The sequence below is a fragment of the Adhaeribacter soli genome (genome assembly GCF_008727925.1).
GTDB lineage: Bacteria > Bacteroidota > Bacteroidia > Cytophagales > Hymenobacteraceae > Adhaeribacter_A > Adhaeribacter_A soli.
This window is the reverse complement of sequence record NZ_VTWT01000007.1, coordinates 57672-288357: the sequence shown is the minus strand read 5'-3', so window position 1 is coordinate 288357 and position 230686 is coordinate 57672. Positions and strand designations below refer to the sequence as shown.

Sequence of the window (230686 nt, the reverse complement as noted above, 5' to 3'; positions counted from 1 at the left end):
GGGTACCAAAAAGTATTTGCGGCAGTGGCAGGACCGTTTAATTGCGCAGGCCTGCGAAGAAAATGGGTTGGATTATAGCCTGATTAACTTTTCTTTATATTAATTCCACCATTTTCTTAGCACAATTCAAAGCGTTTTCGCTAAACTTACGTTTAAGTTCCTGAAAGACTTTCTGCTACAGCAGGGTTGATTATTGATATGATCCAATTCTCCGAGTTTCTTAAATGTTTGTTTACCGGCCTGCTTTGCTGCCTGGCTTCGCTATCTTTTGCCCAGACCGTTAAAAAAGGGCTGCCCGCCGATCTGGATAAAACCGAACTGGTAATTGTGCGCTTCGAACCCAAAGACCTGATTCCGAGCGAAGCCAAAAGCCACTCAGATATTTACATCCAGGATAACGACCTGAATAAAGCCACTGCCGAAGCCAATATTGCGCTTACCGAAGCGTTGAAATTCACCTTCACGTACCGCATTGTTTCCCGCGAACAGCTCAAAAAGCTTTCCGGTCAGGACTTTTATATTTTCGAACCTTCGGAGATCTACGGCACCGGTGGCCCTTGGGGGACCGTTCCGCTTTATATTCGTCATTCCACCACCAAAGACATTTACGAGATCGGCTTTATGCCCAAAAATGGTATTTTTTCCGCCGGAAAAGTAATGTCCAGCTTCCTGGAATGCCTGCCGAAGACCATTCCGGTGCAGGCGCTGGAAAGTGTGGAGGAGAAGTAAGATTGACTGGTTGTGCTAAGAACCCCTATCCTACTTTATAAAAAATCACAATCTGCACATCAATGTACCGCCAGCTTTCCTTGCGCAACTACTTTACTTGGAGAAAAAACCCGGTACAAATAAATCCCTTTGCTTAAGTTTCCTTTTTCCAGATGCCATTGCCCCGGTTTTTCCTGCCGGTGTGGTACCGTTACTTTCCTTCCCAGCAGATCGGTAAATTCCAGTTGCAGCTTGTCTTTTCCCCGGTAATTCTTCAGCTCCAGCGTAGCCCTTTGGAGCATGGGTTGCGGGTAAAGTTTTACTTCTACCTGTTGTAAGGTAGCTTCTGAAATACCCGTTGGTCCGCCGCCGAATGGATAAAGCGTAAGCGTATCGGTGCAGAAAAGATTATTTGTTACAATGAGCTTTACCGGCCTGCCGTACAAAAGCTGTGGCGGCATTACGTAATGGTGCGCCACTCTTTTGGTTTCTGCTGCCCGGTAAGTTATAAAGCGGCTCCCATCCCCAAACTGGTACTCCCACTTGCTGATAACCCCGTAGCGCAAACCAGATTTGGAGGCGCTGCCGCCTAACAGGATAAGCGAATCTGGTCTAAGTTGCGTAGTGAAATTTGCCTGGGGCGGAGTTGCGCAAAAGTCTGGGCGGTAAGGCTGACCTAAATTATCAATTTTCACAGCCAATATCTGAGCATTTGGTCCGGATGTACCACTTAGCAAAGCTGTACCATTCTGTTCATATAACATTTCCCTGAAACCTCCTCGTACAAAAGATTGTGACCAATTGATACTAGCGTTACCTCCACCTGTGGCAGGAGGAGAAATACGGGCTACATAGCTCTGTGCAAATGTGGTAAGGAAATGCTGACCTGCCACTACATAATCTCCTGAAACGGTAGGCTGAATGGCGAAAAACTCGCAACCCCACTCATAGTTTCCACCATTAGGCATTACTTTCAACTCCCACTGCAGGTTCAGCAAACTGTCTAGCTTAAGTACCTGTCCCTGCCGCTTGGTATTCGGTACATTGGCTACATAAGCACCTGCTACGGCTATACCTCCATCCTGGGTTGGCGCTGCTGCATAACCTATTTCAAAATTCCCAGTATTACCTATGATTTTGGTAAAGATGGTATCGCCATTTGGCCGTAGCTTCAAAAGCCAGTAGTTTAACTTATGAAAGGCAGAAACAAACGGCGAGCCTCCCCTTGTTGACCAGCCCGAAGCCAGATAGCTGCCGTCAGGCAAAGGCGTGACACTCTGGCCTCCGCTTTGCTGGCCATAAATCCTGACCCAAAGCTGCCTTCAATTCAAATCGGTTTTAATAAGCCTTACCTGATTGGAAGAAATGAGCAAATAGCCGTCCGGCAGGCGGGATATTTTCTGGTAATTTCCCAATGCCCCCGTAAAGCTGCGCCGCCAGATGATATTGCCCGCTTGATCGGCTTTAAAGAAAAACAAAGCGCCGCTTCCGACAGAGTCGGTATATAGGCCGCAGGCTACAAAAGTACCATCCTCATTTACTGCCAGTCCTGTAATTATGCCATTATCCAGATTCTGATAAACTTTATCTCCCAGAAAGTTGCCGTTTAAATCGGTAAAAACCAGGTAAGGATTCGTATGAGGCGAAGTGTTTACCCGGAAGGAGCCGCCGTGCAAATAAGTAGTAGCATTTAGCCTGACGGAAGCATGGCCGAACTCCTCTTCTTTTGGGTTCCCATAGACATGACTCCAGCTTAATGCCGGCGTTTGGGCCAGCAGAGGCAAACTGCTTTTCGACAAAGCAAAAACAGTGCAAGCAAAAATTATCAGAAACTTCCACTTCATATTTGCAAGGTAAACAATTTCAGCAAAAACTTGTTATATCTTAAAATAGAAAGATCTACTCTGATCCTCCGTAAAAATTAAAAACAAAAAAGCCAGCCCCGTTTCCGGAGCAGGCTCTCTGCAAAATATTAATCTTAATACTATCTTCCGGCTGCAAGCGCTTCCGCACCACCTACGATCTCGAGGATCTCGGTAGTAATGGCGGCCTGACGGGAACGGTTGTAAGTCAGCTTCAGGGATTTCAGCAATTCACCGGCGTTATCGGTTGCTTTGTCCATGGCGGTCATACGAGCACCGTGCTCCGAAGCGTTCGATTCCAATACGGCTTTGTAAACCTGGATCTTCAGCGATTTCGGAATCAGGGTCTGAATGATCTCTTCTTTCGAAGGTTCGAAGATATAATCCGGAATGTTGGTGTTCTTCGCGGTTTCATCTTTCGGTTTCTCTTCGATCGGCAGGAACTGCTCTTTCCGGATGATCTGGGTAGCTACGTTCTTGAACTCGTTGTAAACGATTTCCACCTGGTCGTAAGTACCGGTGCGGAAACCTTCCATCGCGAATTCAGCTGCTACACGAACCGTATCGAAAGACAGGTTAGCGAAAACGTGGGTATAGTCGCCGTTCAGCTTGTAGCCTTTTTTAGCTAATGCTTCGTGGCCTTTTTTACCGATCGCCAGGAACTCCACATTACCGGCTGCCATTTGCGCTGCGTACTTCTCCGTAATCAGGCTGTTTACGCCTTTCATCACGTTGCTGTTGAACGCACCGGCCAGACCACGATCCGAAGTTACGGCAATGATCAGAACGCGGTTTACGTCGCGCTTGGTGGTATAAGGGTTAGAAACCGTGTCGCCGGTAAGCTCCGACAGGTTTGTCAGGATGTTGTTCAGGCGCTGGGCATACGGGCGCATCCGGATAATGCTATCCTGGGCGCGACGGAGCTTGGCAGCCGCCACCATTTTCATGGCTTTGGTGATCTGCTGGGTGCTCTGAACGGAAACGATCCGGTTACGAACTTCTTTTAAACTTGCCATCTGAAATTAATGTGCTAATTATGTAATGTGCTAATGTGCTATTTTAAATAACCTACCGGCAGCACTACTAACAGAAGCAACTATTTTATCTTTTTCCGGTCCCGGTTAAAGTTTCCGGCTTTTCAACCAGAAACTCTACCCTTTTACAGACCTTAATTTAAATTTATCCTTGTCCATATTCTAATTGTCGAAAAATCGAACAATCGAACAATCGAATATCGAACAATCGAACCTAGTAACGGGAAGAAAGTTCTTTCGCTACCTTCTTGATGTCAGCAATTACGCTGTCTTCCAGTTTACCGGCTTTCAGCAGGTTCAGAGAATCTTTATGCTGCGCATTCATGGTACGGAGGAAGTCTTTCTCGAAATTCTTCACTTCGTTAACCGGAACTTTGTCCAGCAGACCGTTGGTGCAGCAATAGATCATCGCTACCTGATCTTCTACTTTTACCGGAGAGAATTGCGGCTGCTTCAGTACTTCCAGGTTACGACGGCCACGCTCGATTGTAAGCTTGGTAGAAGCATCCAGGTCGGAACCGAATTTTGCAAACGCTTCCAGTTCGCGGAACTGCGCCTGATCCAGTTTCAAAGTACCGGCAACTTTCTTCATCGACTTGATCTGAGCGTTACCACCTACGCGGGATACCGAGATACCTACGTTAATGGCCGGACGGATACCAGAGTTGAAGAGGTTGGTTTCCAGGAAGATCTGACCGTCGGTAATCGAAATCACGTTCGTCGGGATATAAGCAGAAACGTCACCAGCCTGGGTTTCGATAATCGGAAGGGCCGTTAATGAACCACCACCTTTTACCAGATGCTTGATAGAATCCGGAAGGTCGTTCATGTTGCGGGCGATCTCATCGGAAGCGTTGATCTTCGCGGCACGCTCTAATAAACGGCTGTGCAGGTAGAATACGTCACCTGGGTAAGCCTCACGTCCTGGTGGACGACGAAGTAACAGGGACACTTCGCGGTAAGCAACCGCCTGCTTGGAAAGGTCATCGTAAACTACCAGGGCCGGACGGCCGGTATCGCGGAAGAACTCACCGATAGCAGCACCGGTAAACGGCGCGAAGAACTGCATTGGCGCCGGATCGGCAGCTGCAGCAGCTACTACTACGGTATAGGCCATCGCACCACCATCTTCCAGGGATTTAACTACCTGAGCAATAGTAGAAGCTTTCTGACCAACCGCTACATAAATACAGAATACAGGTTTGCCTGCTTCGTAGAATTCACGCTGGTTAATGATGGTATCGATCGCCACGGCAGATTTACCAGTCTGACGGTCGCCGATGATAAGCTCACGCTGGCCACGGCCAACCGGGATCATCGAGTCGATCGCCTTGATACCGGTCTGCATTGGCTCGGTTACCGGCTGACGGTAGATTACGCCTGGGGCTTTACGCTCCAGTGGCATATCGTACATATCGCCGGCAATAGGGCCTTTACCATCGATCGGCTGACCAAGGGTGTTTACTACGCGGCCTACAATGCCTTCGCCTACTTTAATGGAGGCAATTTTATTTGTACGTTTTACGGTATCGCCTTCTTTTACGGTGCTGTAGTCACCGAGCATTACCGCACCTACGTTATCTTCTTCAAGGTTCAGTACCAGCGCCTGTAAGCCGTTGTTGAACTCCAGGAGCTCGCCTGACTGGGCTTTGGAAAGGCCGTAGATACGGGCCACGCCATCGCCAACCTGCAGTACAGTACCTACTTCTTCCAGTTCGGCTTCTGTCTTAAAATTGGAGAGTTGCTCTCTTAAGATTGCGGATACTTCATCCGGTCTAACTTCTGCCATGATTATAATTTAGAAATGTATGAGTTATCGTTAAATTTATTGCGCAACCGCTGCAGGCTGCTCTTAATGGAATCGTCTACCTGCTTATCGCCGATCGTGAGTACAAAACCGCCGATCAGGCTCGGATCGATCTTCTCTTCCAGCTGAATGGTTTTGCCGGTTCTGGCAGCTACCAGGCGGTTGAATTCTTCGCGCTGAGCGGCATCCAAAGGAACAGCCGTGGTAATGGTGGCGCGCTGAATGTTCATTTTCAGGTTATACTGGTTCTCGAATTCTTTCGGCATCGATTCCAGCACGGCTTCACGGTGCTTTTTGGTAACGATCTCCAGAAACAAAGAAGTCATCGGGGAAACCTTACCGTCGAAGATCGCTTTTAAAATAGCCAGCTTCTTATCGTGCTTGATGATCGGGTTCTTCAGCATTAACTGGTAATCGCGGTTCTGCTGAACTGTTTTATCCAAAAGCAGCATGTCCTGGCGTACCTGCTCAAGCGTACCTTTCTCTATAGCGAGATCGAGCAGCGACTTGGCATATCGGGAAGCAACGCGGATATCTGACATTTATTTAAATTGTTAATTGTTGATTGTTAATTGCTGATTGTTTTTGCAATCAACTTTTAAACTTCTTTTTATCTGAAGGGAAAAATCTGAAAATCATTTTCAAATTTTCACATCTTCAAATTTTCAAATTAATTAAGCGTTACTTCTTTCATGTAGTCGTTTACCAGTTGCTTCTGGGCAGTGGCATCAGACAGTTCGCGTTTCAGTAACTGTTCGGCAATTTCTACGGAAAGGCTGCCGGCTAAATTTTTGATCTCGGTTAAAGCAGCACGTTTTTCGTTGGCTACGGCTTCGCGGGCAGCGGCTACCATGCGGGCACTTTCATCGGCAGCTTTCGCTTTTGCTTCTTCTATCATCTGGTTGCTTGCAGCAGAAGCGTCTTTCAGAATCCGGTCGCGCTCGGCACGGGCTTCGGCCAGTAATTTTTCGTTACCGGCTTTCAGTTCCTGCATCTCCAGCTTGGCTTTCTCGGCCATGCTCAGGGCATTTTCGATAGAAGATTCGCGTTCGCGCAACGAAGACATGATCGGCTTCCAGGCAAATTTGGAAAGCAGGAATAATACGATCAGGAAAGTGATTGTCTGCCAGAAAATTAAACCAATACCAGGGGTTACTAAATCCATCTTAATTTACAGTTTATCGGGTTTTTTGCTTTAAAACGCTATCGTTTTGCGGCTTAGCCAATTTTTATGCGAAACTTTAATTCTTTTTTCAACTTGGTTCAGGAGGTCTGTTTCCCGGCCAATCGCCGGGAAACAGTTCCTGTAATTTTTCTTTTAAAAGCGAATTAGCCTTTGAAAGAGATCAGCAGACACACTACTACACCGAACAGGGCAACACCCTCGATAAGAGCAGCAGCAATGATCATTGCAGTCTGGATTTTGCCAGAAGCCTCAGGCTGACGAGCGATAGCTTCCATAGCGGAACCACCGATACGACCGATACCAAGACCAGCAGCTAAAGCTACTAAACCAGCACCGATACCGGCACCCATGATAGCAAGACCCATACCTGAATCTGAAATTGCTTGCAACAATAATGTTAACAACATAATGGTTTAAAATATATAGTTAAAAAAAGAAAAAACGAATTAGTGTGCCGCTACCGGCGTGGTTAAAGCATGTGCACCGTCGCCGAAGCCCATATCTTCTACATGGTCGTGCTCTTCTACCGCGCCGCCAAAGTACATGGCCGAAAGCAGGGTGAACACATAAGCCTGCAATAAAGCTACGAACAGCTCCAGGAAGTTCATGAAGATCGCGAAGGCTACCGAGATCGGGCCAACAGCAATGCTTTCAAAAATAAAGATCAGGGAGAACAAGCTCAGGATAATGATGTGACCGGCCGTGATGTTTGCAAAAAGACGAACCATCAGGGAGAAAGGCTTGGTTAAAATACCTACCAGCTCAATCGGGATCATGATTATTAAAAGCGGGATCGGAACGCCGGGAGTTTTGAATATGTGCGCCCAGTAGTTTTTATTGGAGCTCGCCAGCGTTACGATGAGCGTAAACAAAGCCAGCATCATGGTAACGGCAATGTTTCCGGTTAAGTTAGCGCCGCCTGGGATCAGACCTAAAAGGTTGTTGAACCAGATAAAGAAGAAGATCGTGAGCAGATAAGGTACAAAGCGCTCGTATTTCGGACCGATGTTCGGTTTGGCGATCTCGTCGCGCACAAAAATAATGATCGGCTCAAAGAAAGACTGAATACCGTAAGGTGCGCGACCATGAGTCTTTTTGTAGCGGCCGGCAATGGTAAAGAATATGCCCAGCAGCAACACGGCGCTTATAAGCAGGGAAGCCACGTTCTTGGTGATGGAAAAATCCAGCGGGCCAACGTGCTTTTCTTTCCCGTCTACCGTTTCGGTGCGCGGGTGTCCTTGTCCGTTATCGTAATAAATGTGGCCGTGCTCCATTACGTAACCGTTGTAAGGAACCACGTCATGGTTTTCGTTATAAAAGTTTCCGGCCGAAAATACATCTAATCCTTTCTCTCCGTAAAGGATCACCGGCAGGTTCAGGACCAGGCCGTCGGCAAAATGCCAGGTGTAATCATCGCCGATGTGGTGGGTGATCATTTCACCGGGATTGAACGGTTCGCCCTCTTCGGCAGCAGCAGAAGCGAAAGAGGTAAAAGAGAACACTACTAGCAATAAAGCAAATAACTTCTTCATTAAGAGATATTTATAAGCCAAACTCAGCACCAGGGCAAAACACCCTATAACTGCTTTTTTGAAATCGGGCGCAAGTTAGTCAAAATGCAATAGATTTCAAACCCGGTAAAAATAAAATACAAAGCAAAGAAGTTGAAGGCAAACTGCAAGTGCCTTTCATCCACGAAGATAACATACAAAAATACCACCGCCAGGCACATGATTACCCGGAAAGCCATGGAACCGAAATAATACAACTGGAAATTCCCCTCGTCTTCTTCATACCCTTTTTTAGTAATAAAGAACGTAAAGGCGGTTACGAACACAAAAAAGAGCAACATGTACCAGATAAACGGATGCACTACTTTAAAGCCGGTGGTGTAAATTAAAAGGCCGATCAAAAGGGAGATCACGGCGGTGATAATAAGCAGTTTGCGGGTAAAGCTCACGTAATGGTTTTTAAGACTGTTTGGTTACCGTTTTTATTATTAAGTACATAGACGCTACCACCCCGATCAGGAGCAACACCAGGGTAAACCAGGGCTGCTCGTTCCCAACCTTATCGTCGAGCCACCGGCCGCCGTAAGCCGCCGCCAGCAAAACCGCGATCATCTGAAAAGCCATGCCCGAATAACGCACAAAAGCATTGGTTGCTTTCTGCTCATTTTCCTGCCGGTTATCTTCTCCTGTTGCCATAAGGTAGTAATGTAAGTGCAAAAATAGTTTTTCCGGCCGTAACTATACCATTTATTTATACAGTGCGGCTCAGGCGTGTACGTAAAAAACTGAACTTCCGGGAAAACGATAGGTGTTTGCGAATAAAAACCTATATTTTTGTGTGGGGCTTTCCCGGCTAACGTACCAAAACCGGCGGTATTCTCGTTGTATCCCGTAGCCCCGGCTGTTCCATCTTACGTACCAAACCCGATTGACCTTGAGCCAATTTCGTCCTTATATATTATATAGTGTATTAGCCTTTGTGCTGGTATTGGCCGGCTGTGCCAGCGAGAAGAACCCGATTGGTAAGGCGTACCACAATTTGGCGGCGCGGGATAACGGTTTTTTCCTGGCGCGTGAGAAAATGAAAGAGGCCGAGGCCCAGATCGCCACCGCCATGGTGTATGATTATAACCGGCCCCTGGTCATTATTCCTGCTCCGAACGAAACTTCCGCCGCGGCCATTGGCCCTATGCTGGAAGATGTCATTAAAAAAGCTTCCTTCCCGATCCAGCGCCACGGCAGCAGCAAGTGGGTAGACGACAGTTATATTCTCTTAGGCAAAGCGCGCTATTATAAAGAAGATTACGAAGACGCGATCAAGACTTTCAAGTATGTAAATACCACGAGCAAAGATGTGCACGAACGGCAGCTGGCGCTTGTCTGGCTCATGCGGAGCTACCTGAAACTGGGAGAAAACGACAATGCCATAGCGGTATCGGATTTCATTAAAAAAGAACGGCTGAATAAGGAAAATGCGGCGCTTTACTACCTTACCCGCGCTCAGTATTATACCCTGTCGAACGAGCTGCCAAAGATCATCGAGAACCTGGAACATGCCGTACCGCTTATCGGGAAAAAAGACGACAAAAGCCGCGTAAGGTTTATTCTGGCGCAATACTACCAGCTTACCGGTCAGGATAAAAAGGCTTATGCGCAATACAACAAGATCCTTCGCCGTAATCCGCCTTACGAACTGGGCTTTTATTCCAAGCTGAACCTTGGGCAGGTAACCGAACTTTCCAACACCAGCGACCGCAAACGGATCGAGAAGTATTACGCCAAATTGCTGAAAGATCAGAAAAACCTGGAATACCGGGATAAGATCTATTACGAAATGGCCAAATTCGAGCTGAAGCAGAAAAACTACGACAAAGCCTTAACCAACTTAGCGCTTTCCACTAAAAGCTCTACCACCAACACCTCGCAAAAAGGCTACTCCTATTTACTGGCCGGCCAGATCTATTACGAGAACAAGCAGAACTACCGCTTAGCCCAAGCTTACTACGACAGCACTTCCCACACCCTGCCTCCTACCGCTCCGGAATACCAGGCCGTAGTAGAGCGCCGCGACGTATTAACCGAATTCACCAATTACCTGACCACCGTAGAAACCCAGGACAGCTTAATTACCCTGGCTAAACTGGACACGGCAGCCCTGAACGCCCGGGTTAACCGCTACATTGCCGTTCAGAAGAAAAAAGCTGAAGAAGAAGCTGCCCGTCAGGAAGCTGCTTTAATAGCCGGCCAGCAAAGCGGCGGTCAGAACAATACCTTTAACCAGCCCATGCCGGGTTCGGGCCAGACCAACCCGCAGGGCGCCGGCTGGTATTTCGATAACCCGACGCTGGTAGCCAATGCCCGCAACGAATTTATCCGGAAATGGGGCAACCGTAAACTGCAGGATAACTGGCGCCGTTCGGCCGCTGCTGCTGCCGGGCCAAACCTGCAGAACCAGACGCCTGATGAAGTTGCCGCCGCCGAAGCTAAAGCTGAGGCCACTAAACCTGATCCGGCGATTGCCTGGCGCGAAGCCTTCCTGAAAGACATTCCTTTTAAACCGGAACAGCTTCAGAAAGCCGAAGACAGCCTTCAAACTGCTTTGTACAAACTGGGCAATATTTATAACCAGCAACTCCGGGAGCCTATGCGGGCAGCCGAAACCTTCGAGAAATTACTGGCACGCAACCCGAATACCAAATACGCGGCCGAAGTTTACTACAACCTGTACCTGCTGTATTCCCAGGCCAACGATCCGCGCGCTTCGGAATATGCGGCCCGCATAAAAGCCGAATTTCCGAAATCTTCTTTTGCCCGCCTGCTGGACGAACCGGACTTTATTGCCCGCAGCGCCGCTGAAAACCTGAAAGTCCGTTTCCTCTACGATTCGGCTTATACCTTCTTTGAGCAGGAGAAATACAAAGAAGCAATTGCTCTGAGCGCCTCCATTCAGAAACAGTACCCGCAAAACGAGATAAGCGATAAAATTGCCCTGCTCGACGTTTTACTCGTTGGCCGCACTCAGAAACCGTTAGCATACAAAGAAGCTGCTAGCCAGTTCATTCAGAACTACCCGAGCAGCCCATTGGTGCCAAAGGCTCAGGAAATCCTGGCCGCCATTCAGGCCTACGAATCGGGCGAACTGGCCTATAAACCTCCTAAACCGGAAGAGCAAGCACCGGTAGCCCCGCCAACGGCAAAGGAAACCCCGCCGGCTCCGGCCGTGAATTACACGCTGAATACGGCGGCCCCGCACTTTTTTGTAATTGCTTACCCCATAGGCAACAAGGCTTTCGACAAGATACAGACGCTTTACTCGGATTATAATGCAAAGTATAACCAGTCCGATAAATTAACGCAAACGCCTTATCTGCTCGGCGATTCCCTGGAACTTTTAGTTATCAGAGGTTTTCCGGATGCCAGAAGGGTGCAGAGCTATGCCATAAAACAAAAAGCCCCGCAAGCCCCGCTCGGCAAGCTTCGCGGCTCAGATTTTAGTACCTTTGTAATATCGGCCGAAAACTTCCCGCTTTTCTACAAGGCAAACAACCTGGAAGAATACCTGGCCTTTTACCGCAAAAATTACCAGAAATAAATGTCATCAGTACCTTCAAAAAAATACCAGCCGATAATTATCTCCCTCTGGACGATCTTTGCGGGTGGTATTCTTGCTTTAGTGCTTTACGTTTTTGCCGTAAGCATCAATTTCCTGAACCTCTTTGGCGATCTGCCGGATCTTAAAACCTTAGAGAACCCGAAAAGCGAACTGGCTTCGGAAGTTTACTCGGTAGACAATGTGCTCATGGGTAAATATTTCCGCGAGAACCGTTCCCCGGTTACGTATGAGGAGTTGCCGCAAAACCTGGTCGACGCCCTGATCGCGACCGAAGACGTTCGTTTTGAAGAGCATTCGGGTATCGATTTTAAAGGCACGTTCGCCATTCTCCTTTACCAGTTGCAGGGCAAAGACCGGGGTTCCAGTACCATTACCCAGCAGCTGGCCAAAAACCTTTTCCGTACCCGCTCCGATTTGAACAACGGTTTGCTGAGCGATGTGCCGGGTTTCCGGAAACTGATCGTTAAAACGAAGGAATGGATCATGTCTATAAAACTGGAGCGCAACTATTCCAAGAAAGAGATCATGACCATGTACCTGAACACGGTGGATTTCGGAAGCAACGCTTTCGGTATAAAAACGGCCGCTAAAACCTACTTCAACAAAACGCCGCAGAACCTGGAGCTTCAGGAATCGGCTTTGCTGGTGGGTATGCTCAAGGCGCAATCGTATTACAGCCCGGTTATTAACCCGCACCACGCCCTGCGCCGCCGCAATACCGTGCTTGCCCAGATGGTGAAATACCATTTCCTGGATCAGAATGGGTATGAAACGCTAGCTAAAACGCCCATAAAACTCACCTACAGCGTAGAAAACCAGAACAAAGGCATTGCCCCTTACTTCCGGGCCGAAGCCAGCAAATTCCTGCTGAAATGGTGCAAAGAAACCGGCCACGACCTTTACGCCGACGGCCTGCGGATTTATACTACCATCGATTCCCGCATGCAGGAAAAAGCCGAAGCCGCAGTAAAAGAGCACATGAAAGCCCAGCAAAAGCTTTTTGACCAGTACTGGAAAGGCCGCAACCCCTGGACCGATGAGAACGGAAAAGAGATCAAAGACTTTCTGCAAATTGCCATGAAGCGCACCGACCGGTACCGGAGCCTGCATAACCGTTTTGAGGGTAACGAAGACTCGATCAATTTTTACCTGAACAAGAAAATAAAAATGAAGGTCTTTACCTGGGACAATGCTCAGGAAGAGAAAGAAGTGACCATGAGCCCGATGGACTCGCTCAGGTATTACAAGAACTTCCTGCGGACCGGCTTTATGGCCATGAACCCGCTCAACGGCCACATTAAAGTCTGGGTAGGCGGCAACAACTACAAATACTTTAAATATGACCAGGTAAAGCAGGGCCGCCGGCAACCGGGCTCTATCTTTAAGCCTTTTGTATACGGCGCGGCCATCGAGAACGGGTATTCGCCCTGCTACGAAATTATAGATGCCCCCGTAACCTTTACCAACGCCAATGGCCAAAGCTGGACGCCTAAAAACTCCGACGGCAACTTCAGCGGCAATAAATACACTTTACGCCGGGCTCTGGCGCTTTCCATTAACTCCATTACGGCCTTCCTGATGAAGAAGCTTTCGCCGGAAGCGGTGGTAGCGTATGCCCATCGCCTGGGCATTACTTCTCCCCTGGAAGCGGTACCGGCCCTGGCGCTGGGTTCCAGCGATGTGAACGTATATGAAATGGTGGGCGCTTACGGCACGTTTGCCAACAAAGGCGTATGGACCGAACCGGTTTTCATTACTCGTATTGAAGATAAGAACGGAAACGTACTGCTGGAATATTACCCGAAAACGGTAGAAGCCATCAGCGAAGAGAATGCTTACCTCATGCTGCACCTGCTGCAAGGCTCCGCTGATGAAAGAGGCGGTACCTCCTACTATGGCCTTCGGGTTCGGAACGGGCTGAAAAACGAGATTGCCGCCAAAACGGGAACGACTTCCAACTATTCCGATGCCTGGTTTATGGGCATTACCCCGGACCTGGTTGCCGGTACCTGGGTTGGCGGTGAAGACCGCAGCATTCACTTCCGGAGCGCTGCCTACGGACAGGGAAATAAACTTGCCATGCCGATCTACGGTAAATTCATGCAGAAAGTGTATGCCGATAAAACCCTGAGCGTATCCAAAGCACCATTTACGAAACCTGCCCAGCCCTTATCAGTAGAAATAGACTGCAGCCGCTACAATAACGGCGGCCTTGGCGATTCCCTGAATCAGGACCAGATCCTGCAACTGCCCGATCACGGAAAAATAAGCGAAGAAATATAAGCCTGTATGCCTGCTTCCGATAGTATTAAAGAAAAACTGAAGCACTTGCCGAACCGGCCGGGCATCTATAAATTCTTCGATGAAAACGGTATCATTTACGTGGGAAAAGCCGTGGACATCCGGAAGCGGGTCAGCAGCTATTTCAATAAATCGACGCAGCACAACAACAAAACCCGGCAGCTGATCTCCCGCATCCGCAACATCGAGTTTACCATTGTCGATACGGAAGCGGATGCTTTCCTGCTGGAGAATAACCTGATAAAGCAGTATCAGCCCAAATACAACATCCTGCTGAAGGACGGCAAGACGTACCCCTATATCTGCATCGTAAACGAGCGTTTCCCCCGCGTGATCAGTACCCGCAACAAGATCAACGACGGTTCCCGGTACTTCGGGCCTTATGCCAGCGTTACGGCCATGAACGTGGTACTGGACCTCATCCGGGCTTTGTATCCGCTTCGTACCTGCACCTACAACCTTTCTCCGGAAAATATTCTGGCCGGTAAGTTCCGGGTTTGTCTGGAGTACCATATCGGCAACTGCAAAGGTCCTTGCGAAAACCTCTACGACGAAGAAAGCTATAACCAGCACATTCTCCAGATCCGCAACATTCTTTCTGGGAACCTGGCCATTGCTAAAAATTTCTTCAAAGAGAAAATGACGCTGGCCGCCCAGGAATTCCAGTTCGAGCAGGCGCATGCCTTCAAGCAAAAGCTCGACCTGCTCGATTCTTTCCAGGCAAAATCGACGGTGGTAAGCAATATGCTCACCAACATCGATGTTTTCTCAATTACCTCGAACGAAAAATGCGCCTTCCTGAACTATTTAAAAGTCGTGAACGGCGCCATTATTCAAACCCAATCGCTGGAAGTTCACAAGAAGCTGGAAGAAACCGATGAGGAGATCCTGGCTACGATAATCGTGCAGCTGCGGCATGAATTTGAAAGCGATTCCAGGGAAATCCTGACCAACATCGAGGTAAAACTTCCCCTTAACAACGTTACCGTTACGGTTCCGCAGATCGGCGACAAACGGAAACTCTTGGATTTGTCCCTGAAGAACGTTTTATACCTCCGCAAGGAAAAGGAAAGCACTCAGGAAAAGAATAAGGACAGTAACGAGCTCCGCATCATGGAAACCATGAAAAAGGACCTAAAGCTTACCGAGTTGCCCCGTCACATCGAATGCTTTGACAACTCGAACTTCCAAGGCGATAATCCGGTTGCCTCCATGGTTTGCTTTAAGAATGCCAAGCCTTCCAAAAAAGATTACCGGCACTTCCACATCAAAACCGTGGTTGGACCCGACGACTTTGCCTCCATGTACGAGATCGTAACGCGGCGTTACAAAAGGCTTTTAGACGAAGCGGCTCCCCTCCCCCAGCTTATTATTATAGATGGCGGCAAAGGGCAGTTAGGTATGGCTGTAAAGGCGTTGAAAGACCTTGATTTGTGGGGAAGAATTCCGGTGGTGGGTATTGCCAAAAGACTGGAAGAGATCTTTTACCCTGGCGATAACCTTCCTTTGTACATCGATAAAAAATCTGAATCGCTCCGGCTTATACAGCGCATCCGGAACGAAGCCCACCGATTTGCCATTACGTTTCACCGGAGCCGCCGTGATGCCGGCACCCTCAAAACCGAAATTACCGATATCAAAGGTTTAGGGGCAGCTACGGCCGAAAAGCTGCTTTTAAAGTATAAATCGGTGAAGAAAATAAAAGAACTGACTTTCGATGAACTGGCGGCAGAAGTCGGCAAGCACAAAGCCACTATAATTCAGAATTACTTTTCTGGTCAGAATTCCTAGCGTTTTCAGGCTCCCATTCTAAAAAATCACTGGCAATTTTTCCGCTTAAATAATACCATTTACAAGTTAGAGGCAAATAAAAAAGGAACCGTTGAGTTCCTTTTTTATTTTTCACATTAAAAGCTCCACAAATTGTATTCAAACTCCAGCATTTTATCAGCCTTTTGTTGGGAAGCTAATAACCCTTGTCCCGGTCCTTTATAGAGGTCTTCTAAACTGGCGTTATCCGGATTAGAAACCTTGGTAATAAACGAGCTGAACAAGCGCAATTCAAACGCTTCCGCCAGATTCTTATTCTCAGCATCATTCCGCGGATTTATCCAAAACGCATCAGCTTTGTATAAATGAAAAACTTTTACCAGATCGACATACTTAAAACTACCCACGATAATATCGCGGTTCCGTAAATTGGTTTTCAAGGAAGCCGGCACGATAAGGGTTAAACTCTGGATCTCATGATACATCCGGGAACGCTTCTTATCAAAAATTGCATCCTCCTTAATTTCAAGCAGGTAAAGCTCTCTGGGTAGAAATTCGTTAGCTTTTGTTTCATTGGAATTCACATTGGCAGAAGCAAACCTTTTCCAATCATCATCTTCCTGCCGGGTGAATCCAAGTCGAATCTCCTCCGGGGAGGGCTCATTCCCTTCTTCTACCATGGTCATATTGGCAAAGAACTCTTTTGAAGAAAGCCTGGAAATAAGCGAATCATTTTTGTAAACCGGCAGATCCCCTCTCCTTACCGCTTCAACAAGAATTTTGGTTATCTCATTATTGAAGGCAAAAAGGGGTTTGTTCTGCTTTTCCCGTAGATCAATGGTTCGCCAAACGGTTTTCTTATACATCATATCCTTTGAGGGAATACGATCCGGTTGAACGCTTTCGGAAGTGGAGAATGTTGGCGTTTGCGCTACGAGATTAAAACCAACGCAAAAGCAGGCGACTAAACTCGCTAGAATTGTTTTTTTCATAATTTAAGAAGATTGGTAGTAAAGGAGTATACACTCCTGAAACATAGCAGCAGCATTAACCTTCCACAATTAAAGTGGAATTGCAGCGGAGAGGATCTCTGAAGTAGCAGCATTCTCTAAATGCCTAAGCTGCCTGGCAGCTTAAATTCAGGATCCGGAATGAAAAGGAAAGGCAGAAAGAATTCTGCCTGCTAATTAGAAAAAATGAAGCATTGGCGCCGGCTTCTTTTATAAAACGCTGCCCCTTGTTTTGATAGTATAGATAGCTTTTATTTTATTTAAGCTATTTACTATTTAGAGAATTCCGGTTCGTTAACCTTTACTTCCCTAAGCCTTCTAAAACCTAGTGCTATGTTCATGTATAGGCATAAAAAAAGGAAACCCGGTCAGGTTTCCTTTTTTATTATCCATACGAAGCTTTTAGAAGCTCCAAAGGTTGTATTCGTACTCGATCATTTGTTCAGCGGCAGTTTGCGCTGCTAAAATACCCTGCATTGGGCCACCATAAATATCTTCCAGGCTAGAATTATCCGGGTTAGAGATCTTGGTAATGAACGAGCTGAAAAGTCTCAGATCGAATGCATCTGCCAGGTTTTTATGCTGTGCATCGTTGCGCGGGTTATACCATAACGCCTCATTCGGGTGATCACGGAAAACTTTAACCAGGTCGCTGTACTTAAAAGTACCAACCGGAATATCGCGGCCTTTAACGTTAGACTTCAAAGAAGCTGGTACAACCAAAGTCAGAGACTTTATGTCGTGGTACATCCGGGAACGCTTCTTATCAAAAATAGCATCCTCCTTCATTTCCAGCTGGTATAGATCCTTGGCAAAGTAAAGTTCAGGACCGGTTGGTGCAGCCGCGGCTCCTGCATCGCCACCCCAATCATCAGATCCGGCTGCTGGTGCATCGAAGCCCATTGCTTTTTCCTCAGCAGAAAGCTCAGCTCCTTCATTAACCATGGTCATGTTGGATGTAAACTCCTGCTGGGTTAAGGTTGTAGTAAGAGAGTCGTTCTTGTAGATCGGTAACTCACCTCTCTGAACAGCATCAATAATAACCTTTGTAATCTGACGGCCATCCGCAAAAAAAGGCTTATTCTGCTTTTCCCGCAAATCGATCGTACGCCATACCGTTTTGCGGTACATCATGTCAGATTCCGGAATTGGTCTGGCTGACGGATTGCTGGCAGCTGTGGTAGATTGTTCCTGGGCAAAAGCACCCAGAGACAGAGTCATTGCTACACCTAAGCCTAAAATTTTTAAAGTGTTCATAATAATATTACGGCTAACCTTCAGGTAATTAGTTCAAAGGGATATTGATAATTCTCGTTCCGATATTTACATCTTCTACAGTATTACGGAAGTTCATCCGTTTTACTTCTTTCACCTCAATCGAGATACGGTCACCTTCTTTAGCTATTGCAGCAAAAGAGGTCAGGTTAGCAACTTCGCCGCTAAAGGTTTCCTGAGCAACTGCTTTTCTACCTCTAACCAGAAACGCTTCCCATTTGAATACCCGGTAACGGGCATCTTTCGGCAGGAAGTTTTTAAAGCTTTCATCCGGAATAGCCTTCATTGTGATGCTACGTGGGCCCGGAGCAGCCATACCCTGCTTTTCGTTTACTGGTTTACCGTTAGCTAACGCTACAATTTCCGGCTTTGGTATTAAACGAACCTGGAATTTTTCAGATCCGATTTTATTTCCGCCGCTGCTAACGTTCAGCGTAACTTCTTTTGCACTTGGAACCAGGGTAACTAAACCTTTAGTAGCGCCTTTTACCACAGCAGCACCGGTAGCGCTGAAAGATGGATCATAAGTTGCGCCTAAAGCAGGTACCTGGATATTAAGTTCGTTACCGCAGTTCAGGTAAAGCGCCTGAACGGAGGCAGACTGCACCTGGATTACCGGCTTAGCAACGAAGTATTCTTCTTTTACAGTAAAGGTAGTGTCACGGCCATTATTGTTGATCCGGATCTGACCTGTCCACTGCTGTTTTGAAACACCCTCTTTGTCGTAGTTACCAGCCTGGGCAGTAAATTCGATTTTACCCATACCGTTCTCCACTTTAATCGGGCGGCCCTGGTAAGTCATTGTTGGTGTGATCGCGTTGGAAGAAGCAGCAATGAACATGTCCGCTTTATATTTGGTACCAGCTGCTACAGTTTTAGATTCTGCACGCGCCATTGCAAATATTTTATCGAACTTGATGATGTCTGCACCAACTTTACCTGCTAAAGAAGAAAGCACATCGGCTTCATACTTCAGGATCTCGCTTTCTTTCTGGGCAATTACCGCTAAAGCAGCCGTTAACGGCGTGGCTTCGAAATTTAACTGCGCGAAATCCTTGCTACGCTGGTTTTCATCTTTGCTTGCAATCGGATCTTCTTTTGCGTCGATGGCCAGCTTAGGCATGTTCGGGTTGTACTTCTTCATGAACTCGGTGTAAGCGTTCAGCTTATCTTTCATTTTATAAGCTTCGCCTTTGCCTTTATCAGCACCGATCATTTTAATGGCAACTTTATCTTCCGCACTCGGATCTTTATAGTTACCGTTTTCCATACCACCGGCTTCTTTGATCAGCATATCGCGGGTATCGTTCAGATACTTAATGATCTTAGAAGTTTCTTCGCGAACTTGGGTAGCTTCATCAACTACTTTTTTATCGGCAGCACGGTTACCTGCTTTGGCTACTGCAGCCTCAATGCCTTTCTTAATATCAGCATTGTTGCTGTTCGTTTTCTGATTCACAGTCATTAAACTGTCGTCCAGAAACTTGAATTTAAGTATAATTGCTGAACTCACCTGTAGCGCAAGCAGAGCGGTGAGTACCAGGTACATCATACCGATCAGCTTCTGCCGAGGTGTTTCTTTTCCTCCAGCCATAGTAATTCCTTATTTTAAATTAAAACTGAGTCTATGAATTTATAATGAGATTAACCTCTCATTGCAGCCAGCATATTGCCGTACACGTTGTTCAAAGAGCTTAAGTTCTGGGTTAACTTAGCAACTTCGTCTTTGAACTGCGCAGTATCTTTGCTGGCATCGGTTAAGTTCTCCATAGCGGCGCTCAGGCTGCCGTAGAACTTGTTCATAGATTTCAGGTGGTTGTTGGCATCCTGGAGTTCCATTTCATAAACTGCGTTCAGTGCACCTAAGTTCTTAGTCACGTTCTGAACCTGCTCATGATATTCACGGGCATCGGTAGTAGCACCAGCCATTTGGGTGATAGCTTCTACTGTATGAGAATATGCCTCGTTGATTCTTTCTAAAGAGTTAGCAGCAGATTTCACTTTGCTGGTGTACTCGTCAGTAGCTAAAGTTGCATCGCTCAGGTCTGCCATCTGGGCAGTAGTAGCGCTTAAGCGGCTTAAGCCCTGGCCTAAAGAACCGATAGCATCCGGAGTAACATTTGCTTCTTTCAGCATGTCATCCAGTTTTTTAGTTAAAGAACCGCCGGAAGCTGGTGAAGCAATACCGTCGCCTTGGTAATCATCTGCTAACTGCGGATATACACGTGCCCAATCCGGTTCGTGTGGTTGTGGCTGGAATGCACTTAAGAAGAAGATAACGGCCTCCGTTAAAAGACCTACTGTAAGCATTACACCTGCACCTTCCCAGTGCTGGATTTTGAAGAGTGCTCCTACGATTACGATTGCTGCACCAATACCGTAAATTTTTGGCATTAATACGTCAAACAGGAAACTGCCGCCTTTTTTGCTCATTGTTTAAGAGTGTTTAATTGTTAAAGTGATGAAAGTTAAGTTTTAAAATATAGATTGTTTAATTCTATTAAAATTCATTACCGGAAGAACGGCCCAGGTAAATCATTGCGCTGCGGAAGCCAATGTAAGAACGGGCAGAATCCTGGTATTCAAAATTACGGGTACCGGTTTCCAGGAAGTAAGCAATATCTTTCCAGGAACCGCCACGTACGATCTTCCGTGGCTCCTTGTCATTGTAATAGGTCGGGTTCAAGTCCCAAACTACCGGTACGGCTGCATCATAGTAAGCGTCTTCACACCACTCAGCCACGTTGCCTGACATATCGTATAAACCAAAATCGTTCGGGAAATAAGCGCCTACCGGACCAGTGTAAGTATAGCCGTCGCTATAATAGTCGCCGCGGCCTGGTTTGAAGTTTGCCAGCATACAGCCTTTGGAGTTACGCAGGTAAGGACCTCCCCAAGGGAAGGCTGCCATATCGCGACCGCCGCGAGCTGCATATTCCCATTCCGCTTCGGAAGGAAGACGGAAATTAGGCATTGGCGCCATGCCGTTATCCTTATTGTAAGTATTCTTTAATTTAGTTCTCCAGTCGCAGAAATATTTAGCGGCAAACCAGTCTACACCCACTACCGGATAGTCATCAAAAGCCGGGTGCGTGTAATAATATTCCATTAACGGGTCGCCCATGTGGTAAGTAAAGTCTCTTACCCAAACCGTAGTATCCGGATAAAGTTCCGTCATTACGTATTCTTCTCCCAGTACATCGATTGAATCCTGGCGGATAGCATCCATGAACTGACGGTATTCGTTATTAGTGATCTCCGTCTCATCCATATAGAAGCCACCAATTGTAACCTGCTTGTTCAGGTTAGCCATGGATGCCGCTATATCTTCGTCGGTCTGGCCCATATGAAAGGTACCGCCCGGGCATGGAACCATGCCAAAAGGAACCTCCTGTGGGTTAAACTGTGGTCTGTCTGCAGCACCAACTACATCGCCCTGAGGCCCTTTCTTCATACCGCAGCTGCCTAAAAGGGCCAATAGTGCCACAGATGACAATTTCACGAATTTGTTCATGATGACTAAAAAAGAATAAAATTTGTCGTAATGGGAAATAGTTACAGTTGTACTAATTAGCAAATATATAAAGGGCAATTATCAAATACAACAGTAATTGCCCTTTACCCGAAATTATTTTTAAAACGTGAAAACAGCTTCGCTTATTATACTTTTCAGAAAAGCTAATTTTCGTAACTGAAACGCCCCTACGTTATATAATTAGAAGCTGTAACGAGGAGTTCTGATTGCTGGCTTGGTAGCCAGTGGAGATTGTGGAATGCGGTAAGAAAGCATAATTTCGTAAGAGCTGGTTTCTTTTGCTTCTCTTCCGATTGTTGTAAAATCGTAAGCTAAGCCAACGCGCATGGCATTATCTTTCAGGAAACTGATTCCGGCCATACCGGTAATAGCTTCCTGGTGACGGTAGTTCAGGCCGCCCCAGTACTTACCATCGAATGTTGCGCGAGCGCCAACCTCGAAAGACGGGGAGCTTTCCAGATCATGTTTTAAGAGCACCGTAGGAGTTACCACAACCGAAGAGGAAGCTTCGATATTGTAACCGGCAGTGGCATATAAATGTTTATTGGCAGTTACAGATGTGGTAGTATCCTTACTGGCTGTCTCGAACTCATACTTAGAGCCTAAAATGTTATTCAGACCGGCACCAACGTAAAATTTATCAGCCTGGTACCATAAACCTGCACCGGCATCGAATTTAGCGTCGCTGCTGTTCACCGGAATTTTAGTATCGAAAGGGTCTATGTAGCGATAGCTTCCGCCTTTAGAGATATTGGTGTAAGAACCCTGAACCCCAATTCCGAGCGTACCACTACCTAAAGTCAGGTGGTAAGCATAAGCAAGCTGGCCGTAAGTAATTTTGGTAGAGGCAATTTCTTCCGTTACAAAGTTCACTCCAATACCGCCTTTCAGGGCGCGTACCGGCATAGACACGTTAAACAGAGCCGTTTTAGGAGATCCGCCTTCGTCGTTAAAGTCTGCCTTGTAGTTAAACCACTGGTAACGGCCTATCAGATTGATTTCAGTTGCTTTATTAATACCTGCATACCCCGGGCTAATATACATGCCATTGAAGCCATAATGGCTGAATTGTGGCTGCTGCTGAGCAATTGCTTTGCTACCAGCGAAAAGGGAGAAAAAAATGACCGCGTATAAGATTCTTTTCATAGAACTGGGTAAAAATGTTATTAAATTTAATTAAGCTGACTACCAGTGGTATAGTTGGTTTCAAATTTAAATAAATTTAGTTCAAAACCCAAAGCAAAAAAAAAAAGATATTCGAATTTAGAATATCTTTTCTTAACCGCCTAAAATAATTGGTAAACCTATTTCTTTTGCGGGTGATGTTTCTGAATATACATCTCAATAGCCCCGGTCATGGAAGGTGCATTTGGCATAGGCGCTTCAATATCGAGCTCCAGGCCGGCATCCCTTACCGCTTGCGCCGTGGTTGGCCCGAAGGCTGCTATCCGGGTATTATTCTGCTTAAAATCAGGGAAGTTAATAAATAGCGAGCTGATTCCGGACGGGCTGAAAAAGGCGATGCAATCGTATTTCACTTCGGCCAGGTCAGACAGATCAGAAGCCACCGTTTTGTAGATTACCGCTTCGGCAAAATTCAGATTATTATTGTGCATGAAATCCGGGATATCGTTCTTGCGGATGTTCGAGCACGGATAAAGAAACTTTTCGTTTTTATGCTTTTTGATAATATCGAAAAGATCGGCTGCCGTTTTCTCGCCGGTAAACAACTTCCGCTTGCGCAGCACAATGTATTTCTGAAGGTAGTAAGCCGTTTGTTCCGAAATGCAGAAATATTTCATTTCTGCCGGCATTTCTATTTTAGCCTCGGCGCAGATGCGAAAGAAATGATCTACGGCATTGCGACTGGTAAAAATAATGGCTGTATGCTCCAGAATATTGATCTTATCTTTCCGGAATTCTTTATAGGGCACCGGTTCTACCTGAATAAACTCGCGGAAATCGACTTTAATACCGTATTTCTTTGCAATTGTCAGGTAAGGAGAATTATCGTTTACTGGTTGAGGTTGTGTAACAAGGATGCTTTGTATCTTCTTTGCGTGCTTATTCGTTCCCAGCTTTTCTTTACTTTCAGCCATATTCATTAGGATAGTACTTATAGGAAAAGGACGGTTCTGTGCCGAAAACCGGTGATCAGTAATTAAAAACGATCAGTTTCAGCATTACAGAAAGCGGAATTATTTCCGTGGCGCAAATGTACGAAAATAAATGCAGATTTAGAAGTGGGACTTTTTTATTTAAAGTATTAATAATCCGAACAGTAGTAATTACCAACAAAGTAGAAACGGCCAGGGTAGAAATCCACAACACAACTCCCGGGTGGGTGTGGTTAAAGGCCAGGTACAGCATCATTACAAAGGGCAGGAACATTCCCATAAATAAAATGCTTCTTAAAAACTCCCGGTACTGCAATAATACTACCCCTCCCACATCGAAAATATAAGCCATAATCCGCAGGAACACATACTTCAGAAAAATAAACCCTAAGATGAGAACGGCATCCGAGAAAATACGCGCGGTAATATCCGATTCCGAGAGCCAGAAAACCCGGTTAAAAATAAAGCTGTTCTGAATATTGGCATGTATGGCCACAATGAGCAGGGAAAAGGAAAGCGAAAAGGCCGTAATAAACAGGAAGCTCGACCAGCTGCCGATCGGCTTAGCCAGAAAACCTTCCTCAGGCGGTGTTTTCCGGAAAAGGCTCCCTACCCTGAAAACGCTATTAAAATCGACCGGAAAACTGGTACGTAAACTGCCGTAAATAACTCCAATAAGCAACAGAAATATAATAAAAGCATTCTGGTTGGGCAGCAGCCGGGGCTTATTCTTAAGGTTTACGGTCTGGCTGGCATAGAGCGGGTCGTACTTTTCTTCCGGCAGATAATTTTGAAAACCGGCCAGATTGGGCAGCGCATTCGGGCTCCAGACAGCAAACAGGTATTTCCCTTCCGGCTTCGGCAAAGGTATAATACTGGTTAAATCGATGGTATAATTAGCACTGGAGTCTGCCCTAAAGATCAGCCGGTTATCCAGGAAAAGGCACAGACCATTGGTGGCAGGAAAAGAAATCTCGAAGGGCTGATCGCGCTTAATAGCGAGCCACTGGTAAAAAGCCCGGCGCTCCTCGTGTCCCCCCTTTACATAAGGCACCAACCGGTTTGCCCGGCCCTCATTTACCAGCCAGCCGGAGGAAAGCGTATTGAACGAAGTTACCCTTACCGGCTCCCGGTCAGGGTACTGCGCAAAAGCGCCCGTGGAAAGCAGCAGCAGGATACCTGCCAGCCAGTTTTTAAAAGAAGTTTCAGGAAGAAAGGCTCTGAGCACCCCGGGTCTTGTAAACACCTAAAAACAAACTCAGCACTAAAGAAAAACCAAGCAGCGCGCCCAGCAGGTATAAATTACCCCACGACGAAAAACTCAGCACGAACAGGATCACGATCCCGTTTATAAAGCCCAGCAGCAGCACCGTGCTTATCTGCTGAAAGCCCATGGCCAGAATGCGGTGGTGGATGTGGTTCTTATCCGGCGCAAACGGCGACATTCCTTTCATAACCCGGATAAACGATACTCTTAAGGTATCGAAAAGCGGCACGAACAGAATACCCAATGCTACGCTAGGCGACGATTCTACGGCCCGCATTTCAATGAACTGAATGGTGAGAATGGAAACAATAAAACCGCACACCAGCGAGCCGGTATCGCCCATAAAAATAGTGGCTTTGTGAAAATTATACCGTAAAAACCCGAGCATCCCTCCGATCAGGCAAAGGGCCACCATGGCATAATTCCCGAACCGATCGCCGCCGTATTGATAAAAATACCAGCCTAAAGTGGCCGCAATTATAGTAACGATCGTTCCGGCCAGGCCGTCCAGGCCGTCGATCAGGTTTATAGCATTCGTTACCCCTACAATTACCAAGAAAGTAAAAGCATAACTAATGCCGACCGGCAACTCCTCAATTCCGAAAATTCCCTGAAAGCTGGTAATCCGGATATCGGCCATAAACATGACAATGCCGGTGGCCAGCAGTTGCACCACGAATTTTTTAAAGGCTGAAATAGTAACCAGGTCGTCTTTTAAGCCAATGAAAAAAAGAATAATACAACCGGCTAAAAGTTGCTGCACGCCATTTCCCAGGTTACCGAAAATGGTAAGGGCCGACATAAAACCGGCAAAAACCGCCACGCCGCCTAACCGGGGCGTTAACGATTCATGAACGGTCCTTAAATTGGGTTGGTCCAGAATATTTTTAAGGTGGGCCACATAAATAATGGAAGGCACCGCAAAAATTGCGATGAGAAAGGCCCAGCTGAAGGATAAAATATAGTTGATGGGGATAATCATGGTGCTAATTCGCAAAAGTAAAGAAATTGGATTTCTTTCTGTACTTGCGCCTGTAATTTATTATCTATTTAGGGATAATCCTGCTCTTTTTTAAAATTTATTCTGAAATCAAACGCTGCCTTTCTGTTTTAAATTGCCGGTAATCGTACCAAAACCCCGAATTAAGTACATTAAACTGCTAAAAGCCAACCCGATTCCGGTTTAATCCCCTTTCGTGAGCAGCTAGTAGTGCAGAATTCCTTTGGCCTGAAGGATGGCAATATCTACGAGGTTTTCCGGGATTATGGATTCAGGTACAAATACGTATTTTTTATCATAGATCTTGGTACCGATATAATAGCTTACCCAGTATTCGTTTGTAATATGAAAGATTTCCGGATCTATGGGCTCAATTTTCACCGCACTTTTCGGCTCCACCAACTCGAACATGTGCCGTAGCACAGAGGTTTTAATATCCTCCCCGCCAACCTGGCCATAGCCTTTCGAAACTACGATCACGTTTTCCAGCTGAAACGGATTATTGTTTATCAGGAACACATTCCAGATATCCTGGTTCAGCTCATTGGTTTCCTGGGCAATGGCAATAGCCACCCCCTCCACCGGTTCGAAATCAATATGCTCTTTCATCGGCCTTTACATTAATGGTTGCTTCAAAAAGATCGGCAAGGTGCTTTAAAAGCTTTTCTTCCACTTCTGCCATGGCTACTTCCCGGCCAAGTTCCTTTTGCATAGAGGTTACAGCCTTATCGGTTATACCACAGGGCACAATATAATTAAAATACTCCAGATCGGTATTCACGTTCAGGGCAAACCCGTGCATGGTTACCCAGCGGCTGCATTTTACGCCCATGGCACAAATTTTCCGGGGCCGGAGCTGTTGCTCATGGTCGAGCCAGACACCGGTAAGGCCCGGAATACGGCCGGCCGTAATGCCGTACTCCGCCAGCATCAGGATCACGGCCTCTTCTAAAAGCCGCAGGTATTTATGAATATCGGTAAAGAAATTATCGAGGTCGAAGATCGGATAACCTACTAACTGGCCCGGACCGTGATAGGTAATATCGCCGCCCCGGTTGATCTTATAAAAAGTAGCGCCTTTTTGTTTGAGGAAGGCTTCGTTTATAAGGAGGTTGTTTTCGGAGCCGCTTTTGCCCAGCGTGTACACGTGCGGGTGCTGGCAAAAGATCAGGTAATTGGACGTTACTTTTTCTTCTTCCGGAGCTACCGCTTTCCGGTTAAGCGTTTTAAGCTCCAGTAAACCGGCAAATAATTTTTCCTGAAAATCCCAGGCTTCCTGGTAATCGATGCTGCCAAGGTGCAGAAATTCAACTTCTTTATTCTGATGATAATTCACTTCTTTTTTCTTTTATCCGGATACCGTTTTCAGGCATAAACCGGAAATCATACATTAAGCGCCCGCTTACACAAAGCACTCCAGCACTTTAAAATCGCCGTCGGGAACTAAGGTAATTTCTTTAAGAACCGCCGGCACCAGAACCGAATCGCCGGCTTTGAGCGGCATCTCCCCGGTTCCATATTTTAAAGTTGCCTGCCCTTTAAGGCACACCAAAATTACGAAAGAATTCAATTCCTTGTAGTTACGCGCCAGCGGAAGGTCTAAATGAAGTACATTGGTAGTAAAATACGGGTTCTCTACCAGGCGTACCGCTTCGTTTTTCTTTGGTTCGTAAGCCGTTTTATAGGAATTGTAGTGCTTGTAATCGATCGCATCCAAAGCCTGTTCGGTATGGAGTTCCCGCTTCTTGCCAGTGTCGTCGGTCCGGTCGAAATCGTAAATGCGATAGGTAATGTCGCTGCTTTGCTGGATTTCGGCCAGTAACAAGCCTTTGCCAATGGTATGTACCCGGCCGGCCGGAATGAAAAAAACGTCATCCGCCGACACTTCCTCCTGGTTCAGGATCTGCCCTAGGGCGTTGTCGTTTAGATGCTTCAGGTAAATATCCTGGTTTATTTCGCGGTTAAAGCCGCTTATCAGTTTAGCACCTTTATCGGCTTGCAGAATGTACCAGACCTCGGTCTTGCCTAAACTCTGGTGCCGTTCCTGGGCCAGGGCATCGTTGGGGTGCACCTGGATGGACAGGTCTTCGGTGGCATCGATGAATTTTACCAGCAACGGGAATTCTTCGCCGGATCTTTCATACACCTTTTCTCCTACCAGCCGGCTTTTATATTCTTTTATTAAATCTGTTAACGCCCTGCCGGCCAGCGGCCCTTCGGCCACCACCGAAACATTATCCTTAATGCCGGATATTTCCCAGGTTTCGCCACAGTTCTTTAAAGGGCTGTAGTCTTTTTGTAAAATGGTCTTAATTTTATCGCCACCCCAGATCTTGTCTTTAAAGATGGTTTTAAACTTAAGCGGGTACAGTTCAATCATTTCTTCAACTCAACAACAACAAAACGCCTACGCGTTCATACTATATTCCATTCGGATGTTCTCCGGTTTTCCCCGCATGGCCTTGTAAGCGTTTATCAGGCCATTGGTAGAAGAATCGTGCGCAGAAACCTCCAGGTCATTTTTTAATTCAGGCAATACTTTTCCGGCCAGCTGCTTTCCTAACTCCACGCCCCACTGGTCGAAACTGAAGATATTCCAGATAACGCCCTGGGTGAAGATTTTATGCTCGTACATGGCAATTAAACTTCCCAAGGTACGCGGATCGAGTTTCTGGTACAAAATGGAGTTCGTTGGCCGGTTGCCCGTAAAAACTTTAAACGGCGCCAGCTCTTTTATAGCTTCTTCCGGTAATCCTTCTTTTTTTAATTCTGCTTTTACTTCTTCCAGCGTTTTGCCGTTCATCAGGGCTTCGGTCTGAGCAAAGAAGTTCGACAGCAGCTTTTCGTGGTGGTCGCCTTCCGGGTTGTGCGTAGTGGCCGCGGCCAGAAAATCGCAGGGAATCAGTTGGGTTCCCTGGTGAATTAACTGGTAAAAAGCATGTTGCCCGTTCGTACCCGGTTCGCCCCAGATCACCGGACCGGTCTGGTAGGTTACCTGATTGCCGTTCCGGTCTACCGACTTGCCGTTGCTTTCCATATTCCCCTGCTGAAAATAGGCCGGGAAACGGTGAAGGTACTGGTCGTAAGGTAAAATAGCTTCGGAACGAGCGCCCAAAAAATTTACGTTCCAGATCCCGATCAGGCCCAGCAGCACCGGAACGTTCTTCCGGAAAGGCGTTTTCCGGAAATGCTCATCCATGGCGTAGGCACCTTCCAGCAAAGCTACGAAATTTTCGAACCCGATGGTACAGGCAATGGAAAGACCTATAGAAGACCAGAGCGAATAACGGCCGCCTACCCAATCCCAGAAAACAAACATGTTCTCCCCTGCTATTCCAAATTCCTTTACGGCTTCACGATTCGTAGAAATAGCCACAAAATGCTTTGCAACGTCTTCCTCGGTTCCACCATGCTGTAAAAACCACTTCCTGGCCGTTGCGGCGTTGGTCATGGTTTCCTGGGTGGTAAAGGTTTTGGAGGCAATAAAGAAAAGCGTGGTTTCCGGATCTACTTTTTTCAGGGTTTCTATAAGGTGCGTGCTATCTATATTCGACACATAAAAAACCTGCAGATGCTCTTTCTGATAAGGCTTCAGGGCTTCGGTTACCATATAAGGCCCCAGGTCGGAGCCGCCGATCCCAATATTCACCAGGTACTTTATGGGCTTTCCGGTATACCCTTTCCAAGCACCGCTGATTACTTTTCCGGAAAATTCCTGCATCTGACCTAATATCCGGTTTACTTCCGGCATTACATCCGTTCCGTTTGCGTAAACCGGTTCGTTGGAGCGGTTCCGTAAGGCGGTATGGAGCACAGCCCGGTTTTCCAGCTGGTTAATTGTATCGCCGGTAAACATTTTTTCGATGGCATCTTCCAGTTCGCAGGCCTCAGCCAGTTCCACAAGGGCATTTAAAACCGCTTCATCGAGAATATTCTTGGAGTAATCGATCAGGATACTTTCAAACTGAAGGGAAAACTTTTTGAAGCGCTCGGGATCTTCGGCAAACAACGTTTTCAGGTGTTTGCTTTCCATAGCATTGTAAAGGCGCTCCAGCTTTTTCCAGGCACCTGTTTCTACAGGGTTTATGTTCTTCAGCATGCTAATTCCTTTAACAGGGTAAAAATAGAAACATTAAGGCAGATTTGGGCTACGAATTTTTCTTATCTTGCGTTAAGCTGCTTTCCGGAAATAAAAGTCTGCGGCAGCTTCTTTATGGCCAAACACCTGAATCTGGGAGAATCCGGCGAAACATTGGCGGCAAATTACCTGCAGGCCAAAGGCTATACCATTGTGGCCTGCAACTACCGGTATAAAAGGGCTGAAGTGGATATTATTGCCCAATACGGGAAAATCCTGGTCTTTGCCGAAATTAAAACCCGCACCTCCGATAAGCATGGCTATCCGGAGGAATTTGTAAGCGCCCGTAAGATTCAATTATTTCTGGAAGCCGCCGAAGAATACATTCACCAGCACAACTGGCAGCACGACATCCGTTTCGATATTATCGCCATTTCCGGCAACCTGAACCACAACTACCAGATCCATCATATTGAAGATGCTTTTCATTGAAGAATTGTTGATTGTTAATTGTTGATTATTAGATCAGAAGCAAAGGTTTAAGCCAAAACGGTACTATTCAGCTTGAAAAAACTGCTTTATTCAGGATTCTTCAGAATTAATAAACATAAACGGTATGCCTTTTTAGAAAAAAAGCATACCGTTTCCAGATCAATTAACAATCAGCAATTAACAATCAATCAATTATTTTTCCTGTCCGCGTTTGTCGAGTTTGCCTTTTTCGTAGATCAGAGAGTTGTTGCGGTTGTATTCGCGGAGCAGGTAAGGCTCGACCGGTTCGTCGTACGCGGTTTCCGGGTATTGAAAAACGTAGCGACGGCGGTTCCGGAACGGCCAGTATTCGATCCATTCGCCTACTTTTTTTCCTTCCTCGTACTGCCCTTCCCATTCCAATAAGCCATCCGGCCGGAACTTCACGTAATCGCCTTCCACTTTGCCGTTCAGGTAAGGAATAACTTCTTTCACTTTCTGCTGGGCCGCATCGTAATAAGTAATTTTGGCATCGCGCGGGAAGCCTTTTTCGAAATGCGATTTTCCGGTCAGGATGCCGTTCTTGTTGTATTTCTCCCAGCGCAGGTGCTTGGTGCCGATATAGAAAAACCCTTCCTCCAGCGTTTTACCGCCCTGCATCTTCTTATAAGGCCCGTGCAGGATCTTCGAAACTTTCGGATCGATGGTGCGGCCTTTAAAGATCTTTTTCCGGCGCACGTGGTAGTAATACTTAGCCGGGGCATACGCACTTGGTTCTTTGAATTCACGCAGGTAGCTGAAGGTCTCTATTACTGCGCTTTTTCCGGAGCCACTCCGGGCGACGCCTTTGCGGGTTTTATACCCTAAAAATACGTTTTTCTTTTTCTTCTTCTTTTTCTTCTCCTCTTTTACCGGTGCCTTGGCACCGCCTACCGCAGCCGGCGGCGCGGTTTCCAGCGATGGCCGTTTCACCGAATCTTCCTGCGAAGACCGCATCAGGCTATCGGGTTTCATAACCGGAACAGCTACCGAATCTTTTTTGGTATTGGTTACTTTCGCCACCGGTTTCGGCTTCATTTCCACGTTATAATTCCGCGAACTACAAGCCTGGACCACCAGGAAAATTAAAAACGGTATTAATTTAAATAAAAAAGGTAAACGCATGCGCGGCAGATAATTCAAAACAAAAGCTTACAGCATAAAACGTAAAGATGGCAATATTTCGTATTCCGGCAAAAACGGAGATTTCTTTGCTTTGTTTTTATCTTTAATATTTTCCTGCTTTCGTTCAGATCTGGCCATAAAGCCAGGCATTTCAACTTTAAGCGGACAAAGCCAATAAAAAGCGCCTAACAAAAATTACGACACTCCGTTCTTCAACTATAAATCAAAATAATATATTTGCACCTCAGCTTCTGAGCACTATGATTGTTTTAGCAGCCCTGTTCCTCTAATAAAGGGCGCCTCTCCTTTCTTTTTTTATTTTCCGGCAGGCGAAAACCCGTTTGCCCGGTTTTATCTGCAATCATATATTTTTTAAAGCAATGTCATTTTCTGAAGTTTCTGAAAGGAAGCAGTTTGCTTCTGTATTCGCCACCATAAAGCTTGCCCTACGCGGCGAAGAAATGGATTACACCACGGGCAGCATCCGGAAAGCCGTCGTATTACTGGCTATTCCCATGGTGCTCGAAATGATCATGGAATCGGTGTTTGCCCTGGTAGACCTGTATTTTGTGGGCCACTTGCACAATAGCAGTTACGCCATTCAGGCGGTTGGGCTTACGGAGTCGGTTCTGACGGTAATTTACTCCATTGCCATCGGCATCAGCATGGCGGCCACGGCCATGGTAGCCCGCCGGATAGGCGAAAAAGATCCAGCCGCGGCGGCCAAAGCCGGTATGCAGGCTATTCTGATCGCATTTGTGATCAACACCCTCATCAGTATTTTCGGGGTAATTTACGGCACGGAGATCCTGATGCTGATGGGCGCTTCGCCGGAAGCCGCGCAGTACGGAACCCCGTTTATCAAGATCATGATGGGCAGCAGCATTTTTATTATGCTTTTGTTCTTAATTAACGGAATTTTCCGGGGTGCCGGCAATGCGGCAATTGCCATGAAAAGTTTGTGGGTGGCCAATATTGCCAACATCATTCTGTGCCCGATCCTGATCAACGGCTTTGGGCCAATTCCGGCTTTCGGCCTGACGGGCGCGGCAATTGCCACTACCCTGGGGCGCGGCTTAGGCGTGTCGTATCAGCTCTACCACCTGCTCAATGGCCGGCACACGCTTAAAGTAGCTGCCCGGTATTTCCTCCCGGACTGGCAGCAGATTAAAACCCTTTCCCAGGTTGCGGCTCCGGCCGTGCTGCAGTTCGTAATTGCTTCCTGCAGCTGGATCTTCCTGGCGCAACTGGTAGCCACCACCGGCGGCGATCACGGTTCGGCCGGCTACCAGACGGCCTTGCGCCTGCTTATGTTCTTTATTTTGCCGGCCTGGGGCTTAAGCAATGCCGCTTCCACGCTGGTTGGTCAGAATTTAGGGGCGCAACAAGTAGAGAGGGCCGTAGAATCGGTCATAAAAACGGCGAAATACAACGTAATCTTTATGCTCGTAATAACGGTGCTGAGTTTAGCCGGAGCCGAAATCTTCGTTTCCTTTTTCACCAACGATGCCCAGATAAAAACAGTAGCCGTGGAAGCGATCCGGATCATGAGCCTGGGGTACGTTTTCTACGGCGTAGGTATGGTACTCATAAACGCCTTCAACGGCGCCGGCGACACCTGGACGCCAACGTGGGTAAACATTTTCGGCTTCTGGCTTTTACAGATCCCGCTGGCGTATTTCCTGGCTAAAACCTTAGGCCTCGGCCCAACTGGCGTCTTTATTGCCATTCCGGTAGCTGAAACCAGTATCACCCTTGCCAGCATTGTTCTTTTCCGGAAAGGGAAGTGGAAGAAAGTGAAGATCTAAACGAATGTTTAAACCTCACAGGTTTTTGAAACCTGTGAGGTTTTGAATTTCTGAGCATGGAAGTTCGTCCCGGCAAAAGTTTCAAAATTTGTTTTAATTCCCCCAGAAAGGCAATAGAAGAAACGCTATCAATTCACCTAAAAAAAATACTTCCTACTTAAACTAACGATTTCGCACTTAGAAGCAACGTATCCATACATTGTGCAATGCGCCGCACTTTTTCATCTTCGCTTTTCGCCGCTGAAATCCAATAGAGCATTTCCTGCTGATTTCCTTCCGGCAGCTCCTGAAATTGTTTCAGGGCTTTGGGCTCATCTTCCAGACAAAGAAGCAATTCCTCCCGCACATTATTAACCCCATGTTGCGCATACAGCACAATTCGAACCCGATCCCCGGCTTCTTTGCCGATCTTTTTCCGGATAGCAGTTTTTACCGGCAGAAAAAGTTTTCCGCCGCCCATGGGCATTAAATTAGCATTTTCAACAGGGAAACCATCTATGGAACCGCGCACCTTAACCAAGCCAAACCAGGCTTTTTTATCCTGCGGAATTTCCGGGATCAACGCATACGTCCAGCCGCCTTTTCCTGGGAACTTTTCCAGCAGGTAATCTTTATCTACTAAGGGGGTTTCCATTTTCTGATGCTTCCGCTTTCTAATTGTACTGAGCTACTCCCGGAACAATGGTAAGTTAACAATACTGAAACCCGCCTGCAAACCTGTTACAAAAATTTCTTTTCTCCGGAAATTGAAACCAGTCGCCTGATAGTTGCCAGGTGAGCCAGTAAAACCACCGGAACAATAAAACCAGGCAACCAGATAAACGGGAAATACAGGATAGCAATGTTGGGCTGATCGAAAGCGAATTGCTGGAAAGGCGTTGGCGCCGAAAGAATGGCATTAATTACAATATTAAACAGCAACGCCAGGCAAACCAGATTCCAGAGCAGCAGTATATTCGGACTCAGCTTTTTCTTAACGAAACCTAAATAATAAACGAGCGGCGCGGTTAAACCGGAAAACAAATCGAAATTCCTGCCTTCGAAAGTCATGAGTTCGGGAACAGCTTTATGCAGAAATAACCAGTACAAAACTAATTCTACCGGCAGCCTTACTACGTGCAGCAAGGTTAAAAATTTCAAATCGAGGCTATCTAAAAATCGTTTTCCTTTCGCTGACAAGAATAAGGCAATAATAATCAACCCTACCGGCGGGGCCAGCAATATTAAGCGTGGCGGAGAGGTAGTGGTAACCATGAAAAAACCTGTTAACGCAACGACCATTTGCACCGACAGCAGCAACAATGCAAAAATTAAGACAGCCTTGGAACGATTTGTAGCGCGGTAAAAAAAACAAATGGTTAAGCCGGTGGTCAGGATGAAGGAGGCCGGGATATAAAAAGGCAGATTTTTCATAGTTCTGTTTAACGTAAAAAATCCCTCCCAGTAAAAACAACTACCTCATTATCTCCGGCCAAATACTTATAAATATATCCTCAAAACCCTACCCTTATAAAGCAAAAAAGTCCGCTTCTTCAGCAGACTTTTTTTTTCATAGTATCAAAAAGTCCTCCCCTGTTTTTAGGGGAGGATTTAGGTGGGGGCTACTCCTTCTCGATCAACTCCACGCTCCGCTTCACGAACGCCGTAAGCGCTGCACCGGAAAGCATGTTCTGAGAAAGCAAGGCTAAGTCGAACGCCTGACGGGCAATTTTACCTTCTAATCCACAATAATCTTCCTAGTTAGTACCTGGTTATCTGATACCACTTTCAATAAGTAAATACCTTTTTGCTCTGGCAGCTGCAATTTTTCTGTTACTGTTCCATTTACTGCAGTTACCACTTTGCCTAGCACTTGCTTTCCTGTTACGTCGAATACCGTTAGCATTGCTTTATCTCTGCGGAAGCCTTTCAGTTCCAGACTAAAAAGGCCATTGTTCGGATTCGGATAAATTACTGCTGCTGCCGGAGAGCCGCGATCAGCTGCAATAGCATTGGGATTGCCGGACTGAAGCTTGACAATAAACATATTGGAAGTCCCGCCGCCGTTGGTAAGCGTAGTAGCGCCAAAGGTGGCACTACCCACAAAAAAGCCAGTAACGTAGCTGTTGCCGCTGCCGTCTATGCCAATACCCATACCCTGATCGTAATCTGGTCCTCCTCCTTTCACAGCCCATACTACTGCGCCGGAAGCATTGTATTTTGCCGTGAACGCATCAGAAAGACTGCTGCTGGTAAGCGTAGTGCTGCCAAAGGAAGCTGTACCCCGAAAAGTGCCGGTAACGTAGCTGTTACCGCTGGCATCTATAGCTATGCTTAGACCTTTATCATTGCCAGGGCCACCGCCTTTTACAGCCCATAATACTGTGCCCGAAGCATCGTATTTAACTATAAAAACGTCATCACTCCCGCTGCTGCTTGTAAGCGAAATACCGCCGAAGTTTGCCGTCCCGACAAACGTACCGGTTATATAGCTATTGCCACTGCCATCTAAGGCAATGTCAGCACCAGAATCAGCGCCGTTTCCGCCAGCTTTCATAGCCCATATCACCGCGCCGGAAGCATTGTATTTTACTGCAAACACATCAGAAGGTCCATTACTGGTTAGCGTAATGCCACCAAAGGTGGCCGTGCCTGAAAAAAACCCAGTAACGTAACTGTTGCCGCTGCCATCTATAGCAATGTCAGCACCAGAATCATTACTTGTTCCACTGCCTTTTACAGCCCACATTACTGCACCCGAAGCATTGTATTTAACTGTAAACATATCAAGGCCACCATCACCGGTAAGCGTGATGGTTCCAAAGATGATATTACTCTGAAAAAAGCCAGTTACGTAGCTGTTGCCACTCCCATCTATGGCAATACCCATACCCCCATCATAACCTGGCCCATCTCCTTTCACAGCCCATACTACTGCGCCGAAAGCATCGTATTTTACCGTGAACACATCATCATTTCCACTGCTGGTAAGCGTGGTACTGCCAAAGGAGGCTGTGCCACTAAAAGCGCCGGTAACGTAGCTGTTACCGCTGGCATCTATGGCTATGCTTATACCTTTATCATTGCCTGGACCACCGCCTTTTACAGCCCATAATACTGTGCCCGAAGCATCGTATTTAACTATAAAAACGTCCTCACTCCCGCTACTTGTAAGCGAAATACTGTCGAAGTATGCCGTCCCGACAAATGCACCGGTTACATAACTATTGCCAAACGCATCGGTAACAATGGCACGGCCAGTACTATAACTTATTCCTCCAGCCTGCTTTACCCACGCAAATGCCGGAGTTTGCGCAACTGCCTGCTCAAGTCCTGTTAGCAAGAAACCCACTAGGGCGCAGCAGAATAAGAAAAAGTTCTTCATAAAATAAACTTGTTTGAAAATTCTAAAACCCTTATTTAAAGGACTTCAAAAGTGAGCCCTTGCAAAATAACAAAATTTGTGTGCAATAATAAAGAAAAGTCCAATTTAATAAAAAAGCCCGACAGGTTTTTACACCAGTCGGGCTTTTAAACAGGATCAGAAACCAGTAAAACCTACTCCTTCTCAATCAATTCCACGCTCCGCTTCACAAACGCCGTAAGCGCCGCCCCGGAAAGCATGTTCTGCGACAGCAAGGCTAAGTCAAACGCCTGACGGGCAATTTTTTCTTTGCTCTCGTCTCGGGCCTTTAAAATGCGCTGGATGATCGGGTGGTTTCCGTTTACGCTCACGTTGTAAGAGTCCGGCATGTTGCCCATGAACATCATGCCGCCGCCACCGGTTTTAGCCATGTCTTTCATGCGGCGCATGAACTCCGGCATGGTAATAATTACCGGCTGGTCTTCCGGCGAAAGCGGCTCTACTGAAACCATCATGTTTGTATTGTTGATCGCTTTTTCGAAGATCTCTTTCAGCTTGGTTTTCTCGTCTTCCGAAAGCACCATGTCCTTGGTTTCTTCCTTCTCGATCAGCTTGTCGATGGTATCGGCATCAACGCGCTTCAGGGTGGTTTTTTCCAGCTTCTGCTCCAGCATGCCAATAAAGTGGCTGTCGATTACCGAATCCAGTTTCAGCACATCGTAACCGCGGTTCTGGGCCGCTTCGATGAAGGCGTGCTGTTTTTCCTGATCGGTGGTGTAGAGCCAAACCTGATTTTCGTTTTTAGCCGTCTGGTTGGCCTGCACGAAAGCCTTGTATTCTTCCATGGTGAAATACTTGCCTTCCAGATTCTGCAGCAGGCCGAAATCTTTGGCTTTGTCGTAGAATTTTTCGTCCGAAAGCATACCGTATTTCACGAACACGTTGATGTCGTTCCACTTGGCTTCGTAGCCGGCGCGGTCTTTTTTGAAGATCTCGTTCAGCTTGTCGGCCACTTTCTTCGTGATATAGGTATTGATCTTCTTCACGTTGCTGTCAGCCTGCAGGAAGCTACGGCTTACGTTCAGCGGAATATCCGGCGAATCGATCACGCCGTGCAGCAGCATCAGGAACTCCGGCACTACGTCTTTTACCTCGTCGGTAATGAAAACCTGCTTCGAGTAAAGCTGAATTTTGTTTTTGGTGAATTCGAACTCGTTCTTGATTTTGGGGAAGTACAGAATACCGGTCAGGTTGAACGGATAATCTACGTTCAAATGGATCCAGAAAAGCGGCGGTTCGGAGAACGGATAAAGTTCGTTGTAGAACTTGGTGTAATCTTCGTCCGTCAGTTCGCTTGGCGATTTGGTCCAGATCGGGTTCGGATTGTTGATCACTTCGCCTTCGAACTCTACTTCTACCGGCAGGAATTTGCAGTATTTGGTCAGGATAGTTCTTAAACGGGCCGGCTCTAGGAACTCATCCGAATCGGCGGCTACGTTCAAAATAATGTCCGTGCCGCGTTCGGCTTTATCTGATGGCGTAATTTCGAACTCCGTAGAACCGTCGCAAACCCAACGGGCCGCTTCGGCGCCTTCCTGGAAAGATTTCGTGTTGATCTCTACCGTATCGGCTACCATAAACGCGGAGTAGAAACCCAGACCGAACTGACCAATGATCTGATTGGCATCGGGCTTGTCTTTGTATTTCTCCACAAATTCGGTGGCGCCGGAAAATGCGATCTGGTTAATATATTTCTTGATCTCTTCAGCGGTCATACCAATACCGCGGTCCGAAATAATGATCTTGCGGGCCTCTTTGTCCACGCTTACCTTCACTTTCAGGTCTTCGCCCAGTTCGCCTTTGTACTCGCCGATCGCGGACAAACGCTTCAGTTTCTGGGTTGCATCTACCGCGTTCGAAACCAATTCCCGAAGGAAGATTTCGTGGTCGGAATACAGGAACTTCTTAATGATCGGGAAAATATTCTCGGTGTGGATCGAGATGGTGCCTTTTTCTGCCATAATTTTAATGTGCTTACTATTTTATGTGCTATTATGCTTTTAAAACGCTAAGATTTTAGCCTGAAAAAGTCTTTTACAAGCCGCGCGGGTAGTTTCAAAAGTTGTTCCAGCCCCAAAATTCTGACAGGTTGACAGGGTTGGAAGGCTTGACTTTTCGATTGTTCGGTATTCGACAAGCTGATAATATGGTTGGCAATGAATTTAAAAACTGAAATTGCAATAAGCCAATTTTTTCATTTCACTTTAGAAAGATTACCTTAAACAACACTTGAAAATCCGGGAAAAATTAATAACCTTTAAACAGGAAAATGGTTCAAGCTTTTATAGATGCCCTTCTATATCTATTTATTAAAATATTCGGGCTCATTAAGCAGTTCATTAAACAGGTAAAACCAGATGCATAGCTCAAAATTCATTCTGATCCGAAAAGAAAGAAGTCTGGAACAGCGTCTGGCCAGCATCTGGCTCGATGCCTGTGCCGAGCTGGAAATCCCCTGCATCCTGATCTATGAGGAATACCGGAACGCTTATATTTCGGTAAACTTGAAATTCCTTTCCGAAAGCCTTACGGGCAAGCTGGATGCAAAAAAAGTGGAGCAGCAATTAAGCGCCATTCAGCAAAAATTCACCGGCGAAGTTTCCGGTTATTGCCGGCACAGCAATTCCTACCATACCTTCGATGCCATTCCCAAAGAACTCGCCAAACAGGTTGCCGTGGAAATTTATGACGCAATTATGGCAGCTGAACGACAAACAATGCCCTTTGAAACAGCTGAACAAATGGTAAATGCTTAATTCATAAAAATTTAACTTTCAGAAATCGGGCCTTTGGCGTAACTTTACTTTCTCATTTTTGCCCTGTAACGGTGTTCCGTAAAATAATTGCATATTTCCTGCTGCTGCTTTTCTGTCGCGTACTGGCGCCGGAAGATGCGGTATTGGCTTTGCACGCTCACGAACACACCACGCACGCCCACGACGAAAACATAACGCATTTCGACGTAAAGCACACCCACTGCCACATCGACAACCTGTTCGATGCGCCTTTTCAGCCGGTAACGCAACATTTCGTTTTTAATACCCCGCTCTCTTTCACGGAGCACGCGTTCGTTTACCATTCCGTCTGGAAATTTACCTTCCCCAATAATGTTTGCCTTCGCGGGCCGCCCACTTTAAGCTAAACCTGTTTTCTGCCTGCTCTTTTGTGGCGAAATCTGGTGAACGTTAATTCCAATCTGTCATTCCGGAAGCCGCGGATCCCGATCATTTCCGGGGCTCCTGGCATTTTCAATCCTCCTGAACCCGGGGGTTTCTGTTGCATGACAATGCTGGCAGCGTTGCAATTTTTCCCGCAATTTTTCCTCAAAAACGCTATGCTTTTCGGCCAAAAACCGGCTTAAACGGCATTGCAGGCTTTCTGTATTTTAGTTTAATATTTCCTGAAACGCATTGCCAGCGGTTTCCCGTACCCTGGCCATTCCGTTCTGCAAACATCCTGTTTATGAAGCTCTCACTTTCCATACTCCTGCTTTTTATTTCCATTCAAGCCTTCCCGCAAAACAGCCTTAGCGGCAAAATAACCGACCAAAACACCGGCGAGCCGCTTACCGGCGCTACGGTTTACCTGCCCGATCTCCGCCAGGGCGCTTCTACCAATACGGAGGGCATTTACCAGCTCAGCAACCTGCCCAAAGGAAAATTCCTGGCCCAGATCCGTTTCATTGGCTACACTTCCATTACCCGGATGGTTGAACTGAACGGCGCCGTTACGGCAGATTTTACGCTAAGTCCTTCGGTAACGGAACTGGGCGCAGTGGTCATTACGGGCGTTTCGGCCTCAACCCAAAGGCACCAGAACCCGGTACCTACTACCGTGGTCAGTCACGAAGAACTGCAGCAGCGCACTTCTACCAACGTGATCGATGCCATTGCCAAAACGCCGGGAATTTCCCAGATCAGCACGGGGGCAGCCATTTCCAAACCGGTTATCAGAGGCCTGAGCGGTAACCGCGTGGTTACCCTGGAAAACGGCATGCGCCAGGAAGGCCAGCAATGGGGCGACGAACACGGCATTGAAATAGACGAATTTTCGGTAGACCGCGCCGAAATTGTGAAAGGCCCCGGCAGCATCATGTACGGCTCCGATGCCATGGCCGGCGTAATCAATTTTCTTTCGCCCGATCCGGTAGAAAACGGGCGAATACTTGGCTCTTATTCCGGCAATTATCAGACGAATAATAATTTAATCGGCAACTCTATTTTCAACGCAGGCAACCTGAACGGCCTGAACTGGCAGGCGCGCCTGAGCCAGAAAGCGGCCGGCAACTACCAGAACCGCTACGACGGCAAAGTTTACAATTCCGGTTTCCGGGAATATAACGCCAGCGGCTACGTGGGCGTGAATAAAAGCTGGGGATTCTCGCACCTGAATTTCAGTTCCTTTAACCAGAAGGTTGGCTTAATTGAGGGGGAACGCGATTCTTTGGGCAATTTCCTGAAGCTTGCCGAAATAGACGGGGAAGAAAAGGAAGTGGCCGTTACCAGAGATGATCTGAAAGGCTACCACATCAACGAACCTTACCAGACCATAAACCATTTACGTTTTTCTTCCCAGAACAATTTCATTCTAGGCCGGTCGCGAGCCACGGTAAACCTGGACTGGCAACGCAACCTCCGGCAGGAATTCGGCCATGGCCATGGCGCGGAAGAAGATCACGACCATGAACACCACGACGAAGCCGAAGACGCTTCCCTGATCTTCGACCTGCAGACCTGGAGTTACGATGCCAAGTATTTTCTGCCTGAGTTTTCCGGCTGGAACGCTACTCTTGGCCTGAGCGGCATGCACCAGACCAATCAGAACAAAGGCGAAGAATTCCTGATCCCGGATTACCGGCTCACTGACCTGGGCGTATTCGGCTTTATTACCAACAACCACCCCAGGCTACACCTGAGCGGCGGCCTCCGCTTCGATCTCCGGAACCTGCATGCCGAGGAACTGCTTTTAACTGAAGAAGGAACCCCTACTACGAACCCCGCCGAAGCTGCCGAAACGAAATTCATCGGCTTCGACCGCACGTTCTCCAATATTTCTGCCAGCGCCGGCGCCACTTACGACCTTACCGAAAAATTATCGGCCAAGCTGAACATTGCCCGCGGTTTCCGGGCGCCGAATATTGCTGAACTGGCCTCGAATGGTCGCCACGAAGGCACCTTGCGCTTTGAGATCGGCAACCCCGAACTGAAACCGGAAACCAGTTTGCAGCTGGATGCCGGCTTAATTCTGGAAACCGAGCACGTAAATCTGGAACTGACCGCCTTCAGCAACCACATTCAGCGCTATATTTTCCCGGAGAAGCTCCGAAGCGTTTTCGGCGGCGATTCGCTAAGCAACGAAGAAGACCCGGCGCCGGTTTTTAAATTCGGACAAGGCAATGCGCACCTGTATGGCGGCGAGATCATGGTCGATTTCCACCCGCACCCGCTCGACTGGCTGCATTTTGAGAACTCGCTTTCTTTTGTGCGCGGCATTCAGCTAAACCAGCCCGATTCTACCCGCAACCTACCGTTTATTCCGGCCCCGCGCCTGCAATCGGAGCTCCGGATCGATTTCAGCCCGAAAAAAGCCCTGGTTAAAAACTGGTTTGCCCGCCTGGAAATGGAGCATTATTTTGCCCAGAATCACTTCTACGCCGCCAACAATACCGAAACCGCCACCGCGGCCTATACCCTGATCAACGCCGGCCTGGGCGTAGATGTACCAAACGGAAAAACGGCCACCCTCTTTTCCCTTTACGTTACTGCCAATAACCTCTTCGACGTAGCCTACCAAAACCATTTGAGCCGCCTGAAGTATGCGGCCATAAATGAGGCTACGGGCCGCACCGGCGTTTTCAATATGGGCCGGAATGTGAGCTTTAAGTTAATTGTGCCGCTTTCGTTTAAGTGACCCCACCCAACAGCTAAAAACAGGGGAGGGCTTTCTCTGTTCTATACTCTGAATTTTAGCCCGGTTGTTCTTGTAGCCGGGCTTTTGCTTTTTATAGCACAACCACCCCCAGCCCCTCCTTGAAAAGGAGGGGAGCTTTTACTTCCTTAAAGAATCCTTCAGATTCTATTTCGGCCTTTAGAATGAAAACAGTACGCTTTAACCTCAAAAAGCCGGAGAAACGGTAGAAAACAGCTCCCCTCCTTTTCAAGGAGGGGTTCGGGGGTGGTTGTTTTTTTTTTAATCCTATCCATTTTGAAATACCACAATTTCCCCGTTACTTTTTAGCCGCAAAATCCTACTGTTCTCCCTTTATGGCTGAAGATTTTAATACGAACCGTTCCGTAATTTTAAATACGGCTGTAATTGTGGCGGCCCTTGGCTACTTCGTAGATATTTACGACCTCATTCTATTCAGCGTGGTGCGGGTTCAAAGCCTCAGCGACTTGGGTATTTCGGCGGCTGAGAACCTGGATAAAGGCGTGCTGTTGATAAATATGCAAATGGCAGGCATGCTGATTGGCGGTATTCTGTGGGGCATTCTGGGCGATAAACGCGGCCGGTTAACCGTACTCTTCGGTTCTATTTTGCTTTATTCGCTGGCCAATATTGCCAACGGTTTTGTGCAGAACATTGAGCAGTACGCGTTGCTCCGGTTTATTGCGGGCGTTGGTTTAGCAGGGGAATTAGGTGCGGGTGTAACGTTGGTTTCGGAAGTATTGCCGAAGGAAAAGCGCGGCCTGGGAACGATGATCGTGGCTACGGTTGGGGTTTCGGGGGCTTTGCTGGCTTTCTGGGTAGGCGATTTTTTTGGCTGGCGGAACGCGTATTTTATTGGGGGAGGCCTGGGTTTGCTTTTGCTTTTTCTTCGGGTGAGCGTTTACGAATCGGGTATGTTCAAAAACCTGAAAGAGGCCAGCGTAACGCGCGGCGATTTCTTCAGCTTGTTCACCAACGGGCCGCGCCTGAAAAAATATTTGATGTGTATTCTGGTGGGTATTCCCCTCTGGTACGTGATCGGGATCTTAATTACGTTTTCACCGGAGTTTGGTAAAAGCCTTGGAGTACAGGGCGAAGTTTCGGCGGGGAAAGCAGTTTTCTATTCTTACTTTGGCCTGATCTTCGGCGATTTTCTGAGCGGTTACTTAAGCCAGGTGCTGAAAAGCCGCAACAAGGTGATGGTGATTTTTCTGCTATCCAGCGCCGCTATGATAACCGTTTATTTCCTGAGCAAAGGTGTGGAGCTGAATATCTTTTACTTTGTCTGTTTCGGATTGGGAATAACCTCGGGATTCTGGGCGGTTTTCGTTACCATTGCCGCCGAGCAGTTCGGCACCAATTTACGCGCTACGGTGGCAACTACGGTCCCGAATTTTGTGCGCGGTTCGGTAGTACCCATGACGCTGGCTTTTAATGCCATGCGTCCAAGTGTTGGCCTGCAAACCAGCGCGATCATTCTGGCAGCCATCAGCATTGTGCTGGCGCTGTTTTCCATCAGCCAGTTAAAAGAAAGTTTCGGGAAAGATCTGGATTACTACGAATAAAAAAGGCCCTATTTCAGGGCCAGCAGATCGGTTTGTTGGATTTCCAGGCTTTTGGCCTGCAGCGTTTCCAGCAATTGCTTTATTTCCGGATTTTTATCTACCCGGCTGGTAATCCGCTCGTCGAAGATCAGGGCAATTAATTCGGCGTTGTGCGATCTTTCTACCAGGCGTTTGTATAGTGCGGCCGTCTCCTCTTTAGAAAGTTGTTTTACCGAGGAAGCAAGTTCCTGTTTCAGGCCGTCGGTCTGTTGGTGGAACTGCTGGGAGAACTGGCTTAAAATGGCTACCGTTTTAGTGTCGTCGGTTTCGGAAAAGGCCAGTTTCAGGCGGCTTATGAAAATGCGCATCATGCGGTCGTATTTCGCTTCCGTAATGGCTGCATTGCTTGCTGCCGAAGCGGTTACGCCTTCGTTTCCGTTCTCAATTCCTGCAGTAGCTTGTACGTTTCCTGTATTCAGGAAGCAAAAAGCGGTTAGAATAATTAAAAACTTCACTTTAAGGAGTTTCATTTTCATATTTTCGTTTCGGGGCGTAAAAATAGTAACAATATTTAGGATACAAAATATTTATAACAATATTTTTTATTGCAAACACAACATTTTATCAAACCCACTAACCGATGCTTTGTTTAAAAAATTTTGCAGCAACCCAATAAAAAATTACAACTAACTCATATTCAGGCAAACTCAACCACTACTATTCACCTACAGGAAAAGGCAGTGCATCTGTTTCCCGGCAGTTTCGTACCTTTGTAATATGATCTTGTATAACGTAACAATCAGCATAGATAAAACCGTAGCCCCAGAATGGCTGCAGTGGATGAAAGAGGTACATATTCCGGAAGTTATGGCTACTACTTACTTCGTGAAGAACCAGATTGCCCGGGTAATGGAAGACGAAGACCACGGGGGTGCAACTTACGCCATTCAGTACACGGCCCGCAACATGGAAGATCTGATGGAATATCAGCGCAACCATGCTCCGGCTTTACAGGCCAAGCACTCTGAACGCTACAAAGACCGTTTTGTGGCTTTCCGGACCGTATTAGAAATTATTGATTAAGCAGAAACGCTATTCTTTAAAGCAAAAAAGTCTTCCGGGAGCTCCCGGAAGACTTTTTATTTTTTGAACGATCCGCATGCCTTTAAGCCACGGCCTGCCGTTCGTTGTAGGCTTTCAGTTCGGTATCCGTCATGCGGCAGTTTATCCACTCGGCATCGAGGTTGGCCTGGGCTTTCCGGTAGAATTTAATGGCCGGTTCGTTCCATTCCAGCACTTGCCAGGCAAAGCGTTTGGTGCCCAGTTCTTCGGCTTTTCTGGCTACCGCATCGAAGAGTTTTTTACCGATACCGAAGCGACGGTAATTTTCGGTTACCACCAGATCTTCCAGGTAAATGGTTTTGCCTTTCCAGGTAGAATAAGCCGTAAAATAAACCGCAATGCCAATAATGCCTTCCGGCGCTTCGGCCACAAAATATTTAAAGATCGGGTTCGTACCGAAGCCGTCTTCCCGCATCATCTCCAGGGTATTGGTTACTTCGTGCGGCGCTTTCTCGTATTCGGCCAGCTCCTGAATTAAGGCAAAAGCCGCCGCCAGATCGTTCTTTGTCCCTTCGCGGATGATAACTTCCATTCTTTTCTAGTGATTAGTGAATAATGATTAGTGATTAGTATGATCTGCACACAACCAAAATTACGTTACTATTAAATAACTACCGCAACTTATTTAAGTTGTAGTAGTGATGATTTATAAACCAACTTTTCAGCGAACCGGCTGAAACATTCCAATTTCCAATTAAAATGGTCTTTAGCCTGAGTCAAATATGAAAGCAAAAGAAATAGATCTTCATTCCAGATCTACTAATCACTAATCATTATTCACTAATCACTAGCACCCCATTTTGTTTGGGCCTGCACCAGTTCTTTGCCGGTTTGCTGGCTGGTGAGTTTGTGCAGAAAGGTGTTTTCGGCTGAAGCTTTTCCACCGGATGAAAGTACCGTATCGCCGAGCAGGCTTTCGGCGCGGTAAATAATATCGAGTTCCTGCAACTGCTTTTCTTCGTGAAACGCTACCGGTAAGGCCTCTAAAACCCAGGCGATGTAGCGGGTATTGGTAACGTGGCGGTTCAGGTCGATGTCGTGCCAGCGGACGGGCATTTGTTCTTCGTAAGCAGGGGTTTCAAGCGCCGGTAGCTTCCCTTTGGCGAAGGGCAGCGGCGGGTGGTCCGGGGCTATTTCGTGGGCCATGATAAAATCCGGAACGGCTACCATTTTGCGGGCTTCCACATCCATTACGAGCCACACGCTGGTTGCCTGCCCGAGCAGCTCCTGGGCTTCGGAATAAAGCCGAAAATCGCGGTGCAGGAACACTTTCTCCCGACCCGAAGCCCAGGTTTCCACCGTTACCTTTTCGTCGTGCTTGGGGTATCGGAACATCTCGATGCGCATGCGCTGCAACACCCAGGTAAGGCCGCGTTCCAGCAGATCGTACATGGAAATGCCAAGGGTTTTGGTATTGTCCCAGGCGGCTTCCTGAAAATAACTGACCACCGCCGGCATAGTGGCTTCGCCCCGGTAATTGATCTCGTTCGAACGGACGGTGAATTGAGAAGTTCCTCCTTTGGCTTGGGGCATGGGTTTGGATTTGGAGATTTGGAGATGAAGAAATTAGCTCTTCACTTCATTTGCAGATTTACAGATTACTACCCAATTTAATAACCAAAAATAACTTTTACTAAAAATATTAGGGTGACTAAAAGAGAAACCAAAGCAAATGTCGAAGCATTAAACCAGATAAGAAAAATCCATGGATAAAAATCGGAGTATAAAAATATTTATTAAATTTCATGCAGAAGTATATAGCAAATAAGGGAACCACGAGGTCTGCCGAATAAACAAGTGCTTCCACAAAAACAGTATAGTCGTCATTTTCTTTATAATCCAAATCACTAAAATATATAAACCTTATAGGGTAATAAATTAAACCTAACCAGTTAATACATAGTCTGAATATTAATTTAAAAACATCACTCATTCCTATAAGCCATGCATCTTTTTATTCTTCGAATTGAAGGATTCTTGATAGCCGCCTTTGCTCTTATTAGCAGCAAGCCTTCCACAAAATGGGTTTAACAATTCCAGACCATACTATTTAAAAACATATTTCATCTGCACTTTTGGATTTGTAATCCGAAGGTAATGAGCTGAGGATTTACAATCCACATTATTCAACTTTAAATAACCAATTTTCCCAGGCGGATTACAGATCCGCCCTCCTGATTTTCGGATTACAAATCCGAAAAAGCGACTATGCAAGTACAATAAAAAGCAGCAAATAAACTTAAACAGCATACCTATACGGCAAACCCCAGTACCTTTCTTAAAAGTTTTACTAAAAGCAGCCAGATCGGTAAAGTTTAGCCGGAAGGCAATTTCATTCCAGCTGAGGTTTTGCTTTTTCAGCTTTAGACTTTTCCGTTCAAAACGCTATCCTTTTCGTCTAAAAACTAAAAATCAGCAATAACGAAACGCTACTGCTGATCTTGTCAAAACTGTGGCTCGGCTTAAGAAGCCTGTATTTACAAATTGCTGCTCAACCGTTTCGAGATGTTGGCAGGATAACGCGCCAGGAATTTTTCCACGCTTTCCGGATCGAGCAGATTGTTCTTCACCATTTTATCCAGCACCATTTCAAAGGCAAACCGCCGCCCGAAATCATTGTCCATGTCCATTTCCGCTTTCTGGGAGAAGCCCTTAAAAGTAATTTCGTAGTAATCGTACACGTGGCCGTTCGGCATTTCCTTGGTAACCGCTCTGGCAAAAGCCAGTTCTTCGTTGCGCGTGCTCTGGAAGCTATAATCCCTGGCCCAGGCCGAACCACTTTTGATCAGGTAACCGTAGAGCTGGTTATTTACCAAAATTTTCTCGCCCTTCAGGCGGATCTGCGGGGCCTGCGCCTGCACCGAAAGCACTAAACAAAAGACTAAAAACAGGCTAAAAAGGAGTTTATTGATTTTCATGTTTAAAGAGGGTGAGGTTACTTAAAATGATTGTACTAAAATAACCCTTTTCGCTCTTTCCAGCTTCTTACCGGCATTACATAAAGATGTAGGTACGGTCTGAAAACCGGCACTTTTTTGTTCGGAAACGCTATTGTTTCCCCAAAAAAAATCAGCAGCAACAAAGCGTTACTGCTGATTCCCTAAAAGTCTATCTTCAAAAGTCCTCCCCTGTTTTTAGGGGAGGATTTAGGTGGGGTCAACTACTTCGCCTTGCCATACGGATCTACGCCCATGTTGTAGTAGGCAAACGACCAGATATCGGCCCATTCCTGAATTTGCAGCGAGGTTGGTTTGCCGGCACCGTGGCCTGCTTTCACATCTACGCGGATCAGGTACGGGTTCGTTCCTCCCCCCTTTTCCTGCAATTCTGAAATGAATTTAAAGCTGTGCGACGGTACAACGCGGTCGTCGTGATCGGCGGTGGTAACCATGGTGGCCGGGTAAGCTGTGCCTTCCTTGATGTTGTGCAGCGGCGAGAACTTGTACAGGTTTTCGAACTGGGCTTTATCGTCGGAAGAACCGTATTCAGGAACCCAGGCCCAGCCAATGGTGAATTTGTGGAACCGCAGCATGTCTAAAACACCCACACCCGGGAAAGCTACTTTCGCCAGGTCAGGGCGTTGGGTCATGGTTGCGCCTACCAGTAAACCGCCGTTTGAGCGGCCGGAAATAGCCAGCTTTTCGGTGGAAGTATAGCCTTCTTTTTTCAGGTATTCGCCGGCGGCAATAAAGTCGTCGAACACGTTTTGCTTGTTCGGGGTCATGCCGCCTTTATGCCATTTTTCGCCGTATTCGCCGCCACCGCGCAGGTTTGGCATGGCGTATACACCGCCGTTCTCCAACCACAGCAAATTAACCGCACTGAAACTTGGGGTAAGCGAAATGTTGAAACCGCCATAAGCGTACAAATACGTTGGGTTCTGCCCATCCATTTTCAGGCCTTTCTTGTGCACAATAAACATCGGCACCTTGGTTCCGTCTTTGCTGGTGTAGAAAACCTGTTTGGTTTCGTATTCTTCCGATTTTACGTCTACTTCCGGTTTCCAGAACAGCTCCGATTTGTTGTTGGCAATATCGTAGCGGTAAACGGCCGTTGGGTAGGTGAAAGAAGTAAAGGTGTAGAAGGTTTCTTTGGTATCTTTATCGCCGGCAAAGCCTGCAACGGTTCCGATGGTCGGGAATTCCAGTTCGTTCTGTTTTTTACCGTTCACATCGAACACAAGTACCTGGCTGGCGGCATCTTTCAGATAAGTAGCTATAATTTTACCACCTACCATGGTTACGCTGCTCAGCACGTTCTGGCTTTCCGGCACAATGGTTTTCCAGTTGGCTTCCTGCGGTTTTTTCGGGTCCAGCAATACGAGCTTGTAGTTCGGCGCATTTTTATTCGTGTGCACCAGCAACTTATCGCCTACGTTATCGATCACGTTATATTCCGACTCATAAGTGGTAACGAGCCAGTTGATCTTGCCTTTCGGATCCTTCAGATCTTTGTAAGCCAGCGTGCCGCCGGATGTTCCTTCCGAGCCGTAGATCAGCAGAAAACGCTCGTCTTCGGTGGTCTGGGCGCTGAAGTTCAGCAAAGGTTTGTTCTTGTCTTCGTAGATCAGCTTATCGGCGCTTTGCGGCGTTCCGATCTTGTGGAAGTAGATTTTGTGGTATTCGTTTTTGTTTGAAAGGGCTTTGTCTTTCGGGGCATCGTAGCGGCTGTAGTAGAAACCGTCGCCCTGCCAGGCCGCACCCGAGAACTTGATCCACTCCAGTTTATCAGATAACTGCTTTTTAGTAGCCACGTCCATTACGTACCAGGTATTCCAGTCGGAACCACCGCCAGAAGTGCCGTAAGCCATGTACTTGTTATTCTTCGAGAAGGCAAAACCGGATAGCGAAGTCGTACCGTCGGCGGAAAGCTTGTTCGGGTCCAGGAAAACTTCCGGTTCGCCTTTTACAGGGCTATTTTTATAAAGCACTGCCTGGTTTTGCAAACCATCATTTTTGAAGTAAAACAAATTGCCCCCTTTAATAAAAGGCGCGCTCAGTTTCTGGTAATTCCAAAGCTTGGTTAAGCGTTCTTTAATATTATTGCGGAATGGGATTTTCTCCAGGTAGCCAAACGTAACTTTATTCTGCGCATTTACCCATTGGGCGGTTTCTTCGGAATACTGGTCTTCGAGCCAGCGGTACGGGTCCGAAACCTTGGTACCGAAATAATCATCGGCCTGGTCTACCTTTTTCGTTTCCGGGTAATCGAGGCGCTGGGTTAAAGGTGCGGCAATTTCTTTGGTCGGGGCTTCGGAAAGCAAAGGGCCGTTACTTTTCACTTTCACTTCGCCGTTCTTGGTTTCTATTTTCGATTTTGTTTCGGTGGATTTGCAGGCGTTCAGCATGGTGGCGCCGGCCAGCAAAAACAAAGTTGTTTTTTTCATGAGGCAACTTTTGTGGTTATTCTGCTAAGTTACGCATTTTTTTAACCCACCCCAACCCTCCCCTTAAAACAGGGGAGGGAGTTCCTTTCCTTTTTTCGCTTCGCTTGAGGTTATGAGAATAAGCTTGTAATTTTTAGAGCTAAACGATTTCGTTTACAGGGAAATTCAAAGTAGCGTAGGGTTTAAACCCTACGCTACTTTGAATTTCCCTGATCAAGTCCCCTCCCCTGTTTTTAGCTATTAGCGTGGGGTAAATTCCCTACCTTTGCATTTTCCAAACTCCCAAACAAAATGAAAGTCTCCGGCTTTACCTTCGTAAAAAACGCAGTGCAGTACAGTTACCCCATTGTAGAAGCCATTACTTCTATTCTGCCCATTTGCGACGAGTTTATTGTAAGCGTAGGCGATTGCGAAGACGGAACGCTGGAGCTTATTCAAAACATTAATTCCCCGAAAATAAAGATCATTCGTAGCGTTTGGGACAACTCTTTGCGCGAAGGCGGGAAAGTGCTGGCGGTAGAAACAGACAAGGCTTTCGATGCTATTTCACCGGATTCGGATTGGGCCTTTTATATGCAGGGCGATGAGGTGGTGCACGAAAAGTACCTGGATACCATAAAGCAGGAAATGCAGCGCTGGAAAGATAAACCGGAAGTAGAAGGTCTGCTTTTCAAATACCTGCACTTTTACGGCACCTACGATTATGTAGGCGATTCACGCAGCTGGTACCGCCGCGAGATCCGCATTATCCGTAACGATAAAGCGATCAGAAGCTACCGCGATGCCCAGGGTTTCCGCAAAAACGACCGCAAGCTGAACGTGAAACTAATAGACGCTTACGTGTACCATTACGGTTGGGTAAAACACCCCGCCGATATGAAAAAGAAGGAAAAAACCTTCAACAAACTCTGGCACGACGACGAATGGATGAAGCAGAAAGTGCAGGATACTGAATTGTTCGATTATTCTAAAATTGACAGCCTCGCGCCTTTTACCGGCACCCATCCAGCCGTGATGCAAAAGCGCCTGCAGGAAGTAAACTGGCAATTAAACTTCGATCCAAGCCGCAAAAACCTGGATCTGAAAAAACGGCTGCTGCAATGGTTCGAGCACAAGACCGGCATCCGGTTGTTTGAGTACAAAAATTATACAATCATTTAAAACGGTAGCTTTTTAAAAAAAACCTCACAGGTCTCGGAGACCTGTGAGGTTTGATAAAACGTATTCCGGAAGCCATTAGGCCATTAAACCATTTAACTCAGCAGGTTCTCGATATCCTCCTTCGTTAGGCTCTTGATCACGGTTTCATCTGTCGAGATCAGGTCGGTAACGAGCTGGATTTTCTTATCCTGCAGGGCCAGGATCTTTTCTTCCACCGTGTTCTTGGCAATGAATTTATAGGTAAAAACGGTATTCTGCTGCCCGATGCGGTGTGCGCGGTCTATGGCCTGGGCTTCTACGGCCGGGTTCCACCACGGGTCGAGAATGAACACGTAGTCGGCGGCCGTTAAATTAAGACCTACCCCGCCAGCTTTCAGGGAAATAAGAAACACCCGGATCGATTCATCTTTCTGAAAACGGTCTACCTGGGCCTGCCGGTCTTTGGTATTGCCGTCGAGGTAGGTATAAGCCACTTTCTTTTCGTTCAGCGACTGCCGGACAATTTCCAGGTGTTTCACGAACTGACTGAATATTAAAACCTTATGCCCTTTGGCTACCACGTTGCGCGTCATCCGGATCACTTCTTTCAGCTTGCCGCTTTCGCCTTCGTAGTTCGGGTCGGCCATGGCCGGATGATTGGCGATCTGGCGAAGTTTCATCAGGCCCTGTAAAAGCATGAACTGGCTTTTATTGGCACCCTGTTCCTCGATGCTTTTCAGGATCTTGTTGCGGTAATAACTCTTGGTTTCCTCGTAGGCTTGCTCCTGCTCTTCGGTCATGGAGCAATACGTGGTATGCTCTACCTTGGCCGGAAGCTCGGTGGCTACCTGGCTCTTATGCCGACGTAAAATAAACGGTTTGATCAGGGCGTGCAGCTTTTTGGTTTTTACTTCGTCCTTGTCTTTCTCGATCGGCTTCAGGAATTCGTTGCGGAAGAAATTCTGCGTACCCAACAGCCCCGGATTAATGAACGACATCTGGCTCCACAAGTCCATGGTGCTGTTCTCTACCGGCGTACCCGTTAAAATTAAACGGTGCCGCGATTTCAGTTCCCGCACCGATTGCGAGGTATTCGAGTTCGGGTTCTTAATGGCTTGCGATTCGTCGAGAATAATATAGTCGAAGTAGTATTTTTTCAGCAATTCCGAATCCAGACGCACAATGCCGTACGAGGTTAAAATAAGGTCGTAATGCTTAAAAATGGAAGCGCTTTTTTCGCGGTAGGTACCGGTGTAGTTCAGAATACGGAGCTGAGGGGTAAACTTCTGGGCTTCGTTCAGCCAGTTGTAAATAAGCGAAGTAGGCATTACCAGCAAGGATGCCGAATCGGCGCCGTTTTCTTTGCGGTGCTGCAGCATGGCCAGCGTTTGCACGGTTTTCCCCAGACCCATATCATCGGCTAAGCAACCACCGAACTTGTAATCTTTTACGAAATGCAGCCAGTTGTAACCCGCTTTCTGGTACGGGCGCAAGGTGCCTTTAAAACCTTCCGGCAAGGGCTTGTCTTCAATTTCCTCGAACTCGCGGAGTTTTTCCAGCTTCCGGGTCATGGTTACGGTAGCCAGGTTGCCGTTCTGCAGGTCGTTGATCAGCGCTAAATGGTGCTTGCGCAAAGTCAGGCCTTCTTCGCCTTCCGAAAAAGCAAAAAGCTCGATGTATTGCGTAAACCACTCTTCCGGAATAATAGCGATCTGGCCGTTCGGCAGACGGTATTCGTTTTTGCGGTTCAGGATGTAAGGCCGAAGCTTTATGAACGGGATTTCAAATTCGCCGAACCGCACGGTACCGTAAATATCGAACCAGTCGTTGTTTTCGGTAATGCCTACGTTGAGCGAAATTTCGCCGATAAAGTAATTTTTCGCGCCCCCGCTGCCTTGTCCGTTGGCCTGCTCGATTACGAAGCCTTGTTTTTCGAGCTCTTGGGCATGTTGGTTCAGCCAGCTAAAGGCTAGCGATTTATCCAACACGGCCTTTCCGCCTTTTACTTCCAGTTCACGGTCCGAGAGTTTTTTCAGGAATTCTTTTTCATGGTTCACGTCGCGGATCAGGCGGTGGAAGATATAGGAATCCGGCGTTTTTTCGATGTTCACGCTGATGCGCTTGGTTTCGGCGTTGGAAACGGTATATTTTCCGTACTGAAAAGCCAGGTTGAACAGGATCTTCTCCGAAACCAGGTTTCTGTCGGTAGCCGAGCTCCGGGTCTGGAACATGTCTTTGGCCTGCACCCCTGAGCTCACTTCCGAAAACGTTAAAAAAGGTTGCGGCTGGTAGCGTTCCGACTTAATTTCAAAGCCTTTCGCATATACATCAAACGATTCCACGAGTGGCGCCACGAACTTGGTAAAGTACGTTTCCTCTACCTTGCGCGGGATCACGATAAATTTCTTGTTCAGGAAAGGCTGCAGTTTTTTGCCGTCCACTTCCTTTTCGAAGCTATACAATTTATCTTCCAGAAGCAGCCAGGCCGGTTCGTTGCAAACCAGAACGGCATCTTTATACTGAAATTCGAGCTTCTCCCCCTTGTGTTTTATGGTCGGGAAATAGTGGGTGTTTTCTTCGTTGCGGCGGAAATGGAACAGCACGGTAGCTTTTTCCGGCGGCAGCGTAACGGCTTTCCAGGTAGGTTCGCCGTCTTTGCCCATAATAAAGACCTTCTTGTTGGCCAGCAAATCCAGTATTTTGGCCATGCGCGTCTGCATGTAGCGCTGAATGGTTTCCTGCAACACTTTATCGCCTTTTTCCGGATCGTAGGTTTTCAGGAAGAACTCCGACAAGGTCATTTTTTTGGTGCAGAAACGCTTGAAAACCGCATCCTGCTGGATCTGATCCATGAGCGCAACCAATTTAAAATCAGTCGCGTCGAGGCGGGAGGCAAATTCAGCCGCGTTTTTGGCCGAAATATTCTGGTGCTGCAGGGTAAGGTGATTGCGGGAGTTTATCTGCACCACAAACGACTCAAAAAGGTAACCTAAGTACTCGTGTTCAAAGAGAGAATAAACAACCTGAAAAGGCTGTGTTGTAAAAACCTTCATCACCAAACGCATTATCGGACTTTAAAGATACTACTTTCCGGATTACGGGCAGCGTTTCAGTCTATTTTTTTGTTCTCCTTCCAGATTTGCCTGTTTTCAGAATTATTCCGGACTACCGTTTTCATTGGTATCCGGAATCTAACTGCATATCCGGAATCCTGCTTTCACTTTGCGCAATTCTGAAGTTGTTAATGCGTGAAAGCTGAATCGGAAAACATCTGATGCAATTCCTATCCGGTTGTAAAAACTACTTTGCTGCTGCGGCCGGCAGGCGTGTTTACAAGAAGATCAGGCAACAATGTTTATTGTTATAATTTGATGTAAAATTCATATTAAAAATTGTTTCATTTACGAAACTCTTCGTATAATTGCATCTACGAAGCAATTCGTAATTAAAATATCGAATAAAAATGGTTGAAAGAACAGGTCAAGACGCCAGCCCCGAGCCTGAATAAAGGCACCGGGGAAATTAAAAACTACGCACTACTACGTAATTTTTAACCTCTGATTTTCATTTGTTTTGCTTCTTAATTTAATGCTGCCATCAAGCTAATTCCTGCAGCAAGGGCACTCCCGGTACCCGAAAACGAATCCGCTGGCCTGGGGGTTTGTCATCCGGAGAACAGGCAAATTTTGCGCTTATTACAGCTACAAACAGGCATTATATGAAAAAGATATATTTATTATTTTTAACGCTTTGCGCTTTCTGTTCCGTTACGCATGGTCAAACAGACAGCGCAAAGGGAATTATCAGGGGCATCGTCACCGACTCGGCCAGCAATACAGCTTTAGATTATGTAAGCATCAGCCTGAAAGAAAGCGGCAAAACCGAGATCCTTAGAAGCACCTACACGAACGAAAAAGGAGAATTCAGCTTTTCCGGTTTAATATTAAAACCCTACGAAGTGCTGATCTCTTACGTAGGTTACCAGCCGAAAACCATTAAAGTAGAGAGCCTGAGCGCTACCAGGCCTACGGTAAACCTGCCCAAAATAAAGCTTCAGCCCAGCACCAAACAACTGCAGGAAGTGGAGGTTACCTCCCAGAAAATTCTGGTTACCCAGGACATTGATAAGATAAGTTACGACGTGGAAGCCGACCCCGAAAGCAAAAGCAATACGGTACTAGATATGCTCCGGAAAGTGCCTATGGTTACCGTAGATGCCGACGATAACATTAAACTGAAAGGAAACAGCAATTACAAAGTACTGATTAACGGCAAAGCATCGGCCCTTTTTGCCCGCAACCCGAAAGATGTACTGAAAAGCATGCCGGCTTCTTCCATTAAAAAGATCGAGGTTATTACCAGTCCGCCGGCCAAATACGAAGCCGAAGGCATTGGCGGCATCATTAACATTATCACGAATAAAGATACTCCGGGCGGCTACAACGGTTCGGTAAACGTTGGGGCGCGGACGCCAACCGGTTTCAATGCGGGCGCTTACCTTACCGTGAAAACCGGCAAGTTCGGCGCTTCGGCTAATTATGGCACCAACAGCTGGACATCGCCCCGGAATACGAACAACTTTATCCGTCAGGATCTGCTGCGCAACACCCAATTCACGCAAACCGGCGAAGGCAAAAACACCGGCGGCAATCATTACGGCGGCCTGCAGCTAAGCTACGAACTCGATTCCCTGAATTTGTTTACCGGCAACGCTACCCTTTACGACGGCGACAACGATATTCAAATGAATCAGCAGGCGCTGCTGGAATCGGGAACTACGACATTGCAGCAATACCTTAGAACCAACGACCGGAACGAATACTGGAACGGGCACGAAGTGGGCCTGGATTACCAGCGCGGCTTCCGCCGGAATAAAGAACAACTGCTCACGCTTTCCTACAAATTCAGCCGGAACGGCTACGGCAACCAGGTTGACTTCACCTACGAACCGCTATTGAATTATCAGAAATTGAAGGGCCGGACCGACAATGCCAGCAACGAGCGCGAACACACCGTTCAGGCCGATTATGTGCAGCCTTTCGGGGAAAACAACCTGGAAGTGGGCCTCAAATCCATCACCCGCCTGAACGACAGCAAATACTTTTACGATACCCTGAACCATGCCTCCGGCCAGTTCATAAACGACCCGAAGCAAACCAATAATTTCGATTATCACCAGGATATTTATGCAGCTTACGCTTCGGTTACGCTGAAAAAGAACGACTGGGGCCTGAAGCTTGGTTCGCGCCTGGAAGAAACCCGGATAAACGCCAATTTCAGTTCTTCCGAAACCAGTGCCCAACAGGATTATTTAAACCTGATACCATCCATAGCCCTCTCGCGGAAACTGAAAGAAATGCAGGACCTGAAGCTCTCCTATAACCAGCGCATCGAACGGCCGGGACTCTGGTTTTTAAATCCGTACGTAAACCGCATAGACGTTAAAAACATTTCTTACGGCAATCCGGATCTGGACGCCACCACCAGCCACAACTTTGAGCTGGCGCACAGCACGTTTGTCAAAAATTCATCCTTCAACACCAGCGCTTCTTATACCTTCACGAATAACTCCATTCAGCAATTCACCACCATTTACCCCGATTCGGCTGTTACCACTTACGGCAATTTAGGCCGCGAGCAAAACCTGGGCTTTTCGGTAAACACCAACCTGAATCTGACCGACAAACTTAACCTGAACCTGAACACTTCGCTGAATTACGTTATCCTGAACGGCTTTTTGCAGGATAAACCCGTACAGAATGAAGGATTTACAGCCGGCATTTTCGGGTATGGCAGTTACAAATTCGAAAAGAAGTGGCGCCTGAGCGCGAACATGGGTTATTACTCCCGCTCCATCACCCTGCAGGGCCGTAACGGCGGCTATTACTTCAACAGCCTGACCTTAACTAAAACCTTCCTGAAAGACGATAAAGCCACCGCCAGTTTGTGGGTGCAAAGCCCCTTCCAGAAATTCCGCCGCTGGGAAAGCGAATTAAACGATCCGGCATTTACCCAAACCCAGAAGGGCGCCTTTCAGCTCCGCCGCATCGGAATTTCCTTCAGCTATAAATTCGGAAAGCTGAAAGGCGGCATCGCCAGCAAAAAACGCGGCATCCAGAACGACGATGTAAAAGGCGGCAAAAGCGGCGGCGGGAGTTGAGTTAGAAACGACTTGCTAAATTGTCCTTTAAAATTGCTCTTTCGGATTTGTAATCAGAAAGTACCGGGTATAAGGATTTGTAATCCGACTTTTCCTACCGAGAATAATAGCATTTTATAGTAGGCGGTGGTGCAAGGCGGATTACAAATCCGCGGCTAAATGCTTCCGGATTACAAATCCGGAAGAGCAAAAGAGCAAATTTCGATAACTAGTGCTCGGAAGATATAAACCCACCCCTAACCCCTCCGAGGAGGGGAATTTTGTTTCATTCTCAAAAATGCTAATCTAAGTTTGTTAGAATGAAACAGTACTCGAAATAAAGGGAATTTGATCAAAATACACCTAACTTAATTAAGTCTTTAGCTGACACCCCCAATAAGCATAACCATGTAAAAGTGAATAACTTAATCAAATCTCAAGGAAAATATTCCCCTCCTCGGAGGGGTTAGGGGTGGGTTTATATCTTCCGAACACCTGTAACCGCAAATCCGAAAAGCCACCAAATTAACGATTATAAATTATCCTTGATCTGCAAGGCAGCCGCGCGGCGGGCGGGGCGAATGGAAACCAGCAGGGTAATGACGATGATAGCCAGGCCGGTGAAAATGAAATCGAGGGCCTGCATTTTTACGGGGTAAGAATCTACTACGGCAGTGGTCATGCCCATGGAAATTAAGCCGAAAGTTTGCTGTGCCCAACAGATAACCATACCGATAAACAAGCCTGCCCCGGCACCGGAAAACGCTACGATGGCCCCTTCAAAAAGGAAAATATTGCGGATGGTTGTGGCGCTCGCGCCCATGGAAGCCAGAATGGCAATGTCTTTTTTCTTATCGATCACCAGCATGGAAAGCGAGAAGAAAATATTGAGCGAGGCGATAAGCAAAATAAAAGCAAACGTAATGAACACGAATAGCTTCTCCACTTTTACGGCGCGTAACAAACTGGTATGCTGTTCATCCGAATTCTGCACGTTGAATTTTTCGCCCAACAGTCTTTTTAACTGCCGTTTCACTTTATCCGGATTGGTGCCTTCGGTTACTTTTACTTCCAAGGCACTCCGCTTGGTACCGTAGTTGAAAAGATCGCGGGCAAATTCCAGGGGCACGAACACGTAATTGTCGTCGTACTGCCGCTCGATGGCGAACACGCCGCCGGGCATGATGCCTTTTTCGTTGAAAGCGTTTTCGGGGTTCAGAGAGATCTTTTTACTGGCCTTCGGGTAAAGCACCTGCAAACCCACGAAAGGATTATCGGTGCGAATGGAAAGCTGCATCTGCACGCCGCGGCCCAGCAGAGCGTATTGCAGGCCTTTGCGTTTCAGTTCAGCGCTGCCTTCGGTTAAAGCCGAATCGATGCTGTTCTGCAGGAAATAATTATCGCTTACGCCCTTCAGTTTCACGATCATCTGCCGGTCCTGGTAGCGCAAAAGGGCGTTATCTTCTACCGTTTCGGAAATCAGGTCTACGCCTCTTATGCCCTTTATGGAATCGAGAAATTGCGGATTAACTTCGAAGCTTTTGCCTTCTACGGCGGTGATCTTCAGGTCCGGGTCGAAACTGCCGTAAAGCGAGCGGATCAGGTCTTCGATGCCGTTAAAAACTGACAGCACAATAATAAGCGCCATGGTTCCCACGGCCACCCCGATCATGGAAATATTGGAAATAATGCTGATGATGTTCCGCTTTTTCTTCGACCGGAAGTACCGTTTTGCGATGAGAAAGGAAACGTTCATTTTTTAATGTGCTAATTTTTTAATGTGCTAATGGGCTATGCTATCCAAAGCCGCCTTTTGCCGTTGTTGGTGTTTTCACCAACAACCTTGTAGTGCAGGAGTTATGTTGTTGGTGAAAATACCAACAACGGCACAAACAACAGCAAACTTACTTCAAATTAATTTCTATTAGGCTAAATATGACTGACGTAGCGCAAGTTTTTTGAGGTCCCCCTTTGGAGGGGGTAGGGGGAGGATTTTTACTTTATTTGATCTCCTTTAAAAATCAAATAATTCTCCTGTCCTCCCCCTACCCCCTCCAAAGGGGGACTTTTCTCCTCCTTGCATAACGTCAGTTACTGATTCTTATTCTTCCGGGAGCTTTGCGGTTGTCCATTTTTCTTCCCGGGAGTTGCGCCAGGCGTACCAGCCGAACGGTAAAAAATAAATATCGTTTACCGAAGGGTCGAGGCGGGTAATGTCTTCGAGGCAAACAATGCGGGCGTCTTTTGCATTCGGTTTGGAATCGGACATGAATTGCCAGTCGCCCTCGTTGTTGTGATACACGTACGAAATAGCCTGGCCTTCCAGCACTTGCCGGGTGGTAAATGCCCGTACGTCGCGCTCTTCCAGGAACTTAAAGTCGGTATTCCGGTCTAAAAGCGGCTGCCGGAATTTCCAGTCCGGGTTGAAGCTTTTTTCCCAGGGAAAATGGTTTTGCTTGTCGGGCCACACCAGTTGCAGCGCCGGGAAATTCCGGAAACCATAATACTGTTGCGCCAGGCCGAAATAACTGGCATAATACTCCGGGTTTACTTTTAGGAACTGGGTATTAAAGCCTTTTAAGAACTCCGGAAACAGATAGCCGGGAATTAATTTCTTGCCTTGCTTTACCAGCTGAAGCGCATCTTTGAGCAAGCCTCTCAGCACTTCCGGAGCAAGACCAAAACAGATTATTTCCGGATGGTGATACGCCGGGAATAAACCAATGGTATAGGCATAAGCAGGCAAATAATCATCGGCTTCGACCAGCACCATGTGGCAACCGTCATTTTCGATGTCGGCGTTTATAATGCTTTCGATTGCTTCGTTGTATGGCTGCTTTTTACGCATGATTGGTTAAAAAATGGTATTCTGAAATGGTTGAAAAACTCTGGTTCTTAAATGTCAGCACCAGAGAGTATCTCGATAAAAGCTGTCATCCTGAACGTTAGTGAAGGATCTTGTCGGCTCTCAGCAGCAAAGCAGGAGGTAGCAGTAGTTCCTCCCGCCAACGAGTTGTTTCGCTATCGCTCAACATGACAGCCTAATTTAGAATTGCTGCCGTTATTGGTGTTTTCACCAATAATTTTTAGCTCCTGCACTCTTAAGTTATTGGTAAAAACACCAACAACGGCAAAACAGATTATGATTTAGCAGGTTTGGAACTGCTTAAGACAATCAAAATTATAAGAAAGGAAAGTGTTCCGAATAAAATCAAACCACCCTTTCCTAAAAATGGGAATAAGGCCCCAAATAAAACCAGAATGATGACTGAAAATATAATAGCCGATTTTCTTCTCATTATTCTTCTCTTAAAACGCTATCCCAAACCACCAAAAACCCAAGTCTTACTTCCAGGCTTTCACGATCAAACCGGTTCCGGTAGGGTGCTTTTTATTGGCGTCGAACCAGTTCAGGATGTAGCTGATCGGGAAGGTAACGACGTAGTAGAACGGCAGCAGCGCAAAGAACGCTTTGGTAGTGCCCAGCATCTGGATCGGGTATTTCATGGATAAGCGCCACGATACCTGACCCGGTTTGCCGTAGGAATAACGCGCTTCCATTTTGGTGAAACCGGCAGTGCGGAGCTTGTCCTGAATTTCCTGGATGTTGTAGCCGTCGCGCACGTGTTCTTCAATAAACGAACTGTCGTCGCCTTCGTGTACGTCGGAGCCGCCCTGATCCGATGGCGTGGAGATCAACAGCATGCCGCCTGGTTTAAGCGAAGCATGAATGTTTTTGAACACTTCTACGTCTTCCAGAATGTGCTCCATCACGTCTACCGATAAAGCCAGGTCGAAGCTGTTCGGCTTCTGGAATTTTACGAGGTCGGCAATTTCAAAGCGAACGCGATCGCCACGGCCGATTTCCTTGAAAAAGCGGTTGCTGTCGGCAATCTGTTCTTCCTTTACATCTACGGCCAGAATTTCGGCTTTCGGGAACATGCTGCTCATAAAGTAGGTGTATTGTCCGTAGCCGGAACCCGCGTCCAGAATTTTCACCGGTTGATTTTCTTTGCCTTTCGCCCAGGCTTTCAGCTCTTTGTGCACGTGCCAGGTACGTAGCAAAAGCAGGTCGAGCATGTTGTAAAAAAGGCGGCGCAAGGCCGGCGTCTGGTTGAAAACGTTACCTAAAACCCGCTTTATCGGATCGTATTGCATCTTTCTTTTAATTAGAAATCAGGAATTAAAAATCAGAACTGAATCCAAGACGTAATTCCATTGAGTATTTATTTTGATGTCCCCCTTTGGAGGGGATTGGGGTAGGGTTTTACTTTAATTGAATTCTTTCCGGGAATGCGTGAAGTCCTCCCCCTACCCCCTCCAAAGGGGGACTTTGCTTCGCAGCCTTTAGAATTCCATTCGGTAATTATAGCCAGCGACAGGTATGTTTCCTGCTGAAAAAAGTCCTGATACTTGATACCTGATACTTGCTACCAAATACTATCTCAATTCTTCTTCATCCTCATCCGACTCCCCACGGGTGTAGTCGTTGTCCGGAATGCCGTCGCGGTTTACGTCGTTCTCATTGGCCGGCGGAATATCGAGGTCGGAAATGATCTTATCCATTTTGGCGGCGTATTCGGCGCTGTCGTCGAGGAAGAAAATGAGCTCCGGAATTACGCGCACCTGGTTTTTAATGCGTTGTGCCAGCGCATGGCGGACCGCTTTGGTGTTTTCGCGCACCGTACGCAACACTTCCGAAGGGTTTTTAACGAGCAGCATGCTCAGGTATATTTTCGCCACGCCAAGGTCCGGAGAAACGCGCACCGTGGTAATGCTCAGGTAAGCGCCGTTAAAAAGGTGCACCACATCGCGCTGAAACACTTCGGAGAGCTCTTTTTGAAGCAGGCGGGAGAATTTTTGTTGTCTTTTACTTTCCATAGGAACTGCAAATATATCGGATTAATTTGGCAATTTTACGGGAATAAACGGGCCCCGGCCCACGCCTTTTTTCCGTGATCCGATTTTTTAACAGTACGTTCGTTACCCGGCCCGTTTTTCTGGTGCTGCTTTTTATAGCCATTAACCTGCCGCTGGTGCTTATGGGGGTGCCCATTACCATGCCCGAGCTGAAGTTTATGGTGCTGGGCGAACGCTTGCAGGCCGGCGCCGCCATGTACCGCGACGTATTCGATACCACGGGTCCGCTTTCGGCGCTGGTGTTCTGGCTCATCGATCTGCTGGATGGCCGTTCGCTGTTCCTTTACCGGCTGGTGGCGGCATTTTTGCTCTTGTTCCAGTCGCTGAACATGAATTTTATTTTTAACCGGCAGCAGGTATTTCCGCAAAAAACGTATTTACCGGCGCTATTTTACATGCTGGGCGGCAGTTTTTTCTTCGAATTCGATACCCTTTCACCGATCCTGCTGGGGCAGTTGTTCCTGGTTTTCTCTATCCGTTACCTCGTAATTGTTTCCAAGGAAGGCTCCAATAACCCTACCTTATTCAAAGCCGGATTCTTTATCGGGCTGGCTGCCCTGAGTTACCTGCCGCTTTCGTTTTTCCTGGTGGTAGCTTATTTTGCGGTGGTTTTCTTTGCTTCCAATACCTTCCGGAGTTTCCTGCTCTTGCTTACCGGTTTCTTTTTCCCGTTTGCCGTGGCCTGCACGTATTATCTTTACAACGGCGCTCTCGATAATTTTCAGGAATTTTATTTATCAGCCGAAGGCTTGTTCAGTTTCAACCTGCTTTTACCGTTAACCGATCTACTGAAACTGCTGGCCCTGCCGGTGCTCCTGATCCTGGCCGGAATTTTTATGGCGGCCAACGCCAACCAGGGTTTGGTTTTTCAGCAGAAAATGCAGCAGCTCATATTCATCTGGTTCTGGGTAGCGGTGGTGATGGTCCTGGCGTCGCCGGAAATTTCGGTACTGAGCTTTATTTATTTCCTGCCGGTACTGGCTTATTACAGTTACTACCTGTTCCGGCCGCCGGCCCGCTGGTGGATCCCGGAAGTAATCTTTCTGGTGCTGCTTGCTTTGCTGATTGCCGTGCGCTATGCTGTGCCCTTAAAAATGGAACGCTATCTGAACATCGATACCAGCGAACTGCAACTGAAAACCGACGAAAAATACAAGAAGATCGTGAACGGACAGTTGTTGGTTTTAGGCCCTGATTTTCAGTATTACGCCTACAACTACGCTGCTTCGCCATACCTGAACTGGAAACTGGCGCAACAGGATTTCAACAACCTAGATTCTTACGATTCGGTATTTTCCATTCACGAAAACATAAGCAAAGATCCGCCGGAATTTATCATCGATGAGGAAGGCCTTATGCCAAAGCTGGTTTACCGCCTGCCAACAGTTTTCGGCCGGTATGAGCCGGCTGGCGCGGAAGGTTTATACCGGTTGAAGAAGTAAGCAGGTTATTTGTAGCGACAGGCCGGGTGTTCTATTGGCAATGATCTTTTATTCTAAGGCTGCCTTATTCCTTTTTGTCATTCTGAACGCCAGTGAAAAACCTCGTCGGCGGCTGGTAGAAAGGTTAGCCCGAAGGGTATGTTCTCCAGCCTTTAACTTCATTGCCAACGTTCCGGTTTTCTGCTACGAACGCACAAGATCCTTTCAGGATGACAGGGAAGGGAGCTTATTTATTAACTACTTGCTCACCACAACCGCTATTAAGGCTAACCATAGATATTGAGAAATTCCATCTTTGGATTGTTTCAGTTCTGATAAGGGCTTCTTTATCCTGACGGCTCATTAACTTCAGCACTTTTTCTCTGCTGATTGTGTAGTTGATGTATTTGAACCGTTCGTAATAAAGCAGCTTATAGCAGTAGTACCTGCCGGCAAATGTTTCAGGTTTTCCTTTATTGCGCCGGTGTTCTTCTAACCGGACCTCCAGATTGTTGGTAACGCCTACATACAACACCGTTCTGCCCGGATTACAGGTTATATAAATGAAGTATTGATGTTCTTTCACCAGCCTTTAACTGGATTGGCAGCATTTCAGTTTTCTGCTACGAACGCACAAGATCCTTTCAGGATGACAGGAAGATTGTTCCAGCTCACTGCCCCTGCAGCGTTACCACCACAGTGCGTTTGCCGCCGTGGTTGCGGTGCTCGCACAGATAAATGCCCTGCCAGGTACCCAAGTTGAAACGGCCTTTGGTAATGGGAATGGTTACGGAGGTGCCTAAAAGCGCGGCTTTGATGTGGGCGGGCATGTCGTCGGGGCCTTCGGCGGTGTGGCGGTAATAGGGAGCATTTTCCGGGGCCAGCACGTTAAAATGGCTTTCAAAATCGCGGCGCACGTCGGGGTCGGCGTTTTCGGAAATGGTGAGGCTGGCGGAAGTGTGCTGAATAAAGATATGCGCCAGGCCAATTTCGATTTTTTCAAGTTCGGGCAATTGGGCTTCCAGCAGGTCGGTGATTAAATGGAAGCCGCGCGGCACGGCCGGGAGACGGATACTTTTCTGGTGCCAGATCATAGCGTTGTCTGCTTGCTTAGTCTTTGTTTTCGTATGCGCCCATATCCGGGTTCGGATTGCTGCCTTGCAGACGCGGTTCGCCAGTAAGATCGATGCTTACGCCGTTCGCCTGAGCAGCGCCGATGGCCGGCGAATCCTTTTTGAGGCTGTAATTTATCTTCCGTTCCGGAACGGAATTATCGCCGGGTTGGGTAAATTTCGGGTCCTGGTTCAGGATATTGCCATGGCCTAAGATCTTCGGATCGTTCTGGTACCGGTTGGTCTGCAGCAAGCTGTTTTCGATGGAAATATTCTGCAATCCGGCGCGGGCCAGGAAGAGAAGCTCATTTTCCAGTTTACCATTGCGATTTCCGCTCCAAAGAATGCTGTTTCGCATAGTTACATAGGTATCCCGAATAAATAAGGTATTATCCAGCACCACACTATCGGTAAAAGCCATGCTTTCGGTATCGCGCTTAAAATCCGGGGTGTAATTGGCAATGGTGCAGTAGTTAAAATCGTAGCGGCCGCCGCCCACGCCAGCCACTGCATACTGGCCGCAATTCGTGATCAGGGTGTTGGTTACTTTTACGTCGGCGCTTACGCCCAGCAAGCCGGCGGTAAACATATTTTTAATAACGGTATTTTCAACTTCAACCCGGTTCCCATCCTTGTTCTGAATGCTTAAACCAAAGGTGGCATTTTTGATTTCGGCATACTGAATGCTGTTGTTGCGGCTTTTTTCGAGGAAAAAGATACCAACCCACTGCCCCGGCACGTGCGCGAAAACCGAATCGCGGCGGTCGTTCTGGAAGAATACTTTTTTAGAGGCGTTCCCTTCCACTTTCAGGGTACCGAAAACATAAAGTCCGGCGCCGGCATGTGCATAAATACGCGTACCCGGCCGGATGGTGAGCACACAATTTTCCGGCACAATTACATCACCGTAGAGCACGTAAGCTTTCGGACCTTCCCAGATGGTATTGCAGCTTACTTCTTTGTCGCGGAAAACATTGGCGTTCTGGCCGAAGGCGCGTAAGGGAATGGTTTGCAGGTTGCCGTTCGTCTGGAAAACGATATTGTCTTCCACAATAAAAGGCGTGGCGGAATTATTCGGATCGATGAGAACCTTTACCAGGATAAGCAAGCTGTCTTCGCCGCGCAGAGTAATACCGGAAGCCATGTCTTTTGCTTCGCCGTCGATGATGAGGTCGTAATTGGAAGCGCCGAGCTTTTCGAGTTTGATCTGGTCGATCTTTACGGCGTTTTTGTGGCGGTTATAGATCTTCAGGCGTTTGCTTACGCTGCCCGTGGAGACAAAAACAGTATCGAAGAAAATGGTATCGGCAGAGAATTCGAGTTTAGCGCCGGCATCGCGGGTTAGGGTTTCGTCGTCGGGTTTGCAGGAGAAAACCGACAAGAGCATGAGCAAAGGAATTATGACCGCGAAGCAGTATTTCATTTTTAAGAGTTATGAGTTTAAAGTTAAGAGTTATGAGTTGAAGTTTTCCGAATTGTGCTTTTACTTTTATGGCACAAATCCATAGCATTTTCAAAGTAGGTTATAAGAGCTTTTAGCTGAAATTGCCGTAACTCTTAACTTTGAACTCATAACTTTCTCAGTTTTACCTTAACGGACAAAGATAAGTTTTTATGATAGAAAAAGCCGGTAACATTTCTGCTGCCGGCTTTTTGTTTTTGTTGAAATGGATAGCGTTTTAAAGCTGGAATTCCTCTTATTCCTGAAGGCTTATTTCCCTTTAAACCATTTCTCAACTTTTATGTATTAGTTATTAGAAGTTGCTACTAGGTTAAAGGCATGATCAGTTTTATACCTGCTGCTAATGTCATTGCAGCCTTCAATCCTGTTTCTTACGCTATTTTATGATCATTATAACCCGAAACCAATTTTATGAATTAGTATATAGCCCCGCTAAAAACCGGATATACTTTACCATCCGGGGGTATTGGCGGAACCCTGAGCAGGTACCGGATTTCTTTGCGGACTGGCAGAAAGCGTTGCAGCAAACCCAGCCGGGGTTTACGGTATTGGCCGACCTGCAGGAAATGATCACGCACCCGGTTGCGGTTAAAGAAATGCATTTTAAGGTAGCCAGTTCTTTATTGGCCGCCGGCATTTCTTACATAGCAGAAGTTTCCCCGATCGATAAAATTGCCGTTCTGCAAACCAGCAGCATTATAAAAGAAAACCAGCTAAACCACATCAAAGTACATGATAAAACACTAGGCGAAACAATTCTGGATCAGCTTACCCTTTAGAAGTCTGAAGGGATTACATTGTGGCAAGTTCTTTTACAAAAAAAACCGGTAACATTGCTGCTACCGGCCTCTCTTTTAAATAGACCCACCCCTAACCCCTCCGGGGAGGGGAATTCGTTAGTGTCTTCCGTGGAAACCATTTTCAAATTTCCACATTTCCAAATCTTTAACAGCACATTAGCACATTAAAAAATCAGCACATTAAACCGCGCCTTCTTTCAGACGTTCGGCGTTTTCGGCTAAGCGAAGTTCGGAGATGAAGTCTTCGATGTTGCCGTCCATTACGTTTGGCAGGTTGTAAACGGTGTAGCCAATGCGGTGATCGGTTACGCGGCCCTGCGGGTAGTTGTAGGTACGGATCTTATCGGAACGGTCGCCGCCGCCTACCATGCTTTTACGCTGGGCTCCTTCGGCTTCGAGTTTCTTGGCAAGCTCTATTTCGTACACCCGCGAACGCAGTACTTTCAGGGCTTTTTCGAAGTTTTTCATCTGCGATTTCTGGTCCTGGCATTGCGCCACAATGCCGGAAGGCAAGTGGGTTAAGCGCACTGCCGAATACGTGGTGTTTACCGACTGACCGCCTGGCCCGGAAGAACAGAAAAGGTCTTTCCGGATGTCGTTCATGTTCAGTTCGATGTCGAATTCTTCCACCTCCGGCAAAACTACCACCGAAGCTACGGAAGTATGGATACGGCCCTGGGTTTCGGTGGCCGGTACGCGCTGTACCCGGTGCACGCCCGATTCGTATTTCATTTTGCCATAAACGTCTTCACCGGAAACCCCGAAAATGATCTCTTTGTAACCTCCGGAAGTACCTTCAGTGGCATCGATAAGTTCGGTTTTCCAGCCCTGCTTTTCCGCAAAACGGTAATACATCCGCTGCAAATCGCCGGCAAAGATCGAAGCCTCGTCGCCCCCGGCGCCGGCCCGGATCTCCACGATAATGTCTTTGCTGTCGTTCGGGTCTTTGGGGATGAGCATTTCTTTGATGGCTTCTTCCATCACCTCGCGCTGCGGCAGCAGTTCGTCGAGCTCTTCCTTGGCCATTTCCCGGAATTCTTCGTCTTTCTCAGTGGCAATTACCTGCTTGGCGTTTTCGATGTTGCCCAGCAGGTTCTGGTATTTTTTGTATTCAATTACGATCTTTTCCAGATCTTTATATTCCTTGTTCAGCGTTTTAAAGCGTTTCAGGTCTGCCATGGCATCGGGCTGGATGAGGAGCTGACTTACTTCTTCAAAACGGTCTTTTATGGCTTCTAATTTATCTAACATTACTCCGGCAATTGTGTTTAAGCTGCAAAGATAGTAAATAGCAGCGGAGAAATTTTATTCCTGTGCCTTTACCCGCGTTAACAACATGAAACCGATCCTTTTTTGTTCGATTTTAATAGCAATTTTCAGTTTTTCCTGTAAACCCAAACCTTTAGACAACCTGAAGGAAGTAGCTTTAACCGTGGAAGAAAACAAAGTGAAGCGCATGAGCCGCCACCAAATAGCCGCCGAAACCCAACGCGTAGCCGATAGCGTTCTAACGGTAATTAAAGCGGAACAGCAGCAGAAACTAACGCAAAACCCGAATGATGTAGCCCTTTGTCTTTTTACCACTGCCGATGCTTATTTTATGTTTCAGAAGAAATACAACGGGCGGCTGCAACAGCTTCAGAGTGCCTCGGAAATAAAGGCGCTGCAGGCGGAAATGGAAAACCTGCGGCAGTACCGCAACGAGCTTTCGGAACCGGCGGGTAACTTTCCTGCTACTTTTCAGACCTTAACCGATAGCCTTTTGTACGTGCGGCCGGTGAAAGCCGAAGAACTGATCTGCGCCCCGGAAAAAAATGATGTTGGGGCTGAACAGCATCTGGGTTATTGGGTTTTCCGGATGCCGAAGCAGAAGCTTATCGAGATTAAGACGGTGAAGGTGAAGCCGAAGCCGGCGAAGGGGCCGAATTGGTAGTTTGTTTTATTGCCATTTCGAACGATAGTGAGAAACCGAAGGTTCGGCGTAGCCAAATCTCATCAGGTTGGTAGTTCTGTTTGCTATTTGTTTGGTTTTGCTTGGTTTTGTTTTTCAAACAAGCTTTAACTCTAAACTCATAACTTTTAACTCTTAACTGACTTTCCCCCTCAAGCCGGGTGGCTTCGTTTCTACGTTCGCGTCTTCTATTCCAACTGGCCTTGCGGCCTGCCTCCGGCACCGTATGAATAGGAGGCCGCGCACGTAGAAACTGGAATCAGTTTCCCTCCGATTAAGCTTTTCTTTTAAATTAGTTTTTGATCGGCTAACGTGGTTTTCAGGGGCGCTGCGCTGGCGATATGCGTGAAATTGATAATGTGATAGGGCACCCACAAGAGGTGCCCCTACCGATAAACCATTGCTTCTTAATTCTGTAAATTCTGATTCTGATTCAGACAATTGTCCTGAAAATCCTTTAATCCTGAAAATCCTGATTCTGATACAGGCAATTTTGATTAGCTAAAACTAGTAGGCTTGCTTACATTTGCATAAAAGCCCCGCTGCAACTTTTATGCAGGGCGGCAGTATGTTTTAGTCCTGAGTTTTAACTTTTAATTGATAGCATTTATGGCTGTACAGCAAGTATCTGATTCCGAATTTGCCGCGCAATTGCAGCAGCACGAAAACGTAGTGGTAAAATATTATGCCGACTGGTGCGGTAACTGCCGTTTGTTTTCGCCGAAGTTCAAGCGCCTTTCCGACAGCGAAGATTTTAAAGGCATTGCTTTTCTGGATGTAAATGCTGAAACCAGCCCGGAGGCGCGCAAAGCGGCCGGCGTGACAAACCTTCCTTTCTTTGCCGTGTTTAAAAATGGGCAACTGGTAGATACCGTGGCGGCCAGCAAGGAAGAAGCCGTTACGGCGCTCATCAACAAATTAAAAAGCTAAGCACATGAAAATTCCGGCAATAAAACACATTGTAGAAAACCACACGCTTCACCAGCTGGTACAGGCAGAAGAAGCGTTGCTTGACGAACGTCCGATCGATTTTGAAATTCCGGGCGACGATGAGGGTGAAAAGCTGACGCATATTTTTGCCGCCATTTTCATCCTGAACCACATGGAAGACCATAAAACTGACTTCACTACCGCTTTGCGCGAGTACACTAAAAAAGTACGTGCTTCGATAAGTTAGTAGCTGGTATCAAGTATCAAGTATTTTGATTAAAGCCGCTTCGGTAATTGCCGGGGCGGCTTTACTTTTTCTTTTGGTTCAGGTACCATTTTTAACTTCGATAAAATAATGGTTGTAACTGTCTGTTGACCTGATTCGCTTTAACTTGAAGTAATTTTGTGGAAAATATTTGATTGTTTGCTAAACAATTTTATCCCTGATCGGTTAAAGCCTTACCTGCAAAACGCTATCTATGAGGCAGGAAAAACCATCTGACACCATGAAAACAGCAGCGGTAATCGGTTCGGGCGTAGCAGGGTTGGCGATGGCCATCCGGCTGGCAAAGCAGCAATTCCGGGTTACCGTTTTTGAGGCGAACGATACGTTTGGCGGCAAAATGACAGAGTTTACGCTCGACGGCTTCCGCTTCGACAAAGGACCTTCGCTTTTTACCATGCCGCATCTGGTAGACGAACTTTTTCATTTAGCCGGTCGGCGGGCTCAGGATTATTTCCGCTACCAGAACCTCGATATTATTACGCATTATTTTTTTGCCGACGGCACCAACCTGAAAGCTTACCGCGATCACGCCAAATTTGAGAAAGAGGTTGAAAAAACCCTAGGCGTTCCGAAGCAAAAAGTAAAGCAATTCTTCAAGCGGAGCGCCAGACTTTACCAAGCTACTTCGGCTACTTTTCTGCATAAATCGCTGCACAAGTTTTCTACGTATTGCAGTACCGATATTCTGAAGGCCATGGGCTCGCTTACTTCCTTGGGGCTAACCCAAACCATGCATCAGGCCAACCAGCAATGTTTTCAGGACCCGCGCTTTGTGCAGCTACTCGACCGTTTTGCTACGTACAACGGTTCCGACCCGTACCAAGCCCCGGCCACGCTTAATATTATCCCGCATTTGGAGCACAACATTGGCGCATTTTACCCGGAAGGCGGTATTTACAGCATTGCCAAAAGCCTGCACAAACTGGCCGGAGAACTTGGCGTAAAATTCCGGTTCCGGGAAAAAGTGGAAGAAATAACGCTAGCCGAAGATCAGAAAAAAGTAAGCGGCCTTCGTACGGCAAAAGCAACCTACAACTTCGATCTGGTGGTAAGCAATATGGATGTGGTGCCTACTTACCGCAAACTGCTGCCCACGCTGCAAGCACCCGAAAAAACGCTGCAGCAACCCCGCTCCAGTTCGGCCCTGATTTATTACTGGGGCATCAACCGCACCTTCCCGGAACTGCACCTGCACAACATCTTTTTCAGTCAGGATTATAAAACCGAATTCGAGCATATTTTCCGGCATAAAACCATTTCCGCCGACCCTACCGTTTACGTGAACATTACTTCCAAACTCACCAAAACCGATGCGCCCGCAAATGCCGAAAACTGGTTTGTAATGGTAAACGTGCCGCACAACGAAGGCCAGGATTGGAACGAACTGGCGCAACAAACCCGGCAACATGTAATTCAGAAACTCAGCCATCGACTGAAAACCGACCTCAGCCAGCACATTGTTTGTGAAAAGGTCTGGGACCCGCGCGGCATCGAAGCCGATACATCTTCGTTTGGCGGCGCTTTGTACGGCAGCAGTTCCAACAATGCGCTGGCGGCTTTTTTGCGGCACCCCAACTTTAAACGCCGCGTAAAAGGCCTGTACTTTTGCGGCGGCAGCGTTCATCCCGGCGGCGGCATTCCTTTGTGTTTGCTTTCGGCCAAAATTGTAAGCGACCTTGTTCAGAATGATTACCGCTAAACCAAATTTCACCCAACTAAGCGCCTTCCTTTTTTCAGATAAAAAGCTACTGTTTTCGGCGGCGGTACTGGTTATTTTTTATGCCGTAGGTTTGTGGGGTTTGCTTTTCAGCGGCGATCCGGAATATTACCAGAACCTGACGCCCATGAACCTGCTGCTGACGGCTTTCCTGCTGTTCCTGAACCATAAAAATTTCGATCTTTCTTTCTGGCTTTTTGGGGTCCTTACGTTTACCGTAGGTTTTCTGGCCGAAGTTTTGGGTGTGCATACAGGTTTGCTTTTCGGGAATTATGCGTACGGCAAGGCGTTAGGTTTTAAGCTTTGGGACGTACCCTTACTGATTGGGCTGAATTGGGTAATTCTGGTTTACTGCATCGGCAGTTTTACGCATAAAATATTCCGGAATAAACTACTGGCTGCTTTGGCGGCAACGGTGCTGATGGTAGCGCTGGACTTTTTAATTGAGCCCGTAGCCATGCAGTACGATTTCTGGAACTGGCAAAATAATACCGTTCCGTTGAAGAATTACCTGGGTTGGTTTGGACTGGCTTTTCTGCTGCAGGTGTTCTTTCAGCACTCCGGAACAAACAAGAATAATCCGCTGGCAGGTTGGGTATTTGCGGTAATGGCGGGCTTCTTTCTTGCATTAAATATGTATTAGTACTTAATTATTCGGGCTTTACTCAATTTATCAGGCATGTACATTCCAAATCTGCAATTTTTAATGTAGTTTTAGGAATAAATTGGCTCGACGCGCATGGACGTTAGAACGGAAATTTTGGAGAAGGCGATTAGCTGGTTTCACCAGAACGGGGTGAAAGATCTGACGGAAAGTAAAATTATCGATCAGCTGAATCTTGACGGCCGTATTTTTACCGAACATTTCCGCGACAAAGAAGATCTAGTACGCCAGGCCGTTGAGTACAACCTGACCGCAACCGACGTTTTTCCGGCCGAAGTGCTGGCCCAGGCGCGGAACCCGGTAGAAGAAATTATCCTGATGTTCAAGTGCTGCGCCGACCACGTAAAAGACGTGCATCCGGGCTTTTTCATTCAGATCCAGTACCTTTATCCTTCGGCCTGGAACACGTACCAGCGCCACCTTCAGATCAATTATTACTACCAGTTCTACGATCTTTTAAACGAAGGCATCCGGCAGAAACTGTTCCGCCACGACATTAACCTGGAAATTGTAACCAAGGTGCTGATCGAGCAATTGAACGTAATGCACAACACGCACCTTTTTCCGAAGCACCGCTACAACATGGGCGAAGTGTTCCGAAGCATCTTCCAGTATTACCTGCAGGGCATTTGCACCGAAAGAGGCAGCCAGATCGCGGAAGCTTTCTTTTCGAACAACACGCTTTAGGCCGCCGGTTATTTCTGCTAAAAATAATTACAGCTTAACCCTGCTTTTTATATTAATCAGGGATTTTACGTAATATTACTGTTCCGTTAGCGGTTCTTCCTGATTATCTTGCGGCAGTTTCACTGCATCTGGTCTTTTTTACAACCCCTGAATAAAAGGCAGGAACACAAACGCAGCTAACCGGTTTGCCTGTAATGGCAGTTCCCGGCGCTCATACAACTTCGGATCTAATACCAAAGGGGAGATTTTATTGAGGCATGACATTTAAAGAAACGATATTAGAAGAGATCCTGGCATTATTTCAACGGGAAGGAATAGAGGCAAATTCGGAAGAAGAACTTCGCAATAAACTCGATATCTCGCAGGCTACTTACAACGAGCTTTTCGCCGGCAAAGAAGACTTGGTGCGGCAAACCGTACTTTTCGATCTGGAACAGCAAAAGGAAAAGCACCAGAAACTCCTCCAGGACGTAAAAAACCCGATAGAAGAAATCCTGATCCTGCTGCAGGACGGTATCCAGAACATGCAGAAAACCAATCCGCAATACGTAGTGGATCTGCAACAGAATTATCCGGCGGCCTGGGGAATTGCCTTAAACCACCTGAACACCTATTCTTACCACGAGGTTTACGATATTCTGAACCGGGGCGTACAGGAAGGCGTTTTCCGGAAGGATCTGAACCTGCAGCTGGTAACCAAAATTATTCTGGAAATGATAACGCTCTTGCTAAACCCCCAGGTTTTCCCGCCCGAACGCTATAACCTGGCCGAAGTTTTCCGGAGCATTTACCTTTACTACATCCGCGGACTCTGCACCGAAAATGGCGCTAAAAACGCGGATGCTTATTTTGCCAAATACAACCTGTAAATAGAAAAGCCCTGCACAAACAGGGCTTTTTTGGTTTAAAACAGTACCGTTTCCGGCCTAAAAACTACACGTTGGTTTCGTGGTTCAGGCTGAATTTTTCGGTCATTTTCCGCTCCAGCATTTGCTGTACTTCCGGTTTCTCGAAGTCGGCCTCGGTTTCTATCAGCTGCATCAGCTTCTTCATGATCTTTTCCTGCTTCCGGCCGTTCTTCAGCGCTTTGGCATAAGGCATATCCGGGGTGAACGTAACCATGGTGTAAAGCGGGATCCATTGCTCCGGGTAACGGGCGTTTATTTTGGCTTCGATCTTTTTCTGCAGCAGGAACCGCGGATCGGCCACTTTGTCGCGCATTTCAATGAAGTTCTCTACCGCCAGGTCGGCAATGGCGTCGGCGTTTGGTTTGCGCACTTTTTCAAACGTTTTGAATATCGTTTCCCAGTCGTTTTCGTGCGCCTCCATCAGTTCGTTCAGCACCGAGCAATCTTCAAAACCGGCGTTCATGCCCTGGCCGTAGAAAGGCACAACGGCGTGGGCGGCATCCCCGATCAGCAATACTTTATCTTCGAAGCTCCACGGAAAGCATTTTACCGTAACCAGCGTGCCGGTCGGGTTGCCGAAATAATCTTCGAGCAAGGTTGGCATTAAGGGTACTGCATCCGGGAAAACTTCCTGGAAGAATTTCATCACGTCGGCTTCCGTTTTCAGGGCGCTGAAAGAATGTTGGCCTTCGTAAGGGAAAAACAGGGTGCAGGTAAAGCTACCGTCCAGGTTTGGCAGCGCGATCATCATGTATTGGCCGCGGGGCCAGATGTGCAGGGCGTTTTTTTCGAGCTGCCAGGTACCGTTTTCGCCGGGCGCAATGGTCAGTTCTTTGTAGCCGTACTCCAGATAGCTTTGCGAATATTGGAAACGCTCGGTTTTCTGCAGCGCCAGCCGGACAGCAGAAAAGGCCCCGTCGGCCCCGAAGATCCGCTCTGACTGCAGGCGGGTATCCTGGCTGGTTTCCGGGTTGTGGAATTCGAGGGTATTGGTTTTCAGGTCGAGGTTGGTAACCTGCTGATTAAAGTGCAGCGAAATATCCGGGTTGGTTTCGGCCAGGTCCATAAGGGCCATGTTCAGGCCGCCGCGCGATACCGAATAAATGGCCTGCCCTTCTTTGCCGTACGGCTGACTGGTTAAATTGCCTTTGGTATCGTGCATTACGCGCTTGTACATCGGGATAGCCACCTTCCGGATGTCTTCGCCAATACCGATGCCTTCAAGCGCGCGCCAGCCGCGGTCGCTGAGGGCCAGATTAATGGAACGGCCGGCGGCAATACTGGCTTTGCGCATGTCGGGACGGCGTTCGTAGATAGCTACTTTATTTCCTTTTTTGGCCAGGTAAAGCCCCAGCAGAGAGCCAACCAGGCCGGCTCCGATAATTGTGGCATTTTGGGGAGATGTATGCATAACTTTCCTCCGGAATAAAAATGACCGGTTCAGAAAGTAAAGGTAAAAAGTTTCGGGTTTTAAGGGCAGTAAAAAGCGAACTAAATTGAATTGGCGCTTCTTTATTTGAAGGCCAGAGCATCAGGGCCTGTCCGGCCAATAGATTTAGCAACGGAAAGCGGATGATCTTTCAGCGGTTTATGCGACACGCCGGCTACGTGAATATCTTCTTTAAGGGCCGGAACCGCGGCATCGGGTAATTGGATCTGGAGGAATAAAATCAGGCTCAGGCTCACCTTAAGCAGGAAGTTTCTTTTCTTTTTTGGGGTCGTTACAATGCGTATCATGGCACTAAATCTTAAACAGGCGGATGGTGAGTATTTTGATTTTACTGATTTGGGCTGCCTTGCTTACTTTCAGTGAAATAAAATTAGAGGATTAAATAGCCAAAAGCACTAAAAATCTTTCATTAATGGTCAAGTGACCATACGGGCAGGTAAAAGCGTAATTTTTGAAGGCAAGTAACATGAAGAACACATGAAGGTCTTTTTTCTGCAGGCAATCCCACCCGTTCCCTGACCACTGGAATACAAACCCTTAGCCTTAGAAATGCTGCATACCGACCTTCTCCTCATTTTCAGCCTCCCTTGTTATTTTTCAGCAGAAACAAGCTCTCGTTTGCGCAATTATTCGCCCCACCCTGAATTTACAACTTCAGCTTTTCAGATCGAAATTCTAACCCTGAAGCTGTTCTTAGGGCTTCCGCTAATGTACTCCGACTTTTCCGGGCTATTGCCTTAGCGTTTAAGGTCTAAGGCCGGTATTTCCTGATTCCAGCACATATTTCCAGATCCCGTTGGCATCCTTCTTCCAGATCGAAACATACGTACCTTCGGTCGTAATGACCTTACCATCGATGTCGAAGGTTTCGAGCAGGTAGGTACCGTAAGTGTAAGCCAGTTCGCCGGAAGCGGCAATCTCGGCATAGGCCGGCGACCAGGTAAGCCGGAGGCCTTCGTCGGAGGTACGGGCCACGTACATGCGGATATTATCGCGCCCGACAATGGGCATACTTTGCGGCCGGAGCAATACGCCGTTTTCAGCTGCATAGGCAATATAGGCGGTATTCAGACCTTTCTCTTCCGACATTCTGGAAAAGTTGCGATCCGCCTGTAAAACGGCTTCGCGTGTGTCGCCGGTGTTGCGGGGACCGGCCAGGCGGGAGCCTGAGGTGCAGGCGCCCGTAAAAAACAGGAGGCAATAAAGCAGAAACAGGGTCGGGTAACGTTTTTTCATAGGGCAGCATTTTTCTGATTTGCAAGCAGTTTGCTATCCAGAAAGTATACTGTTTTTTTGAAAAAAGGTGAACCTTGGCTGGTACCTATAATAACCAGAAGCACTCACGTTCGGCAAAGAATATCATGGAATTTCGAGTAGGCCACAAAGTGAACGAAATGCCAGCAATTCAAGCCATAGCCGGGCTGGTTGGCATAAAGTCTTTTCTCTCGCTCTTTTAACCCTCCCTTAAAGTCTGCTCTTTAATGGAGCCGGAAATCTGTTAACCAGTCGCAAGGCTATTTTACGCCGGCTTCTTTCTCCAGGTGGGCCATAGCAACACCGGCCTGCACTTCTTCGTGCCGGTTACCATAACGCTTCATATCCTGCAGGCAAGCAGCCAGGTTAAAATGTCTGTACAGTTTAAAGAAACCGAACACAATTACAAACCCGAATAAACCGGCAACAAATTCCGGCTTAAACAGAAGGATCTTGTAATTTTTAAAATTCAGAAACCGTAGTACTGCCTCCATGTTCAGCAGGTAAGCTACTGAACCAACCAGGTAAGGCAAATATTCTTTCGTCAGAAAACCGTATGCCGCTAAAAACAGGAGGCCTGCGTGCCAGTACCGCTCATGCATTTGGGTGTTAAAGAAACAAAACAGGATCGGTATCAGCCCGAAGCTCAAGAGAATAACCGGATACTCGGAAAAGTTGAAGTTATTCCCTGTAAAGAAGCTTCGGATAGCCAGTAACAAAACCGGCAGCAAAGCTATAAAAGAAGTTAAACAGAAAAGCAGCAAGCCCCAGTGTTTATAGGTCAGCCCCCAGAAAACCAGGTTATCCGGCATGGCAGAAAGCCAGTCCTCTTTCAGGGTCAGAAACCAGAAGTTATAGGCGCTCATAGAAACCACCGGCGCAAAGTCTACGGAGTTGAAATTAATAGCTATGATCCGGCCCAGATCATTGTGTTCTCCGCCCCAGATAAACGGCGCAAGAAAAACCAATTCAAAAGCAATTCCTGCCAGCAGCGCTATTGCCAGGCGTTTCTTATCGGAGCGAAGCGCCGGCAGCAGCAACAGCAGTAAAGGTGGCAGGAAAATAATAGCCTGCACTTTGGCATTCAGCGCAAGCAGGTAAAAAATAACGCTCAAAACCAGTTTCTTACGCAGGGCCATGGCTACCGCAATCATCACAAAACAGGTAAAAACGCTATCTACCTGCCCCCAGATCAGGGTATTATACAAGTACCCGGCATTAAAAAGCAGTAGCAACGACAAAGCGAACCGCTGGCTGCGCTCTTTTACAAAAGAAACCGCGGCAATGGCACCGACAAAGTCGAAAAAGAGAGGGAATGCCTTAAAAAAGGGCATGTATTGGCTGATATTATCGGAATTCCCGGCCAGGAAAGCGTAAGCAGCCAGAAAGTAATGAAGTAAAGGGTTATAATTATTGTTTTCGAGCTGGTAGATATTGCTCAATCCGAATTCATAGGCATACCGGCACCAGTTGATCCAGAAATTTATATCGTCGGTAAAGCCACCCCGCGGTGCGATGAACACCAGCATGATGAAAAAATAGGCATACAGCCTGGCTTCCCGAAGAACCTCTTTATTGACGGATACTAGTCTTTTAATTTGCTCCACGCCTTTTCCAGCAAAACAAAATACGATTAAACAACCTGTAAATTACACATTCTCCCGCAGAATTTCCGCAAACCGGAACACGTCTTCGAAGGAATTGTAAAGCGGCACCGGGGCTACGCGGATCACGTTCGGTTCGCGCCAGTCAGCAATTACGCCGGCTTTGGTCAGTTTTTCGAATAATCCCCTCCCGTTGTGGGTGGCCACCAAGGAAATCTGGGCGCCGCGGTCTTTCGGGTTGGTTGGGGTGATCATTTCGAAGCTTTGGGTTTTTCCTTCGGAATTGATATTGTTTATGAGGAATTCCAAATACCCGGTCAGTTTTTCGCTTTTCTGGCGCAAGGCTTTCATGCCTACTTCGTCGAAGATCTTTAAGGAAGCATTGTGCACGGCCATGGGCAGGATCTGGGCATTGCTGATCTGCCAGCCGGCCGCGCCCCGCATGGGTTTAAAGCCTTTCTGCATTTTAAAGCGCACCTCTTTGTCGTGGCCCCACCAGCCGGCAAAGCGCGGCAGATCTGCGTTGTCGGCGTGGCGCTCGTGCACGAATACGCCCGAAGTGCCGCCTGGTCCGGAATTCAGGTATTTATAGGTACACCACACGGCAAAATCTACGTTCCAGTCGTGCAGGTGCAGCTCCAAGTTACCGGCAGCGTGCGCCAGGTCAAAACCAACCGTTGCTCCGATTACGTGCCCGGCTTTGGTGATCGTTTCCATATCGAAAGCCTGACCGGTATAGTAATTCACGCCGCCCATCATGATCAGGGCTACCGAACCGGCATTTGCGTTTATTACATTAATAATGTCTTCGGTGCGGAGGGTGTGTTCGCCTTCGCGCGGCGCAATTTCGATTATGGCTTCGTCGGGGATAAAACCGTGAAATTTTACCTGGGTTTCCAGCGCGTACTGGTCGGAAGGGAAAGCGCCGGCTTCGGTAATGATCTTGAAACGCTCTTTGGTTGGCCGGTAGAAGCTCACCATCATCAGGTGCAGGTTTACCGTTAAGGTATTCATAACTACTACTTCCAATGGATTGGCTCCTACTACGCGCGCGGCTTTTTCGGTCAGGAATTCGTGGTAGTGCATCCAGGGGTTACGGCCTTCAAAATGACCTTCCACGCCCAAATTGGCCCAGTCTTCCAGTTCCAGTTCAATGGCGGCTTTGGCAGCTTTCGGCTGCAGGCCGAGCGAGTTGCCGGTGAAATAAACAGCATCGCGGCCGTTTACCTGGGGAAAATAGAATTGTTCGCGGTATTTTCTAAGCGGGTCCTGCTGGTCTTGCGCCTGGGCGTATGAAAGGGTGTTTTCGTAGGTCATTTTAAACATCAAAAAAAATATAAACAAAAGACGACAGCCTGCAAAAATTTAGTTAAATTGCGCACCCTTTTTTCTTTTGTTCTTAAAAACAGGTTTACAGCTGCTAATTTGGGAATTTTTAGGGAGAGGTGCACAGCAAAACTTATAATTCATTTATCAATTATCGTTATGAAGAAAATTTTACTCCTGGTTTTTAATTGCTTTGTTGTTTTTAGCCTCTTTGCCGAAAACGACCCGACGGCGCAAGCCAAAATCGATTCTATTGAATCTACCTTTAAATATCAGCATGGCAAGATAACGCTCCGCAATGGCCTGGCGGCCCTTACCGTTCCTGCCGGCTTTAAATACCTGGATGCAGCCCAGGCAGAATATGTATTAACTGAACTTTGGGGTAACCCAAAAGGGCCGGATATGTCGCTGGGCATGTTGGTGCCGGAAAACCAAGGGATTCTGAGCGAAAATTCATGGGTTTTTAATATTCAGTACGATGAGATCGGATATGTAAAAGATGATGATGCCGATGATATAAACTACGACGATCTGTTGAAAGAACTGCAGGAAGAAACCGAAGCCGGCAACAAAGATAGAACTGAAGCAGGCTACGATCCCATTAGCCTGGTGGGCTGGGCGGCCAAACCTTATTATGATGCCGACCGCAAAATTCTTCACTGGGCCAAAGAGATTAAGTTTGGTACTGCCGAAGAAAATACCCTGAACTATAATATCCGGATCCTGGGCCGCAAAGGAGTTATGGTGCTGAATGCCATTGGTACCATGAACCAGCTGCCGGATGTAAATAAGAACATTGCCAGCGTACTGAATGTGGTAGAATTTGAACAAGGCTCTAAATATTCCGATTTCAACCCGGACCTGGATGAAGTTGCCACCTGGACCATAGGCAGCCTGGTAGCCGGTAAGGTATTAGCCAAAGTTGGGGTCTTTGCGGGCTTGCTTAAGTTCTGGAAAGTAATTGCATTAGCTTTGGTGAGCGGATTTGGTTTTCTGCGCCGGCTCTTTGGCCGTAAGCAGGAAGAAAACCACGAAGTTTCTGCAGAAGAAATGGAAGCAGAAGCGCCGACAGAAATAATTTCTCCAACCCTGAATAATACCGCAAGTGAGCAGCAGGAAACGGCAGCGCTTATGCCGGAAGCCGAATTGCCCGCTGAAGCACCGGAAAAAGTTAACCTATAGCACCTGAATAATATAAGAGCTGGTATTGCTGTTTAAGTGATACCAGCTTTTTCTTTTGAGGTCTTGTCGTTTCTTCCGGCTCTATTCACAGCAAGGTTGCAAAGCAAAGTAACCGAATAAAATAATACCGGCCGGTAAACTTTTACTTTTACAAGTAATCCCGCCTCTATCAGCTTCCTTTCCGAGCCATAATTTTAAGCAGCCCGTAATTCCTGTACCCTAGCCCGGATTACAGTACTGCGACCCTTTCAACTTTAATTAACCCTAAATAAAACCTAAAACATATTATTCCGTATAGCTCCCGATTACCAGCGCCGTTTTTTACCGGCTTGTGCAGATGGAATATTACCGCAATAATTTTAAAACCAGGTTAAAAGATTACCTTTTTCAACGTTACCGCTCACCGCATATCCACGATCTGAGCAGCGACCAATGCTTCGAAGTGCTTACCGTGCTGAGCTTTTTCCTCCAACGAACCCAAAACGAACTGAAACGCCGGGAAATAGAAGCCTACATTTCTGAAGTTAGCCTACAGGTCAGCGACCGAACTTAATTTTCTGGTTTTAGTAGCTTTCCTTCCAGTTTCAATATTGCGCCGTATTTTCCCGACAACAGACCATACACATTCAAAATCGATGGGCTATGGCTATTATGGAGCGTATTACCATTGCCGGAAACTCCGCTTCGGGAAAGTCCACGTTTGCGGAGGCGCTTGGTCCGGCCATGGGCTTACCGCTTATTCACCTCGACCTTTTTCAATTTCAGCCGGGCTGGGAATTAACGCCGGAGCCGGAATTCAATAAACAACACGACCAATGGCTGCAGCAAAACCGCTGGCTTATTGAGGGCGTGGGGCCGTGGCCGGCTTTAAAAAAGCGCTTCGCTGCGGCCGACACCATTATTTACTTCGATTTTCCGGTGGATTATTGTTTAGAAAAAGCGCGGGAACGCCTGGAACTGGATAAGATCTCACCGAATCCGTTTGTGCCGGAAAACTCTCCCTACGTTGCCAAAGCCGAAAAACAGGAAGCAGTAATCAAATTCTTTCACTGGGAATGGCGGCCGAAAATCCTGGCTTTAATGGAAAGTTTGCGCGAAAGCCGCAACCTGCTTGTATTTACCGAACCGGAAATGCTTTCAGAATTCCTGGCGGAAATAAAACTGCCGCCTCCGGATTAAGGAGGCGGCAGTTTTTAGGGCAATTCGGGTACTGTTTTTTACAATTTGGCAGCCGCTTTCGGCAGGTTTTTCAGGAATTTTTCTTTGCCCATATTCAGCCAGTTTAAAGCCGCGCCGCTCAGCATCATTTCTTTTACCGAATCTGAGTAAGGCATCGAATCGATCAGTTTGCCGGGCTCCAGTTCGCCCAACGGGAAAGGATAATCGGTACCCAGCGCGATCTTTTCCGGGCCAACCAGTTTTACCAGCAATTCAAAGGCATCCGGACAATGCACCAGCGAATCGACCCAGAATTTACCCAGGTACTCGCGCGGGTTCACGTTATTGTCTACCGCGCAAAGGTCCGGGCGCACGTTAAAACCATGCTCAATTCTTCCCAGCGAAGCCGCAAATGATCCGCCGCCGTGCGCAAAAGCTACCCGCAGTTTCGGCAGCCGTTCCAGTACGCCGCCAAAGATCATAGAGCAGATCGCTAAGGTAGATTCGGCCGGCATGCCCACGAGCCACGGCAGCCAGTATTTCGGCATTTTTTCTTTGGCCATCATGTCCCAGGGGTGCACAAAAATGGCCGCACCTAATTCTTCTGCCGCCTGAAAGATGGGGAATATTTCCGGGGCGTCGAGGTTCCAGTCGTTTATGTGCGAACCGATCTGCACGCCGGCCATGCCTAATTCTTTTACGCAGCGTTCCAGCTCTTTAATGGCCAGATCGGGCGCCTGCATCGGGATGGTGCCTAAACCCACAAAGCGGTCCGGGTAATCGGCTACGATGCCGGCAATGTGGTCGTTCAGCATCATGGAAAGATCCAGCGCATCGTGGGGTTTGGCCCAGTAGCTAAACATAACCGGCACTGTGGAAAGCACCTGCACGTGTACGCCGTGGTGATTGCACTCTTTCATGCGCACCTGCGGGTCCCAGCAATTATCCTGAATTTCGCGGAAGAATTTATTATCCTGCATCATGCGGGCACAGCACGGCTTGTGGTGTTCCAGCCGGATAAAACCGCCATAGCCATAACGCTCCCTCAGGTTCGGCCAGTTTTCCGGCAGAATGTGCGTATGAATGTCGATGCGAAGCGGTGAATGACCGGGTTCTGAATGATGATGCATTTTGTATTCGATTTTTCGAGGTTCGACTTTTCGATCGTTCGACTTTAATTTAGAATTTTCGATTGTTCGATTGTTCGAATTTCAGACTATTATGGTAACTATTAGAAGTGCTTTTAACGAAGGAGTAATTAGCCTATTAGCAAATTACCCCATTAATCCATTAACAACCCATTAGCACATTAACCCATTAGCAAATTAGCACATTAATCAGCTTTTGGGGGTTGCGGGGGCTCCATTACGGTGCCGCATTTTTTGCAGGTCCGTTTTTCGATGTCGCCGTAAAAGGTTTTCATTACTTCGGGCAGCTGCTTTACAATGTCGGTCATTTCGAAGTACTCTTCGTAGAGCTTGTTGTCGCAGTTTTCGCAGAGCCAGATAAAACCGTCTTTTTCTCCTTCCCTGCGGTAGCGTTCAATAACCAGCCCAACGGTATTGGCTTTGCGTTGCGGCGAGTGAGGCACGCCGCCCGGCAGCAGGAAAATATCGCCTTCTTTAATATCGATGGTGCGCGGTTTTCCGTCTTCAATGATCTTTACCTGAATATCGCCTTCTAACTGGTAGAAGAATTCTTCGCCTTCGTTGTAGTGGTAATCTTTGCGGGAGTTCGGACCGCCAACCACCATTACAATAAAATCTTTATTGTGGTGGTAAACCTGCTGGTTACCCACGGGCGGCTTCAGAAGATGACGGTTCTCGTCGATCCATTTCTTAAAATTAAAAGGTGCTGCTACGGCCATGTCTTTTTAATTTGAAATTAGAAATTCAAAATTAGAAATTGAATTCAAAATATGTCCGGATACCTGCTACCAGTTACCTCAAACCAATCTCCGAAAATACGGAATTTTTGCTGCACTTTCCAAGACAGGCGCCTGATTCAGGTTTTTCTGCAATGCATAAGCATAATTTTACCTAATTTTGGTTCATGAACTTAAGCCTGAAAGATAAATACGCCATTGTGTGCGGCAGCACGCAGGGAATTGGCAAAGCCATAGCTGCCGAGTTAGCCTTACTGGGTGCTACTGTTACCTTAGTGGCCCGCAACGAAGAAAAGCTGCAGCAAACCCTGAAAGAGCTTTCGGTTTCCGAAGGCCAGCAGCACGACTACCTGGTAGCCGATTTCTCGGACCCGAAAAACCTGCAGCAGAAACTCGCTAGCTTTCTAGCCCAGAAAAGTGCCGTTCATATTCTTATAAACAATACGGGCGGTCCGGCCGGCGGCCCGATCATCGATGCTACCTTAGATCAGTTCACCCAAACGTTTGCCAACCATTTGCTTTGCAACCACATTCTGGCGCAGGCTACGGTACCGTTCATGAAAAAAGCCGGTTACGGCCGCATTATCAATATTATTTCTACTTCGGTAAAACAGCCCATTAAAGGCTTGGGCGTGAGTAATACCATTCGCGGCGCGGTTGGAAACTGGGCTAAAACTTTGTCGCTGGAGCTGGCGCAATTTGGCATTACGGTAAATAATGTGCTTCCGGGAGCAACCTTAACCGGCCGTCTGGAATCCATTATCGAAACCAAGGCCGGCAAAACGGGCCACAGCCAGGAAGAAGTTTCCGGCGAAATGATGGCCGAAATTCCGGCCGGGCGCTTCGGCAAACCCGAGGAGGTTGCCGCCGCAGCCGCCTTTTTAGCTACGCCGGCAGCTGCTTATATCAACGGCATAAACGTACCGGTAGATGGCGGCCGGACCGGAAACTTGTAAGATAAAAACCAAAAACTGCTTAATACTGGTTCTGTGAAGTTCGAAACTTTATCTGTAATTATTCCGGTTTACAACGAAGCCCGCACCATTCATCAGATCCTGGATGAACTGCAAAAGGTGAACCTGGTAAATAATATTCAAAAGGAAGTTATTCTGGTAGATGATTTTTCGAACGACGCCTCCAGTGTTGCCATTGAACAGTATATAGCCAACCACCCGGAATTCCCCCTCATTTTATTAAAACACGACAGGAATAAAGGCAAAGGCGCGGCGCTCCGGACCGGGATCCAACATGCTTCCGGCGATTATGTAATTATCCAGGATGCGGATCTGGAATACGACCCGGAAGAATATAATGTATTGCTAAAACCCATTGTAAAAGGTTTTGCCGATGTGGTTTACGGCTCCCGTTTTATGGGCGGCAAACCCCACCGGATCCTGTTCTTCTGGCATTCCATCGGCAACAAATTCCTGACCTTTCTCAGCAACATGTTCACCGACCTGAATTTAACGGATATGGAAACCTGCTACAAGCTTTTCCGCCGGGATATTATTCAAAACCTGAACCTGGTAGAAAACCGTTTCGGCTTCGAGCCCGAGGTAACGGCTAAGATCTCCCGCATTCCTAAGATCAGGATCTATGAAGTAGGCATTTCCTATTACGGCCGGACCTATGAAGAAGGCAAAAAAATTGGCTGGCGCGACGGCTTCCGGGCCATTTACTGCATTCTGAAATATGGTTTGTTTAAAGCGAAATAAGCTCGTAAAACCCTATGTATTCCATTAAAAAAGTCCGGCCTCAACGCCTGACTTTTTTGGTTTAAATTTCTATATCTTTACTTCTTATCTTTCAATTGAAGCCTGGAACGCCGGCTCCTCGTTTCATTCATTTTTCAGCGCTCAGCCACAATTAAGGATTGGAGCGTCCCTGCGGGAAAGTGCCGGCGTTACAGTTGCTACTGGCAATGCCCCGCGAAAGCCGGTTCGACCGAATGGGAAATTCTCCGTTTTTCAAAATGTGAAATAACTAAAAAGCGGTACCGACCATAAAATTGTATTCCCGAAAAGGCACAGCCGCCAAGCCGATAAAAAGCAGAAAATAAAGACGCCCGATCAGGAAATAAATGTGCGGCATGCCAGAAAACTTCGTTGCAGCATGTTCGCTATAATTCCCAGCGGCAAAGTGCGTATTCGTCGGTTTCGGCCCACCTTTTGCATCCTGTATTGGGCTATTACTTTTGGCCCGTAATTAAAACCGATTTTGCGGGCTCTAAGGTCAGATTATTGCCGTAGGTACTGCGGCCATCGTAAAAGGTTTTGTTCAGCAGCACCAGCACCGGCTTTTTACCGAGCTTATGCTTTAACTCCGCTGAAATTCCCGCTTCGGTAAAAATAGAGAAAAGTAATTCGGCGTGCACAGGCGGCGAACGAGACATTTTATTGCTCATTAAAGGAAGGCCGCTTACGAGGGAAAAACGCATGGTTTCGTTGCCAAAATTATCTTCCGGATCAATCGTCAGATTATAACTTTCAGACCCCACGTGGTAATACGGAACCGGCAAAACAGCCTGGTACTGCGCAACATCTATCCCCTGAAGCAAAGCCTTTGATTGCTTTACAACCGGTTCCGCAGTCAGATTATTCTCTTTAATTACGTTTTTACGAATATGGTTAATGGTATCTTTGGTATCCAGGGCTGCCAGCACCAGCAGCAGGCCAGCCAGGTAAACTACCCAGTTACGCTGGTACTTTCGCAGCAAATAGCTTAGCCGCAAACCGTGGCTAAATTTATAAACCAGAAAAAGATCCAGCTGAAGCGCCCCAGGCACCGGAATTGGGTAACCATATCGGTTATCTTGTGCAGGTAAAAAAAGCCCCTTAAGTAGTTATTGAATACATATTCCCGGTTACTGAAATAATATTCTTCGCCTATTGCAATCAGCACCGAAGCTACGGTTGCCAGCCCGAAAAAGGCAAAGAAGTAATTGGCAGCAATAATTCCACGGGGCTTCAGTAACGGCCGGTTGTTTTTATTGAACAAATAAAGTAGCAACCAAAGCACCATACCAAATAAAGGGAAAGGGCCTAAAAAGGCATAAGATTCATAAGGAATGTTTTTTGTTGACTGAAACAGGAAGTCGATTTTATTATGATTATAAGGCGTAAAAAGTGCCGGCAAGGTCAGCTTCCATTCGTCCCAGCCGTAGCCCTCCGCACCGGCACGCCGCAACGCGTAAAACCTGTCTACCAGCCGGGTAATGCCAAAATGTTAGCACCAGGGGCAACACAAGGGTTAAAACCGGCAAAACCCAGCGCCGCAGCTTAAATTTATGCTGCCATAATTCCTGAACCAGCCCAAAAAAAAGAAAAACCCGATAAAAGCGGCCCCAAGCAGTAAGTAATACATATGCAGAAAGGCGGCCAGCACCAGCACCCCGATTATCAACAGGCTCCACCGGAGCGCCGTTTTTCCAGAATAGCTGGCCTCCTGCATGCGCAGCAAACCGTAAAGCACCGCCAGCAATACCACGATAAACTCAGGTTGAAATGCCCTACCTGCAGCCGCAACACCTGCGGATTGAGCCACGGCAGCGCCACGGCAAAAAAGCCAGACAGCCAAAGTTGCGGCACAAACCGCTGCAGAATTTTAAAAACCAGCAAGGTAGACAAGAGCATTCCCCCGCTCAGAAACAAATGGAACAACTGAATACTGTGCCCGCTCAGATCGATTACATAATGGGAGAATAATTTTAGCACTCCCTGCTCAAAAGGCTGTTGCAAATAAGCCTGCAGGGCGAAATTGCACTTAAAGCTGTCGAATTGATTAGCAGAGAGATGCGCATCCGGGCTGAAATACTGGCCTTAAAGGTATAAAGCAAAAGCAGCGCCTGAACCAGGAGTGCCAACCCTAATGAAGGTGAATGGCGGCTACGGGGATTACCTGCCTTAAAAAGCACCGAAACTGATTGAACATTGTAAAAGATTTTCGGACTACAGTATACTCCGGGAAAAACCCCGATCAGCTTAATCCTTCTGCAGTAATAAGGACAAAACTCTAGTTATCCCACCATCCGGCAGTATTTGGCCTTTCTTAAGTTCTGCCTTCCTGCGTAAGGTACAGCTTAAATCTTCCCGCCTTGTTCCTGTAGAAGTTATCCGTGCATTTCCTGCAGAGTTTAGTTTTTGTGCTATCTTTGCAGTAATTTAATTTTTTGCTTTTTCTTGCCGGAATGCCTGCTACCGCTTTAGACATTGTTCTTCCTTGTTTTAATCCAATACCCAACTGGGCGCAGAACTTGGTTCAGAACATGGCCCGTTTAAACCAGCTTTTACCTGGCATAAGCCTGCATCTTTATCTGGTAAACGATGGCTCCAGCAGAGGAGTAAGTGAGCAGGACCTGCTTCTGCTCCAGCAACACATACCGCATTTCAATTACATTCACTACCCGGAGAATGCCGGCAAGGGACATGCGCTGCGCGAAGGCGTGCAGCAAACCAAACACGAATTCGTTATTTATACCGATATCGATTTCCCCTACACCGAAGAAAGCTTTCTGAAAGTTTACGAAGCTTTACGCGCCAACGAGGCCGACATTGTAGTGGGTATCCGCGATGAGGAGTATTATGCCAGCGTGCCGCCAACCCGGGTAAAAATTTCCAAAACGCTACGGTTCTTTGCTAAAAAAATGCTTGCGCTCCCGGTAAACGATACCCAGGCCGGCCTGAAAGGCTTTAACAGCAAAGGGCGCAAAGTATTCCTGGAAACCACCATAGACCGGTATCTTTTCGATCTGGAATTTTTGTTCGAGGCTAACAAAAAAAGACACCTGCGCATAAAGGGATTGAAGGTTACCTTAAAGCCCGGAATTGTTTTCTCTAAGATGAATTCCAAAATCTTAATGACTGAGGGCTATAGTTTTGCCAAGATATTTATGAAGCGGTTTATTTAAGCTGGCTCTCAGATTTTACTTATTCCAGCCTACCGTTTTTCCATGAAATTTACTAACCTTGAAGCATTTGCCGAAAAAAACCAGCGCCTGCTCTTAACCACCGTGCTGGCAGTTTTTGGGCTCTGTTTCTCGCTGCTTTCGCTGGGCAATCATTACTTTTTCCGCACGTACGCCTACGATCTGGGGCTGTTTAACAATGCGCTTTACGATTACGCCCATTTTCGCTGGAACGACAATACGGTAAAGCTTTACCAGAATATTCTCAGCGATCATTTTACCCTGCTCCACATCCCGTTTGCGATCTTCTATCGGCTCTTTGGCTCTTACACCCTCCTGATTTTTCAGATTGCCGCTATTTTAATCGGAGCCTTGGGTGCATACCGGTTCCACCTGCTAAAATTTGGCCGGCCATTATTGAGCCTTATCCTGCTGCTGCATTTCCTGCTGATGTGGGGCATTTACTCGGCCCTGGCTTACGATTACCACGACAATATTATTGCCGCCATGATGGTACCCTGGTTTTTCCTTTACTTTCACCGGCAAAAATGGTTTAAAGCAACCTTGCTCTTCAGCATTATCCTGCTCAGCAAAGAGAACATGGCATTGTGGGCAGTTTTTCTTAGCCTGGGCCTGGCCGTAATTTATTTCCGCAGCCGCCCGCAACTGAAATCTGCCCTGGTATATGCCCTGTCTGCAGCCCTTTATTTTATTGTAGTGGTTAAGTTTATCGTACCCGCCCTGGCCGTTGGAGACCGCAGCTACGACTACGTGAACAAGTATGCCGTGCTGGGCAACAGCTTCTCCGGAATCATTACCAATTCGCTTACCAATCCGTGGCAGGTCCTGAAGCTGCTGTTCGTAAACCATACGCCGGAACCGGCAAACGATTGGGTAAAAACCGAGCTGCACGCCATGATACTGGCTTCCGGCGGTTGGTCGCTGCTGTTGCAGCCGGCCTACCTGCTCATGCTTATACCGATCTACGCCCAGAAATTGTTCAGCAATCACGCCCTTGCCTGGGGTATTAATTACCAATATTCCATTGAATACGTTCCGGTTATAAACTTTGCCCTGGCTGCCACCCTAAGCTGGGTTTCAGCTTCACGCCGGCTTCTGCTGGCTTTGCTGGTACTCTTTACAACCGGCTGGGCCACGTTCCGCAGTTTCGAAACGCGCATTGCCCCCGGGCTCGATAAAGCAGCCATCCAGTTTTACAAGAAAAAGCATTACCGCCGGTTCTTTAACGTAGAAAAAGCCTACCAGGCATTAAAATTAATTCCGGCCGGGGCACCGGTAAGCGCCTCGCCGGTTTTTGTGCCACACCTGGCCAACCGCGATTACGTTTTCGAACTGCCGGTGGTAGGCAATGCTGCCTATGTTGTTTACCTGCAGAACGAATACCCGGAAAAAATTACCGACAAGGCCGAATTAAGTTTGCTGCACCGGGTAAACCAGCTCCTGCGCTCACCTGACTGGGAACCGATCTATAAGGAGGGTTTCATCCTTATTCTTCGGCGCAAACCCAATACGCCTGCCGAAGAGTCGGTAATTTTCAAATAACATTTAAAAAAACGGTAGCTTTCGCTCCGAAAAAACCACAGTAACAGGTAATTTAGCACTTGCAACGGCGGGCGAAGCATTCCCCCGTGCCTTACTATTTTTAATGAAAAACCGGAAAGCTCTCCTTCTTCTTATTCCAGCAACGCTCCTGCTCCTTTACTTTTTATTCGGGAATATATTGCTGCATCCTGGCCAGTACCTGTTCGGCGATATTGAAGATGGAACGAAGAATTACTACACGGCAGCCTATTTTATTAAATACGACCAGGGAGTTTGGTTTACCGGCATGAACTACCCCTTTGGCGAACATATAACCTACACCGATAACCAGCCCCTGTTCTCGGTGCTCCTCAACTTCATTGAACGGCACATTACTCCGGTTTCAGGACATACCATAGCCATTTTCAATAACCTGATGCTCTGGGGCATGGTAGCCTGCGCGTTCTTTCTTTATCTTATTCTTACGGAACTAAAGCTGCCACCTTGGTATGCCCTGGCCATTGCCATCATCATTGCTTTTTTGTCGCCCCAGCTTTTCCGGATCCGGGCGCATTATGCTTTAGGCTATACATTTATTATTCCCATGGCCTGGTACCTGATCCTGAAGATCTTCCGCCAGCCGCGGAAAATAAAATGGTACCTGATCTATGCCCTGGCCGGCCTGCTCGTTACCCTGATCCACCCGTATTACGCCCTGATAAACCTGTTGCTTTTGCTTTCCTACGTGCTGGTATATTACCTGCAGGAAAAGAAAAAACAAAAACTGAATTACAGGCTTCTTATCGGGATCGTTACTGCGGTACTGGTTCCGCTGCTCTTTTTTCAGGTTTACATGCACCTGACCGACCCGGTAACCGACCGACCCGATACCCCTTACGGCTTTACAGCTTACCGCACCAGTTTTAAAGCGCTTTTCTTTCCGTTAGAAGCTCCCTTATTAAAGTACTGGCAGGCTGTTTTCGGCTCGAAGGAAGTTATCTGGGAAGGGTATGCTTATGTGGGCCAGACGGCGTTTATTGTGTTGTTGCTTACTCTGGCAAAGTTCTTTAAGTATGCCCGGCGCAAACGCTGGAAGCTCATTTTCCGGCCGGTTCTGCCGGCCCCCTTGCGCGTTGGCCTGTGGGCTTCGGTGCTGGTACTGCTTTTTGCCCTGGCAATTCCCATTAAATGGGGGCTGCAGGGAGCGCTCGATCTCATTCCTCCCCTGAAGCAGTTCCGTTCCATCGGCCGTTTTGCCTGGATCTTTTACTACATCTTTTCGGTTTACACCGCTTATTACCTCTATCAGGTTTTCCGTAATCTGCGATTCCGTCAGAAGCCGGGCCTGGCTTTTACTTTTACCGGCATACTGGTAGCGTTCTGGGCTTTCGAAGGGCTGAACAACACTTATCAGAAAGCCCTTTCTATAAAAAAACTGAAGGTAGCCGAAGCGTTTATGGGTGAACAAGGGAATTATACGGCTTTATTGAACAGCCTGAACCTGCCTGCTGCCAACTTCCAGGCAATTTTGCCTTTGCCCTATTTTAACGTAGGCTCCGAAAAAGTTTCCATTTTCCGCAATGCCGAAGTAGCAAACGAGGCAATGAAAGCTTCCCTGAATACCGGTTTGCCCATTACCACAGTTTTACTTTCCCGCACTTCCGTAAGCCAGTCGCTCATGCAGTTGCAGCTTCTGAGCAGTCCTTTTATTCCTAAAACCATTCTGCCGAAGTATGCTTCCCGAAAACCGTTACTACTCATGGTAACGCCGGATTCGCTTCTGCCGGCCGAAGCCGCTTTGGTGAAAAAAGCCCGCTTTATTACGCAAAAGGAAAGAATAGCCCTTTACCAGCTCCCGCTTGACAGCCTGCAGGCGGCAGCTAACACCATCCCTCCGTTGCTGGATGGGCTTCAGAAGAAAGGTAACTATTATGTTTCCAACCAGAACGGGGCAATAATCCGCAGGGCTTTTACAGATGGGGAGCAGCAGGAAGGCCTGTACCAGACAGGTACACTGGCGCTTGATCAAAAGAAAACCATAATAATCGACACCCTTATAAACCTACCAGCAAGCCAGGCTTATGAACTAACGGCGTGGGCCTATGCCATGGCGAAGAACCTGCCGACACTTACCGTAACCCTTACCAATCCTGACGGCACGCTTATTCAGGAAAGTGAAATGCGGTTTACCAGTACCGAAACCATGAACAACTGGCTTATGGGCGAGCATACGTTCAAAGTTCCGGCCGGGCGCACACAATTACGCATTACGTCTAAAAGCCGGCAGGCTCTGGTAGACGACATACTCGTGCGCCCCTTAAACACCGACGTTTATTTTTACGGTTTTCCGAAATCAATTCTGATAAAGAACAACCGGCCTGCCTCTTATTAGCTGAGGTTACACAACTTAGTGGAGCTTCAATCTATTGCCGTAGTTAGACCCAGCCTGCAGCACTTAACCCTGGCAGCGGCTTCATGCGCAGATTGTTAGTTTCAGCCTTATTTTAGAAAAGCCTTGTACAAGCGATACTCCCCCTGTTGCCCGATCAATTGCCAGCCCTTTCGTTCCGGGAGGTTCTCGCCATTTTTGTAGGCTGTTAACGCAGGCTCTCTTGTCAGATCCTGGTAGAAGCCTTTTTTCTCGTGGTAATAAGCGGAATTGTACAGCACCAGTACCGGCTTTTCAGTAAGGGCATTCGTCAGGGCTGTATCTGTTTGCGGTTTTAAGAAAAGGCTTAAAAAATGCTGCAGTTGCACCGGCGGCGTACGCGACAATTTACTGCCCATCAGGGGTAGCCTGGTTATTTCAGACAGCTGAATGGCACCGCGGTAAAAATCATCGTCGGGATAAATGGTGAGATCGTAATCTTCTGAGCCCTCGTGAAAAAAAGGCACTGGCAGAATGGCCTGATACTCCTGGGGATTTAATTTTCCGGCTAAAGCTGCCATGAACTTCAGGTGCTCCGGGTGCGACATTACATTGGGGGCAGCAGTCTGAGTTAGGTATTTGCGGGCGTCGCGGGCATCGATTGCCATTAGAAATAAAAGCCCCGACAGCACCACCTTTACCCAAAACGGCCCTGCATATTGCTTCCAGACACAGCCCAGCCAGTAAACGGCCGCGATGTTGCAAAACCAGAAAATAACCCAGGCAAACCGGGACAACACCCTGAACTGGGTAACCACGTCGGAGAACTTATGAATGTAAAAGAACAGATTAAAATAGTTCGTGAATTTTACCGATCCGTTAAAGAAATAGTAAACCTCGCCCATGGCTATAAACCCGCAAGCCAGGGCTGCCAATCCGAACAGCCACAAAAAAGGCCTGCCCACCTTAATTTCATCTTCCGGTATAGCCCGGGCTATTGTTCCCCTTCTTTTCAGCCAAAACCACAATCCGGCAACTACCAGCACCGATACCAGAACGAAACTACCCAGGTACAAATAAGATTCGTAAGGTACTTCGCCAAAACTCAGCAGCTTCAGTTTTACTTTATTAAAAGAATACGGCGTGGTAAAAGCTTCCAGATTAAGTTTCCAATCAAGCCGGTCATAACCCTCTGCCACGCGCCGGCGCAGATGGTAGCGGTCATCGAGCAGCCGGATAATGCCCATAACCAGCGCGGGAGGAAGCAGTACATTTAGCCCGCCCAAGGTAATAAGCCAGCCATTTATCATTCGTTTTTTGTACCAATCCCGGACAAACCAGAAAAGAAAGAAAAACCCGATCAATGATAGATTAAGCAGCAAATAGTACATGTGCAGGAAAGCGCTCAGCACCAGCGTGGCAACCAGCCCGGCCGAAAATTGCAGCGTTTTACGGCGATCCGGATAGTGCCGGAACAACTGCAGCAACAGGTAAACCACCAGTAGCAGCACCCACGAAAAAGACAAATTAAAATGCCCGATCTTCAGGCGCAGCACCTGCGGGCTGATCCAGGGAAGCAACAGCGAAGCCACGAATGCAATTCCTGCCGGCGTAGAAAGCAACCGGAAGATGCGGAACAGGATCAGCGAAGCCAGAACGATACCGCCTACCATAAAAATATTATGCAGCAGCAGACCGTATGGCCGGATATCATAAATCCAAAGCGAAAATGCTTTTATCAGTACGGCCAGCAACGGCGTATTGTCGGTATAAAGAATGCTTTCACCATAAGGGTAATTATGCTGGGCGAAATGAAAGAAGGGGTAGCCTTCGGGTTGCATCAGATAAGCGTAATACGTAAAGTAATTCTTAAGCCCATCCCAGGAATTTACCAATAAGAACTCGTTACCCGGGCTCAACACACTCCGGAAAGTAACAAACACCACTACCGCCTGCACCAGCAGCAGCACGAATAACCAGATCTTATCGCGTTTAAGAAACATGTATGTTTTACTAGAGAATTGGCGGCAAAGGTACGACTTATTAAAATGCCCTGAATACAGAGCTTGAAGCCCAAATTTACCATTTGCAGAATTCTTACCTACAGAACTCCCCCTATACACAATTATTATCGAAGAAGCAGTGCCCGGTTAAGATTTGCAGCATGGAAAGAGCTGAAAGCAAGTAAGCTAAAATTCGTAACTTTACTTTATTATTCCGGAGCTTTGAATAGGATGGGAATTAAGGTTTTCATTCTGAAATTTTCAAATCTCCCAATCTTCAAATGTTCAAATTGACCGCATGTTCCGCATTCAGAATTATATAAACGGCGAATTTCGCGCGCCCCTTTCCGAAACTTACATCGATAATTACAACCCCGCCACGGGCCAGGTTTATTCGCTGATTCCCGATTCCGATGCGGCGGATGTGGAACTGGCCGTGCTGGCAGCCAAAGCCGCGTTCCCGGCCTGGAGCAATACTTCGGCGGAAAAACGCGGCAAAATGCTCGTTAAAATTGCCAATCTCATCGATCAGAATTTAGAAAAACTGGCGAAAGCAGAAAGCATTGATAACGGCAAACCGATCAGCCTGGCCCGCACCGTAGACATTCCGCGCGCTAGCTCTAACCTGGAGTTTTTCGGTACGGCCATTCAGCATTTTTCTTCGGAATCGCATTACATGGAAGGCACAGCCATTAATTATACGCTGCGCCGCCCATATGGCATTGCCGGTTGCATTTCACCCTGGAATTTGCCGCTTTATTTATTTACCTGGAAAATTGCCCCTGCCCTGGCCGCCGGAAACTGCGTAATTGCCAAACCTTCGGAAATCACCCCCATGACGGCTTATCTGCTTTCCGAACTTTGCCAGGAAGCAGGCCTGCCGGCTGGCGTACTGAACATTGTGCATGGCTACGGCCATAAAGTAGGCGCCGCCATTACCGAAAACCCGAACATCCCGATTATTTCCTTTACCGGCGGCACCAAAACCGGCGAAACCATTGCCCGCGTAGCGGCTCCCATGTTCAAAAAGCTTTCCCTGGAACTAGGTGGCAAAAACCCGAATATCATTTTCGCCGACTGCGATCTGGAAAAAGCCATTGCCACCAGCATCAATTCTTCCTTTGCCAATCAGGGACAGATCTGCCTTTGCGGCTCCCGAATTTTTATCGAGCGCAGCATTTACGAACAATTCAAAGAAGGTTTCTTAGCGAAGGTTCAGGATCTGAAAAACGGTAATCCGCTGGACGAAAAAACCAAACAGGGCGCCGTGGTTTCACAGGCCCACATGGAAAAAGTGCTTTCTTACATCCAGCTGGCCAAAGAAGAAGGCGGCAGAATTCTCGCCGGCGGGCAGCAGGTAAAACTAGATGGCGAAAACGCCACCGGCTGGTTTATTCAACCGACCGTGATCGAAGGCCTGGCTTACAATTGCCGCACCAATACCGAAGAAATTTTCGGCCCGGTGGTTACCCTTACGCCTTTCGATACCGAAGAAGAAGTACTGGAATACGCCAATTGCACTGACTATGGCCTGGCTGCCACCATCTGGACCGAAAACCTAACCCGCGCGCACCGCGTGGCGCACCAGATCAAATCCGGAATTATCTGGGTGAACTGCTGGCTGCTGCGCGATCTCAGAACGCCGTTTGGCGGCATGAAGCAATCGGGTGTGGGCCGCGAAGGCGGTTTGGAGGCCCTTCGCTTTTTCACCGAACCGCAAAACGTGTGCGTGAAACTTTAAAGGCCGAAATTCCCTTGTACCATCAGAAATCAATCTTTTCCTGCTAAAACAAACCTTATAAACATGAATACTCCTTTAAAGCGCCTGCACGTGATCGGAATTATAGAAGGTATTTCGGCTTTGCTGCTGTTCTTTGTGGCCATGCCTCTGAAATACCTGCTGGATATGCCGCTGGCCGTAAAATATACTGGTTGGGCCCACGGTCTTTTATTTATGCTTTACATTGGCGCTTTGCTGCACGCGGCTTTTGCCTACCGCTGGTCTATTCTTAAAATAGCGATGGGTTTTGTGGCTTCGGTTTTGCCGTTTGGCACCTTTGTATTCGATGCCAAAGTAGTAAAGCAGCAGCAAACCAAAGCTGAGCGCGAAAAGGTTCTGGCTTAGTTTTTCAGGAAAAAACATAGCATTTTTTAAGGCGGCCGCCGGCACAAGGTTATTAAATCCTGCCGGTGGCCGCCTTCCTTGTTTCACCCTATTTTTTTCCTGCTTTACCAATTGCCGGGCTGTAGATTTGGAATTAAGATAACAGGATTTTACTTTAGCTAAACAATTCTGATTTTAAGTCCCTATCCGATGCGCCTGTTAACTTTTACCCTTTGCAGCCTGCTTTGCTGCGGCAGCCTTTCGGCTCAAACCGTTAAACGCTGGTCGGGTGGCCGCCACGAAATGAGCAACAAGCAAATGGAGAGCAACCTGCGCGAAAACATCTTTCAGGATTACAGCTGGGCCAAACCCGATATAAAAGGCCAGAAAATTGTCCTGCAAAACAGCCAGTATGCTTTTAACTGGAACAGTAAAGCTTATACCCTGCAGGAAAACGACGGCCTGCTTACCATAAAGGATGCTGCCGGAAACCTGATCTCCGGACAAAAACGCCGCTCGAACGGCGATATGTACTTCGATAAAAGCGCCCTTAAATTAAAGCCGGTATTACGCAGCCGTTGGGTTCCGCACTTTACGTATCAATCGCAGATGGTTATGGTTACCAGAACCCGCCCGGTTACGCGCTACCAGTACGATTATGCCAGTAAAACCTCCCGGCCCGTGTATTCCACCGAAACATATATGGCTACTGAGCACCGGATGGTACCCAAAACGGATTGGCGCTGGGAAAGCTACACGGATTATGTGATCGATATTCCTTCTTACGATTATCATGCCTTTGCCATGCCCGATGGCTCGCACCTGGTAATTTATGAAGCAAACCCTGGCCTGGTCATGCAGAATGTATCTTACCTAACCGCAGCCGATGAGCAGGGCATAAACCATATCCTGATCGACAGCAATAATAACGGCACTTATCTGGATGGCACCGACCGGATCATGTTCAATTCCTGGAACCCTTATTCAAAAGAATCGAACTTCCGCCCTATCCGCTATTTCAAAGAAAACAACTGGTATGAGCTAGACTTTCTGAAAAACGAAAACTTTCTTACCGTTTCCCAAAGCAACAACCAGCTTCACCTGACCTATGAAAACGACCGCTACACCCAAAGTAAGGAAAAGGGGAAGGTTACCTTTGCCGGCATTCCGGAAAAAGCAACTTTACTAATTAATGGTCAGGAATTTAACGCCCGAAAAGGTGACAAAGTGCTCAAAAGTGAATTTGGTATTTTTAAAGCCCGCGTTCAGCAAAAAGGAAAGCTGGACTACGAAGTAACGTACACGGTTAATAAAGAGAACCCCAACCCGGTTATTAATTACCAGCCAACCGAAGCAGCCGCATCTCTGAAAATTGACAACATCTTTTCTCAGAATTACTTTGTAACCGTTACATCAGCCAAAGGCTACAGCCGGACCTATTACAATACCAACACCTTAAACGTACCTGCCGGCGAAAACCAGGTCCTGATCTATTCCGAAGGTTTTACCTTCCCCTATACTTTTAACGCCAGTGCTTCTGAGGAAACAATGCTGGATTTTGAAGCGGAGATCAAAAAACTGAAGGCTGCGGAAGAAGGGAAAAACGAGCAACCGGCAAATTCAGAAAAGAACTGATTTCTGCTTTCAATAAAAAAGAAAGACTGGCAGCATTTTTTTAGAAGTAAATATCTGCCACAATTAATATAAACTAAACCTTTCCAATACCGCAGGTATGTACCGCTATTTACTTCCTGTTGCCGCCTTGTTGCTTACTTCCTGCGTAAGCCCGTATTCCATTTCCCAGTTAAAACCCCAAGCCGAAGAAACTACCTGGCTTTGGGGCCGCGAATACGTGCAGCAAACCGCCGAAGGTATTACCGTAAAAGTGGCATACGAGAACAACGATAAGAATTACGCCCTCTTTAACGTAAGCATCGAAAACAACTCCGAAAAAACGATACTGGCCGATCCAGCCTTGTTTTCCTGTAAACTGAAAGGCAGGCTCTTAACGGCAAAACAAACCCAGAAGCAACCGGCCCGCGATCCGGAAACGGTATTCCTGAACCTGGAAAAACAGCGATCGCGGCAGTACGCTGAGGAAGCCAATGCCACCATTCGGCAGACCACCGAAGTACTAACGGAAACGGCCAGCTCGATAGCCAGCCGGAAACAGGGAGAAACGCCCGAAGCGCGCGAGCAGCGCCTTTACGAACGCGAGGAAGCAAATTACCGCCGCGAGCAGGAAGAAATAAAATTAGAAGTAGACCGGCTTTCCCTGAACCAGCAGAAATTCTATTTCGAACAGGAACTGCTGCGTAAAACCACGCTGCCTTCCCAGTCTTTTATTTACGGCAAAGTATTTTTCCCGCGCCACGAAAATGCCGAAACCTACGAACTGATCCTTCCGATAGGAGGCCAAAGTTTTACGTTCCGGTTTTCCCAGGTATTGCACCGCCCTTAAAGCTTACCTAAAAACGGTACCCAAATACATTAAAAAAGCCTGCAAGGCTTAACTGCAGGCTTTTCTTTAAAGGATTGTAATTTACCTTATACTGTAGGTGAAAAGATTTGGGCATGCTGCGGCCCGGAATTCTGCTGCACAGCTAAGTTTGTTTCGTTTACAATGTATAAAGGACGGCTGCGCACATTATTACTGATCCGGCTTATATATTCCCCAATAATACCGATAGAAATTAACTGGATCCCACCCAGGAACAGAATGCTCAGGATCAGGGAGGTCCAGCCCGGCACTGTTGCTTCCGTTACAAAATGGACATACATGGCATAAAGCATTACCATAAAAGCCACGCCGGAAACAGCAAAACCCATCATAGTAGCTACCTTCAGCGGAAAATCAGAGAAAGAAGTAATGCCATCCAGGGCAAAACGGATCATTTTCCGGTACGTATAACCGGTTTCCCCTTCTACTCTTTGCGCACGATCGTATTCTACATAGGTCTGGCGGAACCCGGCCCAGGAGATCTGCCCCCGCAAAAATTTGTTCCGTTCCGGCATGTGGCGTAATACCTGTACAATCTTATCGCTCATGATCCGGAAGTCGCCGGTGTCTACCGGAATCTCCACCGAAGTAATTTTTGCCAGGATCCGGTAAAAGTACTTAGCGGTTAATAACTTCAGGAAGCTTTCGCCCTCCCGCTTGCGGCGGCGGGCATATACCACTTCAAAGCCTTCCTGCATTTTCCGGTACAGATCTATAATAAGTTCCGGCGGGTCCTGCAGGTCGGCATCTATAATAACTACCGCTTTTCCGGAAGTATGATCCAGGCCGGCGCTTACCGCGATCTGGTGCCCGAAGTTGCGGCTGAAATTAATGAACTTCACTTTTTCGTCCCGGTCGGCCAGCGTTTTAATAAGAGCAAAGGAATTATCCCGGCTGCCATCGTTCACAAAAACGAACTCATAGTTTTCGCCTAAGGTTTGCATTACCCCCGTAAGCCGTTCATAAAGGTTGAAGATGTTTTTTTCTTCGTTATAGATCGGGATAATAACGGAAATTGCCGGATCCAAAATAAGGCCCATATTAAAAATTGGTGTTCAGAAGTAAGAGAAACGCTAACAAAACTAGTAAAAAAACGGAGAAAACCTATAAGGGCCTTAACACTACAAACTGCTTATTTTGAACCACAGCTTCAAACAATTCCATCAGATCCGGACGGGCATTAAGCAGCTTCTCAAAATCCGGTTTATTGATCAGGGCATATTGCAAGTCCATTTCCCCCATCTTTTGCTTAATTGCCAGGCTTTCGGGCATGTTCTCGTCAGTAATTCCCCAAACAAACCCTTGCCGGTCAAAATATACCAAAGCCAGATTAGGAGACTTACCACTTAACACTAGCAAGCGGGCATCTTTTTCTACCCCGGCGGCCTTAATAATATCGGCCCCATTCATCATCCAGGGATAACTATAATAATCTGAGAAGCTTTTATAACGCTCATCCAGTCGGTAATTATGGTATTTTAAACCCGAAAAAAGCAAACCGATGCACAAACCAACGGGTACTACGCTTAAAAGATATTTATTTCTAACAGAAGCCGCAAATTGAAAGATAGCCAGCAGTAACAGCAGCATTACAATCGGGTAGTAAGCCGAAATAATGTAATAATCATGATCTATCAACTGGCTTCCCATGAGAACAAAAAAGAAGGTTCCGCCAACAAACGAGATCAGAACCATAGCGGCATAAGGCAGGCGCTTTCTGAAATGAGAAATTATAAAAACCAGGAAAAGAAGTATGCTGGCATAAATAAGCAGGTATTGAAACCGGGTAAAATACTCAAAGCGCCATACATCAAAATAACGATGCCGGATATAGCTTAGCATTTCTCCATCTTTTATCGGCTTTATATCGGCCAGGAATATCCAGGCCTGGTATTTACTGTTCAGGTACCGGTTATAGAATGTATAACCCGCTACCACGCCCAGCCCCATAAGGGTACAGGCCAGCAAGGTAAGCTTCTGTTTTAAAGTCAGGTAAGCAGGTTGCAGGTAAGAAATAAAAAGCAAAAAACCTGCGGCCGATAATAAGAAGATACAACTGGTTGTCTTCACCAGACCCGCCAGCGTAAAAAGCGCAAAGCTTATACCAAGGTCTTTCGTTTGCCGCTTTTCAGTAAACCGGAAGAAAAAGTAAAAACCAATAAACACGATAGCGGTACTGAATGGGTCGGGCAGGTAATTGCCAGCATAATAAGCAAACACCGGCGAACCAAGCATAAAAATGCCCGGCAAGATTGCCAGCCAGAAGTTATTGGTTTTCTCCAGTACCAGCCGGAATAAAAAATAAAAGCCAGTAAAGGCCACCAGAATATCCAGCACCCGGAACATAACGCTGATATTCCCGCGGCCAAAAACCAAACCTAAAAGCGCTGCCAGGTAAGCCTGCAACGGGAACTCCACTCCCACAATGCCATCTATGGAAGTTAAGCTGTAGGTAGCAGGTTTGAAAAAATTAAACCCCCGGTCATAAAACTGCATGGCCAGCGCAAGCCGGTCTGCCTGCGCCCATTCATGGATTCCCCGCGGCAGAAAAAAAACCGATTTATGATAAAACAGTATGCCTAAACCTATAAAAACCGCCCAGAAAGCCAAAAGCATGATGTTCCGCTTCTTACGCAAAGCCTTTGTTTCCTGCAGGCTTTCCGGATCTGCGACCTTCTCCGTTGTAAATACGTTCATACCAGGCTTACAAATTCCGTTCAATAAAACTGGTCATCATGTTGTAGAGGTGCAAACGGGTATTGCCGCCATAAATACCGTGATTCCGGTTCGGGTAGTAAAAAGTCTCGAATTGCTTATTAGCCTTTACCAGCGCATCGGTCATGGCAAACGCGTTCTGAACGTGTACGTTATCATCGCCGGTGCCGTGTACCAGCAGCAGTTTTGCTTTGAGCAGGTCAGCGTATTTTACCGGGGAGTTATCGTCGTAGCCGGTTGGGTTTTCCTGCGGGGTTTTCAGGAAGCGCTCGGTGTAAATGGTATCGTAGAAGCGCCAGTTCGTAACCGGAGCTACCGAAATGCCGGCCTTAAAGTAGTCGGCTCCCTTGGTTAAAGCCAGCAGGGTCATGTAGCCGCCGAAGCTCCAGCCCCAGATCCCGATGCGGCCTTTGTCTACGTAAGGCAGCGAACCCAGGTATTTAGCCGTTTCGATCTGGTCCTGCGCTTCCAGCTTGCCTAAATCGGCATACGTGCTTTTCTTGAAGGCAGCGCCCCGGCCGCCGGTACCGCGGTTATCTACGCACACGATCATGTAACCGCGTTGCGCCAGCATCTGGTACCACAGAAAATCCTTGGCATTCCAGGCATCGTTTACCTGCTGGTTGCCCGGACCGCCGTACACAAACATGAGCACCGGATATTTTTTATTCGGGTCGAAGTTGGTGGGTTTTATCATCCAGCCGTTCAGGCTTACGTTTTCGGTGGTTTTGAAATTAAAGAATTCCAGTTTGGAAGTTTCGTATTGCGCCAGTTTGTCTTTTAAACCGGCATTATCTTCCAGTTTCTTGATCAGTTTACCGTCTTTGCCGCTGTGCAGGCTTACGGTTAAAGGCGTATTGGCCGTGGAAAAATAATCGAGGTAATACTGGAAATCCGGGCTCATGTTAATGTTGTGCGTACCATCTTCCTTAGTCAGGCGGGTTTTATTTTTCCCTTTCAGGCTGATGCGGTACAGCTGGCGCGTCATCGGCGAAACTTCAGTAGAAGTGAAATACACTACTTCGTTTTTCTCGTCTATGCCAAAGATGTTTGCAATTTCCCAGTTGCCTTTGGTGATCTGGCGCTGCTCTTTGCCCTTCATATCGTAGAGGTACAGGTGGCGGAAACCATCCTTTTCGCTCGAGATCACGAATTGCTTGCCATTTTTCAGGTATGTCAGGTCGTCGGTAATTTCTATGTAGGCTTTATCTTTTTCAGTCAGGATCACCTTGCTTGCTCCGGTGGCAGCATTGGCGTGCAGAATTTCCAGGGTATTCTGCAAACGGTTCATCCGGCGGATAGAAAGCAGGTTGTTGTCGGTGGTCCAGTTAATGCGCGGGATGTACTGGTTCTTTTCCGGACCGATATCCATTTTCACGGCTTTGCCCTGTTTCAGGTCGTAAACCGAAATAGTTACCACGGAGTTGGCCTCGCCGGCTTTCGGGTATTTAAAACGGTAGTCTTTCGGGTATAAACCGCCCCAGATCTGCATGTTATATTCCAGCACCTGGCTTTCATCGAAGGTATAAAAAGCGATCCGGTCAGAATTCGGCGACCAGAAGAAGGCTTTCGCAAATTCAAATTCTTCTTCGTAAACCCAGTCGGTGGAGCCGTTAATAATGTAGTTGAATTTCCCGTCGGTGGTAAGCTGTTTTTCCTGCATGGTGGCCAGGTCTACCACAAACAGGTTATTGTCGCGGGCAAAAGCCACTTGCTTGCCATCCGGCGAATAAGAGGCATAAGATTGTTTGCCGCCGTTGCTTAATTTTGCCAGCTTTTTGGTTTCCAGATCGTAAACATAATATTCGGCTTTGGAAGAACGGCGGTAAATTGGTTCGGTTTCGGTAGAAAAAAGCACTTTCTTCTCATCGGCGCTGAATTCGTAGCTGTCGAACTCCAGCGGCGCCTGGCTACCTTCCGGCCGCAGGCTTTCCCCTTCTATAAGGGTGTTTACCGGCTGGCCGGTGGTAACATCGAACCTGACAATATCTACGGCCTTGTTGGCATTATCGGCCACTTCCGAAGAATAATAGCGCCCGTCTTTCATCCAGTTTACGCCATAAACCGATTTCACGGCAAACGTATTTTTCTGCCAGATATCTTCCGTGGTGATCTTAAGTTTCTGCTGGGCCAAAGCAACTTTGGCAGCAAACAAAAGGGCGAAAACAAGAAATAAATTTCTTACCTGAAATTTCATAAGCTAAAGTGGGAAATTAATTTTGAAGTGCTAAATTTATCGGATTAATTTGCCTTTGCCAAAAGATGCACAACCTTAACGGCCAATATTCAGTTTACTGGCTGTTTATATTGTAAAATTGGTATTAAGTTTGCGTAACCGATTCGAAAATAAATTAAACCATAATAAACCTTACACAATTAAAAACTTATGAAAAAACTGAGAAACTTTTACCTCTCGATGTTAGCTGTTGCCAGCTTAGGATTAATGACCAGCTGCGGTGATGACAATGATGATCCGCAACCTGCACCTCCGGCACCAAAAGAAATGAATACTTTCACTGCCAAAATATTAGGAAACCAGCAGGCGACCCCTGGTAGCTTCTTCGCTTCTACAACAGGTGACGTTATTAACTCTACTAACTCAAAAGCAAACGCTGCCATTATCGATTTCGGCTATTACTTCAGCGTAGCCGGCGATGTAGCTCCGGATAGCGCGACTATTGCTGCTCCAAATGATGCAAACGGCGCTAAGGTTTTCGGTGCTATTACTTCTGCTGATTATGCCAACTGGACAAAGAAAAACGCGACTATGTTCAAGGATATGGGCGCAAATGAGGCATTGTTCACTGCAGCCACCAACGGCGATGAAGTAGCTGCTATTTACACGAACATGGGTCTTACGCCTTCTTCATCTGTAAAGCACTTAAATGTTGGCGACGTTTTCTCTTTTAAAACTGAAGCCGGGAAACATGGAATTGCTAAAGTTACGGCTTTAACAAAACCTACAAACACTGCTACTCAGAGTGTAATTACTATCGATGTAAAAGTTGAAAAATAGGCCTAAAGCCCTTAAACAGACAAAAGCCCTGCAAATTTGCGGGGCTTTTTTTTATGGTTTATTCGCTAATTAACAAGCTAGAAACCAAATGCAAATCACAGGAGTAAAATTCAGACCGTATAAACCTTAACTTTGCTTTTCTGAATATTCATTTCGCCATGAAAAACGCTTTATCTTTTCTGTTACCTGGTCTGGTTGCGGCTACCGGCTTCATAAGCAGCTGCGTAAACGACAGCACGCCAAACCCCAGAGCGATAATAGATTTCAACCCGAAAGAAAACACCATTGCCTTAGCCCCCGGCGACTCGGTAAACAAGCTGGCCATTACCGTTTCTTCCATGGACCGGCTTCAGTCATTTACCATAGGCTGTTCCGATTCAGCGAAGTTGCTTCATGATACCATCCCCTTCCCAGCCAGAAAATACAATACGGTTCTGCTAGATAAAATTGCTGCCAGTAAAGTAAAGGGTGACCGGGTTGTTTACACGTTCACGGCAGTTACCGAAAGAAATGAAACCACCAGCCGCACCTATACCGTGAAGGTTGAGTACCCCAAAGCAGTTATCGATTTCAGCCCGAAAGAAAACAGCATTTCCCTGGCTACCGGCGATTCCATCAATAAATTAACGATAACCGTATCCTCCCGGGACAAGCTTAAATCGTTTACCGCGACCAGCTCTGAAGCCAGCCAACCGCTTCACGAAGCAATCGCCTCTCCGGCCAATAAGTATACCTATAAGCTGCGGGAGAAAGTAGCGGCAAACAAAGTAAAAGGCAGCCAGATCGTTTACACTTTTACGACCATTACCGAAAGGAACGAAATTACTACCCGAACTTACACGGTGAATGTAAAGTAGTTTTCCGGCCGGAAAGGGTACCATTTTATGAATTAAATCGAACAAGGCACTTTGTAGAAACAAAAAAGCGGCTTCCCTTCTGAAAGGAAAGCCGCTTTTTTATCTGAAACGGTAACAATTTAAGCTTAAAAGTTAAAGCCCGCTGTAACTACAAAACTGGAGTTATTATTATCGGTATTTATTACCGGCTGCGAATTATCGTTCAGCGAGTAGGGCGAATAGTAGCTGTTGTATTTGCTGAATACGTAAGCCGCATCTATGAAATAATTGCTTTCTTTCAGGCCAATGCCGCCGGTAAAGTATTTACGGTTACGCTCCACGTTGCTGGTCTTGTACGGGTCGCCGTAGTAAGCAAAACCGCCCCGTACCCGGAACACATCGAAACGGGCTTCGGCCCCCACCCGGTAATTCAGCGCGCTGCCGTAGGTACTGCTTATCCGGCTGTTCTGCGCTCTGAAGTACTTTGTACCGGGATCGTACCCATAGGGGTTATCGTCGGAAAAACTGAACCGGGCATCGCCATAATCTACGTATTCAATATCGGCCGAAACAAACCCGTACTTGCCTATAAAGTAAGCTAAACCACCATTGGCCCGGAAGGGCGTAGTCAGGTTATATTCGAATTGTCCGTCAATAGTCCTGGCGGTAAAGCGGCTTGGGGAAACAACATCCGGCCGGTAATTCGTTTCTATATCCGAATTGTAGTAATCCGTTAAACCCATAAAGGTTGGCGTCTGGATATTGGCGCCGATCCGGAGGGCATCTACCGGCTTATAGATCAAACCAACCCGGAAATTGATACCTGCACCGGAAGTCTTGAAATAATCGGTTAAAGTATAATTAGCCAGAACGGGTTCTTCCTGCGCCGAAGTTTCGGTTAAGGTCCTTTCCTGCTCATACCGTACCGTAACCAAACCCAGTGAACCACCGATAAAGAGCTTGTCCAGGTAACTGGCGCCATAGCTGAAATCCCATTGGTTCTGCGCCCCGCGCCGGAAAATACTTTCCTGCTGATTCACGATTCCCTTACGTCCCGGCACAAATAATTTACCAGTCAAGGTATCGGCATCAATAAGAAAAGTAGCATAAGCCAATCCTTCAGTAGTCGTAATATTGTCGCCGTTATTCCCGTACTCAGCATCAAGCTCAGCCTTGGTAATTCCAAAGTTGGTAATATTATCCTGTAAGGATTGCAGAAAGGAGTTTTGGTCCGCCAAGTTGGTTTCGTAGGAAGTTCTGGACTGAAAGCTGTTCAATCGGGTAAAGCCAATCCCGAAACTACCCCCACGCCATTTCCCTTCTACTTCATCCGGCTTCCGGTCGGCAAACACAATGCCCAGCTGCGGAATATTGAAATTATTGCGGGAGTCAGGAGTTGAAATGCCGCCGAAGCGGCTTTTGGTTTCGTTAAAATTCAGGCCTGCCGAGAACGTTACTTCGCTTTTGCGATACAAGCCTAAGCCAGCCGGGTTGCCGGCCATGGTAGAAGCATCGGCGCCCAAAGCGGTCTGTGCCCCGGCCAGCCCTTGCACGCGAGCCGTTCCGCCAAAGCCCAGCAGCGAATAGCGCAGGGCATCTGTTTCATTTTGTGCCATAGCTTTGCCAGACCAGGCCAGCAAAGCCAGCCCGGCGGCAATTATTTTCAGGTTCTTCATAAGTTTGTTTGCAGAATATTAGTTACGCGGGCGGCCAAAGCTACCGCTCGGGCGACCCTGATTGCTGCCACCGCTGTTGGATGGCGAGCTGTTGCGGTAAACCGGGGCGCTGCTGCCGCCACCGTCGTTGCTCCGGTACTCACTGTTACTGCGCGAAGGCCGGTTGTAGTTCGGGGCAGGCTGCGGGGCCGGAGCGCTTGGCTGTTCAGCCGGACGGCTCTGGAACAGACCTCTGCCGCCACGTGCCGGCCGTTCCGGTTGCGCCGGGGCACTTTGCGGAGCAGGCGCATCCGTTTGTCTTGGCTTATCCATCTGACGAGCAGGTTGATCGTTCTGGTTAGCCGGAACCTCCGCATCGCGGCCTCTTACCGGACGGCTGCCCGGCTGCGGCTGGTTCTGGAACTGGTAATTATCCGGACGAACCTGTTGGGCATCCGGCTGTTGGTTTAACTGCTGTGGCGCCTGTCCTTCTCTGGCAGGCTGATTAGCCGGTCTTCCCGGCTGGCTAGTTTCCTGCTGTGGTGTAGCAACCCGCATTGGCCGCCCGCCGGTCTGCCCTGCCGGTTGGTTCGGAGCGGCCACCCTGCCCGGCTGCCCCGGAGAGGCTACCCGGCCCGGCATGGCCGGACGCCCGGCTGAACCGCCGGAATTCGATACGTTCGTAGGCACGGTGCTCCGGTCGTTACGCGGGGCATAATTTACTTTGCGGCGGTTGTAGCCATAACCGTAATTGCCCGCATGATAGCCATCGTAGAAGCCCTGGTAGTAGCCGCCATAACCACCGCCATAGTAGCCGCGGTAAGGATAGTAGCCGTAAGGCCGGTCGTAGTAATAGCCGTAGCCCGGATAACCGTAACCCCAGCCATAACCGATGCTGATGCTTAAGCCCGGCGACGGATAGCAGTAAGGGTACCAGAACGGATCGTATAAACTATAGCAATAAGCCGCCGAATAACCGAAAGGGGAATAGAACGGATCTACGGCATAGAAATTATAATTGCTCCTGGAACGGTAACGGGTTCTTGAGGAATAGCCGTAATCGCTATCGTAATAATTATAGTTGTTCGTTACAGCCTGCTGTCCTGATGAAGAGTTTCCGGAATATTCCGGATTCACTGCTTCGTCGGAAGAAACAGTTCCGTAACCGCTGCTGTTGTCCGACGCCACCGTTTCTACCCGCCTGGTGCGGTCCGAAGAGGCAAAGTACAGGTCATCGGTTTCGGATGACTGCAACGCTGTGCTGCTGGTACAGCCCAGTGCGGCCAATCCCAGCAGCGGTATTAAAATGGATGTAGATAATAATCTCATGGCTATCTCGAAAAATGTCCGGCGAACGAAAGTAATGTTAACTTGAATCAGGCTCCGGGCATAAGGTTTATATGCTTAATTAACGTAATTTTACCCCGGAATGATATTCTAATATAGAAATTTTCAACGCAAATCCCGTACCAAAAAAATCACTTTTTCAGGAAAGGGCTTGCCTTTAACAAAGATATTAAAATATGAGCAAAGGTTTACCTAAAAGAAGCGAAGATTATTCGCTGTGGTACAACGAATTAGTAAAGCGCGCGGGCCTGGCGGAAAACTCCGGCGTGCGCGGCTGCATGGTTATTAAGCCCTACGGTTACGCCATCTGGGAAAAGATGCAGCGCGTGCTGGACGATATGTTCAAAAAGACCGGCCACTCCAACGCTTATTTCCCCCTCTTCATCCCGAAAAGCATGTTCGAGGCCGAAGAGAAAAATGCCGAAGGTTTTGCCAAAGAATGCGCGGTGGTAACCCACTACCGCCTGCAAAACGATCCGGACAATAAAGGAAAACTACGCGTAGATCCGGAGGCCAGGCTGGAAGAAGAACTGGTAGTGCGTCCTACTTCCGAAGCCATTATCTGGAGCACCTACAAAAACTGGATCCAAAGCTACCGCGATCTGCCTTTGCTCATTAACCAGTGGGCCAACGTAGTGCGCTGGGAAATGCGTACGCGTTTATTTTTACGCACCGCCGAGTTCTTATGGCAGGAAGGGCACACCGCCCACGCCACCGCCGAAGAAGCTGTAGCCGAAACCGTGCAGATGCTGAACGTATACGCCGATTTCGCCGAGAACTATCTGGCCCTGCCGGTGGTAAAAGGCGTAAAAACCCCGAACGAACGCTTTGCGGGCGCTTTAGACACCTATTGCATCGAAGGCTTAATGCAGGACGGCAAAGCCTTACAGGCCGGAACATCGCACTTTTTAGGTCAGAATTTTGCCCAGGCTTTCGATGTAAAATTCACGAACAAAGAAGGAAAACTGGAACACGTTTGGGGAACCAGCTGGGGCGTAAGCACCCGTTTAATGGGCGCGTTGGTTATGGCCCACTCCGACGATGAAGGTCTGGTATTGCCTCCGAAACTGGCGCCGATCCAGGTAGTATTTGTGCCGATCTTCCGCAAAGACGAAGAACTGGCCCAGATCTCTGAAAAGGTAGCGGAACTGAAGCAAAAACTCGAAGCCAAAGGCATTTCGGTAAAATACGACGACCGCGATACCGAACGCCCGGGGTTTAAATTTGCCGAATGGGAACTGAAAGGCGTGCCGGTACGCGTAGCCATTGGTCCGCGCGACCTGGAAAACGGCACCGCCGAAGTAGCCCGCCGCGACACCAAAGAAAAGCAAAGCCTGCAGCTGGAAGGCCTGGAAAACACCCTCGAAAACCTGCTGCACGACATTCAGGAAAATATCTACAACAAAGCGCTGCAATTCCGCCAGGAAAACACCGTAAAAGTAGATTCTTACGAAGAGTTCAAACGCGTACTGGACGAAAAACCAGGCTTTGTACTGGCGCACTGGGACGGCACTCCGGAAACCGAAGAACGCATCAAGGAAGAAACCAAAGCGACCATCCGCTGCATTGCCTTGGATACCCCGGAAGAAGCAGGCGTGGATATGGTAACCGGAAAACCTTCGTCGCGTCGCGTTTATTTTGCCAGAGCGTATTAGAAACGGTAGCTTTTAAACTGAAAAACTACTGCCTTAAACCTCACAGGTCTCGGAGACCTGTGAGGTTTTTTGTATTAAAGGCCTATTTTTACTGCTTACTAAAGGTATAACCAAAACTAAGCCCAAACCAAGGCAGCACAGGCGGCAATATAAAATCGGAATCGTTTTTAAGCGTGCCGATTACTAATGGGGTAAGGGCCAGGCGGGCAAAGAAAGGCGTATCTGCTTTTTCGTAGCGTAAGCCGATGCGCGGTACCGGCAAAAAGCCCTTTTCTTTAACCACGGCTTCGTAATTGTCTGAATCTTTTTTATAAACCCTTTGAAGGTAAGTAAGCCCTAAACCAAACTCCATTTTTAAATCACGCTTTCCGGCGTAAGTACTGACTTCCACCGGAATAGCCTGCCAGTACTTTTGCTTCCCGTCCGCTTTCCCTTCCGGCAGATACAAACCGCCTACCCTGAATGCAATGGTCCTGTTGCTTGTTGGAAAATTGTACCGCATTTCATAATTTAGGGATCCTAATAAAGCGGCACCGCCTGCTTCCAGATAAACACCATGCTGAAAGGCCGAAGTCATTTCGGCAGAATCCGTACGGAGACCTTGGGCGTTACAAGCATGATAAAACGCTGCTAAAATCAGCCAGAAAAGGATAAGTGTTTTTTTCATTGTTGAAGCATTAAAATATTACCTTCTACCAAAACCGTAACCCAAACTAACCCCGAACCAAGGCATAACTTGCGGAAGAAAATCTCCCTGTACCTCATCCGGCAGGATCACCGCCAATACGCCCCACCGGACCATAAACGGGCTTTCCGGATCAGCATAACGCCGCCCAAATCTGAAAACCGGAATTAAATTTTGTTGCTTTTCAGGCCTTTGCTTTTCACTATTAAAATCGGCTTCTTCCATAAAAGTAACACCAAAACCAGCTTCATTTTTCCAGGGTTTTTCCCCGTGAAAAATGCTGATCTCTACCGGCACAAGCGTAGTGTAATTGGTGTAACCTTCTTCTCTTCCCGCCGGAAACCAGGCTCCTCCTACCCGCGCCGCGATCCAGGTTTCAGATTTGGGCAACCTGAATACCCGCTCATAATTCAGCGAAGCCGCTAACCCGTTTCCCATAATTTCCAGATAAACCGAATTGTGAAAAGGCGCTGCTATTTTAGCTGAATCTGAGGGCAACACCTGGCCTGAAGTTACTTTGGAAAATGCTACCAAAATGAGGCAAAAAAGTATCCGTGTTTTTTTCATTACCGGAGCATTAAAATCAGGCTTTTGCTACTTCCCAAAGCTGTAACCCAGCGCAAGACCTACCGAAGGCCATACCGGAGGCAGGATATAGTCGTAACCAATAAACAAAGCCAAGACCCCAGCCCGGACGAAAAACTTGTTATTTGAGGAAACATACCGGCAGCCAAGCCGCACAACCGGCATCAAAGCAGTTTCATATTTCAGCTTGCCCGTTTCATCGTTGTTTTCAGTAATAATTTTATAAGTTACTCCAAAACCAACTTCAGGCTTCACTCCTTCCGCTCCCCAGAACACGCTGAACTCCATCGGAATGTCGATGTCATACGCCTCCTTATTCTTATTCATCGGCAAAGGCCAGCACATGCCGCCTACGCGGAAAGCCAGTACATCGGTGCGGCCTTTTATCCGGAACAGGCGTTCGTAGTTAAAAGAACCGGTCATGGTGTTCCCCATGCCCTCCACATATACCGAATTCAGGTACTGGTTATTCTTCCGGATCGTATCTCCCGGGCTCATCTGGGAAAAACTTCTGGTCCCAAATCCTATCCAAACCAGTAAAAAAAGTAAAATGGCCTTCTTCATGCTGAGGTTAAAACAGTTTTCAGAAAGCTATGTTATTTTAAAATCAAATACAATCCCGGCTCCTGAAATTTTGTTTCCGGCAGAAAAATGTATCTTTAAGCATTACATCAACTTCCGAAGCATATGGAATGGATCACGATTGTGTCGTTGCTGGTATTTGGCATTGTGTTGCTGGCGGCCGAAATTGTGCTGGTGCCCGGCACTACGGTGGTAGGCCTGGCCGGCGTAATTCTGATAGGCATTGGCGTCTGGATGGGTTTCCGCGACCTGGGCTCCGGTTATGGCTACCTTATACTGGGTATTTCGGTGGTGCTTACGGCAGCTTTTGTGTACGTCGGCCTGAAAAAACAAACCTGGCAGAAATTTGCTTTAACCACCGTAAACAAAGCGCGGGTAAACGAAGACATTAAACCGGAACTCGAGGTTGGAGAAACAGGCACCACGCTTTCTTCCTTACGCCCTATCGGCACCGGGTATTTTCACGGGAAACACTTTGAAGTTTGCACCAACGGCGAATTCATTCCCACCAATACCAGCATCCGCATTATTAAGATCGACCACCACCGCATTGTTGTGGAACAGACAAGCTAAATGGCTTAATTGTTAAATTGTTAATTGTTGATTGCTAATTGTTGATTGTTGATTGGCTTTTTAGAAAACCGCTACCATTTAGCGAGAAAAAGTCTAACATCTAATGTCTAATATCTAACGTCTGAAATAAAACTATGCAAGATCTTTCCCCCGCGTTTCTGGTTGCCGGAATCGTAATTCTGTTCCTGGTATTCCTGTATTTTTTCCCGATCAACCTTTGGGTCACCGCTTTATTTTCGGGCGTGCGGGTTAATCTTTTCGACCTCGTTTTTATGCGCATCCGGAAAGTGCCGCCGAGCCTGATCGTAAATTCCATGATCACGTCTACCAAAGCCGGCATCCTGATCACCAGTTCCGAACTTGAAACGCATTACCTGGCCGGCGGCAACGTGCCAACCGTCATCAAAGCCTTAATTTCGGCCGATAAAGCCAACATTCCGCTTACCTTTAAGCAAGCTACCGCTATAGATCTGGCCGGCCGCAACGTTTTTGAAGCCGTTACCACTTCCGTAAACCCCAAAGTGATCAACACCCCCAACGTTGCAGCCGTGGCGCAGGATGGGATTCAGCTGATCGTTATAGCCCGCGTAACGGTTCGGGCCAACATCGCACAATTAGTGGGCGGTGCCGGCGAAGAAACCATTCTGGCGCGTGTGGGCGAAGGCATTGTAACGAGCATCGGTTCGTCTAAATCGCATAAAGAAGTATTGGAAAACCCGGACAAGATCTCGAAGCTGGTATTGCAGAAAGGCCTCGACGCCGGAACTGCTTACCAGATCCTTTCCATCGATATTGCCGACGTAGACATTGGGGAAAACATTGGCGCCAAACTGCAGATCGACCAGGCCAACGCGGACTTAAAAGTAGCCGAAGCAAGAGCCGAAGAACGCCGCGCCATGGCCGTAGCCGTAGAGCAGGAAATGCGCGCCGAAACCCAGAAAGCCAAAGCCCTGGTGGTGCAGGCCGAAGCAGAAGTTCCAAAAGCCTTGGCCGATGCTTTCCGGCAAGGGAATTTAGGCGTGATGGATTACTACAAAATGCGTAACATCCAAGCCGATACCGACATGCGCGATTCCATTGCCAACCCGGGCAGCAGCGGCAGCACCAAACCAGGCCGCGAAGAGGGCCGGCAAAGTTAAAACGTTACCTTTGGGTACTAAAAGGTAACCGAAAATTTCAGGAATGGAAGAACAACAAAACAACCCGCTGCACGGCAAAACTTTAGAAACTATTCTTACCGAACTGGTAGCTTTTTACGGCTGGAAACAGCTCGGCAACATGATCACGATCCGGTGTTTCACCCACGACCCCAGCATAAAATCGAGCCTAAAATTTTTACGCACCACGCCCTGGGCCCGCAAAGATGTGGAAGATCTGTACGTGCATTATGTAACGAATAAAAAGAAGTAAAAAGCTTTTCGGAATCAGGAATACCAGATTAGAAAATAAAAATTCAAAAAGGGAAGCCTGCTGAAATACATCAGCAGGCTTCCCCTTTTTTACCAAACCATACTGTTCAGGCTATTTCTTCATGATCACGAACTCTACCCGGCGGTTAAGGGCACGGGTTTCTTCTTTCACGTTGCTGGCTACCGGTTTGGTATCGCCGTAACCGATCGTGCTGATGCGTTTTTTCTCTATACCTTTTTCTACCAGATATTTCTTCACTTCATTTACCCGGTCTACCGAGAGCTTCATGTTCAGCTTCGAATCGCCCTGGTTATCGGTATGCCCCTCCAGGCGGATCTCTACGGCCGGGTAATCTTTCATGATCTTTACCAGGCGGTTCAGTTCAGAGAAAGAACTTTCGCGGAGGTAATATTTACTCTGGGCAAAGAAGATGTTGTTCAGCTTGATTTTAGCACCAACTTCAAACGGCACGAGTAAAAGGTCGCGGGTAATTTCGGTGTATTTGCTGGTTTCAGTTGCATCCAGGTTTTCGTCGATGGCAATGTAGCCGTCAGCCTCAGCCAGGTAACCGTAGCTGGTTCCGCTGGGCAGTACAATGGTGTAAGTACCGTCTTCCGGATTGGTTTGCGCCACGCCCAGTTCTTCGCCGGTTACCAGCGACTCGTAAATGATTTTGGCGTTAAGCGGCTTATTCGTTTTGGCATCTAAAACGCGGCCCGTAACCAGCACCACCGGCTCCGGCTTGAATTTGGAAACTAACCCGATCTTGAAAATATCTTTCGAATCTTCCGTACCATTCTTCGTTGAAACCAGGTACGCGTATTCGCCGGCCGCCGAAACCGAATAATAAGCATCCCAGTCTTTGGAATTCACTTCCGGGCCTAAATTAAGCGGCGTGCTCCAGTTCTGCCAGGTATCGTCGAGGCGTTTGCTATAGAAAATATCGCTTTTACCGTAGCCTTTGTGCCCGTCCGAGGCAAAGAACAGCGTTTTGCCGTCGGCGGCAAGGAAAGGAGCAAATTCCGATTTTTTGGTATTAATGGTTTTTCCCAGGTTAATCGGCTTCGACCAAACCCCGAATTTCTGCAGAAAACTCACGAACAGGTCTTGTCCGCCTACCCCGTCGTTGCGTTCTACGGCCATGAGCAGCACTTTCCCGGAGCTTCCCAGAAAGAAATCGACCAGCTCTTTGGAGTTGTTGTAGTAGTTCAGAATGTTCAGTTTAACCGGCAGGCTCCAGCCACTTTTGGTACGCGTACTTACCGATGCACCTTCCGGGGTCATGGTACCATCCGGGTGGTAGGTATTGATGAGCAGCAGCGTATTGCCGTCGGCCGAAACCGAGGCCACGCCGTTGTTGCCGTTGTTGTTTACCGGACCGGGAAGGTTTTTAGCCGGCCCCCAGGACTGGGTTTTCATGTCCAGTAATGGCGAGGCCCACACATCCTGGCCGTCGGAGGCGCCGCCGGTATTTTTCGGGTGATCCTGGCGGGCAAAGAATAAGGTTTTTCCGTCGGAAGAAATAATTGGCCGGGTTTCTACGTATTTGGTATTCACATTCGGGCCTACGTTCTCCATTACCGTATCGAAAGCAACCTCCTGCTTCGTTTTAAGCTCTTTCCGGACAAAAGATTCCTCGGTATCGGCAATCCCGATGGCATCGATCTGGTTCACGCCGCCTACGGCAGCGGTATTCATGGTAACCACCACGCCAATGGTGCGGTATTTTGCGGCCGGAAAAGATACCGTTAGCACCCGCGATTTTACGGCCAGCGGCCCCGGCATCTCGTTTTTATAAACTTCGTGTTTCAGGCCGCGGGTATCTACCAGTTCAATTTTAGTAATGGAACCCGGGTTCACGTTTTCCACCACGGCCACCTGCCGCGCCACCAAAGATTTTGAGAAACGGATCTCGATGAATTCTTCTTTTTCATCGTCGCGTTTCGGGCTCCAGGCCTGGCTGTTCGGTTCGCCCAGCGGAAGCGCGTTCGGTTCGCCGATCACCTGGTCGGGTGCATACGGATCTTTGCCGCTGGCGCGTTGCGAAGAAACTTTCAGCACTTTGGTAGTCCAGACGTATTTCTGGGCTTCCGCCGCAAACGCTGCCAGGAAAAATGCGAAACAAAAAAGGATATGTTTATACATGAAATTTCGGTTGTAAGTCATTCCGGATTACATCAAAAACAGGCTTTTCAGTTCCTGATCTTTGCCATTGCGCAATATTAAAATTGCAGATATTCTCCCGGAACTCAAAATTACAGGATTTCAATTACTTATAGTACTGCTATCTGAGTTATAATAACATTTTATAATCCCTGCCTTTTTCAGGCACTATGCTACCAGGTTATTTTTGGGCAGAAACACGAAAAAAGCACAACTGGTTGCCTGAGGTTAATCTATTCCAGCTAAACCTCTGCTTTTCAGACCCGTTCCATATCGTTTTTTTTCAAGAATTAAAGCCTCGAAGCTTTCTTTAACTTGCAGGCCTGCTTTGGATTAGGTAATTTAGATAAATTGTTCGTGCCGGTGCCAAAAGTTTACCTTATTCTGGCTTTGCTGCTTTTTCCTTTCGCCGTCCGGGCAGTTTCCCCGGACAGCACAGCCGTTTACGAACTGAAATCGAAGCGCATTGGGATCAATACGTTTTCCATGTACAGTTTCCTGGCCGGCGCCGACAGCCTGAACGCGAAACAGGTTCTCCGGTATTATCTTTTCCAGGACCATCTTTATAATTCGGTGCTTCCCGAAAACCGGTTTACCAGGGAAGATTATTTTGCGAACCTGGAGCACAGCTGGCGCTTCCGGCCGAAATGGATGCTGCAGGAGCGTTTCCTCTACCAGAATAACCGCGCCAGCCAGGCTTCAGTAAGCAGTCTAACCGGGCAGCTTCATTTCACCCCCAACCCCTTATTCGACTGGCAAACAAGTTATTCCGTTTTTGCCGGCGTAAAGCGCGATGCCCGTAGCCTTTTTGCCGATACCGGCCCTGAATACGGCGGCACATTAACTGTTTCCCAATACCAACCCGAGCTTTTAAAATCCGCCGGCGGCAGCATTTTCTTCAGCCAGGCCTCGCTCGCGCCGCGGCAGTTTCAGCGCCTACTGGCCGATGCCCGGTACGAAAAACAATTCGGCGCATACGGTTCTACCAGCCTCCGGGCCGAATACCGCCGCAACCGCACCGAAGATTATTTATCGGGCAACGTGCAGCGGATCCAGAGCGACACGCTGGCCATTTACGGGAACGGCACGTACGTGGCTACCGAACAGCTTTCCTTCCGGAGCTCGAATTACCTGGCTTTGCCGGCCCGGGCTTTTTCCTACCGCGGCATAACCGAAAATGCTTCCCGGCCCACAGATTCCCGTTACGAACAATTTGAACTGGTAACGCTGCAGGAGGCCATTTTCAAACTTCCGAAATTACAGGCCGGCGCTCAGCTGGGCTACAAAGAACGCAACCGCCGCTACAACAACGACCGCGACAAACCCAAAGACCTGCTGCAAAACACGACTTCCTGGGGGCTGAATTTAACGTATCTTTTCACGGAAAAACATAGCATTTCTTCCCAGGCCCAAGGCGAATTATTACGCGTAAATACGCCCAGTAACCAGAACAACGAAGACCGCGACGAAGCTTTGTACCAGGGCCGGATCGTTTTTACGTCGCGGTGGCTACCAGGCTTCCGGACCAATATTGGTTTGGTGGGCACCTACAAGCAATACGTTTTTATAAAAGCCGTCCAGACCGCCGAGAACTATACCGAACGAAGCCTGCATTACGAACCCGGTTTTATCTGGGCGCCCGGCCGGTTCAGCTGGGAGGCGCAAATGCAGGTGCAGGCCAATTACCAGGTGCGCGACCTAAGCACCGAACAGCTGAAGAACCGCGCCAACCGCACGTTCAACCAGACCCACCAGCTCCGCTACGACCTTACCCGCAACCTGGCCCTGCAGCTGGAATATTACCGCCGCGAGAACCGCCTGGGCTTACTGAACTGGGATAACTTTTCGGAAAGCCCTTTGGATACGACCATCAGTAATTCGCTCGCGTTTTTTGTCAGGAAAGGGATTACCGGCAGAAAAATGCAGACCAGTTTGCGCGCCGGTTACCGGTACTTTGAGCAGCGCATCCAGGGCAAAGCCGGCTTCAGCGACCAGGGGCAAACGCCTACTCAAATTTACCTGCACAACATTACGCGGCAGCACGGTCCGGAACTTAGCTACGAATGCCATACGCACAAAGGGCTACGCATTTATACCAGCTTCTGGCTGCAGCGACTGCATACCTTCAAAGCTTACCGCCAAACCGATCTTCCTTATTTAGGAACCACTTATTCGCCGGAAGAACTGCAGCAGCAAACCAAAGCCTGGTACCCCTATTTCGATGTTTCGGTACACTGGGCCTTGCGTTTTTCCGGGTATCGGAGCAGGAGAATTTGAAGATTTGGAGATTTGAAAATGTGCTAATGTGGTAATTTGGTAATTTGCTAATTTGGTAATGCGGGAATGAAGAAATGTAAAAATTGGGAGTAGTGCGAATTGATTTTTTGAATTTCTGAAAAGGTATCTTTCTAAATTCTCCCCGACCATAAAAAAGAAAAATAAAATAATCACTATCTGATCTTTTCATCCTGAGTTTTCGGCCTAGAACGTTAGCGTTTTGGCATAAAAAAGCGGCAAACCGTTTCCGGCTGCCGCTTTAATAAGCTTAGATTGTGGCTTATGAAGAGTTTAAGGCTATTTGGTTGAAATTGTTAGTGGAAATACCGGTAACCTTTTCATCGGCAAGATTTTCTCATTTTCACATTGTCACATTACCTCATTAGCCCACTAACCCATTAGCACATTAAAAAATTAGCACATTAAATTAAGCTTCTTTCAGGGTAATGGTACGCTCAACAGTGTTGTAAGGGCCCGGAATTACGTTTCCGGCGTTATCGAGCAGTTCCAGCTTAATTTTGTTTTCGCCCATTGGTAAACCTTCGATGGAATACGGCAGCCAGGTATCCAGCATAAATTCGGTACCGTTAATGGTAGCCCGTACTTTATTGCCTTGCGGCGCAAGCGTAGTGTTTACCAGGTAAAAATCGAGCATGATCTTTTTGGTATCCTTACCTACATACTCCCCTTTCGGACGGCTGTAGAACATGTGCTGGCCTTTCAGGTCGAAGGTGTTCGGTTCTTTCGGCTTGCCTACGGTAATGGTGCGAAGGTCGTAAGCGCCTTTGTGCTTCAGGCTTTCGTGGTAAGAGCGCGACAGGAAAGAAAGAATTACGTGATTGCCTTCTTTGATGTCTTTCGTGAATTTGGTTTCGTAATGGGCGGTGTAAGGCTCGTTGTCAACGATATTGTGGATGTGCTGGCCTTGCATGGAGTTGGCCATTTCTTCCATGTGGTGCCCGCCGGTCATTTTGGTAAGCTGGAAGTTGGAAATATCGTAGTTGAAAGTTACCGGTCCCGGAGGCACATTGGCGCCGGCCAGGGGCTCATTTACCCGCATGGCGGCTTCCGGCATTTTAGGCGAATCGTCGAAGGAGTATACCCGCAAACCATTCTTTTCCATTACATTACCGGCAGTGGTTTCTTTGTTTACTTTTTCGGCCGTGCCGTTGGCAGTTGACTCGCCGGTGGTTTGTTTGGTGGTATCGCAACCTCCCAGAGCCAGCATAAAAACGCCCGCCAGGAATAAGGAATTCGGTTTTTTCATAGTTTTAAATTTTTCAGAGATTAATTTGAATTTCGCTAAATTAAAATAAAATTTTGTATAACTTGCAAAGTACGTGATTTTCTAAATCCAGATAAGTTTGATAGACATGAGTGAGAAACTAGTAGACAGAATCCCTTCCCTGGACCTGGCCGATTTCCTGTCAGGAGATCCTGCCCGGAAGCAAAAATTTGTAGATGAAATTGGCGAAGCATATAATACCATCGGCTTTATTGCCCTTCGGAACCACGGCCTTTCCGATGAGCTTTCCGAAAAGTTATATGCTACGGTAAAGAAGTTCTTTGCGTTGCCCGATGAGATAAAACAAAAATACGAGAACCCAGCACTGGCCGGGCAGCGTGGTTACATCGGCAAAGGAAAAGAACACGCCAAAGGCCGCAACACCGGCGACCTGAAAGAGTTTTACCACGTGGGCCAGGAAGTGGCCGACAATGACCCGATAAAAGAAGAATACCCAGAGAATATCTGGCCGGAAGAAGTTCCGGAATTCAAGGAAACCGCGCTGACCGCTTACAAAGCCCTGGAAAAAGCCGGCAAAGAAGTACTTCGTGCCCTGGCCATTTACCTGGGCCTGGAAGAAACGTATTTCGACGACAAGGTGCACCATGGCAACAGCATCCTTCGCCCGATTCACTACTTCCCGATCGAAGATCCGGATAGCGTACCGGCCGATGCCGTTCGGGCAGCTGAACACGGCGACATCAACCTGATTACGCTGCTGATGGGCGCCTCTGCCGATGGCCTGCAGGTACTCCGCCGCGACGGCAAGTGGATCCCGATCACGGCCCTGCCGGAACAGATCGTGGTAAACGTAGGCGACATGCTGGCGCGCTTAACCAACAACAAACTGAAGTCCACTATTCACCGCGTAGTAAACCCGCCGCGCGAGCTGATGCATACTTCCCGTTATTCAATTCCGTTCTTTATGCACCCGCGCTCCGAAATGGACCTTACCTGCCTGGAAAGCTGCATCGATGAACAGAACCCGAAATCATACCCGGATGCAACTGCCGGCGAATACCTGACCGAACGCTTAATTGAACTCGGTTTACTGAAGAAATAGCTCCTTACAATCCGGACCGAAGCCATTAAGGTTTCGGTCCTTTTTTGTAACAAAATCCTACCGTTACTCACTTTAAACATCCCGGACGTTTTTGAGCCTTCGTCATTATATTTTTCTGAAAGATGTACTGGTGCTCGCCCTTACGGCATTCGGGGGGCCACAGGCGCATGTGGCTATGATGTTTAAGCTGCTGGTAGATAAGCGAAGGTATTTAACTGAAAAAGAACTGATCGAGCTGAATGCGCTGTGCCAGATCCTGCCCGGCCCCAGTTCCACCCAAACCCTCACAGCCATTGGTTTCCGGCTGGGCGGCCCGAATTTAGCTTACCTCACGCTGCTGGTCTGGGTCACCCCGGCCTTCATTTTCATGACCCTGGCGGCTATAACTGTTTCCATCCTGCAGCAAAACCACATCTCATTGCATTTTGCCCGTTACATTCAGCCCATGGCGGTTGGTTTTGTAGCCATGGCGGCTTATAAGATCAGCTCGAAAGTAATTGAAAGCAAAACAGGAGTAGTACTGATGGTGATCTCAGCGATCCTGTCTTACTTTTTCCGTTCGCCGTGGGTGTTCCCGGCACTGCTCCTGAGCGGCGGCGCGGTTACAGCCATTAAATTCAAAAAACACCCGCTGGAAGCCAATAAAAAGCTTCGGATAGATTGGAGCAACTTTATTCTGTTCGGCCTGGTACTGGTAGCAGCAGCGGTATTGGGAAGCATTACCAAATGGCGGGGGCTGCTTTTATTCGAGAACTTTTACCGGAACGGCACGCTGGTTTTTGGCGGCGGCCAGGTACTGATCCCGCTGCTGTACACCGAATTTGTTGAATTTAAAAAGTACCTCTCTTCCGAAGAATTCCTTTCCGGCTATGCCCTTTTACAAGCCCTGCCGGGTCCGGTATTTGCTTTTACGCCCTACATCGGTGCGCTGGCGATGCGCCACTACGGCATTGGCGGCCAGATAATCGGCTCGCTGGCGGGCACGGCAGGCATCTTTTTACCCGGCACGTTCCTGATCTTCTTTGTAATTCGTTTCTGGGATGAACTGAAGAAATACCGGGTGGTTAAAGCCTCGCTGGAAGGAATAAACGCAGTTAGTTCAGGCATGGTTTGCGCGGCAGCCATTTTGCTTTATCATCCGGTGGAGTCCAGTTTTTTAAACTTCGGAATTGTAATAGCCACCTTCTGCCTGCTGCAATGGACCAGGATCCCGGCGCCCTTTATCATTATCTTCGGCCTGCTTTTAGGGTTCGTGCTTTAAGGCTTTACTTTTTAGCCTTAAAATGGTAGCGTTTAGCACGAAAAAGCGCACCGTTTGTAGTGCGTTTTTTTTGTAAGCAGGCAATTGCCTGTTGAATTCCAAATTATCTTCCTTTATCTTCGGCCAGGTGTAAAAGGTATTCGCCGTAACCGCTTTTTACCAATGGTTTGGCTAACGCCCGCAATTCCTCGGCAGTAATAAAACTCATCCGGTAAGCCACTTCCTCAATGCAACCAATTTTGAGCCCCTGCCGCTCCTCAATTATCTGAACAAAATTAGCAGCCTGCAATAAAGAGTTGAAGGTACCCGTATCGAGCCAGGCTGTTCCGCGGCCCAGGATACCTACTTTTAAAGTACCTCTGCGCAGGTATTCCTGGTTTATGTCAGTTATTTCGTATTCGCCACGGGCGCTTGGCTTCAGGTTCCTGGCAATTTCAATTACAGAGTTGTCGTAAAAATAAAGGCCCGGTACTGCGTAATTCGATTTCGGTGCAAGGGGTTTTTCCTCGATCGACAATACCGTATTATCGGCATCGAAGGTAACTACGCCGTATCGCTCCGGATCCTGCACGTGGTAGGCAAAAATTACGCCTCCCTCCGGGTCGCTGTTGCGCATCAGGAGTTCGCCTAAACCGTTGCCGTAAAAAATATTATCGCCCAGGACCAGCGCTACTTTATCGTTGCCAATAAAGTCTTCCCCAATCACAAAAGCTTGCGCCAACCCATTCGGTTCTTCCTGCACGGCGTAGGCAAACCGGCACCCTAAGCTTTTTCCGTCGCCAAGCAGCTTCTGAAAAAGCGGCATATCGTGCGGCGTGCTGATGATGAGGATCTCCCGGATACCGGCCATCATCAGAATAGACAGCGGGTAATAGATCATGGGCTTATCGTAGACCGGCATCAGCTGTTTGCTTACCGCCAAAGTGAGCGGATGCAAACGGGTACCGGAGCCGCCAGCCAGGATAATGCCTTTCATAATTGTAATAGTTAAATGGCTTAATAATTAAATGGCTTTAAATAATTCCTTTTCAGAACAATTTAACCATTTAGCTATTAAGCCATGTAAATTAGTTGTTGTAGATAAATTCCTGATTATTCAGAAACCACTGGTACGTTTTCTGTAAGCCTTCGCGGATGCGTACCTGCGGATTATACCCTAACAGGTTCTTTGCTTTGGAAATATCGGCTAAGCTGTCGCGGATGTCGCCGGCACGGTCAGGACCGTAAACCGGTTCAATATCGGCCTTGGCTTCTTCTTTCAGAATATTAAAAAGATCGTTCAGGGAGGTACGGTCGCCAACGGCAATATTATAAACCTGGTTTATCGCCTCCGGATCGTCTACCAAAGCTGCTTTAATATTGGCCTGCACACAGTTTTCTACGAAGGTAAAATCGCGGGTCTGGCCACCATCACCGTTCATTTTGGGTGGTTGGTTCTTCATTACCGCATCAATAAACAGAGGAATAACCGCCGCATATGCCCCGTTCGGATCCTGACGTGGCCCGAATATATTAAAGTAACGAAGGCCAATAATTTCCATGCCATAGGTTTTACCAAATACATCGGCGTAAAGCTCGTTGGCATATTTGGTTACTGCATAGGGCGAAAGCGGCTTCCCGATCTTATCTTCTACTTTGGGCAAGGCCTTGCTGTCGCCGTATGTAGAGGAAGACGCAGCATAAACAAACCTTTTTACCTGCTGATCTTTAGCCGCTACGAGCATATTTACAAAGCCGCCTATATTTACGTTATTGGACGTTGCCGGATCCTTAATGCTGCGCGGAACCGAACCCAGCGCGGCCTGGTGTAATACGATATCAATTCCAACACATGCCCGGTTACAGGTTTCCGGGTCACGGATATCACCCTCTACTAATTCAAAATTCGGGTTATCCAGAAACTGTCTTACATTTTTCGGAAAACCGTTCGAATAATTATCAAGTACCCGGACTTTACCAGCCTTGTATTTAAGTAAGTATTCTACCAAGTTGGAACCGATAAAACCGGCGCCTCCGGTTACCAGAAAGGAAAGCCCCTCCAGGGGCTGATTATGGAAAGGATGTTCGTACACTTTTATATTAATTAAGAATTCAAAATTAATAATTTCCGAATGCAGAACTAATTATTAGTTTACTGGTATTCTGAACGGCTCTAAAGCCGAACCTGAATTCCTGTATAGTTCTAAATGGCTGCCTCTTAATTATTAGTATAATTTACCGGTTATATTGTTGTTCGTAGTAAGTCTGATAGCTGCCGGAAGTTACATGGTTTAGCCACTCCGGGTTTTCCAGGTACCACGCTACCGTTTGCCGCAACCCTTCTTCAAAAGATACAGAGGGCTGCCAGCCTAATTCATGCGTAATTTTGGAAGCATCAATCGCATAGCGCAAATCGTGGCCGGCCCGGTCGGTTACAAAGGTTATCAGCTGCCGGGAAGTTCCCTTTTCCCGGTTCAGTTTTTCATCCATTATATCGCAGAGCAGCCGGATCAGATCAATGTTTTTCCATTCGTTTTTTCCACCAATATTGTAAGTGTCGCCAACCCTGCCTTTGTGGAAAACCAGATCGATGGCGGCTGCATGGTCTTTTACGAACAGCCAGTCCCGCACATTTTCACCTTTCCCATAAATGGGCACCGGCTTCAGGTTTTTAATATTGTTGATTGCCAGCGGAATAAGTTTCTCCGGAAAATGGTACGGCCCGTAATTATTGGAGCAATTCGAAATTTTTATTGGCAAGCCGTAGGTGTCATAATATGCCCGTACAAAATGATCGGAGCTGGCTTTGGATGCCGAATAAGGCGAATGCGGATCGTAGCAGGTTTGCTCTGTAAAAAGCCCCTCCGCCCCTAACGAACCATATACCTCATCGGTAGAAATATGGTAGAATTGCTTGTTCTCTGCATTATCCTTCCACAGGTTGCGAGCAGCGTTCAGCAAATTTACCGTACCCAACACATTCGTTTTCACAAAAGCCATAGGATCGGTAATGGAGCGATCTACGTGCGATTCGGCAGCTAAGTGAATAACAGCATCGAACTGGTACTGCTTAAAAGTTTCCTGAATGTAGGTTTCATCTGCAATGTCGCCTTTCAGGAAAACGTAATTTGGCAGATCCTCGATGTCGGCCAGATTCTCCAGGTTCCCGGCATAGGTAAGCTTATCCAGGTTGAAGACCTGGTAATGCGGGTATTTGGTTACAAACAACCGGACCACGTGCGAACCTATAAAACCGGCTCCTCCGGTAATGAGGATTTTCATGCGGTAAGCTGGTTTTTCTGAAGCTGGCATTGCCAGTTCCAGGCGCTTTTCAGGGCATCCTCCAAACTAAGCTCCGTTTTAAAGCCTAGTTCCTCTGTTGCTTTCGTTACGCTGGCATAAATTTCAGGAACGTCTCCTTCGCGACGGTTGCCAATAATATAATTCAGTTTTTGCCCGGTTACTCTCTCAAAAGTTTCAATCACCTCTAATACGCTACTTCCCTGTCCTGTACCGATATTATAAATTTCCAGAGGCTGGTTCGCGCCTGACATTAGCCGATCGAGGGCTTTAACATGCGCTTTGGCTAAATCTACCACATGCACGTAGTCGCGAATATTACTGCCATCGGGGGTATCATAATCGTTTCCAAAAACAGTGAGTTTCTCCCGAATGCCGGCAGCCGTTTGCGTAATGAACGGTACCAGATTATTGGGCACCCCTAATGGTAATTCGCCAATTCTGGCAGAGATATGCGCCCCTACCGGGTTAAAGTAGCGAAGCGCAATTGTTGAGATGGAACCAGTCCCGCTTTTTGCTAAATCCGAAAGGATATCTTCGCATATCTGCTTCGTATTTCCGTAAGGGGAAGCTGCCTTTTTAACGGGCGTAGCTTCCGTAACCGGCAACTGATCGGGTATGCCATAAACGGTGCAGGAAGAAGAGAATACAAGATTCGGGATCCTGTATTCTTCCATTAATTGCAGTAAAACAACTAAAGAGCCAACATTATTATGGTAATACTTCAAAGGCTCTGTAACTGACTCTCCAACTGCTTTATAGGCCGCAAAATGAATTACACCTTCTATATTCTTTTCCTGCTCAAATACCTGCCGGAAAGCATTATAGTCGGCACAATCAAGGCGGTAGCATGCTATTTTCTTTTCAAGGATAGCAGCAACACCATCTAAAGCAGATTCCTGGGAGTTAACGAAGTTGTCTACAATTACAGGCTCAAAGCCTGCCTGATAAAGTTCGACAACAGCGTGCGAGCCAATATAGCCCGCTCCGCCGGTTACCAGTATCTTTTTACGTTCTTCCAAAACAGAAATGTTCCTAAATTATAAGCTCCAGTACTGAATACCGTCGCTGCTGAATTTGTTCCGATAGATCCCTTTGATATCCATTACCACCGGGTTTTCGGAAGTGATAGACTTAAAGTAATCTTCGTTCAGATCGAGGTATTGCTTGTGGTTTACCGCTACTACTACGGCATCGTAATCGTTACCGGGTTTTTCTACCAGGCTGAAGCCATATTCGTGGTGCAGTTCATCAGAGTCGGCAAAAGGGTCTACCACGTCAACATTCACGCTGAAGGTTTTCAGTTCGTTGATCACGTCGGCCACTTTGGAGTTGCGGATGTCTTCTACATTTTCTTTGAAAGTAGCGCCCATTACCAGCACTTTCGCGTTGGAAATGTCTTTGCCCTGTTTCACCATTAACTTCACGGCTTTCTTGGCAATGTAAGCACCCATGTTGTCGTTGGTGGTACGGCCACTCAGGATTACTTTGGCATCGTAACCCAGTTCTTTGGCTTTGTAAGTCAGGTAATATGGATCTACGCCAATGCAGTGACCGCCAACCAGACCCGGAGAGAATTTCAGGAAGTTCCACTTGGTTCCGGCGGCTTCCAGTACTTCGTAGGTATTGATGCCTAAACGGTCGAAGATCAGGGAAAGCTCATTCATCAGGGCGATATTTACGTCGCGCTGGGTGTTTTCGATGATCTTGGCAGCTTCGGCTACTTTAATGGAAGACGCGCGGTGTACGCCGGCTTCCACCACCAGCTCGTAGGTTTTGGCAATTTCTTCGGAAGATTCAGCATCGCAGCCGGAAACTACTTTCACGATACGGGTTAACGTGTGCTCTTTATCGCCCGGATTGATACGCTCCGGAGAATAACCCACTTTAAAGTCGCCCGGGAATTTCAGGCCGGATTCCGCCTCCAGTACCGGAATACAGTCGTCTTCGGTACAGCCCGGATAAACGGTTGATTCATAAACCACATAATCGCCTTTTTTAAGCACTTTACCTACCGTTTTAGAAGCAGCAAGCAAAGGTTTCAGATCCGGCATAGCGTGCTCATCGATCGGCGTAGGCACGGCCACAATGAAGAATTGCGCTTCGCGCAAGACGTCCAGACTGTCGGTGAAAACGATATCGCATCCTTCGAAGGCTGAAGATTCAAGCTCGCCGCTTGGGTCGATGTTGTTCTTCATCATTTCAACGCGCTTGGCATTGATGTCGAAGCCGATTACTTTGATCTTTTTTGCAAATTCCAGGGCGATCGGAAGCCCTACATAACCAAGTCCGATTACAGCTAGTTTAGCTTCTTTTTTTACCAGTTTGTCGTACACAGTATTTATCCTTTTATGATAGCAGTCGTTGTTTAAAATTCAATTAGTGTCCTTTAATTAAAACTTCCGGCGGAGAAAAATATAAACCTGCCGCGGGCACAGTTCATTTCAGCCGGAACATTTTTAGGGCAGGCAAATTTAGGACAATATTCTAAAAAAAACGTCCTAATTATAATATGTTTTCCTTTTATTTAAAGCGTTTTACCTTCGTTTCCAACGCCCGGCCAGCGGGCTTCTACAAAACGGTCTTTGCCAAAAAGATCCTGAATCGGGGTTACCTGTTGGTATTGCTTTTCTTCCAGCATTTCTACTGTTAGGGCGGCGAATTGCTCGTTTATCTCAAAATAAAGTCTGCCACCCGGTTTCAGCAGTTTCCGGCCTACGTCCGCAATGCGGTTATAATAGCGCAGCGCGTCGGTATCGGGTACAAAAAGCGCCAGGTGGGGTTCGTGATCGAGCACGTTGCGCCGCATCTGGGCTTTTTCCTTTTCCAGAACGTACGGCGGGTTGCTTACTATTATATCGAGTGTCCGTTTTTTTACCGGAATGTTATCTTCGAAAATGTCGGCCTGCAGCCACTCGATGGGCTGGCCGTATTTCAAAGCATTACCGTGGGCCACTTCCAGCGCTTTTTCAGAAATATCCATGCCGTAAACCTTGGCGGGATTCAACACTTCGGCCAGGGCCAGAGGAATGCAGCCGCTGCCGGTGCCAATATCCAGAATGTGCAGATCAGGTTCATGCTGATGCGCTTTTACAATGTGGTTTACCAGTTCTTCGGTTTCGGGCCGCGGAATAAGCACTGCCGAATTAACGGTAAGCTCCAGGCCAAAAAAGTGGGCAGTTCCCAAAACGTATTGCAAAGGTTCGTGCTGCAACAACCGCGCGATCATCTTCTCTACTTTTGCTTCCGTTTCGTGGTCTACCACATCGAAGCGTTGCATGCTAAGCTCCAGGCGGCTGAGTTTCAGCACGTGCCCCAACAGCGAAAAAGCAATGGCAGAGGCTTCGGGCTCTTCGTATACTTCGGCAATGGCGGTTCGGATGTGGTTTATGAGATCCTGTATTTTTTTCACAGGCAAAGGTTTTATTTTTAATAAGTTTGCATTGCCCGGAACCCTGTTCCGCAACAAAGCTAAAAGATAAAGGTAGAAGGATTTCTTTAAATGCAGGCTTCTGATCTTGTCTTTCTTCATTCTTTTCTCCCCTGAACCATGACTACCTCCGACGAACTTTTTATGCTCCGTGCCCTGGAGCTGGCAGCCCTGGGCGAAGGCTTTGCCCGGCCAAACCCGGTAGTAGGTTGCGTAATAACGCACAATGGCCGCATTATAGGCGAAGGCTGGCACCGGCAATACGGAGAACCGCATGCGGAGGTTAACGCAATTAGCTCCGTAACTGAAAAAAATCTCCTGCCGGAAAGCACCGCTTATGTAACACTGGAACCTTGCTCCCATTTCGGAAAAACGCCTCCCTGCGCTGACTTGTTAATTAAGCACCGGGTAAAAAAAGTAATTATCTGCAACACAGATCCGAACCCGCTGGTTGCCGGCCGGGGCATAAAAAAGCTGCTTGAAGCAGGTATTGAAGTTGAAACCGGTTTTCTGGCCGAAAAGGGTACTCTTTTAAACCGGCGCTTTTTTACTTTTCACCAAAAGCAAAGGCCTTATATCGTACTGAAGTGGGCGCAAACGAGCGATGGTTTTCTGGCCAAACCGGAATATGAAACGGCACCGGTAAGCGGGGCACTGGCCAAATACCTGGTGCACAAATGGCGAACTGAAGAAGCGGCAATTTTAGTAGGTACCCGGACCGCCCTGCACGACAATCCAAAACTGAACGTACGGGAATGGACAGGACAGAACCCAGTGCGGTTGGTAATCGACAACAATCTTACGCTGCCGGAAAACCTGCATTTATTTGACCGAAGCCAGCCGACCATTGTATATAATCTTTTAAGAGAGGAGCAATTACACGAAAACCTGAAGCTGGTACGTTTAGAAGCAGGCAGCGACTTTTTAGCGCAATTACTCTACGATCTTTACCGGCGGCAGATTCAGTCGGTACTGGTAGAAGGCGGCACGTTTTTGCTCGATGCTTTTATCCAAAACAATTTATGGGATGAAGCGCGGGTTTTCAGGAGTCCGAAGAAATTTGGAAACGGCATTGCCGCCCCGCAACTATCCCTGAATACCTTAACCGAAACAACTTTAATTGGCGAAGACCAGCTGTTCTTACATAATAGTGATTAGTGAATAATGATTAGTGATTAGTAATTTCTAATAAATGGTTGTCATGTTGAGCGATAGCGAAACAACTCGTCGGCGTAAAGTACAGCAGTTATTTCCGGCTTCTTTGCTATTAGCCGACAAGGTCCTTCGCTGGCGCTCAGGTTAACAGGTGTATTTAGGAGATAGCTTCTGGTAATTTCTGAAATTTTAATTTCTGGAATTCTATTTCCAGTTTTTCAAGCTGAAACAGTAGCGTTTTCAGCTTTAAAGTCCAGGACGTCTTTAGCCAAATCATTTTCAAATTCCAAAATAGCACATTACCACATTAAAAATTTAGTACATTAACTTATGGCCGAAACAATTGCAATCTCACCCAACAGTACAAAGGCTGAAAAATACGAACAATTACTGCCGCAACTTGAGGCTTTAACTTCCGGGGAAACAGACCTGACCGCAAACCTGGCGAATACCATGGCCGCTTTGAAGGAGGTTTTTAATTTCTTCTGGGTTGGCGCTTACCTCGTTAAAGAGGAGCAGTTGGTATTGGGTCCGTTTCAGGGTCCGGTGGCTTGCACGCGCATTGCATTTAACCGGGGCGTTTGCGGTGCCTGCTATACCCGCCACGAAACGGTGTTGGTTCCGGACGTGGAAGCCTTTCCGGGACACATTGCCTGCAGCAGCGCTTCCAAGTCGGAAATTGTGGTACCGGTTTTCAAAAACGATGCAGTAGTAATGGTACTGGATGTGGACAGCGATAAGCTGGATGACTTTGACGAAACTGATAAAATTTACCTGGAGAAGCTGGCTGGCCTCATGAGCAGCTGGTTTTAGTTGAAATAGATTTCCCAGCGGGTACCCTTTTCGAAAGAGATCTTATACGTGCCGTTCAGTTGCGTAACCAACGATTTTACCAGTTCCAGGCCAAACGATTTAGATTGGTGTACTTCCGGAAAGCCGGCGCCGTTGTCTGACACGGAAAGCAGGTGCTGCTCGCCGGTTTTGGCCAGTTTAACCGAAATTTTCCGGCCGGCGGCTTCGTTAACGGTATGTTTAAAGCAGTTGGTTATAAGCTCATTGCTGATAAGGCCTACCGGAATCGCTTTTTCTACCTGAAGCCAGACGCCGTCTACCTCGTAACTTACCATTTCCTGGTCGAGCTGGCCGTGGTAGGTAAGCATTACGCTTTCGGAAAGCTCCTGCAGGTATTCCGGCATAAAGATTTTAGTAATGTTTTCGTTCTGGTAGAGGCGTTTATGCACCAGGATCATGGAAGAAAGCCGGTTTTTGCTTTCCAATATGGCGCTTTTTGCTTTTTCGTCGGAAATGGCCTGAGCCTGCAGTTTCAGTAAGCTGCTTACTACCTGCAGGTTGTTTTTAACCCGGTGGTTTAATTCGTTCAGCAGCGTTTCAATATTTTCGCGGCGTTCGTTGGCCAGTAAAACGGCATTTTCGAGCTCGGCCTGCTGCTGTTTGATCTGCTGATTCAAGGCACGCAATTCGGCATTCTGAAGCAGGGTTTTGTGGCGTTCGCGGTAATAACTTTTCCGGGAATTCACGATAAGCACTACCGTAAAAAGCAGGGAAAACAAAAGCGCTGTAAGATGATCTAATATTTTTTCCTCCCGGGAATGGTAAGGTACCACCCACTCCGGATAAAAATACTCCAGGGCAATCAGGCCCACAATGCTGCAATACAAAATGCCAAATACCCCATAATGATAACGGGGCGGCATTACCAGCACAAAAATATTGAGCAGCATAATGTACACATAGAAGGTGGTGCCGCCCATGCCGTTATTATAAAAGTACATGCTCCCCATTACTGTTATGGTTGCCAGCACGTAGCAAAAGATCAGGTAAACCGAAAAGCCTCCCCGGTAGCGGGCAATGTAAAAAAGCACCCCGGAAATTAACACTCCAATGGCGCTTAAAATGGTATTTTCAATTTCCAGCCCGATTATGGGATTTATGATAGAGGCCAGTGCAGCATAGGCTGTGATGAAAAAACTGGAGAGATTAAATAGCCGGTGCTCAAGCGGGAAAAGGGTACGGGAACCTGAAACAGAATTAAGAAAATTCCGGAGGAAAAGTTTCATGTATAAACGCTGGGCTTAAGCTGAATAAATCGGCATATGCAATTATAACAAATCGGTATTTAATTGCAATATTTTTAAAGCCGAAGCCCGGAGTTATTTAGTGAAAGGCTGAGATTTGAATTAAAACGTTTTCCTCAGGGTCGAAAAGGCCGCTGCCCTATGGTTCGAAAAATAAAGAAGCCGGTCGCATAATCTGCAACCGGCTTCTTTTCTGAATGCTTCTTGTTTAATCTTATTGCTTAATCGCTTATCCGAAGAAGGAAGAACCCGGGGTTTTTAACTGGGCAATAACCGTCTGGCCGCCTTTGGTTTTCTGGCCAAGCTCCACTTTCATTTCGGTATCCAGGGGCACAAAAATATCTACCCGGCTGCCGAATTTAATAAAACCGAACTCTTCGCCCTGGCTTACTTCGTCGCCTTCTTTTACGTACCACACAATGCGGCGGGCCATAGCGCCGGCAATCTGTCGGAACAACACTTCCGGACCGGCGGTGCTTTCTACCACTACCGTAGTCCGTTCGTTCTTGGTGCTCGATTTCGGATGCCAGGCTACAAAATAATTACCCGGGTGGTAGCGGAAATACTTCACAATGCCGGAAACCGGGTTACGCGTAATGTGCACGTTAATCGGCGACATAAAAATGGAGATCTGCTTGCGCTTGTCCTTGAAATATTCCGGTTCTTCTACGTCTTCAATTACTACCACTTTGCCGTCGGCGGGCGCAATAATAAGGTCTTCGTGGAGAAGCAGGTTGCGGTACGGGCTCCGGAAAAACTGCAGCAGCAATAAAAAAACGATTACGGAAGCGCCGGCGATGAGTTGATTTACCAGGCGGTTGGCAGCATTTAGCTGGAACATAAAAATGTTTACCACCAGGAGAATTAATAACGTAAAAAATAGAATCCTGCGTCCTTCCTTATGAATTTTCATTGTAAAATAATTGGCGCGTAAGCCGGTCTTGTATTAAGTTATAATAGCCCGGGTTGTAGCACAGCCCGGGCTATTGAAGTTTAACCGGCAGTTTTCCGGTTAAAAGGTATCGTTTTCTTAGAAGCCGCCGCGGAACTTGTAGGTCTGAGCAACTTTATCGATGGCCACAATATAAGCAGCAATCCGCATTGTAACGTTATATTTCTGCGAAGTAGCGTAAACTTTTTCGAAAGCATCGGTCATAATGCGCTCGGCGCGCTCGGTAACCAGCTCCAAAGTCCACTTATAACCCAGGCGGTTCTGCACCCATTCGAAGTAAGATACGGTTACCCCGCCGGAGTTTGCCAGAATGTCCGGCACCACCATAATGCCTTTCTCGTTAATGATCTTATCGGCGTTGGCAGAGGTCGGGCCGTTAGCGCCTTCCACGATCAGCCTGGCTTGAATTTTATCGGCGTTGGCAATCGTAATTACGTCTTCTACGGCAGCCGGCACCAGCACATCTACTTTAGAAGTAAGCAGATCGCCAGGATCGGCCATCAACTCAGCGCCTTTAAAGCCTTCCAGACGACCTTTGTGCGCGTTCTTATACTCAATAGCTGCATCGATGTCGATACCGTTCTCATTCCAGTAAGCACCGGTAATGTCGCTGACAGCCAGAATTTTCACGCCTTTATCGAAAAGCAGTTTAGCAGCCCAGGAACCTACGTTTCCGAAGCCCTGAATAGCAGCTGTAGATTTGGTCGGGTCCATGCCCAGTTTCTCCATTGCTGCCATTGCCGAAACCATCACGCCACGACCGGTAGCTTCCACGCGGCCCAGGGAGCCACCTAAAACAAGGGGTTTGCCGGTTACTACCGAGTTCACGGTCATGCCTTTGGTTTTGGAATATTCGTCCATTAACCAGGCCATTTCGCGCGGACCGGTACCCATATCCGGGGCCGGAATATCCTGATCCGGACCGAAGGTATCGATCAGAGCCAGGGTATAGGCGCGGGTTAAGCGCTCCAGTTCAGCGGCAGACATGGTAGTCGGGTCGCAAATGATACCACCTTTGGCGCCGCCGTAAGGAATATCTACTACGGCACACTTCCAGGTCATCCAGGCAGCCAGGGCCTTTACCTCATCCAGGAAAACGCCTTTGTCGTAGCGGATACCGCCTTTGGAAGGACCTAAAATAGTGGAATGCACTACCCGGAACCCTTCGAATACGCGCACGCTGCCGTCATCCATCGTGATAGGCATGTTTACGATCACCTGGCGGGCCGGCGATTTCAGTACATTATAAGTATCGTCATCTAAGCCAAGGCATTCGGCCGCGATGTTGAACCGTGACATCATCGACTCGAAAGGGTTTTCCTTGTCTTTGATCGGGGCCGGTTCTTTATAAGCCATCGTATTTCGCATAGTTATAAGGGAATTTAAGAGGAATTTCGGCGTCAAAGTTAGCAGAATCCCTGATAAGCCAAAAAGAAAAGCAAGGGAAAATCTGACAATGTTGTTTAGAATATTTTCAGGAAGGCAACAATGAACGGCACAACCATTAAAAGGCTGTCGAAACGGTCTAAAATACCGCCGTGTCCGGGAATCAGGCTACCGGAGTCTTTTACTCCCAGGCTCCGCTTCATCAGCGACTCGGCCAGGTCGCCCAGCACCCCGAAAACCGAGACAATAAGGGCAATGCCTACCCAATGGAAAAAACTCAGATCGGTCATGTATTGCGCTAAAAGCCAGGCCACGCCAATAGCCAGCAGCGTTCCGCCAGCCCAGCCTTCCCAGGTTTTGCCCGGCGAAATACGCTCGAACAATTTATTCTTCCCCATTGATTTTCCGGCAAAGTAAGCTCCCGAATCAGCCGACCAAATCAGGAACATGGTACCCAGAATAGGCTGCCAGGTGTAATTCCTATTCTGAAAACCGATGATGCTGAACAAAGCAAAGGGCATGGCTACGTAGAAAACGCCCAGAACCGTAAGGCCCAAGTTTACAAAAGGGTATTGCTTTTTGCGAAAAAGCTCCGCTACAAAAGCCAGCATCAGTACCGGCGGCAAAACGTACAGGGCATTTCCAGGCAATAACCCTTTCTGATCCAGAAAAACCAGCAGGAACAAGCCGATGCCCAGCAAAACGCCGATCGGTTTGTTCGGTGCCATGTTGTTTACCGAAAGCAGGCGGTAGAATTCCAGTAAACCAAGTACCGTTAAAGCCCCGAACAGCAGAAAGAAAGTCCATTCGCTTAGCCAGATCGCCCCGATAAAGATTATCCCACCGGCCAGGCCGGCCAGGATGCGGGTTTGCATGTTACTTAGTTTAGGCGGCGTTTGTACCTGGGTCATGAATGCGTAATTTTTAGTTCGGTTTTGAGAAAGCTCCCGTAATTTTTAAAGCTGAATTTCAGAAGCGGTTTTCCGTTAAACGGGCGTCCGGGTTTTCTGGTATTGCTTTATAGTGTTTTTGCAGATAAACAAGCACCATTAAACTGGCCGCCAAAGAAGCCAGGCCGAAGTACCAGGGCATGGCATCGGTGCTTTCTACGTTGGCTTCTATCATTTTATTTTGCTGCAGGTAAAGCAGGAAAACCGTAACCCCGTTATTCATGAAATGCCCGGCAATGGGTACCCATAAATTCCGTGACCAGGCATATAAATACCCAAATATGGCCCCTAAAACCACCCGCGGGAAAAAGCCGAAAAACTGCACGTGAATGGCGCCGAATAAAATGGCCGTTACCCAGATGGCTACGTGTTCGTTCCTAAGCCAGCGAACCAGGTTCTTCTGAATAATGCCCCGGAAAACCAGTTCTTCGCCAATGGCCGGAATGAGGGCAAAAGCCACCAAGCCGATCAGCATCTGGCCTACCGAGTTGAATTGCGTCAGGTACCGGGTAAGTTCCCCCAGCTGGTCTTCCTTTTGCTTCATCCAGAGTTCCATTCCTTCAAAGGCTTCCGGCAGGTGCATTTTGGCGTTCCAGTTTATAAGCCAGGAATTGGCCGGCATAATTACCAGCAGCAGCAAGGCACTGATCACGAGGAGCGGAACATGGTTTTTCTTGCTGAAAAGATACTGTTTTACGGAAGGTTCGCTTGCTGACAAAAACACCAGCGGCCCTATGGTAAACATGAACAAATGCGTGATCACCTGGTAGAACACCATCGCGCTCCGCCCATCCGGGTAAGCCTGAGGGTTTTGGGTAAGCATGGTAATATCCGTCAGGGAAAGGCCGTAGCCGAATTTCAGCCCTAAAAGCACCACGAACATGCCCACGCAAATACCGGCCAGCATGAAAACAAGCAAGAGAAGCAGTTTGTAAAAAGGATGCAGGCCGGGCGAAATGAAACCTTTCATGGGAGGCTTTTGGTTTAAAAGACGTAAATTTACGCGAATTTTTAGATTTAGATAGTTTTGGTTCAGATAGGTAACATTTCCCTGCCCGATTTCCCGCTCCTGCTCGCGCCTATGGAAGACGTAAGCGACCCGCCGTTCCGTGCGGTTTGCAAAGCCAACGGCGCCGACATGATGTATACCGAATTTATTTCTTCGGAAGGTTTGATCCGCGATGCGGCCAAAAGCCGGATGAAGCTCGACGTGTTCGACTACGAGCGCCCGATCGGCATTCAGATCTTTGGTTCGGATATTGAATCGATGCGTGAATCGGCGGTAATTTCTACCATGGCCGGGCCGGACCTGATCGATATTAATTACGGTTGCCCGGTGAAGAATGTGGCCTGCCGCGGTGCGGGCGCTGCTTTGCTCCGCGACATTCCGAAAATGGTGGAAATGACTTCGGCTATTGTAAAAGCCACGCACCTGCCTGTAACGGTTAAAACCCGCCTCGGCTGGGACGATTCTACCAAAAACGTAACCGAAGTAGCCGAGCGGCTGCAGGACATCGGCATTCAGGCGCTTTCCATTCACGGCCGCACCCGCGTGCAGATGTACAAAGGCGAAGCCGACTGGGCCTTAATTGCCGAAGTAAAAAACAACCCGCGCATCAAGATCCCGATCTTCGGCAACGGCGACATCGATACCCCGCAAAAAGCCCTGGAATACAAAAACCGCTACGGCGTGGACGGCATCATGATCGGTCGCGCCGCCGTTGGTTACCCGTGGATCTTCCGCGAAGTAAAGCACTTTGTAAAAACCGGCGAAATTCTGGCGCCACCCACCTTAGACGAACGTCTGGATGCCTGCAGAATGCACTTTCAGAAAAGCCTGGAATGGAAAGGCCCACGCCTGGGTGTTGTGGAAATGCGCCGGCATTATGCCAATTATTTCCGCGGCCTGCCAAATTTCAAACCCTACCGCACCAGATTGGTAACTGTAGACGATCCGGCGGAAATCTATGCGATATTGGAGGAAGTGGCTGTAGCGATGGCCGGCGTGGAGGCAGAGGTTTGACCCCACTCAACCTTCCCCTAATTTAGGGGAGGGCTTTTTTTTTGCCTGCTTTCTTTGGAAGGCAGGAGCTTTTTAGTTGCCTGAATCAGGATTTTCAGGATTTGAGGATTTTCAGGACTATTCTCTTGAAGGAATTATTTTTTAGAGGAAGATTTTCACTAACATAATTATTCTTAAAATTGTACGGGCCGGGCTTGTCCCTGCCCCACATTAGCTGATCTATTCATTATCCGATTTTTCCTTCTTTCTGAATCAGGATTTACAGAATTAAAGAATTTGCAGAAATTGAAAATTTGCAGAATAAGACAATCCATTAGCTACACCAAACGGCAAAAAAAATCAATTCAGAGAGCCGGGTAGTTTTATCCGGCTTTTTCCTTTTCCGGCAAAAGCAGCTAAAATTTACTTCCCGCCAAAGCAACAATATCCCGGGTTTTTCCGGAAATTTGCTACCGATTTTAAAGCCCAATTCTCATCAAAACCGCTCCACAAACCCAACCTGTTGAAAATCCTGCTTCCGGCACGCCGGCCGTAGCCTGGTTTATTTTAATTCTCCTTTCCCTGATCTGGGGTACTTCGTTTATTCTGATCAAGAAAGGCCTGGAAGTTTTTACTGCCGATGAACTGGGCGCCTTGCGCATTACCCTGGCGTGTTTGTTCCTGCTGCCGTTCGCTCTTAAAAACCTGACCAAAATAAAGCAGCGCTACCTGATCTGGATTGCCTTCAGTGGGTTTATCGGCAACCTGATCCCGGCATTTCTTTTTGCTTATGCCGAAACGGAGCTGGCCAGCGGTCTGGCCGGGGTACTGAATTCGCTAACTGCTTTGTTTACTTTAATTATCGGGGCCATTTTCTTTCAGCAGCGGATTACGGGTTTACGCATTGCGGGTATTATTATCGGCATTGTGGGCACCGCGGTGCTTATTTTTTCGGGAGGAAGTCAGGAAACATCTTCCAATGCTTTGTATGGGATTCTGGTGGTAATTGCTACGGTTATGTACGGCGGCAGCCTGAACATTATCAAGCACAAACTGGCCGGCCTGAATGCGTTGGCGATGGCGAGTCTGGCACTTTTTTCGGTTGGACCGCTAGCGTTTGGGTACCTTTTCACGACTGAAGCCTTTACGAAACTGGCCCATACGCCGGGCTCCTGGGAGGCTTTGGGTTACATTGCGTTGCTGGCAGCGGCCAGTACGGCTATCGGTCTGGTGCTTTACAACAAGCTCATTCACATGACCACTACGCTTTTTGCCAGTTCTTCTACCTATTTAATGCCGATTGTAGCCTTGCTCTGGGGTGTGCTCGATGGCGAGGTGATTCACCTGTATCACTACGTGGGAATGGTTATTATTCTGATTGGGGTGTTTATTGTGAATCGGGCGAAGTAGCAAACAGGCTTACAGTTCAGGCTGAACTTTAAAACTTAAAGCAAGCCTGCTATCATGGAGCCTTCATTTTAGCTTTCACCTTTACAATCAAAAAGAACATTTAACTTCCTGCTCCGCATAACTCTGCCCAACAAAAACGCCTCTTTGTTAGAATAGCCTTAAGAAAGCTTGTTATTCATAAATTTATTTCAGTTGTTTAGGTTATAATACAAGGCGATTTGTATGATATTCGCGTATCTGCGCCTTGTAAGTATTTGTACACCCTACAACTCACGTCTATGAATAACTTCTGCATGGGCCGTCTTTTTTCAGCATTATGTATACTGCTCATAGCCGCTACTTCCTGCGAACAATCCAGAAGCGGCCCCACCGTAGTGGAAGGGCAGGTGGTAGAGCGCATCAGCGGAAAACCTGTACCCGATGCTTTCGTGCAACTATATCAGCCGGGTAAAACGTTTTCTTCGGGTTATTCCAAAGCAGGTGACCCTTACAGAACAGATGGCAACGGCAATTTTTCTTTTTCTTACGATGCCGAAACGGAGAGCTCTTATTTGTTAATGGGCCACTCGAATAAAGGGCATTATACCGACTGGCAGGAAGCGCCAAACTTAAGCAACGGCCGGAAAAACAAAGACGTTAAAGTAAAAGTGAATGCTCCGGCCTGGGTAAGAATTAAGCTAATTGATGAACTGCCTAAAAGCAAGGTGTGGCTGGCAATAGCTGGCTATGCAGGTCCAGTAGATAATTTGTCATTCCCTAAAGATACCATTTTCTACAGGTTTACAACTGCTGATTTTGCAAGGAGAGTCACCTGGGAAATCACAGATACACTAGCCATAAAGACTCTTCGTTACCAAGATTATTATGTGGCCGGAATGGATACTGTAACAGTAGAAATTAAATTTTAAACTTTTCCGAAATTCCTGCATTTCGGTTTACTTTTTCAGCTGGAATGCTACTGTTTTTCAGGTGGATTCAGCTTCGGCATCGCTGCCGCCTCTGAATCAGGTTTTTCCGGGGAATTAATAAACACATGCGGGAATCCGGAAAACTGCTGTTTTAATTTGTCAGTTCTCCGTAAACATTTTCCTATTAATATAGTTTAAGGTATATATAGCGGCAAAGTGCCCTGCTCTCACTTCTTAGCGCTGCTGCCGCCTTTTAGTCATTCTTGCTCAGCTTGCCTTACGATGTGTGGTATGAAATATCTGGCCCTTTTAAGCTGCCTGGTTGTGTTTTCTACGTCCGGATGCGCGTTTAAATCCCCTCCGGAAGATTATCAGGCGGCTAATCCGCCGGTGAAAGAACCTATTAAGCCCTTTTCTCCGCCGGAAACCGGAGGTACGGCGGCTTTGCTGGCAACTGCTGCCGGCACGTGGCAGGGGCAGCTTCCGTGCGCCGACTGCCCGGGAATTAATTACCGGCTTTCGCTGCAAAAAGACGGCACCTATGAAGAACGGTCGGAATACCAGGGTAAAACCGCTGCTCCTTTTGTGGCAAAAGGTAACTGGCAAATTGGCCCCGATTCGGTGGTACAGCTAACCAAAACTTCCGGGCATACCCAGTTTAAAATTGCCGGCAATACTCTGGTCATGCTCGATCAGAAAGGCCAGCAGATCTCCTCCGGATCAGCCGATAAATACGTTTTGCGCCGGGCTAACGGCAACGGGCTTCCGGCCTCACTGGAAGCAAAACGCCAGCAGGGCATTGACTTTGTTGCCAAGGGCAACGGCGGTGCCTGGAACCTGGAACTTAACCTGGATAAAAACATCGTGTTTGAAAGCGCCGGCGACCGCCTGAAGCTTAATGCCCCCGACCCGACCGAACAGAAAATGGCCGACAATAAGGGCTTTATTTATCGCGCCAAAACCGAAGCCGGTACCTTAACCGTGCGGTTGCTGAAGCAAACCTGCACCGACAAAGCTTCCGGACGAACCTTTCCTTACGGAGTGGAAGTTACGGCCAATGCCCAGAGCTATACCGGTTGCGGCCTGTTCCTGCAAGATGCCCGCCTGGTTGGCACCTGGCAACTGCAGCAACTGAACGGTAAAAATTTAAAGGCCTCCGATTTTACCAAAGGACTGCCAACCCTGGAATTACAACCTGAGTCGCAACAGGTTTCCGGAGTTAGCGGCTGTAACCGTTTTACCGGCTATGTCGAAATTAAAGGCGATAAAGTAGCTTTCGGTAATCTGGCGGGCACCAGAATGGCCTGCCCCGGAACCGCCATGCAAACAGAAACCGAGTACCTGGGCCTGCTTTCGGGCAAAACCCTGACTTATGAAATTGAACAGAACCGGCTTACCCTGAAAGACCAGGGAAAGCAATTGTTGGTGTATAAAAAAGCTGAATAAACTACTTCAGATTAACCCACAGGCCTGCCAATACTCCATGGCAGGCCTTTTTTATTTAATCCGGAATAAGGCAAGGCACAAATCAGAATATCCGCGCAGGTTTTATAGTTGGCATTTCGAAAGCCTGATTGTCTGAACACGATTTTAAGGATTGAAAAGACAGACAGGATTTTTATTTTAATAAAGGATTCACTCGGATTCAATCGAAAAGGCAACGCTCCATAAAGGTTAAATTACCGGTTCTTCTGTTCGCCGTTGTTGCGTGTTTTCACCAACAACCATGTTCAACCTGCTTATAGCCTAAAAAATAAAACTTTATAAAGCACCGGGCATGCTCAGAAAAGGAAAAATGCTGTAGAAAGCCCGGTGAAAGTTTCGAAACCTAACTGAGCCTAAAGCAGCAGTTTCTATTCCCTCTCAATTTCTATTTCTCTCCTTACTTCCCAAGACCGCAACAACTCTTTCGGCGAAGAATCCTATCTATCCTTTAATCCTGAAAACCCTAATTCAGACAATTAAAGTTTACGTAATGCCTGATTATAACATCGATGCAAATTTAATTTAATAACTTGCGGTTGGATCAGACCAGACAAGATATATTTCTGAAACGACTTTACTTTTTATGAAGAAACTAATACCATTTTTAGGCCTGCTTTTCCTTACAGCTTGCGATAAAAAAGAAGAAGAGGTAACCGTACAGACCAGCGGCCCGGATGTGCCTTTAGTAACTGGTTTTGAGTATCGTGATGAATTAGGCACTCCTGTATTGCATGTGGGTCTCCCCAATATTAAAATTCAGGAATCAAACATCTCTCTAACCTGTTACCCAAACCCAACCCAAGACCGGCTTAACATCATCCTTGGCTACTCCTACTCCACACCTGTAGATTCTAATGCGGTTAAGCATATTTGGATTACGGCTGCCCGGATCGATGCAACGCAGCCGCAGCTTAATTTTGCCGGAAGTTACACGCCGGCTACTAGCGGACAGCCACTTATTGAATACAAAAACCTCCCTCCTCATACCAATAATATCAAGGCTGATCTTTCAGCCCTGCCTGCCGGCGCATACCGGGTATATGCCCAGATTGGTAATGTTTTGCTTTGGGACAATATCCACTTACAAAAATAACCACCCCTTACTGGTATCTACCATTTTCAGCCAACGGTTTGTATGGCGCCGGCAGCATTAGCAGCGGGCGCTTTTTTATTTGAATTCTTCCACAAATCAATACAGTTCGAATACCGGTTCTAAGATTTGAAGCCCGGAAAAAGTAACTTTGCAAAAACGATATTCCCGCTGCATGCAAACCCAAACCGAGATCCTTTCCAAAGCCCGCGAATTTGTGAAACAGGAATTAGCAACCGATAGCAGCGGTCACGACTGGTGGCACATTTACCGGGTAACCAGCACCGCCATAAAATTAGCCCAAGCAGAAAACGCCGATGCTTTTGTCTGTGAACTGGCCGCCCTGCTCCACGACATTGCCGACGAAAAACTAAACGAAAGCAAAACGGCCGGAATGCAGAAGGTAAAAACCTGGCTGCAGGAAAATGCGGTTGCAGAAACGGCTGTAGAGCACATTCTGGAGATCATCGGCACGATGTCGTTCAATGGCGGGAACAACAAGCCTATGCAGACTCTGGAAGGCAGGATTGTGCAGGATGCCGACCGGCTCGATGCCCTGGGTGCGATCGGTATAGGCCGCACCTTTGCTTACGCCGGCTGGAAAGGCCACCTGATGCACAACCCGGAACTTGCCGTCAGAGAAAATATGACATCGGAGGAATACCGAAACAGCGGCGGCACGGCCATTAACCATTTCTACGAAAAGCTCCTGAAACTGAAAAACCTGATGAATACCGCGCACGGCAGGAAACTGGCTGAAGAACGCCATGCCTTCATGGAAACGTTCCTGAACCAGTTCTACCAGGAATGGGAAGCGGAGGTTTAGGTTGACATCTTTACTAACTGAGGTTACACAACCAAACAAAACATGTCGCAAGTTTAGCGCCAGCGTAACTTGTAACTTTTTTCTATTAGAAGCTATCTCAAAAATGGTTGTCATGTTGAGCGATAGCGAAACAACTCGTCGGCTACTGGTAAAACGTTAAATTGGGATTTGGTACTGAGAGCCAATAAGGTCCCCAGACTTGTCGCAAGTTTAGCGAAGCGTAACTTGTGACTCTTTTTCAATTAGCCAGTTTGTAACTGGCGGAAGTATCTGATCAAATATTTCAGTATTCATAGCAGGCGTTTATTGCCTTGCAGGCAAGGTCAGTTACAAACTGACCAAATGGTTACCTACAAGTTACGGCTTCGCCTAAACTTGCAGGATGTCGAATCTAATAAAAGCAGCGGCAGAAAATTAAAGTCAGGGAATACTATTCGGCCTCCGGCAGGGTTACCAGCTTTTCTGAACTTTCGGTTTGGTTCCCGCCTTTCAGCCAGCTTATCCGGACCAGGATCTGCCGGATTCCTTGCTGTTGCCAGTCGCTGATAAGCAGTTTGTTCTGATTGCTTTCTTTTTTCTTCCGGATAAACCGGGCTTTGCGCAACACCCGTCCGGAAGCAGGATCGGTTACCAGCACGGCAATATCGGCTCCGTTTGGGTATTTATCTAAGGGAAGGTTAAGCCAGACCGGCGACTGGGCCGTTAGTTTGCGCCAGCTTCGCCATTCCTGCAAAACCATTACCGGCGCCTCTGCCCCATCGGCTACCACCTGGTAAAAGTAATTTCCCGGCATTGGCAAGGTATCGATAAACGTGTAATCGGGGAACAAAGCGCCATAACTATCGCGGATCGCCGGCACGGTTGCCACTTCGGTAGTTTTAAAAGCTTTGGCTTCGCGGCGCATAATGCTGAAACGCTGTGCTTTTACCGTATCCAGCAGGTGCCAGTTCAGGGTACAAACTTTAGAAGAAGGCAACCCGGAAGGAATGGGAAGCGTGGTAAAAGCCGGCAAGCCTCTGGGCTCCCGGCTTACCTGTAGCACAAACCAGCACTGGTCGTGCAGGTAACCGTCTATGTTCAGCAAATACGGCTTTCCGGCCTGCAGATTTTCCAGAGTAACAAATACATCGTCCTGGGTGCCCAGGGAAGTACAGGAAATGATTTGGTAGCTTTCCACTTCGCAGGGCTTGCCGGTAAGTACAACCAACTGTACGCCCCGGGTGTCACGGCACTGCTGCCCGTTTATGTTTACAAAATACTGCCCGGGGGCCGGCGGCGTAAATTCAAACCATTGGTCGTTGTGGTATTCCACGCATTTACCGGTGAGTTTTTCATCTACGCAGGTTCTTTGCACGGTACAGTTTACGGTGCTCGAAGGCCAGCTTTGTTCCGGCTTCAGTTTCAGGCGCTGCTCAATATTATCGTTGGCAACCTGGGCAAAAACCGTAGGCGTAGCGGCAAAAAAAGTAAGGGCCGCCACTAAGTATCTAAAAAATCCGCTCCGAAAAATGTTTGCTTCAGGTTTACTAACCGGCATTACGCAAATATGTAAAAAGTCCCCCTTTGGAGAGCCTGTCCCGAACCTGTTTCGGGAGGGTAGGGGGAGGATTTTCACTTTATTTGATCTTGTTTAAAATTCAGATAATTCTCCTATCCTCCCCAGCCCCCTCCAAAGGGGGACAAAAAACTCTTGCCGAACGTCAGTTACAAAGGAACAAACCTGCAAGGAGTTGAACAGGAACACCCGGCTTTTGCTTTCAATTTCCCCAGACGATTTCAATATCTTCAGCCTACGCGTTTGACTGGTTCAGCCTGCTGTGCTTGCGGCCATAGAGGAAATATACCACGAGCCCGAGCAACAGCCAGATCAGAAACCGCGCCCAGTTCGTAATGCCCAGCTCCGTCATCAGGTAAAGGTTCGTTACCAGGCCCAACACCGGAATAAGGGAAAGATTGTATTTAAAGGTATAATACACCAGTGCAAGGCAAACCAGCATAAACCCGATCATGGGGAGCTTATGTTGCGTTACTTCCCAGCCGCCGCTGAAATCGAAGAAACTGGCAGTTATCAGTTCCCAGGAAGAAGCAGCACTTCGGGTGGCTTCCGGCAGATCGAAATACCGGTATAAATAAATGGCCAGCATCACCAACGCCAGAATTAGCGGAAATAAAAAGCGGCCGCTTACATACGGCACTTTAAATCCTGCCCGCTCCCGGTGGGCCGGATCGCGGTCCAGGATCAGGATACCGGCACAAACCAGCACAAAAGCGAATAGCGTTCCGATACTCGTCAGATCGGTTACTTCGGTCAGGTTCATGAAAAGAGCCGGTACGGCTACCACAAAACCGGCCACGATGGTAGCAAAAGAAGGCGTATGGTATTTCGGGTGAATCCGGGAAAAGACCTTTGGCAGCAGGCCATCGCGGCTCATGCTCATCCAGATACGGGGCTGGCCCAATTGAAAAACCAGCAACACACCCGCCATGGCAATAACCGCACTTACCGAAATAATACCGGCCATAAAGCCAAGGTCCAGGCGGTCGAATACATATGCCAGCGGATCGCCGACCGCCAGTTCTTTATACGATACCATGCCCGTTAAAACCAAGGCTATAGTTACGTACAGCATCGTACAGATGATCAGTGCATAGATCATGGACCGGGGCAGGTCACGTTGCGGGTTTTTAGCTTCTTCGGCGGTAGTAGAAATAGCATCGAAACCGATATAGGCAAAGAAAACGGCCGATACGCCTTTCAGAATGCCTTCCACACCGTTTGGCGCGAAAGGGCTCCAGTTTTCTGGCCGAACGTAAAAAGCGCCGACCGCAATTACCAGCAGAATCACGATCAATTTCAGCAACACCAGCAGGTTAGCCGTTTGCTTCGATTCTTTAATCCCTCTGTAAACCAGGTACGTAATCAGCACCGTGATCAGGAGCGCCGGAAGATCGGCTACCAGGTGCAAAGGCCCCAGGACCGGCGCTGTTGCCCAGGCTTCATAAGCGGCCGCCAACCGGGCCGGAATATCCTGCATGGGCGTTCCGGAGGCCAGCATTGCGGAAACTTCTGAATGCCCCCGCATGGCGCTCAGAAAATCCATGGTCATGTAAGCAGGCACGTGCAACCCAACCCCTTCCAGCAACGACGTAAAATAATCGGACCAGGAAATAGCTACGGCAATGTTGCCGATGGCATATTCCATGAGCAGATCCCAGCCGATGATCCAGGCAACCAATTCGCCGAAGGAGGCATACGCATAGGTATAGGCGCTGCCGGACACCGGAATAGTGGAAGCAAACTGGGCGTAGCACATGGCTGAAAAAGCACAGGCAATAGCCGTAAAAATAAAAAGCAATGAAACCGCCGGCCCGCCCGCGGCACTCGCATTCCCGATGGTACTAAAAATACCGGCCCCGATAATGGCCGCAATGCCAAGCGCGGTTAAATCACGAAGGGTAAGGCTACGTTCCAGTTTCAGGCCGCCATACAGGTGGTCTTCCGAGTGGGGCTCCCCCATCAGCTGTTCAATGTTTTTCTTGCGGAAAAGTGATCTGAAGGTCATTGCTCCTAATTTAGGCTCAAAAGATAAGGAAATATTGAAAAACTCCGCCTAATTAGTTGTTGGAGCATGTTTAAAATCTATTTTTCTCATCTGTAAAAACGAAATTCAAACCCGCTCTTAAAGAAAATAGTTACGGCCGCTAAAACCCTATGCTTTCAACCTAAAAAAGTAAAAGCCGGCATTCCGGTTCAGCGCGGCAGCATGATCCGGAACATCGTCCCCTTGCCTACTTCGCTCCATTTCACGAACAATTTGCCTTTGTGGTAATTTTCGATGATGCGCCTGGCCAGCGCCAATCCCAGGCCCCAGCCGCGTTTTTTAGTAGTATAACCCGGCAGAAAAACGTCGTTCAGTTTGCCTTTCGGAATGCCTTTGCCCGTATCGCGGATGTCTACGGCAATAAAATTCTTTCCTGCCAGACTCAGCCGCACATCGATGCTGCCCTTGCCTTCCATGGCATCGATGGCGTTTTTGCAGATATTTTCCACCACCCATTCGTACAGCGGAATATTCACTTTGGCCGGCATATGCGAAGGAAAATCGGCCTGAATGGTAAAGCGCACTTTTTTCGAAACCCGGCCTTCCAGGTAAGAAATGGCATTTTCGGTTACCTTCAGAATGTTCTCGTCTTTTAAGACCGGCACCGAACCAATGTTGGAGAAACGCTCGGTAATAATTTCCAGGCGCCGCACGTCTTTGCCCAATTCTTCCACAATCGGCTCGTTCTCGAATTTTGGCGTGTATTTCAGGTATTCGTACCAGGCCATTAAGCTGGAAAGCGGGGTACCCAACTGGTGGGCAGTTTCCTTGGCCAAGCCCACCCAAACGCGGTTCTGTTCGGCCTTGCGGGAATAACTGAAAGCAAAATAAGCCATTAAGGCAAAGCAGGCAATAACGGTAAGCTGCACGTAAGGGTAATACCGCAACTGGGTAAGCAGCTTAGAATCTTTGTAAAAAATGTAATTCTTGAAGCCTTCGCCGAACTCCACTACAATGGGCTGGTGCTGGGCCTTCATTTCGGCAATTTCTTCGCGCAGCAGCCTGGCCTTCTTTTCTTCCGAAATTTCTTCCGGCAGTTTGAAGTTCTTGTAATCCATCACGTTCTCGTCGCCGTCCGTCAGAATAACGGGTACCGATTTATTGGCTTCAATAATTTCCTCCTGAATGAAAACCGTATTGTCGTCCGATTCGGAACTTACCATGAAACGAAGCCCTTTGGCATAAATATCGATGAGCTGCTGTTCGCGTTCGGCCAGTTTTTGCACCAGGATATTGGTGTACACCACCGTTCCGGCCCCGATGAGGAGGGCCACTATTACAATAATGAGTTTTATGCGGTTTTTTTGAGTGTAAATTGCAGAAATCATATTTAAAAGCCGAAGCGGCGGAACGCGGCACTTAATCAACGGAAAAAAATCCTGAATGTGCAATTTTCCGGCGGAAATTTTGTTCTACTTCCGGGGATGTCATCCGCTTCCGCATAATTTATAAACGTTCTAAATAAGAACCGAAAAGCGGTGCGGCTTTATTATTAGGTAATATAGCCGTAATTTTGCGCCCTGGTTACGAGTAATTTACTATGCTTCATAATTTTAAAGCAGTTAGTCTTTCCCATAAAAAAGCGCCGCTGGCCATCCGCGAACTTATTGCTTTAGACGAAAACGCCTGCAAGCAGTTCATGCAGCTGGTGCAAAATTGTATTCAAACCACTGATGTACTGATACTTTCTACATGCAACCGCACGGAAGTATATTACAGTGCCGACGAGGATTGCAGCACCGAGATCGTTAAGCTCCTCGGCATTGCCAAAGGCCTTGGAAACATCAGCCAGTATTTCGATTTTTTCACCATTCTGAATAACCAGCAGGACGCCGTTCAGCACTTATTCGACGTGGCCATGGGCCTGGAAGCCCAGGTGATCGGCGACATGCAGATCTCGAACCAGGTAAAAACCGCTTACCAGTGGTCGGCCGACAACAACGCTGCCGGACCGTTCCTGCACCGCCTGATGCACGCCATTTTCTTCACCAACAAGCGCGTGGTACAGGAAACCTCTTTCCGCGATGGCGCCGCCTCTACTTCTTACGCCACCGTAGAGCTGGTAGAAGAACTTACTGCCGATATCGATAACCCGAAAATTTTAGTAGTTGGCTTAGGTGAAATCGGCGCGGATGTTTGCCGTAACTTAGCCGCTTCTTCTTTCGCCAAAAATACTACCATTACCAACCGCACGTTGGCCAAAGCCCAGATCCTGGCCGAGGAATGCGACCTGAAGGTGATTCCTTTTGAGGAACTGGTACCGGCCATGAAAGAAGCCGATGTGATCATCTCTTCCATCGCTACTGATTCGCCGTTCTTCACGACCGAAATGATCAAGCGGCTGGACGTACTTTCCTTTAAGTTCTTCATCGACCTTTCGGTGCCACGGAGCGTAGAAGCCGAGGCCGAAAAAGTACCGGGCGTGCTGGTTTACAACATCGACACCATTCAGAACAAAGCCACTGCCGCCCTGCAGCAGCGCATCGATTCCATTCCGAAAGTAAAAGAGATTATTGCCGAATCCATTGAAAGCTTTAACGACTGGACGAAGGAAATGGTGGTATCGCCTACCATTCACAAGCTGAAGAACGCGCTGGAAACGATCCGCCAGGAAGAGATGGCGCGTTACCTGAAGAAAATGGGGCCGGACGAATTGAAGCGCATGGACGACCTCACCAAATCCATTATGCAGAAGATCATTAAGTTACCGGTACTGCAACTGAAAGCTGCCTGCAAACGCGGTGAAGCCGAAACCCTGATCGACGTACTGAACGATCTTTTCGACCTGGAAAAACAACCGGAAGAAATCATTCAGCATTAGGAAACGGTAGCATTACACGTTAAAAACTAAAAAGAGTAAAGCCACGCCTGCAGCGTGGCTTTTTTTATTGCTTTTGTCCGCTTAAATAAACCTGTAAGACGATATTAGAATAACAAGAATTTAATATATATAAATATTCGAAAATTTGATTTATGTTTGGCCTTTGTATGCACTCCCGCTTCCCGGTTTTAGGGAAAAGAAAGCGCAAATGAGTAAGTGGAGCCCAGAACCCACTTAAATAAACGGGGCGAAACCGAAAAGCCAAATGAGTAGGAGCTTAAATTTTCATCTTTTATGTTAAAAAAAGTTAAAACGTTAGCCTTAGGTTTAGTAGCTGCTGCCATGATGACCAGCTGTGCAATCACGCTTCCTGTTAACGCAACCAGCAACCCAATCGGAAACAAAGTAGGCAATGCAAAAGCTACCGGCTTTTTAGGGATCTTATTTTTCGATGCCGATGCCAGTATCCGTTCAGCTGCTAAAAATGGCGGTATTACCCGCGTTTCTACCGTAGATATTAAACACACCAGCATCCTGGGCCTGATCGTTACTTACGAAACAATTGTAACCGGCGAATAAGCCATTCCTATAATGGGGATAACTATCAGCTGATAGTTATCCCCATTATTTTTAGCAGTATTGATTACAACTAATGCAGAAGTTTTTCATTTCCCTGGTTCTTTTAGTAGTCTTTCTTTCTTCATGTTCCAATGAAAACATTTCCGAATTATCTATTTTCAACAACCTTGCCTTCAGATTACACAGCAAAGAAAAGGTAATGCCCCTTGAAGCGGCTTCGGAGAAAAAATACCGCACATACTTTAACCACCATTCGCAGACTCAGATTCCTTTATTAAAGCACGTTAAACATCAGGATTACGAGATATTTATTGGCATTCCTTATAATACTACCCTGGAGCGGCTTAAAAAGAGCAGGGCTGAAGCCGATCCCAAAGACTTTTCCTGCGCCCCAAACTATTGCTTAAAACACTACCAGCGGGATAGTTTGACTATTACCGAGTATATTTACCGCACCTCCGATCAATCACTTATTTTTATTGCAGCACTTACTTCTTCCCAACGCCTCTCAGACAGCTTGTTTAATGCTTTAGCTATGGAGAGAAGATTATTTACAAAGGGAAAATAATACAACAGAAATCCTTGAAACCATTTACCTTACTACCCGGTTTATTTTTTATCTTATTGCTGGTATTCACCAGTTGTACAGGAATTAAACCCGGCTCCACGGGCTCAGGCAAAAACCTATATGAAACCTTTTATGTCGGGAACGAGGGCACCCAGTATTTTATTAAGCCGCTTCTTTTTGCAGGAAATAATACGAATGAATTAAAGCTCGATATTACTTTTCGCCATAAAACAGAGGTTTCCAGCATGAGTACGCTTAATTTTACAGTTATTAACGATGTTTTGCTTAAAAGCCTGGACAGCTTAACCATTTCTAATGGCCAACATCTTACTTCTTCTAAAAATATTGTTCTGCTTTTTTCGGAAAGAGCAAAAGCCGGTTTCTCTTCCCGATTCTCAGCCAATATCCCCTCAAACGAACTCCAAAAGCTATTTAATGCTCCTAACTGGAAAGTTATCTTATACCAGGGCAACAGTAAGTTTGAATTTACCCCTACAAACGCCACTCATAAAAAGATAAACCGGTTGAACTACAATATTTTCAGCATACTATAGAATACCCGAAATGCTGAAAACAAGAAAAGGAAGGCTTACGGGCCTTCCTTTTTTGCTCTGAATCTAAAAGTATAAACACTAAATATCGGTACAGCACTCTTCAAGGCAATCGATCACGTCGATCAGCTTGGGAATAGATAAGGAATAATAAATTTTGGTGCCTACCTTAAAGGAGGAAAGCACCCCTTTGTCTTTGAGGGTAATTAAGTGTTGGGAGGCAATCGCCTGGGGCAAATCAAGATATTTATAAATTTCGGTCACCGTCATTTTATCTTCTTTACCCAAAAGGTCTACAATTGCCAGCCGCTTGGGGTGGGCCAATACCTTAAGCATGGCGGCGGCTTTATCAATTTTCTTAGATTCCACTCTGGATAATAACGTTCTCATAACTTAAAAAAATTAAAACAGTTTCTTTTTCATTGCACTTACCACGTTAAACGTCACAAAATCAGGTACCGTTCCCGAGGCGATGTGCGATTCATAAATAAACTGCTATATTTAAGTTATGAACACATTTCACGTAATCGGGCTTATGTCGGGCACCTCGCTGGATGGAGTCGACTTAGCATACTGTAGTTTTACGTTAGATAAAGGCAATTGGATATATAAAATATTAAATACAACTACCGTTGAATATAATTCTGATTGGATTATTCAATTATCGGCCTTAAACCAAGCCTCCGCCCCCAATTTTGTGGCCGCCGATCATGCCTACGGAAGCTACTTAGGACAATTGGTCCGGAATTTTGTGCAAAAAGATAACCTCCGGCCGGATTTCGTTTCTTCCCACGGCCATACCATTTTCCACCAGCCGGGCCAGCATATTTCCTGGCAACTGGGCCACGGCGCCTATATTGCCGCCGCCGCCAATTTGCCCGTAGTATGCGATTTCCGGACCTTAGACATTGCTTTAGGCGGTCAGGGAGCCCCTTTGGTACCCATCGGCGACAAACTGCTTTTCCACGATTATGACTTTTGCCTGAACCTGGGCGGTATTGCCAATATTTCCTTCGAACAGCAGAGCCGGCGCATTGCCTACGATATTTCAGCCTGCAACATGCTGCTGAACGCTCTGGCCAACGAACTGCAGCTTTCTTACGACCAAAACGGAGAGATTGCCCGGAGCGGAAACTTTAACGAAACCCTGTTTCAGGAATTAAACGCCCCCGAATACTTTTCCGCCAACTTCCCGAAATCCTTAGGCAAGGAATGGGTAGATGCGCATAGCCTGAAAACGCTGCAAGCTTCCCCCCTTTCCATTCCGGATAAACTACATACCGCCTGCCACCACATTGCTTTCCAGATCTCGGAAAGCCTGAAAACGGTAGGAAAAGCGAATAAAAACCTCAAAATGCTGGTTACCGGCGGCGGCGCGTTCAATACCTTCCTGGTAGAACTGATCCGGCAGTATGCGGGTGAAAGCATGGAGGTTGCAGTACCCGAGCCAGAGCTGGTAAGTTTTAAAGAGGCGCTTATTTTTGCATTTCTAGGCGTTCTGCGCTGGCGAAACGAAATAAATTGCCTGAGCAGCGTTACCGGTGCATCGAAGGATAATGTGGGAGGCGCAATATTTCTGGCCTGAGTCAAGGAAAGTTCATCAGTTCATCGGACAAGCCTGAAGACCATTAAAAGTTAGGCATCAGCAATTATGAAGCAATTATATTTCGTTCTTATCTTCTTTTTCACGCTGAATTCTTGCAACAAAAATGCGACAACACCAGACATTCTTATTTCCGGATTAAACAAAATAGAGCAATCGCGCTATGAAGAATCGGTTAAAATAGTCGATTTAGCAATTCGCAACTCTAGTACAGACACTTTGTATATCGAGGTGCTTGAAAAAGTATATGTTGCTATTAGAGATAAAATAGACCCAGCCCAAAACGCTACTCTTGTCATTCCGCAGGCATATAAAGAAGAATTAAATGCAATTGTATCCCAAATGCCTCCTGCAGTTTTATTCACAGATAGTGCTGCAAATTTAGATGAGTACTATATAAAGCATCTTTTAGCAAATAAAAATCTTCTTAGCAAAGAACTGGGTGGCAGACATTATTGGATAGTTAGTCCTTCGAGCAGCATTACAATTAAATTAATTCTTTATTTTCAAATACACGAACTCGCTGAGATAAATTCAGAAAAACTTCATCAGGAAACCATCCCGTTAAATATAGCTTTAAAAGTAAAGTATTATAAAGGAGATTCTCAAGAAAGCCATACGAAAAATTTGGCTTACAAAGGCACATCAAGCCAATTTATCAAATTAATTGAGGGGACCTGATAAAAAACCAAATTCAGCAATTTACTTCCTCAACCACTTAATGAATTCTTATCTTTGCCCGCAGAACTAATTACCTGTGAAATAAATGAAAGAATTACTTGCCCGATTTGAGAACAAACGTCCGGAGATCGTTTTTGAGTGGAAAGATGCCGAAACCGAAGCCGAAGGCTGGGTAGTTATTAACTCCCTGCGCGGTGGGGCAGCCGGCGGCGGAACCCGCATGCGCAAAGGTCTCGATAAACGTGAGGTGGAAAGCCTGGCAAAAACCATGGAAGTGAAATTCACGGTTTCAGGCCCGGCCATTGGCGGCGCCAAATCCGGCATCAACTTCGATCCGGCCGATCCGCGCAAACGGGGCGTGCTTGAGCGTTGGTACAAAGCTGTTTTCCCGCTGCTGAAAAACTATTACGGCACCGGCGGCGACCTGAACGTGGATGAAATTCACGAAGTAATTCCGATTACTGAAGATTATGGCCTGTGGCACCCACAAGAGGGCGTGGTAAACGGACATTTCAATGCCACCGAACCTCAGAAAATAAACAAAGTGGGCCAGTTGCGCCAGGGCGTTATCAAGGTTATTGAAGACGCCAAATTTACCCCTTCCATTTCCCGCAAATACACCGTGGCTGACATGATCACGGGTTACGGGGTGGCCGAAGCAGTGCGTCATTACTACAGCATCTGGGGTGGCGAATTTAAAGGCAAGCGAGCAATTATCCAAGGCTGGGGCAACGTTGGTGCGGCTGCAGCTTACTATCTGGCTTCCGAAGGCGCGAAAATTGTAGGCATTATAGACCGCAACGGCGGCTTGCTGAACCCGGAAGGTTTTTCCTTTGAAGAGGTTAAAGAATTGTTCCTGAATCGCCAGGGGAATACCCTTTTTGCCCCGAACATGCTATCGTTTGCCGAAATAAACGAGCAGATCTGGAAAACCGGTGCGGAGATCTTTATTCCGGCGGCGGCTTCAAGATTGGTTACCAAAGAGCAGGTACAAAGCATGATGAACAACGGTCTGGAAGTAATTTCGTGCGGCGCGAACGTACCGTTCCAGGATCCGGAGATCTTCTTTGGCCCAACCGGCGAATTTGCTGACCAAAACGTTTCTGTAGTTCCGGATTTCATTGCGAACTGCGGCATGGCCCGGGTTTTTGCTTACTTAATGGGCGACAATGTGGAAATTACGGATGAAGCCATTTTCACCGATATTTCCACCATTATCGGCAACGCGCTGAAGAAGACCTATGCTCAGAAGAGCAACAAAACTGAAATTGCTAAAACTTCCTTCGAGATTGCGTTAAGCCAGTTGTTGTAACGAAGTTGTCATCCCGAGCGAAGCCGAGGGAGCTTATGAGGCTGCATTTCGATATTGGCTTTATAAGTTTCCTCGACGTTGCTCGGAATGACGCAAATAAATTTAAAGTCCTCCTTTGGAGACAGGTCCGTTTCATTCTAAACTAAAGCAGCTTTTTCGGATATTTTTATCCGAAAACATCCTGCGGGGGATCTATTGATCCCCGGATTGTGGCCTGCAAATGGTCCACGCGGGTTAATAAACCCGCAACAGGATGCTTCCGGATCGATAGATCCGAAAGAGCAAACTTCCTTTTGAGGCTGTCGCCTCACTGAAGTTGAAAACTTCAGGTTATATATAGGTCAAAGTTATAAACTTAGACCAGCGCTTTTAAAATGAAACATCCCTGCCTTTGGAGGGGTACAAACGTAAAATGTGCCCGGAAGTAATTTCGGGCACATTTTTGCGTTAAGTACGTTAGAGTTTTTTGTTTAATACGGTAGCATTTTTGCCCGAAAACTGCTTACCTTCACCACCCAAGCCTTATTTCTGAACTTCCGGCCATGGACTTACGCGCCTTACTGAGAACCGAATTCCTGAACAACACTCTCGAGAATTATTTCTGGTTCGCCGGCGTCATGCTGTTTGGTTATTTGTTTAAAACCTTTGTTTCCAAGCTTTTGTCGGAACTTATGTTCCGGCTACTGAAGAAATACTCCCAGGACGTTACCAAATTCGATTTCAAGCGCCTGCTAATTCAACCGCTCGAATTCCTTACGTTCCTGTTCTTCATTTACATTGCCTTCGATAGGCTGAACTTTCCGAAACTGGGATTACCGCCGAAGGAAGTTTATTACTGGAAAGGCATTTTCCTGCGGGTTTACCGCGCATTCCTCATTGTTTCGCTTACCTGGGTGGCCCTGCGCCTGGTAGACTTTATTGGCCTGATCTTCATGAAGCGGGCCGAAAAAACGCTTTCCAAGCTCGACGATCAGCTGGTTCCCTTCTTTAAAGATTTCGGAAAGGTAATTGTGGTCATTATCGGGTTTCTGTTCATTATTTCTTTTGTTTTCGACCAGCGGGTAAGCAAGATTGTAGCTGGTTTGGGAATTGGCGGTCTGGCGCTGGCTTTTGCGGCCAAGGAAAGTTTAGAGAACCTGCTGGCTTCATTTACCATTTTCCTGGATCAGCCTTTTATTGTGGGCGATCTGGTGCAGGTGGGCGAAATTACGGGCGTGGTGGAAAAAATCGGATTCCGGAGTACGCGTATCAGAACATTAGAAAAAAGCTATGTAACGGTACCGAACAAAAACATGATCGATAAGCCGCTGGACAACCTGACTTTACGAACCTTCCGGCGTGCCAAATTCGACATTCACCTGACTTACAGCACTTCTTCCGAACAGATAAAGAACATCGTTACCGAGATTCAGCAGTACATTCTGGACCACCCGCGCACCAACGACGAAGGCCGCGTACGCTTCATGAACCTGGGCCCGAGCTCCAAGGACATTATGCTGCAGTACTTCGTAGATACCATGGATTGGGACGAATACATCGACACGAAGCAAGAGATCAATTTTAAAATCGTGGAAATTGTAGAAAAGCACGGCGCCCGCTTTGCCTTCCCGACTACCACGCTGCACGTAGCTAAAGATGAAAAGCCTGATTTAGGCCTTGAAATGAAGGATACTGAGTAATTGTTAATTGTTAATTGCTGATTGAATTTAATTTTGGTTTTCCGGCAGCAAGACAAGTGCTTCAAAAAGAGTTTTTTGCAGGTAAAAACCGACTGGAATTTGGAAGCTCGCAGCAACAACTATAGCAAAAAGGCATAAGCAAAATTATTGAGTCATCCCGAGCGTTAGCCGAGGGAACTTATGGAGCCACTTATATTAAATTAATCGGTAAGACAAACTTTGCTACGCTCGCTTTGTCATTGTAATTTCTATAAGTTTCTTCGACAAGCTCAGAATGACCGACTTTTCTTTTTAACCTGACAGCTATGGTGCACACAAATAAACGGCAGGCGGTAGTACCTGATGGCTTATGTAGCACTAATATTTAAAACAGCAAAGCCTCACTGGTTGGTGAGGCTTTGCTGTTTTATTTTCAATCTGATGGATTACCAACGCGCCCGGCGTCCGCCAAGAACGTTACTGAGAATGGAGCCCATGCCGCCGCCTAAGATGCTGCCGCCCATTCCGCCACCTCCCATCATTCCGCCGCGTCCGCCGCCGAACAAGCCGCCTAAACCGCCGAGTACAGAGCCTAAGCCACCGCTGCCCATGCCGCCGCCCATCATTCCGCCTCTGTTCATACCACCGGACATTACGCTGCCGAGCAAACCGCCTAATAGTCCGCCGCCGAGCAAGCCGCCACCCATTCCGCCCATACCGCCCATCATTCCGCCACGACGGCTGCCGCCTCGTAAAATGCTGGCAATTAAAATCGGAGCTGCTACGGCTAAAACGCCTTTCATTAAACCATCTGCCGGAATGCCGGCTTTTTTGAGCATATCGCCCATGCCGCCACCGGTACTTTCGCTGGAAGCGCCCAGCGCGTGAGCTTCAACTATTTCGCCCTTTTTAGCAGATTCGTCGGCAACGTTCACGAATTCTTTCAGTACGCCGTATTGCTGTTGGTTTACGCCAAGGTAATCGGCCATGCCTTTAATGAGCTCTTCTTCCTCGCCGCTTAAATGGCCGTCGGCTTTGGCAAAACTCATAATATCGGTGATGAAAGAATAGCGGAGGTCGCTGCCTTTTAGTACGTCGAGGCATTTTTGTACGCTCAGGTTGGCGGGATCGTGGGCAGCGCTTAAAACCGCGCGCGTAGATTCCTGGGAAAGGCCGGCCGATTCGCTTAAAGCTGCCAGGAATTTGATTTCCTGTTCGGAGGCATCGCGGTCGGCGGAGGCGATGGAGGCAATGGCGCCAAGGTAAGCGCCTTTTTCGGTGTCTGAATAATCTTTCAGCAGTTGTACTTCCTGGTTTTCCATAGTTTTAGCTTGACAATTGGCAGATGCGAATTGCCTTAACGGAATTTTGCGGGTTTCGTTGTTCGTTGCTCGTTATTCGTTGTTCGGGTGGGTTTTGGAGGAAGAGGATAGCGTTTGATGAGTTAGGGAAGACCGCCAGCTGTGGTTGGTGGTACTTCGGCCAGTGTACTTCAATTGTGGGTTAAGGACATAAATAATTGGGCAAACTTAAATTTAAACTACTACAATTGTCATTCTGCATAAAATTTATGGGTTCAGAGCATGGCATTCACAAGATTCTTCCAGAATGACAGAAAAGGAATGGATAAAATTGGGTAAACTAAATTTGCCCCTTACTTAACCTTTTCTCTTCCCGAATTAAATAAATAACCATTAGACCGCCTTATTCGAATTGGCTACCAACTGGTTTATGGCCGCAATTTCAGCTTTGGTAAATTCGCGCCACTGGCCAATGCCCAAGCCTTTCAGGGTAATGTTCATGATCCGGATGCGCTTTAATTTTCTTACTTCGAAATCCAGATACGCGCACATTCTCCGGATCTGCCGGTTCAAGCCTTGGGTTAAAATAATGCGGAAGGTGTAATTATCGATCTTTTCTACGAGGCATTTTTTGGTTACCGTGCCCAGAATGGGAACGCCGTTGCCCATGCGCTTGATAAATTCTGGCGTTATGGGTTTGTCTACGGTTACAATGTATTCTTTTTCGTGGTTGTTGCCGGCGCGTAGAATTTTGTTTACAATGTCGCCGTCGTTGGTTAAAAAGATGAGGCCTTCGGAAGCGCGGTCTAATCGCCCAATCGGGAAAATGCGCGACGGGAACCGGATGTAATCGATGATGTTGTCTTTGATGTTCCGTTCGGTGGTGCAAATTATGCCTACCGGTTTATTGAAAGCCAGGTAAAGGGGTTCGGGTTTTACGTTTATCAGGCGGCCGTCTACTTTCACGCTGTCGCGGTTGGAAACTTTGGTGCCGAGCTCCGGACGCTTGCCGTTTATGGTTACCCGCCCCTGCTCGATCAGTTTATCGGCTTCGCGGCGCGAACAGAAACCGGTGTCGCTAATAAATTTATTCAGGCGGGTAAGTTCGTTATTGGACATAAGGTAATTGTGAGGTCATTATTATTTGCAGGTTTTTCAGGCTGAAAACCTACTGTTTTTAAGTTTTTGTGCTTTAGTCTGTGAGGGCACAGACTAAGGTGAGAAGGATTGTACTCCAATATCAATTGGTTACTTATCAATCTCTTTGTTGCTGAAACAATTAAATTAATAAAGGATGACGTAGGAAAATTCAGATAGGTTTGTTTAATTCTCTTATCTTATATTTTTTAATTTTGTGCTTTAGTATTTCTTCGACTTCCTTGTCTTTATAAAACCCAAATTTTTCGAGCCAAGTAAATCCATGATTTGCAGGTAAAAGAAAGGCTGGCAGCACTCCTTCTTTTGTCGTAATTATCAACCCAAGACTGACGTTGTTCAAACCCTTGAAATCAAGTTCATCACTTTCATCAACAAGAACACCTTCAGGATACTTATGACATACTTCTAATATATTAATAGCTTGAATTATTGAGTCAGTCGAAATAATTTTAAACCAAAAGGCAGGATCACCTTCTTTAAATTTTTGTAGTTCCGGCAATTTGAGAAACCTACAATAGAATATTTCGTCATACTCGAAATTTGAGCCATCAGGATAATCGTCAAAGCATTCAAGTTTATAGGTTACTTTTTCAGAATTGAAGTAAAAGGCATTAATATCCCAGACTATTTCTACAGAGTTAAGTTTTAACAGTTCTGAAAGCAATTGTACTTCTGAATCGGAAAACCTTAAGTCTTTCATTTATAAAGCTGCTTAACTTAATAATTACAATTTCTTTGATTTGAAGGTTTGCTTTTATAGTAGCAAAAGCAACTATTCACAACCGGAACCTTAAAAATTAAAATACTCCCCTTCCTTCACCTCCACCGCTTTTTCGGGTTCTTTTTTGCCTTTAAGGGCGTCTACAAATTCTTGTTTTTCTTTGCGGAGGTCGTCTTTCAGTTTGGTTTTTACGCGCTCCTGATCGTAGGCAATTTTGTAGTTGTTTTCGCTGCCTTTCAAGGTGAGGAATAAATTGGCCGGGCCGCCGGCTTGTACCACTTCCACGTTCCCGAAACGTTCATCTTTGTCGCGTTTTTTTTCGCCTTTGGCCAGCGGAATCCGGAATTTATAGTCCATTTGCTGGTCGAAGGTGTGGGTACCGGAAATACCGATTACGGAAGCGCGGGAAACGTTGCTGCGAATTTCCATTTCCGGAATGTAAACGGTACGGTTCTGGATCCAGAAGTGGTTGGTGAGTTCGGAGAAACGGAGGTTGGCCAGTTCGTTGCGGTCTGCAAAGGCCGAAAGTTTTTGCATGGGTTCGAAATACACCAATTGTCCGTTTACCAGCGTGGCATTTATATCGGCTTCCATTTTATCGACCAGCGGGTTCAGGTGCTTATCGAAATACAGGTCCGACTGGATGTTGGCCGTGAGTTCGCCTTTCAGGTGACGCTGTTGCAAGAAGTTCTGCCCGAAGTTCTCGAATACGTAAAGCAGGCTGTCTACCCGGATGTCTTCTACCCAGGTGCTGGTACTTGCTTTGAGGTTGTTCCGGGAGCGGGCATCGAGGGAGCCTTTCACCGAAAAACGGCCACCAATGATGCTGAGTGCAATGTTGGGTGAAGAAACTACCTGGTCTTTCAGGCGCACCGTTCCCGTTACATTCTTGCTTTTGAACCGCCGGAACTGCAGCTTTTTCACTTTCGCGTTTAGGTTAAAATCGAGGTTCGGCGATACTACCAGGTTGTATTCAGCTTCCTGGCCAGCGGCAGGTTTCCCGGCTTCGGAAGTGCTTCCGGTGGCAGCCAGCAGTTCATCGAAATTCAGGAAAGCGGCATCGAAATCGGCTTGTACGAACAGGCTTTGATTATCGAGAAGGAGCCAGCCCAGCATGTTTTTAAAGTAGCCGTTCAGGGTAAAATCGGAAGAGCCCAGCTGGCCGGAGAAGTCGGAAACCGCTACATCGTTTTTACGGAGCAGGAAGGTACCGTTCAGGTTTTTGAAGGGTTGGGCATACTGTTTCAAGTGCAGGTTGGCGTTTTTCAGGTGCAGGTCGCCGGAGGCCTTCAGGGTCTGGTTGGCCGGTTTGGCCCGGAAAGCATTCAGATTACCGGCAAAAGCAAACTGTACCTGGGCGTTGCCGCTGCCGCTTTTAACTTGTTCCTGCGGGAAAAGCGCCAGCACGTGCGCAATATCCAGGTCGGCTTTGGCATCGAGTTTCAGGTCGGGGTTGGCGAAATTGCTGTACACCAGGTTTGCGCTGAACGGCCGGCCGCGCAAGGTGCCTTTCAGGTTTTTCAGCTCCAGAACGGAGGTTTGCAGATTATGCTTTTTGCCGTTACTGAAACTTCCTTCCAGGCTGATGTTTTCGAGTTTTTCCTTGTAATCGGGGTGGTAGAAAGAAGCGTTTTTGCAGCCGAATTCAAAAGCAATAAGTGGACTTTTTCTGCCCGAAGCGGTACCATTTACCACGCCTTTAAAATATACGTTGCCCTGGCTCTGGTACTTGCTTAGCGGTTTGGTAAATTTCTGCGGCAGCAACGAGAGTAATGACTGAATATTGGTGTTGCGGCCGTGGAGTTTCAGGTCGAGTTCGGTTTCGTTTTTATAAGCTACCGAGCCGTTTACGGTGTAACTGGCTTGCCCCACTTTCACTTCCGAAGGCGCAATCACCACTTTTTCCTCCAGGCGCAAAATATCTAGATGCGTGTTCAGCACCACGTCTTTGCCTTTAAAGTAAGCGCTTTTGTTTATCAGTATGTTGTGGATGTGCGTTTGGCCTTCGGCGTGAATGGCTATTTTTTCGGGGGAAATTTTCAGGGCGGCTACCAGTTCTTTGGCGTCGGTCTGGTAGGTTTGGTCCAGCTGCCGGTCGTCGTATTCCAGCAGTACGTTTTTCAGGGTAATTTTCTCCAGGTCGAATTTAAAAGCTTCGGAAGAAGAGGCTGTATCCGGTTCAAAAACATGGTAATTTACCGCCCCGTCCGGCTGTACCCGGACCAATATCTGCCCGTTTTCGAGCGAAAATTCCCGCACTTCGTATTTGCCTGAGAGTACATCTTTCAGGTTAAAGGTGAAATATAGCTGCTTGCCGGTGGCCAGCGGTTCGGTAATTTCGGGTAGGGAACCGGAAATTTTCACGTTCTGCACCGTAATGGCCACTTGCGGAAATTTCTCCCAGAGCGAAAGATCGATCTTGCCGACTTCCACTTTAGCTTTTAAATGCCGGTTGGCTTCGGCCACGAACAACTGAATGATCTTGTCTTTATACACGTAAACCATGCTTCCTGCCAAAGCAGAAAGCAGCAACAAACCCGCCACGGAATAAATCAAGATGCGGTAAAATACTTTTTTCTTCACAAACGCTACTGTTTCTCAGGACCAAAGCCCGAACCTTAAAGATAATGCGGAAACCCTAAGGCGGCAAGCAGAAAACGGACCAGAAATATTTTTATTTTTTTCTCAGAATTATTTGGCATTTCCATTCCAACCCACCATATTTGCATCACCAAAACAGACAGCTGGTCTGTTGCTGAAAAATGGGGTGTTAGCTCAGCTGGTTCAGAGCACCTGCCTTACAAGCAGGGGGTCACTGGTTCGAATCCAGTACGCCCCACCATTTTAAAGCCGCAACACTTTCTTGTTGCAAACCCAACGGGGTGTTAGCTCAGCTGGTTCAGAGCACCTGCCTTACAAGCAGGGGGTCACTGGTTCGAATCCAGTACGCCCCACTCGTTTAAAAGCCTTACGTGAAAACGTGAGGCTTTTTGTTTTCCAAACTGTTCAAAATCTGATAAATATTTTACCTTTACTTTAGATATGTTAAAGGTATTATCAACCCCTAACAAGGGTAAAGAAACGAATTCCAAAGCCATAAGGCTTACGCTCGAAACTTTCTGGCCTGCACTTTTTTTTCTGCTGATCCTGCTGCTAGGCATCTTCATTTTCCCGCATTACGGAATATCCACCGACGAACGGATTGATTACCTGACCGGCCTGGTAAATGCCCGGTATGTGGTGGAAACCATCTCGCCTGAAGCATTATCCAAGATCCCTTACCTGGCCCAGGTGCCGGAATTAAGTACGTATTCGGATCGGCATTACGGTGTCTTCTTCCAGTTACCGGCCTCCATCCTTCCGCACCTGTTCGGCTTTTCCGATGTCCGGGATATTTACCTGTTCAGGCATTTCTTTACCTTCCTTTTTTACTTCGGCGCCCTACTGGCTTTCTATAAAATTCTGCAACAGCGCTTCCTGAACTGGCGGATTGCTTTACTCGGAAGTTTAATGCTGGTCCTTAGCCCCCGGATTTTTGCTGATGCTTTTTTCAATTCCAAGGATATCGTTTTTCTGGCGCTGATGGCGGGCGGCTGGTATACGCTGAATAATTTACGGAAGCATTTCACCTACAAATGGGCGATCCTGCACGCCATTATTACCGCCGCCGCTCTAGATACCCGCATCATGGCTCTAAGCTTACTGGCTTTAAGCGGTCTCTGGCTGGCGCATGAACTTTTCTATGCTACTTCTAACAGAAAACGTTTACAGATTTTCCGGTGCGGCATTGTTTTTACTTTATTCCTGGCAGGTTTTACCATCTTATTCTGGCCGTATCTCTGGTCGGCGCCGCTGGCGCATTTTCTGGAAGTTTTCGAGAAGCTGGATCGGGGCGGCAGTACGTTTGACGTGCTGTACTGGGGCGAATTTATCCCTTACCATACCCTGCCGTGGCATTATATTCCAACTTGGTTAATCATTACTACCCCGCTACTTTATTCTCTGCTTTTCCTGCCTGGCCTCCTGGCAATAGTTGCCCGTGCTTTCCGGCAAAAACTGGCTTTTATCCACAAAGAAGAAAACAAACAGGACCTTTCGGCTTTGTTTTTCTTTTTCTTTCCTCTGGCTATCGTGATCTATACCAATGCCATTCTCTATGATGGTTGGCGGCATATGTTCTTTATTTATATACCTTTCTTATATCTCGCGATGCTGGGAATGGTAAGACTTTATAGCTGGCTTTATGCAAACAACCGAAACTTGTGGCAGGCAAGATCAGGTCAATTACTGATTGCCTGCGTACTGGTTGGTCTGGGGCATACGGCCTGGAAAATGATCCAAATGCATCCGCACCAAAACGTTTATTTCAGTTTCATGCAGCCCAAGTTCGTAGTAAAAAACTTTGAGAGGGATTACTGGGGGCTCTCCTACCGCAAAGCATTGGAATATATACTGCGAACAGACCCCAGAAAAGAAATTCCGATTGCTGTAAACGTATATTCCGGCATAAACGCCAGCGATATTCTTTATCCGGAGCAACGCAGCCGGTTAAAGTTTGTGATTACCCATGAGGCAGACTATTTTCTTACCGAATACCGTTGGCAGCGTAACTTTTATCCAACCTGGGAGGAAATATTTACCGTTAAGCCGGCTGGCCTGAAAATCATGTCGGTTTATAAATTAAAATAGCCTCGCCAACCTTCAGTCTCACGGTTTTGTGAGTAATTTCACGTTTTACTTTCCTTACCGCATGCAATTAATTGAAGTAACCGACTCCCATACCCGGAAAGAGTTTCTGGAGTTTCCGGTGCGCCTCTATAAAAACGAAAAGCACTGGATCCGTCCGCTAGACCATGAAATTGAAGAGGTATTCGACCCGAGGAAGAACCCAAACTTTAAAGGTGGCGAAGCGATCCGCTGGCTGCTGACCGATGACAAAGGCGAAACCATTGGGCGCGTGGCGGCTTTTATTAACCCTAACACCAAAAACGCCGGCGCTTTTCCGGTGGGTGGCATGGGCTTTTTCGAATGCGTGAACGATAGAACGGCGGCTTTTACGTTGTTCGATGCCTGTAAGCATTGGCTTGAAGCGCGCGGTGTGGAAGCGATGGATGGGCCGATCAATTTCGGGGAGCGTGATAAATGGTGGGGCTTATTGGTGGAAGGTTTTACCGAACCGAACTATGGCATGTTTTACCACATGCCTTATTATAAAGCGCTGTTCGAGGAATACGGTTTTCAGGTTTATTTCAAGCAGTTTACTTTCTGGCGCGACCCGCGCGTAGTATTGGCGACGGCCATGCAGGACCGAATTAACCGGGCTATGCAGATGCCGGGCTACACCTTCCGCCACGCCAGCAAAAAGGACCTGGAAAAACTGGCTTACGATTTTTACACGGTTTATTCAAAAGCCTGGGCCAGCCATACCGGTATCAGCCGCATGACGATTGAAAAAGCCCGCCACATTGTAAAAGCCATGAAACCGGTAATGGACGAGCGCCTGATCTGGTTTGGGTATTACAATGAGGAGCCGATCAGCTTTTTTGTAATGCTGCCGGAACTAAACCAGATCTTCAAACACCTGAACGGCAAACTTGACCTGATCGGCAAACTGAAATTCCTGTGGTATAAGTATAAGCTGGAAAAACAAAAGGGCAACAAGAAAACCTTCGGAATTATCTTCGGGGTGGTACCGGCGCACCAGGGCAAAAGCGTGGAAGCAGCCATGATCGGCGCTACCCAGAAAATGGTAGTTGACTTGGGTTATACCGATATCGAAATGAACTGGATCGGCGATTTTAACCCGAAAATGCTGGGCGTAACCAAATTGCTGGGCTCCACCGTTTGCAAAACCCACATTACCTACCGCAAGCTCTTCGATCCGAACCAGCCTTTTGAAAGGTACCCGATCATTAAATAGCTTCTGTCCGGGCCTTGGCTTTCACAATGGAAACCTACTGTTTTACTTAAAGCTGATTTGTTTGCAAGTCTCTGCTCCAGCATTTTCGAAGGTACTGCATAAAGGCCATTGGGCAGTAGCAACATTTTTCGGGCTTTACCTGCTGCTTGGGCTTTTGATCTATAAGGATTACGGTATTTCTTTCGATGAGCAGCTTAGCCGGGAAAACGGGATTGTAAACGCCAAATATCTGGTAGAAAAGCTGGCGCCCCGGGTACTGGAAGGCAGGGAGTTCTGTCCGCGTTGCCCGCCCCTGGAAAATTACTCCGGCGCGGTGCTGGGACCAGTTTTTGAAACGGCAACCGTAGCCTTAGAATGGGTTCTGGGATTGGAAGATCAGGGCGATATTTTCCGGTTGCGGCACCTTTGCACCTTCCTGCTATTTTTTACCGCAACCCTGTTCTTTTATTTCCTGCTGCAGGAACGCTTCCGAAATCCGCTAATAAGCCTGGCCGGCGTCCTGATGCTGATTCTTTCGCCGCGGATCTTTGCCGATTCATTTTACAACCCCAAAGACCTGCCATTTTTGTCGCTGTGCCTGATAAGCACCTACACACTGGTCCGCTATTTAAAAAGGCCCGGCCTGCTCACGGCTTTCTGGCACGCGCTTGCCTGTGCACTGGCTATGGATATCCGGATCATGGGTATTCTGCTGCCGGCCGCTACGCTTGTTTATGTTTTCCTGCATCTCAGATATTACCCCAAAGAAGGAATTTCCGGGAGCAAGGTGCTGGTCTCCGCTTTCAGCTTTTTGCTGTTCTTTATTATTTTCGCAATTACTTTCTGGCCGCACCTTTGGGAACATCCTTTCAGCCGTTTTTCCGAAGCTTTTCTTTTTGCCGGCAACTTCACCTGGACCGGGCATATACTTTACCTGGGCGAATACGTGAATGCGCAACACCTGCCCTGGCATTACCTGCCAGTATGGCTATTCATTACCACTCCCCTGCTCTATACTTTTTTATTTTTAGTTGGAATTGCTTTTATCGTGCGGCAGGTAATTGCTTCCGGAATTTCTCTTTACCAAACGCCGGCTACTCGCCAGGACCTGGTAATTGCCGGACTGTTTTTTGTACCCGCTACGGCCGCCATCGTGCTGAACCTGGTTTTTTACGACGGCTGGCGGCATTTCTATTTCCTTTACCCCTGGTTTGTTTACCTGGCAACGGTTGGGCTATCTGAACTTTTAAGCCTTATTAGCAGGGTTAAAAATGAAAGGCAAAGATTGTTGCTTCGGAATGCATTGGCAGGCCTCTGGCTTATTTTAATTGGGAAAGTCGCCTTCTGGATGGTTCTGAATCATCCGCATCAGCAGGTTTACTTCAGCATTTTCAGTTCGGATAAGGTACGGCAGCAATTTGAACTGGATTACTGGGGCTTGTCTTACCGGGAAGGGCTGGAGTTTGTGGTGGCCGATTCAAAGAAAGAGCAGATCAGGCTTTTTGTACCTACCATTTCCGGCTACGTAAACAGCTTTATGCTGCCGCCGGAACAAAGAAAGCGCCTGGTGTATGTAAAAAGCATTGCCGAAGCCGACTATTTCCTGACCGAATACCGCTGGCATCCTCAGGATTTTCCTTTGGAAAAAGAAGTGCACCAGGTGAAGGCCGATGACTTTAAGATCTTATCGGTTTTTAAGCTGGACCGGGTCTATAAAGAGGTGCCGGTTTTCAACCCGGGGTTGCCGTAAAACGTTAGCTTAACAGGGGAAAAGCTATAAAAAAATAAAAATACCTTCCCTTTTTTGGTACTGGTTACCCCCCCTAACCCCTCCAGGGACTGGGTTAATTCATTCTGGCGGATTCTCCCCTTGAGGGGAGTAAGAGGGGTGTTTACTCCTGCTGATTTTATCAAATAACGTGTTTACACCCCTATGATCCCCTCAAGGGGATAGTCGTTAGACAGAATGAAACGCCCCTGCCTCCGAGGAGGGGAATTGGTTAGTCAGGCTTTAAGATTCCCATGGCGTAAACCGAACCTGAAATTGTTCTGATTTCAAGCCAGGCTCAGGAATTCCTTATGCAAAGCCAATACCTGGGGAATGACCAGTTGGGAATCGTCGTTATAAACCACGTAATCGGCGCGACGGATCTTTTCTTCTTCCGGCAGCTGTTTGGCGATAATGTTTTCCAGGTCGGTTTGGGTGCGGTGGGTATCGCGTTCGAGCAGGCGTTTCATGCGGATGTCCAGGGGAGCGTAAACTGTAATCATTTTATCTACCTGGCGCCAAGCTTCGGTTTCGAACATCAGGGCCGCTTCTTTCAGCACGTAAGGCGCGCCGGCATTTTCAGAGACCCAATCCACGAAATCTTGTTTTACGCGCGGGTGCACCAATGAATTAAGCAGTTGCAGTTTTTCGGCATTATGGAATACCATTTTAGCCAGAAAAGTACGGTCGAGGCCCTGTTCGTTGAAAGTTTTGGGGCCAAAGGCAGCAATGAGTTCTTCTTTCAGTTGCGGATTGCAGGCCATTACCTGTTTTGCCCGGTGGTCCGAATCGTAAACCGGTACGCCAAGCAGTTCGAAGATGCGGCAGACAATGCTTTTGCCGGTGCCGATGCCGCCGGTAATTCCAATTTTAAGCATGCGTAAATTAAGGGGCAGGATAAGTTAATCTTACTTTTTCGGGCGAAACGGCTACCCTTTTTACCTGGCGGGGTTTGCGGGTTATTTTTACCGAAACCGAGGAATCGCGCGGGTCGAGCTTTTTCAGGTCGGCTTCGGCTTTAAAGGCCTGGGAATCGGGATGCGTATGGCCGGTATCGGCGAAGTAGTATTTTACCTGCACCGAATCGGGCTGCAGCTGCGCGCCATTAGGCAAGTGGCTTTGATTAATGAACTGAACGGCTACGCGGGTTTCGGCCTGGCGTAAGGGTTTTACCTGCAGCCGGACGTTTACTTTTTTCACCTGCGAGCCTACCAATTCCTGCGGCACGAAAGCAAGCGGCACCGACTTCTGGTAACTTTCGGTTAAGCCGGAATCGGGAAGGTGGAGCGGATACGGATCGGACAGGGCTTTTACGAGCGAGGCCGGCCCGGAAACGGTAACGGCAGCCGGAATAATTCTTGGTTTTCCGGAAACAAAATACCCATCGGCCACCGGTGAATTGGTGGTATCGACAGCCAGGCGGATGCGGCGTTTTATCAGTTCTTCGAAGTGGAAATAAATGGTATCGGTAACGACATAATTTAATTCTACGCCCTGAAATGTACTGTTAATGTAGGTGCGAAGCTGCCGGGAAGTGAGGTAATTCTGAGTGGGTTTGGCAGGAAGCACGATGCGGGCCGGCTGAACTTTCAGATTAAGCGCTTTGCCCAGAAGCTTCCAGCCTTTGGCCGTTACGTTTATGACAACTTCTTTGGGAGGTTCGGTTACGGGTACCAGTTTTTGGGGATCGTAAATAAAAACAATGGGGTAGCCGGTCCGGACGTTGTAATAGGTTTTGTTCAGGGAGTTAAGTACCCAGAAAGTGGAAGCTACCAGAAAGCAAAGCAATACAATACGCCAGTAGTGCCTTTCTTTTCGAAAGAAAGGCTTTAACAGCCAGGCGAGTATGTGCTTTATCCTGTCGATAGCTTCCCTTGTTTAATCTGGATGAAATTAGGCTTTGGTTTCGGCAGTTCCGGAAACCGGAGCGGCAGAAGCAATAGCCGATTTGTCGAACTTCAGTTTAAAGCCGCGATCTACTTCCAGCCAAACGGTGTTCTCCTGAATGTCGGTAATTTTACCGTGCAAACCGCCGATGGTTACTACGTTGGTACCTTTCTGCAGGGATTCGCGGAATTTTTTCTGGTCGCTGACTTTTTTCTGCTGCGGCCGGATCATGAAAAAATAAAAGATCAGGATAATAGCGCCCCAAAGCAGGATCTGCTGGATGCCGCCCGCTGAAAGTGATTGCAAAAGAAGTGTATTCATTAAGCGTATGGTTTGTGGTTGGTTCTCAATACGGCAGCAGCCTGCTTACTGAAGAATGTTGGTTTTAATGGTAAGCTCGGTAATGTTCGGCTGGGTATTGGCCCGGATCGTGATCTGCTTGTTCTGCTGGCCGGTTTTGCCCTGGCTGTCGAACTGCACATCAATTTTACCTTCTTTGCCCGGCGCGATCGGCTCTTTCGGGTAGTTTGGCACCGTGCAGCCGCAGGTTGCCGTAGCGCTTTCAATGATCAGAGGCGCTTCGCCGGTATTTTTGAACGTAAAGGTATGGCTTACTACTGCCCCCGGTTTAATGTCGCCAAAGTCGTAAACGTTTTCAGCAAAAGTCATTTTCGGCAGCGGTCCGGCCGGTACTTCGTGCGGGTTAGCAGTATTCGGGTTGTTGATCAGGTCGGCAGCTGAAAGATCTTCCTGCGTAGCGGTTTGTTCAGAAGCGTTCCCGGCTTTTTTGTCGCAGGAAGTCATTCCGAAAAAGCCGAACAGTACCACCAGCGCGTAAATAAATTTGATTTTCATTGGTAATAGTTTTGGGTTAGGTAATCAGTTTCTGTTTCTAACGAAGAAATTACAGATTCCTGATAATGTGATCGGCAAATTCCATGGTTTTGGCTTTTCCGCCCAAATCGCCGGTGCACTGCTCTTTGTTTAGCAGGGTTTTGTTCAGGGCGTTGGTAATGCGGGTTGCATGGTGGTGCATATCCAGGTGGTGCAGCATCATAATGCCTGAGCGCAACATGGCCGTTGGGTTCGCTTTTCCCTGACCGGCAATATCCGGAGCCGAACCGTGCACGGCTTCAAAAATAGCCATGTCGTCGCCGATGTTGGCGCCGGAAACTACGCCTAAACCACCTACCAGACCGGCACAGATATCGGAAAGAATATCGCCGAACAGGTTGGAAGTAACCACTACATCGAACTGCTCCGGCTTTATAACCAGCTGCATGCACATGTTGTCGATGATCTTGTCGTCCATTTCGATTTCCGGGAACTCGGCCTGCGCTTTTTTAGCAGCATTCAGCATTAAGGTCCCGGCCATTTTCAGGATGTTGGCTTTGTGCACCACGGTTACTTTTTTGCGGCCGTGTTTACGGGCATAGGCAAAAGCCGCGCGGGTAATTTTCTCGCAACCGGCTACCGTAATGCGGTTCGTAGAATCGGCAATGCCTAAGCGCTCGTCGTAAGTTTCCAGACCGGAGTATAAGCCTTCGGTATTTTCGCGGAACAGCACCAGATCCACGCCTTCGAACTTGGTTTGAATACCCGGCGTAGTGCAGGCAGGGCGCACGTTCTGGTACAGGTCGAATTTCTGACGAAGCTGCACGTTAATGCTCTTAAAGCCTTTGCCCACCGGCGTAGTGATCGGGCCTTTCAGACCCACGCGGTTACGCTCCAGCGAATCGATCAGCGATTGCGGGATCAGTTCGCCTTTGCTGTCGAAAGTGGTCTGGCCGGCATTTTCTTCTTCCCATTGCACGGGAACCTGCGCGGCTTCAAAAATGGATTTTACGGCTTCGGTAATTTCCGGACCAATGCCATCGCCGGGAATAAGGGTAACTACTCTCATGTTAAACTTCTTTCCGGCTGTTTATCTGGTTAATGAGCAGATCGACATCGCTTAATAATTTTTCGGCTTTGTCTTTCGCGTCTTTTATTACTTTCTGGCCTTCGCTCTGGGCAGCATTCGGTTCGGCGTCCTTGGCCATCATCTGTTCGGTAAGGTCGCGCAACATGTCGCGGTATTTATCGAGACGGAAGCTCAGGCGGTCGCGGGTTTCGCGGCCTTTGTCGGGTGCGTACAGCATGCCGAAAGCAACGCCGGCTGCAGCGCCGCTGAGGAAGGCAATCATAGCGGTTGTCTTTTTGCTCATAGCTATAATAGTGGTTGGTTGTTCGTTAATAGTTGTTGGCGTTCGGGTGGCTTAAAACGCTATGGTTTTGGTTTTAAAAGCCCGAAAATAAAAACTTAAATGCTTAAAAAACACTTTCCTGCTAATTTCTCAATAATTCCATCAAAACCAACCAACAACCAGCAACTTAATTATTTATTATCGATCAGGCCGCGGCCGCTTTTCCGGATGGCGCCGGAATCGGTCAGATCCTGGGCCAGCTTATCGAGTACGCCGTTAATAAACTGCTTACTTTTAGGCGTGCTGTAAAGTTTCGAGATTTCGATATATTCGTTAATAGTAACTTTAACGGGAATGCTCCGGAAGATGTGCATTTCGCAAAGCGCCATTTTCAGGATGATCTTATCGATGATGGCTACGCGTTCGATGTCCCAGTTTTTTACGCCGGCCGAGATCATGGCTTCGTACTTTTCGTCTTCTTCTACGGTTTTGTGGTAGAGTTCTTCGAAGAAAGCTTTATCGTCTTCCCAGTTCGTGGAAAGGTCGAGCAGGGCCAGGTTTTCGTCGGTGGTTTCTTCGATCATTTTCACCGTTTTCATTACCAGGCTTTTTACGATCGGCTTGTTTTCTTCCCAGTTCAGGTCCTGCTCTTCGAACCAGGCCTGCAGGTTTTTATCTTTAAAGATGAGCGTTTTGAAAATGTATTTGGCAATTTCCTTATCGGCTTCGAAGGTCTGTTCTTCCGGACTTGCCAAGTAAGCTAATACGGTTTCGTCCTGCTTCAGCACGGTGCGGTAAAACTGCACGATCAGGTCGCTTTCTTTTTCCCAGCTAATGTTCCGGCGGATGATGAGCTGCTGCAGGTTTTTATTATTTACCAGCTGCTGTATTACCTTGTTTTCGGTAAGGCGGCGGAAGTCCTGTTCTTTTTTAACCGTATAACGGCTGGCTTTCTTTACCTCGTCAAGTTCGATCTGCTTCAGAACTTCTTCGGTAATTTTCAGGATGATGAGGTAATGATCGTAGATGGTTTCTACGGCGTTAAGCATCTGGTTGCCGAAGAATTTAAAGTCTTTTTTAACCTGGTTCTGGTAAAAAGCAATGGCGCTGTTCACCGAGTCCAGAATTTCCTTGTCGGTTTCTTCCGCATCGAATTTGCGGGTTTCGTACCACTCTTTGAACAGCAGCGTAGCGATCTGCTTTTTGCCTTCCAGCAATTGCTTGTTCTGCACCTCCATGGAATTCAGGTCCGGGGCAAAATCTTCCTCGATGCGGTCGAGGGCCATGAGATAATCGGAACCTTCGGCCTGGTTATAAGCATAAATGGCCTGCATTGCTTTGATCCGAAGGGTGCGTCGATTGAGCATTGTAATGAATTAGAAATTAAAAATTAGAAATTAGAAATGGCTTTGGCCATTATTGTTTTTTATCTGGTAGTTTTCAGTTGAAAAACGATACTGTTTTCCCCTTAAAAACACGTCAGCCTTAAAGTTCACACATCGTTCCGATTAACCATGCAACAATTTAACAATTCAGCAATTTAACCTGGTCAAAGAACAAGAGTGGCCGGTAAGAAACAGTAGGCTTTTACTGTAAAAAATACCGCCGGGTTAGCGGACTTGTTTAATTCGTATTCCGGTCGGGAATAATGCTCTCAAACAAGCCCTAAACAAAAAGTGCTACAAATTCATGCAGCACTTTTTATTTAAGATTCAGTAGCGTTTCAGCTTAGTAAGTAGATTTTACTTTACCAATGCTGGCAATACGTTTCTCGGCCATTTTCATAGCGGCAAGCTGGGTGTACATACCTTCCTGCTCAGCCATGTTGAAAATTTCGAGGGTATAATCGTAGATCTTTTCGGTCTGGTCGTAAGCCGCGGTGCGGTTGTAACCGTTCAGTTCGGAATACACGTTGATAAGACCACCGGCGTTGATCAGGAAGTCAGGCGCGTAAACGATGCCTCTTTCCATTAAAGCAGGGCCGTGTACGTTTTCGTCTTTCAGCTGATTGTTTGCGCAACCGGCAATTACCTGGCACTTAAGACGGCTCAGGGTATTGTCGTTAATGGTTGCACCTAAAGCGCATGGCGAATAGATATCTACATCCAGGTCATAGATCTCATCCAGGCCAACAATGGTAGCGCCGGTTTTAGCATTGATATCTTTCAGGCGCTCCTGGTCGATGTCGGTAATGAATAACTGGGCACCTTCTTTTACCAGGTGCTCGATCAGGTAACCACCTACGTGGCCGGTACCCTGAACCGAAATTTTTCTGCCGGCAAGGCTATCGGAACCGAAGGCACGCTTGGCAGCGGCTTTCATACCTACGTAAGTACCGTAAGCTGTAACCGGAGAAGGATCGCCGGAACCGCCCATCGACTCTGGTAAGCCCGTTACAAAGTTAGTTTCCATTTTAATGTACTCCATGTCTTTGCTGGTAGTTCCAACGTCTTCGGCAGTGATGTATTTACCGTTCAGGTTTTCTACAAAACGGCCGAATTTACGCCACAGCGCTTCCGACTTGTCTTTCTTGGAATCGGCAATAATTACTGCTTTACCACCACCCAGGTTCAGGCCGGAGATAGCTGCTTTATAAGTCATGCCGCGGGACAGACGAAGTACGTCGTTGAGCGCCTCCGCTTCGGTAGCGTAAGACCACATACGGGTACCGCCAAGCGCCGGACCTAAAACTGTATTATGAATACCGATAATGGCTTTCAGACCGGTCTCATGATCGTGACAGAAAACAACTTGTTCGTGCTGAAACTCGGATACCTGTCCGAAAACGGAGGATTCCTTTTTAACTGGTACTTCTTTAATTTCGACCATTTTATGCTAATTAAAAGGTTATTCTGATTTTGTAACAAGCCGCTTGGCAGCCCTAGTACAAATCAAACGCAAAAGTAATTCAATTTTTGCAGAAAGCCAATGCAGGTTTTTTAAAAGTATCCTACACTGTCCTGCTTCTTTGCTATTTACCGTGCGAAAGGCTCTTTTTTGCGGGTGAAGTATAGCGTTGTTTGGGATAAGACAAGCGGCAGGCGGTTTTGGTTGTATGAGGGAAGGGAATTATTATCGGTTTGGTTTTCCGGAGGATGAACAAAAAAGTACCGGACATTCATGTGTTACTTGTTCGGATTGATTCCGTATAAACGTTGCACCTTATGATTTGCCCATGCTGCCGGAACGCAAATTAAACCGTTTACCGAATTTCGATTACAGCACGGCTGCTTTGTATTTTATTACTGTTTGTGTGCAGGACGGAGAGCATTACTTTGGCAAGGTTGCCGACGAGACAATACACCTGAATACCTTTGGAAAAATTGCGAATGAACAATTTCTTTGGTTGAAAAGTCAGTACCCGTACCTGGTGCTGCACACTTACGTTGTAATGCCGAATCATGTGCATGCCATTTTGGAGATCAACCCTTTTATTCAGAAAGATTTTGGGCAGGAATGCGTGCGTATAGGAAAGTTTAATCAAGAAAGTGAGACAGGGGAATTTGATCAGGAATGCGTGCGGAAAGGATCAGATAATGTGCGGACAGGTCGCGACCTGTCCCTACGGAAAATAAAATCGGTTTCGGAATTGGTTGGCGCTTATAAAACTACTACTTCTAAAAAGATCAGGCAGGCCGGACTTTCGGAATTTGCATGGCAACGTTCTTTTCACGATCATATCATTCGTGATGAGCGGGGTTATCAGAACATTTATCATTACATCCAAAACAACCCGGCCAAATGGCACCAAGATAAATTTTTCAAACCGTAGGGACAGGTCGCGACCTGTCCGCACGCATTCCCGATCAAACATTTCCGATCAAACATTTCTGATCACACATATCTAGTCACGCATTTCCAATCACACATTCCTGAACATGTCCGCAAATTATCCGATCACGCATTAGCGAACAGATTTGTAATTCAAATCCACATTCAGAAATATTTGATCAGGAATGCGTGGGGACAGGTCAAGCCCTGTCCGTACATATAATTTGGCAATTGCTTTTGCTAAAGGTACCTTTGCTGCAACCTTCTTTTGTGTTTCCGTGAAATCGCTTCTATACTTAAATAAATACATGTTCCGCTACAAGTGGCGCCTTTTCTGGGGCGTTATTTTTGTGGCGGTTTCCAACCTGTTTGCCATTATTCCGGCCCAGGTGGTGCGGCACGCCTTCGATCTGGTGAAGGACGGCATCCGGATGCACCAACTTTACGCCGACAGCAGCCTGCAACAGAGCGTTTACGACGTTTTTGCCCGCAACATCCTTTTTTACGGCGCTTTAATTGTGATCATGGCTTTGTTGCGCGGCGTGTTCCTTTTCTTAATGCGGCAAACCATAATTGTAATGAGCCGCCTGGTAGAAAACGACCTGAAAAACGACATTTACGCCCATTACCAGACCTTGCCGCTGAGTTTTTACCGCCGCAACAATACGGGAGATCTCATGGCACGCATTTCCGAAGACGTAGGCCGGGTGCGGATGTACGTGGGGCCGGCCATTATGTACGGCATTAACCTGGTAGTGCTGTTCCTGCTCGTAATTCCGTACATGCTTTCGGTAAACGTGAAGCTTACAGTTTATACACTATTGCCCCTCCCCTTGCTGGCAATCAGTATTTTTTACGTGAACAACATCATCGAACGCAAATCGGACCAGATCCAGAAAAGCTTGTCGGGCATTACCACCTTTGTACAGGAAGCTTTTTCGGGAATAAGGGTATTGAAATCGTTTGTGCGGGAAGACGATTCGGCTCAGAATTTCGACAAGGCCAGCAATACGTATAAAGATAAATCGCTGGAGCTGAACTTTGTAAATGCCCTTTTCTTTCCGCTTATTTTATTCCTGATCGGGCTAAGCACCATTATTACTGTCTGGATTGGGGGCAAGGAAGTGATAAACGGCAGCATTACGGCCGGAAATATCGCCGAGTTCCTGATCTACGTAAACATGCTTACCTGGCCGGTAACGGCGCTGGGCTGGACGGCCAGTCTGGTGCAGCGCGCGGCCGCCTCGCAAGCCCGCATCAACGAATTCCTGCACACCAAAACCGATATTATTTCGCAAAGCAATTTCCGGAAAGAACTTACCGGCGACATTACGTTTGAGAACGTAAGTTTCGTTTATCCGGACACCGGCATCGAAGCATTAAAGAACCTGAACTTCAGCATTAAGCACGGCGAAACGCTGGCCATAATCGGGAATACCGGCTCGGGGAAAAGCACCATTGCCAACCTGGTTTGCCGGCTTTACGATACCACTTCCGGCCGCATCTTGATCGATGGCGTAGATATTAAGGAGTACGACCTGAATAATTTAAGAAGCCAGATCGGGTACGTACCCCAGGATGTTTTCCTGTTTTCCGATTCCATCCGGGCCAATATTGGTTTCGGGGTAGAAGCGCTGCCTGACCACAAAATGGAGCAGGCCGCCAAAGATGCCGATGTGTACGAAAATATCATGCGCTTTCCGGAGAAGTTCGAAACAAAGCTGGGCGAACGCGGCATTACGCTTTCCGGAGGACAGAAGCAGCGCGTTTCCATTGCGCGGGCGCTGGTGCGCGAACCAAAGATCCTGATCCTGGACGATGCACTTTCGGCGGTGGATACTAAAACGGAAAATGCTATTCTGAATAACCTGCAGCGTATTATGCAAAACCGGACTTCTATTATTATTTCGCACCGGGTTTCCTCGGCCAAGCTGGCCAATCACATTCTGGTACTGGAAGACGGCGCCATTGTGCAGCACGGCACCCATCAGGCTTTAATGGAGCAGGAAGGCTTGTACCGCCACCTCTACGAAAAGCAACTTGTAAGCGAAACGCAATCCTAACCGAGCAAAATTTAAACCGGAAAGTAGTTTTTTTTCACGTTCTTACTAATTGCAAGCAACGCAAGTGCCGGAAATTGCGTCTGCTGCTTAAAGAAAGGATCGTTCTTGCCGTTGTTTTTTGGCATTCTACCAAAAACAATAAGAGCAAACAAGAATAATCCTATTTTTGTTCTGAAAGCCCGTAACCAGAACCTGGTTCTTTAGTAAAATAAAGAAACACTTTTAATGCCCTTACCGGCATTCATTTTCTTGCCAATAGTTTTTTTACCAATCATCCTTAAACCGTAAAAGCTATGAAAAAAAAGAAAATTTTACTCGCTGATGAATTGAAATTCGTGAATCGTTTAAAATGGGGCTTCGAGCAGGCCGTTACTACTCCAAAAAAGCTGCAGAAGCCCGGAGCCGTTGCCTGTGAATGTATAGAAATATACAATTTCGGGGATTATACCTTTTCCGATAATTAAGCTTTTCCCTTTAGGTTTTGAAGCCTTCCCGGCTTGTAAACTTAAAAGAATAAGCCATTACCACCACCTTCCGGTCCGCTGACCAGGTGGTGTTTTTGTTTAAAGCGCCTGCTCTTTTTACATCCCAATCTTCCGCGTATCCGTATTAATCTGCCGAAACAGGCAGGGTGCTACGCCTTTGCCGAAAAGTTGCCTGCTTATGCCTTTAGGGCGTCTGCAAGGCAGTTTTTCGGCAGGAAACCGTACTATTTTCTTTAGCAAAATTGGACTGGTTTCAGGGACAAAGAACAACACCGCGGGCCTGTTCAGAATTATTTCCGGTATTTTTTAGTTCTAAGTAAAGAAGTAGCTTTCAGGCACTTCTGATTTATTTTATTTATGACCTGTTAATTTACTGCCATGGCCGCGAATTTAGACCAGATTGGTGCTCGTTTCCGTTTCTACATGAAAATCAAGGAACTGGGCATTTACGAAGCAGGAATCCTGAGCGGGACTTCTGCCACCCTTATTTCCAATATAATTGCCGGGAAAAACTACACCATGGACGAGCTCCTGAAAGTGCTTTCGGAATTTAAAGACCTGAATTCGCACTGGGTAATTTACGGGGAAGGCAACCTCTTTAAGCAAACCGGTCACCATGGCCCGATCGTGCCGGAGAAACGCATGCAACACCTGCAGGAAATGCAGCGCTTGCTGGAAAAACTGGACGCGATTGAAAAATCGAAAGCCAACCAGAACCAGATCGAGGCGCTGAAAGCCCGCATTGCTGCTTTAACCACGCAATTGTAGATCTGAACTCTTATAGATTAAAAAGCGCTGCCGGAAATGTTCCCGGCAGCGCTTTTTTTACAGGTAGGCTTTTACTTTTTTACGGCAAAAGCCTACCGTTCTCTCTTGTCCTTACGCGGCTTATTCCTGCAATTTCTGCTCTAACCTGTCCAGTAATTCCACGATCTGGTCGGCCATTTTATCTATTTCATCCAACCCTTTCAGGGCCGTTTCTTCTGCTCCGGCATGGTGCAGTTTCACTACCCGACGGGCTTCGCGGTGCAGATCAGTATGAATGGTTTCCAGTTGCCGGAGCTCTTTAAAGGAGGCACAGGCACCCAGCAGAAAATCCTGCATCCACTGCCCGAAAGGGCACTCGTGCTCCGACAGCACCGGCGATTCGTCTATGGCAGCTCCCAGCAAGATAGCGCGCAGCTTCGACTTGAAAAGAAAATGCTTGATCCGACCTTGCTCAAATTCCTGTTTTACCGATAATGTCATATTTCTTTTCCTTCCGGCTTCCTGTTTGCTACCACTGCAGCGGGGCTACAACTACGTTCAAAGGTCTGAGGTGGTTTTAGTACAGCCGCGCAATTTTCAAACATTTGCATTTCTTTAGCTCAGCAAAGTCACAGGCGTTTCCTGAAATAAAAAAACCGGCTGCCAGGAAGCAGCCGGTTTTAAAAACATTCAACAACCAAAATTTACTTTACCAGCATCAGTCTGGTAACCTTGATTTCGCTGGAGGTAACCAAACGGGCCATGTAAATACCCTTCGGCCATTCAGTACCTTTAACTTCTACCGAACGCTGCTCGTTAGCCTGGGCTACTCCTTCGGCCACGCGCTTCACCAGCATGCCTTTCAGGTCGTAGATCTCCAGGGTATAGTTTCCGGCTTCCGGCATGGTAAAAGTAACCGTAGTGTTCTGATCAAACGGATTCGGCATTGCCTGCAGTACTATTCCGCCCTGTACACGAATATTTCCGTTTCCTTTTTTAGAGGTCTCACAGCTTCCCAGGTAATCGCCGTGGGCTAAATGCGCCTTCACGGCGTTGGCTGATATGCATATCTCCTGACCGTTATGGCAAACCAGCACTTTGTCGTTTTTATTCCCACAAGTGGCATCTACAACTAAAACAGCTACCTGATCGGATGAAGTACAGCCCATAGCATCTGTTACCGTTACGGTGTACGCAGTAGTAACAGACGGGCAAACACTGATAGCAGCAGTGGTAGCGCCGTTGCTCCAGAGGTAAGTATAATTACCGGCGCCGCCGGCAGCAGAAGCCGTTAAAGTTGCGCATTGCGTTGGAGCATAACCTTTGTAAACGGTTTTATCAGCACCGGCATCGGCCTGCACCAGGGAGTTCACTCTAATGGTTTGGGTAGCAGAAGAAGCACATCCCGAAGCATTTACATAGTTATAAGTAATAGTATGGGTACCCGCACCGGCAGCAGCAGCGGAGAAAACACCGTTCGTTACGCCTGGTCCGGCATACGTTCCGCCGGCAGGCTGGCCCTGGGTAAGGGCAAACGGCGCCGCATTGTTACAAACGCTGGCTACCGCACCAAACGAAACAACCGGCAACGGATTAACTACAATATCCTGAGAAGCAGAAATAGTGCAACCAAGGCTGTCGGTGAAAACATAGGTAACAGTGTGGGTGCCTACGCCGGCAGCCGCCGGATCGAAGATGCCGTTACTTACGCCGGCGCCAAAGTAAGAACCTCCCGGCGGTACGCCCTGAGTAAGCGAGAAGGCCGGAGCCGAAACGCAAACGGAACCTAAGTTATGCAGCGTAATGCTTGGCAGCGGATTTACGGTTATAGTAGCTGTAGAAGTATTCGAGCAGCCATTGCTGTTGGTGTAGGTATAGGAAATAGTATGCGTACCAGCACCGGCAGCAACCGGATCAAATACACCATTGCTTACGCCCGGTCCGGAATACGTACCACCCAGCGGCTGACCACCGGCTAAGGTAACAACTCCGCCATTAATACAGAAGCGGCCAAAGCTGTTCAGGGTAACTACTGGTAGCGGATTCGCTACAATGGTTACGGTTTCTACCGCCGAAGTGCAGGAACCTTCCTGGGCTACTACCTGGTATGTACCCGGAGCCAGGTTACTGAACACGTTAGAATTCTGGTACGTTAACCCTCCATCGATGGAGTACTGATAAGTTGTTCCGCCTGAAGCAGAAACAGATATAGTGCCTTCGTTGCCATTATTGCCGCAAGGCACGCTGGTGATGGCCGCGGTAGCACTCAGGTTGCAAGGAGGAGCCGGAGAAACAACTGTAACCGGTACGGTGATCTGGGCAGAAAGCGGAGATGTCACATTATCGGTAGCTACAAATTGCAGGGAGTAAGTACCTGCAGCGCCGGTTGGCGGCGTCCAGGTGAAAGTACCGTTTGGCGTGCTGCTAGAGCCGTTCTGCACGAAAGTGGCCCCCATAACCATTGGTAAGCCACTGGCACGAAGGGCAACCAGGTTACGGTCCGGATCGGAAGCATTTACGGTGAATTGCAACGGCTGGCCTTCTAATACAGTTTGTGGTGCAATAGCAGTTATTGCCGGTGCATGGTTGGTAGTAGGGAAAATGTTCAGCATGAAGTCGCGGTACACATAAGCGCCAGTCAGCACCCCGTTTATTTTTTCTTCCAGTTTCACGTTTACCAGCCAAACGCCTTGTTGCGGGTTAGTCCAGGAAACGGTACCGTTGTTGGCAATGGAAAAGCCGCTAGCCAGCATGCTTGCATACGGATTACCGGAAACGCCATACGGAATGTTCAGGGTGTACTGCTGTTCGTGGTTTTCCGGATCGGAGTTGTTGAAGCTGAACGAAAGCGGCACGTTGGAAGCGTAGTTGAACACCGGCAGGTCGTAAAACTGTGGCGAGGAGCTCGGATTGGCCGGATCGTAATTTACGGCGGCAAAAAGGCCCATGTCCAGGTTCTGCGCAAAGTTAGCGCCCCCGCTTACGCGGCAGCAGCTCGTCCAGCTAATGGTGTGCAGGCCCGGCTGCTGCCAGGTTACAGTTTGCTGTTCCACTTTCTCTACAGTAACCCCATCCGGCAGCGGCGTAAGCGACACCGTGCTTAAGTTCGTGTTCAGGATCGGACTGCCCGAGTAAGTCGGAATTACGCTGCCCGGCAAGGCGCTGCGCCAGTAGCTTTTAATCGAAACCTTGTAAGTTCCGCCTCCCAGGCTCTGGTAAGTAATCTGTCCGCCTTTGTAGTGCGAGGCATAGGTGTTGATGCTGAACAATACGGCAATCAGCAGCAGAAGCAGCCTCTTGGAGGAAAGCAGTCCTGCATTTTTCTGGTCGTGACGGGGAGCAAAGCTCCGTTGCCGGGAAGCGGCACGAAAGCGCCGGCCTCCCAAGACATTTTTCAGGGTTAGTAGATGTTTTGTCATAATTGCTGGTTTGATAGGGTCTGAATAATTCCTTTAATGCAATTTTTCCTTGTGTAAAGCTTAAATTCTTTATTCTTTTCACTAAATTTCCCTATTTAAGCAACACCGCACAACTACATGTTTGGGTAGCAGAACACGCTTCAGAAGAAACCTTTTACATTTTCCGGCTAAAATGCTACTGTTTTGGTTACCCGAAATAGTGCTGAACCTATGAAATTTCAAGGTCGGCGTTTCTTTTTCACAAGTGAAGAAGTTGGTTTGAAGAGGGAATCTTTGGCTGTAGGTTTATTTGAAATAATTTAGAGGATAGGTGTTTATAGTCGATTTTGAAGTAAATATTCTCCTACTTTAGCGTTCTTTTTATTCCTGGAAGCATTCGAAATGTTCAACCTGACACAGAACCACCCCTGCCCCTCCTTGAAAAAGAGGGGAGCCCAAGGAAGACACGTTCCTGCTCAAATCTTCTACTGAAAACAGAAAGTTTGACCGGCAGTATTTTGCAAATTCTATAATTCTGAAAATTCCGGAAATTCTGAAAATTCTGATTCAGACAAAAAGGCTTTTGCCCAATAAAACCGACAACATTGACTTGTAAATGTAAAGAACAAGGATAACTGCCTTCGCCACCAGACTAAGCTAAGCATTGGATTTACGCTGCTTCAAGCAACCTGCCTAATACACAGCCAACTTAATTTTTAAAAAGTGGGATTATAAATCCCACGGCTCGGTTAAGACGGGATTGAAAATCCCGCCAAGCAGATTATAATTAACTTGACTGTGTATTACGAAACCAGATTGGATTTCAGGGCTTTGGAAACTACTTCGGATTTGCTGTTTACCCGGAGCTTCTTGTAGAGATTTTTGAGGTGAAAGCGTACCGTATCGAGGGAGATATCGAGGCGGTCGGCAATGAGTTTGTAGCTCAGGCCATCAACCAGGCACTGCACGATCTGGCGTTCGCGCGCGGTGATCTCAATCTGTTCGGTTGGCGGGGCGTTGAAAAAATCGAGGACTTTGCGGGTAACGATCGGCGACAGGTAGGCATGGCCGTCGATAACCGATTCGATGGCATTCCGGACTTCGGCAAACAGGTTCTTCTTGAATAAATACCCATTGGCGCCGGCGTTGAAGGAACGAAAAATATAGGTCGATTCGTCGTTGCCGGTGCTCATGATCACTTTGGCGTGCGGCAGGTGTTGCTTTAAGAGCTTCAAACCGTCTAAGCCGGACATACCCGGCAGCCCGATATCTAATAGCAGCACTTTTACGGGCTCATCCGTAAGCGGCGCTTCCAGAAAATGTTCTACCGACCCGGCCACTACCACACAGCGATAATCCGGCAAACGGTTCAGATACGTTCTTAACCCTTCGCGTATTACGGCATCATCTTCAATTATTCCTATAGTCGTCATGACTTACACTTTCCGCTTTGAGTGTATAAAGTTATGAAAACTGCAGCAATTTGCCAAACTGCCGCACAATAATAAGCCTTAACGCACGTTGAAGTTCAGGCTTTTACACAAATAACAACTTTTAATTACTATAAACCAACCGTAAATGCCGCTTATCCGGAAAAACAAAAATCACTATTCACCTTTTCAGCCCGGATTCCGTTAAAAAATTAATAAATTCATAAAACGGCTTTCGATCAGATTCCTTCTCAGGAGCAGGGCTGTTTTATCCAAAGTATTCTCCCCCTAAGCATGAAATTGGTGTTTACACCTGCTGATGGTTATCAGATAACGTGTTAACACCCCTATGATCCCCTCGAGGGGATAGTCATTAGCCAGCATGAAACACTCCTGCTCTTAGGCGGGCTTATTTTTCGAGCACCAGTATTTCGGCGCGATGGCTGTTCGGGTAACGCTCTACAAAGTAATCCTGCAGCGTAATGTGCTGGTCTTTGGCGAACTTGAAAATGGCGTCGTACACTTTGCTCGGGGAAATAATGGAATGAGCATCGATGGTGCCCTGCACGGCTTTCTTCCCGGCCGGAACGCTCCGCACTTCGTAACCGGCTGGCAGCGATGTTTTCGGATCGGAAATGATCACGCCTACAAAAGCATTGATGGAATCTTTGTGTTTTTCCGGATCGTTGTAGAAAATATTTCCCGGATCGCCGGTTATCGCTCCTTCTGCCACCAGTTTCCCGGCTTCCTGAAACAGTTTGCCAAAGGCCTCGCTTTTTACCGGCCCCTGGTACGCTTTTCCGGCCACAAAAATCTCGGAAGTGGTAACCCGGCTGACTTCCGGCTTGGCAAAGCCGCCCAGGTAGGCATAAGCGCCGGCGGCGGCCAGAATAAGGATAAGAATAATGCCTAAAAATTTCTTGTTGTTCATACGTCTAACACGTTTTTGTATTGCATTTGGTGAAGCTGGGCGTAATAGCCGTTCAGTTTCAGGAGTTCGTCGTGGGTGCCGGTTTCTTTTATTTCGCCGCGTTCCATTACAATAATTTTATCGGCGCGCTGAATGGTGCTGAGGCGGTGGGCAATTACAATGGAGGTGCGGCCCTGCATCAGTTTTTCAATGGCAAAGCGGATGAGTTCTTCGGTTTCGGAATCTACGCTGGAAGTGGCCTCGTCGAGAATGATGATCTTGGGATCGTAGACCATGGCGCGCACGAAGGAAATAAGCTGCCGCTGCCCTACCGAAAGCGTGGCGCCGCGCTCCATTACGTTGTAGTGCAAACCACCCGGCAGGCGCTCGATAAATTTCCGGGCTCCTACCAGATCGGCAGCTTCCCACATCTGGGCTTCGGTAATGGCTTTATTGCCCAGGCTGATGTTGTCGGCAATGGTACCGGAGAAGAGGAAAACGTCCTGCAAAACCAAACCGATGTGCCGGCGAAGTTCGTCGAGGTCGTATTCTTTCAGGTCGTGGCCGTCTATGGAAATGGTGCCTTTGTTTATTTCGTAGAACCGGCTTAATAAATTAATGATGGAAGTTTTGCCCGCGCCGGTGGCTCCTACCAAGGCTACCGTCTGGCCACTTTTTACCTTGAAACTGATACCCTTTAGCACGTATTCTTCGTCGTTGTAAGCAAACCACACGTTATCGAATTTCACGTCGCCTTTAATAGTTTCAGGTTTAAAAGTGCCGGAATCGGAAATGAGTTCGTTGCTGTCCAGCAGCTTTAAAATTCTTTCGGTACTTACTACGCCTAACTGCAAGGTATTGAACCGGTCGGCAATTTGCCGGATCGGGCGGAAGAACATCGCAATATACATGATGAAGGCAATGAGCGTACCCAGGGTAACTTCATGATCGATCACGCCTTTAGCGCCGTACCAGACCAGCAAGCCGGTGCCGGCCGCGCCAATTACTTCGGCTACCGGGAAATAAATGGAATAATACAGTACCGAACGGATGTTGGCTTCGGTATGCGTTTTATTGATCTCGGTAAATTTCTTGTATTCGCGTTCTTCGTTGTTGAAGATCTGCACGATGCTCATGCCGGTAATATGTTCCTGCACAAAAGAATTGAGCGAAGCCACCGCCGTACGCACTTCCTGGAACGACTTCTTTACTTTCTCCTTGAAAACATAGGTACTTACAAACAACAGCGGGAAAGTACACAAGCTTACCAGTGTCAGTTTCCAATCGAGGTAGAGCATGTAGCCCAGAATAAAAACCAGCTGCAGCACATCGCCGATCATCGCCGCCAAGCCTTCGCTGAATACGTCGGAAAGCGTTTCTACGTCGGAAACGTTACGGGTAACCAGGGTACCAATTGGTGTGCGGTCGTAAAATTTCAGGCGAAGCTTCAGAATATGGCGGTAAAGTTTCACGCGGATGTCGCGCACTACGTTCTGCCCCAGCCATCCGGCGTAATACGTGTGCAGGTATGATACCAGCGTATGTGCCACCAGCAAAACGCCCAGCCAGATGAACATCTGGTTTAGCCCCACCATATTCCCCGGAAGGATGTACTCATCTACGGTGTACTGGATCAGGAAGGGCCGGATGGTTCCGAGCACCGCCGAACCAAAGGTCAGGATGATAAGGAAGTAAAATATTTTGCTGTACGGCCGCACAAACACGAAGAGCCTTTTGAGCACGTCGCTGTCGAATGCTTTGCCGGTTTTATTGCTTTGGGTTTGTTCCACGGGGAAAAGGCGCAAGGCCGGTTTTTATGCCTGCAAAGATACGGGAATTTGGTTGGTAGTTAGAAGTTCCGTCAGCTGAAGCAGACGGCAATGAATTTTCCCCAGAATCAATCTCAGATAATTCTTCTTCATTGCCGTTGGTTTTAACCAACGGATTAAAAGAATTCAAAACAGGCTTTAGCCTAAACTATTTTACCTGATCAATTAATTTCGGATTTGCTGCCAGCCATATTTCTGCATAAACGCATTAACTTCTTCTTCAAAAGATTTCCTTGCATGATGTACTTCCTGATTTTTGATGTACTTCACTACCGTTTCCAATTGTGATTCGCCAATGGAGACTGCAAAGTAATCATCCTGCCAGCTAAATTTCTCCGGAAGCAGCGTTTCTTTGTTCATCCAATGGGCAGATTCGCCTTTAACTAGCTGCACCACTTTCGAAATATTCTGGTCTTTGCCTAAAGAAATGAGGCAATGAATATGTTCTACATAACCGTTAATAGCCTGAAGGAATATTTCTTTCTCTCTGCAATTTTCGGCTATGTGCTTAAAAACTATTGGCCTGATTTCTTTTCTGAGCCAAGGTTCCCGGTTCTTAGTTGAGAAAACCACATGTACCCAGATTTTCACGAAGGACATGGCAGCTGATTATGTTTGGCTAAAGCCGAAATTTGAATTCTTTAAAACCGTCAGCTAAAGCAGACGGCAATGAAGGTTTTACTACAATTTAGTTCAAAGTGTTTTCCATGTTTGGAAATATCGACAAAGATGTGATTCAGGAGAAAGCTTTACTAAATGGTCAAGGCAAATAGCCATAAAAGAAACAGCTAAAATCGTATTCCGAAAATTCATTGCCGTCTGCTTTAGCTGACGGACAAGCAGCACCTTCAACTAAAAGCTCAAAACAAAACCGCCGAAATAGTAGCTCCTCACCCTTAAAAAGACAGAACCGCCAATAAAAAAGACCTCACAGGTTTCGGAAACCTGTGAGGTCTTCAGCAGCATATAGCGCGAAATTAAACGGCCATTACGCCAATCTCCACAGCAGCCAGGGCCTGCTCGATGTCAGCAATAATATCTTCCGGGTGTTCAACGCCAATAGACAAGCGCACCATATTTTCGCCGATGCCCATTACGGTGCGATCTGCCGGTATAATATCGGAGTGGGTCATGGAGGCCGGGTGTTCGGCTAAGGATTCGGTACCGCCTAAGCTTACGGCCAGCTTTATCAGTTTCAGGCTGTTCAGGAATTTAAAAGCTTCTGCCTCACCGCCTTGAATATCGAAAGAGATCATGGAGCCGGCCGATAAGCATTGCTTTTCGAAAATAGCTTTCTGTTGCGGTTTGTCGTCGAGCATGCCCAGGTAGTGCATCCGCTCTACTTTCGGGTGCTTGGCCAGGAAGTCGGCAACCACGGCTGCGTTCTGGGCCATACGTTCCATCCGGATCTTCAGCGTTTCCAGGCTCCGCATCATCATCCAGCCATCCCAAGGACTAGCCATGGAGCCGGAGAAGGTACGCATGCCTTTCACCTGCTTCATTAATTCGGCTGAGCCTAAACAAGCACCGGCAATAAGATCGGAGTGACCACCAATGAATTTGGTTGCGGAGTAAACGATCAGGTCGGCGCCGTGCTTTAAGGGGTGCTGGAAAACCGGACCTAAGAAGGTATTATCCACCATTACCAGTACTTTTTTATCGGCACGGGAGTATTTTTTCGCCAGTTCGGCGCAAGCCTGAATGTCTACCAGGTGGTTGGTCGGGTTAGCAGGCGTTTCGATAAAGATCATGGCCAGGTTTCCACCGATATTCTTTTCCTGAATGATCTTTTCTACTTCTTCTACCGGCAGATTGGCATTAAAACCAACGGCCGTGATGCCGAATTTCTTCAGGATATTTTTTACGTAATAATCGGAGCCGCCATAGATCGGTTCGCTGTGCAGAATTACATCGCCGGGGTTCAGCAAGGCCAGCAAAGCGGTACTGGTGGCCGCCATGCCGCTGGCAAAAACCGCCGCATCTTCCGCTTCATCCCAAAGACATAACCGGTTTTCCAGGATCTCCAGGTCGGGATTGTTCAGGCGGCTGTAAATAAGGCCCATTTCTTCCTTTTCTTCTTTTTCGCGTAAGCCGTAAGCCAGTTCAAAAAAGGCTTTGCCGTGCTCCGCCGAATCGAAAACGAAAGTAGAAGTCTGGAAAATCGGGCTTTTAATAGCACCCTGTGATAGTTCCGGACGGTAGCCGTAGCTCATCATTAAGCTTTCGGGGCGGAACTTGCGACCATTCAGATACTGGGTATACTTATTGTCTTCGGATATCATAACTTTAATATGCTAATTTTTTAATGTGCTAATGTGATCTTAAAACGATAGGGTTTCAGCCCCTCAAAGTCAGGCGTACATATCAGATATTACTTTTCATCAGTCTTGATACGAATGTCCTGATACCTGTGTCTGCTTTAACTTTCTCCGGCAGGGGCAGCGTTGAGGTGGTGGTAAAAAAGCTTTTTCTGCTCTTCGAAGTAATGCTCCGGGTATTCTACTTTAGTCAGGAACAAGCCTTCCGGGGGCGCCGCGCCGCTGGCTTTGCTCCGGTCCTGGCTCTTAATGATCTGCTGAAACTGGCTTACCGAAATCTTTCCTTTCCCCACGCTCAGCAACGTACCTACCACCAGCCTTACCATGCCCCGCAAAAACCGGTTGGCGCGGATGGTGAAAACCAACGCATCGGTTTCTTCGCGCCAGTGCGCTTCGTAAATATGGCAATTATAATGTTTGGTATCGCCTTTTACTTTCGAAAACGCGGTAAAGTCTTCGTAGCCTAATAAATATTGGGCTGCTTCGTTCATCTTTTCCACGTCCGGCTTCCGGCTTAAATAATAGGCAAAATCGGCCAGGAACGGGTTTTTCTTTAAACTGATGCGGTATTCATAGGTGCGGGAAATGGCATCGAAACGGGCGTGTGCTTCAGGTCCAACCTGGCAAATTGCGTTCAGGGAAATATCCTTCGGCAGGATCTTATTAATGCGAAATACCGTTTCTTCCGGGTTTAGCTCCAGTGGCAGATCGAGGTGCACGAATTGCTCGGCAGCATGCACGCCGGTATCGGTGCGGCCGCTGCCAACGGTATTTATTTCGGTCTGAAAAATGGTTTGCAGGCTTTCGTTCAGTATCTGCTGCACGCCGCGCGCATTGGGCTGCAATTGCCAGCCGTTATAGCGCGTGCCGTCGTAGGATATGTGAAGAAAGTACCGCATAGGGCAAAGATACTTTTTTCCTTTTGATTGGGTAACTGAAAATCCGGGAATCGCCCTGCTTTCCGGATAAAGAACTGACTGGCAAGGTGAATGCTGCTTTTTCAATGACCGGGCGCCGCCATACCCTGCTTCGCCTCCCTTACCTGTAAATTAATTATTTTCAGGGTTTTCCGCATATTTTCTAAGGCTGCCGGCAATTAGCGGAAGAAAGAACCTGCAAATCAGGAAAGAAAAAAGATAACAGCCGGAAGAAAAAAAAGATAACAACTTGCCTGCACACATTTAAAACATTTCCTATCTTACAGGCAGGTTTTGTTTTATTCTCCTGAAAAAGGCTTTCGTACCTGCCGGGAAGGATGCTTGCCCGTTCATTATCCAATTAATCTTTTACGTTATGCTTAACTTTTCACCCCTTACCCGGCACGCCCGCAAGCTCCTGTTGCTCAGCCTGCTTGCCCCTACCGGCCTTCTGGTCCATGCCCAGGACGGCACCGAAGCCGCCTGGAAAAGCTTTTATGCCAACGACCGCAACCAGGCCCGCACCTTATTTCAGAAAGCCGCCCAGCAACCAGCCAGTAAAGCAGAAGCCCATTTAGGCCTTTCGCTGCTTGCCACCATAGACCGCACCGGCGAAGAAGCTTTTAATGAATATGCCCGTTTTGCCGGCTCCCAGCCCAACTCCTACCCTTATACCTTTGCCTTATGGGGCACGGAATCGGTAATGGCTGGCGGCGGCAGAAAAAGCCCGGCCCAGATCACCTTCCTGAAAAACCTGGCCAAAGACCCGAATGCAAACGGTACCATGCTGGCCATGGCGCACAGCATGCTGGGCAACCACTTCGAAGCCATTAACAATTTATCGGCTGCCGAAAACGAATACAAACAATTAGGCGCCATTACTGACTGGCAGCTGGTTGGTGAATTCGAAAACATTTCGGCCAGCGGCTTCCACAAAGATTACGGCCCGGTAAAACAGGCCGACGCCAAAAACCCTTTCATCAACAAAAACGGCGCGTCGGTTTCGTGGTTTAACCTGCCGGCTTACCGCCACGACCGCTGGATCGACTTTACCTACCATTTCTACACCCACAACTCCGTTATTTACGCCCAGACCTTTGTAAGTAGTCCGGCAGACCAGGAAGTACAGCTCCGTACCGGCGTTTCGGGCTCCTTAAAAGCATGGGTGAACGACAAATTGGTACTAAGCGAAGCCGAAGAGCGCAACAACGACCTCGATACCTACCTCACCAAAATAAAGCTGAATAAAGGCTATAACCGCATCCTGATCCAAGTGGGCGAAAGCTATGCGAACCGCTCCAATTTTATGGCCCGCATTACCGATGCGGCCGGAAAACCGGTTAGCGGCCTGGCCTTTTCCAAAGCGCCCCAGGCCTATACTGCCGAAACCGGTTACCAGGCCAGCAGCATCCCGGTTTTTGCCGAAGAATATTTTGAACAGCTTATAAAGAAAGAGCCGAACAAAGCCATAAATTACGTACTGCTCGGGCAAACCTACCTCCGGCAGGAGAAAACCTTCGAGGCCCGCAAAGCTTTTCTGGCGGCTCAGAAACTGGCCCCGGAATCGAGCTATATCCTGAGCCTGCTGCTGCAGGTATATTCCAAAGAAGACAACCGCACCCAAACAGCTACTTCCCTGGAATGGCTCAAAGACCACGATCCGGAGAACCCGCTATCGCTGAACCTGTTGTACCGCGACGAATTTGCCAAAGAGAACTACGAAAACGCCGCGGTGATTTTAGGCAAGATCGAGAAGTTCTTCGGCAACAACGAGAACGTGCTTTACAAGAAAATGGAGCTGGCAACGGCCAATAAGCAATCGGCCGATATCATAAAGCTGGCCGAGCAGGCTTACGCGCAATACCCGAACAACCCGTATTTTGTAAAACTGAAGTACCTGGTAGAGAAATCGGTAAGGAATAATACGGCAGGTTCTGCCAGCCTGATGAAATCTTTCCTGAAACGCAACGATAATTACAGCAATGCCGAATTGCTGGCCGGCGATTATTTTGAGCGGGGCAATGTAGCGGAAGGGCTGAAATTATACGGTCAGGCACTGGCAGGAAGCCCGGTGGCCGTAGGCATTCAGCACAAGATCGGAAACATTTATTCTTCGCTGCAGAATTATAAGAAAGCCGAAGAAGCATACAACAAAACCCTGGTTATTTCGCCTTACATCGGCTCGTACTGGGCAGACCTGGGCCGCACCAAAGATGCACTAGGCAACAAAACCGAGGCTATTAACTGCTACAAAAAAGCCATCGAACTCAACCCCTCGGACTACAGCAGCATAAAGGAGTTGCGCAAACTGGAAGGCAAGAAAGATGTTTTCGAACATTTCCCGGCGGTGGATGTATATGCCCTGGCCAAAGCAGCCCCGGCTGCTGCCGCTTACCCCGAAGACAAAGGCCTGATCGTGCACGACGAAGTGCAGCGGGTGGTTTACCCGGGCGGCGCTTCCGAAGAGAAACGCATTTTCGTGGTAAAGGTGCTGAATACAAAAGGCCTGGAAGACTGGAAAGAATACAGCATTTCCTACCACAATTACCAGCGCCTGCTGGTTGAAAAAGCCGAAGTAATAAAGGCCAATGGCACCAAGGTTCCGGCCGAAACAAACGGCAACGACATTGTGTTTACCAACCTGGAAGTAGGCGATGCCATACACGTTACGCACCGCCTGCAAACCTACCTGGAAGGCCAGCTGGCTGCGCACTTCTGGGACAAATATTATTTTACCCACGGCATGCCTTACCTTACCACCAAGTATAGTTTGCTGATAGCGCCGGGCGTAAAATTCCAGTACAAAGTAAATCAGGGGCCTTTAGAACCGAAGAAAACCAAAGCCGATAACGATTTTGAATTGTACGTTTGGGAGAAAACCCAGCAGGGCAGCCTGAAACCGGAAGACAAAATGCCAGTACTTGCCGATATCGGCCAGACCCTGTACTTATCTTCCATTCCGGACTGGAATTTTGTAGCGAACTGGTATTCCGACCTGGCTTCTTCCAAAGCCAAAGCCGATTTCGAGGTAAAAGAAGTAGTATCCGATTTGTTTAAAGGCAAGGAAAATTTAAGCGCCGAAGCCAAGGTAAAAGCTATTTACGATTATATTATCACCAACATTTCCTATAGCTCCGTTTCGTTCCGCCAAAGCGGGCTGGTACCACAGAAAGCGGCTACCGTGCTCAATACCCGGATAGGCGACTGCAAAGACGTTTCTACCTTATTTGTGGCTATGTGCAAGGAAGCAGGCATAGATGCCAGCCTGGTACTGGTAAACACCCGGGAAAACGGCCTTTACGACATGGAACTGCCAACCATAGAGTTCAACCATTGCATTGCTAAAGTAGAGATCGATAATAAACCACAGTACGTGGAGCTTACCTCCAGCTACCTTCCTTTCGGCAGCCTTTACAGCTCTTCGTTAAATTCCCGCATTCTGGAAATAGGAACCGGCAACAATGCCCAGCTCGGTTACCTGAACTTCCCGACGCGCAAACCAAACGCAATTAACCGGAAAACGGAGATCTCGATCAAAGACAAGGATATTGCGGTAAAACAAACGAACATCAGAACCGCTTCCATGGCAGCCTTCGCCAAAGAGCGATCTCGCAATTTAAGCACAAAGGAACGCGAAAAGCAGACCCTGGACGGCTTAAAAACGCTTTACCCGACTGTAACCTTAAACAAGCTACAGTATACCGGCCTGGAAAGCACCGCCGATACCGTTATCAACGACCTGGAATTTACTGCCAGCAACGTGATTACTGAAGTGGGCGGCCTTTCGTTGTTCACGCTGCCTTGGAGCAACAAAGCCATTGCCGCCGATTTTGTACTGGAAGACGACCGCCAATTCCCGATAGACCTGACGGATGTAAACTTCACCGACAAGGAAACGGAAACGATTGCCATTACCCTGCCGGCGAACAAAACCCTGGCGGAAGTTCCGAAAACCATAAAGTACTCCTGCGCCTACGCCGATTATACCCTTTCCTGCAAGCTGGTGAACAAAACCCTGGTATTTACCCGCGAGCTGCAATTTAAAAAGGACCTTATTCCGGCCGGTAACGTTACTGAATTCCGCAAGTTCTACAACAACGTAATTACCGCCGATGCCCGGCAAATTGCCCTGAAATAGCATTTGCCTGACACAACAAAAAAGGGAAAGCAGTTGCTTTCCCTTTTTTGTTGTGTCGCTATTCAAAAACGGTACTTTTTTAAACAAAAATCCTAACCTGGTTCTGCTCCGAAGCGCTTCCATCACCTCGGTCTGTGCCCCACAGACCGAAGCAGAGGCCTTAAAAATTAGCAATGGTTTGTAATCTAAACTATAAAAGAAGTTCGGAATTCCGCCATTTTCGGGCAAAGCCTTTATTATGCATTAATGAGCAGGTAGCTTTTTAACCTTTAACTGCAGTGCTTCGGTCTGTGAGGGCACAGACCGAGGGGAAAGAGGTAAAGTCTCCAGCCCTTTTCGGAAGGAACCCCCTGTTTTAATCAAGATCCTGTATTAAATAAAATTCAGCTTAGTACCTGGCAGCTTAGCACTTCTCATAAATAATAGCCGCCCCCTGGCCAACACCAATGCACATCGAAGCCAGACCGTATTTTACGTTGTCGCGTTTCTGCATTTCGTGCAGCAGCGTAGCCGTAATACGGGTACCACTGGCTCCCAGCGGATGACCGATGGCAATAGAACCGCCGTTCACGTTTATTTTAGCCGGATCGAGTTCCAGGTCCTGAGCACAGGCAACAGCTTGGGAGGCGAAGGCTTCGTTCAGCTCAATTAAATCGAGATCAGAAGCTCTTAAGCCGGCGCGTTTCAGAGCTTTTTGCGTGGCCGGCACCGGGCCCATGCCCATATAAGCCGGATCTACACCGGCAACGGCGGTGGCTACCACCCGGGCGATCGGTTTCAGGTTGAAGCGTTTCAGCGTTTCTTCGTCTACAATTAAACTTACAGCCGCGCCGTCGTTAATACCCGAGGAATTTCCGGCCGTAACGGTACCGTTTTCCTTTACAAAAGCCGGGCTTAATTCTGCTAGTTTATCTACTGGCGATAATCTTGGGTGTTCATCTACGGCAAAAACAATTGGCTCGCCTTTGCGTTGCGGAATGCTTACGGGCACAATTTCATTGGCGAACTTTCCGGCTTTGGCAGCTGCCTGGTATTTTAGCTGAGAGTTATAGGCAAATTCGTCCTGCATTTCGCGGGTGATGTTCCATTTTTTGGCAACGTTCTCCGCCGTTTCGCCCATGGAATACGGGTAGTGCAGTTTGCTTAAACCTTTGTTCGTAAAGCGCCAGCCAATAGTAGTATCGTAAATTTCCGGAGTACGGGAGAAAGCAGTTTCGGCTTTGGCCATTACGAAAGGCGCGCGGGTCATGCTTTCCACGCCGCCGGCTAAATATGCTACGCCATCGCCGGCTTTAATAGCGCGGGTAGCATCGATGATGGATTGCAGGCCGGAAGCGCACAAACGGTTTACGGTTACGCCGCCAATTTCCATCGGTAAGCCGGCCAATAGCAAGGCCATGCGAGCTACGTTCCGGTTATCTTCTCCGGCTTGGTTGGCCGCGCCAAAAATTACGTCTTCCAGCAGGTTCGCATCGAAACCCGGGTTACGCTTCATTAACTCCTTAATTACGTGCGCTGCCAGGTCATCGGGACGAACGGAGCTGAGGGTTCCGCCAAATTTACCAACCGGGGTTCTTACAATATCAACAATATAAGCAGCATTCATAGATTTTTCTTTTAGGCTTCTTTGGTTACTTTTGCAAATATTCCGCAAGTTAAACAACCTAATTATGATACAAAGAATTCAATCTGTATTTCTGCTCCTCCTGGCCCTTTGCATGGTTGCCTTATTGTTCCTCCCGATCTGGTCTAAGACCGATCCGACTACCGGGCAAACCGCTACCCTAACCGCTTTTTCTTTATCGCAACCAGCCGGACCGGATGCTACGCCTACTTCCACCAGCACCATTGCCATTGGCATTCTGGCTATTATTGCGGCAGGCATCGCTTTGTATGAGATCTTCCAATTCAAGAACCGCATTACCCAAATGAAGCTTGGAATGCTGAACACGCTGGTACTGGCCGGCTTACTGGGTGCGGTAATTTATTATTCGCTGTACGTAGGCGAGGAACTGGTACAAGGCGCTCCCGGCGAACGCGAAGCCGCTTTCTATCTGCCGCTGCTGGCTTTATTGCTGAACATGCTGGCCAACCGCTTCATCCGCCGCGACGAGCAACTGGTACGTTCCGTAGACCGCTTGCGCTAGCGCGCCGATTTTTCGATTGTTCGATATTCGATTGTTCGACTTTTTTTGGTCAGAACGCTATCGTTTTAGAAACGATCAAGTAGTACCAGATTTAAAATCATCCTGAAAACACTATGCCTTCAGCATAAAAAAGTCCCGCTGAGATTATTTCAGCGGGACTTTTTTGTATAGGCCTAATTCTTTAAAAAGGCTTTAGCTATTAAGTGCTAAAAATGATAGAACGATACCGTTTTCGAATAAAAAAGTCGAACGTTCGAACAATCGAAAATTCGAACAATCGGCGCGCGCTAGCGCGCTAACCAGCGTTCTACTTCGGAAATGCTGCTGTCGAATTCGAAGGCATCGTAGACGCGGTAGAAGTTTTGCTGGTCGTAAAGGCGGGCGTAAACGAATTTGGCGAACTCTACCCGGGTACTTTCAAAGCTGAATTTGCGCATCAGTTTTTTGGCATCTTCCGCCAGAATGTAAGTATTGCTCAGGGCCTGTTTGGCGACTTCCAGTTTACCGCTTTCAAAATTCTTCCGGCCGATGCTTTCCATTAAAAGGTCTACATCGTAAGCGCTCATTACATTTTGGGGCTGCCCGTAGCCGGAATTGCCGTTGTAATTATTGCCATAGCTCGGCGCATCGTTATAGTTATTCCCCGGATTATGCGGTTCGTTATGGTAGCCACCCTGGTTGCTATAAGGTTCATAATCATCATAAACATCGCGGTCGTTGTAACCGCCATGGCCGTGCGGGCGCGGCGGCGGACAGGTATTGCACACCGGCGGGCGTAACGGAACTACGCTTACTTTCTTCAGCAAAAAATTACGGTTATAGCCCGGCGGAATTAACACATAATTCGTTTCGAAGCCGCGCGCCAGGAATACTTTGGTGCAGAAAGTTAAATATCCACGGCGGGCCGGTACCCGGAATTCCAGGTTATATGGTCCGGCCGGTAAACGATCTATTTTCACATTACTGGAACCCGGACCATTTACAAGCCGTCCGTTCAGGAATAATTGAAAGATTTCACCCTGCCGGGTGGCAAAAGTGGCGCCAGCTGCGTGGGCGGCAAGGTTGCTCAGGAACAAGGCCATCACGAAGAAAGCCAGTGCAAACCGTTTCATATGGGTAGGATTTAGTAGTTGTGTAGCATGAAGCGCTAAATCCCAAAACTGTGCCAGAACCTGTGGGTTGAAGGGTATCGTGGTTATTTATTCCTGGGGAATGGTAGGGTTTTGCTGGTAAATCCGGAAAACAATATGGTATTGCCGCAAAAACGTAGAGACGCCATGCATGGCGTCTCTACAGATGGTGATTCTGCAAATTATCCGGTCAATAAATTTTAATAAAGGAATTCGCCTTTATCGCTCCGGATTGTTAATTTATTACCTCCGTGTGCCTCTACCCTGCCGATAATTTTTGTATCGATGTTGAACGATTTACCAATCGCAATCAGGTCGGCAGCTGTGGTTTCGTCGGTGTAGATTTCCAGGCGGTGGCCCATATTAAATACCTTGTACATTTCTTTCCAGTCGGTTTGGCTTTCTTCCTGAATAATGCGGAACAGTGGCGGCACTTCGAACAGGTTATCTTTTATAATATGTACGTTCTCGGTGAAATGCAGCACTTTGGTTTGGCCGCCGCCGGAGCAATGCACCATGCCGTCTATTTTAGCGCGGTGGTTTTCCAGGATGGCTTTGGCTACCGGCATATAGGTTCTGGTTGGTGATAAAACTAATTTGCCAACATCCAGCCCGGTTCCGTCAACCGGTTCAGTAAGCTTGCGGGTGCCGCTGTAGATCAGGTCGCTATCGATTTGCGGGTCAAAACTCTCGGGGTATTTTTCGGCTAAATATTTATGGAAAACATCGTGGCGCGCGGAAGTTAAGCCGTTTGAGCCCATGCCGCCGTTGTATTCGGTTTCGTAAGTGGCCTGTCCGTAAGAAGCAAAACCTACAATAACGTTTCCGGCTTTTATGTTGTGGTTCGAAATTACTTCCGAGCGTTTCATGCGGGCCGTAACGGTGCTGTCCACAATAATGGTGCGCACCAGGTCGCCTACATCCGCGGTTTCGCCGCCGGTGCTGTAAATACCCACGCCGTTATCGCGAAGCATCTGCAAAACCTCTTCGGTACCTTCAATTATAGCCGAGATCACTTCGCCGGGAACCAGGTTTTTATTACGGCCGATGGTAGACGAAAGCAGAATGGCATCGGTAGCGCCTACGCACAAAAGATCGTCGGTATTCATAACCACTGCATCCTGCGCAATGCCTTTCCAAACGCTTAAATCGCCCGTTTCTTTCCAGTATAAATAAGCCAGCGACGATTTGGTACCGGCTCCATCGGCGTGCATAATGTTGCAGAACTCAGGATCATTCGCCAACAGGTCCGTTACAATTTTGCAGAAGGCTTTCGGAAACAGGCCTTTGTCTAAGTTTTTAATAGCGTTATGAACATCTTCTTTCGAGGCCGAAACACCCCGGCGCATATAACGGTCTTGCATGTTTTCAGTTAACAGTAAGCAGTGAACAATTATCAGGTAATAAAGATTAAAAAGACAGTTTTCAGAAATAAAATTGAAAGTTATCTAACGTTCTCAGTAGTTTATTTGGTTGAATTACTTTTACTCCCAACTAAATACTATAAACTGTTTCCTGATAACTATTTACTGATAACTGCATTAAGCGTCAAAAGTACGAATAACGAATAACGAACAACGAACAACGGTTAAAAAAAAAGCCCCCGCGTTGGCAGAGGCTTTTTTGTATGGGCTCGCAGGTTACTGCGCGATCTTCGTTACTTTAAACTCAGTACGACGGTTTTTCTCGTGCTCAGCTTCAGTACATTTCACGTTGTTTTTGCACTTGTTCTTCAGCTTGCTTTCGCCGTAACCTTTAGCAGTGATACGTGACTTATCGATACCTTTAGATACGATATAATCTACGGCTGCCTGGGCACGCTGCTGCGATAACTTCATGTTGAAGTCGTCTTTACCGCGGGCATCGGTGTGTGAGCTTAACTCGATCGTGATTTTCGGGTTATCGTTCAGGAACATTACCAGGGAATCCAGGTTAACGGCCGCATCCTGACGGATAGCATACTGGTTGTAATCGTAATTGATATCTTTTACCTCGAAGGCTTTTCCTACTACAATCTTATCCAGCGTTAACACAGTGCTTAAGCGAATATCGTTCATTTCGTTCTGCAACTGAGCCTGTGGAGGCGTTTTGCCAATGGTAGTGATCGCTTTCTTGTCGGTGATATACTTATCTTTCTCAGCTATTACAGAGTAAGAAGCAGCGGTATCCAGCTTAAGGGAGAATTTACCCTGGGCATCGGTTACAACTTCCTGAACGGTTTTACCGGCTTTGTCTTTCAGTAAAACTTTCTGGTTAGCAGCCGGAACAGCTGATTTTTTATCTTCTTTCAGGTTAACTGCACCCTCCAGGTAGAAAGTAACCAATTTCGGTTTTTTCTTCTTGAAGGAATAAATATCGTCGCCACCTGCACCACCTGCACGGTTAGAAGAGAACAGACCCTGATCTTTGTCTTTAATGAACGGAGCAAAATCATCGGCGTTCGAGTTGATCGGAGCGCCTAAGTTTACCGGTTTGCCGTTCTCAATTCTGTACAGATCGAGCATACCTAAACCCGGATGTCCGTCGGAAGAGATATAAAGCGTTCCGTCAGGAGCAACAAACGGGAAGTTTTCGTTACCCGGGGTGTTGATCTCAGGACCTAAGTTCTGCGGAGCAGAGAAACGGCCGCTGGCATCTAAAGTAGTTTTCCAGATATCGTTACCGCCCTGGCCACCTTTACGGTCGGAAGAGAAGTAAAGCGTAGTACCATCCGGAGAGAAAGCCGGAGAAGAATCCCAGGCGCGCTTATCGTTCACGCTGATCATTTTTGGCTCAGACCAAACCCCGTTCTTGAAGCGGGAAATGAACAGGTCTACGTTTAAAGTACCTTTTTTAGAACCGGTGTTGCCACGGGCGAAAATAACCGTGTTGCCATCTTTCGAGAAGGTAGCAGCTGCATCGTGCGTATCGCTCAGGTTTATCTGGTTATCGAAACCACGAACGGTACCGCCGGTCATTGCCTCGGCATCGTCGAATTTAATTGCGAAGATATCGTTAAAGCCTTCGCCGTTACCGGCATAAGTTTTATTGCCGCGGGAAGAAGAAAATACCAGCTCGTCGCCTTTCATTACCGGAGCATACTCAGAAGCGGTGCTGTTTACCGGCTGCACGTTGGTAACTTCCATGTAAGTTGGCGTGTTCAGAAGCTCTGTGGCTTTCTGCACGTTTGCTGCTTCGCGTTTGGCGCGGGCAATCAGGTTCGCATTTTTACCGCCGGCGGCAGCATACGCGTTGAACTGGTTCGCAGCTTCGTCGTATTTAGCGTTTGCTTTTAAAGCCATGCCGTAATAGAATTTGGCATCCTCTCTTTTATTACCGGCTTCCAAAGCAGCCTGGTAATAGGTTTCGGACTGTGGCAAACGGTTCGACATCCGGTAAGCTTCAGCAATTTTGTAGTTAGCATTCGCTACGTCCTTGCCTTTCTTAATGTCGTCCTGATAAAGCTTTATAGCTGTTTCGTACTCTGCTTTGGCGAACTTCTTGTCAGCCTTACTCATGCTGCCAGTTGAACTGCAGCCACTCATAAACGCCACCGAGAGGACTACACAACTAACTATAATTTTCTTCATAGCTAAAATTTAAACGATACTACGATTTATAAAAATAAAATCAATGCTGTTGATTTTCAGGAAACAATATTAATAAAATATTATGGTATTTTTCAATACCTTAGAAATATTTTCTTAGCCAGCTCTCTCCGGCCGGCTTCAGCCAGCCGTTTTTCAGGGTGCCGGCCTCTCCTACCAGGTTATCGAAATAAGGCGTTTCCGCTGTTATTTTGCCGGAGGCAACCGCCACCGGCATTTCGGTAAGCGGATGAATCTCAATTGCGCCGTTCACCTTAAAAGCCAGGTGCGTCCGGTCGAATAAAGACACGCCATACGTTTGCTCCAGCTCGCGGATAAACTGCACCGAACTGTCTATGGAACAACCGCTGGGAGCCGTTACATCGGCATCGGTGCCCAGAATTACAAAGCGGTTATGCAACAGCAAGCCGGAAGCCAGCAGGGCTTTTCCGTGAGCGCTCCAGTCGGTTACGAAGCTCTTTATTTTATCCTGAAGTTCGATTGCTTCCGCCGGGGTAAACTCCCGGTCCGCCTGGTAGATCCAGATGCGGGCCTGTGGCGGCAGTTGTTCAAAAGAAACGTACATTCTTTTATAATATTTTCTGAAGGAAGCTTAAAGTTCGGCTTTTTTAAAGTAAAAAACCAACCTTTTTAAAGTTTTTTAACGAAAAGAAAATACCGGTCCTAAAAACCGGTATTTTCCCGTAAACATCAGATTAATAACGCCTTACACATCCAAAAAACTTAATTCAGACCTTCGGCCGAAGCGATCAGTTCGGCAATATCGAACACCTTCACGTTGTCTTCCTGGTTCTTGTTTTTCACGCCGTCGTTCATCATTACCATGCAAAACGGACAGGCCGAAGCAATGATCGTAGCACCCGTTCCCAGGGCTTCTTCGGCGCGCTCCACGTTAATGTCTTTTTTACCCGGCTCCGGTTCTTTCCACATCTGGGCACCACCGGCGCCGCAGCATAAACCGTTGGCGCGGCTACGCTTCATTTCTACCAGGTCGGCATCTAAAGCAGCTAAAACATCGCGCGGGGCTTCGTAAATATTGTTGGCGCGGCCCAGGTAACAGGAATCGTGAAAGGTAATGCGTTTGCCTTTAAAGCTTTCGCCGCCTTGCACCGCCACTTTGCCTTCGTTAATTAACTGCTGCAGGAACGTAGAGTGGTGAATTACTTCGTAGTTGCCGCCCAGGTCCGGGTATTCGTTTTTAATGGTGTTGAAGCAATGCGGGCAAGCCGTAACGATCTTTTTCACATTGTAGGCGTTCATCACTTCAATGTTGGTCATGGCCTGCATCTGGAACAGGAACTCGTTACCGGCACGCTTGGCCGGATCGCCGGTGCAGCTTTCTTCGGTACCCAGAACCGCATATTTCACGCCTACGTGTTCCAGGATCTGCACAAATGCACGGGTTACGCGCTTGTAACGGTCGTCGAAAGAACCGGCGCAGCCTACCCAGAACAGGATTTCCGGCTCCTGGCCGTTAGCCGCGTATTCGGCCATGGTCGGCACTTTTATTAATCTCTTTTCTGACATTGCTTTATTTTAAAAAAGACAAAAGACACAGGACAATAGATATAAGATATTCTTTTTATAGAAGAGCCAATTTCACAATCTTGTGTCTTAAGTCTTGAGTCTTACTTCTAATTTTTAACCGTCACGTACAGCTCATCGGCCCAGTTGAAGCGGTCGGAAGCCGGGAACGCCCACACGGCGCCGTTGTTTTCGATGTTGCTGAACATGGCGTTCAAAGACGACGGCGCGGCCGATTCTTCCAGCACCAGGAAGCGGCGCAGGTCGATGATAGTTGAAAGCTGGTCGATGTTTACCGGGCAGGCTTCTACGCAGGCATTACAGGTGGTACAGGCCCAGAGTTCTTCCGGCGTAATGTAGCCTCTTAATAAGGTGTTCTCGTCGGTGGTTTTTACGCGCTCCACGCCCATTTCCTTGTAATGGTTCGGTTTGAAAATGGCCGGGTGTTCGCCTTTTTCCTCCATGCGGTCGCGGGTATCCATGATGATCTTCCGCGGGCTGAGCAGTTTACCCGTAATATTGGCCGGACAAACATCGGTGCAGCGGCCGCATTCGGTACAGGTATAGGCATCCATTAACTGTTTCCAGCTCAGGTCCTCCACGTCTTTCGCGCCGAAACGCTGCACGATTGGCTGACCTGCTGCATCCAGCGCCGGAGCCGGCGGCTGGTAGCTTGGGTCCATTATGGCTTTGATCTCGTGCTTGATGCTTTCTACGGTATTGAATTTCCCTTTCGGCGCCAGCTTGGAGTAATACACGTTCGGGAACGCCATGATGATGTGGAAGTGCTTCGAGCTTGGCAGGTAATTCATGAAAGCGAAAATACCCAGAATATGGAACCACCAGCCAAAGCCGGCTATCGTTTTCAGCGTACCATGGTCAGAACCGAAAAGATCGATCAGGCCGGCCGAGATCGGGAAAGCGCCCGGCAGTTCGTGGCCGGCGAGTTGCGCCATTTTCAGGTCGGAAATATTGAAGGCGAAAAGCGCCAGCATCAATACGATCTCGATGGTGAGGATAATGTTGGCGTCCATTTTGGGCCAGGCGCGCATTTCTACGCCGGTAGCCAGGCGGGGCACTTTGGTGATATTTCTACGAACCAGGAAAATAGCACAGGCAATAATTACCAGCAGGGCCAGAATTTCATTTACCGCCATTAAAACGCTATACACCGGGCCCATAAAACCCAGCACGCGGTGCGTACCAAAAATCCCGTCGATCAGGATCTCGAGCACTTCGATATTAATAACCAGAAAGCCTACATATACAAAGAAGTGCAGGATGGCCGGCCACGGACGCTTGAACATTTTCTTCTGCCCGAAGGCCACCAGCAAAGTATTGTTCCAGCGTTCGGCAGGATTATCGGCCAGACTCTTATCGTAGCCCTGGTTGATGTTTTTGGTGATCTTGCGGATCTGCCATACAAAGAGGCCGATGGCAATGATGGCAACAACTAAGAAGATGAGGTTATCTACCACAGTCAGAAAAATTAGGTTCGAACATTGGGTTTCTGAAAGGAAGCAAAGTTACGGGATTAAGCGCTAGAAAATAATTTTTGAAATAAATTTTGCACGTAAAAAAAACATTCCTACTTTTGCAGACCCTTCCAAAAGAAGGGTTGCGAAAGGAGCTGGTGATGTAGCTCAGTCGGTAGAGCAAAGGACTGAAAATCCTTGTGTCGTTGGTTCGATTCCAATCATCACCACCAGCTTAGAAAGCCTCGGAGAAATCTGAGGCTTTTTTTTATTTTGTAAATCCAAAAAACATTCCTACTTTTGCTGACCCTTTCGAGAGAAGGGTTGCGAAATGAGCTGGTGATGTAGCTCAGTCGGTAGAGCAAAGGACTGAAAATCCTTGTGTCGTTGGTTCGATTCCAATCATCACCACCAGCTTAGAAAGCCTGTTTCTTTAACCAGAAACAGGCTTTTTTGCTTTTGGGCCTTTCTGAGTTTTGAGCTTGAAAAGGATACCGGTTTCCATTAAAAAACTAAACATTGCTTATTCCCCAGTGGTTTTTATAAAATAACTTCCGGTTATTCCTCTGAAATGTACGATAGACTTAAAATATTCTGCAAAGCCATTGTTCCACTTTCGGAGGAAGAATTGAACCTTATTGACCAGTATTTTGAAGTTAAGGATTTAAAGAAAAAAGAATTTTTACTTCAGGATGGAAGAATTTGCGACTTCATCGGCTTTATCAACAACGGAACGATCAGGCATTTTCACGTGAAAGACGGGATAGAAAAAACCTGTGATATTTCATTTGAGAATTCCTGGGTTACCGATTTTCAAAGCTTCACGCATAATTCTCTTTGCATTATGAATTTGCAGGCAATGGAAGATACCACCGTGTTTATTATCCGGAAGGAAAACCTCCATAAAATATATTCTGATTGCCATGCTTATGAAACGTTTGGTAGGCTTATGGCAGAGCAGGTGGCGCAAAGAGCTACGGAAATTGCCATGTCGCTTTCCTCAGATAAACTTGAGGAACGGTTCCAGAACTTAATAAAAAAGCAGCCTGACCTGTTCCAGCGAATTCCTCAAAAATATATTGCCAACTTTTTGGGTATAAGTCCCGAGAGTTTGAGCAGGATCAGACGGAGAATTTTCGATAAACTAAAATCTTAACTTAAGTCATCGTTATCAGCTTCCCTGAGGTTGCACATTTGTCTCATCAATTTTAAACAGATAAAAAAATGAGACAATTACTCTTTACGGCAATCATTCTGGCTATTGCAACTATTAAAAGTGTAACCGCGCTGGCCCAACAGCTGGATCTTACAAAAGTAAAAGCTTTTGAACTGCAGCTAGACGATGTAATGGAAATAACGGATACAACCGAATTGAAAATAAAACTCAAAGCGGTTGAAGACAATTACCTGCAAAACCCCAGCGAGATCAACAAAGCCCGGCTTGGCATTATTTACCACGAAACCGCTTTAAACCTTTCCTTCTTTTCCAACACAGCATTTAAAGGTTACGCAAAAAAGAGTTATGACCATTTAAGCGAACTCTGCACCTCGCCGAATACGGCACCAGCCTTACTGCCATTTATTGCGTCTTACCGGGCATCTGCGCTGGCATTGGTGAGCGCCGAAACCAACGATCTTAAATTATTAGGCGAGGCATTCACTTTGTTTGATGACGCAATTACCAGATTTGCCGGCGTTTCCTATTTGCCCGAGTTTCTACGCGGTAGTGTTTCAGAAAATCTGCCCTGGTTTTTCTTCTCTAAAAGAAGATTTGCCAGGCAGGATTTTCAAGCTATAATTGACAAACAGGAAAAGGATAGTGCGTTTGCCAACTGGAAAATAATGAGCTTTACTTATTGGGCTTGGGCCAAGCAAAGGCAAGATAAAAAATACCGAACCCAGGCATTAACGTACCTCGACAAAGCAATTGCCTTAGACCCAAATTTTAAAGCAGGCCGGAAAAAAGTCGAAGAACTAAAAGCTGCTTTTACCAAATAAAGCTGAAAATACCATCAAGGGTGAACAGATGTTTTGATAAGCAAGGTTAATCATCACCACCAGCTTAAAAAGCCTCAGAGAAATCTGAGGCTTTTTTGTTTTCCGGCCATTCGGTTTTTCAACCTTTTCTATAACGTTTTCATTTACAGGCTTATTGCTGATTCTGACAGCAATAAGCTCATCTCTTTTTCTGATTTATATATTTAACACCTTTAGGATTTTCATTTTGAGAATACTATGTTAGTGGTTTCAAATAAACTTTACACCCTTATGCAACAAAAGTTTACCTCAACTAACAGTCAAGAGAAAAAAGACGCGTTGCATCGGGAGCTGGTAGATACTCAGAAAGAAATGATTGAAATTTTAAAGGGGAAGAAGTAGAAACATAAATCTTCTGTTTAAATCTATCTACCATAATGACACTTATTATTAAAAAATTTGAACTTGAGGAGTTCTATATTCGGTGGAACGAAAAAGCCGAAGCATATGGCTCAAATACCTTAAGCGATTGCTTTGATAAATTCTTCACCCTCTTTGTAATTTTCAATAAAATCTACAATGTAGTTGTGATAGACTTAATTGAAAAAGGAAAGTTATCAATTCTTAAAGATCAATATAATTTAAAAGTAAGAAAACGGCATAAAAAAGAGTTTCCTTATGAAGGAGGCGCTGCAACAACTTGCATTGCTTACTATTTAAGAAGTGAGTTAAGCAGCTTAAACTTAAGCATTGAAACAGAAATACATAAAATCAAAGTACTTTTAATTAATAAAGAATTCCAAATATCTTTTTCCTACGGAGATCCAAGTGAGCTGAATGATAAAGAATTGTTAAATAAATTAAGATCTAGTGAAAATTTTGAGATTTTTGAGAGCATGCTTAAAGTCCTTTACAATTTAAGATGCAATTTATTTCATGGTGAAAAAGGCTTCCACCCTGATCAACGAATGATCTTAGAGCCGGCTATTAGCGCTTTGTCCAAAATAAATAATGCATTGATCTCGAAAATAAAGCAGGATATGTAAAACTGACAGCAGCCCGATACCTGACCAACCTAGTGCCGGCACTGGTCAAGAAAGAGTCTGACAGCAAAAGCGAAGCCCTGCAGCTGACCAGGTTAAGAAATGTTGACAGCAATTTTCAGCAGTGCCGACGAAGATTCGGAGTAATTTTGACAGCAAGCTAATAGATACTTATGATGAATCCTAAGGAGTTAAAAGTTCGACTCAATAAAGTAAATGAAGAGCTTCGAAAAAAGGCTAGAATATCAGAGTGCTTTCATCATAAAAAAGAGGAATGCAAAGGTGAAATAAAATTAGCTCATAGCATTCAAAGAAATGGTAGACTCTCCATTATTGAAGGCGATGTCAATGGGAATAAAAGCATTTACAGTTTTACTGAAGTAGATATAAACCTTTCTTCTCATCAGTTAGAACTAAAGCCCATAGGTAAAGCGAAAGCCTCCACTTTTTTCGGGTTTTGTGATTATCATGACTCAACCCTTTTTAGCCCAATTGAAAACAAAATGTTTGATGACAGCGACAAACATTGTTTTCTACATTGCTATAGAGCATTTGCTCATAGCCAACACATGAAAATTCAACAATTAAAGGCCTTTACTTCAGATGCCGAATTTAATAAATTTCAGGCTTTTCATTTAGCTGGAAGAATTGAGGGGACTAAAATTGGCATTGCTAATGGCGAAAGAGTAAGGAGAAGGCTTGAGCAATTATTAGATAATGAAGACTATTCCGGCTTAGAATATTTTACAATAGTTTATGATCAATTATTTCCTATTGCCAGTTCTGCTGCATTCACACCTAAATTCGCCCCAAAATCTAATAAGAAACTGAATTACAGCATTTCCTCTTTAGAAACTTACGAACCTGTCTTCTTCACAGTTTTACCAGACTTTGAGCAAACAATTGTAATTATGGGCTGCTTACCAGAACATAAAAGAAGCGTTCAGTTTATTGATGAATTTGACTCATTACCATCCTTTCAGCAAAACAAGGTATTATCTTCAATTTTAATAGGTGTAGTAGAAAACACTTTCATTGCACCTGCATTATATGAAGCTTTGGGAGATGCCGGGAAAAGGCAATTAATAAAAGAACTTGAAGAAACTTCCATGTTTGCTCCAACAATTTACAAATCACTATTTAAAAGTAATCTAAACTTCTTTCAACCTAAATATGCAGCTACAAATTTGAGAATCGCTTATAACTGACAGCAAAGCAGCAGATATGCAGCTGACCAGATTTAAATATTGACAGCAGATTTCGCCGGCACCTGGTGAGATCCGGGTAGAAAGTAACTTCCAAAAAACTATTTGCATTCGCAAATACCAGCAACACAACCTTAGCCTTCTCCCTTCCCGTACAAGCCCTAAATTTTAATTTATGGAACAACGCGAAGTAACCGATCAAAACAATACTACCTGGACCTGCGTGCAGGCTTATGCCGGCGTTTCGGGGCAGGCGGCGGAAAAAGCAACCGATCTGGCTGAAACGTCGGAAGGTACGGTAACGGTAGTCTGCACGCCCAGCGGCGGCGAACAAACCGTGCGGCTGGAGCTGCAAAGCGACTGGCAGCAAAATTTATCCGATGAAGCACTTCTGAAACAGCTGGAAGAAGGCAAAAAGAACCGGTAAAAGCTGCCAGGTTTAAGGCATAAATGAATTGCGCCGTTCAGGTTTTATAAAAGACGATCCTTTCAAATTAAAAATCCGGTTCAGCTTTTGAATTTGTAAAAGCCAGGCCGGATTTCTCTTTATCACTCCATTGCTGAAAACGATCAGCCTTCCTGCACAAACTCAGCTAAACGCAAACACCAGCAGCAACACAAAACCGCAAACCGCCAGCAATCCGTGCCCTACTGCCAATGCTTTCGGGATGGGCCGGCCGGTGAGATCGCGGTAGAGCATGTACACACCACCTACGGCTGCTAAAGCAAACAGCACGAGACTTTCCCAGGGGTTCGGGCCGCCTTTCAGGATGTAGATGATGAGCAAAACCACGCCGATAACCGCCATGGGGCCGTGGGTGAAAACGATGGCTTTGGGCGTTTCTTTGCCGCGGAGCACAAAGGTTAGCAGGTACATGCCCAGCAAAGCGGCCAAAGCAAAAAAACCGATAGAAGCGTAAATAATTTCCATAGAGGCAGCGGTTTAGGTTATCGGGTTATTGATCTCGCGTTCGCCGGAGGTGTGGCCGCCGGTATTAATGAGGTGTTCGGTTTGCGGGTCTACCTGTTTGCGCTCCAGGTTCAGAATGGCCGGGCCTTCTATTACGCTGCCGTCCAGCATAAAACGGCTGCCGTGGCAGGGGCAATCCCAGGTTTTTTCAGCGTTGTTGAAGTTCACGATGCATTTCATGTGGGTGCAAACTGCCGAGCAAACGTGCAGCTGGTTTTGCTCGTCGCGGTACACGGCCAGTTTTTCGGCGTCTACCTCTATCGTTTTGCCTTCGCCGGCTTTTATATCGGAGAAATGGCTGGCTTTGCCCACCGGAAAATCTTTCAGGTATTGGGCGGCTACGTTCAGGTTCTCTTTTATAAAACTTCCGGCCGTAGCCAGGTTCGTTCCGCGGGTAGCATCAAACGCCCCGATCCAGGAATTTCCCCGCCCGGTTATCATATCGGCCAGCTGGATGCCGGCAATGGTGCCGTAGGTAAGCCCGTCGGCATAAAAACCGGTGGCAATGTAGGTGCGTTTGGCGCTTTTGTGCGTGAGGCCGATGTACGGCACGCCGTCGCCGGAGCGGTAATGCTGCGCCGACCAGCGGAATTCTACCGAAGCCACATCGAAATGTTTACGGGCGTAGGCTTCCAGCTCGTTGAAATAATGCTGGTATTCCTGGTGCGAGGCCTGTCCGGTTTTGTGGTGATTTCCGGCGATCATGAGCATGTCCAGCTCCATGGAAGTGCTGCTGTGCGTGGTAATGGCGTGGTGGGTTTTATCGTTATGCCAGAAATAGGCATCGGGGTAAGCGCCGCTTTTCAGACGCATGGCCACCACGTAGCTCCGGTAGGGCGCGGCCACCGTCTGCACCGAATGAATACCGATGGGAATGTGCGTGGCAATAACCACCTGCCGGCAGGTAACGACGCCGTGGCTGGTAACCAGGAGACAATGGTCTTCTTTTTCTTTCAGGTCTAAAACGGTGGTGTGTTCGTAGATCTGGCAGCCCTGCTGCGCCACCGCGGTAGCCAACCCCAGCACGTAGCGCAACGGATGGAAACGCGCCTGCCCGTCCATTTTAGCGGCCCGTTTCAGTTCCGGCAGATGCAGCGGCGGCACGTCGTTTACCAGGTCGGCCCGCAAGCCGGCTTTCTGCAAGGTTTCCACTTCTTTTTCTACGGTAGAAACCATATTGTCTTCCTGGGTGAAAAAATACCAGGGCCGGCGGCTGAAATGGCAATCGATATTTTTTTCGCGGGTTTGCTGCTCGATGTAATCCAGGGCGGCGTAGCGGGCCCGCGCCACGGTACTGGCTACTTCCTGGTTCCGGCTTCTGGCAATGTTGTGTAGGTAGAAACCAACGGGCACGTACAAATTTCCGGTAGACCAGCCGGTGGTGCCGCCGCCCACCCTTCGGGCTTCGAGCACGGCTACTTTTTTACCGGCATTGGTCAGCTGAAGTGCCGTGGTAATACCTGTAATGCCGCCACCGATTATGGCCACGTCTACGTCTATGTTGCCATCCAGGGCAGGAAATTCAGGCCGGTGGGGCGTAGTGGCTTCCCAGAAAGATTGTGTTTCCATGGTTAGAATTTTAAGGATTAAAACTGTAAGCGCACTAACTATAATCTCACTAAAAAATACACATGTCAAAATGCACATGTCATTCTGAGCGCGAGCGAAGGACCTCGTCTGCTGCCAGCATAAACTTTTCTACTAAACGCCGACGAGGTTCTTCGCTCGCGCTCAGAATGACAGCTGCTTTTGAGCTAGCTTTTTGTTTTTGCTGATAATCTCTGCCGTTGCCGCCAGGGTAATTAGGCTAAGCTACCTTATTGCGTCATCCCGAGCGCCAGCCGAGGGAACTTATGGAGCCACATATTTAAATTAATTAGTAAGACTAATCTTGCTACGCTCGCTTTGTCATTGTAATCTCCATAAGTTTCCTCGGCTTCGCTCGGAATGACCTGCTTTTGTCTTTAGGCTAACGGCTATCGGAACAACACCAATAACTATAAAAACTAAAATTCAACTTACCTTCCCGAACCTGAATATACCGTGTGTTACGCCCGGAAAACTCAAATGTTTTCAAACACTTTCTCCACCACTTTATCGCAATAAATCAAATTGAATTCGTAGACCTGCGCCTGCGGGTACCAGCTTTCGAGTTGCTTGCGGAGCATGGCTTTGGCCCGGTTCAGGCGCACTTTTACGTTGGCTTCGGAAATACTGGTGGCTTCGGCGGTTTCCTGTACGCTCAGGCCCTCCAGTTCACGCAACACGAAAACCGTCCGGTAATCGGGTGGTAATTTTTCGATGCAGGTTTCCAGTACCAGGCCTAGTTCGCGGTTTAGGATTTCTTTGCGGGCATCGGAAAACGTTACGGCTTCCGCGGTTAAAACGGCGCCGGTGTGGCTGGCTTCCGAAAAAACGCCATCGGCCTTTAACGACTTTTTCTGCGCCCAATGATAGCATTTGTTCAGCATGATCCGGATAAGCCAGGTTTTGTAAGTGGAGCGTTCTTCAAATTTGCCAAGGTTCAGAAAGGCCGCAATGTGGGTTTCCTGCATCAGGTCCTGCACATCGTCGTGGGCGAGGCCGTAGGAGCGGCCAATTTTATACAGCACCCCGTTGTAGCGCCGGATCAGGATCTCGAAGTAATCTTTTTCGCCGGCGGTAATTTTGCCGATAATTTCCGGGTCGGTGGCTACGCTGCTGAGGACGTCGGGTTTATGCATGCTTTCCGGGTTGAGGGGTTTCAGAATGGTTTAAGATACCGATTTTGTGTTTCAGTAACAGTTGCGCGCCTAAATAGTTACCTACAATTAAAAGCAGCAACAATACGCCTTTCAGCAAAAGCAGCGGAACTGTGGCATACGTTATTTCCGGGCTTCGCCATTGCAGAAAGAACAGCACCGAATACCCGATAAGCATAACCGTATTGATGGAACCATGGATCAGGCCCGTGTTTAGCGCCGCCTTTCTTTCCGCCGGAATCCGGGACAGATCCACAAACCCGAACATGACGGCCAGCCAACCTACCAATACGCCACCGCCCAAAGCATAAAAAGCAGCGTAGTTAAAGCTTTGGTCCTGCCGGTACAAAGCTATTGCCGAGCAAACCAGATCCATGGGAAACAGGGCGGCCGGAAAGTGGATCAGGATCAGGTGCGGCGGGTGGTAATCCAGTTTCATAAGCTAATTGGTTAAATTAACTGAAAGCAAAGATCAACAGGAAAACAAAGCCGGCTACCGCCAGAAAAGCATGCAAACCGGCCAGGGCCATCGGGCTGCTTTTTCCGCGCATATCGCGGAAGAACATGTAGAAACCACCCAAGGCTGCTATTATAAACAGTATTAGGCTGTATTTGGGAAAGCTTTCCGGGTTGTTCCAGGCAAATACTGCCAGCAGCACCAAGGCTGTGGCTGCCAGTAAACCGTGCGTGTAAATAACCGTGCGGGAAACGTTCTTCTTTTTCAGCCAGGACGTCAGAATGGTCAAGCCCGCTACGGCGGCTAAGGCAAAAAGAGCAATGCATGCGTACAACATAACAGATCGGTTTAGAAGGTTAGTTGAACTGTTAGAGTAAAGAAAGCGGAATAGGTTACAAACCCGGAAAAGAATTCATTTATTCCAGGTGAACGCTTCTGAAAAGCGACAGCGTTTTAAAACGGTATGCTTTTGGCCTAAAAACCCGTTAGCTGTTTTTGGCTACTTTTTTCTGGCGCAAGTGTTAAGCGAAAGCGTCACTTGGGCCTGACAGACAGAAGCCAGTCTCCGGACTGACGTGACCCCACCTAAATCCTCTCCTAAAAACCTAATCCTCCTCCATAGCCAAAGCTAATTAGGATGAACACTAAAAAAACATTCTTTCATTGCCGTCTGCTTTAGCTGACGGTTTAGGAGCACTCTAATTTCAGGCTTTAGCCAAATTTTTTCGGTTGATAAATCATCGAAAGAAGTAAAGTTTAGGCTAAAGCCATTCAAAATATTGCTTCTTATCCGTCAGCTAAAGCAGACGGCAATGAATTTTTTTATTAAATATTCTATGGGGTAGGATTAGCCTAAAAACAGGGGAGGACTTTTCTGAAAAAGTAATTGTTAGTTTCCTGATCCGGAAGTCTGAAGACTTCCTCCTGTTCTTAGCCCCAAGTGACGCTTTCGCTTAACACTTGCGCCAGAGATCATTCATTCATTCTTTCGAGAACCTCTTCCTGGCAGGAAAGTTAAAACGGTATGCTTTTGCCTTAAAAAGTACGTTTCCCTGATTACACCAGATTGCCGGATGGGATCTGAAATGATTTGCCGCGAGGCAGTACGTGGAGCAGAATATTTTCCAGGCAAAGCTGCTCGCCGGGCTCTACCTGCTGATAATTATTATCTTTTAATTTTCTGCCGTCCATAATCATCACCAGCCCCGAGCCAATGGTTTCGATGTTGGTGCCCCTGGTGATCAGGATACCGGTATCTTCTCCCAATCCAATGCCGATGTGGTCCGGATAAGCGGCAATGCTCTCGATCATGCGGGGCATGCGGCGGCGGTTTATGAAATGGGTATCGATAATTACCTGCTGCAGCAAACCCAAGCCCTCGCCCAGCTGCACAGTTCCTTTCACCAGCGGGTCCCGCTCATCGGAGGCGGTGATCATGATGCCGGCCAGAGCCATAGCCCCCGCGCTGGTTCCGGAGATCAGGAATTTCTCTTTCTGCCAGTATTGCTGTTTCAGAATCTGCAAGGCTTTTGAGCCAGGAAAAATTTCGGCGATCCGGGTCTGGTCGCCGCCGGTAAACATTACGCCGTCGGCTTTCCGGAGGCGCTCCAGGTATTCCGGCTCGTCCGCATCTTCGCGGCTATGAATAGGCAGTTGCCCTACGTTGTCGCAACCCAGGAGCAGAAACGCATCCAGATAAGCCTGCCCCACTTCGGCCGGAAACTGGGTAGCCGTAGTTACTACTTCTATGCGGGTTCCCAAGCCGTAAAGCTCATCGTGGATCCGTTTCAGAATGCCGTTCTCGAAGAAACGAACCTGATTCCGGAGTTCCGGGTCGGTTGGCTGCGGAATGCTGCCTTTGTCTTCTTTCCCACCAATGGCTACTATTTTACCTTTCGGAGTTTCCATAAACTTAAAATGTTGTAAAACTTGAATTGCCGTAGATGATTTTTAATTCTTTAACGTAAAGGGGGAAAAACAATAAGCAGGAAATAACTAAAAGAAATAACGCTTAAATGGAAAAGTACCTCACCGTTCAGCATGAAAACAAAGCAGATGCCCTTAAAGTAAAAGCATTCCGGCTGGCCTGTCACCAGGAAAAACGCCCTTGTGTAATCATTACCCGACACCCGGACTTTGCCGAAGTAAGCTGCGATAACTGGCTCAGCACCGACGATTCGCTGATTACCGTATCGGGAAGAATGATCCTGGAAGACCAGCTGCAGCAACTTCAGAAGAAATACCCGGAAACTGACATAATGTTTTCGACCTCGGAAGTGCGGGCCAGCAATATTTCCAACCCCATTCCCTTGTGGTATATCTTCTCGCCCGTGCCGTTGAATATCGCGGAAGCCTTAGCCGAAAAAATATACGATATTTACCAGGATGCGCTGCCGCACGGTTCCTGAAATTAATGCAGGAAATTACTACAAGAGCAGCGTATCGATCCGGTGGGCATGCACCATTTCTTCGCAAGGGCTCCAGGCAAAGATCGTAAAACGGCCGTCCTGGGATGCCACCAGGGCAATAGCATCGTGCTGGTCGTACACGAACTGGGCGGCCGATAAGTGACGCGTACCACCGTGCAGCGAAGGATTCACGATTTCAGCCACGTTGCCTTCTATGGGTTCGGTTACTACCATTTGCTCTACCACCACGCTGCCTCCGGCCCGGGTTATTTTGGCGCCGAAGGCCAGTAATTCGTACTGATTGTTAATGATAACGGCTCCATCTAAAGCAGTAAGGCCGGCCAGGTTATCGATCTCGCGGCGGAGCGCGCCCTGCCACAGCCCCAGGTTGCGTTGTTCCATGCTCTGGTGCATCTGGTCGGAAAGTCCGGAGAAGGCCGGCGAAACTGCATAGGAAATGGGATGCAGAATGGAGCCGCGCCAGGCTTCGGAATTGGCCGGCACCACCAGCAGGGTTCCGCCCCGGCCGTGCGCCCGCATCGAAACGGCCAGTTGCACCAGCACATTTACAGCATCGTTGGGCGCATAAACAGACGTAAAACCCAGCAAGGTGGTAAGCAGTTCCGGGCAATCGGGCAGGCTGGCGCTTTGCTCATCCACTATTTTTATCTGATCGCCTTTCAGCACCGCCACGTTCGTAAACTTGCCGTAGCTGCCAATGCGCCGGTGTTTGATAACCAGCAACCCTGGTTCGGAAACGTCGAGCACAAAACAAAAACTGTTAACCGCGTGGGTGGTACCCCAAACGTAAAGCACCTCCTGCTCGTGCCATACGCCCAGGTGAATGCCCGGCCGTTCCACTCCCGGCGCCAGTTTGGTGAGCATATAAGGCGCAAGCGGAATGCGTTTCTGAAAAAGCATAGGTTTTACAGCGAAATCGGGCGGTAGAAAAGCCAGGGAAATTTTAGGCGGATGCCCTTCTTCGCGGCGAAGGCTGGCCCAGAAAGCCGCATCGATGATGGCTTCTATTAACCGGGCCGGCGGCACCGGCGCCAGGTTCTGTTCACCCAGCAAGCGGGCTCTTTCCTGGTGCTGCAAAAAGTGTTGCTCTACAGTGCCGGCAACCAGCCTGGCTGCCTGGTAAGTGGGTGCGCCCATCATATTTCTGAATCCGGTGTGGGTTTTGCTGTCAGGTTAACACCTGCTTTTCTGATCTTACCTATTATTCTGCGTTGTACCAATAAGACGGGTAAATGGTTTATCCTTTTATTTCAAGAGCAAACGTTACATTAAAAACACCGCGAGGAAATCGTCTGGCTAAAGCCGTTTGATTGCTTAAAACCGTCAGCTAAAGCAGACGGCAATGGATTCAGACTAAATTCAATTGAAACAACCTTGTTTCAGAACCGATTAATTTGGCATAGGCTTACCTCATAAGCGGTTCATGCTAAAGGAAGGTAAATTCTGAAAATTCCTATTCTACAATCTTATAGGCAATAGTAAAATACCTGTCGGGGGACAGGCCTTGGAAACTGCTCCCCAACCGGGCTTCGCTCTTTAATTTGCCGCGTTTGTGCTTCAGATTCTTTTTGGATTTTTATCTTCCATAGGTCTACTTCTAGTGTAAACCTATTTCAGGACAAGACAGACAAGACAATTCTGAAAATTCTGTTAATCATGTAAATCCTGATTCAGAAAAAAAAAGCCGCCCCCGCTTCCGGAAGCGGCTTCATTTAACGTTCGTTTTTCACGCTTAAACAGCCAGCCTTTTTTCCATTTGCGCCAGGAGGTCCAGGAACTGATCCGATTTCTTTTCGATGTTTTTCAGGCCGTCGTGGGCTTCGTCTATTTTACCGGAAGTATAAAGGCGGTGCATCTGGGTGGCGGCGGTGTTGAGTTCCTGGTGCACATTTATGAGGGCGTGCAGTTCGGGTTCGCGGTTGTATTTTACCTGGCCGGTGGCCGTAAACCACTGGCTTACCGGGCCGGTGGCCGAGAAAAATGCGGGATCGTAGGTACCGCCGTAAAGCATGGAGCGGACCTTCGATTTATAAAGAATATGTTTTATGCGTAGCTGTTGAAAGTCTACCTGCGCTAAGTTCATCTCGCTGTTTCCTCAGATCGTACTTTTCTACTCCGCCTGGCCAAGTTCCTGTAATTTTTGCCGGAGGTTTACCTGATCGGTCACTTCCATGGCAAACACCAGGATTCCGGTAATTTGTGCTGCTTCGTTAAAAATGGGCTGGTATATGAAGGTTAAAAAGTATTCTTCCAGTTTGCCGCTGTCGTACTTATCCAGCATAATGGGCACTTCTTCGGCTACAAACTTTTCGCCTTTCTGGTAAACATTATCTAAAATTCCTATAAAGCCCTGTTCAATTACTTCCGGCAGGGCTTCGGCTACCGACTTGCCCACCAGTTCGCGGTTCGGGAACAAAGCCTGGTAATGCTGGTTCACCAGATCGAATTTATGATCGGGGCCTTTCAGGGTACAGAAAATAGCAGGGGCATCCATAATAAGCCTTTCCAGCGTTTTCCGTTCCGATTCGGCCTTTAGGTAAGCCTGCTGCACCTGGTCGGCGAGTTCGGCCATTTGTTCGTTGGTAGAGACCAGTTCCTGCACCAGTTTCCGGGTCTCATCTATATCGGTGGAGCTGCCCACCCACATCAGAATATTCCCGGCCTGATCGCACATGGGCAGGGTGCGGTTCAGGAACCAGCGGTAATGGCCTTCCTTGTCGCGGATGCGGAGTTCCATGGCAAATGCCTCTTTTTCCTGCAAAGCTTTCTTCCAGCTCGCCCTCACTTTTTCCAGGTCGTCGGGGTGAATAACTTTGTGCAGATTTTGCTGGGTTAGTTCTTCTTTGGCCACCCCGGTATATTTGTTCCAGCGGCCGTTAAAGTAAGTTGCTTCGCCCCGGGCATCTGTCGTAATGATGAGCTGGGGAATGGTTTCGGCCATGAACTGGAATTTGTGCTCGGTTTCGGCGGCCGACTGCCTGGCTTTTTCCCGTTCGGTAACGTCTACGGTATTCTGGATCAGGTATTTCACGTTGCCGCTTTCGTCGAGCACCGGCGTGTGCGAAGCTTCCCAGTACCGCACCTCGATGCGGCCGTCGGGGGTTGGCAGATCGTAGCGGATCACATCGAGGTAATCCACTTCCTTCGTTTCCCAGGCCTTGTCAAGCGATTTTATAACCGGGTTTTCTTCGTAAGAATAAGCCGGATCTACAAAGATCTCTTTCAGAAAATGTTTCCCGACAATATTTTCCCGGGTTTCCATGGTCACTTTCAGGTAAGCATCGGTAGCAGCCAGAATTTTATACTCCGGCGATACGATGACGATGTTCTGAGGAATATTGGTAAATAACTCGAAGAAATCCATACAGTTTGTTTGAAGGCGTTTGAAGCAGGAATGGTCAGATGACCTGGTTCTTACTTCATTTGGTTCAAATTTGTTCAAGTATAAGTAATAATCGGCAACCTTCGGGTATTATCTGGTTTTCGTGGACAAAAGCGTAGCATTTTATTTGCATTTTCTTTTAAAATATTTTATGTTAGTGGCTTCATTTCAGTTCCGGCAGGAAAAGCGCTTTCCTGCTATACTTTTAAGGCTCAAAGCCTTAGCATTCTGCCTGGTTTAAGCACCAGCATTATGCTTTTACTGAGGCTTCCGGTTCCGGCGGCTTCTTTCCCCGCGCTGCAATCAGCTTTCTGAAACACGTTTAAGCCGCAAGGCTCTATTACCTGTAAGTAGTTTTACTTCTGAATCTGATGCTTATGAAACAGTTGCTTACCCTTGCTTTAATTGCCTTTCTTTTCACTACTCTCCCCGGTTGCCGGAAACTGGAGGACAAAGTTTTCAATGCCTTTTTCTACACCAAACAAACCAATCCCAAAGTTCCGCTTACCCTTTTTCTGAACGACCAGCCCATTGGCGCCCTGCCGCCGGTTTCCGGAAAAACCGAATGCCGCAACGACAGCCTGAAACTAAAAATGCTCGCCTATACCGTGCATTCCGGCAAGCATAAAATTGAGGCCAAAGATAACCAGGGAATTGTACGGTCTTCTTCCATTATTACGATCGACGAAGGCTCGCTGAGTTCGCGGGGCATTGCAGGCGGCACCGAAGCCTCGGTTACCGGCAGCTGCCTCTTTGTAGGGGTGTTTTACTGAAAGCTGTTTGCGTTTTTTGCTGCCTGGATTTTTCAGTTCCGCAGGCTTACAGTATGTCTTAATTCCGTTGACTGAAGTCAACGGCAATGGATGGCTTATGTATTTTCAGGAAAGTCTTAACTTAAAAGACCTGTTTTCCATAATTACCGGGCGGCCCACAAGTATAAAACTGAATCCCAGAGTAACTTATTTCTATTGCCGTTGACTTCAGTCAACGGAATTCCTTTGTAGCCTTAGTAGCGTAGGGTTTAAACCCTACGCTACTAAGGCTACTAAAGGCCAGCTCTCCGGTTATAAAAACTCCAGGCTTAACTTCTTTCCGGTTGTTTCGTTATTGGCGGGTTAACGGACAATTCCTTATTTTGCTTTACCATTTAACCTGCTTCCTATGAAATACTTTACGCTTCTAGTCCTGCTTTTAAGTTTCGTTTTTTCGCCGGCTTTGGCCCAGCTGGCAAAGCCCGATGTGCTGGAAACAAAGAAAGGCCCGCTTACCATTCAGCCGGTTACGCACGGTTCGCTGGTACTAACCTGGAACAAGCAAACCATTTACGTAGATCCTTACGGCGGCTGGAGCCTGTATACCGGACAGCCCGCGCCCAACCTCATCCTGATCACCGATATTCATGCCGACCACCTGGATTCTGCTACCCTAAACGCTATAAACACCGCTAAAGCCAAATTCATAGTACCGCAAGCCGTTGCCGATATGCTTCCGGATAACCTGAAAGCCAAAGCAATGGTGCTGGCCAACGGCGCCACTACCAAATACCAGGACATCGAGATCAAGGCCATACCGATGTACAACCTGCCGGAAACAGCCGATTCGCGCCACCCGAAAGGCCGGGGCAACGGCTACGTATTGACTATTGGCGGCAAAAACATTTATATTTCCGGCGACACGGAAGACACTCCGGAAATGCGCGCCCTTAAAAATATAGATGTAGCTTTCGTGTGCATGAACCTGCCTTTTACCATGCCGGTGGAGCAGGCGGCGCAAGGCGTACTGGCTTTTAAACCGAAAATTGTGTACCCGTACCACTACCGGGGACAAGAGGGCTTAAGCGATGTAAAAACCTTCGAACAACTGGTAAAAAAGGGCAACAGCAAAATAGAGGTCCGGCTCCGGAACTGGTACCCGAACCAATAAACCGCTGCACTTTTTAAACTGAAACTGAATTCCTGAACTTACATGAACAAACTGAACGTACCGGCGGGCTACCAGGCCGTAATGCCTTACCTGATCGTGGAAAATGCCACCGGCTTTTCGCGCTTTTTAACTACCGTTTTTAATGCTACGGAAAAAGAAAAACACATGCGCGACGAAAAAACCATTATGCACGCCGAAGCTCAGATTGGCGGCAGCGTAATTATGTTTGCCGACAGCACCGAAACCTGGAAACCGATGTCGGCAAGCATGTTCGTGTACGTGGAAGATGCCGACGAAACCTACAAAATTGCCCTGGCCGAAGGCAGCACTTCCGTAATGGAACCCGCCGATCAGCCTTACGGGCGTAGCTGTGGCGTGACCGATCCTTTCGGCAATACCTGGTGGATCACTTCGGTGAAATGAAACGGTATTGTTTTCGGATAAAAAGCCCGGCAGGTTAATTTTAAGCGGATTTTTAATTTAAAGCCGAAGCCATGCGTTCGGGTCTGGCTGCCCGAATAAATTCCCCGTACCCAACCCGTACCTGCAAACAAACCTACATGGACCTGATCTCTACGCTTGGCCTTGCTGCTGCCTGCTTTACCACTGCTGCCTTTGTGCCACAGGCTTATAAAACCATTAAAACGAAGTCGACCAGAGGGCTTTCGGCCGGAACGTATGCGCTTTTCTTTCTGGGCACCATGCTCTGGCTTGTTTACGGCATCTACATCAAAGACCTTCCCATTATTCTGGCCAATTCCATTACGGCTTCTCTGGCGGCCATTATCCTGTACCTGATCCTTACCATAAAACCCAAACCCGATTAAGCATCCAAGGAACCACCCAAAATTTCAGCTCAAGGAAAGTTAGGACCAATTTAAGTCATCCCGAGCGCCAGCCGAGGGAACTTATGGGGCTTCATATTCAAATTTAGCAATTAGATAAACCTTGCTACGCTCGTTTTATCATAGTAGTATGTATAAGTTTCTTCGACGAGCTCAGAATGACGCAATACTTTTAAGTTGAAGGACCTCTGAGATTGCTGCCAGTAACTTCAGACCTGAACCAAACTTTATGCGTATGAAAATGTTATGGCTCAGATCACCGACCGAAAACAGAACAGGCACTATTTAGTTAAATCAAGCACATGAACCACGATAATATTTCCTTCCGCAACAGCGAAGAAGACAGCCAGTTTCAGGTTCATACCCAAGGCAGCCAGGGCATGATCGAATACGAAAAGCTGGGCGAAAAGCACTTAGACCTTTACCACACCGAAGTAGACCCGGAACTGGAAGGCAAAGGCGTGGCCAGGGTTTTGGTACAGCGGGCGCTCGAGTATTGCCGCCAGCAGAATTACCAGGTAACGCCTACCTGCACCTACGTGGCGGCCTACATAAAACGCCACCCCGAATTTCAGGATCTGGTAGCCCAAAACCGCTGAGCCTGCGTTGCGTACCTATTGCCTATCCTGATCTTTAACCCTTCATACCTAAAAAATAAAACCATGGCAGAAAAAACCAGATGGGTGGTAGACCCTACGCACAGCGAGATCCAGTTCAAGGTAAAGCACCTCATGATTACCACCGTAACGGGCTATTTCAGAAATTATAACCTGGAAGTGGAAACCGAAGGCGACGATTTTACCAAAGCCTCGCGCATTGAATTTACCGCCGACGTCGATTCGATCAGCACCAACAACGAGCAGCGCGACACGCACCTGAAATCGGCCGATTTCTTTAATGCCGAAGAACACGGCCAGTTAAAATTCGTGGGCCGCACCTACGAGCCATCCGGCAGCGGCTACAAGCTTACCGGCGACCTCACGATCCGGGGCGTTACCAAAACGGTGAGCGTAAACGTAGAGCAGGCCGGCATTGTGGTAGACCCGTATGGCCAGACCAAAGCCGGTTTTACCGTAGAGGGAAAGGTAAGCCGGAAAGAGTTCGGACTTACCTGGGATGCCGTAACCGAAGCCGGCCAGGTAGTAGTAAGCGACGAGATCCGGGTGCATTGTGAGCTTCAGCTGGTAAAACAAACCTCCTGAGCATTAGCACTATTCTTTAACCGGAAAGATTATATCCGGAAAGCCTGCAGCGTTTAAACCTGCAGGCTTTTTCATTTGGGCTTTCTCTTAAAATAGCAACAATATTTTTAGAAAAAGCTGAAAGAAAGGTTATCTTTGAAATGCTTTTTGCCTTTATTGTTAATAAATAACGGATAAATGCGTTAAGCTTTAACATTAACGTTTACAATAACCAGACAAACCAGGCCTGCCAGGGCTCAATCACCCAACATTCTTATGAAATTATTCTCCCGCATTTTAATTGCCGTTTCTGTACTGAGCTTTGCGGCCTGCTCCGAAAAAGGCAACAACAACGCCAGCGAAACCGCTACCATCAACGATATTTCTGCCGGTTCAGGCGAGGTACAGCTACCAGCTACTGCTGATCAAACCGGCGTTTCCACCACTTCGGAACCAACCCTTAGCCAGGGCGTTGCCGACCAGCCGGCCGCTGCCACTGCCACCGGCATGAACCCGCCGCACGGCCAGCCCGGCCACCGTTGCGACATTTCCGTTGGTGCACCGCTTAATTCGGCTCCGTCAAGCGCTGCCAGTGCCCCAACGAATTCCGCCCCGATTTCTACTTCCGCGGAGGTAATGAGCACCCCGGCACCTGCTCCTATTTCGGTTCCGACTCCTACTGCCACCGCTCCGGGCATGAACCCGCCTCACGGCCAGCCCGGCCACGATTGCGCTATTGCTGTTGGCGCTCCGCTGAAAAAATAAGGTACGTTTTACCTATAAGCCTGCTTAAAACCAATTTAAGCAGGCTTATGCTTTTTATCCCCCGAACACTACCGTTTAAAGCGCCCTCTTTCGGCCAGGTTATCGGAAATAATAACCAAACCGGGCGGAGGGTAAAAAGGGATGTTTCCGGAAACAGTGTTTCGTTTGCCTTGCGGCTTTATCGGTAAGCGGCCGCCGGCAGATAACGATAAGCGGCCGATATCGTAAAGAAAGACGGCGTTCCGGGTTTTTAGCAGAATTCCCGGCTTCAGCAAAGTTGTTTTTATGAATATGACCCCCGATTTAGATATAAAAAAGCTCCGGCTCGAACGCATGGTGGAGGAAGTGGAAGATTATGCCATTTTACTTCTGGATGCCGAAGGCAATATCGAGAACTGGAACAAAGGCGCCGAGCGAATTAAAGGCTACAAGGCCAGCGAAATAATCGGCAAGAACTTCCGGACCTTTTACATGCCCGAAGACCAAGCCTCCGGCTTGCCCCAGCGTTTGCTGGAACTGGCAAGACAGAACGGGAAAGCCAGTCACGAAGGCTGGCGCGTGAAGAAGAACGGGGAAAAGTTCTGGGGCAACATCCTGCTCACGGCCATTCACGACGACGACGGCAGCATAATTGGCTTTACCAAAGTTACCCGCGACCTTACCGAAAAAAAACTGACTGAGGAAAACCTTCGCCGGAGTGAAGAACGCTACCATAAAATGATCTCCGAGATTCAGGACTATGCCATTCTGCTCATGGACCTGGAAGGCAAGGTGGAGAACTGGAACAAAGGCGCCGAACGCATTAAAGGTTATAAAGCCAGCGAAATAGTAGGTAAAAATTTCCGGACCTTCTACCCCCAGGAAGACCTGGACGCCAAAAAACCGGAACGCTTACTGGAAAGAGCCAAAAGAGAGGGCCGTGCCCAGGACGAAGGCTGGCGCGTGCGTAAAGACGGTTCCCGTTTCTGGAGCAGCGTTACCATTACGGCCCTGCACGCCGATGACGGCAAAGTAATTGGCTTCTCAAAAGTTACCCGCGACCTGACGGAACTGAAAAAGGCGGAAGCCACCCTGCTGCACATGCAGCGCCTGGAAGTGCGCAACGACGAACTGGAACAGATCACCTACATTACCTCGCACGACCTGCAGGAGCCGCTCCGGAATATCTCCAGCTTCATCGATATTTTTATTGAAGACCATGGCACGAACCTGAATGCAGAAGGCACCGAAGCGTTGCGTTTCATTAAGGAAGCCACCGGGCGCATGAGCCAGCTTATAAACGGCCTGCTCGATTATGGCCGTTTAGGCCGCAATGCCCAGGTTTCGGAAATAGATGTGAACGAGATCGTAAAAGACGTATGCGCCGATTTCAGCACGCTGATAAAGGAAACCGGGGCTGAAATAGAAGTCGGGCCGCTGCCGGTTATTAAGGGTTATGCCACTGAATTCCGGCTGCTGCTACAGAACCTGATTGGGAATGCCATTAAATTCCGGACACCGGACGAAAAGCCGCACATCCGGATAAGTGCGGAAGAAACCGACGGCCAATACAAATTCTGTGTGAAAGATAACGGTATTGGCATCGAGCCACAGTACCTGGACCGGATCTTCCTAATTTTTCAGCGCCTGCACAACCGTCAGCATTTTGCCGGCAACGGCATCGGGCTGGCTCATTGCAAGCGCATTGTAGAACTGCACCACGGCAAAATCTGGGCTGTTTCGGAGCCCGGGAAAGGCAGCACGTTCTATTTTACCATCAATACAAACAGCTTATAATTTTGAGAAAGATAAACGGCCTTGATTTCATCCTGTTAGTGGATGACGACGAAGCAACCAACTACCTGAATCAGCGGGTTATTCGGAAGGCAAATATCCTTACGAATGTACATGTTGCCCATGATGGAAAAGAAGCTCTGGATTACCTGACAAACGGCGGAAGAAATAACGGCACCGGAAGCGTACCGCATGCCGGCCTTATTTTCCTGGATATAAACATGCCGGGCATGAACGGCTGGGAATTCCTGGAAGCCTACAAACAATTACCCGACGAACAGACCCGCCGGATCAAGATCCTGATGCTGACCACCAGCAATAACCCCGACGAAGAAAAGCGGGCCGTAAACATTCCGGAAGTAAAGGGCTTTATCCATAAACCGCTCACGGAGGAAAAGCTCGAAAAAGCTATAAACGTTTACGTGTTTTGACCCCACCCAACCCTCCCCTAATTCAGGGGAGGGCTTTTTTTCTCGAAGATGATAGGGTTTATAATTGGAAAGACTACCGGTTGCGGTAGTCTTTTTGTTTTTGCTCTCAGGTGTAAAATAACCACCCCCGAACCCCTCCTTGGAAAGGAGGGGAGCTTTCCTTTGCTGCTTTCTATTGGCTTTTTGAGCTTAAAGCATATCGTTTTTCTTTTCAGAAAAGCTGGTTAGAATAAAAGCTACTACAATTAAAACTTAGCAGAAAAAAAGCTCCCCTCCTTTTTTCAAGGAGGGGGTTAGGGGGTGGTTGTTTTACACTTTACAACAAAAGCCCCCTTGAAACTCCTGAGGCCTATTTACTTTTGATCCGGAGAAAACCCCTGTCGTAAATCCTTTTGCCGGTGTATGCATCGGTTACGTACCAGATATCGGCTACGTAGGACGGCGTTTTGTAGGTGGTTACGAATTCGGTTACCCCGTCAATTTCTTTGTAATCCGTTATCATTTCGTAGCCTGCTTCCAGGGCTTTGTAATAAGCTTCATCCTCGTCATCGAGTTCTTCGGCGTAGCGGTTGTAAACCTGGTGGTATTTATCGGTTACGGCTTCGTATAATCGCTGCAGTTGCGAGGTTTCGAATTCCATGAAGCCTTCTTCGTCTTTGGTCCAGGTGCCTTGTATTTCCATGTTGTTCTTCCGGTTAGTCTTCGGCGCACCAGCCGGTGTATTCGTTTTTTATGGTGTCGTGGTAAACTATTAAAACCCGGTCGGTGGGTTCGCCCTCGCTTAAAACATGAAATTCGTAATAAAGCTGCCCGTTATTTCCCGTATCGTCGTCGCTGGTATTGCTTTTTTCTTCGTCCATGATCAGGTTGTCGCCCGAAATAATAACCGGGTCGTGCACTTCGGTTTCCTGAGCGGAACGGTATTTGGTGGTGTTGTAAATAATGTAATCGGAAGCTTTCAGCAACTCGATGTTTCCAGTGATCCAGATCATGTTTTCCATGCTACAAGATACCGTTTTTATTTGACCCACCCGGTAGCTGATTCAGGGGAGGAAGTTGTTTACTATCTTATGACTCAGACAGGCGGGCGTTATTATTTTAGTATCTTTAGGATAACTAAAACTCATTCCCCATACTTATGAAATTAAAACGTTTACCCTTCGCCTGGTTGGCCGTGCTTTGCTTTCTATTCAGTTGCAGTAAAGACGACGATTCGGATAAACCAAAGCCGGAACCGGCAGCGCAAACAACTTTCAAGGCTACCATTGCCGGGGCTAGCTGGCAGGCCAAAAACCAGAATACGGCAGCTTCCGGCGGCTTACTGGGAATTTACGGCGACGATGGCGCTGGCAAGCAGATCACGATCAGCATGAATACCCCTACCAAAACCGGCGCTTATACTTCCGGCAGCCTTTCCTATGAATTAACGCATGCGGGTGGCAGCTCCTCCCGTTGGACTGGCCTCTTAAGCGACAGTACCAAAAACCAGCTCAACATTACCAGCTACGACGCCGCCACGAAGAAAATTTCCGGCACCTTCCGTTTTACCGGACTCAGAGTTTTCGGCGCCAGCACCGAACCGGATTCTATAATGGTTACCAACGGTACGTTTACCGATATAAAACTCCCTCAATAGCCAGTGTGCCTGATATTGAAAAAAGCTACCAGAACCGGTAGCTTTTTTTGTTTTTGCTCTCAGGTGTGAATAACCACCCCCAACCCCTCCTTGAAAAAAGGAGGGGAGCTTTGCGGTAATGCTTTCCATTGGCTTTTTGCGCTTAAAGCATATCGTTTCTTCTTTTCAGAAAAGCTGGAATAAAAACTACCACAGCTAAAATTCAGCAGAAAAGCAGCTCCCCTCCTTTTCAAGGAGGGGTTCGGGGGTGGTTGATTTCCGCGCGGAGCTGCCTGAACACGAACTGCAAAACCCTATGAAAAAACCTCAAAAAACTCTCCTATCTTACATCCCCAAAATCAACATTCCAAAACGTTAAATGGACTTGACCGAAACGAAAATACCCGAAGCGCCTGTCGCTACCAATAAACACCCGAAGCAACTTTACATGCTCTTCTTTGCCGAAATGTGGGAACGTTTTTCTTTCTACGGCATGAAGGCGTTGCTGCTGGCTTACATGGTTACCCAACTCAAATTCGACGAACCGAAAGGCTATGCCATTCTGGGCTCCTATGCGGCGCTGGTGTACACCATGCCCATGTTCGGCGGCATTATGTCCGACAGGTTTCTGGGCGGGAAGAAGGCGGTGATGTTTGGCGGCATTCTCATGACCATCGGGCATTTGGTGCTGGCGGTGCCGGAGGACTGGAGTTTCTTTTACGGCATGGCTTTTATTATTTGCGGCAACGGTTTTTTCAAGCCCAATATTTCCAGCCTGGTAGGTACGCTTTACGCCGACAACGACCCGCGCAAAGACAGCGCTTTTTCCATTTTTTACATGGGCATAAACATTGGCGCGGCGCTGGGCGGTTTGCTTTGCGGCTACGTGGGGCAGCAGATAAACTGGCACTACGGTTTCGGGCTGGCCGGGCTTTTCATGATCCTGGGTTTAACGGTATTTTCCCTGGGTAAAAAAGGCCTGAAGCACGGAGCTCCGCCGGATGCCGAAGCGCTGAAGAAACCGGTATTTGCCGGCATCAGCAAAGAAGTGGTTATTTACGGGGCTACCCTGCTCCTTATCCCGGTAATTGTGGCCTTGTTCCACCGCTACCACCTCATGGATTACATCATGTTTGGTTTAGGTGCAGTTTCGGTGAGTTACATTTTGTACATCGCTTTCCGGATGGAAGCTGAAGCGCGCTACAAGCTGTTTGCCGCCCTTACGATGATCGTTTTCTCGACTTTGTTCTGGGCCTTTTACGAACAGAATGCCGGCTCGCTGAACCTCTTTGCGATGCGCAACGTGGACATGCATGTGTTCGGCACGGAGCTTCCGGCTTTGGCGGTGAACAATTTTCTACCGCCGGCCTGGGTAATTGTGCTCAGTTTCTTTTTTGCCTGGCTCTGGCCTGCTCTCAACCGCAAAGGCCTGGAACCGGGCACGCCGCTGAAATTCGGTATCTCGTTCCTGTTTATGGGCCTGGGCTTTTACGTGTTTTACTGGGGCTGCCAGACCGCCGACGGTGGCCTGGTGCCGCTGCTGACTTTTGTACTGGGCTACCTCTTTATTATTTGCGGGGAGATGTGCATTTCGCCGATCGGGCTGAGCATGATCACGAAGCTGAGCCCGGCTAAAATTGTGGCCATGATGATGGGGATCTGGTTTTTCGCCAGCGCCATCGGCGAGTTCCTGGCTGCTAAGATCGGTGCCCGCATGAGCGTACCGGCAAACGTGGTAAACAACCCGGTGCAATCGCTGCCTTACTACGCCGACATCCTGAACCAGATTGCACTCTACTCCATCGGCATCGGCGTGCTGCTGATCTTATGCGTGCCGGTTATCCGGAAGTGGATGGCGGATGTGCGGTGAGTTTTGGCTTTTGGGTAAATAAGAAAGCCTTCCTTGTCTACAAAGAGGGCTTTCTTATTCATCTGGAATTAAACATTATCAGCCACGAATTATTTAAGAACCAGTTTCTTTACAATCTGCTGCTTTTCATTTGAGATTTGCAGCAGATAAATCCCTTTTGGCTGGTTTGTAAAATCAAGAGTCAATTTATTAAGGCTGGTCATTTCTTGCTTCAGAATCTCTTTGCCGAGAGCATTCATTACTTTAAAAGAAATATTTCCTTTTACCTGGCTTTCAATTTTAAATATGCCGGTACCAGGATTTGGGTAAACGAGAAAATCACCCTCTTTAAAATCAGTTCCAGAGATCCCTAATGCACTTCCAATAAATTTATGCATCTTATAGTGGCCTCCTGTCCAGCCTGCATTACTACTTGCAAAACCTACATCAGAGTGAATGTTAAAACTATCAAGCACCATCCAGGTATAGCCATTATCATTGCTAAAGGCAAAACCCCCGATGTTGTTTGAGGGGCCATTTCCCCAGAACGTACCCGTACTTATATAACTTGATGTTCCGGGAATACCTGCAATTTTTGACCGGAACTCACCTGTATGAGGAATATTTATCCAGGTTAAACCACCATCTGAAGTACCTTTTAGCTGTGTTCCTTCTACCAGAATGCCATTATTTGTATCTGTGAAAGCCGTTGCGCTGATAAAAGAGGTGGAATTAATTCCACTTGGAGTAAAAACAGACCAATTCTGACCTTTATCGGTTGATTTAGCCATTCTGCCTCCGCTAACTAAGCCCCACATGGTATTGTTTAATACTGTTAATACAGACGCTGCAGAAACCGGTGTTTGACTTCCTGTAAAATTTGCTGACGTAAGATTCGTCCAGAGTGCTCCACCATTAGTAGTAATGTAAGAGCCCTGCGGACTATGCAAGTAACCATTATTCGGATCGAAAAAATGGATGTAGTTAAAAGTATTAAATGTGCCGCTTCCTGTATTAAAAATTGCCTGTCCCCAAGTTGCTCCACCATCTGTTGTCATAGAATAGGACTTTCCGCCCCCGCCGCCTGGCCCAGTATAGGTATCTATGTAGAAAGCAGTATTGCCATCTTTTGCGAAAAGTTCAACAGGCCTGTTATAATTACTTCCCAGATTACCATAGTACTGCCAGTTCTGGCCGCCGTCTACAGTCTTAAACAAGCCAAAAGTTGCTAATTTTGCCCAAACAATATTTTCATCTACAACTGAAATATTACTTATTGGGTAACTGCTAACAGTAGTGAGTGGTTGATCTATGTATTGTGCTTCAGCTACAGAAATGGAGAGAAAGCTAAATAAGAATAAAATTTTCCTTTTCATAAATATGCATCTTAATGAACATGAATTATAAAGGTAAATCTAATAACAAAACAGCAAATAATTAATAAGCTATTCTATGCAAAAACATATTTATTAATCTTGCCTCGTTAATCTGTCCTCGGCGCCAACGCATACTCGATAGCCGCCAGCATCATCACCGCGGCCGG

General features: G+C 47.5%; 207 protein-coding genes and 4 tRNA genes (2 of these 211 only partly in view). 91 read left to right on the top strand and 120 right to left on the bottom strand.

All coding sequences use genetic code 11. From position 1 onward, the window contains the following. Both F0P94_RS14225 and F0P94_RS14220 read left to right on the top strand, forming a co-directional pair. A protein-coding gene (locus tag F0P94_RS14225; RefSeq protein ID WP_150904558.1) for a ribonuclease D crosses the window boundary here: on the top strand, nt 1-103 show its end. It extends 1157 nt beyond the left edge of the window; only the last 103 of its 1260 coding nucleotides appear in the window; the start codon falls outside the window, past its left edge; its stop codon occupies nt 101-103. A gap of 95 nt (nt 104-198) precedes the next feature. Then, nucleotides 199-729, top strand: a complete 531-nt coding sequence (locus F0P94_RS14220; protein ID WP_150904557.1) for a hypothetical protein — start codon at nt 199-201, stop codon at nt 727-729. Between the two features lie 59 nt (nt 730-788). On the opposite strand, the gene F0P94_RS14215 is transcribed toward F0P94_RS14220, so the two are convergent. From F0P94_RS14215 to F0P94_RS14170, 10 genes are all read right to left on the bottom strand, one after another. Beyond that, nucleotides 789-1883: a hypothetical protein gene (locus tag F0P94_RS14215; protein ID WP_150904556.1), complete on the bottom strand. Its 1095-nt coding sequence runs from the start codon at nt 1881-1883 to the stop codon at nt 789-791. A 147-nt stretch (nt 1884-2030) separates the two neighbouring features. After that, nucleotides 2031-2552: a hypothetical protein gene (locus F0P94_RS14210; protein WP_150904555.1), complete on the bottom strand. Its 522-nt coding sequence runs from the start codon at nt 2550-2552 to the stop codon at nt 2031-2033. A gap of 140 nt (nt 2553-2692) precedes the next feature. After that, a complete protein-coding gene (gene atpG / locus F0P94_RS14205) occupies nt 2693-3586 on the bottom strand; it encodes an ATP synthase F1 subunit gamma (protein ID WP_150904554.1) in 894 nt (297 codons plus the stop codon). A gap of 232 nt (nt 3587-3818) precedes the next feature. Beyond that, a complete protein-coding gene (gene atpA, locus F0P94_RS14200; protein ID WP_150904553.1) occupies nt 3819-5393 on the bottom strand; it encodes a F0F1 ATP synthase subunit alpha in 1575 nt (524 codons plus the stop codon). Between the two features lie 2 nt (nt 5394-5395). Continuing rightward, a complete protein-coding gene (atpH, locus tag F0P94_RS14195; protein WP_150904552.1) occupies nt 5396-5953 on the bottom strand; it encodes an ATP synthase F1 subunit delta in 558 nt (185 codons plus the stop codon). A gap of 128 nt (nt 5954-6081) precedes the next feature. Beyond that, nucleotides 6082-6576, bottom strand: coding sequence for a F0F1 ATP synthase subunit B (locus F0P94_RS14190; RefSeq protein WP_150904551.1), 495 nt, complete (start codon nt 6574-6576; stop codon nt 6082-6084). A gap of 164 nt (nt 6577-6740) precedes the next feature. Then, nucleotides 6741-7004: an ATP synthase F0 subunit C gene (gene atpE / locus F0P94_RS14185; RefSeq protein WP_191907051.1), complete on the bottom strand. Its 264-nt coding sequence runs from the start codon at nt 7002-7004 to the stop codon at nt 6741-6743. A gap of 39 nt (nt 7005-7043) precedes the next feature. After that, nucleotides 7044-8129: a F0F1 ATP synthase subunit A gene (atpB, locus tag F0P94_RS14180; RefSeq protein WP_150904550.1), complete on the bottom strand. Its 1086-nt coding sequence runs from the start codon at nt 8127-8129 to the stop codon at nt 7044-7046. 44 nt (nt 8130-8173) lie between these two features. Beyond that, a complete protein-coding gene (locus tag F0P94_RS14175) occupies nt 8174-8557 on the bottom strand; it encodes a hypothetical protein (RefSeq protein WP_150904549.1) in 384 nt (127 codons plus the stop codon). 10 nt (nt 8558-8567) lie between these two features. Further along, nucleotides 8568-8804, bottom strand: a complete 237-nt coding sequence (locus F0P94_RS14170; RefSeq protein ID WP_150904548.1) for an AtpZ/AtpI family protein — start codon at nt 8802-8804, stop codon at nt 8568-8570. Nucleotides 8805-9042: 238 nt separating this feature from the next. Here F0P94_RS14170 and porW point away from each other — a divergent pair, with 238 nt between their 5' ends. From porW to uvrC, 3 genes are read left to right on the top strand one after another with little or no spacing between them, the layout of a single operon-like run. Further along, entirely contained in the window at nt 9043-11700 is a 2658-nt protein-coding gene (gene porW / locus F0P94_RS14165) for a type IX secretion system periplasmic lipoprotein PorW/SprE (RefSeq protein WP_150904547.1), read from the top strand. Beyond that, the gene (locus F0P94_RS14160) at nt 11701-14004 is read left to right on the top strand and encodes a penicillin-binding protein 1A (RefSeq protein ID WP_150904546.1); all 2304 of its coding nucleotides are present in this window, start codon (nt 11701-11703) and stop codon (nt 14002-14004) included. Between the two features lie 6 nt (nt 14005-14010). Further along, the gene (uvrC, locus tag F0P94_RS14155) at nt 14011-15813 is read left to right on the top strand and encodes an excinuclease ABC subunit UvrC (protein WP_150904545.1); all 1803 of its coding nucleotides are present in this window, start codon (nt 14011-14013) and stop codon (nt 15811-15813) included. A 116-nt stretch (nt 15814-15929) separates the two neighbouring features. On the opposite strand, the gene porN (F0P94_RS14150) is transcribed toward uvrC, so the two are convergent. From porN (F0P94_RS14150) to pgi, 13 genes are all read right to left on the bottom strand, one after another. Then, nucleotides 15930-16784 (bottom strand): type IX secretion system ring subunit PorN/GldN, encoded by an 855-nt coding sequence (porN, locus tag F0P94_RS14150; protein ID WP_150904544.1) that lies wholly within the window; start codon nt 16782-16784, stop codon nt 15930-15932. Nucleotides 16785-17204: 420 nt separating this feature from the next. Then, nucleotides 17205-18059 (bottom strand): type IX secretion system ring subunit PorN/GldN, encoded by an 855-nt coding sequence (gene porN, locus F0P94_RS14145; protein WP_150904543.1) that lies wholly within the window; start codon nt 18057-18059, stop codon nt 17205-17207. Nucleotides 18060-18087: 28 nt separating this feature from the next. Beyond that, nucleotides 18088-19671: a type IX secretion system motor protein PorM/GldM gene (porM, locus tag F0P94_RS14140; RefSeq protein ID WP_150904542.1), complete on the bottom strand. Its 1584-nt coding sequence runs from the start codon at nt 19669-19671 to the stop codon at nt 18088-18090. 50 nt (nt 19672-19721) lie between these two features. Next, nucleotides 19722-20510, bottom strand: a complete 789-nt coding sequence (gene porL, locus F0P94_RS14135) for a type IX secretion system motor protein PorL/GldL (RefSeq protein ID WP_150904541.1) — start codon at nt 20508-20510, stop codon at nt 19722-19724. Between the two features lie 67 nt (nt 20511-20577). Further along, nucleotides 20578-21591 carry a T9SS ring complex lipoprotein PorK/GldK gene (porK, locus tag F0P94_RS14130; protein ID WP_150904540.1) on the bottom strand — a complete coding sequence of 338 codons (1014 nt, stop codon included), beginning with the start codon at nt 21589-21591 and terminating at the stop codon, nt 20578-20580. A gap of 201 nt (nt 21592-21792) precedes the next feature. Next, complete coding sequence (locus tag F0P94_RS14125; RefSeq protein WP_150904539.1) at nt 21793-22758, bottom strand: PorP/SprF family type IX secretion system membrane protein; 966 nt, start codon at nt 22756-22758, stop codon at nt 21793-21795. A gap of 158 nt (nt 22759-22916) precedes the next feature. Continuing rightward, a complete protein-coding gene (locus tag F0P94_RS14120; protein ID WP_150904538.1) occupies nt 22917-23711 on the bottom strand; it encodes a uroporphyrinogen-III synthase in 795 nt (264 codons plus the stop codon). A gap of 55 nt (nt 23712-23766) precedes the next feature. Beyond that, complete coding sequence (locus F0P94_RS14115) at nt 23767-24957, bottom strand: DUF4271 domain-containing protein (protein ID WP_150904537.1); 1191 nt, start codon at nt 24955-24957, stop codon at nt 23767-23769. Continuing rightward, the gene (locus F0P94_RS14110) at nt 24935-25978 is read right to left on the bottom strand and encodes an MraY family glycosyltransferase (RefSeq protein WP_225307225.1); all 1044 of its coding nucleotides are present in this window, start codon (nt 25976-25978) and stop codon (nt 24935-24937) included. The genes F0P94_RS14115 and F0P94_RS14110 overlap by 23 nt, the downstream gene beginning before the upstream one ends. 222 nt (nt 25979-26200) lie before the next feature. Beyond that, a complete protein-coding gene (locus tag F0P94_RS14105; RefSeq protein WP_150904536.1) occupies nt 26201-26605 on the bottom strand; it encodes a hypothetical protein in 405 nt (134 codons plus the stop codon). Next, on the bottom strand, nt 26589-27332 hold the full coding sequence (lipB, locus tag F0P94_RS14100) for a lipoyl(octanoyl) transferase LipB (RefSeq protein WP_150904535.1): 744 nt from the start codon (nt 27330-27332) through the stop codon (nt 26589-26591). Before lipB ends, F0P94_RS14105 begins: the two co-directional genes overlap by 17 nt. 66 nt (nt 27333-27398) lie before the next feature. After that, on the bottom strand, nt 27399-28376 hold the full coding sequence (locus tag F0P94_RS14095) for a type I phosphomannose isomerase catalytic subunit (protein ID WP_150904534.1): 978 nt from the start codon (nt 28374-28376) through the stop codon (nt 27399-27401). 27 nt (nt 28377-28403) lie between these two features. Next, on the bottom strand, nt 28404-30095 hold the full coding sequence (gene pgi / locus F0P94_RS14090) for a glucose-6-phosphate isomerase (protein ID WP_191907050.1): 1692 nt from the start codon (nt 30093-30095) through the stop codon (nt 28404-28406). Between the two features lie 114 nt (nt 30096-30209). On the opposite strand from pgi, the gene F0P94_RS14085 reads away from it, so the two are divergent. Beyond that, a complete protein-coding gene (locus F0P94_RS14085) occupies nt 30210-30566 on the top strand; it encodes a YraN family protein (protein WP_150904533.1) in 357 nt (118 codons plus the stop codon). A 192-nt stretch (nt 30567-30758) separates the two neighbouring features. Here F0P94_RS14085 and F0P94_RS14080 read toward each other — a convergent pair whose 3' ends face one another. Next, nucleotides 30759-31622 (bottom strand): toxin-antitoxin system YwqK family antitoxin, encoded by an 864-nt coding sequence (locus tag F0P94_RS14080; protein ID WP_225307224.1) that lies wholly within the window; start codon nt 31620-31622, stop codon nt 30759-30761. A 467-nt stretch (nt 31623-32089) separates the two neighbouring features. Between F0P94_RS14080 and F0P94_RS14075 the strand changes: the two genes are divergently transcribed. Beyond that, on the top strand, nt 32090-33517 hold the full coding sequence (locus F0P94_RS14075) for an MATE family efflux transporter (protein ID WP_150904531.1): 1428 nt from the start codon (nt 32090-32092) through the stop codon (nt 33515-33517). A gap of 157 nt (nt 33518-33674) precedes the next feature. Here F0P94_RS14075 and F0P94_RS14070 read toward each other — a convergent pair whose 3' ends face one another. The 4 genes from F0P94_RS14070 to htpG all read right to left on the bottom strand — a co-directional run bounded on the left by F0P94_RS14070 (nt 33675) and on the right by htpG (nt 38881). After that, on the bottom strand, nt 33675-34151 hold the full coding sequence (locus F0P94_RS14070; protein WP_150904530.1) for a YdeI/OmpD-associated family protein: 477 nt from the start codon (nt 34149-34151) through the stop codon (nt 33675-33677). 86 nt (nt 34152-34237) lie between these two features. After that, nucleotides 34238-34930 carry a hypothetical protein gene (locus tag F0P94_RS14065; RefSeq protein WP_150904529.1) on the bottom strand — a complete coding sequence of 231 codons (693 nt, stop codon included), beginning with the start codon at nt 34928-34930 and terminating at the stop codon, nt 34238-34240. Nucleotides 34931-35234: 304 nt separating this feature from the next. Next, nucleotides 35235-36881, bottom strand: a complete 1647-nt coding sequence (locus F0P94_RS14060; protein ID WP_150904528.1) for an SBBP repeat-containing protein — start codon at nt 36879-36881, stop codon at nt 35235-35237. A 173-nt stretch (nt 36882-37054) separates the two neighbouring features. Next, nucleotides 37055-38881: a molecular chaperone HtpG gene (gene htpG / locus F0P94_RS14055; RefSeq protein WP_150904527.1), complete on the bottom strand. Its 1827-nt coding sequence runs from the start codon at nt 38879-38881 to the stop codon at nt 37055-37057. A gap of 396 nt (nt 38882-39277) precedes the next feature. On the opposite strand from htpG, the gene F0P94_RS14050 reads away from it, so the two are divergent. The 4 genes from F0P94_RS14050 to F0P94_RS14035 all read left to right on the top strand — a co-directional run bounded on the left by F0P94_RS14050 (nt 39278) and on the right by F0P94_RS14035 (nt 44413). Beyond that, nucleotides 39278-39676, top strand: coding sequence for a hypothetical protein (locus F0P94_RS14050; protein WP_150904526.1), 399 nt, complete (start codon nt 39278-39280; stop codon nt 39674-39676). Between the two features lie 71 nt (nt 39677-39747). After that, the gene (locus tag F0P94_RS14045; RefSeq protein WP_150904525.1) at nt 39748-40062 is read left to right on the top strand and encodes a hypothetical protein; all 315 of its coding nucleotides are present in this window, start codon (nt 39748-39750) and stop codon (nt 40060-40062) included. 320 nt (nt 40063-40382) lie between these two features. After that, nucleotides 40383-42830 carry a TonB-dependent receptor gene (locus tag F0P94_RS14040; RefSeq protein WP_150904524.1) on the top strand — a complete coding sequence of 816 codons (2448 nt, stop codon included), beginning with the start codon at nt 40383-40385 and terminating at the stop codon, nt 42828-42830. Nucleotides 42831-43183: 353 nt separating this feature from the next. Next, nucleotides 43184-44413: an MFS transporter gene (locus F0P94_RS14035; RefSeq protein ID WP_150904523.1), complete on the top strand. Its 1230-nt coding sequence runs from the start codon at nt 43184-43186 to the stop codon at nt 44411-44413. Nucleotides 44414-44421: 8 nt separating this feature from the next. Here F0P94_RS14035 and F0P94_RS14030 read toward each other — a convergent pair whose 3' ends face one another. Beyond that, nucleotides 44422-44922, bottom strand: a complete 501-nt coding sequence (locus F0P94_RS14030; protein ID WP_191907049.1) for a hypothetical protein — start codon at nt 44920-44922, stop codon at nt 44422-44424. A gap of 247 nt (nt 44923-45169) precedes the next feature. Between F0P94_RS14030 and F0P94_RS14025 the strand changes: the two genes are divergently transcribed. Further along, entirely contained in the window at nt 45170-45475 is a 306-nt protein-coding gene (locus F0P94_RS14025; RefSeq protein ID WP_150904521.1) for a DUF4286 family protein, read from the top strand. A gap of 82 nt (nt 45476-45557) precedes the next feature. Here F0P94_RS14025 and F0P94_RS14020 read toward each other — a convergent pair whose 3' ends face one another. The 4 genes from F0P94_RS14020 to F0P94_RS14005 form a co-directional block, all read right to left on the bottom strand. Further along, nucleotides 45558-46046, bottom strand: a complete 489-nt coding sequence (locus tag F0P94_RS14020; protein ID WP_150904520.1) for a GNAT family N-acetyltransferase — start codon at nt 46044-46046, stop codon at nt 45558-45560. 248 nt (nt 46047-46294) lie between these two features. Beyond that, a complete protein-coding gene (locus F0P94_RS14015; protein ID WP_150904519.1) occupies nt 46295-47047 on the bottom strand; it encodes an acyl-[acyl-carrier-protein] thioesterase in 753 nt (250 codons plus the stop codon). 944 nt (nt 47048-47991) lie between these two features. Beyond that, the gene (locus F0P94_RS14010) at nt 47992-48432 is read right to left on the bottom strand and encodes a hypothetical protein (RefSeq protein ID WP_150904518.1); all 441 of its coding nucleotides are present in this window, start codon (nt 48430-48432) and stop codon (nt 47992-47994) included. Between the two features lie 242 nt (nt 48433-48674). Beyond that, entirely contained in the window at nt 48675-50900 is a 2226-nt protein-coding gene (locus tag F0P94_RS14005) for a prolyl oligopeptidase family serine peptidase (RefSeq protein WP_150904517.1), read from the bottom strand. A 291-nt stretch (nt 50901-51191) separates the two neighbouring features. Here F0P94_RS14005 and F0P94_RS14000 point away from each other — a divergent pair, with 291 nt between their 5' ends. Further along, nucleotides 51192-52061 (top strand): glycosyltransferase family protein, encoded by an 870-nt coding sequence (locus F0P94_RS14000; RefSeq protein WP_150904516.1) that lies wholly within the window; start codon nt 51192-51194, stop codon nt 52059-52061. A 92-nt stretch (nt 52062-52153) separates the two neighbouring features. On the opposite strand, the gene F0P94_RS13995 is transcribed toward F0P94_RS14000, so the two are convergent. Then, entirely contained in the window at nt 52154-55093 is a 2940-nt protein-coding gene (locus tag F0P94_RS13995) for a DEAD/DEAH box helicase (protein WP_150904515.1), read from the bottom strand. A 665-nt stretch (nt 55094-55758) separates the two neighbouring features. Between F0P94_RS13995 and F0P94_RS13990 the strand changes: the two genes are divergently transcribed. Next, the gene (locus F0P94_RS13990) at nt 55759-58200 is read left to right on the top strand and encodes a TonB-dependent receptor domain-containing protein (protein WP_150904514.1); all 2442 of its coding nucleotides are present in this window, start codon (nt 55759-55761) and stop codon (nt 58198-58200) included. A 511-nt stretch (nt 58201-58711) separates the two neighbouring features. Here the strand turns inward: F0P94_RS13990 and F0P94_RS13985 are convergent. From F0P94_RS13985 to rbfA, 4 genes are all read right to left on the bottom strand, one after another. Then, nucleotides 58712-59935 (bottom strand): ABC transporter permease, encoded by a 1224-nt coding sequence (locus tag F0P94_RS13985; RefSeq protein WP_150904513.1) that lies wholly within the window; start codon nt 59933-59935, stop codon nt 58712-58714. 345 nt (nt 59936-60280) lie between these two features. Further along, nucleotides 60281-61027, bottom strand: coding sequence for a DUF4262 domain-containing protein (locus tag F0P94_RS13980; RefSeq protein ID WP_150904512.1), 747 nt, complete (start codon nt 61025-61027; stop codon nt 60281-60283). Nucleotides 61028-61524: 497 nt separating this feature from the next. Continuing rightward, nucleotides 61525-62337 (bottom strand): class I SAM-dependent methyltransferase, encoded by an 813-nt coding sequence (locus F0P94_RS13975; protein ID WP_150904511.1) that lies wholly within the window; start codon nt 62335-62337, stop codon nt 61525-61527. 282 nt (nt 62338-62619) lie between these two features. Next, on the bottom strand, nt 62620-63060 hold the full coding sequence (gene rbfA / locus F0P94_RS13970; protein WP_150904510.1) for a 30S ribosome-binding factor RbfA: 441 nt from the start codon (nt 63058-63060) through the stop codon (nt 62620-62622). Nucleotides 63061-63134: 74 nt separating this feature from the next. Here rbfA and F0P94_RS13965 point away from each other — a divergent pair, with 74 nt between their 5' ends. After that, nucleotides 63135-64541, top strand: coding sequence for a hypothetical protein (locus F0P94_RS13965; protein WP_150904509.1), 1407 nt, complete (start codon nt 63135-63137; stop codon nt 64539-64541). 226 nt (nt 64542-64767) lie between these two features. Here the strand turns inward: F0P94_RS13965 and F0P94_RS13960 are convergent, their stop codons facing one another. The 3 genes from F0P94_RS13960 to F0P94_RS13950 all read right to left on the bottom strand — a co-directional run bounded on the left by F0P94_RS13960 (nt 64768) and on the right by F0P94_RS13950 (nt 67055). Then, a complete protein-coding gene (locus F0P94_RS13960) occupies nt 64768-65106 on the bottom strand; it encodes a GIY-YIG nuclease family protein (RefSeq protein ID WP_150904508.1) in 339 nt (112 codons plus the stop codon). A gap of 85 nt (nt 65107-65191) precedes the next feature. Next, a complete protein-coding gene (locus F0P94_RS13955; protein ID WP_150904507.1) occupies nt 65192-65614 on the bottom strand; it encodes a secondary thiamine-phosphate synthase enzyme YjbQ in 423 nt (140 codons plus the stop codon). Between the two features lie 16 nt (nt 65615-65630). Beyond that, on the bottom strand, nt 65631-67055 hold the full coding sequence (locus F0P94_RS13950; RefSeq protein WP_150904506.1) for a choice-of-anchor Q domain-containing protein: 1425 nt from the start codon (nt 67053-67055) through the stop codon (nt 65631-65633). 422 nt (nt 67056-67477) lie between these two features. On the opposite strand from F0P94_RS13950, the gene F0P94_RS13945 reads away from it, so the two are divergent. Next, the gene (locus tag F0P94_RS13945; protein WP_150904505.1) at nt 67478-67873 is read left to right on the top strand and encodes a hypothetical protein; all 396 of its coding nucleotides are present in this window, start codon (nt 67478-67480) and stop codon (nt 67871-67873) included. A 201-nt stretch (nt 67874-68074) separates the two neighbouring features. On the opposite strand, the gene prfA is transcribed toward F0P94_RS13945, so the two are convergent. Continuing rightward, entirely contained in the window at nt 68075-69145 is a 1071-nt protein-coding gene (gene prfA / locus F0P94_RS13940; RefSeq protein WP_150904504.1) for a peptide chain release factor 1, read from the bottom strand. A gap of 85 nt (nt 69146-69230) precedes the next feature. Here prfA and F0P94_RS13935 point away from each other — a divergent pair, with 85 nt between their 5' ends. The 7 genes from F0P94_RS13935 (at nt 69231) to F0P94_RS13905 (ending at nt 74998) form a co-directional block, all read left to right on the top strand. After that, entirely contained in the window at nt 69231-69827 is a 597-nt protein-coding gene (locus tag F0P94_RS13935; protein WP_150904503.1) for a hypothetical protein, read from the top strand. A 627-nt stretch (nt 69828-70454) separates the two neighbouring features. After that, nucleotides 70455-70775 carry a thioredoxin family protein gene (locus F0P94_RS13930; protein ID WP_150904502.1) on the top strand — a complete coding sequence of 107 codons (321 nt, stop codon included), beginning with the start codon at nt 70455-70457 and terminating at the stop codon, nt 70773-70775. A 4-nt stretch (nt 70776-70779) separates the two neighbouring features. After that, nucleotides 70780-71022: a DUF6952 family protein gene (locus F0P94_RS13925; protein ID WP_150904501.1), complete on the top strand. Its 243-nt coding sequence runs from the start codon at nt 70780-70782 to the stop codon at nt 71020-71022. A 259-nt stretch (nt 71023-71281) separates the two neighbouring features. Further along, entirely contained in the window at nt 71282-72760 is a 1479-nt protein-coding gene (gene crtD / locus F0P94_RS13920) for a 1-hydroxycarotenoid 3,4-desaturase CrtD (RefSeq protein ID WP_150904500.1), read from the top strand. Continuing rightward, complete coding sequence (locus F0P94_RS13915; protein WP_150904499.1) at nt 72747-73421, top strand: carotenoid biosynthesis protein; 675 nt, start codon at nt 72747-72749, stop codon at nt 73419-73421. The genes crtD and F0P94_RS13915 overlap by 14 nt, the downstream gene beginning before the upstream one ends. Before the next feature lie 96 nt (nt 73422-73517). After that, nucleotides 73518-74129 carry a TetR/AcrR family transcriptional regulator gene (locus F0P94_RS13910; RefSeq protein ID WP_150904498.1) on the top strand — a complete coding sequence of 204 codons (612 nt, stop codon included), beginning with the start codon at nt 73518-73520 and terminating at the stop codon, nt 74127-74129. A 257-nt stretch (nt 74130-74386) separates the two neighbouring features. Then, nucleotides 74387-74998 carry a TetR/AcrR family transcriptional regulator gene (locus F0P94_RS13905; protein ID WP_150904497.1) on the top strand — a complete coding sequence of 204 codons (612 nt, stop codon included), beginning with the start codon at nt 74387-74389 and terminating at the stop codon, nt 74996-74998. A gap of 64 nt (nt 74999-75062) precedes the next feature. On the opposite strand, the gene F0P94_RS13900 is transcribed toward F0P94_RS13905, so the two are convergent. The 5 genes from F0P94_RS13900 to kynU all read right to left on the bottom strand — a co-directional run bounded on the left by F0P94_RS13900 (nt 75063) and on the right by kynU (nt 80662). After that, nucleotides 75063-76448, bottom strand: coding sequence for an FAD-dependent oxidoreductase (locus tag F0P94_RS13900; RefSeq protein ID WP_150904496.1), 1386 nt, complete (start codon nt 76446-76448; stop codon nt 75063-75065). Nucleotides 76449-76549: 101 nt separating this feature from the next. Further along, complete coding sequence (locus tag F0P94_RS13895) at nt 76550-76774, bottom strand: hypothetical protein (RefSeq protein ID WP_150904495.1); 225 nt, start codon at nt 76772-76774, stop codon at nt 76550-76552. Between the two features lie 457 nt (nt 76775-77231). Continuing rightward, entirely contained in the window at nt 77232-77723 is a 492-nt protein-coding gene (locus F0P94_RS13890) for a YybH family protein (protein ID WP_150904494.1), read from the bottom strand. Between the two features lie 278 nt (nt 77724-78001). Then, nucleotides 78002-79270, bottom strand: a complete 1269-nt coding sequence (locus tag F0P94_RS13885) for a hypothetical protein (RefSeq protein WP_150904493.1) — start codon at nt 79268-79270, stop codon at nt 78002-78004. A gap of 120 nt (nt 79271-79390) precedes the next feature. Beyond that, nucleotides 79391-80662 (bottom strand): kynureninase, encoded by a 1272-nt coding sequence (kynU, locus tag F0P94_RS13880; RefSeq protein WP_150904492.1) that lies wholly within the window; start codon nt 80660-80662, stop codon nt 79391-79393. A 168-nt stretch (nt 80663-80830) separates the two neighbouring features. Between kynU and F0P94_RS13875 the strand changes: the two genes are divergently transcribed. The 3 genes from F0P94_RS13875 (at nt 80831) to F0P94_RS13865 (ending at nt 83032) form a co-directional block, all read left to right on the top strand. Beyond that, on the top strand, nt 80831-81853 hold the full coding sequence (locus F0P94_RS13875) for a DUF2167 domain-containing protein (RefSeq protein ID WP_150904491.1): 1023 nt from the start codon (nt 80831-80833) through the stop codon (nt 81851-81853). A 337-nt stretch (nt 81854-82190) separates the two neighbouring features. Next, complete coding sequence (locus F0P94_RS13870) at nt 82191-82406, top strand: hypothetical protein (RefSeq protein ID WP_150904490.1); 216 nt, start codon at nt 82191-82193, stop codon at nt 82404-82406. Nucleotides 82407-82495: 89 nt separating this feature from the next. Then, the gene (locus F0P94_RS13865) at nt 82496-83032 is read left to right on the top strand and encodes a P-loop NTPase family protein (protein ID WP_150904489.1); all 537 of its coding nucleotides are present in this window, start codon (nt 82496-82498) and stop codon (nt 83030-83032) included. Nucleotides 83033-83070: 38 nt separating this feature from the next. Here the strand turns inward: F0P94_RS13865 and F0P94_RS13860 are convergent, their stop codons facing one another. Together F0P94_RS13860 and F0P94_RS13855 are read right to left on the bottom strand one after the other, a co-directional pair. Beyond that, nucleotides 83071-84141, bottom strand: coding sequence for an amidohydrolase family protein (locus F0P94_RS13860; protein WP_150904488.1), 1071 nt, complete (start codon nt 84139-84141; stop codon nt 83071-83073). A 203-nt stretch (nt 84142-84344) separates the two neighbouring features. After that, nucleotides 84345-84878 carry a 3-hydroxyanthranilate 3,4-dioxygenase gene (locus F0P94_RS13855; RefSeq protein WP_150904487.1) on the bottom strand — a complete coding sequence of 178 codons (534 nt, stop codon included), beginning with the start codon at nt 84876-84878 and terminating at the stop codon, nt 84345-84347. A 185-nt stretch (nt 84879-85063) separates the two neighbouring features. Here F0P94_RS13855 and F0P94_RS13850 point away from each other — a divergent pair, with 185 nt between their 5' ends. Together F0P94_RS13850 and F0P94_RS13845 are read left to right on the top strand one after the other, a co-directional pair. Then, nucleotides 85064-85852: an SDR family oxidoreductase gene (locus F0P94_RS13850; protein WP_150904486.1), complete on the top strand. Its 789-nt coding sequence runs from the start codon at nt 85064-85066 to the stop codon at nt 85850-85852. 33 nt (nt 85853-85885) lie between these two features. Continuing rightward, nucleotides 85886-86611 (top strand): glycosyltransferase family 2 protein, encoded by a 726-nt coding sequence (locus F0P94_RS13845; protein WP_150904485.1) that lies wholly within the window; start codon nt 85886-85888, stop codon nt 86609-86611. A 473-nt stretch (nt 86612-87084) separates the two neighbouring features. Here F0P94_RS13845 and F0P94_RS13840 read toward each other — a convergent pair whose 3' ends face one another. Then, entirely contained in the window at nt 87085-87612 is a 528-nt protein-coding gene (locus tag F0P94_RS13840) for a hypothetical protein (protein WP_150904484.1), read from the bottom strand. Nucleotides 87613-87617: 5 nt separating this feature from the next. After that, nucleotides 87618-88082 (bottom strand): hypothetical protein, encoded by a 465-nt coding sequence (locus tag F0P94_RS13835; RefSeq protein ID WP_150904483.1) that lies wholly within the window; start codon nt 88080-88082, stop codon nt 87618-87620. A 177-nt stretch (nt 88083-88259) separates the two neighbouring features. On the opposite strand from F0P94_RS13835, the gene F0P94_RS13830 reads away from it, so the two are divergent. The 4 genes from F0P94_RS13830 (at nt 88260) to F0P94_RS13815 (ending at nt 93733) form a co-directional block, all read left to right on the top strand. Then, nucleotides 88260-88559 (top strand): hypothetical protein, encoded by a 300-nt coding sequence (locus tag F0P94_RS13830; protein WP_150904482.1) that lies wholly within the window; start codon nt 88260-88262, stop codon nt 88557-88559. Nucleotides 88560-89082: 523 nt separating this feature from the next. Continuing rightward, the gene (locus F0P94_RS13825; RefSeq protein ID WP_191907048.1) at nt 89083-89802 is read left to right on the top strand and encodes a glycosyltransferase family 2 protein; all 720 of its coding nucleotides are present in this window, start codon (nt 89083-89085) and stop codon (nt 89800-89802) included. Between the two features lie 42 nt (nt 89803-89844). Beyond that, complete coding sequence (locus tag F0P94_RS13820) at nt 89845-91362, top strand: DUF2079 domain-containing protein (RefSeq protein WP_150904480.1); 1518 nt, start codon at nt 89845-89847, stop codon at nt 91360-91362. 103 nt (nt 91363-91465) lie between these two features. Continuing rightward, nucleotides 91466-93733, top strand: a complete 2268-nt coding sequence (locus F0P94_RS13815) for a hypothetical protein (RefSeq protein ID WP_150904479.1) — start codon at nt 91466-91468, stop codon at nt 93731-93733. Nucleotides 93734-93840: 107 nt separating this feature from the next. On the opposite strand, the gene F0P94_RS13810 is transcribed toward F0P94_RS13815, so the two are convergent. Next, on the bottom strand, nt 93841-95712 hold the full coding sequence (locus tag F0P94_RS13810; RefSeq protein WP_150904478.1) for a hypothetical protein: 1872 nt from the start codon (nt 95710-95712) through the stop codon (nt 93841-93843). Nucleotides 95713-96010: 298 nt separating this feature from the next. Between F0P94_RS13810 and F0P94_RS13805 the strand changes: the two genes are divergently transcribed. The 4 genes from F0P94_RS13805 to F0P94_RS13790 all read left to right on the top strand — a co-directional run bounded on the left by F0P94_RS13805 (nt 96011) and on the right by F0P94_RS13790 (nt 100277). Beyond that, complete coding sequence (locus tag F0P94_RS13805; RefSeq protein WP_150904477.1) at nt 96011-97453, top strand: aldehyde dehydrogenase; 1443 nt, start codon at nt 96011-96013, stop codon at nt 97451-97453. Between the two features lie 63 nt (nt 97454-97516). Further along, nucleotides 97517-97837 (top strand): DUF3817 domain-containing protein, encoded by a 321-nt coding sequence (locus tag F0P94_RS13800; protein WP_150904476.1) that lies wholly within the window; start codon nt 97517-97519, stop codon nt 97835-97837. Between the two features lie 189 nt (nt 97838-98026). Continuing rightward, a complete protein-coding gene (locus F0P94_RS13795) occupies nt 98027-99451 on the top strand; it encodes a hypothetical protein (RefSeq protein ID WP_150904475.1) in 1425 nt (474 codons plus the stop codon). A gap of 97 nt (nt 99452-99548) precedes the next feature. After that, the gene (locus tag F0P94_RS13790; protein ID WP_150904474.1) at nt 99549-100277 is read left to right on the top strand and encodes a hypothetical protein; all 729 of its coding nucleotides are present in this window, start codon (nt 99549-99551) and stop codon (nt 100275-100277) included. Between the two features lie 86 nt (nt 100278-100363). Here F0P94_RS13790 and F0P94_RS13785 read toward each other — a convergent pair whose 3' ends face one another. From F0P94_RS13785 to F0P94_RS13775, 3 genes are all read right to left on the bottom strand, one after another. Beyond that, nucleotides 100364-101356 (bottom strand): glycosyltransferase family 2 protein, encoded by a 993-nt coding sequence (locus F0P94_RS13785; protein ID WP_150904473.1) that lies wholly within the window; start codon nt 101354-101356, stop codon nt 100364-100366. Between the two features lie 64 nt (nt 101357-101420). Continuing rightward, the gene (locus F0P94_RS13780; RefSeq protein ID WP_150904472.1) at nt 101421-103013 is read right to left on the bottom strand and encodes a glycosyltransferase family 39 protein; all 1593 of its coding nucleotides are present in this window, start codon (nt 103011-103013) and stop codon (nt 101421-101423) included. 7 nt (nt 103014-103020) lie between these two features. Beyond that, on the bottom strand, nt 103021-105228 hold the full coding sequence (locus F0P94_RS13775; protein ID WP_150904471.1) for a S9 family peptidase: 2208 nt from the start codon (nt 105226-105228) through the stop codon (nt 103021-103023). Nucleotides 105229-105417: 189 nt separating this feature from the next. Here F0P94_RS13775 and F0P94_RS13770 point away from each other — a divergent pair, with 189 nt between their 5' ends. Then, nucleotides 105418-106047: a hypothetical protein gene (locus F0P94_RS13770; RefSeq protein WP_150904470.1), complete on the top strand. Its 630-nt coding sequence runs from the start codon at nt 105418-105420 to the stop codon at nt 106045-106047. Nucleotides 106048-106205: 158 nt separating this feature from the next. After that, the gene (locus F0P94_RS13765; protein WP_150904469.1) at nt 106206-106904 is read left to right on the top strand and encodes a hypothetical protein; all 699 of its coding nucleotides are present in this window, start codon (nt 106206-106208) and stop codon (nt 106902-106904) included. A 125-nt stretch (nt 106905-107029) separates the two neighbouring features. Here F0P94_RS13765 and F0P94_RS13760 read toward each other — a convergent pair whose 3' ends face one another. Then, nucleotides 107030-108559, bottom strand: a complete 1530-nt coding sequence (locus F0P94_RS13760) for an OmpP1/FadL family transporter (protein ID WP_150904468.1) — start codon at nt 108557-108559, stop codon at nt 107030-107032. A gap of 18 nt (nt 108560-108577) precedes the next feature. Next, nucleotides 108578-109867: a hypothetical protein gene (locus tag F0P94_RS13755; RefSeq protein ID WP_150904467.1), complete on the bottom strand. Its 1290-nt coding sequence runs from the start codon at nt 109865-109867 to the stop codon at nt 108578-108580. 194 nt (nt 109868-110061) lie between these two features. Here F0P94_RS13755 and proS point away from each other — a divergent pair, with 194 nt between their 5' ends. Next, nucleotides 110062-111540: a proline--tRNA ligase gene (proS, locus tag F0P94_RS13750; protein ID WP_150904466.1), complete on the top strand. Its 1479-nt coding sequence runs from the start codon at nt 110062-110064 to the stop codon at nt 111538-111540. Nucleotides 111541-111628: 88 nt separating this feature from the next. On the opposite strand, the gene F0P94_RS13745 is transcribed toward proS, so the two are convergent. From F0P94_RS13745 to F0P94_RS13735, 3 genes are read right to left on the bottom strand one after another with little or no spacing between them, the layout of a single operon-like run. Next, complete coding sequence (locus F0P94_RS13745) at nt 111629-112207, bottom strand: hypothetical protein (RefSeq protein ID WP_150904465.1); 579 nt, start codon at nt 112205-112207, stop codon at nt 111629-111631. 18 nt (nt 112208-112225) lie between these two features. Then, a complete protein-coding gene (locus F0P94_RS13740) occupies nt 112226-112792 on the bottom strand; it encodes a hypothetical protein (protein WP_191907047.1) in 567 nt (188 codons plus the stop codon). 27 nt (nt 112793-112819) lie between these two features. Then, a complete protein-coding gene (locus F0P94_RS13735) occupies nt 112820-113374 on the bottom strand; it encodes a hypothetical protein (protein ID WP_150904463.1) in 555 nt (184 codons plus the stop codon). A gap of 123 nt (nt 113375-113497) precedes the next feature. On the opposite strand from F0P94_RS13735, the gene F0P94_RS13730 reads away from it, so the two are divergent. The 3 genes from F0P94_RS13730 (at nt 113498) to F0P94_RS13720 (ending at nt 115375) form a co-directional block, all read left to right on the top strand. After that, nucleotides 113498-113965: an NfeD family protein gene (locus F0P94_RS13730; RefSeq protein ID WP_150904462.1), complete on the top strand. Its 468-nt coding sequence runs from the start codon at nt 113498-113500 to the stop codon at nt 113963-113965. 134 nt (nt 113966-114099) lie between these two features. After that, complete coding sequence (gene floA, locus F0P94_RS13725; protein ID WP_150904461.1) at nt 114100-115104, top strand: flotillin-like protein FloA; 1005 nt, start codon at nt 114100-114102, stop codon at nt 115102-115104. Nucleotides 115105-115147: 43 nt separating this feature from the next. Beyond that, entirely contained in the window at nt 115148-115375 is a 228-nt protein-coding gene (locus F0P94_RS13720; protein WP_150904460.1) for a VF530 family protein, read from the top strand. Between the two features lie 111 nt (nt 115376-115486). Here F0P94_RS13720 and F0P94_RS13715 read toward each other — a convergent pair whose 3' ends face one another. Further along, the gene (locus tag F0P94_RS13715; RefSeq protein WP_191907046.1) at nt 115487-117520 is read right to left on the bottom strand and encodes an OmpA family protein; all 2034 of its coding nucleotides are present in this window, start codon (nt 117518-117520) and stop codon (nt 115487-115489) included. A gap of 333 nt (nt 117521-117853) precedes the next feature. Between F0P94_RS13715 and F0P94_RS13710 the strand changes: the two genes are divergently transcribed. Next, complete coding sequence (locus tag F0P94_RS13710; RefSeq protein WP_191907045.1) at nt 117854-119815, top strand: TonB-dependent receptor; 1962 nt, start codon at nt 117854-117856, stop codon at nt 119813-119815. Between the two features lie 427 nt (nt 119816-120242). On the opposite strand, the gene F0P94_RS13705 is transcribed toward F0P94_RS13710, so the two are convergent. Beyond that, nucleotides 120243-121082 carry a hypothetical protein gene (locus F0P94_RS13705; protein WP_150904457.1) on the bottom strand — a complete coding sequence of 280 codons (840 nt, stop codon included), beginning with the start codon at nt 121080-121082 and terminating at the stop codon, nt 120243-120245. Nucleotides 121083-121188: 106 nt separating this feature from the next. On the opposite strand from F0P94_RS13705, the gene F0P94_RS13700 reads away from it, so the two are divergent. Continuing rightward, on the top strand, nt 121189-122163 hold the full coding sequence (locus F0P94_RS13700) for an isopenicillin N synthase family dioxygenase (RefSeq protein WP_150904456.1): 975 nt from the start codon (nt 121189-121191) through the stop codon (nt 122161-122163). 91 nt (nt 122164-122254) lie between these two features. Continuing rightward, complete coding sequence (gene chrA, locus F0P94_RS13695; protein WP_150904455.1) at nt 122255-123424, top strand: chromate efflux transporter; 1170 nt, start codon at nt 122255-122257, stop codon at nt 123422-123424. A 103-nt stretch (nt 123425-123527) separates the two neighbouring features. Here the strand turns inward: chrA and rfbA are convergent, their stop codons facing one another. The 6 genes from rfbA to prmC form a co-directional block, all read right to left on the bottom strand. Next, complete coding sequence (gene rfbA / locus F0P94_RS13690; RefSeq protein ID WP_150904454.1) at nt 123528-124400, bottom strand: glucose-1-phosphate thymidylyltransferase RfbA; 873 nt, start codon at nt 124398-124400, stop codon at nt 123528-123530. 91 nt (nt 124401-124491) lie between these two features. Then, nucleotides 124492-125496, bottom strand: coding sequence for an SDR family oxidoreductase (locus tag F0P94_RS13685; RefSeq protein ID WP_150904453.1), 1005 nt, complete (start codon nt 125494-125496; stop codon nt 124492-124494). Between the two features lie 142 nt (nt 125497-125638). Next, nucleotides 125639-126685, bottom strand: a complete 1047-nt coding sequence (gene rfbB / locus F0P94_RS13680; RefSeq protein WP_150904452.1) for a dTDP-glucose 4,6-dehydratase — start codon at nt 126683-126685, stop codon at nt 125639-125641. Beyond that, nucleotides 126682-127725: a UDP-glucose 4-epimerase GalE gene (gene galE, locus F0P94_RS13675; protein WP_150904451.1), complete on the bottom strand. Its 1044-nt coding sequence runs from the start codon at nt 127723-127725 to the stop codon at nt 126682-126684. The genes rfbB and galE overlap by 4 nt, the downstream gene beginning before the upstream one ends. Before the next feature lie 18 nt (nt 127726-127743). Next, the gene (locus tag F0P94_RS13670) at nt 127744-129048 is read right to left on the bottom strand and encodes a nucleotide sugar dehydrogenase (RefSeq protein ID WP_394349686.1); all 1305 of its coding nucleotides are present in this window, start codon (nt 129046-129048) and stop codon (nt 127744-127746) included. 182 nt (nt 129049-129230) lie between these two features. Beyond that, the gene (gene prmC, locus F0P94_RS13665) at nt 129231-130115 is read right to left on the bottom strand and encodes a peptide chain release factor N(5)-glutamine methyltransferase (protein ID WP_150904449.1); all 885 of its coding nucleotides are present in this window, start codon (nt 130113-130115) and stop codon (nt 129231-129233) included. 138 nt (nt 130116-130253) lie between these two features. Here prmC and ribD point away from each other — a divergent pair, with 138 nt between their 5' ends. Further along, complete coding sequence (gene ribD / locus F0P94_RS13660) at nt 130254-131291, top strand: bifunctional diaminohydroxyphosphoribosylaminopyrimidine deaminase/5-amino-6-(5-phosphoribosylamino)uracil reductase RibD (RefSeq protein WP_150904448.1); 1038 nt, start codon at nt 130254-130256, stop codon at nt 131289-131291. Between the two features lie 327 nt (nt 131292-131618). Continuing rightward, the gene (locus F0P94_RS13655) at nt 131619-132101 is read left to right on the top strand and encodes a GAF domain-containing protein (RefSeq protein ID WP_150904447.1); all 483 of its coding nucleotides are present in this window, start codon (nt 131619-131621) and stop codon (nt 132099-132101) included. On the opposite strand, the gene F0P94_RS13650 is transcribed toward F0P94_RS13655, so the two are convergent. The 5 genes from F0P94_RS13650 to F0P94_RS13630 form a co-directional block, all read right to left on the bottom strand. After that, entirely contained in the window at nt 132098-133366 is a 1269-nt protein-coding gene (locus tag F0P94_RS13650; protein WP_150904446.1) for a histidine kinase dimerization/phosphoacceptor domain -containing protein, read from the bottom strand. The genes F0P94_RS13655 and F0P94_RS13650 overlap by 4 nt on opposite strands. Nucleotides 133367-133613: 247 nt before the next feature. Beyond that, the gene (locus F0P94_RS13645) at nt 133614-134297 is read right to left on the bottom strand and encodes a phosphatidylserine decarboxylase family protein (protein ID WP_150904445.1); all 684 of its coding nucleotides are present in this window, start codon (nt 134295-134297) and stop codon (nt 133614-133616) included. 117 nt (nt 134298-134414) lie between these two features. Then, a complete protein-coding gene (locus F0P94_RS13640; RefSeq protein WP_150904623.1) occupies nt 134415-135692 on the bottom strand; it encodes a Glu/Leu/Phe/Val family dehydrogenase in 1278 nt (425 codons plus the stop codon). A 107-nt stretch (nt 135693-135799) separates the two neighbouring features. Further along, the gene (locus tag F0P94_RS13635; protein ID WP_225307223.1) at nt 135800-136633 is read right to left on the bottom strand and encodes a phosphatidate cytidylyltransferase; all 834 of its coding nucleotides are present in this window, start codon (nt 136631-136633) and stop codon (nt 135800-135802) included. A gap of 58 nt (nt 136634-136691) precedes the next feature. Beyond that, nucleotides 136692-137642, bottom strand: a complete 951-nt coding sequence (locus F0P94_RS13630) for a CPBP family intramembrane glutamic endopeptidase (protein ID WP_150904444.1) — start codon at nt 137640-137642, stop codon at nt 136692-136694. Between the two features lie 57 nt (nt 137643-137699). Between F0P94_RS13630 and dusB the strand changes: the two genes are divergently transcribed. The 6 genes from dusB to F0P94_RS13600 all read left to right on the top strand — a co-directional run bounded on the left by dusB (nt 137700) and on the right by F0P94_RS13600 (nt 144393). Beyond that, a complete protein-coding gene (gene dusB / locus F0P94_RS13625) occupies nt 137700-138695 on the top strand; it encodes a tRNA dihydrouridine synthase DusB (RefSeq protein WP_150904443.1) in 996 nt (331 codons plus the stop codon). Nucleotides 138696-139163: 468 nt separating this feature from the next. Continuing rightward, on the top strand, nt 139164-140084 hold the full coding sequence (locus F0P94_RS13620) for a DMT family transporter (RefSeq protein WP_394349685.1): 921 nt from the start codon (nt 139164-139166) through the stop codon (nt 140082-140084). Nucleotides 140085-140362: 278 nt separating this feature from the next. Continuing rightward, complete coding sequence (locus F0P94_RS13615; protein WP_150904441.1) at nt 140363-140992, top strand: peptidase associated/transthyretin-like domain-containing protein; 630 nt, start codon at nt 140363-140365, stop codon at nt 140990-140992. Nucleotides 140993-141283: 291 nt separating this feature from the next. Next, nucleotides 141284-142438 (top strand): META domain-containing protein, encoded by a 1155-nt coding sequence (locus F0P94_RS13610; protein WP_191907044.1) that lies wholly within the window; start codon nt 141284-141286, stop codon nt 142436-142438. A 622-nt stretch (nt 142439-143060) separates the two neighbouring features. Beyond that, entirely contained in the window at nt 143061-143570 is a 510-nt protein-coding gene (locus F0P94_RS13605) for a hypothetical protein (RefSeq protein WP_150904439.1), read from the top strand. Nucleotides 143571-143742: 172 nt separating this feature from the next. Next, nucleotides 143743-144393: an HD domain-containing protein gene (locus F0P94_RS13600; RefSeq protein WP_150904438.1), complete on the top strand. Its 651-nt coding sequence runs from the start codon at nt 143743-143745 to the stop codon at nt 144391-144393. A gap of 430 nt (nt 144394-144823) precedes the next feature. Here the strand turns inward: F0P94_RS13600 and F0P94_RS13595 are convergent, their stop codons facing one another. From F0P94_RS13595 to F0P94_RS13585, 3 genes are all read right to left on the bottom strand, one after another. After that, nucleotides 144824-145873: a hypothetical protein gene (locus tag F0P94_RS13595; RefSeq protein ID WP_150904437.1), complete on the bottom strand. Its 1050-nt coding sequence runs from the start codon at nt 145871-145873 to the stop codon at nt 144824-144826. 310 nt (nt 145874-146183) lie between these two features. Further along, on the bottom strand, nt 146184-147956 hold the full coding sequence (locus F0P94_RS13590; protein ID WP_150904436.1) for an amino acid permease: 1773 nt from the start codon (nt 147954-147956) through the stop codon (nt 146184-146186). Between the two features lie 188 nt (nt 147957-148144). Beyond that, nucleotides 148145-149323, bottom strand: a complete 1179-nt coding sequence (locus tag F0P94_RS13585; RefSeq protein ID WP_191907043.1) for a sensor histidine kinase — start codon at nt 149321-149323, stop codon at nt 148145-148147. A 212-nt stretch (nt 149324-149535) separates the two neighbouring features. On the opposite strand from F0P94_RS13585, the gene hemA reads away from it, so the two are divergent. From hemA to F0P94_RS13565, 4 genes are all read left to right on the top strand, one after another. Beyond that, complete coding sequence (gene hemA / locus F0P94_RS13580) at nt 149536-150816, top strand: glutamyl-tRNA reductase (RefSeq protein WP_150904435.1); 1281 nt, start codon at nt 149536-149538, stop codon at nt 150814-150816. Between the two features lie 294 nt (nt 150817-151110). Beyond that, nucleotides 151111-151395, top strand: a complete 285-nt coding sequence (locus F0P94_RS13575) for a TRL-like family protein (RefSeq protein WP_150904434.1) — start codon at nt 151111-151113, stop codon at nt 151393-151395. A 73-nt stretch (nt 151396-151468) separates the two neighbouring features. Continuing rightward, on the top strand, nt 151469-151963 hold the full coding sequence (locus tag F0P94_RS13570) for a hypothetical protein (protein ID WP_150904433.1): 495 nt from the start codon (nt 151469-151471) through the stop codon (nt 151961-151963). 245 nt (nt 151964-152208) lie between these two features. After that, nucleotides 152209-152517 carry a hypothetical protein gene (locus F0P94_RS13565; RefSeq protein WP_150904432.1) on the top strand — a complete coding sequence of 103 codons (309 nt, stop codon included), beginning with the start codon at nt 152209-152211 and terminating at the stop codon, nt 152515-152517. 78 nt (nt 152518-152595) lie between these two features. On the opposite strand, the gene F0P94_RS13560 is transcribed toward F0P94_RS13565, so the two are convergent. Then, the gene (locus F0P94_RS13560) at nt 152596-152904 is read right to left on the bottom strand and encodes an ArsR/SmtB family transcription factor (protein ID WP_150904431.1); all 309 of its coding nucleotides are present in this window, start codon (nt 152902-152904) and stop codon (nt 152596-152598) included. Between the two features lie 118 nt (nt 152905-153022). On the opposite strand from F0P94_RS13560, the gene F0P94_RS13555 reads away from it, so the two are divergent. The 4 genes from F0P94_RS13555 to F0P94_RS13540 all read left to right on the top strand — a co-directional run bounded on the left by F0P94_RS13555 (nt 153023) and on the right by F0P94_RS13540 (nt 157789). Further along, complete coding sequence (locus F0P94_RS13555) at nt 153023-154099, top strand: anhydro-N-acetylmuramic acid kinase (RefSeq protein WP_150904430.1); 1077 nt, start codon at nt 153023-153025, stop codon at nt 154097-154099. Nucleotides 154100-154165: 66 nt separating this feature from the next. After that, nucleotides 154166-154798 carry a hypothetical protein gene (locus F0P94_RS13550; RefSeq protein ID WP_150904429.1) on the top strand — a complete coding sequence of 211 codons (633 nt, stop codon included), beginning with the start codon at nt 154166-154168 and terminating at the stop codon, nt 154796-154798. A gap of 85 nt (nt 154799-154883) precedes the next feature. Next, on the top strand, nt 154884-156110 hold the full coding sequence (locus F0P94_RS13545; RefSeq protein ID WP_150904428.1) for a Glu/Leu/Phe/Val dehydrogenase dimerization domain-containing protein: 1227 nt from the start codon (nt 154884-154886) through the stop codon (nt 156108-156110). Between the two features lie 542 nt (nt 156111-156652). Beyond that, on the top strand, nt 156653-157789 hold the full coding sequence (locus tag F0P94_RS13540; protein WP_150904427.1) for a mechanosensitive ion channel family protein: 1137 nt from the start codon (nt 156653-156655) through the stop codon (nt 157787-157789). A 425-nt stretch (nt 157790-158214) separates the two neighbouring features. Here F0P94_RS13540 and F0P94_RS13535 read toward each other — a convergent pair whose 3' ends face one another. The 4 genes from F0P94_RS13535 to F0P94_RS13520 form a co-directional block, all read right to left on the bottom strand. Beyond that, the gene (locus F0P94_RS13535) at nt 158215-159090 is read right to left on the bottom strand and encodes a TerB family tellurite resistance protein (RefSeq protein WP_150904426.1); all 876 of its coding nucleotides are present in this window, start codon (nt 159088-159090) and stop codon (nt 158215-158217) included. Between the two features lie 372 nt (nt 159091-159462). Beyond that, nucleotides 159463-160188: a 23S rRNA pseudouridine(2604) synthase RluF gene (gene rluF / locus F0P94_RS13530; RefSeq protein ID WP_150904425.1), complete on the bottom strand. Its 726-nt coding sequence runs from the start codon at nt 160186-160188 to the stop codon at nt 159463-159465. A 190-nt stretch (nt 160189-160378) separates the two neighbouring features. Beyond that, entirely contained in the window at nt 160379-160927 is a 549-nt protein-coding gene (locus F0P94_RS13525; RefSeq protein ID WP_150904424.1) for a hypothetical protein, read from the bottom strand. A 90-nt stretch (nt 160928-161017) separates the two neighbouring features. Beyond that, nucleotides 161018-163531: a DUF3971 domain-containing protein gene (locus F0P94_RS13520; RefSeq protein ID WP_225307222.1), complete on the bottom strand. Its 2514-nt coding sequence runs from the start codon at nt 163529-163531 to the stop codon at nt 161018-161020. 181 nt (nt 163532-163712) lie between these two features. Here F0P94_RS13520 and F0P94_RS13515 point away from each other — a divergent pair. From F0P94_RS13515 to F0P94_RS13495, 5 genes are all read left to right on the top strand, one after another. Then, nucleotides 163713-163790: transfer RNA gene (locus F0P94_RS13515), tRNA-Val, on the top strand. Nucleotides 163791-163827: 37 nt separating this feature from the next. Next, nucleotides 163828-163902: transfer RNA gene (locus F0P94_RS13510), tRNA-Val, on the top strand. 88 nt (nt 163903-163990) lie between these two features. Further along, a complete protein-coding gene (locus tag F0P94_RS13505; protein WP_150904423.1) occupies nt 163991-165637 on the top strand; it encodes a hypothetical protein in 1647 nt (548 codons plus the stop codon). A gap of 61 nt (nt 165638-165698) precedes the next feature. Beyond that, nucleotides 165699-166868 carry a hypothetical protein gene (locus tag F0P94_RS13500; protein ID WP_150904422.1) on the top strand — a complete coding sequence of 390 codons (1170 nt, stop codon included), beginning with the start codon at nt 165699-165701 and terminating at the stop codon, nt 166866-166868. A gap of 61 nt (nt 166869-166929) precedes the next feature. Beyond that, a complete protein-coding gene (locus F0P94_RS13495) occupies nt 166930-168597 on the top strand; it encodes a glycosyltransferase family protein (RefSeq protein WP_191907042.1) in 1668 nt (555 codons plus the stop codon). A 305-nt stretch (nt 168598-168902) separates the two neighbouring features. Here F0P94_RS13495 and coaE read toward each other — a convergent pair whose 3' ends face one another. The 8 genes from coaE to F0P94_RS13455 all read right to left on the bottom strand — a co-directional run bounded on the left by coaE (nt 168903) and on the right by F0P94_RS13455 (nt 175517). Continuing rightward, complete coding sequence (gene coaE, locus F0P94_RS13490) at nt 168903-169493, bottom strand: dephospho-CoA kinase (RefSeq protein WP_150904420.1); 591 nt, start codon at nt 169491-169493, stop codon at nt 168903-168905. Nucleotides 169494-169500: 7 nt separating this feature from the next. After that, the gene (locus F0P94_RS13485) at nt 169501-170403 is read right to left on the bottom strand and encodes a YbbR-like domain-containing protein (protein ID WP_150904419.1); all 903 of its coding nucleotides are present in this window, start codon (nt 170401-170403) and stop codon (nt 169501-169503) included. A 105-nt stretch (nt 170404-170508) separates the two neighbouring features. Then, complete coding sequence (gene yajC, locus F0P94_RS13480; protein WP_150904418.1) at nt 170509-170823, bottom strand: preprotein translocase subunit YajC; 315 nt, start codon at nt 170821-170823, stop codon at nt 170509-170511. Between the two features lie 45 nt (nt 170824-170868). Beyond that, nucleotides 170869-171357 carry a DUF1573 domain-containing protein gene (locus F0P94_RS13475; RefSeq protein ID WP_225307221.1) on the bottom strand — a complete coding sequence of 163 codons (489 nt, stop codon included), beginning with the start codon at nt 171355-171357 and terminating at the stop codon, nt 170869-170871. 49 nt (nt 171358-171406) lie between these two features. Next, nucleotides 171407-172405 (bottom strand): isocitrate/isopropylmalate dehydrogenase family protein, encoded by a 999-nt coding sequence (locus F0P94_RS13470; RefSeq protein WP_150904417.1) that lies wholly within the window; start codon nt 172403-172405, stop codon nt 171407-171409. Nucleotide 172406: 1 nt separating this feature from the next. Then, nucleotides 172407-172709 carry a YtxH domain-containing protein gene (locus F0P94_RS13465; protein ID WP_150904416.1) on the bottom strand — a complete coding sequence of 101 codons (303 nt, stop codon included), beginning with the start codon at nt 172707-172709 and terminating at the stop codon, nt 172407-172409. Nucleotides 172710-172879: 170 nt separating this feature from the next. Continuing rightward, on the bottom strand, nt 172880-174055 hold the full coding sequence (gene nusB, locus F0P94_RS13460) for a transcription antitermination factor NusB (protein WP_150904415.1): 1176 nt from the start codon (nt 174053-174055) through the stop codon (nt 172880-172882). A 361-nt stretch (nt 174056-174416) separates the two neighbouring features. After that, nucleotides 174417-175517 (bottom strand): Glu/Leu/Phe/Val dehydrogenase dimerization domain-containing protein, encoded by a 1101-nt coding sequence (locus tag F0P94_RS13455; RefSeq protein ID WP_150904414.1) that lies wholly within the window; start codon nt 175515-175517, stop codon nt 174417-174419. A 346-nt stretch (nt 175518-175863) separates the two neighbouring features. Between F0P94_RS13455 and F0P94_RS13450 the strand changes: the two genes are divergently transcribed. The 4 genes from F0P94_RS13450 (at nt 175864) to F0P94_RS13440 (ending at nt 179775) form a co-directional block, all read left to right on the top strand. Next, nucleotides 175864-176460: a transposase gene (locus tag F0P94_RS13450; RefSeq protein ID WP_150904618.1), complete on the top strand. Its 597-nt coding sequence runs from the start codon at nt 175864-175866 to the stop codon at nt 176458-176460. 277 nt (nt 176461-176737) lie between these two features. Beyond that, the gene (locus F0P94_RS13445; protein WP_191907041.1) at nt 176738-178522 is read left to right on the top strand and encodes an ABC transporter ATP-binding protein; all 1785 of its coding nucleotides are present in this window, start codon (nt 176738-176740) and stop codon (nt 178520-178522) included. Between the two features lie 293 nt (nt 178523-178815). Continuing rightward, entirely contained in the window at nt 178816-178986 is a 171-nt protein-coding gene (locus F0P94_RS19695; protein ID WP_191907040.1) for a hypothetical protein, read from the top strand. Between the two features lie 399 nt (nt 178987-179385). After that, on the top strand, nt 179386-179775 hold the full coding sequence (locus F0P94_RS13440; protein WP_150904413.1) for a hypothetical protein: 390 nt from the start codon (nt 179386-179388) through the stop codon (nt 179773-179775). Nucleotides 179776-179895: 120 nt separating this feature from the next. On the opposite strand, the gene F0P94_RS13435 is transcribed toward F0P94_RS13440, so the two are convergent. The 9 genes from F0P94_RS13435 to truA form a co-directional block, all read right to left on the bottom strand. Beyond that, nucleotides 179896-180255, bottom strand: coding sequence for a CZB domain-containing protein (locus F0P94_RS13435; protein WP_150904412.1), 360 nt, complete (start codon nt 180253-180255; stop codon nt 179896-179898). Nucleotides 180256-180458: 203 nt separating this feature from the next. Continuing rightward, nucleotides 180459-183173: an Ig-like domain-containing protein gene (locus F0P94_RS13430; protein ID WP_150904411.1), complete on the bottom strand. Its 2715-nt coding sequence runs from the start codon at nt 183171-183173 to the stop codon at nt 180459-180461. A gap of 782 nt (nt 183174-183955) precedes the next feature. Then, a complete protein-coding gene (locus tag F0P94_RS13425; RefSeq protein ID WP_150904410.1) occupies nt 183956-184585 on the bottom strand; it encodes a response regulator in 630 nt (209 codons plus the stop codon). Nucleotides 184586-184991: 406 nt separating this feature from the next. Beyond that, on the bottom strand, nt 184992-185513 hold the full coding sequence (locus F0P94_RS13420) for a GyrI-like domain-containing protein (protein WP_150904409.1): 522 nt from the start codon (nt 185511-185513) through the stop codon (nt 184992-184994). Then, nucleotides 185510-187282, bottom strand: a complete 1773-nt coding sequence (locus F0P94_RS13415) for an ABC transporter ATP-binding protein (RefSeq protein WP_150904616.1) — start codon at nt 187280-187282, stop codon at nt 185510-185512. The genes F0P94_RS13420 and F0P94_RS13415 overlap by 4 nt, the downstream gene beginning before the upstream one ends. Beyond that, nucleotides 187260-187451 (bottom strand): hypothetical protein, encoded by a 192-nt coding sequence (locus tag F0P94_RS13410; RefSeq protein WP_150904408.1) that lies wholly within the window; start codon nt 187449-187451, stop codon nt 187260-187262. The genes F0P94_RS13415 and F0P94_RS13410 overlap by 23 nt, the downstream gene beginning before the upstream one ends. A 35-nt stretch (nt 187452-187486) precedes the next feature. Continuing rightward, nucleotides 187487-187921 carry an IS200/IS605 family transposase gene (tnpA, locus tag F0P94_RS13405; RefSeq protein WP_150904407.1) on the bottom strand — a complete coding sequence of 145 codons (435 nt, stop codon included), beginning with the start codon at nt 187919-187921 and terminating at the stop codon, nt 187487-187489. Nucleotides 187922-188298: 377 nt separating this feature from the next. Then, nucleotides 188299-189603 (bottom strand): cystathionine gamma-synthase family protein, encoded by a 1305-nt coding sequence (locus F0P94_RS13400; RefSeq protein WP_150904406.1) that lies wholly within the window; start codon nt 189601-189603, stop codon nt 188299-188301. A 137-nt stretch (nt 189604-189740) separates the two neighbouring features. Further along, entirely contained in the window at nt 189741-190538 is a 798-nt protein-coding gene (gene truA, locus F0P94_RS13395) for a tRNA pseudouridine(38-40) synthase TruA (RefSeq protein ID WP_150904405.1), read from the bottom strand. A gap of 394 nt (nt 190539-190932) precedes the next feature. Between truA and F0P94_RS13390 the strand changes: the two genes are divergently transcribed. Then, entirely contained in the window at nt 190933-194694 is a 3762-nt protein-coding gene (locus F0P94_RS13390; protein WP_150904404.1) for a DUF3857 domain-containing protein, read from the top strand. Between the two features lie 403 nt (nt 194695-195097). Here the strand turns inward: F0P94_RS13390 and F0P94_RS13385 are convergent, their stop codons facing one another. Further along, the gene (locus F0P94_RS13385; RefSeq protein ID WP_150904403.1) at nt 195098-196300 is read right to left on the bottom strand and encodes a thiolase family protein; all 1203 of its coding nucleotides are present in this window, start codon (nt 196298-196300) and stop codon (nt 195098-195100) included. Nucleotides 196301-196364: 64 nt separating this feature from the next. Between F0P94_RS13385 and F0P94_RS13380 the strand changes: the two genes are divergently transcribed. Beyond that, entirely contained in the window at nt 196365-196841 is a 477-nt protein-coding gene (locus F0P94_RS13380; protein ID WP_150904402.1) for a DUF4293 domain-containing protein, read from the top strand. Nucleotides 196842-197128: 287 nt separating this feature from the next. On the opposite strand, the gene F0P94_RS13375 is transcribed toward F0P94_RS13380, so the two are convergent. From F0P94_RS13375 to F0P94_RS13350, 6 genes are all read right to left on the bottom strand, one after another. Further along, complete coding sequence (locus F0P94_RS13375) at nt 197129-197953, bottom strand: DUF4476 domain-containing protein (RefSeq protein ID WP_150904401.1); 825 nt, start codon at nt 197951-197953, stop codon at nt 197129-197131. Between the two features lie 218 nt (nt 197954-198171). Continuing rightward, a complete protein-coding gene (locus F0P94_RS13370) occupies nt 198172-199335 on the bottom strand; it encodes an AIR synthase related protein (protein ID WP_150904400.1) in 1164 nt (387 codons plus the stop codon). A 276-nt stretch (nt 199336-199611) separates the two neighbouring features. After that, entirely contained in the window at nt 199612-201540 is a 1929-nt protein-coding gene (locus F0P94_RS13365) for an OmpA family protein (RefSeq protein WP_225307220.1), read from the bottom strand. Between the two features lie 100 nt (nt 201541-201640). Further along, nucleotides 201641-202123 carry a hypothetical protein gene (locus tag F0P94_RS13360; protein ID WP_150904399.1) on the bottom strand — a complete coding sequence of 161 codons (483 nt, stop codon included), beginning with the start codon at nt 202121-202123 and terminating at the stop codon, nt 201641-201643. Nucleotides 202124-202281: 158 nt separating this feature from the next. Further along, on the bottom strand, nt 202282-203085 hold the full coding sequence (locus tag F0P94_RS13355) for a (Fe-S)-binding protein (protein ID WP_225307219.1): 804 nt from the start codon (nt 203083-203085) through the stop codon (nt 202282-202284). A 107-nt stretch (nt 203086-203192) separates the two neighbouring features. After that, a complete protein-coding gene (locus tag F0P94_RS13350; protein ID WP_150904398.1) occupies nt 203193-204566 on the bottom strand; it encodes a 4Fe-4S dicluster domain-containing protein in 1374 nt (457 codons plus the stop codon). A gap of 148 nt (nt 204567-204714) precedes the next feature. Here F0P94_RS13350 and F0P94_RS13345 point away from each other — a divergent pair. From F0P94_RS13345 to F0P94_RS13315, 7 genes are all read left to right on the top strand, one after another. Further along, nucleotides 204715-204790 (top strand) — tRNA-Phe (locus F0P94_RS13345). 105 nt (nt 204791-204895) lie between these two features. Further along, nucleotides 204896-204971, top strand: a tRNA-Phe gene (locus tag F0P94_RS13340). Nucleotides 204972-205185: 214 nt separating this feature from the next. Beyond that, nucleotides 205186-205713 (top strand): Crp/Fnr family transcriptional regulator, encoded by a 528-nt coding sequence (locus F0P94_RS13335; protein WP_225307218.1) that lies wholly within the window; start codon nt 205186-205188, stop codon nt 205711-205713. 68 nt (nt 205714-205781) lie between these two features. Continuing rightward, nucleotides 205782-206555, top strand: coding sequence for a hypothetical protein (locus F0P94_RS13330; RefSeq protein ID WP_225307217.1), 774 nt, complete (start codon nt 205782-205784; stop codon nt 206553-206555). Nucleotides 206556-206971: 416 nt separating this feature from the next. Continuing rightward, a complete protein-coding gene (locus tag F0P94_RS13325) occupies nt 206972-207580 on the top strand; it encodes a hypothetical protein (RefSeq protein ID WP_150904396.1) in 609 nt (202 codons plus the stop codon). 170 nt (nt 207581-207750) lie between these two features. Next, nucleotides 207751-208785: a hypothetical protein gene (locus F0P94_RS13320; RefSeq protein WP_150904395.1), complete on the top strand. Its 1035-nt coding sequence runs from the start codon at nt 207751-207753 to the stop codon at nt 208783-208785. Nucleotides 208786-208957: 172 nt separating this feature from the next. Continuing rightward, nucleotides 208958-209209 (top strand): hypothetical protein, encoded by a 252-nt coding sequence (locus F0P94_RS13315; protein ID WP_150904394.1) that lies wholly within the window; start codon nt 208958-208960, stop codon nt 209207-209209. 162 nt (nt 209210-209371) lie between these two features. Here F0P94_RS13315 and F0P94_RS13310 read toward each other — a convergent pair whose 3' ends face one another. The 6 genes from F0P94_RS13310 to F0P94_RS13285 all read right to left on the bottom strand — a co-directional run bounded on the left by F0P94_RS13310 (nt 209372) and on the right by F0P94_RS13285 (nt 214858). Further along, a complete protein-coding gene (locus F0P94_RS13310; RefSeq protein ID WP_150904393.1) occupies nt 209372-209713 on the bottom strand; it encodes a hypothetical protein in 342 nt (113 codons plus the stop codon). A gap of 12 nt (nt 209714-209725) precedes the next feature. Next, the gene (locus tag F0P94_RS13305; RefSeq protein ID WP_191907039.1) at nt 209726-211321 is read right to left on the bottom strand and encodes an FAD-dependent oxidoreductase; all 1596 of its coding nucleotides are present in this window, start codon (nt 211319-211321) and stop codon (nt 209726-209728) included. A gap of 494 nt (nt 211322-211815) precedes the next feature. Next, a complete protein-coding gene (locus F0P94_RS13300; protein WP_150904391.1) occupies nt 211816-212475 on the bottom strand; it encodes a sigma-70 family RNA polymerase sigma factor in 660 nt (219 codons plus the stop codon). Then, nucleotides 212468-212932, bottom strand: a complete 465-nt coding sequence (locus F0P94_RS13295) for a DUF2231 domain-containing protein (protein ID WP_150904390.1) — start codon at nt 212930-212932, stop codon at nt 212468-212470. The genes F0P94_RS13300 and F0P94_RS13295 overlap by 8 nt, the downstream gene beginning before the upstream one ends. Before the next feature lie 16 nt (nt 212933-212948). Then, complete coding sequence (locus F0P94_RS13290) at nt 212949-213287, bottom strand: hypothetical protein (RefSeq protein WP_150904389.1); 339 nt, start codon at nt 213285-213287, stop codon at nt 212949-212951. Nucleotides 213288-214006: 719 nt separating this feature from the next. Further along, nucleotides 214007-214858, bottom strand: coding sequence for a cyanophycinase (locus F0P94_RS13285; RefSeq protein ID WP_150904388.1), 852 nt, complete (start codon nt 214856-214858; stop codon nt 214007-214009). 107 nt (nt 214859-214965) lie between these two features. Between F0P94_RS13285 and F0P94_RS13280 the strand changes: the two genes are divergently transcribed. Next, entirely contained in the window at nt 214966-215358 is a 393-nt protein-coding gene (locus F0P94_RS13280; RefSeq protein WP_150904387.1) for a hypothetical protein, read from the top strand. An 18-nt stretch (nt 215359-215376) separates the two neighbouring features. Here F0P94_RS13280 and F0P94_RS13275 read toward each other — a convergent pair whose 3' ends face one another. The 3 genes from F0P94_RS13275 to F0P94_RS13265 all read right to left on the bottom strand — a co-directional run bounded on the left by F0P94_RS13275 (nt 215377) and on the right by F0P94_RS13265 (nt 218743). Then, a complete protein-coding gene (locus F0P94_RS13275) occupies nt 215377-216519 on the bottom strand; it encodes a putative sensor domain DACNV-containing protein (RefSeq protein ID WP_150904386.1) in 1143 nt (380 codons plus the stop codon). A 592-nt stretch (nt 216520-217111) separates the two neighbouring features. Continuing rightward, nucleotides 217112-217462 (bottom strand): histidine kinase, encoded by a 351-nt coding sequence (locus tag F0P94_RS13270; RefSeq protein ID WP_150904385.1) that lies wholly within the window; start codon nt 217460-217462, stop codon nt 217112-217114. 27 nt (nt 217463-217489) lie between these two features. Next, a complete protein-coding gene (locus F0P94_RS13265) occupies nt 217490-218743 on the bottom strand; it encodes a PAS domain-containing protein (RefSeq protein WP_150904384.1) in 1254 nt (417 codons plus the stop codon). Nucleotides 218744-219138: 395 nt separating this feature from the next. On the opposite strand from F0P94_RS13265, the gene F0P94_RS13260 reads away from it, so the two are divergent. From F0P94_RS13260 to F0P94_RS13235, 6 genes are all read left to right on the top strand, one after another. Next, on the top strand, nt 219139-219534 hold the full coding sequence (locus F0P94_RS13260) for a hypothetical protein (RefSeq protein WP_150904383.1): 396 nt from the start codon (nt 219139-219141) through the stop codon (nt 219532-219534). A gap of 388 nt (nt 219535-219922) precedes the next feature. After that, a complete protein-coding gene (locus F0P94_RS13255) occupies nt 219923-220684 on the top strand; it encodes an MBL fold metallo-hydrolase (protein ID WP_150904382.1) in 762 nt (253 codons plus the stop codon). Nucleotides 220685-220726: 42 nt separating this feature from the next. Then, a complete protein-coding gene (locus F0P94_RS13250) occupies nt 220727-221107 on the top strand; it encodes a VOC family protein (protein WP_150904381.1) in 381 nt (126 codons plus the stop codon). 71 nt (nt 221108-221178) lie between these two features. Next, nucleotides 221179-221511, top strand: coding sequence for a SemiSWEET family sugar transporter (locus tag F0P94_RS13245; protein WP_225307216.1), 333 nt, complete (start codon nt 221179-221181; stop codon nt 221509-221511). A gap of 320 nt (nt 221512-221831) precedes the next feature. Beyond that, the gene (locus F0P94_RS13240) at nt 221832-222128 is read left to right on the top strand and encodes a GNAT family N-acetyltransferase (protein ID WP_150904380.1); all 297 of its coding nucleotides are present in this window, start codon (nt 221832-221834) and stop codon (nt 222126-222128) included. 63 nt (nt 222129-222191) lie between these two features. Continuing rightward, the gene (locus tag F0P94_RS13235) at nt 222192-222731 is read left to right on the top strand and encodes a YceI family protein (protein ID WP_150904379.1); all 540 of its coding nucleotides are present in this window, start codon (nt 222192-222194) and stop codon (nt 222729-222731) included. A gap of 16 nt (nt 222732-222747) precedes the next feature. Here the strand turns inward: F0P94_RS13235 and F0P94_RS13230 are convergent, their stop codons facing one another. Next, nucleotides 222748-222927 (bottom strand): hypothetical protein, encoded by a 180-nt coding sequence (locus tag F0P94_RS13230; RefSeq protein ID WP_150904378.1) that lies wholly within the window; start codon nt 222925-222927, stop codon nt 222748-222750. A gap of 59 nt (nt 222928-222986) precedes the next feature. Between F0P94_RS13230 and F0P94_RS13225 the strand changes: the two genes are divergently transcribed. Continuing rightward, nucleotides 222987-223475: a hypothetical protein gene (locus tag F0P94_RS13225; RefSeq protein WP_150904377.1), complete on the top strand. Its 489-nt coding sequence runs from the start codon at nt 222987-222989 to the stop codon at nt 223473-223475. Nucleotides 223476-223543: 68 nt separating this feature from the next. On the opposite strand, the gene F0P94_RS13220 is transcribed toward F0P94_RS13225, so the two are convergent. Further along, nucleotides 223544-223750 carry a hypothetical protein gene (locus F0P94_RS13220; protein ID WP_150904376.1) on the bottom strand — a complete coding sequence of 69 codons (207 nt, stop codon included), beginning with the start codon at nt 223748-223750 and terminating at the stop codon, nt 223544-223546. 16 nt (nt 223751-223766) lie between these two features. Between F0P94_RS13220 and F0P94_RS13215 the strand changes: the two genes are divergently transcribed. Continuing rightward, nucleotides 223767-225251, top strand: a complete 1485-nt coding sequence (locus F0P94_RS13215) for a sensor histidine kinase (RefSeq protein WP_150904375.1) — start codon at nt 223767-223769, stop codon at nt 225249-225251. 2 nt (nt 225252-225253) lie between these two features. After that, complete coding sequence (locus F0P94_RS13210) at nt 225254-225679, top strand: response regulator (RefSeq protein WP_150904374.1); 426 nt, start codon at nt 225254-225256, stop codon at nt 225677-225679. Nucleotides 225680-226028: 349 nt separating this feature from the next. Here the strand turns inward: F0P94_RS13210 and F0P94_RS13205 are convergent, their stop codons facing one another. Both F0P94_RS13205 and F0P94_RS13200 read right to left on the bottom strand, forming a co-directional pair. Next, a complete protein-coding gene (locus F0P94_RS13205) occupies nt 226029-226361 on the bottom strand; it encodes a hypothetical protein (RefSeq protein WP_150904373.1) in 333 nt (110 codons plus the stop codon). 13 nt (nt 226362-226374) lie between these two features. Beyond that, complete coding sequence (locus tag F0P94_RS13200; RefSeq protein ID WP_150904372.1) at nt 226375-226671, bottom strand: hypothetical protein; 297 nt, start codon at nt 226669-226671, stop codon at nt 226375-226377. Between the two features lie 146 nt (nt 226672-226817). Between F0P94_RS13200 and F0P94_RS13195 the strand changes: the two genes are divergently transcribed. Then, nucleotides 226818-227315 (top strand): DUF6252 family protein, encoded by a 498-nt coding sequence (locus tag F0P94_RS13195; RefSeq protein WP_150904371.1) that lies wholly within the window; start codon nt 226818-226820, stop codon nt 227313-227315. A gap of 358 nt (nt 227316-227673) precedes the next feature. Then, nucleotides 227674-229164 (top strand): peptide MFS transporter, encoded by a 1491-nt coding sequence (locus F0P94_RS13190; RefSeq protein WP_150904370.1) that lies wholly within the window; start codon nt 227674-227676, stop codon nt 229162-229164. Between the two features lie 89 nt (nt 229165-229253). Here F0P94_RS13190 and F0P94_RS13185 read toward each other — a convergent pair whose 3' ends face one another. Together F0P94_RS13185 and F0P94_RS13180 are read right to left on the bottom strand one after the other, a co-directional pair. Beyond that, on the bottom strand, nt 229254-230519 hold the full coding sequence (locus F0P94_RS13185; RefSeq protein ID WP_150904369.1) for a T9SS type A sorting domain-containing protein: 1266 nt from the start codon (nt 230517-230519) through the stop codon (nt 229254-229256). A gap of 107 nt (nt 230520-230626) precedes the next feature. Beyond that, nucleotides 230627-230686, bottom strand: partial view of a hypothetical protein gene (locus tag F0P94_RS13180; RefSeq protein WP_150904368.1) — the 3' portion only. It continues 330 nt past the right edge of the window; 60 of the gene's 390 nt are visible here — the last part of the coding sequence; its start codon lies beyond the right edge, outside the window; the stop codon is at nt 230627-230629.

Coding starts and splice junctions, on each gene's coding strand:
- F0P94_RS14050 (WP_150904526.1), top strand. CDS start 39,278: ATGCATAGCTCAAAATTCATTCTGATCCGAAAAGAAAGAAGTCTGGAA.
- F0P94_RS13610 (WP_191907044.1), top strand. CDS start 141,284: ATGAAATATCTGGCCCTTTTAAGCTGCCTGGTTGTGTTTTCTACGTCC.
- atpE (WP_191907051.1), bottom strand. CDS start 7,004: ATGTTGTTAACATTATTGTTGCAAGCAATTTCAGATTCAGGTATGGGT.
- F0P94_RS13550 (WP_150904429.1), top strand. CDS start 154,166: ATGAAGCAATTATATTTCGTTCTTATCTTCTTTTTCACGCTGAATTCT.
- rluF (WP_150904425.1), bottom strand. CDS start 160,188: ATGTCCAATAACGAACTTACCCGCCTGAATAAATTTATTAGCGACACC.
- F0P94_RS13775 (WP_150904471.1), bottom strand. CDS start 105,228: ATGAAATTTCAGGTAAGAAATTTATTTCTTGTTTTCGCCCTTTTGTTT.
- F0P94_RS13360 (WP_150904399.1), bottom strand. CDS start 202,123: ATGTACGTTTCTTTTGAACAACTGCCGCCACAGGCCCGCATCTGGATC.
- F0P94_RS13640 (WP_150904623.1), bottom strand. CDS start 135,692: ATGGCTTATAAAGAACCGGCCCCGATCAAAGACAAGGAAAACCCTTTC.
- F0P94_RS13645 (WP_150904445.1), bottom strand. CDS start 134,297: ATGAAAATTCATAAGGAAGGACGCAGGATTCTATTTTTTACGTTATTA.
- F0P94_RS13575 (WP_150904434.1), top strand. CDS start 151,111: ATGTTAAAAAAAGTTAAAACGTTAGCCTTAGGTTTAGTAGCTGCTGCC.
- rbfA (WP_150904510.1), bottom strand. CDS start 63,060: ATGGAAAGTAAAAGACAACAAAAATTCTCCCGCCTGCTTCAAAAAGAG.
- truA (WP_150904405.1), bottom strand. CDS start 190,538: ATGCGGTACTTTCTTCACATATCCTACGACGGCACGCGCTATAACGGC.
- F0P94_RS13770 (WP_150904470.1), top strand. CDS start 105,418: ATGAAAAAACTGAGAAACTTTTACCTCTCGATGTTAGCTGTTGCCAGC.
- F0P94_RS13385 (WP_150904403.1), bottom strand. CDS start 196,300: ATGAATGCTGCTTATATTGTTGATATTGTAAGAACCCCGGTTGGTAAA.
- F0P94_RS13800 (WP_150904476.1), top strand. CDS start 97,517: ATGAATACTCCTTTAAAGCGCCTGCACGTGATCGGAATTATAGAAGGT.
- F0P94_RS14105 (WP_150904536.1), bottom strand. CDS start 26,605: ATGAAAGAGCATATTGATTTCGAACCGGTGGAGGGGGTGGCTATTGCC.
- htpG (WP_150904527.1), bottom strand. CDS start 38,881: ATGGCAGAAAAAGGCACCATCTCGATCCACACCGAGAATATTTTCCCG.
- F0P94_RS13720 (WP_150904460.1), top strand. CDS start 115,148: ATGGAAGAACAACAAAACAACCCGCTGCACGGCAAAACTTTAGAAACT.
- F0P94_RS13630 (WP_150904444.1), bottom strand. CDS start 137,642: ATGAAAGGTTTCATTTCGCCCGGCCTGCATCCTTTTTACAAACTGCTT.
- F0P94_RS13830 (WP_150904482.1), top strand. CDS start 88,260: ATGCAGAAAGGCGGCCAGCACCAGCACCCCGATTATCAACAGGCTCCA.
- F0P94_RS13375 (WP_150904401.1), bottom strand. CDS start 197,953: ATGAAACGGTTTGCACTGGCTTTCTTCGTGATGGCCTTGTTCCTGAGC.
- F0P94_RS13225 (WP_150904377.1), top strand. CDS start 222,987: ATGAAATTATTCTCCCGCATTTTAATTGCCGTTTCTGTACTGAGCTTT.
- proS (WP_150904466.1), top strand. CDS start 110,062: ATGAGCAAAGGTTTACCTAAAAGAAGCGAAGATTATTCGCTGTGGTAC.
- F0P94_RS13755 (WP_150904467.1), bottom strand. CDS start 109,867: ATGAGATTATTATCTACATCCATTTTAATACCGCTGCTGGGATTGGCC.
- F0P94_RS13730 (WP_150904462.1), top strand. CDS start 113,498: ATGGAATGGATCACGATTGTGTCGTTGCTGGTATTTGGCATTGTGTTG.
- F0P94_RS13275 (WP_150904386.1), bottom strand. CDS start 216,519: ATGATGGGCGCACCCACTTACCAGGCAGCCAGGCTGGTTGCCGGCACT.
- F0P94_RS13735 (WP_150904463.1), bottom strand. CDS start 113,374: ATGAAGAAGGCCATTTTACTTTTTTTACTGGTTTGGATAGGATTTGGG.
- F0P94_RS13915 (WP_150904499.1), top strand. CDS start 72,747: ATGATTACCGCTAAACCAAATTTCACCCAACTAAGCGCCTTCCTTTTT.
- pgi (WP_191907050.1), bottom strand. CDS start 30,095: ATGCTGAAGAACATAAACCCTGTAGAAACAGGTGCCTGGAAAAAGCTG.
- rfbB (WP_150904452.1), bottom strand. CDS start 126,685: ATGAAAATCCTCATTACCGGAGGAGCCGGTTTTATAGGTTCGCACGTG.
- F0P94_RS13765 (WP_150904469.1), top strand. CDS start 106,206: ATGAAAAACGCTTTATCTTTTCTGTTACCTGGTCTGGTTGCGGCTACC.
- F0P94_RS13295 (WP_150904390.1), bottom strand. CDS start 212,932: ATGAAACTGGATTACCACCCGCCGCACCTGATCCTGATCCACTTTCCG.
- F0P94_RS13590 (WP_150904436.1), bottom strand. CDS start 147,956: ATGACCTTCAGATCACTTTTCCGCAAGAAAAACATTGAACAGCTGATG.
- F0P94_RS13875 (WP_150904491.1), top strand. CDS start 80,831: ATGAAGAAAATTTTACTCCTGGTTTTTAATTGCTTTGTTGTTTTTAGC.
- F0P94_RS13320 (WP_150904395.1), top strand. CDS start 207,751: ATGATGAATCCTAAGGAGTTAAAAGTTCGACTCAATAAAGTAAATGAA.
- F0P94_RS13195 (WP_150904371.1), top strand. CDS start 226,818: ATGAAATTAAAACGTTTACCCTTCGCCTGGTTGGCCGTGCTTTGCTTT.
- F0P94_RS13945 (WP_150904505.1), top strand. CDS start 67,478: ATGATCATTATAACCCGAAACCAATTTTATGAATTAGTATATAGCCCC.
- F0P94_RS14075 (WP_150904531.1), top strand. CDS start 32,090: ATGTCATTTTCTGAAGTTTCTGAAAGGAAGCAGTTTGCTTCTGTATTC.
- F0P94_RS13500 (WP_150904422.1), top strand. CDS start 165,699: ATGCAATTAATTGAAGTAACCGACTCCCATACCCGGAAAGAGTTTCTG.
- F0P94_RS14010 (WP_150904518.1), bottom strand. CDS start 48,432: ATGAAAATCAATAAACTCCTTTTTAGCCTGTTTTTAGTCTTTTGTTTA.
- F0P94_RS13785 (WP_150904473.1), bottom strand. CDS start 101,356: ATGGGCCTTATTTTGGATCCGGCAATTTCCGTTATTATCCCGATCTAT.
- F0P94_RS13505 (WP_150904423.1), top strand. CDS start 163,991: ATGTTAAAGGTATTATCAACCCCTAACAAGGGTAAAGAAACGAATTCC.
- F0P94_RS13325 (WP_150904396.1), top strand. CDS start 206,972: ATGACACTTATTATTAAAAAATTTGAACTTGAGGAGTTCTATATTCGG.
- F0P94_RS13795 (WP_150904475.1), top strand. CDS start 98,027: ATGCGCCTGTTAACTTTTACCCTTTGCAGCCTGCTTTGCTGCGGCAGC.
- F0P94_RS14005 (WP_150904517.1), bottom strand. CDS start 50,900: ATGAAAAAAACAACTTTGTTTTTGCTGGCCGGCGCCACCATGCTGAAC.
- rfbA (WP_150904454.1), bottom strand. CDS start 124,400: ATGAAAGGCATTATCCTGGCTGGCGGCTCCGGTACCCGTTTGCATCCG.
- porN (WP_150904543.1), bottom strand. CDS start 18,059: ATGAACACTTTAAAAATTTTAGGCTTAGGTGTAGCAATGACTCTGTCT.
- F0P94_RS13380 (WP_150904402.1), top strand. CDS start 196,365: ATGATACAAAGAATTCAATCTGTATTTCTGCTCCTCCTGGCCCTTTGC.
- F0P94_RS13540 (WP_150904427.1), top strand. CDS start 156,653: ATGGACTTACGCGCCTTACTGAGAACCGAATTCCTGAACAACACTCTC.
- F0P94_RS14060 (WP_150904528.1), bottom strand. CDS start 36,881: ATGAAGAACTTTTTCTTATTCTGCTGCGCCCTAGTGGGTTTCTTGCTA.
- F0P94_RS13895 (WP_150904495.1), bottom strand. CDS start 76,774: ATGATACGCATTGTAACGACCCCAAAAAAGAAAAGAAACTTCCTGCTT.
- F0P94_RS14110 (WP_225307225.1), bottom strand. CDS start 25,978: ATGATTATCCCCATCAACTATATTTTATCCTTCAGCTGGGCCTTTCTC.
- F0P94_RS14040 (WP_150904524.1), top strand. CDS start 40,383: ATGAAGCTCTCACTTTCCATACTCCTGCTTTTTATTTCCATTCAAGCC.
- F0P94_RS13905 (WP_150904497.1), top strand. CDS start 74,387: ATGACATTTAAAGAAACGATATTAGAAGAGATCCTGGCATTATTTCAA.
- F0P94_RS13420 (WP_150904409.1), bottom strand. CDS start 185,513: ATGAACAACAAGAAATTTTTAGGCATTATTCTTATCCTTATTCTGGCC.
- F0P94_RS13985 (WP_150904513.1), bottom strand. CDS start 59,935: ATGAACGTTTCCTTTCTCATCGCAAAACGGTACTTCCGGTCGAAGAAA.
- F0P94_RS14120 (WP_150904538.1), bottom strand. CDS start 23,711: ATGGCTGAAAGTAAAGAAAAGCTGGGAACGAATAAGCACGCAAAGAAG.
- F0P94_RS13650 (WP_150904446.1), bottom strand. CDS start 133,366: ATGAAACTTTTCCTCCGGAATTTTCTTAATTCTGTTTCAGGTTCCCGT.
- F0P94_RS13810 (WP_150904478.1), bottom strand. CDS start 95,712: ATGTTTCTTAAACGCGATAAGATCTGGTTATTCGTGCTGCTGCTGGTG.
- F0P94_RS13820 (WP_150904480.1), top strand. CDS start 89,845: ATGAAATTTACTAACCTTGAAGCATTTGCCGAAAAAAACCAGCGCCTG.
- F0P94_RS13600 (WP_150904438.1), top strand. CDS start 143,743: ATGCAAACCCAAACCGAGATCCTTTCCAAAGCCCGCGAATTTGTGAAA.
- F0P94_RS14085 (WP_150904533.1), top strand. CDS start 30,210: ATGGCCAAACACCTGAATCTGGGAGAATCCGGCGAAACATTGGCGGCA.
- F0P94_RS13910 (WP_150904498.1), top strand. CDS start 73,518: ATGGACGTTAGAACGGAAATTTTGGAGAAGGCGATTAGCTGGTTTCAC.
- F0P94_RS13215 (WP_150904375.1), top strand. CDS start 223,767: ATGACCCCCGATTTAGATATAAAAAAGCTCCGGCTCGAACGCATGGTG.
- F0P94_RS13780 (WP_150904472.1), bottom strand. CDS start 103,013: ATGAACGTATTTACAACGGAGAAGGTCGCAGATCCGGAAAGCCTGCAG.
- tnpA (WP_150904407.1), bottom strand. CDS start 187,921: ATGTCCTTCGTGAAAATCTGGGTACATGTGGTTTTCTCAACTAAGAAC.
- F0P94_RS13605 (WP_150904439.1), top strand. CDS start 143,061: ATGAAGAAACTAATACCATTTTTAGGCCTGCTTTTCCTTACAGCTTGC.
- F0P94_RS13205 (WP_150904373.1), bottom strand. CDS start 226,361: ATGGAAATACAAGGCACCTGGACCAAAGACGAAGAAGGCTTCATGGAA.
- F0P94_RS14080 (WP_225307224.1), bottom strand. CDS start 31,622: ATGAAGCCGAAACCGGTGGCGAAAGTAACCAATACCAAAAAAGATTCG.
- F0P94_RS14095 (WP_150904534.1), bottom strand. CDS start 28,376: ATGATTGAACTGTACCCGCTTAAGTTTAAAACCATCTTTAAAGACAAG.
- F0P94_RS13865 (WP_150904489.1), top strand. CDS start 82,496: ATGGCTATTATGGAGCGTATTACCATTGCCGGAAACTCCGCTTCGGGA.
- atpH (WP_150904552.1), bottom strand. CDS start 5,953: ATGTCAGATATCCGCGTTGCTTCCCGATATGCCAAGTCGCTGCTCGAT.
- F0P94_RS13465 (WP_150904416.1), bottom strand. CDS start 172,709: ATGAGCAAAAAGACAACCGCTATGATTGCCTTCCTCAGCGGCGCTGCA.
- F0P94_RS13290 (WP_150904389.1), bottom strand. CDS start 213,287: ATGTTGTACGCATGCATTGCTCTTTTTGCCTTAGCCGCCGTAGCGGGC.
- F0P94_RS14000 (WP_150904516.1), top strand. CDS start 51,192: ATGAAAGTCTCCGGCTTTACCTTCGTAAAAAACGCAGTGCAGTACAGT.
- porN (WP_150904544.1), bottom strand. CDS start 16,784: ATGAAAAAAACAATTCTAGCGAGTTTAGTCGCCTGCTTTTGCGTTGGT.
- F0P94_RS13475 (WP_225307221.1), bottom strand. CDS start 171,357: ATGAAAATCAAATTTATTTACGCGCTGGTGGTACTGTTCGGCTTTTTC.
- F0P94_RS13585 (WP_191907043.1), bottom strand. CDS start 149,323: ATGATTTCTGCAATTTACACTCAAAAAAACCGCATAAAACTCATTATT.
- F0P94_RS13265 (WP_150904384.1), bottom strand. CDS start 218,743: ATGGATTTCTTCGAGTTATTTACCAATATTCCTCAGAACATCGTCATC.
- F0P94_RS13890 (WP_150904494.1), bottom strand. CDS start 77,723: ATGAAAAAACGTTACCCGACCCTGTTTCTGCTTTATTGCCTCCTGTTT.
- crtD (WP_150904500.1), top strand. CDS start 71,282: ATGAAAACAGCAGCGGTAATCGGTTCGGGCGTAGCAGGGTTGGCGATG.
- F0P94_RS13950 (WP_150904506.1), bottom strand. CDS start 67,055: ATGAAATACTGCTTCGCGGTCATAATTCCTTTGCTCATGCTCTTGTCG.
- kynU (WP_150904492.1), bottom strand. CDS start 80,662: ATGACCTACGAAAACACCCTTTCATACGCCCAGGCGCAAGACCAGCAG.
- yajC (WP_150904418.1), bottom strand. CDS start 170,823: ATGAATACACTTCTTTTGCAATCACTTTCAGCGGGCGGCATCCAGCAG.
- F0P94_RS14125 (WP_150904539.1), bottom strand. CDS start 22,758: ATGAAAAGAATCTTATACGCGGTCATTTTTTTCTCCCTTTTCGCTGGT.
- F0P94_RS13185 (WP_150904369.1), bottom strand. CDS start 230,519: ATGAAAAGGAAAATTTTATTCTTATTTAGCTTTCTCTCCATTTCTGTA.
- F0P94_RS13450 (WP_150904618.1), top strand. CDS start 175,864: ATGCTGCCGGAACGCAAATTAAACCGTTTACCGAATTTCGATTACAGC.
- F0P94_RS13400 (WP_150904406.1), bottom strand. CDS start 189,603: ATGATATCCGAAGACAATAAGTATACCCAGTATCTGAATGGTCGCAAG.
- F0P94_RS13975 (WP_150904511.1), bottom strand. CDS start 62,337: ATGCAATACGATCCGATAAAGCGGGTTTTAGGTAACGTTTTCAACCAG.
- F0P94_RS13235 (WP_150904379.1), top strand. CDS start 222,192: ATGGCAGAAAAAACCAGATGGGTGGTAGACCCTACGCACAGCGAGATC.
- F0P94_RS13525 (WP_150904424.1), bottom strand. CDS start 160,927: ATGAAAGACTTAAGGTTTTCCGATTCAGAAGTACAATTGCTTTCAGAA.
- F0P94_RS13925 (WP_150904501.1), top strand. CDS start 70,780: ATGAAAATTCCGGCAATAAAACACATTGTAGAAAACCACACGCTTCAC.
- F0P94_RS13310 (WP_150904393.1), bottom strand. CDS start 209,713: ATGGAAATTATTTACGCTTCTATCGGTTTTTTTGCTTTGGCCGCTTTG.
- F0P94_RS14015 (WP_150904519.1), bottom strand. CDS start 47,047: ATGCCCCAAGCCAAAGGAGGAACTTCTCAATTCACCGTCCGTTCGAAC.
- F0P94_RS13535 (WP_150904426.1), bottom strand. CDS start 159,090: ATGGAAAACCAGGAAGTACAACTGCTGAAAGATTATTCAGACACCGAA.
- F0P94_RS13285 (WP_150904388.1), bottom strand. CDS start 214,858: ATGGAAACTCCGAAAGGTAAAATAGTAGCCATTGGTGGGAAAGAAGAC.
- F0P94_RS14210 (WP_150904555.1), bottom strand. CDS start 2,552: ATGAAGTGGAAGTTTCTGATAATTTTTGCTTGCACTGTTTTTGCTTTG.
- F0P94_RS13790 (WP_150904474.1), top strand. CDS start 99,549: ATGTACCGCTATTTACTTCCTGTTGCCGCCTTGTTGCTTACTTCCTGC.
- F0P94_RS13900 (WP_150904496.1), bottom strand. CDS start 76,448: ATGCATACATCTCCCCAAAATGCCACAATTATCGGAGCCGGCCTGGTT.
- F0P94_RS13315 (WP_150904394.1), top strand. CDS start 208,958: ATGGAACAACGCGAAGTAACCGATCAAAACAATACTACCTGGACCTGC.
- F0P94_RS19695 (WP_191907040.1), top strand. CDS start 178,816: ATGAAAAAAAAGAAAATTTTACTCGCTGATGAATTGAAATTCGTGAAT.
- F0P94_RS13200 (WP_150904372.1), bottom strand. CDS start 226,671: ATGATCTGGATCACTGGAAACATCGAGTTGCTGAAAGCTTCCGATTAC.
- hemA (WP_150904435.1), top strand. CDS start 149,536: ATGCTTCATAATTTTAAAGCAGTTAGTCTTTCCCATAAAAAAGCGCCG.
- F0P94_RS13555 (WP_150904430.1), top strand. CDS start 153,023: ATGAACACATTTCACGTAATCGGGCTTATGTCGGGCACCTCGCTGGAT.
- F0P94_RS13300 (WP_150904391.1), bottom strand. CDS start 212,475: ATGCATAAACCCGACGTCCTCAGCAGCGTAGCCACCGACCCGGAAATT.
- F0P94_RS13715 (WP_191907046.1), bottom strand. CDS start 117,520: ATGTATAAACATATCCTTTTTTGTTTCGCATTTTTCCTGGCAGCGTTT.
- F0P94_RS13280 (WP_150904387.1), top strand. CDS start 214,966: ATGGAAAAGTACCTCACCGTTCAGCATGAAAACAAAGCAGATGCCCTT.
- F0P94_RS14020 (WP_150904520.1), bottom strand. CDS start 46,046: ATGGAAGTTATCATCCGCGAAGGGACAAAGAACGATCTGGCGGCGGCT.
- porL (WP_150904541.1), bottom strand. CDS start 20,510: ATGAGCAAAAAAGGCGGCAGTTTCCTGTTTGACGTATTAATGCCAAAA.
- F0P94_RS13365 (WP_225307220.1), bottom strand. CDS start 201,540: ATGAAGAAAATTATAGTTAGTTGTGTAGTCCTCTCGGTGGCGTTTATG.
- F0P94_RS13990 (WP_150904514.1), top strand. CDS start 55,759: ATGAAAAAGATATATTTATTATTTTTAACGCTTTGCGCTTTCTGTTCC.
- F0P94_RS13370 (WP_150904400.1), bottom strand. CDS start 199,335: ATGCAAGACCGTTATATGCGCCGGGGTGTTTCGGCCTCGAAAGAAGAT.
- F0P94_RS13430 (WP_150904411.1), bottom strand. CDS start 183,173: ATGACAAAACATCTACTAACCCTGAAAAATGTCTTGGGAGGCCGGCGC.
- F0P94_RS13870 (WP_150904490.1), top strand. CDS start 82,191: ATGGAATATTACCGCAATAATTTTAAAACCAGGTTAAAAGATTACCTT.
- F0P94_RS14170 (WP_150904548.1), bottom strand. CDS start 8,804: ATGGCAACAGGAGAAGATAACCGGCAGGAAAATGAGCAGAAAGCAACC.
- atpG (WP_150904554.1), bottom strand. CDS start 3,586: ATGGCAAGTTTAAAAGAAGTTCGTAACCGGATCGTTTCCGTTCAGAGC.
- atpB (WP_150904550.1), bottom strand. CDS start 8,129: ATGAAGAAGTTATTTGCTTTATTGCTAGTAGTGTTCTCTTTTACCTCT.
- atpA (WP_150904553.1), bottom strand. CDS start 5,393: ATGGCAGAAGTTAGACCGGATGAAGTATCCGCAATCTTAAGAGAGCAA.
- F0P94_RS13190 (WP_150904370.1), top strand. CDS start 227,674: ATGGACTTGACCGAAACGAAAATACCCGAAGCGCCTGTCGCTACCAAT.
- porM (WP_150904542.1), bottom strand. CDS start 19,671: ATGGCTGGAGGAAAAGAAACACCTCGGCAGAAGCTGATCGGTATGATG.
- F0P94_RS13855 (WP_150904487.1), bottom strand. CDS start 84,878: ATGGCCGTAGCAGCACCTTTTAATTTTAAGAAATGGATCGACGAGAAC.
- F0P94_RS13330 (WP_225307217.1), top strand. CDS start 205,782: ATGAGACAATTACTCTTTACGGCAATCATTCTGGCTATTGCAACTATT.
- F0P94_RS13240 (WP_150904380.1), top strand. CDS start 221,832: ATGAACCACGATAATATTTCCTTCCGCAACAGCGAAGAAGACAGCCAG.
- F0P94_RS13455 (WP_150904414.1), bottom strand. CDS start 175,517: ATGGTCGAAATTAAAGAAGTACCAGTTAAAAAGGAATCCTCCGTTTTC.
- F0P94_RS14190 (WP_150904551.1), bottom strand. CDS start 6,576: ATGGATTTAGTAACCCCTGGTATTGGTTTAATTTTCTGGCAGACAATC.
- nusB (WP_150904415.1), bottom strand. CDS start 174,055: ATGCTCAATCGACGCACCCTTCGGATCAAAGCAATGCAGGCCATTTAT.
- F0P94_RS13995 (WP_150904515.1), bottom strand. CDS start 55,093: ATGAAGGTTTTTACAACACAGCCTTTTCAGGTTGTTTATTCTCTCTTT.
- F0P94_RS13425 (WP_150904410.1), bottom strand. CDS start 184,585: ATGACGACTATAGGAATAATTGAAGATGATGCCGTAATACGCGAAGGG.
- F0P94_RS13955 (WP_150904507.1), bottom strand. CDS start 65,614: ATGATCTGGCACCAGAAAAGTATCCGTCTCCCGGCCGTGCCGCGCGGC.
- F0P94_RS13740 (WP_191907047.1), bottom strand. CDS start 112,792: ATGAAAAAAACACGGATACTTTTTTGCCTCATTTTGGTAGCATTTTCC.
- F0P94_RS13545 (WP_150904428.1), top strand. CDS start 154,884: ATGAAAGAATTACTTGCCCGATTTGAGAACAAACGTCCGGAGATCGTT.
- F0P94_RS13305 (WP_191907039.1), bottom strand. CDS start 211,321: ATGGAAACACAATCTTTCTGGGAAGCCACTACGCCCCACCGGCCTGAA.
- F0P94_RS13470 (WP_150904417.1), bottom strand. CDS start 172,405: ATGAGAGTAGTTACCCTTATTCCCGGCGATGGCATTGGTCCGGAAATT.
- F0P94_RS13980 (WP_150904512.1), bottom strand. CDS start 61,027: ATGCGTAAAAAGCAGCCATACAACGAAGCAATCGAAAGCATTATAAAC.
- F0P94_RS13815 (WP_150904479.1), top strand. CDS start 91,466: ATGAAAAACCGGAAAGCTCTCCTTCTTCTTATTCCAGCAACGCTCCTG.
- F0P94_RS13230 (WP_150904378.1), bottom strand. CDS start 222,927: ATGTTAAAGCTTAACGCATTTATCCGTTATTTATTAACAATAAAGGCA.
- F0P94_RS13860 (WP_150904488.1), bottom strand. CDS start 84,141: ATGCATCATCATTCAGAACCCGGTCATTCACCGCTTCGCATCGACATT.
- F0P94_RS13570 (WP_150904433.1), top strand. CDS start 151,469: ATGCAGAAGTTTTTCATTTCCCTGGTTCTTTTAGTAGTCTTTCTTTCT.
- F0P94_RS13655 (WP_150904447.1), top strand. CDS start 131,619: ATGGCCGAAACAATTGCAATCTCACCCAACAGTACAAAGGCTGAAAAA.
- F0P94_RS13700 (WP_150904456.1), top strand. CDS start 121,189: ATGAGTGAGAAACTAGTAGACAGAATCCCTTCCCTGGACCTGGCCGAT.
- F0P94_RS13635 (WP_225307223.1), bottom strand. CDS start 136,633: ATGACCCAGGTACAAACGCCGCCTAAACTAAGTAACATGCAAACCCGC.
- F0P94_RS14220 (WP_150904557.1), top strand. CDS start 199: ATGATCCAATTCTCCGAGTTTCTTAAATGTTTGTTTACCGGCCTGCTT.
- F0P94_RS13760 (WP_150904468.1), bottom strand. CDS start 108,559: ATGAAGAACCTGAAAATAATTGCCGCCGGGCTGGCTTTGCTGGCCTGG.
- F0P94_RS13560 (WP_150904431.1), bottom strand. CDS start 152,904: ATGAGAACGTTATTATCCAGAGTGGAATCTAAGAAAATTGATAAAGCC.
- F0P94_RS13435 (WP_150904412.1), bottom strand. CDS start 180,255: ATGACATTATCGGTAAAACAGGAATTTGAGCAAGGTCGGATCAAGCAT.
- prfA (WP_150904504.1), bottom strand. CDS start 69,145: ATGTTAGATAAATTAGAAGCCATAAAAGACCGTTTTGAAGAAGTAAGT.
- coaE (WP_150904420.1), bottom strand. CDS start 169,493: ATGCTTAAAATTGGAATTACCGGCGGCATCGGCACCGGCAAAAGCATT.
- F0P94_RS13270 (WP_150904385.1), bottom strand. CDS start 217,462: ATGAACTTAGCGCAGGTAGACTTTCAACAGCTACGCATAAAACATATT.
- F0P94_RS14160 (WP_150904546.1), top strand. CDS start 11,701: ATGTCATCAGTACCTTCAAAAAAATACCAGCCGATAATTATCTCCCTC.
- porK (WP_150904540.1), bottom strand. CDS start 21,591: ATGAACAAATTCGTGAAATTGTCATCTGTGGCACTATTGGCCCTTTTA.
- F0P94_RS13615 (WP_150904441.1), top strand. CDS start 140,363: ATGAATAACTTCTGCATGGGCCGTCTTTTTTCAGCATTATGTATACTG.
- F0P94_RS13260 (WP_150904383.1), top strand. CDS start 219,139: ATGAAACAGTTGCTTACCCTTGCTTTAATTGCCTTTCTTTTCACTACT.
- F0P94_RS13745 (WP_150904465.1), bottom strand. CDS start 112,207: ATGAAAAAAACACTTATCCTTTTCTGGCTGATTTTAGCAGCGTTTTAT.
- ribD (WP_150904448.1), top strand. CDS start 130,254: ATGACTACCTCCGACGAACTTTTTATGCTCCGTGCCCTGGAGCTGGCA.
- F0P94_RS13885 (WP_150904493.1), bottom strand. CDS start 79,270: ATGCTGGTGTTCATCGCACCGCGGGGTGGCTTTACCGACGATATAAAT.
- F0P94_RS13565 (WP_150904432.1), top strand. CDS start 152,209: ATGAGTACGCTTAATTTTACAGTTATTAACGATGTTTTGCTTAAAAGC.
- F0P94_RS13255 (WP_150904382.1), top strand. CDS start 219,923: ATGAAATACTTTACGCTTCTAGTCCTGCTTTTAAGTTTCGTTTTTTCG.
- F0P94_RS14035 (WP_150904523.1), top strand. CDS start 43,184: ATGGCTGAAGATTTTAATACGAACCGTTCCGTAATTTTAAATACGGCT.
- F0P94_RS14025 (WP_150904521.1), top strand. CDS start 45,170: ATGATCTTGTATAACGTAACAATCAGCATAGATAAAACCGTAGCCCCA.
- F0P94_RS13930 (WP_150904502.1), top strand. CDS start 70,455: ATGGCTGTACAGCAAGTATCTGATTCCGAATTTGCCGCGCAATTGCAG.
- F0P94_RS13355 (WP_225307219.1), bottom strand. CDS start 203,085: ATGTCAGAAAAGAGATTAATAAAAGTGCCGACCATGGCCGAATACGCG.
- F0P94_RS13245 (WP_225307216.1), top strand. CDS start 221,179: ATGCGTTCGGGTCTGGCTGCCCGAATAAATTCCCCGTACCCAACCCGT.
- F0P94_RS13805 (WP_150904477.1), top strand. CDS start 96,011: ATGTTCCGCATTCAGAATTATATAAACGGCGAATTTCGCGCGCCCCTT.
- F0P94_RS14030 (WP_191907049.1), bottom strand. CDS start 44,922: ATGAAACTCCTTAAAGTGAAGTTTTTAATTATTCTAACCGCTTTTTGC.
- F0P94_RS13935 (WP_150904503.1), top strand. CDS start 69,231: ATGAAACCGATCCTTTTTTGTTCGATTTTAATAGCAATTTTCAGTTTT.
- F0P94_RS13440 (WP_150904413.1), top strand. CDS start 179,386: ATGGCCGCGAATTTAGACCAGATTGGTGCTCGTTTCCGTTTCTACATG.
- uvrC (WP_150904545.1), top strand. CDS start 14,011: ATGCCTGCTTCCGATAGTATTAAAGAAAAACTGAAGCACTTGCCGAAC.
- F0P94_RS13850 (WP_150904486.1), top strand. CDS start 85,064: ATGAACTTAAGCCTGAAAGATAAATACGCCATTGTGTGCGGCAGCACG.
- F0P94_RS14070 (WP_150904530.1), bottom strand. CDS start 34,151: ATGGAAACCCCCTTAGTAGATAAAGATTACCTGCTGGAAAAGTTCCCA.
- F0P94_RS13390 (WP_150904404.1), top strand. CDS start 190,933: ATGCTTAACTTTTCACCCCTTACCCGGCACGCCCGCAAGCTCCTGTTG.
- F0P94_RS13250 (WP_150904381.1), top strand. CDS start 220,727: ATGAACAAACTGAACGTACCGGCGGGCTACCAGGCCGTAATGCCTTAC.
- F0P94_RS14065 (WP_150904529.1), bottom strand. CDS start 34,930: ATGAAAAATCTGCCTTTTTATATCCCGGCCTCCTTCATCCTGACCACC.
- F0P94_RS13825 (WP_191907048.1), top strand. CDS start 89,083: ATGCCTGCTACCGCTTTAGACATTGTTCTTCCTTGTTTTAATCCAATA.
- F0P94_RS13705 (WP_150904457.1), bottom strand. CDS start 121,082: ATGAAAAAACCGAATTCCTTATTCCTGGCGGGCGTTTTTATGCTGGCT.
- floA (WP_150904461.1), top strand. CDS start 114,100: ATGCAAGATCTTTCCCCCGCGTTTCTGGTTGCCGGAATCGTAATTCTG.